This window comes from Shewanella sp. 492 (assembly GCF_059338445.1).
This window is the reverse complement of the sequence record NZ_CM181702.1, coordinates 2,825,905-3,056,590: the sequence shown is the minus strand read 5'-3', so window position 1 is coordinate 3,056,590 and position 230,686 is coordinate 2,825,905. Positions and strand designations below refer to the sequence as shown.

The window sequence follows — 230,686 nt, the reverse complement described above, 5'->3', positions numbered from 1 at the left end:
ATCGTCCTTAGAACTGTAACATCTAGGATTAGCTTAACTTATTCTAATGAATCACTGGTTTTTATCGCTGAGTTTAGTGCTAGTATGGAGGGGTCTTAATGCACAGGTAGGAAGCTGACATCACACCAATTTTAACTAATTAAATTAATGCGTTGTATTAATAGTGTGTATTGCATATTGAGCAAGTAACTTACGTTTACTTCAGGACATCAAACGCTCGTTAAAATGACTAAGCTGTGAACGGCTAGCCCTAGCTAAGATGCCCCAGTAAACACTGGAGCTAAAAATGAGTAAAGAACATAAAAGCGGTAAAGAGAACAAGAAACAACCTTTAAAAACGGCTAAAGAAAAACGCAACGATAAATTGGCGAAGAAAGCCAACAAAGGTATGTTTGACAAGATTAAGTAACCAAGATGGTATTAGCGTTGTGCACGTGACACCTAGTCACTGGCAACGATTGTAGGATAGAGGCTGGCAGATACTGCTGGCCTTTTTGTTTTTCGCTTTGCCAATTAATGCTTTTTAACGCCTAATGAAGTAGGCAATTATTAATTGCCCTACTTCGCATCTTAATCCTCTCCGACTCCGCTGAACTTGGCTATTAAATACCCTAGGTGATCCAGAGATAATGGTTGTCAAATCGCCTCGCAATGCTCAAGAGGTGAGGCTAAACGCATTAAAAATCTCACTCTTTGATTATACTGGTTCAAATTTTGGCGCAATTTTTATTAAGCCATGAGATTGTCAGTTGCGTTAGTGTGCTATCTCATTTCACGCGGGTATTTGTATTAAATGCTGGCTGCAGTACTTTAGCGCCACGTCAAAACGGTCGCTTTGAGTCAGTTGCATCGTTCAGTTTGTTTATTTTGCTGCCTTGGATTGGACCGCCACATTTTTACAGGCATCTATTGACGACCTGCCTGTATTACCTATGTTGAATATGGTGATTATTGGAGAAATTTTGAGTCATTTTTATCACTCTTGCCGCTATCTGCTTGCCCCGTTATTGCTTACTGGCCTGTTATTGGGCGCCATCGATTATTTTAGTGCTCGCTGGGTGGGCTGGCTCGATACCATACAGGTGATGCCATATTGGTTACTTGCTATTGCGGCGCTGATCGCGCTGCAATTTAATCGTAGCCGCCTCAGTTATATTGCCACCTTATTATTGCTGTTTTATGGGATAAATCAGCACGGACTGCTCAGTCGAGAGGCTTATCAATGGGTGTTTATTGGCGGCGGGGTCATCACTGCGGCATTCTGTTTCATCAAAGACCGTGGTTTGCTCAGTATCCATACTTTGGTACGTCTTGGCATTATTACATTAAGCTTTTTAGCGGCTTATTTATGGTTAACTCTACTGGAGCATTCTCCAGAGATGGCGCAGCAGGTGCGTGAACGCTATCTGTCTTTCTTGTCTGCCAATGGCTTAGCCACATTACCGGTATTCTTAGCTGGCGCGGTCATGTTGTTTAAGCTGATTAAAGACAGTAACTTAGTGCATACGAGTCTTGGGCTGACGTTTATTGTATGGCTGATGCATTATTACGCTGCTGATTGGCAGTCGTTGGCGGTGCAGCTCAATATGATCGCCGTGTTCCTGTTATTGACTGTACTGTTTGACTCTTATTTTTTGGCGTATCGCGATGAGCTCACCGGCTTACCTTCGCGTCGAGCTCTGTTTAATCTCAGTTTGTCTTTAGGTCGAAAATACACAGTCGCAATGGTCGACATAGACCACTTTAAGAAGTTTAACGATACTTATGGCCACGATGTGGGCGATCAAGTGCTTAAGTTGGTGGCGGTAAAACTGTCGCAGGTCACTGGCGGCGGTAAGGCATTTCGCTATGGTGGTGAAGAGTTCACTATTGTGTTTGCTAATAAGCAAGCTAAACAGGTAATTGAACATCTCGATGCGGTGAGGCAATCGATAGAAGATTACGACATTGTGCTCAGAGAAACTAAGCGAAAAGCTAATCAGAATAGCCATGCGAGCAAAAATCGTAATAAAAAAGCGGTCGATAAACAGCGTATTGTCAGTGTCACGGTATCAATTGGGCTAGCCGAGCACCTCGGTGATCAAAATTTTGAGCAATGCATGAAGCAGGCCGATAAAGCCTTGTATAAGGCCAAGAAAAAAGGCCGTAATCAGGTGTGCGCTTAACCATGTCAGCCATAATATACTGAGCAGTATTGCGCCAAGGAGCTAATTGATTACGTACACCAATTTAAGATAAAGCCTAGTGCTAATTGGAGAGAGCATGACGGAGTTTTTACTGCAGCGACTCAGCGATATCAATTGGCATTTAGGCGGTGCCCAGTTGTTCTCGCTATCGCTACTGCTCATTTGGTTATGGGCGATTTGGCCCAGCGCCGATATAAAGACGCTGATCAACGATAAAGCGTTGCAATCACGGTTGTTATTAACCACCTTTGCCATTAATGGATTATGGTTACTCGATGCCAGTATTACCGCTGGCATCCACCTGCATTTTTTAGGTCTCGTCACCCTTATGCTAATGTTTGGCTGGCGTCTGGTAACGGTCATAGCACTATTACCTGTACTGTTTTTTGCCACCTTTATTTTAAAGCAACCTTTTGATTTTGCAATTTATACATTGGTTGCCATCGCCTTGCCCCTGTTTCTTTGCTATGCCGTTTACAGCATGGTGTATCAATATTTACCGCATCATCTGTTTATCTATATTTTTTGCGCGGCTTTTATTAATGGCTTGCTCTCTATGGTGTTTCATATGGGGGCTTGGTCTGCTTGGCTATGGTTAAGTGGTGATTACCCATGGGATTACTTGGTCGATAACTATTTGCTGTTAATTCCCTTGCTGGGTTTTCCTGAAGCGCTACTCAATGGTATGGCAGTGACCATGATGGTGGTGTATCGCCCACAATGGTTATATGACTACTCAGACAAGCATTATTTTTAGTTACGGCTTAAGCGGTAATATTTGTTGGGTCTACAGGACGATTTATTGGTATCATAGCGAGTAAATTATATAGGCGTGCGCCGGTTTTAAGGCGATGCATATCGACTGTACTCGAACACCCTAATTCACTGCTGCTTGAGCACAAGCTTGGCAGCAAATACTGTAGACACCGCAATGGCGGTCGTTGGAAATTCCATGATTGAACAGCAGCAAAACAACCCATTACATGGCCTAGGTTTAGAAACCATGGTCACTGAACTCGTCGATTTTTATGATTGGAAAATTTTATACGCGGCGTTGCGCTTAGAATGTTTTAATACCAATCCTAATATGGCGGCTTGCCTTAAGTTTTTGAAAAAAACTGAGTGGGCCAGAGAGCGGGTTGAAAGCTTTTACCTGTATCGTTTTAAGCGCATGCCTAAAGGTGATGCAGCGCAATTTGAACTCAAGCCTAGAGAGCGTGGCTTTGCCGATGGCATTGTGCCTCGTAAGCCACAAGAGTTAACGATTGAGTTAATTGAGGAAATGCGCGTTAAAGCCACTGCCGATTATGAGGCGATGAAGCAAAATAAGACGCGGCCTCAATACGGTAAAGATAAACCACGCGCTCAAGATGCCTATGCACAAAATAAGCGTTCGGGTCATAATCGTCCAGCGCCATCACAAGATCCCAATAATCCTTGGGGGAAGTGATTGCTATTGTGGCGATAAACAAAGGCGAATGGCTTACCATTCGCCTTTTTTGATCTTATAAGCATCGTTTTTAGTAAAGGTGCTCTTTAGCTGAGATGCTGTTTAAAAAAGCTTAAGGTGCGACTCCATGCCAGTTCGGCATTTTGTTCATCGTAACGCTGAGTCGAGTCATTATGGAAGCCGTGCTGGGTATTGGGGTAAGTAAACATCTGATAGTTGGCGTTAATACGCTTTAAATCTTGCTCATACTCAGGCCAAGTTTGATTAACCCTGTCATCGTGTTCTGCCAGTTGGATAAGTAAGGGCGCCTTGATATTACTGCGCAGCTCAGGTGTGGCAGGGGTGCCATAAAAGGGCACTCCGGCGGCCAATAATTGACTGTCCACCGCCGCTAAATAATTGACCATATAGCCACCAAAACAGAAGCCCACCGCACCGAGTTGACTATTGCTTAATGGATGAGATTTTAAGAAGCGCGCTGCAGCGACAAAATCATGCTGAATCTTATCCTTAGCTAATGTGCTTTGCATGGTTCTACCTTCATCGTCGTTACCCGGGTAACCCCCAAGGGGAAATAGTGCATCGGGGGCAAAGGCCACAAAGCCTGCTTTGGCTAAGCGCCGCGCAACATCTTTAACATAGGGGTTAAGGCCTCGGTTTTCGTGCACCACTAATACCACGGACAGCGGCCCCTGTAGCTGCGTTGGCACCGCTAAATAGCCGCGGCCTTTGCCATGGCCGTTAGGTGAGTCAAACTCTTGGTAGCTGGCTTTAATGTCCGGGTCATTAAATGAGACCTGCTCTGCTAAGGCATAATTGGGTAATAATGCCGAGGTGAGCAAGGTCATTGAATAACCTACTGCAACGAGTGTGGCCAGTTTTTTCATAAAGGTGCGTCTATCAATCACGCCATGGGCGTATTCGTCGTACCAATCGAAAGCTTCTTGGGGGATATGATTAAGTGGTTGCTGAGCCATTATGCTTCCCTTCCTCTTTTGTTATTAGGCAATCCAGTTGATGCGATAAATAGTGGCTAACCATTACGTTTTCGAAATAATTCTAAGATCAGTGATTAAGCACGTTATCGACCTAGTGTCAGTTATTAAGATAGTTGCAGCTTAGGTGGCTTTCAAACCTAGTAGCATGATCAGCGTGGCTTAAGGATTTAAGGATTTAGGACTTAGGACTTAGTGGTTTAGTCGCTGACATTCGGTTAATTGGGCCCGCTGAGGTCACGCCGCGAGAAAATAGATGTTATTAACCGTGTATAAACGGGCTGTGATAAAGGAAGCATTGAGTCCAGAGCACTGCTGTTTCACTGCGTAATAGAGTTGTTTAACAGCGAAATAGGGGCTTAGGTTGGTCGCCGCGTGATAGCAAAAGGGCATAAGCGTTAAGCACTTGTGCCCCGTCGATTATCTTGCCGCGATAAGATGAGCGGTGAGCCTTTCTCGGTGTTTACCCCAGAGAGAGCTCTTTAGCGCGATCGGCGGCAGAGTCCATCGCATTAGCGACTAATGCATCAAGCTCACCGTGCTGAAACGCCAGTATGGCTTGCTCTGTGGTGCCTTTTGGCGAGGTCACTTGGCGGCGCAGCGTGGCAAAATCGTATTGGCTGTCCATCGCCATAGCAATGGCGCCCATGGCACTTTGCAACACGGCTTTAGTGGCTGTCGCCTGAGGTAAGCCTTGGTTAATGGCGGCTTTTTCCATCGCTTCTAAAAACAGAAAAAAGTACGCTGGTGAACTGCCAGCGGTTGCCACTATGGTCGACATTTGGCTTTCCTCTTGCAGCCAAACGGTGTCACCAACGGCGCGCATCAGGTGGTCGGCGGTATCGAGATCGGCTTGCAAGCTAGGTTTAGGAGCGTATAGGCCGGTTAACCCTTTACCTATGGCGGTGGGCAAGTTTGGCATGGCGCAGATCACCCGTTGATGATCGTCAAGCTTAGCGCTAATGGTGTTTTGTTTCACGCCTGCGGCAATCGAAATGACGAGCTTATCGCCATTATGCTGTGCAATTACCGGGGCTAACTCTTCGCACACTAGCGGCACAATAAAGGGTTTAACCGCCAAGATAATCACGTCAGCGAATGCAGCAGCGGTACTGTTGTCTTGATGCACGCGCACATTAAACTGCTCCACCATTTCGCTGCGCGTAGCCTGAGTCGGTGCGCATACCAAGATGTGTTGACTGGAGTGACCATGCTTGAGTAGACCGGCAATGATGGCTTTGGCCATATTACCGCCACCGATGAAGGCAATACGCAATTGTGGGTCTAAGAGTGAGTCCTGATTAAAGATAACGGTCTCCTTGAGGTATGTTATTGATGTTTGTAGCTGGGATGTCGATGCGGTGATAGCGACTCGGCAATCTATCTTTAATTGATGAGCGATTGCCGAGTCGAAGGGGTTATGCGCGTATTTGTCCGTCACCGCTGACTAAATACTTTTCAGTGGTCAATGATTCAATGCCCATGGGGCCATAGGCATGCAGCTTGGTGGTGGCAATGCCTATCTCGGCACCCAAGCCGAGTTCGCCGCCGTCAGAGAAGCGAGAAGAGGCGTTAACCATAACCACAGAGGCATCGACTGTTCGCTGAAAACGGGCGGCTGTGAGCTCATTTTGGGTGCTGATCACCTCGGTGTGGTGGCTACCAAAACGTCTAATATGGTCGATAGCCTGCTCGAAGTCATTCACCTGGCGAATGGCGATTTCAAGATCTAAGTATTCTTGACCAAAATCTTGCTCATCTATCACTTGGCACGCGTCAAAGTGTGGGCTGGCATGTTCACAGGCATTAATGGTTACCTTATGTTCTGCTAAGGCTGAGGCCACTTTAGGTAAAAACTCGGCGGCAATCTCTTTGTGGACCAGTAGGCCTTCTAAGGCGTTGCACACCCCGGTGCGCTGGGTCTTACCGTTAAGCAGTAAGGCTAAGGCACTATCAAGGTCGGCATCTTTATCGACATACAGATGACAAACACCTTTAAAATGCTGAATGACAGGTATTTTACTGTTGTCGGTGACAAAGTTAATTAAGCCTTCGCCGCCCCGAGGGATAATGACATCGATATAATCGCGTTGTTGCATCAACTCTAACATCAGGGCGCGATCGGGGTCGGGCACCACGGTAATCAACGCAGGCGGCAAGCCATAATGAGTCAATACCGTTTGCATAATTGAGGCGATCACCTTACTGGTTTGCAGCGCCTCTTTACCGCCACGCAGTACAACGGCATTGCCCGATTTAAAACATAAGGCTCCGGCATCGGCAGTCACATTCGGACGCGCCTCATAGATCATGCAAACCACCCCGAGTGGCACGCGCATTTTACGGATATTTAAGCCATTGGGACGCTTGCCCATGTCGCGCTCAGCACCGATAGGGTCGGGCAGTGAGGCAATGGTTTCAATGCCTTCGGCCATGGCCTCCACCCGCTCTGGGTTGAGGCTTAATCTGTCTATCATAGCGGCGCCAAGTTTGTCGGCATCGGCGTTAGCCAGATCAATCATGTTGGCGCTGAGGATCTCATAACTGTGGGCACGAATAGCGCGTGCCATATCCAATAGCACGGTATTTTTTAACTGTTCATCAAGCACCGCAAGGGTTTGTGCTGCTAACGCGGCATCTTGAGATAAGGTTTTAATTAAGCTCATATTTACTCCAATATGGCGATATTTTTGTCGGAAATGATCGCGCCAGTTTTTTGCTGGACATCATTAGCAAACTCGCGATCTTCTTGTTCCGCAATAAAATTCAGTAGACAACTGCTGTAGTTGGATCGGGCTTTCGCCAGTTTAGTGCCATCGCCTTTGCGCACTAATACCGTATCCCCGACGGAAAAGTTACCTGTTACGGCAACTACATCGTCGCTGGTCAGCGGTGTATGTTGGTCTAAGTTTCCATCGAAATCATTTTCGACGATTAGTTCACCTTGTGCTTGCGAGGTATGGGTCATCCAGTGCAGATGTTCCTGCATTGGGTGTTCAAACGGGGTAAATAATGTCCCGGGATTTTGCCCTTTAAGCAGTTGGGTAAAGGTGTCGCCGTCAAAGCCATTAACTATCACGGTTTCGATGCCGTGAGAGATGGCCTTTTCTGCAGCTTCAATTTTGGTGCGCATGCCACCAGTACCTACGTCACTGGTGGCGCCGCCTGCCATCGAATAGATATTGTCATTGATGTCGCTGACCTGTTTTATCAGCTTGGCATCGTCGTGGATGTTCGGGTTTTTGGTGTACAAGCCCTTTACATCGGAACAGATGATCAGCGCATCAGCGTCGGCTGCGGCGGCCACCATCGCCGAGAGGTTGTCGTTATCACCGACTTTTAACTTGTCGGTGGTCACTGCATCGTTCTCGTTGATGATAGGCAGCAAGCCATGATCCAATAAACTAAAGATGGTATTTTTAATGCTGATGTAGCGCTCACGATTACGTAAATCGCCATGGGTCACTAACAGCTGTGCGGTGGGAAAGTCGAATAACTTATCCCACGTTGCCATCATGTCTGCTTGCCCCGCAGCGGCCATCGCTTTTTTTACCGATACCGACGGCTTATCTATGCCATTAAATCGATGCCAGCCTGCGGCGACTGAACCTGATGAAACCAATACCACCTCGCATCCATTGGCGCGGCAGTTTGCAATAAACTGCGCGATACCCAATAGATAGTGGCTGCTACAGCCTTGTTTGTGGGGTGCAATTAAGGCACTACCCACTTTAACGACAATGCGTTTCCAGTGTAAATCTGCCATGTTGCCTCTCCCAATTATCTTTCTTCTGCTAGCACGCGTCCGGCTTTATTGAAGGTCTTCACCGTTTTATGGCAAGGATCTTTAGAGAAGATGCTAGTGATCCAGATAACCAAACTACTGACTATAAAGCCTGGAAGCATTTCATACATGACGCTGCTTAAGGCTTGGCCATCGGCAAGTACTGGCGCATAAATCCAAAACAGTACGGTAGCGGCACCCGAAACGATACCGGCAATGGCGGCTTTATAGGTTAAGCCCTCTTTGTGCAAGCTAAACAGGATGAGTGGACCAAAGGCGGCACCAAACCCTGCCCAGGCATTACTAACTAACGACAAGATGCTGTTAGAGCGATCCATGGCCAATAAGCTGGCGACGATAGCAACACCGGCTACACCGAATCGGCCCATTTTGACCATCTCTTCTTCGGTTGCTTCTTTTTTTGATGCCACACGATAAATGTCTTCCGTAAGTGAACTTGATGACACCAACAGCTGCGATGAGATGGTACTCATGATCGCGGCTAGGATAGCGGCTAACAGGAAGCCACTGATCATTGGATGGAACAAGATCTCTGAAAAGACAATAAAGATGGTTTCAGGATCGGTTAGTTTTAACTGAAACTTGTTCGCATAGGCAATACCGATAAGGCCTGTCGCTAAGGCACCAATGATGGTAACTGTCATCCAGCTCATACCAATTCGCTTAGCGACTTTAATGTCTGATACCGAGCGAATCGCCATAAAGCGCACAATAATATGTGGTTGACCGAAGTAGCCCAAACCCCAAGATAGGCTAGATATCAACCCAAGTAAGGTGATATTTTGCATCGCTTCACCAAAATGAGGGATCGATTCATAGGCAAAATTCATCATATTATCGGCAGTGGTGAACTCTTGGTAGGCCACAACGGGCACCAAAATCAATGCGACAAACATGATACACCCCTGAACAAAGTCAGTTAGACTGACGGCTAAAAAGCCCCCCAGCAGGGTATAAGAGACCACCACACCTAAGGTAATGATAAGGCCAAACTCATACTGAACATCAAAGGCCGACTCAAACAGTTTTCCGCCCGCCACTAAACCGGCTGAGGTATAGAGGGTAAAGAAGATCACGATAATGATGGCAGCAATAATACGAATATTACTGCTGGGATCATGAAATCGCTTGGCAAAAAACTCAGGGATGGTTAACGCATCGCCCGCCACTTCGGTGTAAACCCTAAGCTTAGGTGCAACAATTAAGTAGTTAACAAGCGCACCGAGTAAGAGTCCAAGTGCAATGTAAATAGTTTCAAAACCAACCAAAAACATCGCCCCTGGCAGACCCATCAACATCCAACCACTCATATCAGAGGCACCCGCCGAAAGAGCGGTTACCTGAGGGCTGACTTTTCGGCCACCGAGAATGTAGCCCGAAACGTCACTGGTAGAGCGTTTATACGCGAATAACCCGATGCTGAGCATGGCAATAAAATAGATGGCCAGCGATACATAAGTGAGGTAATGCATGGATTATTGGCCTCCTAACGCTTTGTTATTATGAATCCCGTTAGGTTTCAACATGACAAAGAGATAGGTGCTTAAAATCGCGATCAAACACATCAATTCGACTCCCTCCTTTAATGTAGTTTTTGCCTTCTGCCAAATGGTGGTAATGAGATTTTCTTCCGCTGCATTGTCTGACGACATTGTGCCCTCCTGAGCATAAATAGTGTGGTTAAGTAACACTAGCTGCACGCCAAGTAGTTAGAGTGCTAATAGTTAGTGGTCTAACTATCTTAACACTATTGAAGTTAAAGATTCCAGTTATGAGCTAATTTTTCAGCAGCTTGGACTTACTCAGAGGGTTTTACATTGTTTGAATGGTAATTAATTTGGGGGCTGATTTAGTGGCGGTGCTGTGTCGGTCGGTATGGTTGGTGCTTTTAGGGATAACTTATTTTTCGAGGGTTTAGCCAGCTCACGTTTTGCTAAGTCGTTGTTTGCTAAAATACCGCGTGACTTTTTTGGGATGTTTTTTGTGTCACTTTTATGCGTTGTTTTTAATTAATGTTCTCGCCAAGCCGATTGGCGAGTCGCCTCATCATCAGGCCTTTTTGAGTTGGCTGTACTTAAGTGGGTTTGGCAAGATGGTTAGCCATTCATCAAACGTTGCAGCGCCGCCATAGTCAGAGGATATCATGCAGTTAGCTCCCATTGAGCGTGTGAAAAGCGCTTTTGTTGCTGGGATTTGGGCGACACTTGTCAGTATTGCGATTGGATTTGGATTTAAAATTTGGTTAGCGCAATGGGTGGTTAAAGCCGATTTGGCGTTGTACCACACTGTGGTTGATATTATTTCGCTGTCGTTAATTTTGATGACAGGTTTTCGCGCCTCTATGGTGGTGAGCTACTCGCAAACCCAAAACGATAAAGATATCACTAACCTATTTCGATACAGCTTAATAGTGATGGTACTACTGACTTGGGGAGTGGTGCTGCCCTATATCAAGCATAAATTGCATATCGATGTGGCCTATTTTCATCTGGTGGGCATTATTTTAGGGATGGGCCTTAAGGTCTATTTTACCAATCAAATTGCCATGTACCGTATGTACAACATTTCAAATAAGGTCACCTGGTTAGAGCCCTTAGGGCAGGTGGTGGCGTTTATGATCTGTTATTACCTACTGCGCCAGAGCGCCATCGCCTCGCTGTTTTACAGCTTGATGTTGTCATCGCTAGCGGTGGCAGGCTATATGTTTGTTAGGCGTCGCAAACTTATTGCTACTACACCACTAGGGTCGGTTAGCATGACCCCAAGCCTGAAAAACTTTATGCAAAAAAGTTTTACCTCGGCGCTAGAGGCGGGCGCCAGCCTGTTTATGATCTACATTACTGTATTGCTCACCATCGGCCACTTTAGTGTCGATGAGTTAGGCGACTTTCAGGTGGTGGTTCGGCCTGTGATTGCCTATTTAACCTTGTTGTTTGTATTTCCTATTTATCGATTTGTGTTACCCGAACTGGCGGTGTGTGTTCGCCAGCAGCAAGTTGAACAAGTGCGCCTGATCAAGCGCTGGGTGTATAAGGTGTCGATACTGGTCTCGCTGAGCTTTTTCTTGTCGATGCTGCTATGTGGCCAATGGCTGGTCGATACGCTGTTTCCGGCATCCTATAGCAAGGCGGCCCCGGTGTTGATGCACTTTTCGATGTTTTTTATTTTTATGATGCTCAATGGCTATCAACTGGCCTATATCAAGGCGCGCGGGTTGTTTTTACACAGTTTATTTATTCGAATAAGCGGCATATTAGCCTTGATTGGCAGTTATTACGGCTACACCCGTTTAACCGACAATGTGGTGGCGGTGATCCTCGCGCTGGGCAGTGGTTACCTAGTGATGTTTATCTTATCGACCGTGATTGAACATAAGGTGATTAAACCCTTAATTGTAGCCCCCTAATTACGGCATCATTCGCGCCATAAGCCTGCGGTAAGTGCTATGAAAGCAAGGTGCTAGCGTTCAGCTAATGGCTTATTTTTGTCAGCCTGATTTGAAACACCAGCTTCAAATCAGGCTGTTATACTCAAGTATTCATTACCATTACTTGGGGACACCGATGAGCTGGCAAAGTATTAACGAGTTACTCTCTTTTGTGTTATTTACCTATGATGGCTCACCCATTACCGTTTCGCAGGTACTACAGGTGCCATTGCTGCTGCTGTTAGCCTGGTTTGTGGTTACCCGTATTGGTAAATTGATCCGGCGATCATTATTATCACGTAAGGTGGCACCCGATGCGGTGCATCTGTTTTCGCGCATCTATTTGGTGTTGGCCATCGCGGTTATCTTAGTCACCAGTCTCGAGATCCTTAATATCCCCATCAAAGCCTTTGCCTTTGTCTCTGGCGCCGTCGCGATTGGTGTGGGCTTTGGCGCGCAAAATATCATTAATAACTTTATCAGCGGTTGGATTTTAATGTGGGAGCGGCCGATCCGTATCGGTGATTTTTTAGAGATAGGCGAAACCAAAGGAGTGGTAGAGAGCATCAATACCCGCTCAACGCTTATCCGCCGCAGCGACGGGGTGCATATGTTAGTGCCCAATAGCCACTTGCTGGAAAACACGGTCACCAATTGGACCTTAATCGACAACAACGCCCGCTCGACGGTGCGGGTCGGGGTCTCTTATGGCGTCGATGTGACGCTAGTGGCGCGCTTGATTAAGCAGGCACTCGATGAACGTGATGATATTTTAAAGTCTCCAGCGCCCATTGCCATATTTGAAGATTTTGGTGATAATGCGTTAATTTTCGATGGTATATTTTGGTTGTGTGCTAATTCTGAAGCCGATATTCGTAAGATCCGCAGCGATATTCGCTTTCGAATTTATCAACTGTTTGACGAGCATGAGATTGTCATTGCCTATCCGCAGCGAGATATTCACCTCGATGGAGTCATTAGCTTGCAACGCTCGGCAGTTGTTGCGGATACCCATAAGTAGGTTTTGCGTGGTGATCTAAGCGACTCCCCACTAGGTTTCATTCTGGGTATTAAAAGCTAAATTATTTTTGGACAAAAGTGTGCTTGCCTTCGAATGAAGGTGTTGGCATTTTTGGATTTTGCATTTGGCTGAGTTAGTGTTGGTAGAGTGTCTTTGAAATTTGTATCTTCACTGTTATCAATCGCCTGTCCGGCAGGGAGTGTGCAGATACTGCTGCTACATGCCGTGAATCCATCCGTGGAGGCTCGACGATGGCATCCCTGCCATCAACGTCCGCAGCCGCATCTACACTGGGTTATTCTGTCTCTTCGATTTTGCTTCATTTTGTGCGAGTAGCTAGTTAAAAAGCTAACTAGGTTTTGGACAAAAATATCTTGGCCTTCGAATGAAGGTGTTGGCATTTTTGGCTTGTAGCATTTAGTCGAGTTGGTTTTTATTGATTGATGGTAGCGTTAACCTTCTATGGCAACCCATTGCCTGCAGCATGCCTTTCGTGCAGGTATTTCGGTGGGGCGCTGCAAGTATATCCCTATACGCTCGACGGTGGCATCCATGCCACCAACCCCCACCGCCATACCTACACTGACTTATCACTCTCTTCGATTTAGCCGTAATTGGTATTCACATAGCCGTTAAAAGCAAAATTATTTTTGGACAAAAGTATCTTGGCCTTCGAATGAAGGTGTTGGCTTTTTTGGCTGGTAGCATTTAATCGAGTTAGATTTTATTTATTGATGGTAGCGTTAACCTTCATGGCAACCAATTGCTTGCAGCAGGCCTTTCGTGCAGGTATTTCGGTGGGGCGCTGCAAGTATATCCCTATACGCTCGACGGTGGCATCCATGCCACCAACCCCCACAGCCATACCTACACCGACTTATCACTCTCTTCGATTTAGCCGTAATTGGTATCCAAAGAACCGTTAAAAGCTAAATTATGTTTGGACCAAAGTATCTTGGCCTTCGAATGAAGGTTGAGGCATTTTTGGCTTGTAGCATTTAGTCGAGTTGGTTTTTATTGATTGATGGTAGCGTTAACTTACATTGTTTTGAATTGCTTGCCGCAGGCCTTTCGTGCAGGTATGTCGGTGGGGCGCTGCAAGTATATCCCTATACGCTCGACGGTGGCATCTGATGTGAATGGATTCACAAATGCCGTAGTGACATGGATGTCAAAGAGCGGCCATGCCACCAACCCCACCGCCATACCTACACCGACTTATCACTCTCTTCGATTTAGCCGTAATTGGTATCCACATAGCCGTTAAAAGCTAAATTTTTTTGTCTCCTAATTACCTCCGCCCCCTTTATAAGGAATGCAGCAAGCGCTGAGTAACGAGTATCTTAAGAAAGGAGGATTGTATTCACTGAGAGATGGACCGCAGCTCAATATTGTAATAAATAGGCTAACCAGAATGTTTAGTTAGGCGCTCTAAATGAACCGCCCTCGGCTCTGGCATCCTGCTTCGCCCTACCTCCTAAATCCATTAAGTCGTGTGCGGAGCCGCATGCAAGGATGGTGTGGGGGCTGGAGGCTAGACACCTCCGGTTACCCGATTAGCTGACAGAATCATTCAACCAGCTCGATCTCACTTGGCCGCCAAGTCTTGTTAATCCATGGTTCAAGTGGGCCATACATTCTTAAAATCATGAACCAGCTTTTATTAGGAACTGTTTCTAACCAGTTACCTTCCTTACCTTTTGGTGCGCTAGGGCCGAAAAATACATCGTATGAACCATCTGCATTCTTCTTCATTCCATCAGTTAAACTGCCAACCGTAGGGAAGGGCTGACTGGTTTGAAGCTGTGAACGCGTTTGAGTGTCATAAAGCGTAACGGCCCAAAAGTTGTTCACAGGTACGTTCGGCGGAAGATGAAGCTTGTAAGTTTTAGAGCCATCAAAGGCTTTCTTTGTTGAATCTAGAAAAGCTAAAGCATAATCAGAGCCTGCGCCCGCTTTAGTGACTGCCATGGCAGGCGTTACACCACCAGCGTTGAAGTAAAACAAGGTTCTGGCATCTAAATTCATTTTGCCATTATCTTCGAACGAAGTATTTTTATTCGCATACGCCATCGTCCAACCGCTGTCACTATCAGGGTAAATGGCTACGCCATCAAAGCGAGGTTGCACCGTAATAACGCGCGACGTTGCGTTACCAAGCTCACCCGATTCAACTAATATTTTTTTCATCCGTGCATCAGGTTTGAAAGGTTTACCCTTTACAATACCAATGGAAGCAATCGCCCCACGCACTTCGGGCCCAATCGCATCGAGAGGCTCTCGTTGAATCATGTCGTTAAGGATTTCAAAATAACGTATATCATTCGGGAAAACAGTATTAATTGCTTTGTGAGACATGTTAACAAATTCAGTCGCTGCGGGTTTCGCGGCGTCTTTCAGCGGATAAATCTTGAGTCCAGATTTGATGTTCGCGACAGCTGGTTTCACACCGCCTTTGATGGAGCCACGAAGGAACAGGAAGTTCCTGTTGGTTCTAGGTTTTAGCAAGAAATAGCCATCAGGTATTTTACCGTCATAACCAGGCGGTAATACAAGATACTTACCGCCTTTTCCTTTGTCAGGGCCAGTTACGCCAATATTACCAACAAATCTCTGCCAGCCATCATCAAGGAAGCCAAGCATTCCCGGCGGCACTTCGATAACCGTCGGTCCATCTTTCTCAAGGTTTGTTCCTGAGTAGGCGTAAAGTGTCGAAGTATTGGCAGTGACCACCAGCGTCTGAGAGTCCATTAGTTGCTCGAACAAGGCGACCTTGTTGGTCGCATTGGCACCCGCTGCTGCAAGACCGTCAAGAACGGCGTTGATTGAAACGCCGCCCATATTGTCCAGATAGACTCCAAGGGCGCGAGTGCGGTCGAGATTGTCATAGACTTTATTGATCGTGGTGTGGGAAGGGATGCCATCGAAAAAATCGAGGGTGCCAATTGATGTCTCGACTTTGTCAGGAATCGAAATAGATTGCAGTGTTTCTGGCGATACTTCAGCCTGAACCGTCGATAAGGCTGATAAAGCCAGTACCGCAGATGTAAAAAACAATGTAAGTGGGTTGAGCTTCTTCATGGTTGCATTTCCCTTTGGTCATCCAAAATTGTAAAACAATAGATGAAATACTATAGATTCAGTCAGCTAACGCGCGGCTTCAGCCGCAGGCCGGTAAGGATGACTACGTTGCAAATTTTCATGCTCGTGCCTTCTTTGTGGTGTCATGCTTGCTCTAAGCAGGGCAAGCATGACACCGTTGGGCGGTTGCCCTGGCCTTATTGCACTTTCACGACTTTCGGCATGTTGTATGTGCCGTTGGTCAGAGGTGCATATGGCCCATAGTAACGCGTTGTGAACCGAAACCCTTGCGCAGGAGCCGGCAGCCAGTTCTTCAGTTGATCCGGATCGCTGGGCTTCTCGTGCTGAATGTAAATGATCAGCTTCCCATCGGTCACCACCAGATCGCCGGCCACGAGCATGAAACTGTTGACGGTGTAGCGGTTTATTTCGTTGGCGACGAAATAGCCGTTGGCATCGTAGATCGGGATCGACCAGAACTGGGTCACCGGCGGCAGATCGTTCATGTCAAACGTCATGGTGTATTTGTTGGCGCCCGACAGCGGTTTGCCATCGGCATCAGTGAAGAGGAATGCTCCGCCGTGCGAAATGTTTTTGTCCGGTGCCGCCCACGCCGCGTCAGCGATCACGGCCCTGTCCATCCACCTGGTCTCAAACCCGCCGTCATTGCGCACAACTCCCCACCCGTTCATATTGATCAGGTTCGTCTTTAGCGTCGTGCGCACGCTTTCGAAGCCGGCCTTGAACCCGGCCTCAAGTGCGGCCCGTTTCTTGGGTGTCAGCTTTGACCAGTCGAAGGCAAGCCCGCTGCCGATGCCGATCGACTTAAGTTGATCGAGCATCTCAGCTTCGAGCAGCGAATCCTCCAGCACCTGCATGGTCGGATCATTCAGGATGATGTTTAGCAGCGTGAAGTACTGCTCGGCGGTCTGCTTGTCGACCTGACCGACTGCATAGTCCGGCAATCCGGCGGGAATGACATAATCACCCGGAACGATGTCTCGATCTGCCTGGGCGATAGCCTTGTGGCCGTTCGCAAGCCAATCGGCCAGCGGAGTCATCGTGACTAGGTCCTGATAAGCATTGATTTTCTTAATCTCTGCTTCCGCCCCCGTCATCACTGCCATCCGGACAACGCCATACGCCGTTTTCGATGGCCACTGTACGATGTCCGTGGTCGGGAAATCAGCAGGCACCTCGCCTGCAAAGCCCGGCGGGATCAAGATGTATTTGCGAGCCTTGGTGCCATTGAAGGGCGAGCCGACGATCATCCGGAAGATGCCATACTGGTCCATGATCTGGACGCTGAAATAGCGATCGGTGATTTCGGGCACCTCAATGACAACCGGCCCGTCGCGCAGGTCCAGAAAACCGGAGCCGTACAGCGTTGTCGCGTTAGGGGTCACGACGGGGAAGTCCGGGGTGATCTGCTTGCGTACCCAGTAGAATCGGTTCAACCCCGAATAGATGTCATTCGTCTCGGCATCGTTCTGGGTATAAATCCAGCGCTGGCCATAAAATATAGCCTGCTGAAGCCCGTAGAGGTAAGCCCGCTCGGCAACCGCTTCCGGCTTCTGAGGCGAGCTCGCCTGCGCGGCCTGTGTGCAGAGCGCCAAACCGATGACGACGATGACCAGTAACCCTTTGGCGCTGAGTGTTCTCATCGACAAAATGAACTCTCTCGAACTATCCATAGACGCGCTACTCAACGCTGCCCAAACGGGAGCGCCAAGTAATTTCTTCGTGTGTTCCATAGCATGCTTTCCTTTAATTGTGTTCTTGTTCCGTTTGAAGCACTTGTGTAAGCCCAGCATGGGCATGAACTAATGAGGTGAAAGCCCTCTGCAGGAAGAGCGCAGTTCAAATAATGTACAGTCATTAAACGTTAACTACTAGCGAATGGCAAGGGCTTATCCGTGAGGATTGGTCTAGAGGAAGCCGCTAACCTTTTTATTGATGAAGAATGCGAGCTGATGAACATGAACATCATATGAGGCGTAGGCTAGAGTTGAGTTGGCAGGGACTGCCCCGCGAAGCAAGGGTGCAAGACGACGAAACCACGTGATCTAATGGCCACCGTAAATGATGCAGCAGTGCAAAGAAAGTTCATGTTCCCTCTTTATCAATAAAGAGTGGGGAGATCTGCTTAACACGCGATCGGTCATTAACCAGTGAGGCTCAGGTTTACAAGTGTCTTGGCTTGGTAATCCCCCCGAAAAATAACAGCTGTTAAAAGTAGAGTTTTCTCGTAAGTTAAACGCAGGAGGTTCTATATGAAAAAGTCGCGGTACACGGATAGTCAAATTATGACGATTTTGAAGCAAGCTGAAGCTGGTACGCCCGCACCTGAGCTTTGCCGAGAGCACGGTATGAGCAGTGCAACGTTTTATAAATGGCGTGCTAAATATGGGGGAATGGATGCATCACTCATGGCTCGGATGAAAGAGCTAGAAGATGAAAATAGGCGACTCAAAAAAATGTACGCAGAAGAGCGTCTTAAAGCTGAAATCATTCAGGAAGCTATGGCAAAAAAGTGGTAAAGCCCTGTGAGCGAAGAGAACTCGCTCAGTTTGCGGTGGCTAACCACAACATCAGTATTAGTAAGGCCTGCTCGGCTTTCTTTATCAGTGAGACATGCTTTCGTTATCAAGCAAAATTATCGGCGGAAAATACACAGATTTCAAATTGGCTAATTAAGCTGACCGAAGATGAAAATGATTGGGGCTTCGGTCTGTGCTTCGATTATTTACGTAATGTAAAAGGCAAGCCATGGAATCATAAGCGAGTGTACCGAATTTACTGTGAGCTAGCGCTGAACCTGCGTATTCGTCCAAGACGTCGACTCAAACGAAATGCACCGGAACCACTAAAAGAGCCGATAAAGCCTAACCAAGTATGGTCTGTCGACTTTATGCATGACCAGTTATCAGATGGTCGAAATTACCGATTATTTAATGTCATAGATGATTATCGGCGTGAAGCTTTAGTGATTGAACCAGGATTTTCACTTCCTGCAGTAAGGGTTATTAGAGCGCTAGAGCAGGTATTTGAGTATCGAGCTAAGCCAACAGTTATTCGCTGTGACAACGGCCCTGAGTTTATCAGTACTGAGTTTACAACGTGGGCTAAATGCCAGAATATTCGAATTGAATATATTCAACCAGGTAATCCACAACAAAACGCTTATATCGAACGGCATAACAAAACAATTCGGTACAGTTGGCTCAGCAAGTACCTGTTCGAATCAATTAAAGAGGTGCAGGACTATGCAACTAAGTGGTTATGGTTTTACAATCATGAAAGACCACATAAAGCTAATAACGGCAGGCCACCACTGATGGCTGCCTAACTTCTATTTTTAATTGCAGTTAAAAATGGGAGGATTACCGCTTTTCAACTTCATCGACTGAAAAGAGCGAACCAGATGAAAACCGATAGCGCATGACGGGGGTAATCCTTATTAAACAGTTTTTTATGTTTAAATTGAACTACTCAATGCAGCTAGAGCTTTCTGGGCTTCAGCTAACTTTTTTCGTTTATTCATTTTTTCAATTTTCTCATCGAGAACAATCTCTATCCCTATTTTAATTACAGGGAATGCCTTAAGACAGTTATTTTCACTTAACTCGTGAATACCTTTGCTTAAAATTGAATACATTGATTTATTTTCTACTAAGAATGTTGGGAGATCACTACTTAGCATTTCTATTTTTTCATTCATTCTTGCTCGTTTGTAAGCGTCTTCATCCCAAGATTCTTGCTTACTTACTTTTAAGTGAGACTCTTCAATGAGTAACTCAAAAATTCTTCTTAGATAAACAAAAGATCCAACACCAACTCCATGTGAAGCCAGACCTATTGCTTTAGTTAGTTCACTAAAGTACTGTTTATCTAAAACTTTAGAGTATTTTTTCACATCAAATAAGTTCAATTCTGCTATTGAGGGTAGTTGTCCAATTTTTTGAATTGTCGGGCCTATAGCTTTAAAAAGAAATAACTGCCTATGTTCTTTACAGGGCGAGATCGCGAACATAATTTGAGCTATTAGGGTGATATTCGCTCAAATAGCTGGACGGGCCATATTGGCTGTGATCTTATACTCTCTTTTGTGGAGAGCCCTATGAACTCCGGTGCATTTCAACAGTTCTTTAGTTCCTTAGAAGATCCTCGTCAGTCAGCCAAAGTCGAGCATCTATTTACTGATATTTTATTCCTCGTGGTTTGTGCCTCAATAGCTGGGGCACAAGGTTGGGAAGATATCGAAGATTTTGGCGATCTCCACTTTAACTGGTTTGCCAAAAAAGGACTTTTTAAGAATGGGTTACCTGTTCATGACACTATTGCTCGAGTCATATCGAGAATAGATAGCGAGCAGTTTCAGTATTGCTTTATCGACTGGATGAAGTCTGTTGCTGAGTTATCCGACGGTCAGCTTATTGCGATAGATGGTAAACGGCTATGTGGTTCATATAATCGCGAGAACAGACTGTCAGCCATCCACATGGTAAATGCCTTCGCAACAGAAAATAACGTCGTGCTTGGGCAAGTTAAAACCGAAAGTAAGTCGAATGAAATTACCGCCATTCCCGCATTACTGGCGCTGTTGGATATAAAAGGTTGTCTGATATCAATAGATGCCATGGGATGTCAGACAGATATCGCCGAACAAATTATTGAGCGGGGTGGAGATTATTTACTTGCCGTAAAAGGTAATCAAAAAACACTGCATAATGCCGTTCGTAAGGCGCTTGGCAGCGAGATTGACGAAGAAGTGCTTTGCTTAGAGAAGCAGCACGGACGTAACGAAGCTAGAGCCTATTGTGTAATGGACGCAGGCAGCTTAGCCGACGCTTTCCCTGAATGGAAAGGGCTTAAAAGTATTGGTGTTGCGTTAAGCTATCGTCGAACGAAAAGCGGCAATGAATCCCTTGAGTACCGTTATTACATCAGTTCAGCCAAACTGAGTAAGGCTCGTTTTGCCAATGCAGTACGCAGCCACTGGGCGGTTGAAAATAGCCTGCATTGGGTATTGGACGCGTCGATGAAGGAAGACCAATGTCAAATATATAGAGGCAATGCGGCGGAGGTATTGTCCGGAGCAAGGAAGATAGCGTTGAATATGCTCCGAGCGGAAACAACTCGAAAAATCAGTATCCCACGCAAACAGAAGCGTGCACACGGCAGCACTGATTATCTGGAGCAGGTACTAACAGCAGGCTTAAAGACGTTGGGTGATATTTAAGCATTCATGCTCTCACCCTGATGTTCTTTATCCCTTGAACACTGAATTTCTATTGAAAAAACACCATAGTCAACCCAACTGTCAGGGGTGTAGTTTATGCTTTTAGAATATTGCCAATAGCGCTCAAAAATACTATGAGAGTTGCATTCAGGACAATAAGAGTCAAACGTCTCATCAAAATAAAATAGTTTCCTCCCTTTTTCATAATCAACTTCATCATATGAAACAATTTCATATAGTGGCGTTTCAATAAGAAATTCTTGTGGAGAAGGTGATTTTTCAGAAATGCTCAATATATACTCCCTTTAAACATAACGTTTGTATAGTGTGCATGCGCGTATATTTGGTAAAACGCGCATGCACATTTAATAAACCTATTATCTAAGCCGCAATTTGGCAAAGCTATTGATTAATAAGCACCCTATCAGGGTGGCGAAGAAAAAACGAGCACACTTAATCGAAAAATGCGCATTGATACAAAGGCCTTGCAGAAAGCAAGGCCGTTAGTGCCTATAAATGGATTAGTGAAGCTAGGCCAATTAACAGGTTATTTACCTAAGTAGCTTACCGAATGTAACTCGCTTTGGGGCAAAAGTACGTTAGCCTTTAACTCACTAGTCGTATCAAATGAAGTCCAATCGAAGAGGCGTTAGGTAGAGGTGTAAGCGCGGTTTTGGCCTTCGAAATCATGGATGATTTCGCAGAGCCCACACGGACGTGCTTGCGGCGAGCCAAAAGAGCGCTTGCACATTCCCCGCCGGACAGGCGATTAATAACAGTGAAGTTTCGACCTTCAAACACTTTCAATAAATGAAAATACAGCCAGCCGCTACTCAAACAAATGTCATCGTTCTTCATTCCAAGACCAGCACACTTTGGGGCAAAAGCTTCTTAGCCTTTAACTGACTATTCGTATCAAATGAAGTCCAATCGAAGAAGCGTTAGAGATAGGTGTAAGCGCGGTTTTGGCCCTTGGCGGCATGGCTAAAAATGTTCCTTACATTTTTTGGCATTCCCTCCATCCATGGAGGTCAGATGCCGCCGTGGAGCGTTCATGGACGGCTCACAACGATATCCCTATCTAAAAGCCAGTTCGACAATCCCTGTCTCTCGTTCATAAGCACGAAGCTATGCTTCACTCACCGAGCCAAAAGAGCGATTACACATTAGGTCGCTCCGTCACATCCATGTGATCACGACATTTGCGCATCCATGCACTGCACCTGCGGCAGGCAATTAACAGCCATGAAAGTGTGCTTTCAAAGCCAATCAATAAGTGAAAATTCAGTATAACGCTGCTCAAGCAAACTTTAAAAAATGCCAAACCTTCATCCCAAGGTGAGGTGACATCACCTACAATATCACGATCGTCGCTAATCCGAGGAAGGCAAAAAAGCCAACAACATCGGTGACTGTGGTTAACACCACGCCGCCGGCGAGTGCGGGGTCAACCCCCATTTTGCGAAGCAGTGGCGGAATGGTAGTGCCCGCCAAGACGCCAGCCAGCAAGACGATAATCATCGCCGAACCAAAGACCAAGCCCAACTGCCAATCGCCAAACCATTGAAAGGCGATGATGGAGACAATAGCAGCCCACAGCATGCCGTTTAATAGGCCGATACTAAACTCATGGCCAATCAGTTTAAGCATATTTTTGCTGTTAACCTGATTGAGCGCCAAGCCGCGAGTCACCATGGTGAGGGTTTGACTGCCAGCAACTCCTCCCATGCTTGCGACCACGGGCATCAACACGGCGAGGGCGACAATTTTTTCAATTGACGCTTCAAATAGGCCGATGACCCAAGCGGCTAAAAAGGCGGTTAACAAGTTGATGCCTAACCAGATAGCACGCCGCGCCGAACTTTGAAGCACAGGAGCGAACATATCGGGATGGTTGTTTAAGCCCGCGCGTGAAAAGACCTCTTTATCGGCCTCCTCTTGGATAACATCAATGACGTCATCGACGGTAATACGGCCGATAAGCTTATGTTGCTCATCAACCACGGGGGCAGAAATAAGGTCTTTATCTTTAAACACCTGCGCTACAACAGTGTCAGAGGTAAATGGGGTAAAGCTGGTGACTTCGGTGAGCATCACTTGTCGCACGCTAAGGTCAAGTTCGTTAGAGACTAGCTGACTTAACGGCACGATACCGAGCAATATGTTGTTACGGTCAACCACCATTAAACTGTCAAGGTGATCGGGTAAGGTGCCTTCACGTTGCCTTAGGCGGCGCAGGTATCGCAGGGCGGCTTTTATCGAGACATCGGCGCGCACGGCAGTGATGTCTACATCCATTAAGCCGCCAGCGGTTTCGTCGGGATAGTGTTTGACTTGCTCATAACGTTCGCGGCGTTGTGAGTCCATGGCTTGCACCATGGCCGAGATCACTGTGATGGGTAAGTCGCTGTCGATATCGGCTAATTCATCCATCTGCATGGCGCTGAGGCTAGCGATAAGCTCATCTTCATCTGTTTGTGAAATCAACGGACGGCGTAGCTCTGGGTGTAGCTCTAATAATATTTTGCCGTAGAGTGCAGTGGGGACCATGGGCCACAAGGTGAGACGTTCTTTTTGTGGCAAGGATTCAATCACGCGGGCCACTTCGGCGGCCGATGCGTTGGCTAATATGGTCTGTATTGTTTCATTATCATTTTGCGTCATAGCCTGATCGAGAGAGTTGATCAGATGATGAAATTTTTGCGTCATAGAGACCTGTTCCTGTGGGGGGTAAATGTCGCGCTAAAATCCAGTTTTCATTGCGAGGTCGGTAAAATTACTTTGCTACAGAGTTTAGTGCCGTCGCCATTATGTGAGTCTAGTTGAAGGGTAACCTATAGCGTAATGGTTACCGTTTATCGTGTTGACCTAGATGGTGACCTATTTATGACTCGCACGTGAGTTGCCGCGCAGGACATAGCTGTGATGAAAGAGTGTCTCTGGCTAATGCTGAGCAAGGTAGTTAAGCTAATTATTTGAAATACCATACCCTATTGCTCGTTTTTATGCCAATTAAGTTGAGGTTGTAAGCCCCAGCCACCTTGGCTTAGACGGTGATTTTTAGCGTGAATATCAGCAGAGGGAGATTACTAGCGTTAATATTGGATTAATGGGCGCGCCAGCGCCCATAGAGATGTCTGACAAACATGATTTACGGACAATTGACGCCACATTGATAGTCGCCAGCGGGTTGAGATTGCCGAGCGATGAAGTCTGCGTGACCAGAGATTAAGTACGGGAAAGCACCTTGGTAACGTGAGCATTGCCAGCAATTTGGCTGGTTAATTTATGTCCTATATAGCACTTTCACTACATGCCAACCAAATTTGGTTTTAACCAGATGGGGCGTAATAAGCTCACCCGAGAAGCAGACTTTATCGAAGGGAGGCACCATTTGGCCTTGTTTAAACTCGCCTAAACTGCCGCCTTTCTTGCCCGACGGACATGTGGAGTGTTTCTTTGCCAGCAGATCAAACTTAGCGCCTTTAGCCAGTTGCTGCATGATCGCTTCGGCTTGCTCTTTGTGTTTGACCAAAATGTGTAACGCTGCTGCGGTTCTTGCCATGATGTAAACTCATCTGTATTCAAAAGGATAACGCCAGCCACTGTGGCTTTAAAGTCAAATTGGCTGCGGTTTTGTGGCGCAATTATAGCAATGACCGCCGCGATATTCATCGCCTTAATATTACCCGTAGAGAATATGACCGCAGGTGCATTCGTCACAGACACGTTGCAATGCTGTGTGGCGCGAGTGAATTTGCTATAATGCGCGCCACATTATGATGTTATAGCGTAAGGTTGGCCTCGATGGTGCGTTGTGTTGGTACAGAGCTGCAACTTATTCATCTGTTTGTGCATTTAGTCAATGCAGGCGGTTTTTCTCAAGTGGCTAAAGAATTAGGCATGCCAGTGTCGACCGTCAGTCGTAAACTGACCAAGCTAGAGGCCCTGCTCGATACTCAGCTCATTATGCGCAGTACGCGTAAATTACGTTTGACCGAAGAGGGTAGCGCGCTATTTGCTCGCTACCAAAACGTGGTGGCCCAGTTTGATAGCTGCGCCGAAGCGCGCCTAGATAAACCCGAGGGCACCTTACGTATCGCCGCGCCTGTGTCCATTGTGTCGATGATCTTTATCGAGACGATTAACGCGTTTTCCAAAGCCTATCCCGATATTCAACTGCACATAACCCAAGATAACGGCAGCATAGATTTGATTGATGAAGGGGTCGATGTCGCTATTGTTGGCGGCGCGCAGCCGGACTCTTCTTGGGTATCGAAATCGCTTGGAGTGCTCGATTATGGTTTGTTTGCCTCAAGCGGTTATTTGAACCAAGCCCCTAGAATTACTCATCCGGTGCAATTGCCTGCACATCGCTTGATAAAAGTGTGGCCGCTGTTTAACTGGTCACTTAAACATATCGAGGGAGAGGATTTTTACTATGAAGGCCCGGCTAAGTTGACCCTTGGCGATCTGCATGGGGCGGTCAAGGCTGCTGTGGATGATGGCGGCATCTTGTATGGTCCATCGCTATTTGTGAAACCCGAATTAGCCTGCGGAGCATTGCAGCGGGTGTTGCCCGACTGGCGTGGCGAGCAGCGGCGCATTTCCCTGCTGTATCATCAACGCAGTCAGCAACCATTAAAGGTCAAACTGTTTATTGAATTTATGCAAGATAAGGCCAGCAAGCTGTTTGATTAAACGGCTAGTTGATTAAATGGATAGTTGATTAAAGCGCGAGTAAATAAAAAAACTGCCACCGACAAGGCGTCGATGGCAGCTGGCTCGAAGGTCAATTGCTGACCCGATAATTGTTAATTTAAGCCCAGAGGCGCATCGCGCCGCGGTCTTAAACTAGATAGACATTCAAACTGCATGCCCCATGTGCACCCACCACTAAGGCTTGTTCAATATCGGCGGTTTTCGATGGACCCGCGATAAACACGCCAAACTCACCCGCATCTAAACCAATCTTTTTGATGGCTTGGTGCATATTGGCGACCACTTTGTCGGCTTCGACCACTAAGAACAGGTTTTCGCAGATAAAGGGGGTCACGCGATGGCCTAGGTTTTTGTTATTAACCCAAATAGCGCCATTTTCGGCGACGGCCAGATCGCCTGGGATCACCGCATAATCGATATCTTTGAGCTCGTGGGCGGTATCAGGGACGGCGCGATTGCCGTTGATCCCATCCACCGTCGAGATCACCTGTAAGCCTTGGGCTATCAGCTCATCCACTTTAGCCTGTAAGCCTTCGAGTCCAGCGCGGCGATGCAGTGTGCCCGCTACAGTGGCAAGATTGGTTTCAAACTGGCCAATAACGTCGTCAATACGGGGGCTCACATCGATATTCGGCATCGCTTGTGGCTCAACCGCAACGGTTTTGAGCGCCTGCAGGATAGATTGTTTGCTTGACATATTACTGACCTCTATTTTTGTTAAACCAGGCTTCGAAACTGGAGTTTGGCGCGACCGGTAATTCGCGGTATTTACCCCATGCCCCTGAGAAAGGCTTTAATAGGGCACCAGGTAAGATCCGCAGTGCGGTGCGAGCAACGCTCATTGAACAGTTGAGCATGGTTTCGCTGGCCATAAAGTTACCTACAAGTGGCATGTAGCTGCTCTTGCCGTAAGGCAGCTGCTTCGCTTGCGCTTTGAGGCGACGATGGTGGTGAATAATCTTATCCAGTGGCACCTTAGTGGGGCAGACATACGTACAGCTGCCACACAAGGTACACGCCCAAGGCATAGAGTTGGTGGCGTCATGTTGTGAGCCGACGGCAATACCAATAGGGCCGGGAATAGTGTAGTTATAGCTAAAGCCACCCGAGCGACGATACACTGGACAGGTATTTAAGCAGCCACCACAACGGATACATTTTAGTGCTTCGGCTAAAATTTTATCCTGCAGCATCTTGGTGCGACCGTTGTCGACGATGATCACGTGCATCTCACCGTCAGTCTGTGGTCCACGGTAGAATGAGCTGTAGGTGGTGACAGGTTGGCCGGTGGCATTGCGTGCTAAGGTGCGTAGTAGCACGGCGGCGCTGTCGAGATCGGGAACCACCTTATCGATACCCATAGAGTGCAGCTGCAACTTCGGCAGGTTAGCGCCCATATCGGCGTTACCTTCGTTAGTGCACACCACCACTGCGCCTTTATCGGCAATGGCCATGTTCACCCCTGTCATGGCCGCATCGGCTGACAGGAATTGTTCACGCAGGTGAGCACGGGCCGCTCGGGTTAAGTAAAGTGGGTCTGATGCGCCAGCATCGGTGCCGAGTTTGTCATGAAATAGGTCGCCCACTTCCTCTTTTTTAAGGTGGATAGCTGGTACCACAATGTGTGACGGTGGTTGCTTGGCAAGCTGAATAATGCGCTCGCCTAAGTCGGTGTCGATCACCTCAATGCCATGGCTTTCAAGGTAGGGGTTTAAGTGACACTCTTCGGTGAGCATCGACTTTGATTTGACTAGTTTTTTGACCTGCTTTTCGGCCAAAATCTTATGCACTATCTGATTGTGTTCCACACCATCTTTAGCCCAGTGCACCTGAATGCCATTGGCTTGGCAGTTTTTTTCAAACTCTTCTAGGTATTGGCCCAAATGGGTAAGGGTGTGCAACTTAAGCTCAGACCCTAACTGACGCAGTTGTTCCCATTCGGGTAGGCTACCGGCGGCGCGATCGCGCTTTTCTCTCAGTGTCCATAACGCTTTAGAGTGCCAATCGACGCGAGGTTCATCTTGGCAAAATATTTCGGCTTTTTTCGCATGCGAGGCGGTAGTATGACTCGTAGACATAATGTACTCCTAAAGCGCGGCGTTAATAACTTGGGCGATATGTAAGGTTTCGATTGGCAGCTGTTGGCGCCTGATCATGCCATCTAGATGTAACAAGCATGAGGGATCGAATCCTACTGCGTATTTAGCCCCCGTTTCAGCGTGTGCTTGCGCCTTATCTTTGCCCATCTTGGCTGATACCGCGCCTTCATCGACGGCAAACGTACCACCAAAGCCGCAGCATTCGTCGTGACGGCCTGGGTAGACGATTTCAATATTAGGGATGTCCTTAAGTACCGCTTCCACTTTGTTCATGCGTGGCCCCATCTGTTCACTTGGAGTGGCTAAGTCGAGCATACGTATGCCGTGGCAGCTCAGTTGGAGACTGATCTTGTGGTTAAACGGTTTGTTAAAGGCGCTGATGGGGGCGACATCGTGAAGAAACTCGGTTAATTCATACAGCTTGTTGATCACAGCTTGGGCTTCTGGGCTGCTGTCAAATTCGTGGAAATTTTCTTTTGCGGCCACTAAGCAGGAAGCGGCGGGGCAGACGATGGCATCGCACTCGACGCCTTTAAAGGCGTTAAGCAGTTTGAGGGTGGTTTTTTTAGCCTCGTCAAAGCAACCCGAGTTAGTCATTGGTTGGCCGCAGCAGGTTTGCCCTTTAGGTAAGATCACCTGATGACCTAGTTTTTCCAATAGTTCAACGGTGGCGATACCAACGTGGGGCATCATTTGATTAACCAGACAGGGTATAAACAGTGCTATCTTCATGAAGCGCTCTCTTATTCAGTGACTGCATGGGAACCTATGTACTGGCAAGGAGATGCTCGAGTTGCCGTTACACAAGCAATGAATCTTTCCCATCTTGCAGGAATTGTTCGTGCCGATAATTTAAGCGTATATCCTTACAATAAGTAGTGCTAATTTAGTAAATATAAAACGGCATTTTTTCATAAATGAAACAGTCTATGTTCGACTGTTTTTATTGGTAAAATTTCTATGTGCTAGGTCAATAAATGGTGTTTTCAAACGACAATATAAAACGACTGTTTAAATTTTTTTATTTAAGCGTACAGCTGTAACTTTTTGAAAAGGCGTATATTTAATCGTCGTCGTCGCTTGTAACTGTTAAATAAAGGCTTTTTTTGTTCTCAGAATGTTTGATCTCATTCGAATTTTGTGACGTAATGCACACAAATTAAATGGTCGGATGAGTCTGAAGATGAGTATAAGAACAAAATTTAAAAAAGTACTGCCGAGTATTTCTACTACAGAACAAGAAGCGCTGGATGCAGGTGATGTGTGGCTAGAAGGGTCTATCTACCAAGGTGTGCCAGATTTCGACGCCCTGCGCGCTGTACCTGCGGTCAGCCTGTCTGCCGATGAGCAAGCGTTTCTCGATGGCCCTGTGCAGCAGTTGATCGAAATGGTCGATGATTTCGCGCTGCAAAATAGCACTCACCTGCCAGATAATATTCTTAACTTTTTAAAAGAGAATAAGTTTTTCTCTCTAATCATTCCTAAGGCCTATGGCGGGCTGGAATTTAGTCCTTATGCTAATTCGACCATTGTGGCCACCATTGCCGCTAAAAGCTCTGCGGTTGCGGTTACCGTGATGGTGCCTAACTCATTAGGCCCTGGCGAATTATTAATGCATTACGGCACCGATGCGCAGCGCGATTACTGGTTGCCACGCCTTGCTAATGGTCAAGAGATCCCCTGTTTTGCCTTAACGAGCCCTGAAGCGGGATCGGATGCGGGCGGGATCCCGGACGTCGGTACTGTCACTATGGGCGAGTACCAAGGCGAGCAAGTCTTAGGCTTGTCGGTTACTTGGGATAAACGCTACATCACCCTGGCACCTATCGCCTCGGTATTAGGCTTGGCGTTTAAGGTGCATGATCCCCAAGGGTTACTCGGCGGTAAAGAGATGCTCGGGATCACTTGTGCGCTTATTCCTAAGTCGCATCCGGGCGTGCAGCTGGGTAATCGTCATGATCCTATGGGATGCCGTTTTTATAACGGCACGACTCGCGGCGAGAACGTATTTATTCCGATGGAATTTATCATCGGTGGCCAACAAAATATCGGCCGTGGTTGGCAGATGCTAGTGGCGTGTTTGGGCGCTGGGCGTGGTATTTCATTACCCGCACTTGGGGTGTCAGTCAGTCAGGCGGCATTTAAGTCGTCGGCTGAATACGCCGCGGTGCGTGAGCAGTTTGGTCTATCCATTGGTCAGTTTGAGGGGATTCAAGAGAAGCTGGCCGATATCGCGGGTAAAACCTATCTGCAAGAGGCGATGCGTGTATTGACCACCGAAGGCCTAGGCCTTGGGCTAAAACCATCGGTTGTTACCGCTATAGCCAAATACCATATGACCGAGATCGGCCGTGATGTATTGAACTCGGCGATGGATATTCAGGCGGGTAAAGCGATTCAGCGTGGCCCACAAAATACCTTAGCGTCAGGTTATGTGGCGCAGCCTATCGCGATTACGGTTGAAGGTGCCAATATTCTTACTCGTAACTTGATGATTTTTGGTCAAGGTGTGATGCGCTGTCATCCCCATTTGCAAAGCATGGTGGAGTCGATTCATAGCGATGCCGCCGATGCCGATAAGACCTTTAATCGTATATTTAGACAAACGGTGGGTTATAGCGTTAACAATAGCTTGCGCGCCTTCCGTCTTGGTTTGCTGCCTTTTACAGCTAATGCGACATCCGGTTTGGGTGAGGTGATTGAATATGAAAAGTCGGTTCATAAGCTCGCCTCTAAGCTGGCGGTGTATGCCGATTTCTCGTTACTGGTATTGGGTGGCAAGCTCAAGCAGGCTGAGATGTTGTCTGCCCGTTTGGGCGATGTCATGAGCTACCTGTATGCGGCAATGGCTGCTATCCGTTATTACGAGCAGAAGGTGTCTGCCGCGAGCCGCGCTGAGGCCGCGCCGTATTTCCATTACGCGACCCGCTGGGCCTTGTGCAATGCAGAAAAAGCCTTGCTGGATTTCCTCGATAACTTCCCATCGGCGCCGACGCGTCAATTGATGAAACTCATCACAGTGACATACTCACCTAAGATGAGGAAAATCAATGATGACCTCGTGCGCGAGTTGGCTCATCAGGCGCAGTTAAATACTGGCTTTAAGCGTCAATTAACCCATCTAGTTAAACCTGTAGCGGGCGATGGTAACTACATTAACGAGCAGGCTTATTTAGCCAAGATTGCTTGTTTGCCGCTACTGGCTAAGGTGAAAAAGGGCTTGAAACAACGCACCTTTAAAAGCGGCGTGAAGTTTGCCTTAACCTTAGATGCCGCGCTTGATGCCGGTGTTATCACCCCGGGTGAACATAAGCAGCTGCAAGATTATAACCTCAAGCGTGAGCGCGCGATCCGTGTCGATGAGTTTGATTTCAACATGAACCTAGTCGATGACAGAGTCGAGTTGAAATTAGCAAATTAATGGCTTGTTATAAGCTGTCATGCCATTAATACCAAGCCGCCACTAGGGCGGCTTTTTACTGGGCGCTATCGCTGTTACAATTTGATTTTTATTTGAAGGATATTCAGTGTTAAGCCGTAAAGCCTATCGAAGGCGAGGGCCCGATTACCGCGGTGGTGAACAGGTCAGCTTTAATGACATTAAAGAGGTCTTTGGCCTTAATCATATTCGCCTTGGCAGTTGGGTTGAGACCGACGAAAAGCATAAGGCGGCCAATTTGATCTTTGATGCCTTTGCCGATCTGGCCTTTATGCTCAAGCTGCCGCCTTGCGCAATGGGGCTGCGCCAAAGCCTTAACTTAGCCTTTGGCACTGGTGGTCAAATGGGCGTTCAAGCCCATTATATGCCAGCTCACCGAGAGTTAGCGCTGGCAAAAAATGCTGGCGCGGGGGCGCTTGCCCATGAGTTTTGGCATGCCTTTGACCATTATATTGCGCCGAAAGCCTATCAGGTGCGCACCGCTGGTATCGCCTTTGCCAGTAGTTGTTGGTTAGCCGATGTCGAGCCGATTAACCACCCGCTAAATCAGCGCTTAGCCCATGTATTTCAAACCTGTTTATTAAGTGCCGATGGCCAAGACAGCCACGACTTTGTGACCCGTGCCGTTGCCTTAGATAAACAGTATCAGCGCTACTATTTTGCTAAGCCAACCGAGTTGATGGCACGGGCCTTTGAAGCCTGTATTGAGAGCCATCCAGAGGTCGACAACCCCTACTTAGTCGATGAAACCTTAAATTCAGATCTCGCGAACAGCGGAGGCTATCCTGATCTGGTGCACCGCGAGCAGATTTTTCAGCAATTGCTTAACTATTTTGAACCTCTAGGCGAAGCATTAGCGCGCCAATAAGGCCGTTCATTACTCCACCCAATGTAAGACATCACGAATGATAGACCAGCGCGGTTTATCTTCTATGGCGCCTTGGCCTAGCATCCAATAGTTATACAGCCGCTGCTGGTGGCCATCGACTTTGCGTAGCTTCTGCCAGTTATTGACGTAATTGAGTAGCGATTGATTGTCTTGGGCGACCGCATAAGCCACCGGATATTGCACCTTACTTTCGAGCAAGGCAATGCCGTAACCGGGGAAGAATAAGGTCCAAGCTGAACCGGCTTCGGCGCTGATCACTACCGCATCATATTTATCGGACTTCTGCCTAAAAAAGGTTTTATAACCGTCAATTTTAACAAAGGTGAGGTTGGGGTAGTTGGCCTTGGCTTCTTCGATAATGTCACTGTGCTCTACATAGGCGATGGTGGTATTTTGCAGCGTTAAAATCGATTGTTTGCGTTTAAAACTGTTGACCTTATGGTCTTTGGTGGCGATAGCTAAATTTAATTTGAGCACAGGGTCAACATAGCTCAGCTGATCCATTTGGTTGATATCCATGGCTAAGCCTGACATGGCAATATCGAAAAAGCCCGCCTTGAGTGACTCGGCCAAGTGATCTTTATGAAAAGGAATAAACTCCACTTTTACCCCTAAATCTTCGGCGAGTTTACTGGCCATTGCGCTGTCAAACCCCACTAATTGGGCGGCATTATTATAGTAGCTAAAAGGCACATTGCTGGGGATGTAACCCACCTTTAGTACTCCGCGTTGGCGGATGGTTTGCACATTGGCGATTGGGGCGCTTGGCGTTTTGCCGAGGACTGGGAACTGTTTTTTAACGATAGTCGGCACTTTATCGGCCACCTGCATATTGGCAATTACGCCGCTGGTGACATCAGGGCTGTGGATCAACATGCCCATACCCACTCGGCTCACCACTAAGGTCAAGGCGACGCTTACGACGACGCCAATACTTAATTTCAGCAGTTGTGGTGGGCGCAGTCTTAAACGCCGCTCAAATAGGGATACCGTGAGTAGTGTTAAGGCAAATAGGTACATAACGGCGGCTATAGAGTTAAATTTTCCGGTAATAAAGCCTGACATCACAAACAGTTGAAACAGATCTTGCGGCAGATGCAGTAAGTCCAACATAAAAGGGATGGCGACATAGACGCTACCAAATAGAGAGAGCAGACCGCTAATCGACAGTGACGGTAGCTCGCTAATGTCCACCGGAGTGCCGTTAAACCAGCCGGCAAACAGCACAAACAAAATGACCGTCAGTTTACCGATATTGGGAAAGGTAAAGGCGATGGGCACCAAAATTTCAATTAGGGTTTCGGCGTCATCGCTGAGGCTTTCATGTTCGCGCATGATCTGCTTACATTCGTCGACAATCACAGGGATCACGATAAAAATATTGCCGGTCGCGAATGCGGTGACCACGCTCGATTTTGCGATGCGCAGCGCTTGGGCATAGGTCACTGGGGTGAGTGAGGCGATGATCCACGGCAACAGCCAGAAAGTGAGCAGTAAACAAAGCACAAAATAGCTGATGAGATACACCTGCATACTGGCAAATTCATCGACTCCCATCGTGCCCGCCGCCGAGGCCGACATGGCAAAAATCCCTATCGGCAAGACCCGTACCAGCGCCTGAGTGATCTTAGAGAATATCTCGCTACAGGTATGCATAAAGGTGATGATAAGCTGTTTGTTTTCGCCCTCCATGCCAATGAGCGCCAGCCCCATGGCGATACTGAACACCACCATGGCAGGCACATAGCCCGCCGCCATCGACTCAAACGGGTTGGCCGGAATATACAGCTTAAAGTAATCGATAGGAGTCGTGGGCTCGACAATGCTGGTGCTGAAAAAAGAGGCCGTTTCAACAAAAGGAAATGACAGCGGCATGAGGGCCACCAACACTAAGCCCATTAGCCACAGCAGTAACATGATGACGCCAGCGCGGCTAAAAATTAAACTGGCGGTGGTGCGCTTAAGTTTGCCGATACCGCCAATGAGAGAAACCAAAATAAAGGGCAGTACCGTCATCTGCATTAACAGAATGACGCTGGTGCCAATATTACTGAGCCAGCCGACGGACTCGCCAAAAAACAAGCCCACGCCAAAGCCTATAAACATGGCCACTATCATCTGGGTGGAGCTTTGCATCGCGCGCAGTTTTGTTAGCACAGGTTGATTCCATTTGAGTAGTCGATAATGCCGGCTAGATGACGACAATGACTGGTGGGTAAATAATCGCTTACTGGTTGTTTATTATAGGGTCTGTAGCAAGGGAGGATAAAGGGTTAACAGTGATTATTGTCAGTATGGTGATTTATTTGTGTTAAAAATTATCATTACTAACGTCAATGGCGAAGCGACTTACTGTCGTAAACCGATGTGAGCGGTGATTTGTATGACACTGACTTAACATGCTTTGTTAGACTTTTATCCGTTTAGACGTCTATAATGCCCGCGGTCTTGACGGCGATGCCACTTTGTATGGAATAACAGTTGTGCATTGCCGTTATAGGTAACCAAATTCGAGTCAATCTTTTGTGGTGCCCAGTTGCGTCAGTCGCAATGGGATAATCGGGAAGCCTGTGAAAATCTGGCACTGCCCCCGCAACGGTGAAAGGTGAAAGCTGGGTGCGCTTGCTATAACTAAGCGTTAAAAAAACTTAGTCTTGTCGTATCAACCGCAGTTTGGGTTTATACCTATCCTCAGTCCGGAGACCGGCCCTTAAGGTGATTTTGAGATTTCGGCGGGCAGATCTCGAAATGCGACCTCATATCGTCTATCCGGCGGCGTGAAGTCGTGACCTCTTGCCCCGTTTCCCTTTTAGGAGTTAAAGGTAAATGGGTACACAACCTACAGCTATCGCCCTGTTAATTGGCGGTTTATTTAGTTTTTCTGCGTTTTCAGTGACGGCGCAAAATGACCCCTCTGCGCAAATCAATATCGGTGAGACCATTACCGTTATTGGTCGCAATGTCAGTACCCCTCTCAATATTGCCGCTAACGTCAATGTGATTGATGCCGCGGCGATTGAGATGAGTGGCGCAACGAGTTTAACCGAAGTGTTACGCGGTCAAAGTGGTATACAGATTTCTGATTCAAACACCGGAGCCGTATTTGCACTGCGGGGCTTTAGTGCTAGCCAAGCGGCGAGTAATACCTTGATTTTGATTGATGGACGTCGATTGAACAATATTGATATTGCCGCCCCAAGCATCAGCGCTATTGCCCTTAATCAAGTTGAGCGCATCGAGATCATGTCCGGGAGTGCGGGGGTGTTATATGGCGATCAGGCGGTGGGTGGTGTGATTAACATCATCACCAAGGCGCCACAGGGCAGTGGTGGCAGCGTGCAGCTTTCTGGGGGCAGTTTTGATACCTATGAAGGTAACCTTGATGTGTCAGGGGCGATAAACGCTAATTGGCGTTTTTATGGTGCGGCCAGTTATAACCAAGGGGATAACTATCGCGACCATAACGCGAATGAAACCTCATCGTTATTAGGGCGCTTGCAGTATCAAGACGATGCGCAGCACTTTTTTGCCGAAAGCAGTTACTATGACAACCGTCGAGAATTGGCTGGTGCATTAACCCTTGAGCAGATTGAACAAGACCCACGCCAATCAAATGCCAGCGCCCCAGGGGCCTATGACAGTTATCTGCATGAGATGACCACGGCGCTGCGTTCGGGCTACCAGCGTCAACTCAATCAGCAGTGGGAGCTTGGGGCGGATATTAATTATGCCGACACCTTAATCACTGGCCTCAATAGCTGGGGCAGCAACCGCCGTGATACGCGCTCATTACTAGAGTTTAACCCTAAGGCGATTGCTAACTTTACCACTGGCAACGGGCCGTTAACCTTAGTGAGCGGGCTCGATTTAAGCCGTGGTGAGTCGGTGTTTAGTAGTGGCCGTGAAAACGTGCAAAAGCAGATCAGTGCCTATGTGCAAGCCACTGTGCCACTGACTCAAAGTGTCAGTTACATTGTGGGGGGGCGTTATGCCGAGGTGACCGACGATCTGCGCGATCCCAGCGCCTACGCTAACGGCATTGAGTTGGATCAAGATGCCCACGCATTTGAACTTGGGATTAACTATCGTCCTACCAACGCTCAGCGTTTTTACCTGCGCGCCGACGATAATTTCCGCTTTGCCAAGGTTGATGAGCAAGCTTATACCCCGGCCAATGTGAAGGGGCTCAAGCCGCAAACTGGCCGCTCTTATGAAGCGGGGTGGGACTGGACGCTAGCGCAGCAAACACTGCGAGTGAGTGCCTATCGTCTCGAACTAGAAGATGAAATAGTGTTCGACCCTAGCGCCGATACTCCAACTGGTGGCAGTTTCCCTGGTGCTAACGTGAACGCCGATGCATCACGTCGTTATGGCGTCAGTTTAGATTGGGATTGGCAAGTCATGCAGCAGGTGCTGCTGGGGCTTGAATATAACTACATTGATGCCGAATTTACCGATGGCGTTAATGAGGGTAAGTCACTCTCTTGGGTGGCGAAGCATTCGGGTCGTGGCTATATCAGTTACGATATCAGTGAACATGTGCAACTGTTTGTTGAAGGCCTGTATACGGGGGAGCGCTTTATCGAGGGCGACAACGCCAATGTTGATCCTAAGCTAGCGGATTACCTGCTCACCAATGTCGCGCTTAACTATACTCGCGGCTCGTGGTTAGCCAGCTTGCGAGTCGATAATCTGCTTGATGAAGAGTATGTTAGCGCAGGTTATTACAGTGCATGGGGCAACGGTTATTACTCGGGGACTGGCCGCGCGCTGCGTTTAACCGCGAGCTACCGCTTTTAAGCGGTAATGCGTGCACGCCAAGTGACTTAAAGTAAGATAAAGCCAATCAGGTTTGCTGATTGGCTTTTTTATAGCCGCAATTTTATCGTAAGTGTATGCTAGCGCTAGCATTACTCGTGAGGTTCAGGCTTAACAGCTCCTTAAATTGATTAAGCCAGACTTAATCATTACAGGTTAGTCTTGTGAGTGGCAAAGCGATAAACAAGGAGTTAAAAGATGAAATTAAAATGGCTACTCTTGGGTATCGCCATCGTGTTGCTGGCCTGGCTACTGCCGCAAAAGGGCGAGACGTTAGCAACATTACCGCAGCATGGGCGTATTTTGGCCTTTGGCGACAGCCTCACCCAAGGCGTAGGCGCCAGTGCCGGAGCCGATTATCCCAGTGTTCTGGCTAACTTAACTGGCCTTGAGGTGGTTAATGCGGGCATTTCTGGCGAAACCAGCGGCGAAGGGGCGCAGCGATTTGCACAGGTGTTAGATGCCACTCAACCTCATTTAGTGTTATTGCTGCAAGGCGGCAACGATTTTTTACGTAATATGAGTGAGCATCAAGTTGAGCTAAATTTAGCGCAAATGATTGAGCAAGCCCAGCAGCGTGATATTGCCATTGTTTTAATTGCTGTGCCTCAAAAAGGGATTTGGCTGACACCTGCTAGTCTCTACAAGCGTTTAAGTGAGCAATATGGCTTACTCCTTATTGAAGACAAACTGGCAGAATTACTTAAATCGAGCGAGCTAAAATCTGATGCGATTCATCTCAATAATGCCGGTTATCGTCAGTTGGCTGTGCATCTGCATCAGCGTTTACAACAGGCCGGAGCTATTTAACGGCTTCAGGCATAACATGGCTGGGCGGATGTTGCGCTAAATAAGTGGGATATTTAGATTCACTTTTTACTCGCTGCTGCTATTTTGTTCAGCGAGTTCATCATTTATGACCCAGTTAACAAGCTTAATTGATTTATTTATATTAAAGTTTGAATTTGTGGCAAATCGACTTGACCGCAGCGGGCGTTTTATGGGTAAATCCGACGGTAACAATTGGCGATTTGCCACAACGATTAATCAGGTTAATAATTTCTCATGACAGATCTTGAGCATCAAGTATTCACTCAAGTGCGTGCGATTATCGGCAATGAAGAGCAGGTCATTGGTCGCCGTGGTATTCTTATCCCGTTAAAAAAAGCCATTATTGCCGACGGTGATATTCGTAATGTGATTGATATTGTCTCATCCGATCCTGCACTGGCAGCTCACATGCTGTATCGCAGTAATGCGGCTGCGGCCCCCTGTGTTGCTGCCATTAAAAATCGCTCCCTCAAAGATGCCTTGGTCCGTTTAGGCCAAATTAACATTTATCGTTACGCATTTACTTTCTATCTCAAAGAGCGCCTCGATGAGTTACCTCCGTTGTATAAAAAGTTGGTGACAGGTTACTGGACACTTACCGAAAGCATTGCGGCAGAATCGGTTGATAGCTTACACCAAATGGAAGGGGTGAATATTGACCCTGATGAAGTGCAAACTTTGGCGCTGTTTAGCGTGTTTGGCGAAATTGTCGCCTTAAGCGCCTTTGCTTATTTAAATGCCGAGTCGGAACAGTCTCTACCCCTGTCTATCATTAAATCGATCATCGATAATCATAAACAGATCCTTACCCTCGATGCGTTTGAGTCGCTCGACTTAGATGAGGAATTACGTCAAGAGTTTATGATAGCCCACAATCTACGTCAGACTCGTAACAGTGACTCACCCGGCCTGATTTTACGCCGAGTATTAGCGATGCGTAATCAGTTGCTTAAGCCACTCTAATCATTCTCAGTTGTAAACCATCAGCTCTAAAAATCTGTTTTTTTTAGTAAAAAATAGGTTTTTAGTGTCTAAATGGGCATCGTCATATCAGCTAAGCCATTATTGCATCTTCTTGTTTTACCATCCCTTCGTTAGCCACTAACTGCAACCAGTGTTGCGCCACTCTAGTTTTGCTACTGCTGCGGCGATAGGCCCCAAATAGCGGGCGCTTTAAGCCGTCGCGGCCTAATGGTAGCGCGCTAAGTGACAAGCCGTGGGCTTGGTTAATCGACCATGTGGGGAGGGCGGAGACGCCATCTTTACAGGCGATGCGTTGCAGTAGCATGGAGGTGAGATCGCATCGGATTTGTTTAGCGATAGGCACGCCCGCAGGCTCCATAAAATGGCGATAAATGTCTAAACGTTCGGGCGGCACAGGGTAGGTGAGCAAGGTATGCTGAGCTAAATGAGCTGGGCTGACAAAGGGCTGCGTTGCTAGGGGATGATCGGTGGCGCAGATAAGTTTTACTTCAAAATCAAATAAGTGTTGGTAGGTAATATCATGATCTGGAATAGGATCTGACGTCAGTACCACATCCAATTGCCCCTGCTTGAGTGCCGTTAGCGAATCAAATAGGTGCCGGCTCGATAGCTCTAAATTACTGTGGGGAAAACTGGCATTAAACTCAGTGATCACCGGCATTAGCCAGCGAAAACAGCTGTGGCATTCAATCCCCACAAACAGATCGGTATTGTCACTATTGAGACCATTTTTAAGCTCAAGTTCGGTCTCTGTCACCTTAGGTAATATCTCTTCGGCCAGATGCAGTAGTCGTGCTCCCTCCTGAGTAAACGACAGCGGTTTGCTCTTACGGATAAAGATGGCTGAGTTAATTCGAGTTTCCAGCTCTTTGATTTGATGGGATAAAGCCGATTGGGTGACAAAGCGTTTCTCAGCAGCCCCAGCAAGACTGCCACTTTCCTTGAGTGCAACTAATGTGCGTAAATGCCTAAGCTCTATCATTTTTACCTCAGATGAATCTTGCTCATGTTGGGGTTGAAATCAATTCCATTGCGAACCAACAGATTAACACAATAAACTTCTAGACGTCCAGACGCCTGTTTTGCTTGTGGCGTATTTATGGTTAATCAAGCTTGAGTTGTGATGTCGGAGCAGGGGCATCACACGTTGGCTTATCTCATTTAGAAGGGTATCAGTATGCAAACTATCAAGATCGCGTCATTAGGTTTTCCTCGAATTGGGCGTCAGCGTGAACTTAAATTTGCGTTAGAGCAATATTGGCGCCAAGAGATCACGCCAGCGGCGCTGCATGAGGTGGCCAACACTTTACGGCAAACTCATTGGCAGTGGCAGGCCGATGCGGGAGTGAGTTTGCTGCCAGTTGGTGACTTTGCCTACTACGATCAGGTGCTTACCTTAAGCGCCACCATTAATGCCATTCCAGCTCGCCATCGTGATGGCGACAAGGTGGATTTAGATACCCTATTTAGAATGGCACGAGGGCGCGCCCCAACAGGTGCGGCCAGCAGCGCCTCGCAAATGAAAAAGTATTTTAATAGTAATTATCACTATATCGTGCCCGAGCTGAGTCAAAATCAAACGTTCAGTATTGCCTATGAACAGTTATTTGATGAGGTGGAGCTGGCCAAAGCCTTGGGTCATCAGGTGAAACCTGTGTTGCTTGGGCCACTGTCTTACCTCTACTTGGCAAAATGCGAGGGGCAAGCATTTGATAAGTTGAGTTTGTTACCCCAATTGATTGAGGTTTATCAGGCGATCCTTGCTCGCTTTAAAGCCCAAGGGGTGACATGGGTACAGCTTGATGAACCCATCTTAGCATTGGAGTTAACGCCTGAGTGGCAAGCGCCCTTCACCGCAACCTATGCCTCATTGAGCCAGGTGCAGGTTAAGCTGTTACTGGCCAGCTATTATGGCTCGGTGGCACATCACCATGGGCTCATTGCGAATTTAGCTGTGGCGGGGATTCATCTGGATTTAGTCAGTGCGCCAGAGCAGTTGTCGTTGTTTGCGGGCAGTTTACAGCCCGAGCAAATATTGAGCCTAGGGGTGATTAACGGTCGTAATGTCTGGGCGGCCGAGTTAGATAAGATTGCCGCAGATATTGCCCCTGTGGTGGCCGATTTAGGCAAGCAGATCTGGTTAGCGCCGTCTTGCTCGTTACTGCATAGCCCGGTGGATCTTGATGTGGAAACCGAGCTTGATACAGCGCTGCGTCAGCAGCTCAGTTTTGCCAAACAAAAACTCAATGAGCTTAGCCAGTTGCGTACTCTATTAATCGAGCCAGCCTCAAAGGCTGCTCTGGCCACAGCCCAGCGTTGCCGCGCGCGCCGCGAGGCCAGACAGCAGGCGGCTAATTCGCAAGTGAATGAGCGCGTCGCTGCCTTAACCACTGGCGATTTTGAGCGCCAAAGCCGTTTTGCCCAGCGGCAAGTATTACAGCAACAGTGTCTGCGCTTGCCTTTGCTGCCGACCACGACCATAGGCTCGTTTCCACAAACCCCAGCCATACGAGGACTGCGCAGTCGTTGGCGTAAAGGTGAGTTGACCGAAGCGGCGTATATTGCCCAGTTGCAAGGTGTTACTCGCGACACCATACAAAGGCAGTTGAAACTGGGGATCGATGTGTTGGTCCATGGTGAAGCTGAACGTAACGACATGGTGGAATACTTTGGTGAACAGTTAGATGGCGTCGGTTTTACCCAATTTGGTTGGGTGCAAAGTTACGGCTCTCGTTGTGTTAAACCGCCCTTGATTTATGGTGATGTCTCACGGCCTAAGCCGATGACATTAGATTGGGCCACCTACGCCCAATCGTTGACTGACAAACCCGTAAAAGGGATGCTGACTGGCCCGGTTACCATCTTGCATTGGTCATTTGCCCGCGAAGATATTAGCCGCGAGGTGATCGCGAACCAATTGGCCTTGGCCATCCGTGATGAAGTGGTTGATCTGCAAAACGCGGGGATTAAGATTATCCAGATCGATGAGCCGGCATTTCGTGAAGGGTTGCCGCTGAAACAATCACAGTGGCAAACCTACTTAGATTGGGCTGTAAACGCCTTTAAACTCAGCGCCGCCGGCGTTAAGGATGACACCCAGATCCACACCCATATGTGTTACAGCGAGTTTAATGCTACCATCGCATCGATTGCCGCCATGGACGCCGATGTGATCACCATTGAAACTTCGCGCTCACATATGGAGTTGCTCAATGCCTTCGAAGATTTCGACTATCCCAACGAGATAGGCCCTGGCGTGTATGATATCCATAGCCCGAATATCCCCAGTGTCGAGCAGATGGTTGCGCTTATCGACAAGGCGGCGACTAAAATTCCTGTTCGCCAATTGTGGGTTAATCCAGATTGTGGGCTCAAGACGCGCACTTGGGATGAAGTTGAGCCGGCATTGCAACATATGGTGACGGCCACGCAGCAGCTAAGACGCCGACTGGGTTAGCTTGATGAGTTAATGAGTTTTATTTTTCTTGGCTGACGGGGCATGCAAGCAGCTGGCTTTAAATGGGCCAGCTGTTTTTTAATACTTAAGTAAATCAAAGCATATCAAATTTTTAAATCAAATCGCATTGCGTTAGACTTCACTTAATTACTTGGCTTTCGTCCAAATACCTATCGTTATTCGTCAACTCAAATGTAGGGTTAAACATGAACAAATTATTAGTGTCGGCTGCGTTTGCCGCTTCAACCGTCTCCTTTGCTGGACAAGCTGACTCGGCGCAAGCCCACCAAGATGAACGTGCTGCAAATAAGCCCGAACAGGTCACCATGCTGCCTGTCCTGACTGGGCAAATGGCGCAAAAGATAGTTAATTTTGCATTTTTACAAGCTCAACAAGATCAATTGGCGGTGTCTATCACTGTGGTCGATAGATCAGGACAAACCTTAGCCGTGCTTAGGGATCATCAAGCTGGGGTGCACACCATTCGTGCCAGTTATAAAAAGGCTTACACGGCTAACTCGCAAAAAAGACCGACTGCTGTGATTGCCAAAGGGATTAAAGAGGGCACCATTCCTGAAGATATCAGGTACTTGGATGAAAATATTTTAGCCATGGACGGCGGCATTCCCATCTATATTAATGATGTGGTTGTTGGCGGCATTGGCGTGGGCGGTGCCCACGGCAGTGAAGATGTGCGCATTGCTGAGGCGGGCTTAAAAGCGCTGGCGGCAGTTAACTAGGTCGTCGGTTGAATTTTCGAGCTCTGTTGTTTTTGGCTTAATTGTTTGGAATGAGTTTTCCATTCAATGCGTATAGTGCAATAGGCTACATAGAGATGAGTCGCTAAGCGGCTCATCTCTTTTTTTCATCACTCAACCTAGCGATCAGTTGTCATTAATCGGCATGATACCGGCGTAGTTGATACCCGATAGCTGCGCCATCTCTCTATGCCATGTGGCTAAGTCATTAGAGTTAAAATCACTGAGGTGATGATGACCACAGGCGCGCGCCATCACCTGCATCAGCTCAGTTGAGGCGGCAAGAAAGTTGGCCAGTTGCTGCGCCGAGGTGTCGATATGCAGCCGTTGGCGCAGGTCAGCATTTTGGGTGGCGATACCTGCTGGACAGTTATTGGTATGACAAATTCGCGCGGCTACGCAGCCAATGGATTGCATCGCACTGTTTGCGATGGCGACGCCGTCGGCGCCCAAGGCCATGGCTTTAACAAAGTCCATCGGTAATCGAAGGCCGCCAGTGATAATCAAGGTGACGCGTCCGCTAGCGCCTTGGCTGTCTAAATAGCGCCGCGCCCGCGCTAGAGCGGCAATGGTTGGGACGCTGATATGGTCGCGAAATATTTGTGGCGCGGCGCCTGTGCCACCACCACGACCATCTAAGATGATGTAGTCGGCGCTGGCATCGAGGGCAAACTGAATATCTTGCTCAATATGGTTGGCGCTCAGTTTAAAGCCGATAGGCACGCCGCCACTGAGCTCACGTACGCGATCGGCAAAACGTTTGAAGTCGCTGACCGAGCGCAGATCATGAAAAGTCGGTGGTGAGATGGCATCTTCACCTGCTGGTATTCCCCGTACTTCGGCTATTTTTCCCTGATTTTTGATGCCAGGTAGGTGGCCGCCAGTACCGGTTTTGGCGCCTTGGCCGCCTTTAAAATGAAATGCCTGAATCGAGTGTAATAGCGCCTCTTTATAACCAAATTTGGCGCTAGCCAGCTCATAAAAATAACGTGAGTTGGCCGCTTGCTCGGCGGGTAACATGCCCCCTTCACCAGAGCAGATGCCTGTTCCTGCCAGTTCTGCTCCTTTGGCTAAGGCGATTTTCGCCTCTTCAGACAGGGCACCAAAGCTCATATCAGAGACCAATAAGGGGATGCTAAGTTGTAGCGGCTTACGCGCCTCGGGCCCGATGATAAGTTCGGTGCGCACCTCCTCATCTTCAAATAGCGGTTTTGTTGCCATCTGCGCGGTCATTATTTGGATATCGTCCCAATGGGGCAACTGCTGGCGCGGCACGCCCATGGCGACCACCGGGCCATGATGCCCCAGAGTGCTTAGCCCCTCTCTGGCTAGCTGGTGGATGAGGGCAACACTGGGCTCTTCTGCTGTGGCGATGGCGCTTGGCATCTCATCATCGCTGGAGGTCGCAGCTATGCCCGGGCCTTCTGTGCCGACTTGCTCTTGGGTAAATTGTTTATGACTGCCGTCGCAAAAAGGGGGATTACCTGTGTGCTTGCAGGCGCAAAGGTAGGCGTCGCCATCTTTTTTGGCGGTAAATGCTTTTGGCTCAAAGCCGCTGCCTTGGTGGGAACCATCGCAAAATGGCTGGTTGCTAGAGCGGCCACAGACACAAAAAAAGTATTCCTTACCTTGGGTTAATTTGACCTTCTTGGGTTTGTTGTCAGCAATAATTGGCTTGTCCATTCGAGCTCCTATGCAGATGAACTACGGCGATTTGATTGCCTTCAGTCTAGGAGATTTTTGCCATTAATGCCGATAGTGGGCTTTTTACGCGCAGAGGTAAAAAAGCTTTCTATACTCAAAGTAGACGACCAACTAACTTGGGAGAATCATTATGAGTCACACCTATAAGATCATCGAGCTTGTCGGATCTTCACCCATCAGTTCCGATGAAGCGATAAAGAATGCCATCGCCGAAGCGAGTCAGTCGTTACATCATTTACGTTGGTTTGAGGTGGTTGAGACCCGTGGCCATTTAGAGGAGGGGCTCATTGCCCATTGGCAAGTCACGGTTAAGGTGGGTTTTACCTTAGATACTGACAGATAAAGGAAGCAGGCGATAGGTGGTTTGCGCCACGGCTCATATTAAGGCTTACGCATCTCTTGGTAAGCCTTTTTCAATGGTGCGGACTACGCGCTGGGTCTTGCGGTTAGGGTGCTGCGCGGCGACCATTTGTACCGCTAATGTGCTGGTCTCATCGGCGGGTGGGTTGGCTTTTGTCTGCTGCTGCATTAACGCCCAGTCAATATGTTCTATTACCATCTCATCGACCTCATCGCTTATACGTCTGTGCTGCAGCGCGGCCATAATGGCATCCGAGTGCGGTGCATTGCCCAGCGCCACGGCAATGTTACGAAGCCAGCGCTTATGGCCAATACGGCGAATGGCACTGCCTTCGGTGTAACGTAAAAACTCGGCTTCACTCCAAGCAAACAGTGCGAGCAATTGCGGGTGTTTAAGTGGGTCGCGAGTGTGAAAGTCACTCTCTTGGGTCAATGGTGCCTGCGCATTGACGGGGCACACCAGTTGGCAGTCGTCACAGCCGTAGATACGGTTGCCGATCAGCGGCCGAAATTCGATTGGGATCGCGCCCTGCAGTTCGATGGTCAGGTAAGAGATACAGCGCCCGCCATCGACAACATAGGGTTCAACTATGGCGTTGGTGGGGCACGATTTGATACAGGCGACGCAGGTTTGGCAATCGGCCTGAATGGGCACATCTATCGGCAGCGGCAGATCAATAAGCAGTTCGCCTAAGAAGAACCAGCTGCCGGCCTGATGATTGAGCAATAAGCTGTGTTTTCCCGTCCAACCAATGCCCGCCTTCTCGGCTAATGGTCGCTCAAGAATAGGGGCTGAATCGACAAAAGGACGAAAGTTGGGTTTTTCCATGCCTAAACTGGTTAATTCTGCCTCAATCTGTTGCCCCAATTTTTTGAGCCGATTACGGATCATCTTATGGTAATCACGGCCTCCGGCATAACGAGAAATATAGGCCATATTCGGGTCGCGTAAATGGGTGGCAAAGCCAGCCTCGGGTGGCAGATAATCCATTCTCGCCGAGATCACTCTTAAGGTACCGGGGTGGAGTTCTTGCGGGCGGGCTCGCATCATCCCGTGGGCCTGCATGTAGTGCATCTGTGCGTGATACCCCTTGTCGAGCCATGCTTGTAGCTTGGGCTCTTCTTGGGTTAAGTCGGTATCGGTAATGCCTATTTGTGCAAATCCGAGCGCTTTGCCCCACTGCTTTATCTTGATGGCAAGTTGTTGCAGTTGGCTGCTATTGAGTTGAGATAGCGCTGTTGGCTGTGTTTGCATGGTAATGGTATCGACATAGTGATGATGGCTAACTGCCACATAATACCAGTTAAGCCGCAGTGGCAACACCTTGAGTGGCTCACAAGCTTAATCAGCAATTAGTGCCAGCATCAGAATTAGTATCAGCAGTAGCGTGAGGTCGTAGCGTAGCACTGGGCGCAAATGACTGAGTGCAGCTTAGTGGGGGACCGATTGGGGGCGTCGATGAAGCGTGGCAGGCAACTCATATGGGGTTTATGGCACTCAGTTTTGCTTTTCGTCTGCGCGACAGGTATAAAGTCAGCCTTTTCCCGATATCTATTTTAAGCGAGTTATAGTGAAACGATTATGCGCAAGTATTGTCATGCTGCTAAGTTCATCTTACTGCAGCGCATCTAGCCTTGAACAGTCGGGGGATGTATTGCATCTGCTGTTACCTTCGGTCACTTTAGGCGCCTCTATTGCCGTTGAAGATGATTATCAGGGCAGTTGGCAGCTGATCAAAAGCGGCGTGGTCTCGCGTGTGGCGGTCGAAGGCTTAAAATATGCCATCGATAAACAGCGTCCAGATGGATCGGGCGATGATTCTTTTCCCTCAGGGCACACCGCCGATACCTTTGCCGCGGCTACTTTTGTGCAGCAACGCTATGGTTGGCAGTGGGCGATTCCGGCTTATGTGGCTGCCGGTTATGTGGGTTATACCCGGGTGGCGAGTGATAAACACTATCTGGAAGATGTGTTAGCGGGCGCAGCGATTGGCATAGTGTCGGGACTCTATTTTACCGATCCCTATAAAGGCATCACTATCAGCCCGATTGCCGGTAAAGATAACTATGGTATTTATATCAGCGGGACATTTTAATTAAAGGGTTTACAAACATATGAATTATCAGAGTCAAGCCTATCAACAGCGGGCACAACAGGTGGCGTTAAACGTCTGCAATAGCGTTATCCCTATGGATAAGGTGCCGGCTAATTTGATGGAAGCTTATGCCAATCTTTGTCAGGAATTGATTGAAGATAAAGACCAAAAATTTGCAGCCGTGTGGGATGGCCTACCAGCCAGTGCCAGTGCATTATTGCCGCAAGCCGATTTTCATGGTTTTTATATCGCTAACGCTTGGTTGCAACTGAGTCGTGTGGCGCAAGATATTGCCGAGCTGGCCGACAGTGATGAAGCGATTGATGAAAAAGAGTACAACAATATTTTTACGCGTTTATCGGATGCGTCATTAAAAGAAAGTGCTAAAAAGCTTAAAAAAGCGCGTACCGACAGAGCCTTACTCAACAGCATCAAGAGTGTGATTGGCGGCGAGTGATAAGGTATCGCTCGCCATGACGATGCGACATGTGAGTGCCACTAAGACATAATGAACGCCCATCATTAACGCGGTTAATGATGGGCGTTTTTTTAGGGGGTATAAGCGGTTAAACCGAGGCTATTTCGGCGGCGGTTAAGTAGCGCCACTCGCCAGGTGCGAGCGCCTCGTCCAGTTCGATATGGCCGACACATTCGCGGTGTAAGCCAACAACTTTATTACCCACAGCGGCAAACATGCGTTTGACTTGATGGTACTTACCTTCGGTGATTGTTAGTCGCACCTGTTGCGGGTCAATAATCTCTAAGGTGGCAGGTTTAGTGAGGCCATCTTCATTTTTCAGTGCTATGCCTTGGGCAAACTCGGCAATGAGCGCTTCACCAATTGGATCGGCCAGCTGAACCAGATAGCGCTTACCGCACTCTTTTTTCGGTGAGGTGATTTTATGTGACCATTGGCCATCGCTGGTGATCAGTACCAGCCCAGTGGTATCGACATCTAAGCGACCAGCAATGTGCAGCTCTTCTGGTTTGGCGACATCGATAAGGCTCAGCACCGACGGGTACTCTTCATCTATGGTAGAGCAGATGGTATTGACTGGCTTGTTGAGCATGATAAAGCGAGGACCAATCACTGAGATGACTTCACCATTAAGGCAAATTTGATGGTGTGGAGTCACTTTAAAGCCGGAGTCTTTGACTATGGTGCCATCGCAGGTCACATCGCCTCGATGCAGGGCTTTTTTGGCCAGTGAGCGGGTTAAAGAGGTGGACTCGCAGATAAATTTGTCTAAACGCACAGGTTACTCGGCAATAAAATCATAATGGCAGACATTATGAGGCTAGCGCCGGCAAAGGGAAAGGGGTAGCGTAGTAATTCGCTCGACGTCACTAGCCACCATTACGATGATGTCGAGATTTAACGCTTGCAAGGATAACCCATGACAATAACACTTACAGACTTGGCTGATAGTCCATTTACTCAGATGATTAATGGTGAGGAGTATTATTGCTTAGAACCGCAATTACAAGCGTTTTGGCAACAGCAGCAACAACTTAATCAGGTGGCTAATCGCACAGGCCAACTCGACAGGCAACTGCTGCCCAATATTGTCCCCAGCGCCCATATTCAATCTCCATTCTTTATCAGCTACGGGGTCAATGTGCACCTAAGCGACGAGGTGTTTATTAATGCCAATGTCACCTTGCAAGACAATGCCCCCATCTATATTGGTCGTAATACTATGCTAGGGCCCAATGTGCAGTGTTACACCGCCAGCCACCCACTAGAGGCCGAGCGCCGCCTACAGGGATGGGAAACCGCTAAGGCGATTGATATTGGTGAGCGAGTGTGGATTGGTGGTGGGGCGATTATTCTCCCTGGGGTGACGATTGGTAATGAGGCGGTGATTGCCGCGGGGGCTGTGGTGAGTAAAGATGTGGCGGCTAAAACCCTTGTCGGCGGCAATCCAGCGAGAGAGATTAAACAGCTTTAACGGCAGGGTTATGGGTTATATGGCACCTGTGATACGAAACCTTTAGTTACATATCTGTGGTGCAATGACGTCAGTAGAATGGGAGATTAACTTGTTTACATTGGCCCAAACAATTTAACATGTATGGTTTGCAGCAAGTAACCCATTTGAACTCGATGATAAGCGCCACAGGGTTCTAGTGTGATAGTCACCTAAGTACAGTTCAACATGGCGACAGAACAATAAATAGCAACAAAACAATAATTCAATCAGCAAATACCAAGGAATTCAGATGAAGAAAGTGCTCGTAGGCGGACTTTGCGCCTCATTAATCGTGGGCCTTAGCGCCTGTAATAACAATAACGTCGAAGTTAGTGCGCCAGAGATGGCCAAAACAGAAGCCGCGGTTGCCGTTGAGCAGGCGCTGACGTCGGGTATCGACTTTGTCAACTTTGATAAATCGGTTCGTCCGCAAGACGACTTTTATTCATATGTGAATGGCACCTGGATCAATAACACCGAGATCCCAAGCGACCGTACTAGCACGGGCGCTTTCTATGATTTACGTGAAAAGTCTCGTGATGACGTTAAAGCCATTATTGAAGAAGTGGCTGCAACGGCTAATCTTACCGCGGGCAGTGACGAGCAAAAAGTGGCCGATCTGTATCGCTCATTTATGGACACAGACACCTTAAACGCATTAGGGATAAAGCCTATTCAGGCTGAACTAGATAAGATTGCCGCACTGCAAAATAAAAATGAATTAGTCGAGTATTTTGCCCATAGCCAAGTGATTGGCGGGGGCACACCCCTAGCATTTTACATCAACATCGACGCCAAAGATTCTAGCCGTTATGCCACCCATATTTGGCAGTATGGCTTAAGCTTGCCAGAAAAAGATTACTATTTTAACGAGGCAGAGCGCTTCGTTAAGATCCGTCAGGCGTTTGTCGAACACATTGAAAAAATGTTCACGTTGGCAGGCTTACCTAATCCTAAAGCTAGCGCTGAACAGGTGTTAGCCCTAGAAACCGCAATCGCTAGCCGTCATTGGGATGTGGTCGAAACGCGTGATAGCACTAAGATCTATAACCTGTATCAAGTGGCTGAGCTCTCTAGCTTAGCACCAGACATCAACTGGGACGGTTACCTCAAAACCTTAGGTGCCGACCAGCAAGCAGACATTATCATTAACCAACCTAGCTTTATTGAAGGTTTCAATGAGGTGCTTAAGGCTAATGATTTAGCCACATGGCAGACCTATATGACTTGGCAAACCCTCACCCATTTTGCCGGTAATTTAAGCTTAGATCTCGACAAAGAGAATTTTGAGTTTTTCGCGAAGACCCTTAATGGCCAAGCCGAACAAGAGCCTCGTTGGAAGCGCGGCGTGGGCGCGGTGAATTCAGTCTTAGGTGAAGTTGTCGGCAAGGTGTACGTTAAGCGTCACTTTACTCCTGAAGCTAAAGAGCGCATGCAAGGTTTGGTTGAAAACTTACGCGGCGCCTACGGCGAAAGTATCGAAAACTTAAGCTGGATGAGTCCAGACACCAAAGTGGCGGCTAAAGATAAGTTGGCTAAATTTGACCCTAAAATCGGCTATCCCGATCGCTGGGAAGATTACACTAAGCTGACCATTAAAAGTGATGACTTAGTGGGTAACGCCATGCGCGCCAGTACCTTAAGTCATGATAAAGAGCTAGAAAAACTCGGCTCAGCGATTCGGAAGTGGGAGTGGCACATGACGCCGCAAACCGTTAACGCTTACTACAATCCAACGATGAATGAAATTGTCTTCCCTGCGGCTATCTTACAACCGCCATTTTTTAACATGGCGGCCGATGATGCGGTTAACTATGGTGGCATTGGCGCTGTAATTGGCCATGAAATGGGCCATGGTTTCGATGACCAAGGGGCTAAGTTTGATGGTGAAGGCAACATGCGTGATTGGTGGACAGAGCAAGACTTAAAAGAGTTTGCCGCGCGCGGTAAAGCCTTAGTCGAACAGTACAATAACTATGCGGTGTTCGACGACCTTAAAGTCAACGGTGAGTTGACGCTGGGTGAGAACATTGGCGATCTGTCGGGAGTGACCATCGCCTACAAGGCTTACAAGATGTCACTCGATGGCAAAGAAGCGCCGGTTATTGACGGCTTGAGTGGTGATGAGCGCTTCTTTATCGGCTTTAGCCAAATTTGGCGCGCTAAGATGAAAGAGGAAGCGATGCGTAATCGAGTGGCTACCGATCCTCATTCACCCGCTAAATTCCGTGCGATAGGAGCACTGTCAAACATGCCCGAGTTTTACACCACCTTTAACGTTAAAGAGGGCGACGCTATGTATATTGCGCCTGAAAAGCAGGTGAAAATTTGGTAAGTCTGTAAGGCAAGATTAAGCGCTATGCTATCTGCTGCTATGCAGATAGATTTCACGCTTTAAAATTTAACTTTAGTTAATAAAAAGAGCGCATTACGCGCTCTTTTTTGTTGGTTTTTTATCGTGCGTTAAGATGAATCAATATTCACTTTGCATTCAGCAAGGGTTAAGCCATTGGAGGATAGATTAGAGGCTCGAGGTTAGGATTGTTACCGAGGATGGTTATGAATAGATTATTTCGCACCTTTATTATTTTCCTGTTATTGCTGTCGACCCGTAGCGGTTTAGCCGCCAGTTATGAGCCCCAAGTTAATCTAAAAGACCCACGCAGCAACTTCATCTCCCGCCAATCATTTAATCCTAACCTCGCTGGCCTTATCGCCATCCCCACCACGTCGTCACAACCCATTCGACAAACCAGCAGTAATCTAGAGCAACTTTACGCCAAAGCCGATGGCGCTCAGCAAGAGTTGCAAGACATACTCAAGAGTATTGATGGGGCTGAGCACTACGAGTTGATTGTACCAGCGATTAAAAGTTATCAGCGCGCGGCGCAGAAGGTCGCCGTTAAGTTTAATGGTGATGCCAGTCAAATTACCGATTTAGCCCGTGCCAGTATTGTTGCCAGCGATATTCATCGCCTGATGCAGGCCTTTGCCGCTTTGCAACATAAGGCGACGGTTGTGCAGGTTAAAAACCGTTTTGCCACGCCTAAGGCCTCGGGTTATCGCGATCTTAATCTGTTAGTCAAGCTGCCACAAAGCGGCATGATTGCCGAGGTTCAGTTACATCTTAATGCCATTGCCGAGATTAAAAGTGGTGAGGAGCATCAGATTTATCAAGCAGTACAAACTATTGAAGCCAACGCCAAAGAGCAGCAACGTGCACTGAGTCAATTGGAACTGGCTAAAATCACTCAGTTACGTCAGCAGTCTCATAAGTGCTATCACAAGGCATGGTTGCACTATAAACGTATCGACAGTGCGAACCTTATTGCCCAAGCTGCGTAGGTGGCAACGGCATATTGTCCTCAGCCGATGGCGTCGCGCGATAGATAATCCACCGCTACACCATTGAGCTGCGTTTACCCATCAGCCTTCGACTGAAATTGGCTTAACAAATCCCCGCCAAAGCGATTATACTTGCCGCCATTAGCCCCATAACTAGCGAATAAACCATGCATGATCTGATCGAACAGCTACAGGAATTAAGTGAAACCGTACCGGTTCCGTTAGAGTTACCCACCTTTGAACAGCTGGTGGAGGTGGAAGAGCAAATTTTGATCCCACTGCCTGCAGAGTTAAAAGAGTACCTCTTGTATGCCAGTGATGTGATCCACGGTACGCTAGAACCCGTGACCGCCAGCGATCCTTATGCGCATACCTATTTGCCCGAGGTGACCTCATATGCATGGTCCATTGGCCTGCCTCGAGAGTACATCGCTATCTGTCAGATGGGCGATGACTTTTACTGTATCGACCAAGAAGGTCAGGTGATGTTGTGGCGTGATGGTGAGCTCGATGAGGATGGTTGGGAGTCGTTTTGGCAGTGGGCCGAAGATGTGTGGATCCAAGCTTAGCCGCTTAACCTTGTGAGCGCTTTTTTTACCTTAGCTGATATTTATCCCAGCAAAACGATAGATGTTTACGTACTCAATTTGGAAATCAATATGTCGAAAAATGCAGAGTTAAATGCGATTGAAATTACCTACCTGCGCCACTCTTTAGGTTTAAGTGCGGCGCAAGTTGCTGAACTATCAAAGTCGACCGAAGCGCAAGTGCTGGCTTGGGAAGCGGGCGAGGCTGACGTATCAGGACTTGCAGCAAAAAAATTACTTGAGCTTGATGAAACCATCGAGATGCAAGTACTTAATACCTGTGATGGTATTGAAGAGTTATTTAAAAAAGAACCCAAGCGCCGTTTAAGCTTTGTGGTGTACCCAACGCAGGCAATTTATACCCAATACAACCCTGAGTTTTTGAGTGCATTGCCGTTAACTGAGCTGTACAACACCGCGGCATGGCGTATCAAAAAAGAGTGCAAGTTGGTGCTAGAGGTTGATGTGACTTTAGTGGCTCTGGATGTCGACGCCTATAAAGCTTATCGCGAAAAAGAGGGGCTTAAAGAAAGCCGTGAAAGCCGTGCTAAGTGGGCGGCCACCCAGCTTTAAGTGATCGCTCAAATACCGTAAAGGTAGCCAGAAGACTAATGCCAGTCAGTTAAGCTGACTGGCATTTTTTGTTTTTGCTCGGGCTTGCTCTAGGTCGATCGCATCGCTCTTTGGGACGGCCTATTTTCAGCATGCTTGAGCGTCAAAGTCGCAATGTGCTTCTATTAAGGTTTCATCGTTTTCTGGAAACGTCTTAGGTCAGTTAATGGTAATGATGGGAAGCCGGTGAGCATGAGCCTTATGGCTGCTTTTTACTCTTTATTTTTAGTGGGTGTTGTAATGGCTGAAATTAATCTGGTGATTCATTGAATGAATGTCTATTGACTCTATTTTAAAGACAGTTTCATATAGAATTTGTTTTATCTATGTTTTCTCTAATTAAGTTGTTTAAACAACTTCCATGAGGAGAGCCCGAGCCTAGCGTGCCATTATGTGGGATTAATACAATATTGCAGGCAGCAACCTACCAAATATGAATAAACGGATAAATATACTATGAATAGCACGCATGCCACGGTGGCCATTGGCCCACTTGAACGAATCAATCGCGTACTCAAAGCCACGGGGCCTGGGTTGTTAATGGCGGCAGCGGCCATTGGAGCATCGCATTTGGTCGCTTCAACCCGCGCTGGCGCCGAATTTGGTTGGCAGCTCGCTTGGGTGATCGTGGCGGTTAATTTACTTAAGTATCCGTTTTTTGCGGCAGGAGCGCGTTATACCGCCGCCACTGGCGAGAGTTTGCTGCACGGTTACTTGCAGCAGGGCAGGCGCTACCTATTGTTGTTTACCGTGCTCAATACCATTGCGGCCATCGCTAGCACCGCGGGGGTGGCGATGTTAACCGCGGCGATGCTCACTTTGTTTATTCCCTTGTCTATCGATATCTTGGCGTTCATCGTCTTAGCGTCGAGCTTACTCATGTTGATACTGGGGCATTATCAACTGCTTGATAAGGTGACTAAGGTGGTCATGTTGGTGTTAACCATTACCACCTTAACGGCTGCAGCATTAGCGTTTAACGCCGAGCCCATTATAGTTGACGGATTTGTGTCACCTTCGCCATGGGATTGGGCCCATGTGGGCTTTTTGGTGGCGATGATGGGCTGGATGCCCGCGCCTATTGAAGTCAGTTGTTGGAACTCATTATGGCTATTAGAAAAGCAAAAGCAGCAAAGAGTGACTCAAGCGCAAGCCTTGTTCGATTTTAATTTAGGTTATGCCACTACAGCGGTATTGGCGGTGGTATTTTTATCCTTAGGAACCTTGGTGATGCATGGCAGCGGTGAGCATTTCTCGGCCTCTGGAGCCCAATTTGCTGACCAGCTCATTACCCTTTATAGCCAAGTACTTGGCAGCGAAAGTCGTTATTTAATCGCCATTGTGGCCCTGCTGTGTATTTTCAGTACCACTGTCACTGTGATTGATGGTTACAGCCGAACCTTAGCGTTAGGTTGGCAATTATTGATGCAGCAGCCAAGCGACAAAAGTAGTGCTTGGCTAACGGCCATCATGGTGGGGGTGAGTCTATTGGGGCTGGGGATCATCTTATTTTTCAAAGGTGCCTTGTTGCCATTATTACAGTTTGTTATGACGCTAGCGTTTATGACGACCATTATTTTTGCGTGGCTCAATTACCGATTAATGACCAGTGAACGCTTGGCCGTGGCGGATCGTTATGGTACTAAAATGCGCTTACTATCTTGGTTGGGCATGGGGTATTTGCTGGGCTTTGCAGGCCTATTTATCTATTGGAAAACGCTAGGGTAATCGTTTGTCTTGTGGGCTTGACTCCAATGTATATACGCAGGTGAAATATCGGCGGCGTGATGAGCCAAAAATGGTGAAAAAATCGCTTAGTTAACGGTAAAACTCAGTTATAATACGCCTCTAAGATGATCGCGCAGCCGCGCTATCCAAAAGGTAAAGACATTCGATTATGATTAACAACGATATATTACGCCGTTTACGTTTTGTGTTTGACTACCAAAATGCAAAAATGATTAAGATTTTTGCCAAGGTAAAACATGAGATAACCCAAGAAGAACTGCTCGACATGCTTAAGAAAGAGTCAGAAGAGGGCTATAAACCGTGTAACGATAAGACCCTTTGTCTGTTCCTTGATGGCTTGATCATCGAGAAGCGCGGTTTAAAAGAGGGCGCTGAGATCCCTGAGCCCGTGTCGCAGTTAAACAATAACCTGATATTCAAGAAGCTTCGAGTCGCACTTGAGATGCGTGAAGAAGATATCATCAACACGCTTGCCTTGGCAGACTTCAGCATGAGCAAGTCAGAGTTAGGTGCTTTGTTTAGAAAGCCGGGTCATAAGCACTTTAAAGAGTGTGGCGATCAGGTGTTGCGTAACTTCCTTACTGGGTTATCGATTAAATATCGTGGTAAGTGATCTTCAATAAGTCATATCAAAAGCACAGCCTAGGCTGTGCTTTTTTGTGTGCCAAAGTAGGATGTTTAAAACAAAGGCAAGGATAAAATAATCAAAAATCCACCGCTAAAAAGACAACAAAGATCACACTTTGTGGTAATCTTGCCGCATTCGAACGACAGTCAATCCACTATTTCACATACAATAAAGGTTACCAATGGACGATAATAAACGCCCGCTATATCTTCCTTTTGCCGGCCCAGCCATTTTGGAGGCGCCTCTTATTAATAAAGGCAGTGCGTTTACCGAAGAAGAGCGTATTTTCTTTAACCTTGAGGGCCTCCTGCCTCATGTTATCGAAACAATTGAAGAACAAGCGTCGCGTGCCTACGACCAATATAAAAACTTCAGCAATGATCTCGATAGACATATCTATTTGAGAAACATTCAAGACACCAACGAAACCCTATTTTATCGTTTAGTGCAAAACCACATTACCGAGATGATGCCTATCATCTACACCCCTACGGTGGGGATGGCGTGTGAGCGTTTTTCAAAAAACTATCGTCGTAACCGGGGTCTGTTTGTCTCTTATCCTCATAAAGACCGTATCGATGATATTTTGAATAACTCGACTCGCCAAAAAGTGAAGATCATAGTGGTCACCGATGGCGAGCGTATCTTAGGCCTTGGTGACCAAGGCATTGGTGGTATGGGGATCCCTATCGGCAAACTCTCTCTGTATACCAGTTGTGGCGGGATCAGCCCTGCATATACCTTGCCTATTACGTTGGATGTGGGCACGGATAATCCGCACTTGCTTGAAGACCCTATGTATATGGGCTGGCGTAATCAGCGTATTGGTGGCGAAGAATATGCCGAATTTGTTGAAGCCTTTATGCAAGCCGTACATCGTCGCTGGCCAGATGCATTGATCCAGTTTGAAGATTTTGCGCAAAAGAATGCCATGCCATTACTTGAGCGTTATAAAGACCAATACTGCTGTTTTAATGACGATATTCAAGGCACAGCCGCAGTAACAGTTGGTTCATTACTGGCTGCGTGTAAGGCTGCTAATACCCAGTTGAGCCAGCAGCGAATTGCGTTTCTAGGTGCTGGCAGCGCCGGCTGCGGTATCGCCGAGGCGATTGTGGCGCAAATGGTCTCTGAAGGTATTTCTGATGAGCTGGCTCGTCAGCAGGTGTTTATGGTTGACCGTTGGGGCTTGCTGCAAGACAACATGCCTAACTTATTGCCGTTCCAGCAAACCTTGGCACAGAAGTCTGCGCTGGTAGATAGCTGGACGACCGAGAGTGAAAACATTTCATTGTTGGACGTGATGCACAATGGCAAGCCGACTGTATTGATTGGTGTGTCAGGGGCGCCGGGATTATTTAGTGAAGAGATCATCAAAGCGATGCACAGTCATTGCGCGCGCCCTATCATTTTCCCGTTGTCAAATCCAACCAGCCGTGTTGAGGCAACGCCAAAAGACATTTTGCATTGGACCAAAGGGGAAGCATTGGTTGCCACAGGCAGTCCATTTGAACCTGTGGTCATTGACGAACAAACCTTTGAAATTGCCCAGTGCAACAACAGTTATATCTTCCCTGGTATTGGCCTTGGGGTGTTGGCTTCTGGTGCTAAACGCGTCAGCAATGAAATGTTGATGGCCTCGAGCCGTGCGTTAGCCGAATGTTCACCATTGGCGATACAGGGACACGGTTCACTGCTGCCTAAATTGGAGAATATTCACCAAGTGAGTAAGCATATTGCGTTTGCGGTGGCTAAGGTTGCTGTTGAGCAAGGCCATGCACTGCCTTGCAGCGATGAGTTGTTGTTACAAGCGATTGAGGATAACTTTTGGACGGCCGATTACCGTCGTTATAAGCGCACCTCGTTCTAAGCAACCTTGTTGTAATGTGAAAAAGCTGCCCAAGGGCAGCTTTTTTATTGGGTGTTTATTGTAAGCGGTACTTGATAGTATAAATGCTGCTTAATCAGTTCATTATCCATTTACTGCACTGTACTTATTGCTATCGCTAGGCTTTATGGTGGATAAATGCGCTAGGCCAGTAGATTCATCTAGAACTCGCCTACAATTAACCTGAATTTAGATGTGCTTAGGCTGATTAACCTTGTGTTAATCATATTGACAGTCATCACAAAGTTGAGCTTTAACGTTTGATGCTATTAGCATTTTACGCCAATTGTTGTTACTTTTAAGTTTCAGTTAATACTGATCGGTAAGTCTAGGTTTATCGGTTCGCAGCAATTTGCTTTTTTAGTAGGTGTTTAGCCTTAGCGAAAATTGAGGTTCGCTGTAAAAGCTAAATTGAGCGTCACCTTTATTTCACTATTTTGTCAGTTTGGCCATAGCCGCTGACTCTAGGAGCCACTATGAAATATCTCGCTATTGTTGCCGCCTTACTCTTTGCTGGTTCAGCTGCAGCACTCGATTGCACTGAATGCCATGAGAAAGTCGATTTGACGGTACACCAAGAAGCCGAAGCAACGTTGGCTACATGTAGTGATTGTCATGGCATCAATGATGCTCACGCGATCGACATGGAAATGCATACCCCTGAATTAACGATTACTGAGTGCGCTGATTGCCACGGTTTAGAAAAGTAATTATCGGCTAGCCAAATTGTTGTAATAAAAGCCATCTTATTTATAAGGTGGCTTTTTTTATGGCATGTTTCACACCAAGGTGCCATCCAATAATCTTATCTCAAATACCAAAATTCCGAATCGTTGTTACAGCTCACTTAGGTGGGGAGTACTAAAAAAAGGGCCCTCGTTGAGGACCCTTTGTTGGCATTACCTTGTTAGCGTCAACTTAAGATTGAGCCTTCGACTGAATGATTCAGTTTTAGGCCCAGGTATTAAGCGACTCTGTTAAAGCTTCAGTGTTAGTGAAACTTTCTACGACGTCCAGCTGCCAATGCTAATAAGCCAACGGCCAAGAAACCTAAGCTGCCACCATCATCATCGGGAGTTTCTGGTGCTGGCGCTTCAGGCTCTGGTGCTGGTGGCGTCGGTTCTACGCCGTCAGACATAACCACGAGTGTAAAGCTGGTGTGTACTGCATCGTTAGGGAAGGTGATGTCATGGGCTGTAACCGTAACGGTGGTTTCGCCATGCCAATCTTGCTCTGGTGTTAAGGTCACCAAGTTACCTTCGATAACGGCACTAACGTGCTCGCCACTGACTTTAATGCCATTAGCGGTATTTTCTTTATCTTGTATTAGCACCTCAAAGCTTATGCTGTCATTTTCATCGACAGACATATCATTAAGCGCGCCAATAGACAGATTCGATGGCACGTTAATGACTGTGGTAGTTGTGATGCTATCGCTGCCGGTGTAGTCACTGTCTACCGCTAGGTTAAGTGCTTGACCAACTGCTGTGGCACTGACTCTAGCTGAAAACGACACTTTAATTTCAGATTGCTCTGGGCCAGCATAGTTAGCACAGACCACAAGTCCTTCTTCAATCTTTGAGTCAAGATCGTCAAAGGCAAAGCCATCACCACTATAACCATAACTTGGGCCATAGGTGCCCCGTGGGCCATAGTAGCCATGCAGACCAATTGACCCTAAGTGTGATTTAGCGCCTTGAATTTTGTCATAAGCGAACACAAATTCATGCTTGCCAGGGGTGAAGTCTATTTTACTCGAGGCAATCACTTCGAAGCTATAACGTGCGTCGTAGTCTGGCTCGAAGTTAACCCCCCATGCAAACTCTTGGCGCATATTATCCCATTCGACAATCAGGTAATCACCGCTTACCGTGCTTGCCATACTCACACCATCTAGGCTGTCGGTGTCCATGTTGTATTCAGATAGAATAAAACCGTCGCCGCGCCATAGTGGGGCAATAATCGTGTCAGGGAAGAAATCTGCAGCAACAGGATAGTGCGCAGGCCAGAACAGCGGCATGCTATCAAGTTGAATAAAGCCACCGGGTGAAATGGCGAGCGTATCTGGCTCCATATAATCAGGGTTATTGTTATACAGTGGGATACGGTCAATACCAAAGATGTTTAATGGTAAGATCACGGTGTCATTTGAACGACCTTGGATCGCTGGCTCTGCGGTGATACCCGCTTCGCTAAGTAGATCTAAGTAGTATGGGTTTGAGCCGATGGGGACTCGACAGCTCTCATCTACAGCACTGGTGGTGTAGTGATATTGACGTTTTTGAGCGTTACTCGCCATCTGAACTGTGCTTAAGCTGATCTGCTGTCCTTCAATATTGATTGAATCTTGCAGACTTTGGTTGTTGCTAATTGCTGTGACAGTGTCAGCCAACAGTTGCAAGCCTTCTGGTAGCGTAAGATGCATGTTCACATCTCGCTCTAGCCCAAGGGTGTTGGGGGCCAGTGTCACGGTGACATCGACAACATCGCCTTCTTTAGCTTGTTCTTGACTGGTCACAATAGCAACATCGTCACCGCCGTGAACCAAATGGACAGCCATCTTACCAATGTTACCGACATTGTCAGCGCTGCTACCCACTTCAATTACGCCATAGAAACGATCGCCTTTTTCTGCGCCAGGCAATGTCCAATGCATCTGCAGTTGGTAAGGGTCAAGCCCATTGGTGCTTTGTGGTCCTGTGACGTCTAACTGTTGATTACTTTCATTGGGAATAACCGCTAAGCTAGTCGTGATACTGTCTTGGGTATCTTTAGCATCGCCATAGAGGCTCTTATTGTTGCTAACCAGAGCCCAGTAACGACCCGGTACGGGATTATTGATGTTGCAGTAGTCGAGGATGTCGGTCGATGAGAAACAAATTGCTTCGTCATACCAGTCAACTAGTCCATTTTCATTGAGATCAATACCGATATCAACCTTGCTCACAGCAGATTTATCTTCAGCCGTTATTTCCCAGACGATACGACTCGTGCCTTCTGGTACATCGAAGAATTGGATATCAATACCTGGATTGCTCTTTAGCGTTTCAGGCTGAGTGTAATCAGGGAGTTTTGATGCACTAAGCTTATGTTCAGTCATTTGCCCAGCGGTTAAGCCATGGACTTTTACATTGAGCTCACTAATCTCTTTGGTCATCAACTCAGGCGTCAGCACGGTACCCGTGTCACGGTGGATCATGCCCGATACCATTTCTGGCAGGCTGGAGCCGCTATAACGAGCCATTACAGGCAGGTACTGTTTTGATAGGTTGCTATCTTTAGGGGTGATTTCAACCTTACCAAACACCTCGTTAGACGAAGAGTTCGCATTAACCGATGACACATCCAGCACTTTGGCGGTAACCATAATGCTTTGCGACTGGCCAGCCTTGAGGCTAAAACTGTTTGGATAGACACCTAACTCAAGGAAAGGCGCACCTTCGGCTTCGAGTCCAGTTGCGCTGATATCCCATTCACCATCGGTTGTCGCGGTAAAGGTACGCATCCAGGTACAGCTGCTTTTACATTCAGCATTCACTAAGTAAGGCACGTTCAGCGCGGTAACATCACCGCCTTCTTCTGGATTGGCTGCGCGGTAGTTATCAGCCGTTTCATCCATGACTAAGCCCGCTTTCATTGCGCGAGCTACGTTAATGACACCACTACCCATCTCATAGAAGGTGGCTTCTTTGAGCTCGGGTGGATAACTTCTACCATATGACTTTCCTGGCAGAGCCGTGGTCATCAAGGCTGATTGGATCATCGCCGGAGTCCATTGTGGATAGGCTTGAGTCAGTAGCGCTAATGCACCCGCCACGTGTGGGCCAGACATAGAGGTACCACTGATTGCCACGTAATCACTTGGCGCTGGGTACATGCTAAAGGGCATTTCATCGGCGTAAGCGGCAAAAATATCCACCCCAGGCGCAGATACGTTGGGCACCATCACATTAGGATTGCTCAGGCTAGGACCGCGTGATGAGAAGCTGGCTAACACATCGGCTTCACGTTCGGTGGTCACAATCTCAGATGGATAAATACTGGCTTGTGCATCCTGTGTGTTGGCAACCCATTCGGTGAGTTTTCTACCCGCATTGTAGTCAACATGTAACCCTGGAATGGGGAACGTATTTAAGTTCAAGCTATTACCGCCGGTACCATCGTCCCAATTAATCGCATTGTAGAGTATGACAGCACCTGCACCGCCTGCAGCAACATTGACGCCTTTGTCGACACGGGCGATATCGCCACGTTTACACAAGACAATCTCATTGCTGTTAAAGGTATTGGCTGGGAACGGGGTTAGACAGAGTGCATCGCCATAATGGGCTGCATCTACCAGAGTACCGCTGAACTCACCCGTAATGCCGGCACCGGTGATATCTTCTGGTGCGTTTGCACCAACAAAATCGGTAAGCCTACCAGGGATTTGGTCGATTTTACGGCCATGGGTGCTAGCAGCAACCGAGGTTAACCAAGGTGATACATGGTCTATATAAGATGGGCCGTATTGGCCCCAGTTACCTGCAGAAGCTGCGACAGAAATGCCTGATTCACGCGCGGCCAGAAATGCCATCTCGATGGCATCATACCAAGGTAAACTCTCTAAACCACCAATGGAGAAGTTAATGACATCAACGCCGTCGATAATGGCATCTTCTATCGCGGCCACAAGTGCATCTCCAGGGCAACCACCATAGGTTTCACTGTAAGAGCCATCTCCGGCATAACAGGCTTGATAAGCGATAATGTTGGCACGTGGTGCAACACCCGATATTTCAGGGAACACTAATGGCGTTGGTACACCATCAGAAGATTCTGTCATGCCATTAAGTGGGAAGTTCACATTATACAGTAGGTTACCCGCAACCGTACTAGCAGTATGTGAGCCGTGACCGCTATAATCTTCGCCGTTAGGTGGGCGCTTATAATCGACATCCCAACGTGGAACATCCGGTTGATAAACTGGGTCTTTATAGCTATCTGTAATGACTTCGTACGAGCGAACCCCTATCAGTTTGCTGTTACACATCATAGGGTATTCGAGACAATCACCTATGTAATTCCCTTCGCCCAATGGGTTGGTGTGCTTATATCCGTCACCTGCAACGGCGGCAAATGAGGGGTGGTCCGAGTTAATTCCGGTATCGATAATACCGGCAATAATCCCTTCACCACGTAGCTCAACCCCATCGGGGGCGCTTGAGCCTTGCCAAACCATGTCTGCACCAATGTGCTTTGGTCCTGCGTCGGTAAATAGTTTGTACTCTTTAGCGCGTGTGACCGCCTTGACACCAGCCATTTTCGCCACATCGGCGGCTTGCTGCTGTGTGAGAGTTAGAGTCATACCGTTTAAGGCAACATTAAAGCGCTGTTTAATTTGAACATCGGGGGCGACCATCCTAATTTGGTTCACCGCGCGATCTTGCGCTTGTGTTAAGAACTTCTTGTAGCTCTTAGCCGCAGGGCTTTTGACATCTAAAGTGCCACGGCCACTACTGCGCATATTGGATTGCTGGCTGCGTGGAGAGGTCGCAGCATAATCTGGACGCTCGCCTTGATATAGCGCGATTGGCGCATCCATTAACTGAATGATATAGGTATGCTGACCTTGAATCTCGTCTTCCCACACAAAAGGCGCTTGATGATTACTGCCTTTTGCTGCGCGATGAACATTGAGACCGATTTGTCCGGGGGGGGTGGCTTTGCTTGCTGCTGAATGGGAAGATTTGTTGTTGTACTTTTCCAGCAGTTCGGGCGTAATTTTGACACCGACCAAATTATTGGCTTGGCGCAGTTCTGGGGACAAGGGGTCAGCAACAAGCGCCCCTAATCCTGTCGCATATAACGCGGCTAGCGTCATAATGCTGATCTTCTTAAGTTTCATGCTTCATTCCTTGTTTATTTTTATTGTTGCGACATTGTTAATCATCGCCGCTCGATTGTTACGGTTTATATTGTTGAGACGCCAATGCGTTATGCGTATGAAGGTATAGCTAAAAGCCATGGGGCTCACCTGTTTTGGTTTTTAATCTTTTTTATCAGTAGTTTGACTCTTTGCATTTTGGTTGGGCATTACTAAAGGTGATACAAAGTGTCACAGCAACTTGGTTGTTGATCTTTTGTTGTAACTGTATGTTGTGTTTTTGTTATCTGGTTGCGAGTGAGAGTGGCGTGATTGAGTTCAGACATTTACGAAATTTTAGCGTCCTTGCTAAGGAGCAAAATTATCAAAAGGCTGCCAAACGGCTTAATCTCGCTCAGCCATCATTGACCAGAAGCATACAAAGACTGGAGAGTTTGCTCGGCACCGAGCTACTCAATCGCGGTCATCAATCGATGACACTGACGGCATCGGGCGAATTAGTGTTAAGTCATAGCGATACTATCTTGGACAGTGTCGATACTTTACGTAAAGAGCTGCATTGTTTACTTGGTAAAAGTAGCGGTCACTTATTAATTGGCGCCAGCCCAGTACCAGCTAATACCATTATTGGCCCAGCAATAGGGCGCTTTATTGAGCAGCACCCCGATGTGCATGTAGAGTTGAAGGTCGCGACATGGCAGCAGCATATACAGCAACTGCTTCAAGGTAAGTTGTCGTTATTGGTCACAGATATCAAAGGGGAGGCGTTAGGCCATGATGCATTACTGCAGACATTTAACTTACCGTCTTACCACGCGGTATTTTGTGTACGAAAAAACCATCCTTTGGCAGTGAAACCTGAACTGACTTTAGCAGACATACGTCATTATCCTTTGGCAATACCGCGGAATTTGCCTACTGGAGTGATGGAGTCTTTTGCTGATCTATTTTCGCCATACCGTGATGATTTTGCTGGCTTACTTCGTTATGACACCTTTCAACCCATAAGTGCTGCACTACAACATTCTCAAATGGTAGCGCTAGCGCCTCAAGTTAGCGTGATAGAGGGGCAAACCAAGCCATCACTGTGCGCCTTGAGCCCCATAGACATGCCCCCTTTGGATGTGTGTTTTAGTATTGTGATGCTGAAAAAGCAAAACTGCACAGTCACGAGTCGATTTGTGCATCAATTGCTTTCAAGTGTCGCAGAGTCATCAATATCGTGATGGTAGCGATGACTTGCAGTAGGCTTAGCGACTAGGGCAATAATGGGGCGAAATGCTGTGCTACAAGGCGGCATCGCTTTTGAGTTGTTTTATCAATCTACTCTTTATGTCTTAAGGAAGTGTTAAATGAGTATGGGGGCAATGCCCAAGCTATTTTGAGGGTTTTTCCCATTTTCTGGTCTTACCTGTGGGTAATTTGTCTAAATCTGCAGCGGTTAATAGGCTTGGTGTTAAGAAAGAGCGTGGCTCGGCCGACATAAACTATAATCGCTAAAGGGTGATCGTCTTTTATTCAAGTGTGTTGAGAGTCGATCAAGCTTACATTAGCCCAGCTAATTTACTCTAAGGATCTCTTCTCTATGCTCATTCGCCACAAATTGCTTGTTAGTGCCGCTGTATCTATTTGTTCGGTCATTGCGATGTTTGGTTTACAGCTTTATTCAGGCGATACGCTCGATGATCTTTCTCATGCTGCGCAGAGAGTGATTGAACTGGAAAAAGAAGTACTGAGTTTACGTAAAGATGAGAAAGATTTTTTTGTGCGTCTAGAGTTGAGCTATCTAGACCAACATAAAATCAATGCCAGCGAACTCGACAGCACCATGGCTGCGCTCAACGAGACGTTCGACCACTATGGTATCCCTTCCGCAACATTAGATGGTTTCAAACAAAGCGTAGAGCGTTACGAGAGCGTGTTTATTGATATTGTAAGCTTGCAGCAAAAGATAGGCTTACACCCCAAAGATGGCTTGTATGGCGCGCTGCGCAGGTCGGTACATGAAGTGGAATCAGTCGTTACGCAATATAATGAAGCCGAAATGATGGTGACCATGTTGCAGTTAAGGCGCAATGAAAAAGATTTTATGCTACGTCGAGACGTAAGTTACGTTGATAAATTCAATACTAACCTAGATAAATTAAAACAACAGGTCAGCGATTCTATGTTAGAGAGTCGTGTCCAGTCACAACTCATTGGATTTATTGATGGTTATCAAGCCAGTTTTAAGATGTTAGTCGATACTGAAACAGAACTGGGTTTGACCAAAAATGATGGCCAAATGGAGCTTTTAAGAGAGAGTATTGCTAAGGCTGAAGACGATTTAGTGATGTTAAAAAAACAGTCACTGACAGCGATTGATAGTGCAGAGACCAGGGCGACTACCATAGGCCTTGTAGTGTTTATTTTGATCTCCATCATTTTAGTCGCTTTCACCTTAGCAATTATACGCAGCATCATGGATCCCGTTAAAAAGATCAGCGATGCAATTTCGAAAATCGAAGAAACTAAAGATTTAACCTTACGCTGCGATACCACTGCAGATGATGAGATTAGTCAGATAGGTATTCATTTTAATAGCATGGTCGATTCACTGCAGCAGCTGATTAAGCAAGTGTTAGATTCTGTCGATATGGTTAATCGTTCGTGCAAAGAATTGTCTGAAAACTCCATTCGTGCATCAGAAGGGGTGAGTCGCCAACTGAATGAAACCGATATGGTTGCAACCGCAATCACCGAAATGGGCGCCACCATTGATGAGATCGCCAATAATACAGAGTTGGCCGCAGAGCGTGCCAGTAATACCCATAATAATGCGCAGCAGGGACAAGTGGGTGTGGTGCAGACAATCGAAAAAATTCAAGCATTGGCAGAGCAACTTAATAGCTCGGTGCAAGTGGTGGCTGATCTTGAAAAAGACAGCGAAACCATTGGCAGTGTGCTCGATGTGATCAGAGGTATTGCCGATCAAACTAACCTACTGGCGTTGAATGCAGCCATTGAGGCCGCTAGAGCCGGTGAGCAAGGCCGTGGTTTTGCAGTCGTAGCTGATGAGGTTAGAAGTTTAGCTATGCGCACCCAAGAGTCGACTGAGGAGATTTCTGGCATTATTGAAACCTTACAGTCGCGCACGCGCTCGATTGTAGAGTTAATGGAGTCGACCCAGAAGCAGGGCAGCGAAAGTGCGGCAGAGGCGGCAAACGCTGGTGCTTTGCTAGAACAAATTAATGCCGATGTAACCAATATTATGGATATGAGCACACAAATAGCGGCCGCTATCGAAGAGCAGAGCGCAGTGGCCTCAGAGGTGAATCAAAACGTGGTGATCATTCGCGATATTGCAGCCGACTCTGCAACGGCTGCGCAAGAAAATGCCAATGCTTCTGATGAAGTACGTGCGCGAACTGAAGCGCTACATCAGGCGGTAAGCTTATTTAAGATTTAATTTTTACCCTAGCAGCAAAACAACAGGGCCAGGGTGTTTCACCTTGGCCCTGTTGTTTTTAATCCTCTTAACAAGGATGAGTTAAATGTTGAGGGCGCAGATAGTTTGGTGGTGTAGATAGTTTAAGTGATGGTTTAGGTAGCTTAGGCGGTGGCTGAGATGTGAATCGCCACAAGTTTACATCACGACTCTTTCACCACTCAATTAATGATAGTTTTAAAATCTACAGATACAAAAAAGCCTCGCATTGCGAGGCTTTTTTGTTTAGTTGCCGCAGCACCTAATTAAATTTGGTGCCCGAACCCGGAATCGAACCAGGGACACGAGGATTTTCAATCCTCTGCTCTACCGACTGAGCTATTCGGGCGACGGGGTGCATTAAATAGCTTTTCGGGATTTGAGTCAACCCATTTATTAAAAATATGCTTCAAAAGCTTCCGTTTGAATAAGTTTTGCACGAAACGTGCTTTTTTATAGCAATAATCATTTTAAAGCCGTGTTTAGGTTAGTGTGATGTTTTGCGGGATGCTCCTATGGGGTAAACGATGAAGAGGTGTTCGGCCTATTAAATACGAGTACGGTATACAGCAAGGTGAATGCTTGTATGGTTAGTCGCAGATGTAAGTTAGAGAATCAACGTTGTCTCAGTGGATTGATGTGATTTCAGTGGCTTAGTATTGCGACTTAGATTGTCATTCAACATTGTTTTAGCAGGCGCGTAAGATAAGCGGAGATGTTGAATAGGAGGCTGCACTTAACGAGGTGCTCAGTCGGGACCATAGTACCAGTGAGTGAAGTTCACGGGCACAACGCTATGTTGTAAGTTGGTGGAGACACAGACAAGGCTGTGCGAGGTCGGGTAATCCTCCCATTTTTAACTGCAATTAAAAATAGAAGTTAGGCAGCCATCAGTGGTGGCCTGCCGTTATTAGCTTTATGTGGTCTTTCATGATTGTAAAACCATAACCACTTAGTTGCATAGTCCTGCACCTCTTTAATTGATTCGAACAGGTACTTGCTGAGCCAACTGTACCGAATTGTTTTGTTATGCCGTTCGATATAAGCGTTTTGTTGTGGATTACCTGGTTGAATATATTCAATTCGAATATTCTGGCATTTAGCCCACGTTGTAAACTCAGTACTGATAAACTCAGGGCCGTTGTCACAGCGAATAACTGTTGGCTTAGCTCGATACTCAAATACCTGCTCTAGCGCTCTAATAACCCTTACTGCAGGAAGTGAAAATCCTGGTTCAATCACTAAAGCTTCACGCCGATAATCATCTATGACATTAAATAATCGGTAATTTCGACCATCTGATAACTGGTCATGCATAAAGTCGACAGACCATACTTGGTTAGGCTTTATCGGCTCTTTTAGTGGTTCCGGTGCATTTCGTTTGAGTCGACGTCTTGGACGAATACGCAGGTTCAGCGCTAGCTCACAGTAAATTCGGTACACTCGCTTATGATTCCATGGCTTGCCTTTTACATTACGTAAATAATCGAAGCACAGACCGAAGCCCCAATCATTTTCATCTTCGGTCAGCTTAATTAGCCAATTTGAAATCTGTGTATTTTCCGCCGATAATTTTGCTTGATAACGAAAGCATGTCTCACTGATAAAGAAAGCCGAGCAGGCCTTACTAATACTGATGTTGTGGTTAGCCACCGCAAACTGAGCGAGTTCTCTTCGCTCACAGGGCTTTACCACTTTTTTGCCATAGCTTCCTGAATGATTTCAGCTTTAAGACGCTCTTCTGCGTACATTTTTTTGAGTCGCCTATTTTCATCTTCTAGCTCTTTCATCCGAGCCATGAGTGATGCATCCATTCCCCCATATTTAGCACGCCATTTATAAAACGTTGCACTGCTCATACCGTGCTCTCGGCAAAGCTCAGGTGCGGGCGTACCAGCTTCAGCTTGCTTCAAAATCGTCATAATTTGACTATCCGTGTACCGCGACTTTTTCATATAGAACCTCCTGCGTTTAACTTACGAGAAAACTCTACTTTTAACAGCTGTTATTTTTCGGGGGGATTACCGTCGCGCTGTCGTGATGTGCACAAGCTTTGGGGATAAAAATGAAAATAGAGGGAGTCAAGTCTGGGTATTAAGGCTGACATTAACCTGTTAGTCGTTAATATCAGCCTAAGTATTACAATTAATGCGTTATTTTACTAATGGATTGCTGGGAAAATTGCTCTGCATCACCAATAATACATGCTTTTTAAGTTGCTCTTGTCCAAGCTCTTCATACGCGGTGGCCATGATCTCTAAGGCTCGTTCGGTATGAGGCGTACCCGGATATGATTCCATTACCGTTTGCGCTCTCACCGCTGCAGCACTCCAAGCGTTCATCTTGATATAGTATTCGGCGACGGTAATTGAGTACTTTGCTAGACGATTTTTTAAAAATTGCATACGTTTTTGCGCATCTGCAGCGTATTTGCTGTTAGGATACGACTTTATCAAACGGTCAAAATCTTTAAAGGCATCTTGTGCCGCTTTTGGGTCTCTATCTGTCCTGTCAATATTCAACATGTCATGAAACATGTAATTATCTGACTGCATATTGACGAGTCCACGCATATAATAGACATAATCTATATCTTTATGGGTGGGGTTTAAGCGAATAAAGCGATCGATATTAGCGATACCTGAAGCAGGATCGTTAAGTTTGTAGTATGCGTAAATCAGGTCTAACTGTACTTGAGTTTTGTGTGGACCGAACGGATAACGAGAGTCCAACGCTTCCAATGAGCGCACAGCTTTACTGTAGTTTCCTAACTCCATTGACGTTCTAGCTTGTGAATAAAGCACTTCAGGGGATGATTTAGTGAGTTCGATATCATCTTCTGGACTACTACTGCAAGCCGCGAGGGCCAGTGATAACAAGGCGACAGCTGCGCCTTTGGCAAAATTATGCATACTTGAATTCGATTCTTTTTAAGTTGTAGTTAAGAATTTTTCCATTTCAGGATAAAATAGAAACAATCCGATTGTAACAGATAGCACATTATTTTGGACCCCAAAACGCGGGTACGGTTCCTATGACACAAGAGATTAATCTAAAAAGCGAGATAACAGCAACACAAACTGGTCAAAGATTGGATCAAACTTTGGCCGAAATGTTCCCTGATTATTCGCGTACACGCATTAAAGAGTGGATACAGGCAGGCGCTGTCTATGTCGACGGTGTAGTGCAAACTAAGCCACGAGAAAAAGTACTCGAAGGCCAAGAAATTGAAGTGCAAGCTACGTTGCACGAAGAAACGAAAGCTGAAGCACAAGCCATTGACTTAAACATTGTCTATGAAGATGACCATATTTTGGTTATCAATAAGCCTGCTGGCTTAGTGGTGCATCCAGGTGCAGGTAACAGTGACGGTACCTTGCTAAATGCGTTATTGCACTATTGCCCTGAAATCGAGTTGGTGCCAAGAGCGGGTATCGTGCATCGTCTCGATAAAGACACCACAGGATTAATGGTGGTGGCTAAGACGGTGGAAGCGCAAACTCATTTAGTGGTGGCATTGCAAGCACGTGAAATTGTGCGTGAATATGAAGCGATAGTACAGGGCACCCTTATTTCGGGTGGCACTGTGGATGAGCCTATCGATCGTCATCCGACTAAGCGTACTCATATGGCTGTGGTACATAATGGTAAGCCAGCGGTTACCCATTATCGTGTCGCAGAAAAGTTTCGAGCCCATACGCGCTTGAGATTGCGCCTTGAATCTGGTCGTACGCATCAGATCCGCGTGCATATGGCCCATATTGGTCACGTATTAGTGGGCGATCCGGTTTACGCTGGCCGTCCGCGTCCGCCTAAAGGGGTGACGCCTGAGTTTTTCGAGATCTACATGGGCTTTAAGCGCCAAGCGCTACATGCGATCAGACTTGAGCTAGCTCATCCATTCACGTGTGAAATCATGAGCTGGCAGGCGCCAGTGCCTGATGATATGGTGCAATTGACTCGAGCGTTGCGTGAAGATACCAAAGCGCATCCGACCGATTATTAATGCTACCATCAGACTGGCTTATACCTAAAGGGGTGAAGCTCGCCTTCACCCAAAGACAGGGTGGTGTAAGCCAGCCGCCTTTCGATAGTCTTAATCTCGGTACCCACGTGGGTGACTCGTTCACCGATGTTATGCAAAATCGCGCTATTATTAGAAGCTCGTTAGCACTGCCATGTGAGCCAGCTTGGTTAGAGCAGGTGCATGGTGTCAAAGTGGTCGATCTTGATAATGATCAACAACGAGTTGCCGACGGCAGTTTTTGCCAAAGTACTAATCATGTTTGTGTGGTGCTGACTGCAGATTGCCTTCCGGTGCTTATTTGCGATAAACAGGCTACGCAAGTGGCTGCTGTTCATGCCGGTTGGCGCGGCTTGTGCGATGGCATTATTGAAGCTGCGATAGCGCAATTTGATGCGCCTGCCGATCAGCTATTGGTTTACCTAGGGCCCTGTATTGGTGCTACAGCCTTTGAAGTGGGTGATGACGTCAGGCAGCAATTTATCGCTAAACATCCGCAAACAGCGTTGTTTTTTAGCCCTCATGGCCATAAGTATATGGGTGATCTACAAGGGATCGCACGCTATCGGATTGAGCAAGCGGGTGTTACACGCCTGTTTTGCTTATCTGATTGTACTTATACCTTGAAGCAACGTTATTTCTCCTATCGCCGCGAGTCTGTTACCGGACGAATGGCATCCTTAATTTGGTTAGAAAAGTAGCAGCTTTTTGGCCTTTTAACGCCTGCTGAAACTTGAATTAAGCAAAAATGCCCCCATCTTTAAATTAACAAAATACTGAAGGTTGACTTCATTCGTTAGTTTAGGAGGTTGTATGCGGCTTGATCGTATGACAAATAAATTTCAGATAGCCATCTCCGATGCTCAATCATTAGCGTTGGGGCGTGACCATCAGTTCATTGAACCCATTCATTTAATGATGGCATTGCTTAATCAAGATAGTGGCTCTATCCATCCTTTGCTGACTCAAGCTGGGATCTCAGTGAGTACACTTCGCTCATCATTAAACCAAGAGCTTGAGCGTTTACCTCAAGTTGAAGGTACTGGTGGAGACATTCAGTTATCGCAGGCGTTAATTCGCTTGTTAAACCTATGCGATAAATTAGCGCAAAAGCGCAATGATAAATTTATTTCAAGTGAACTCTTTGTGTTGGCTGCCATCGAAGGCAGTGATGCATTGGCACAGTGCCTTAAAAAGTCTGGTGCGACCAAAGAGTTGTTGGAGCAAACCATATTGCAAATTCGCTCTGGTAAAAATATTGATGATCCTAATGCGGAAGATCAGCGTCAGGCATTGAAAAAGTTCACTGTAGATTTAACTGAGCGCGCCGAGCAAGGTAAGCTCGATCCTGTTATTGGCCGTGATGATGAGATCCGTCGTACTATCCAAGTGCTGCAGCGTCGTAGCAAAAACAACCCAGTCTTGATTGGTGAGCCTGGTGTGGGTAAAACGGCGATTGTCGAAGGCTTGGCACAACGTATCATTAACGGTGAAGTGCCCGAAGGGATCAAAAATAAGCGGGTATTGTCGCTCGATATGGGCGCATTGATTGCGGGGGCTAAATATCGTGGTGAGTTTGAAGAGCGCTTAAAAGCGGTGCTTAACGAGCTGGCACAAGAAGAAGGCCAGGTTATTCTGTTTATCGATGAGTTGCACACCATGGTCGGCGCAGGTAAAGGCGATGGTGCCATGGATGCAGGTAACATGTTAAAACCTGCGTTAGCCCGCGGTGATTTACACTGCGTCGGTGCAACAACGTTAGATGAGTATCGTCAATATATTGAAAAAGATGCCGCGCTTGAGCGTCGTTTCCAAAAAGTGTTGGTCGATGAGCCTAGCGTGGAAGACACTATCGCGATTTTACGTGGACTCAAAGAGCGTTACGAGTTGCATCATCATGTTGAGATCACCGATCCAGCGATTGTGGCGGCGGCGAGCATGTCTCACCGTTATATCTCGGATCGTAAATTACCGGATAAGGCGATCGACTTAATTGATGAGGCGGCATCGAGTATTCGTATTCAGATAGACTCAAAACCTGAGCCGCTAGATAAACTTGAGCGCCGGGCGATTCAGCTTAAGCTTGAAGAGCAAGCGTTAAGTAAAGAAAACGATGAAGCGAGCTTACGTCGCCTAAGTACGCTGCGCAGTGAGCTACGAGAAGTCGAAGAGAAAGTTGCCGAGCTTACTGAGATTTGGCATACCGAGAAAGCAGCCTTGGCTGGTACTCAACATATTAAAGCCGAACTCGAACAGGCTAGAATGGATATGGAAGTGGCGCGTCGTGCGGGGGATTTAACCCGGATGTCAGAGCTACAATATGGCCGTATTCCTGAGCTTGAAAAGCAACTTGATTTAGCTTCTCAAGCTGAAATGCAAGATATGACCTTGTTGCGTAACAAAGTGACCGATATCGAGATCGCTGAGGTGCTCTCAAAGGCTACAGGTATTCCTGTGTCTAAGATGCTCGAAGGCGAGAAAGAGAAGCTCTTACAGATGGAAGATGCGTTGCATAAACGGGTAATTGGTCAAAATGAAGCCGTCAATGCCGTTGCTAATGCTATCCGTCGTAGCCGCGCAGGTCTTGCAGATCCTAACCGACCCATTGGTTCATTCTTATTCCTTGGACCAACGGGTGTGGGTAAGACAGAGCTGTGCAAATCGCTAGCGAAGTTTTTGTTTGATACCGAAGCGGCGATGGTGCGAATCGACATGTCGGAATTTATGGAGAAGCATTCAGTATCACGTTTAGTGGGTGCGCCTCCAGGATATGTGGGTTACGAAGAGGGTGGCTACTTAACCGAAGCGGTGAGACGTAAGCCTTACTCGGTTATCTTACTCGACGAGGTTGAGAAAGCGCATCCTGATGTATTCAACATCCTGTTACAGGTGCTTGATGATGGTCGTTTGACCGATGGACAAGGTCGTACGGTTGATTTCCGTAATACTGTGGTCATCATGACATCGAACTTAGGTTCAGACATTATTCAAGAGCGTTTTGGTGTGGCGACTTATGCCGAAATGAAAGCTGAAGTCATGAATGTCGTGACCCATAGCTTTAGGCCTGAGTTCCTTAACCGTATTGACGAGAGTGTCGTGTTCCATCCGTTAGAGTCAGAACACATTGCACATATTGCTAAGATTCAAATCGATAATCTTCGCGCTCGTCTTGCAGATAAGGACTTTGAATTAGAGATAAGTGATGACGCATTGGCGTTAATTGCTCAGGCTGGTTTCGATCCTGTTTATGGTGCACGCCCATTAAAACGTGCATTGCAGCAAGAGGTTGAAAACCCATTAGCGCAGCGTCTATTACGAGGTGAGTTAATCCCCGGTAAGCCAATCCATATTGGCAGCGCCGGTGGTGAGTTAACCTTTACTCAATAACGATGCGTAAGAGGTGTTAACCAATAGTCTGTACCATCGCTAAATTGACTTGTTAGCCTCTCCAACCAAAAAGCCCGAACTTATTATATTGAGTTCGGGCTTTTTTATTGGGTTAATCGTCCAGTAATTTGCCATCATTAACAAGGTAGCTATGATATGAAATATGACCCCATCAGGTAATGATTGAGTTGAGGGGGGGCTTTACCTAGTGACTTTGTAATCATAAAAAACATTAACTACTATTGCTAATAGTGTTTTGCCTTGTAGTTTCAATATCGACTTGTTGTTAATAGGTTTAATCGTGTTGTCACAGCTATAGTTACAGTTACTACGTGTTGAACGTCATCGCATTGGAGGAGTTCTGAATGAATGCCAAACTAGCCATATTGTCAGCAATAGCCCTTGCATTAACTGGGTGTAGCAGCTCATCGAGTACCGCGCCCGAATCGTTAACAAGTGCAACCTATATAGGTGTCGGTAATATCGAATACGATAGTTTATATCATTATGGTTACAATATAGGCTGTCGTAGCGCGGTAGCCGTGAAGGTTGACCCCACTAATAATGTGAACGTCGAATCAATGAAAGATCCCGTTCTTGATGGATTAACTGAATTTGATAAAGGTTGGCGCTCGGGCGTTAACGCTTGTGAGGATGGCATTAGTCGCTCTATGTATAGCGTTAAATCATCATAGATTGATGCTTAACCAACACTCACAATCGGTTTTGGGCTATAGGATAGGCCTTGCTTATGCGAATCAGGCTATTTGACACAAAATAGCCTGATTCTCTCTTGTTGTATTGAAATCGCTGCTTGCCTCTGCTCTTCGGTCATTTTTTCCATATCACCCGTTTGTTCATTTTTTTGTGTCAGTCTGGTGTGGGTATTGAGTAGGTTGAGTCGATGTTTAGCATTGCTACAAATCGCTTTTGCTTGTGCTTTATCTTGTAGCACTATTGCTTGTGTTGCAGTTTGCTCCGAGCTTTTAGTTGGCGCACTTGCCGCAGTCACTTTTGGCGCAATAAATCCCACTTTCTGTTGTTCTATCTCTTCGCTGTACAATGTTTCCGATGACTTTTCTGGCGGGACCTGTTGACTGTAATTAGTCACCCCATTCTCATCAACCCACTTATAAATGGTTGTCGCCAATACCGCAGGGCTCAAGGCTAGTGTAAGTAATAGTGCATAATACCGATTTTTAATCATCTTGCTGTCCATAATAAGATTAGCGAGTGTGGCTACCTGATTTTATATTCCTAACGAAATATGCGCTACCTGCTAGTTAAGCAGATTATCAACGTGAGGCAAAATTAGCTGCTATCGTGTCAAGATAACGCCGCCATCAAGGATATGCAAAACTTAAACAACATTACGTTAAACAGCAAATGTGACCGCTTCGTTGACGCAACCTATTCACTGGAAATGAACCAGTACTTAAAGTGTTTAGTAGGACCATGTTCAATAGAACAAATCCACTTCCCTTTTTCTGTGCTGTATGCAAAAGCCCCTAAGGGATGCCGAATAAGAGGGAGGGGAAGCTAACAGGGCGTTTGGCTTAGGCTTATTTTTGCATGTTAATGAAGATGGCGGTGGGCGAATCATACTAATGTGGAGTCGCATTGTAGAACTGCATTACGTTAAACTTATATCCCAATCATCGCTCTTAGTGCTTGTTATGTAGACGATAGGCATAATAAATTATGGCGCACCGATCATCTGTGCCCGTTAACCTATCGACTCGTTAAATAATCTTTGGCAAATTCTTACATATTTTCTGCAAAATGAATCAATCTGTGCCAGACTTATTTTCCCGCTCAACAATGCCTCGTTAAATAACGAACTATTTATCGCATGATAATTGAGCATTTTGAGTTGGGATGTGGCATTTATAGAGTGGTTTCATCGGTTTTTGTTCAAAAAATGGGCGGGCGTGATTTAATACGCAAAAAGCCCTTGCGCCCATCCGAGAACTGCCTATAATGCGCATCCACTGACACGGCACAGCAGGCCAACTACCTAGGTAGTACGGGACTTGCAGCGGTGTTAGCGAGTTGAACTCTTCGGAGATTAACTCAGGTGATAAGCACTTTTAAGGGCTTCGACTGATGGCTTCTGTTTAAGAAATCATCGTTTGGAAAGCTTCTTAAAATAAGCACTTGACGCCAACAACGGGACGTGTAAAATACGCATCCCTAAGCCAACGACCTAGCGTCAACGGCGGCTAAATGAAAGATTGATTCTCTCATGCTAGCAACGCTCTTTAACAAGATGAAACAAGAAATCTGTGTGGACACTCACAGGTGTTGAGTTAATCGAAATTGCCTAACCTTCGGGTTGGCAATCAAAGAATTAAATCAATGTAACGATGAGTGTTCATAGCAATATGTACAAACGTTTTTAAGATTCTTCCGAGTCTTTTAAACGGAATCAGAATTCATTGAGCCGAATCGCAAGATTCAACAAAACTTTAATTGAAGAGTTTGATCATGGCTCAGATTGAACGCTGGCGGCAGGCCTAACACATGCAAGTCGAGCGGTAACAGGAAGAAAGCTTGCTTTCTTTGCTGACGAGCGGCGGACGGGTGAGTAATGCCTAGGGAACTGCCCAGTCGAGGGGGATAACAGTTGGAAACGACTGCTAATACCGCATACGCCCTACGGGGGAAAAGAGGGGACCTTCGGGCCTTCTGCGATTGGATGTACCTAGGTGGGATTAGCTAGTTGGTGAGGTAATGGCTCACCAAGGCGACGATCCCTAGCTGTTCTGAGAGGATGATCAGCCACACTGGGACTGAGACACGGCCCAGACTCCTACGGGAGGCAGCAGTGGGGAATATTGCACAATGGGCGCAAGCCTGATGCAGCCATGCCGCGTGTGTGAAGAAGGCCTTCGGGTTGTAAAGCACTTTCAGCGAGGAGGAAAGCTTAAACGTTAATAGCGTTTAGGTGTGACGTTACTCGCAGAAGAAGGACCGGCTAACTTCGTGCCAGCAGCCGCGGTAATACGAGGGGTCCAAGCGTTAATCGGAATTACTGGGCGTAAAGCGTACGCAGGCGGTTTGTTAAGCGAGATGTGAAAGCCCCGGGCTCAACCTGGGAATTGCATTTCGAACTGGCAGACTAGAGTCTTGTAGAGGGGGGTAGAATTTCAGGTGTAGCGGTGAAATGCGTAGAGATCTGAAGGAATACCGGTGGCGAAGGCGGCCCCCTGGACAAAGACTGACGCTCAGGTACGAAAGCGTGGGGAGCAAACAGGATTAGATACCCTGGTAGTCCACGCCGTAAACGATGTCTACTCGGAATTTGGTGTCTTGAACACTGGGTTCCCAAGCTAACGCATTAAGTAGACCGCCTGGGGAGTACGGCCGCAAGGTTAAAACTCAAATGAATTGACGGGGGCCCGCACAAGCGGTGGAGCATGTGGTTTAATTCGATGCAACGCGAAGAACCTTACCTACTCTTGACATCCAGAGAATTCGCTAGAGATAGCTTAGTGCCTTCGGGAACTCTGAGACAGGTGCTGCATGGCTGTCGTCAGCTCGTGTTGTGAAATGTTGGGTTAAGTCCCGCAACGAGCGCAACCCTTATCCTTATTTGCCAGCACGTAATGGTGGGAACTTTAGGGAGACTGCCGGTGATAAACCGGAGGAAGGTGGGGACGACGTCAAGTCATCATGGCCCTTACGAGTAGGGCTACACACGTGCTACAATGGCAAGTACAGAGGGTTGCAAAGCCGCGAGGTGGAGCTAATCTCACAAAGCTTGTCGTAGTCCGGATTGGAGTCTGCAACTCGACTCCATGAAGTCGGAATCGCTAGTAATCGTGGATCAGAATGCCACGGTGAATACGTTCCCGGGCCTTGTACACACCGCCCGTCACACCATGGGAGTGGGCTGCACCAGAAGTAGATAGCTTAACCTTTCGGGGAGGGCGTTTACCACGGTGTGGTTCATGACTGGGGTGAAGTCGTAACAAGGTAGCCCTAGGGGAACCTGGGGCTGGATCACCTCCTTACCTATACGACTAACTCAATATTTGCTGAGTGTTCACACAGATAACTTGTTCTTGTTAGAGCAGGTGGCACGTCTTAACGGCGATGCTTGTTCTTTAAAAATTTGGAAAGCTGATAGTGTTAATGTGAAAGGGACTGTGATGACTTACTTGTAGGTTGTTATGGTTTGTAGCATTGACGCGAAAATTAAAATTGAGTTCTCAAACACTTAAATCAAGTGCCGAATCATTACCTTTAGTTAGGATGATGATTCATGAGTATTCTTTTGGCGAAAGTAAACACCATTAGTTGCGATACAACATCAAGCTTACCCGCTTGATAAAGTTTGTTTCCTTGTGAAACTCATTTGGGTTGTATGGTTAAGTGACTAAGCGTATACGGTGGATGCCTTGGCAGTCAGAGGCGATGAAGGACGTAGTAACTTGCGAAAAGCGTTGGCGAGCTAGTAACAAGCATTTGAGCTAACGATGTCCGAATGGGGAAACCCACATGCATAAGCATGTATCACAACATGAATACATAGTGTTGTGAGGCGAACCCGGGGAACTGAAACATCTAAGTACCCGGAGGAAAAGAAATCAACCGAGATTCCCCTAGTAGCGGCGAGCGAACGGGGATTAGCCCTTAAGCGTAGAGAGTGTTAGTGGAATGTGTTGGAAAGCACAGCGGCACAGGGTGATAGCCCCGTACATGAAAACTAACTTTACGTGAAAACGAGTAGGACGGGACACGTGACATCTTGTCTGAACATGGGGGGACCATCCTCCAAGGCTAAATACTCCTGACTGACCGATAGTGAACCAGTACCGTGAGGGAAAGGCGAAAAGAACCCCTGTGAGGGGAGTGAAATAGAACCTGAAACCGTATACGTACAAGCAGTGGGAGCGGTTCTTGAGACCGTGACTGCGTACCTTTTGTATAATGGGTCAGCGACTTACATTTTGTAGCGAGGTTAAGCGAATAGCGGAGCCGTAGGGAAACCGAGTGTTAACTGCGCGTTTAGTTGCAAGGTGTAGACCCGAAACCCGGTGATCTAGCCATGGGCAGGTTGAAGGTTGAGTAACATCAACTGGAGGACCGAACACACGTATGTTGAAAAATGCGGTGATGACTTGTGGCTGGGGGTGAAAGGCCAATCAAACCGGGAGATATCTGGTTCTCCTCGAAAGCTATTTAGGTAGCGCCTCGAGCGAATACCATTGGGGGTAGAGCACTGTTAAGGCTAGGGGGTCATCCCGACTTACCAACCCTTTGCAAACTCCGAATACCAATGAGTACTACTCGGGAGACACACGGCGGGTGCTAACGTCCGTCGTGAAAAGGGAAACAACCCAGACCATCAGCTAAGGTCCCAAAGTTATTGCTAAGTGGGAAACGATGTGGGAAGGCTTAGACAGCTAGGATGTTGGCTTAGAAGCAGCCATCATTTAAAGAAAGCGTAATAGCTCACTAGTCGAGTCGGCCTGCGCGGAAGATTTAACGGGGCTAAGCAATACACCGAAGCTATGGGTACTAGCGCTTGCGCTAGTGCGGTAGAGGAGCGTTCTGTAAGCCGTTGAAGGTGAAGGGGTAACCCACGCTGGAGGTATCAGAAGTGCGAATGCTGACATGAGTAACGATAAAGGGGGTGAAAAACCCCCTCGCCGAAAGACCAAGGGTTCCTGTCCAATGTTAATCAGGGCAGGGTGAGTCGACCCCTAAGGCGAGGCCGAAAGGCGTAGTCGATGGGAAACAGGTTAATATTCCTGTACTTCTGCTAACTGCGATGGAGAGACGGAGAAGGCTAGGCTAGCGCGGCGTTGGTTGTCCGCGTTTAAGGCTGTAGGTGGTGCACTTAGGCAAATCCGGGTGCACATACACTGAGAGTTGACGACGAGGTTCTACGGAACTGAAGTAGTTGATGCCATGCTTCCAGGAAAATCTTCTAAGCTTCAGGTTAGCAGGAATCGTACCCCAAACCGACACAGGTGGTTGGGTAGAGAATACCAAGGCGCTTGAGAGAACTCGGCTGAAGGAACTAGGCAAAATGGTACCGTAACTTCGGGAGAAGGTACGCTCCTGTTGGTGATGAGACTTGCTCTCTAAGCTGACGGGAGTCGCAGATACCAGGTGGCTGCAACTGTTTATCAAAAACACAGCACTGTGCAAACTCGCAAGAGGAAGTATACGGTGTGACGCCTGCCCGGTGCCGGAAGGTTAATTGATTGGGTTATCTTCGGAGAAGCTCATGATCGAAGCCCCGGTAAACGGCGGCCGTAACTATAACGGTCCTAAGGTAGCGAAATTCCTTGTCGGGTAAGTTCCGACCTGCACGAATGGCGTAATGATGGCCACGCTGTCTCCAGCCGAGACTCAGTGAAGTTGAAATTGCGGTGAAGATGCCGTATACCCGCGGCTAGACGGAAAGACCCCGTGAACCTTTACTATAGCTTGGCACTGAACATTGACCCTACATGTGTAGGATAGGTGGGAGACTTTGAAGCAGGAACGCCAGTTCTTGTGGAGTCAACCTTGAAATACCACCCTTGTAGTGTTGATGTTCTAACTCTGGCCCCTGAATCGGGGTTGAGGACAGTGCCTGGTGGGTAGTTTGACTGGGGCGGTCTCCTCCCAAAGAGTAACGGAGGAGCACGAAGGTTGGCTAAGTACGGTCGGACATCGTACGGTTAGTGCAATGGCATAAGCCAGCTTAACTGCGAGACATACACGTCGAGCAGGTGCGAAAGCAGGTCATAGTGATCCGGTGGTTCTGAATGGAAGGGCCATCGCTCAACGGATAAAAGGTACTCCGGGGATAACAGGCTGATACCGCCCAAGAGTTCATATCGACGGCGGTGTTTGGCACCTCGATGTCGGCTCATCACATCCTGGGGCTGAAGTCGGTCCCAAGGGTATGGCTGTTCGCCATTTAAAGTGGTACGCGAGCTGGGTTCAGAACGTCGTGAGACAGTTCGGTCCCTATCTGCCGTGGGCGTTGGATGATTGAAGGGAGCTGCTCCTAGTACGAGAGGACCGGAGTGGACGAACCGCTGGTGTTCGGGTTGTCATGCCAATGGCATTGCCCGGTAGCTACGTTCGGAATCGATAACCGCTGAAAGCATCTAAGCGGGAAGCGAGCCCTAAGATGAGTCATCCCTAGGACTTTAAGTCCTCTAAAGGGCCGTAGGAGACTACTACGTTGATAGGCAAGGTGTGTAAGCGTTGTGAGGCGTTGAGCTAACTTGTACTAATGACCCGTGAGGCTTAACCATACAACCCAAAAGGGTTTCTAACTAAGTGAATACTTAGCGAAAGAATACCGACACTTGATTTAGTGTACTCAAATTTAAAACAGCTTTCTAAATTTCCAAATTTGTCTGGAAACCATAGCATTGTGGTACCACCTGATCCCATCCCGAACTCAGAAGTGAAACGCAATCGCGCCGATGGTAGTGTGGGGTCTCCCCATGTGAGAGTAGGTCATTTCCAGGCGCCTAATACGATAAAGCCCGTTGCTAATGCAACGGGCTTTTTTCGTTTTAGCCTGGAGATAACCACTCGAACATGGGGAAGTAAATAGTCCGAACGTAGTGAGGCTCAAACCCATGTAGAGTAGGGTGAAGCGTCTGCGCTTATCAAGTGTAGCTTGATGCTGGAGCTGAACGCGGAGAGCTAGCTCCAAGCTGACCATTTCCAGGCGCCTAATACTTCTCGTAAGAGAATCGATAAATCCCCAGCACTTTGTGTTGGGGATTTTTTCGTTTAATCGCTATTGAAATGACCACTCGAACATGGGCGTTAAGTAGCGCATGCAAAGCATGCTGCAATTCATATGATAGGCAGTGAATAGCTGCTGCATTCTCTACATCCACGTAGGGCATAGAAAGTCCAATATCTGTAGATATTGGACTACATGGCACTATAAAGAGAGAAGTTTTTCTATGATAGGGCTATTAGCGGCGGGGAAGTCATATTCTGTTAATGTATTGAACTCTGCCCATGTGACTGCTTGGCCTTCAAGGCCGCGAGGCTCTCCTGAGAAGGTTTTGTAACCCTCCCTGCAACTCTCTGATTAGTGCTTGTGAGGTGGTTTCGTTATTTTCAACCTTACCACAGGGAAACTCCCATTTTCCGCCCTGATGTAGATGCTCTGGGCGTTTGGCCAGCAGTATTTGGTTAGCGGCATTAATGACAACACCTACGGCGACATGTACGCGTTTCATTGGTTAGTTGTCCTTGAAAAAGATCTGCTTCATCATACCCGAGTGCATCTAAGGAGTCGGCATCGAATTCTGGTTTAACCGGAATGGCATGTTTCTCTGATGCCCAGTCGCCTAGATCGATTAGCTTGCAGCGTTCGCTGCATGTTGTTGCTTAATTGCTCTTGGTCTTGAGCCTTTTAGTGCCCAAACTCGAGTCGTCGTGTTTTGCTGGTCAAATCTGGCCTCATCTTGGAACACACATCGATCCGAATAAGCGGTAAATGGCCAGGGGGTGTTAAGGATCGTTTCCATGAGAAAGGTTTTTAAAAAGTCGTTGAGCCTCTTCATTTTTTTAGGATGTTTAGAGCGGCTTGTTATCCACGAAAAGGCTAATTGATGAAGCAGTCTATAGACATTTATGCCCTCATATTCAACACCAAATTGAGTGTGTATAAACTCACCAACGTCTTTTGCTTAATGTTGTCCGCCATAAGTAGAAGCACTTCTTTCCTTTACAAAACCTTCGACCATGTCTAGTTGTTGTGGCGTTCTGTGCCGTCAACTATAGGGTTTTGATTACACTCAGCGATTCTTTGGAGAAAAGGCTCATGTAACGTGTGGTTTGAAAAGTCGCAAAACTGAAAATAACGCATTGTTGATATTATTTTTTGCATTGAAAAATGCACCAATACTTATGATATTAAGCTTCTTGCATGAAAAACCCGCAGTTAAGTGGTTTTGGTATAAAAAGTCCTTTACCTTTGGCAGGTGTTTTTGCATAATGCCCCACGTCAACAGGGGTGTAGTTCCAATTGGTAGAACAGCGGTCTCCAAAACCGATGGTTGCGGGTTCGAGTCCTGCCACCCCTGCCAAATTAAAGAAGCCGTTCAGAAATGAACGGCTTTTTGCTTTTCTGCTTTTATTAAACGTGGATGTCGATTGACACGTTTACTGCGTTAATACCTGTCACAGTGTTTGCCATCTTCCTCGTGTTTAACAACTTGCTTTAGTTACTCCTGTGACATTCTAACTGTGTAACTGGTATTCTTGGGTCGTATTTGGATTGGTTGGAGTGAACTTGAATAGAGACGATTATTTGGACGCGATGGGGGTAACCCGTTGGACCGATGCTAATAATGTATTGCCTACGGCTATTATTCTGCTAGATCATGGTGCGCAATTCGATCTCAGTCATCCGATCATCCAAATTGTGCTTAGGCTTGTCGATGTAGAACCCGCACAAGTTCAACTAAGCACTAAATTACAACAAAATATTCTTTGGGATATGCGTAAGTTAAAGCTGCCTAAAGTGAACTCTGTTATCAGCTCTGCCCCTTTGAATGAGCTTGAGCGTGACGTTCAGGCTAAGCGGGCGCTTTGGCAATCGATATGCGAGCAACAGCATGCATTATAAGTTAAGGGCTTTATCGCTGGCAGATGCGGCCAACGTTGCTGAAATAGAGCAACGTTGTCATCCATTTCCTATGTCTATAGCAACGCTTGAGAGTTGCTTTGGGCGTTTCTATCATGTGATTGGTCTTGAGATTGATGACGACCTCGTAGGATTTGCCATTTTGCACTTGTTATTTGAGGACGCCACCTTGATGGATATCTGCGTGTCACCAGAAAATCAAGGCAAAGGACTTGGTAGAGTGTTATTAGATGCTGTAGTCGATTTAGCGGCCTCTGGTGGTGCAGAGCGGATAATGTTAGAGGTCAGGGCATCGAGCTCTGCGGTAATCTGTTTGTATGAAATGGCGGGTTTTGTTCGTACTGGTTTACGGGTTAACTATTATCAACATGAGCTAGGCAAGGAAGATGCGGTGTTGATGGAGCGATTATTATAGGCTTGCTTGCAACAAATATTGTGATAAAAATAGCGCCTTGCGGCGCTATTTTTAGATTAAAACTTGTTGTGGTTAAAAGAAGCGCTTATTTAACTTCTTTGCCTTGCGCTTGCAGATCGGCATGGTAACTAGAGCGAACCATTGGGCCACATGCTGCATGGGTAAAGCCTATCTTTTCGGCAAACTCTCTTAGTTCGTCAAACTCCGCAGGCGGAACATAACGTTCTACAGGTAGGTGAAACTTAGATGGCTGAAGATATTGCCCTAGCGTGAGCATCTCGACGTTATGAGCGCGCAGATCTTGCAATACATCAGCGATCTCTTCGTTGGTTTCACCAAGTCCCATCATCAATCCAGACTTCGTTGGTATTGATGGATGACGCTCTTTAAATTTCTTCAGCAGATCCAGTGACCATTGATAGTTGGCGCCAGGACGGGCCTTACGATAGTGCTTAGGCGCCGTTTCTAAGTTGTGGTTAAACACATCAGGTGGCTCAGTGGCTAATATGTCCAGCGCCGCATCAATACGGCCTCTGAAGTCAGGCACGAGAATCTCAATTTTGATCTCTGGATTTAATATCCGAATTTCACGAATGCAGTCGGCAAAATGTTGTGCTCCACCGTCCCTAAGATCGTCACGATCCACAGAGGTGATCACCACATATTTAAGCTTCATATCGCGAATCGTTTGTGCAAGCTTTATGGGCTCTTCAGCATCAGGCTTTAGTGGTCGGCCATGGGCTACGTCACAAAATGGACAGCGGCGAGTACAAATAGCACCTAAAATCATGAAGGTCGCAGTGCCATGGTTAAAGCACTCCGCTAAGTTAGGGCAGGATGCTTCTTCGCAGACAGAGTGCAAACCGTTTTTACGCAGTGCTTGCTTGATGTCGATAATACGCTGATTAGAAGCGGGTAATTTTACCCTTAACCAATCGGGTTTACGTAACATTGTTTCGCGCTCTGAAGGCACGATCTTAACAGGAATGCGTGAGACCTTATCGGCGTCACGTAACTTAACTCCCGGTTGTAGTCTTTCAGGCCTATTCATATGACTTTGCTAACCCTTGATGATGTTCTAAATGATGATAGCCCAGTGTTTGGCTAAAGGTTTGGATAAGTTTTTCACCAGCTTCTATAACAGTTTGAGGTCCGTTTAACGGTTTGCATTGCGCCATCTCTAAACCGGCATACCCACAGGGGTTGATGCGTTGAAATGGGGACATATCCATATCGACATTAAGTGCAAGGCCATGAAACGAGCATCCTTTGCGGATACGTAATCCGAGAGAGGCAATTTTACGCTCATCGACATAGACACCTGGCGCATCGGCTTTAGGATACGCCTTGATATCATACATCGCCAGCATACTGACGATGCTTTGCTCTATATCGGTCACCAGTTGGCGCACCCCAATTTTGAGACGCTTGATATCCAGTAAAGGGTACGCTACCAGTTGTCCAGGCCCGTGGTAGGTCACTTGACCACCTCTGTCGACTTGAATAACGGGGATGTCACCAGGGTTAAGTATGTGCTCGCTCTTACCGGCTTGACCTTGGGTAAAAACGGCAGGGTGCTCTACTATCCATAGTTCATCTTGGCTGTGTTCATCGCGAGTATCGGTATAATGCTGCATGGCATGCCATACCGATTCGTAATCTTGACGACCAAGATGACGAATGTGTAAAACCTTATCCTTCAAGGGCAACCTCTCCCCTTAGCATTTTGTGCGCTTATTATACGCGCGAAATTAAGAAATGTAATATAGATCACACTTCTTCTTGTATGGCGCTGGATTAGAGTACGCGCTTAACACCATCAATTGCGGCTAATTCAACGTAAAGCGTCTCGATTTGCTCTTTACTGTTAACCGTCACTTTGATGGTGATGGAGTTATAAGTGCCCTTGCTCGATGCTCTAGTGGTCGGAATATAATCACCAGGCACATGGCGTTGCACTACTGCAACCACATCATCGGCCAGTGTGTCTCTTGCATCACCGACAACTTTAAATGGAAATGCTGCTGGGAACTCCATGAGCTCGTGAAACTTAGTGTCTAACATTGGTTTTAATCTCTTGCCAAAATAGATGAGGTAATAAATGGGGCGCATTATACCTAATTCAACCCCAGTAAGGTAAAACAAAAAGGCCACCCAGAGGTGACCTTAGTTTCGTACAATTAAGTTAGTTGAACCAGCTGGCAAACATCTGCTTGAAATAGTCCATTAACTTACTGAACCAGCTGCCTTCTTTAACTTCTTGTAAGGTGACCAGCGGGAATTGGGCGACATCTTTACCATCAAGCTGGAAATAGAGCCGTCCGACAACTTCACCTTTGGCGAGTGGCGCTGTCAGCTCTTTATTGAGCTCAAAGTTAGCTTGGAGGTTTTTTGCTTGGCCACGGTAGATGGTAATTGGGGTGTCTGTAGTCACGCCCAAATCAACGGCTTCTCTGTCACCGTACCAAATTTGTTGGGTCACAAAACTGTCACCAGCTTGGTATGGGGTAATTGTTTCGAAGAAACGGAAGCCATAATTAAGTAGCTTTTTGCTTTCAGCTTTACGTGCTGACTCGCTAGCGGTGCCCATGACAACTGAAATAAGACGCATACCGTCTTTAGTTGCTGAAGTGACAAGGTTGTAGCCTGCGCCTGAAGTATGGCCAGTTTTGATGCCATCGACATTTAAGCTTTTGTCCCACAACAATCCGTTACGGTTGTATTGTTTTATGCCATTGTAGGTAAATGATTTTTCTGAGTAAACGCGGTACTCTTCTGGTACATCACGGATAAGTGCTGCGCCAAGAATCGCCATATCATAAGCGGTCGTTTTATGATTTTCAGAGTCGAGACCGTGGGAGTTTTCAAAGTAACTGTCGGTCATGCCGAGCTGCTTGGCCCATGAATTCATCAGGTCGACAAAGCCATCTTCTGTACCAGCAATATGTTCAGCCATCGCAACGCAAGCATCGTTACCCGATTGAATAATGATCCCGCGATTAAGATCGTCTACAGACACCTGTTTACCCACCTCGATAAACATCTTTGACGAATCGGGAAAGTTTTTAGACCACGCTTTTTTACTAATAGTGACCTGATCGTCGGGTGAGATGTTGCCCACTTTGATCTCATGACCGATGACGTAACTGGTCATCATTTTGGTCAAGCTGGCTGGATTTAAGCTTTCATAGGCATTTTCTTCAGCAATGATTTGACCAGAATGGTAATCCATTAAAATATAGGCTTTAGCAGCGACCTTAGGCGCATCAGGTGTCACCACTGGTGCGGCGCTGGCTGTGGTAAAGGAGAGTGAGGTCAAAAGGAACAGTGATTTTGCGTATTGATTGATCAATTTCATATTAAAAAGGCACGTCTTTTAGTTGAATGCGAAAAGAAAGCTGCTATCTGCTCGAGTATAACATTAGTCGACCGTGTAAATCAGTGAAGGTTCATTAATCTTCATTCAATTGAGTCGATTATTCACCTACTCTGTAACGACATAGCTTTGAGGAAAACCGTTTTGCTGCAGGGTTTGATGTAACTCTGTGGCTATTTGTTGGCGGCCAATGGGGCCTAGTTGAAGTTTATACAAGTTACCCGCTTGCAAAATACGCGTCTTTACCTGGTATTGGTTGGCTAACTGGTTTCCAAGCTGAGTGATGCGTTGTTTGTCTGAAGACGCTACCACTTGCACGTAATGTAAATCGGTATTTTTTAGTTCGGCAAGGGCGGTTGATTCTGGGCTCTCGATATAAATCACTTCTACATTAACCCTGGCCGTACCGGTTTTAAGCATATCGAGTCGATGAGCGGCGGCGTAAGATAAATCAATCAAACGCTCATCATGGAACGGACCGCGATCGTTAACCCGAACAACAACGCTCTTGTTGTTGGCTAAGTTAGTGATTTTAGCGTAACTGGGTATAGGCAAGGTTTTGTGAGCCGCCGACATCGAATACATATCATAGGTTTCACCATTAGAGGTGAGGTGGCCATGAAACTTAGCACCATACCATGACGCTATGCCTGCTTGTTGGTAGCCTTTCCCCGTATCGAGTACGCGATAGGTTTTGCCGCGTACCGTATAACTCTTACTGTTCCCACCCCGGCTGTAGGGTTCAAATTTAGGATGTGCATCTTCGACCTTAGTGACATCTGGGGTGTTGTTAGGCGCCGCATCATCGTTCATTTTATAGCGCCGATCGCTGCTTGATGAACATGCTGTCAGCAGTAAAATCAATGCAATTATGCTGGCATGATACAGCTGGCGACTATTGTGATAAAAGCGGTAATTATTTCGCATAAGCGTCTTTAAGTTGTTGGCTGAATTGATACACAGCCATGGCGTACAAGGGGCTACGATTATAACGGGTGATCACATAAAAATTGTGCAATCCTAACCAATAATCGGTTTGCTCGGCTTGCTCCAGTTCTACTATCATCGCCGGTTGGCTGATATCTAAATCGGTATTTTGCCCCAGTGCTATCTGTGGCGAGAGTATATCGGCCACTCGATAATGCAACTTTTCACCTTGCCACACATTTAAATGTTCTGGCAGCGCATGATTGGTCAATGGCAATGCCACAGGGTCACCTTTACGCCAATGATGTTGATGAAAGTAGTTGGCAACACTGCCAATGGCGTCGATGGGATTGCCAATTAAGTCACGCTGGCCATCATTATCAAAATCCACTGCGTAATGGCGATAGCTAGAGGGAATAAATTGACCAAACCCCATTGCGCCTGCATACGAGCCCTTTAGGTTGGCAATATCCAGCTGCTCCTCTTTGGCGAGCATTTGCAGATTAGCCAGTTCTTTACTAAAGAAGCTCGCTCTTGGAGTGTAGTGAAAGCCTAAAGTGTAAAGAGCATCAACTACAGGGTAATTACCTAAGTAGCCCCCGTAAAAGGTTTCGATACCGATAATGGCCACAATGATCTCGGGCTCAACCTGAAACTCATTGGCCGCCTTGGTTATGGTGTCGGCATAACGCTGCCAAAATTCAAGGCCCTTTGCTAGGCGTTGTTCGGTCAGGAAGATAGGCTGATAAAGGTGCCAGGGCTTGGCTTCCCATGGGGTGGTGATTGCATCAATCACTTTTTGGTTATAATTAGCCTTGGCAAGAAACTGCTCAATCTCTTGCTGGGTAAAGCCTGCATCGAGTTGTGTTTGAATAAAAGCTTGCTTAGCGGTGCGAATATCACCATCGGCTGCTACCACAGTTGCAGCATGGGTCGTTGGCGAGTCAAGGCCCAGTGTGAGGGCTGCCATAATGGCAATGAGGGGCAATCTTAGCTTCACTCTGTGCTCCGTTATCGGTCGACAAAACGTCTATGGGTATGGATGCTCATTAAGATACCAAAGCCTGTCATCAGCGTCAGCATCGAGGTACCACCGTAACTAATTAAGGGTAATGGCACACCGACTACAGGTAAAATACCCGACACCATGCCTATGTTGACAAAAATATACACAAAGAAGGTTAAAGTAATACTGCCAGCGAGTAAACGGGCAAAACTGGTTTGTGCCCGCGCTGCAATTACTAAGCCGCGGCCAATCACATATAAATAGAGCGCCAATAACAATAGGCTACCGATTAAGCCAAACTCTTCACCAATGACCGCGAAGATAAAATCGGTATGGCGCTCGGGTAAGAATTCTAGTTGTGACTGAGTCCCCTCTAGCCAGCCCTTGCCCCATAAGCCTCCTGAGCCAATAGCAATTTTCGACTGAATAATATGGTAGCCTGCGCCCAAGGGATCCTTTTCAGGATCGAGTAAGGTTAATACCCGCGTGCGTTGATAGTCGTGCATTAAGAAAAACCACAGCACGGGTAACATGGCGAGTACGCCGCCGACAAAGCTGCCGACAATCGCCCAACTCATGCCTGACAAAAACAGTACAAATATCCCTGATGCGGCCACTAAAATTGAGGTGCCTAAGTCTGGTTGTTTGGCAATCAACAACGTCGGGATCAACAGTAACACCCCTGCTCCCGCTAGATAACGCTTCTTTGGTGGTAGCGGAAACTTACTGATATACCAGGCCATAGTGATGGGGAAGGCCAGCTTAATCAGCTCTGAGGGTTGAAATTCCATAAAGCCCAAGTTTAACCAGCGCTGAGCTCCCTTGTTGATCTCACCAAAAAAGTGCACCCCCAGTAACAGCACTATCCCAGTAATATAAATAGGAAATGCCCAACGCCGGAAGACTTCTGGGTTGATTTGTGCCACAAATAGCATGATGGCCAGTGACAGGCCGATACGCACTAATTGACGTTCCATTAGGGCAATATCTTCACCGCCAGCAGAATAGATAACAAATAGGCCAAAGCACATCAGTGCCAAGATCCCCAACAGCAGGGGCAGGTCTATATGTAAACGTTGCCAGATGTTAGGGCGGTGGCTATGGGCGGTCATGGTGCGGCGCTCCGGCGGTGATGGTGGCAGGCTCATCTCTGAGAATATATTCATCGAGTAAGGCGCGTGCGACTGGGCCTGCATTAGCGCCACCCCAGCCGGCATTTTCGAGTACCACGGCTAATACAATTTTGGGTGACTCATAGGGCGCATAAGCAATGATTAGCGCATTATCGCGCAGGTGCTCATCAATGGTGTCGGCATCATACTTTTCATCTTCTGCCACGGTAAATACCTGTGCCGTACCGGTTTTCATCGCGGCGGTGTAACCGGCGTCGACAAAGCGCGATTTATGCGCCGTGTCCTTCATGGCGGTGTTGATGATCTCCCAATTGCGGGGATCTTTCAGTTCCAGTGGGGGCATTTTATCGATCAAGGTATCGACCTTGGTCGTGTCGTTTTCCACCGATTTAAGCAGGTGAGGCACAAATCGCTGGCCATTATTGGCTAAGATAGCCGTTGAATTAGCAAGCTGTAGCGGGGTGGTGGTCCAATACCCTTGGCCTATCCCAACTGAAATGGTGTCACCTATATACCAAGGCTGATTATACTTAGTCCGCTTCCATTCGCGAGAGGGCATAATGCCGGCCGATTCCTCGAAAATATCCACTCCGGTACGTTCACCAAAGCCAAATTGGTGCATAAAGTGGCTCATCTTATCGATGCCAGTTTTATAAGCTAAATCATAGAAGTAGGTGTCGCAGGAGTGCACGAGCGCACCATTGACATCAACCCAGCCATGGCCCCAGCGTTTCCAATCGCGATACTTATGATCGACATTGGGGATCTGCCAAAAGCCCGGGTCCCAGACGCGGGTTTTGGCGGTGACGACTTTATCTTCTAAGCCCAATAGCGCCATATGAGGTTTCACCGTTGAGGCCGGTGCATATTGCCCTTGGGTGGCGCGGTTAATTAAGGGGCGTGAGCGCGAGTTAAGCAGCTCGCCATAGGCTTTAGAGCTAATGCCGTGTACAAATTGGTTCGGATCGTAAGTTGGGCTAGATACCATGGCTAATATTCCGCCATCGCGGGGATCGATAGCCACTATAGAGCCGCGTCTGCCGTCTAATAGCTCCATGGCCTTTTTTTGCAGCTGCAGATCTAAGGTGAGGTGGATATCTTGGCCTGGTATCGGTGCGACCGACTTGAGGGTCCTAATGGTGCGGCCGCGATTATTGACCTCTTCCTCTAGGTGGCCTGGCGTGCCGTGTAACAAATTCTCATAAAACTTTTCAATGCCCTGCTTACCAATGTCTTTGGTGGCGGCATAATTTTTCCATAAGCCAGCGCTTTGTAGGGCTGCTTGATCGCGGTTGTTGATCCGGCCGACATAGCCAAGTACATGGGTCATCAAACCGTTGTAAGGGTAGTGACGTTTAAGGCCTGCATCGATAGAAAATCCGGGGAAGCGATGTTGGTTAACACTGAAGGCGGCGACTTGCTCTTCTGTCAGGCGGTTTTTAACCGTAATAGGCTTAAAGCGGCGATGATATTTTAAGGCTTCCAGCAGATTTTCTCGTTCATCGCTACTGATCTCAATCACCGCGTTAAGCACATCGAGGGTCGAGGCTACGTCAGTGACTTTTTCAGGAATAAGTTCAAGTGAGAAGAAGGGCTGATTTTCTGCCAGCAGTTGCCCATGGCGGTCATAAATCAGGCCGCGACTCGGTGCAACAGGAACCACTCGAATGCGATTGTCATTGGAGCGGGTTTCATAATCGGTGTAAGAGAGGACCTGTAACTGATAGAGATTGGTGAACAGGATGCACAATAACACCACGACACATACGAAAGTAAAAATAGCTCTTCGCTTGAACAGCGAGGCTTCGGCGGCATGGTTATGCATCGCCATCCGTTTACGTGGCGCCAATTATACTCTCTCCAGCAGTAAGTTGGTGTTCGTAATCATTAGCCTATCCTGTGGTGTCCTACGGGCATAGGAGCGCAAGGGTTATTCTCGATGATAGGGATGGTTATTGTTGACGCTCCAGGCCCGATAAAGGCTCTCAGCCACCAATACCCTAACCAAGGGGTGAGGTAATGTCAGTGCTGAAAGGCACCAGCTTTGGGTCGCCGCTTGCTTACAGGCGGGGGCAAGTCCTTCTGGACCACCAATCAGTAAGCTTACGTCGCGTCCATCATGTTGCCACCGGCTAAGCTGGGTTGCCAGTTCTGGTGTTGTCCAGTTTTTGCCGGGGAGATCGAGGCTAACGATATGATTACCTTTCGGTATCGCCGCTAGCATCAGCTCGCCTTCTTTATGAAGAATTCGAGCTATATCGGCATTTTTTCCACGTTTACCCGCTGGGATCTCAGTTAATTCGAAAGGCATATCCCGTGGAAAACGGCGCTGATACTCTTCAAATCCTGTGGTGACCCAACTGGGCATACGGGTGCCAACGGCAACTAACTGTAACTTCATTACTCTGGCTTTTCAGACCACAGCTTTTCAAGCTGGTAAAAATCACGAGTCTTGTCTTGCATCACATGCACAATAACATCGCCTAGGTCGACGAGAACCCATTCGCTGCTATCACGACCTTCAACACCATTGATGTGTAGGTTGGCACGTTTAGCTTCTAGTACCACGTTTTCAGCAATTGCTTTTACGTGAGTCTTAGATGTTCCTGAGCACACCACCATAAAATCGGTGATATTTGATTGCTCACTCACATCTAATACTGTGATATCTCTTGCTTTTAAATCTTCGACTTTGTCGATGACAAATTGTTTTAGCTCGGCGCTTTGCACGCGGTTTTCCTCATTCATTTTTGACAGCGGGGCAGTATAACAGGTTATCTTGCCAAAGTAATCGCCTATAGGCGGCATCAGCAGGGGATTTTTTAGCAAATTAGAACGCCAATAGCAACGCCTGTATCGCGATCAACGGTACAGCTGGTGCTCGGCGATATAGTCGCTAACGACTTTGGGCATGGCGTCAGCGGGCAAGGTGTTGTTAGCCAGTTGCTTTCTTATTTGCGTCGACGAGTAAGGTTGCTCTGTAATGGCCACTGGCAGAATAAGCCCGCCATATTGCCCCCGCTCTGTGGCGATGGCGAGGCTGGTTTTATCGCCGCGGCGCTGTTCAAGTAACTGCTGCATGGGAGAGTCGCTTGCTAGTTGCCAGCCCGGTCGTTGGCATACCACCAAATGGCACAGCTCGAGTAATTGCTGCCATTGATGCCAGCTAGGGAGGTTGATAAATGAGTCCATGCCCATAATAAATAGCAGTTGATCATTAGGGTGCGCCGTACGTAAACGTTTAAGCGTGGCCACTGAATATGACGGGCTGCTACGTTTAATTTCAATATCACATACCTGCATTTGTGGGTATTGCTGGCAGACTAAGCGCGCCATTTGCAGCCGGTGTGCAGTGCTGCACATAGGCTGAGGCTTGTGCGGCGGAATATTATTTGGCATTAGCCACACTTGGTCTAATCCAAGTGCTTGCTGCACCTCAAGTAACGGTGTGATGTGACCATAGTGGAGCGGGTCAAAAGTGCCGCCGAGCAAGCCGATATTCATTTTATGCTAATTCGATATGGCTCAAGTGCTCGTGAGCGCTGGGATCGTACAACAGGCATAGGTGGCTCAAAGCGGTCCAATCTTCGACGCCTTGTTGTTTGAGTCTTAGCTCTGTTTTGGATGCAAACGCCAGCATGGCTTCGATTTGCGTTAGGCTTAAACGCGACAGCGCCGCTTGGTATAACGTTTTACGTTTATCCCAAATACGCAGTTTGCTCCATAAGCTACTGACATTGCCGCCCAGCTCTTGTGCCTGCTTTAGCTGTAATAGCGTGGTCAGCTCTTTAAATTGGCTCCATAATAAAATCGGCATAGCTACGCCTTCGGCCTGCAGTTGCGACAACATATGTTGCGCCTTATCTTGCTGATTATTAAGCAGTACATCGGCTAGCTGGAAAACGGTGAAGCGAGATTGATCTTCAAAGTACTGTTCAAGTTGTTGGCTGTCGATCAGATCGTTAGGGTTGAGCAACTGCAGCAGTTGCAACGCTTGATCGGCGGCGAGCAAGTTACCTTCATATAGGTTAAACAGCATCTGCTGTGCATCTTGGGTCAGCCGTAACTTAAAGTGACTGATTCTGCCTTGCAGCCAGCGCTGAAATTGCGCGCCTTCAGGCGTGGTACACGGAATATAAACGCCTTTAGCGTCGAGACTTTTAAACCACTTAGATTTAGTCTGTTCGCTGGCTAATTTGGGCCCGGTAAGCAGCAATAAGATATCGGGGTTATCGTGTTGCATTAACGCTTGCAACTGTGCGCTGCCGTCACTGCCAGGTTTGGCTTGGGGTAAAAACAACTCAATAATGCGGCGGCTCGCGAACAGGCTCATGGTGTTCCACTCTTCGAGCAAGTCTTGCCAATTAAACCCTGTTTCTTGGGTGAGTTGAATTCGCTCTTCGAAACCGTCGCGTTTGGCTTGGGCGTAAATTAAGGATTTACTGGTTTCGCACAGCCAAGGATCATCGCCAAAGACTAAATAGCATTGGGCTAATGGCGTGAGCTGTTTGGCTAATTGATCTGGATAAACCCGCATTAATTGGTCTCGATTGAAGCCAAAATTTGAATGATTTGGTCAGCCGCTTGGATGCGCATCTCTTTAACCAGCAGTTCCATTTCACGGCTTTTGGCCAGTGCAGTGCGCGGGTCATCGAGGTAATCGCGATGAATTGCCACTTCAAAACGCTGTGCATCACGCTCAGGCAGTTGCACCGCAAATGAGACTTGATAATTGAGCTCATACTCGGCGACATTTCCAGTCGGGTACAAGGAGAGTGTCGTTCTGTCGAGCGAATCATTAAGGATACTCAGCGTGGGTAAGGCCGCGTTCGCGTTAACCACATTGATGCTGTTAAGACGTAAGCGTTCACGCACCAAGCGGGTGAGCTCGCTGTATTGGTCTTCACTGTTAAGATGCAGTGATTTGAGCGCATCGGGAATAGAGTAACTGCGCTGCAGTTTAAAGCCGCAACCGCTGGTGGCCAAAAGGGTCAGGGTTAACAGGGCGAAACACAGGCGTTTAATAAACATAAGTGAGTCTGTTCTTCCTAGAGTAATGATGCTCAGCCTAACAATATAGGCTGAGCATTGCAGCACCTGAATCACAAAGGTTATTCAGGTGCCGGGCTTGCGACAGTTAGCTTGCGACGATATTGAGTAGCTTACCAGGGACATAAATCACTTTACGTATGGTCTTGCCTTCGGTGTGTTTAATCACGCCTTCTTGCGCCATACCCAAAGCTTCAACTGCGTCTTTATCGGCATCGGCCGCGACCGTGATTTTAGCACGTAGCTTGCCGTTAACTTGCACTATGATAAGTTTACTGTCTTCCACTAGCGCCGCCTGATCGACTTCAGGCCACAACACCTCTTCAATCGCTTGTTCGTGTCCTAAAGCTTGCCATAGGCTGAAACACGTGTGCGGAATGATTGGGTACAGTAGACGTACCACAGCGCAAAGCGCTTCTTGCATTAAGGCGCGGTCTTGCTTGCTCTCTGCTGGGGCTTTTTGCAGACGGTTCATCAACTCCATTACCGAGGCGATGGCGGTATTAAACATCTGACGACGCTCAATATCATCACCCACTTTAGCAATGGTCTTGTGCAGCTCGCGGCGCAGCTCTTTCTGTGCTGGATTGAGCGCAGTGAGATCTAAGCTCGTGGTCGGCCCTTGAGACACATGGTCGTGTGCCAGTTTCCATAAACGCTTGATAAAGCGATGCGCGCCTTCAACACTCGACTCTTGCCATTCCAGAGTTAGCTCTGGTGGCGCAGCGAACATCATAAACAAACGTACGGTATCGGCGCCGTATTTATCGACCATCTCTTGTGGGTCAATACCGTTATTTTTAGATTTAGACATCTTGCTCATGCCGGTATAAACCAGTTCATGGCCTTGGCTGTCTACCGCTTTAACGATACGGCCTTTGTCGTCCGTTTCGGTGACGGTGGCATCATTTGGTGAAACCCAAACGCGGGCGCCTTTCTCGTCGTTGTAGTAGAAAGCATCGGCCAACACCATTCCTTGAGTCAGTAGGCGTTTGGCTGGTTCATTACTGTTGACCAAGTCCATATCACGCAGCAACTTGTGGAAAAAACGGAAGTAAAGCAGGTGCATACATGCGTGCTCAATACCGCCGATATATTGATCCACAGGCAACCAGTAGTTGGCTTTCGCAGGATCTAACATCTGGTCTGCGTGTGGGCTGCAGTAACGAGCATAGTACCAAGATGACTCCATAAAGGTGTCAAAGGTGTCGGTTTCTCTGAATGCTTCTTGGCCATTAACTTGAGTCTTGGCCCACTCTTTGTCCGCCTTGATTGGGCTTTGAATACCATCCATCACCACATCTTCTGGCAAGATGACCGGCAGTTGATCTTCTGGCGTTGGCATTACAGTGCCATCGGCGAGTGTGACCATAGGAATAGGAGCCCCCCAGTAACGCTGACGAGAAACTCCCCAGTCGCGCAAACGGAAGTTAACTTGGCGCTTACCTTTTCCTTCGCTCGATAGCTTGGCATCGATGGCATCAAATGCCGCTTGGAAGTCCAGACCATCTAGCTCTGGAAATGCGTCGCCAGAGTTAAACACAATGCCTTTTTCGGTATAAGCTTCTTTACTAATATCAAGCTCACCATCGACTGGCTTAATCACGCCCTCGATTGGCAGGCCATATTTAGTGGCAAATTCATAGTCGCGTTGATCATGACCTGGAACCGACATCACCGCGCCAGTACCGTAGTTCATCAACACAAAGTTAGCTGCCCAAATAGGCACTAACTTACCTGTGAGTGGATGAGTCGCTTTAAGACCAGTATCGACGCCTTTTTTCTCCATCGCAGCCATAGCGGCCTCGGTGGTGTCGGCATTTTTACACTCTTCGATAAAGTCTTTAAGTGTAGGGTTGTTGGCCGCGGCTTGCTCAGCGAGTGGGTGACCGGCGGCAATCGCCACATAAGTCACACCCATAACTGTATCGGGACGCGTGGTATAGATATCGAAACTCTGCTCGCTATCAGCTACTTGGAAGGTCATCTCTATGCCTTCACTGCGACCAATCCAGTTGCGCTGCATGGTCTTGACTTGCTCAGGCCATTCATCGAGTTGGTCGATGTCGTTGAGTAGCTCTTCGGCGTAATCGGTGATTTTAATAAACCACTGAGGGATCTCTTTTTGCACCACTTCGGTGTCACAGCGCCAGCAGCAGCCGTCTTGTACTTGCTCATTGGCGAGTACGGTTTCATCGTTGGGGCACCAGTTAACCGCCGAGGTCTTTTTATAGACTAGGCCTTTTTCGTACAGCTTAGTGAAGAACCATTGTTCCCAGCGGTAGTACTCTGGGGTACAGGTGGCGATTTCACGGCTCCAGTCGTAGCCAAATCCCAGCATTTTCAGCTGGTTTTTCATGTAGTCGATATTTTCGTAAGTCCAAGGAGCTGGCGCCGTCTTGTTATTGATTGCCGCATTTTCAGCTGGCAGGCCAAATGAGTCCCAACCGATAGGTTGTAGGACATTTTTACCCTGAAGACGCTGGTAACGTGCAACTACATCGCCTATGGTGTAGTTGCGAACATGGCCCATATGGAGTCGGCCAGAAGGGTATGGAAACATCGAGAGGCAGTAAAACTTCTCCTTGCTTTCATCCTCGATTACTTCAAATGTTTTTGTGTCTTGCCAGTGCTGCTGCACCTTAGCTTCAATCTCTGAAGGTAGATATTGCTCTTGCATTGATGATTCCCGGCCATGTCGCCTATTATTTGATCTTGCGCACGTTGTGCGCGAGTGAGATCTGCATAGAATAAACTAGAAGTGAGTCATTAAAAAGGTTCGCATGAAGGAGTATTGAACATGAGTCAAAGAAGTGCCGAATTACTATCGCTTTATCAGGCCCTGATCACGCAGGTTAAGTTGGATTTTGCCGACGATAACTCTATGACAGTAAAGGAGTTATATAAGCTTGTCACTAACAGTAAGGACTTTTTGGCTCTCAAACAACAAGCTAAAGCGGAAGAGTTAGCTTTAGTCGAACAATTTTTAAAACGTGATATCGCTGATTACTTGCAAGAGAAAAATGCTACCGACTTAAGCCATAGCCCTACAGTTATCGCGGTAGAAAATACGTTATGGCATTGGTTAAGTGAAATTACTGACCGTAGCCAAGTGGAGTGGCATGAGGTCACGCAAGACTTTAAACATAATGGCCTGTATCAGAGTGGTGAAATTATCGGGCAAGGGACGTTAGTGTGCACCGCCTGTGGCCATGAGATGCGCATTGAGTTTCCAGGGGTGATCCCCGACTGCCCTGAGTGTGATTGCGGGCAGTTTACTCGTGAGGCGCTAACGCCTTAGGGTTAGCTTATGAGTGTCATCAATCTCTTTAACGGCGGCACGGTAGCGCTAATGAGTCTTTGTTCTTAGCGCTACCATCACTATCGAAACGGCTAAGTGGTTAGCTTAATGTTTAGCTTAGTGTTTAGTTGATTTTCATACCTGTACGCTGAGCAATTGATAATCGCTCAGCGCACAAGCCATCGGCGCACAATCACATACCCCAATACGCCCCAACTAAATAGCAATATTGGCCATTGTCCCCAGCGGCTAAACAGCGTTTGCCCTGTCATTAGTGGGATACTGGCGTGTAATACCCCAGTTTCAAATTGCGGTAAGCTGGCGGTGATCTCGCCATCAACATTTACCACTGCGGTGACGCCATTATTGGTGCCCCTGACTAAGGGGCGACCCAGCTCAATGGCGCGCATCTGGGCAATCTCCATATGCTGCAAAGGACCATTTGAGCGGCCAAACCACGCGTCGTTAGACACCGTCAGCAGTAATTCGGTGTTGTTGGTCACATTAGCGCGCAGTTGCTCAGGAAAGGCTATTTCGTAGCAGATAGCGGGCGCGACTTGATGGCCTAGGGCATTGAGATTAGGTTGCTGATAATCGCCGCGAGCAAATGAAGACATGGGTAAGTTGAAAAAAGGTGCTAGCGGGCGTAGCAAGGACTCAAAGGGCACAAATTCACCAATAGGGAGAAGGTGATGCTTTCTAAACTCATTAATTCCATTGGCTTGATAATCCGGGCTACTTTGCATCGGCGCCTGGTGATTGCCTAAGACAATAAGCGAGTTATAAAACTGCTGTTGTTGACGGCTGATAATGCCGGTAATGATGGCGCTATTATTAAGATTGGCCACCTGATTGGCATTGTCGAGAAAATCACTCACCATATCTTCAGGAGCGGGAATTGCAGCCTCTGGCCAGATAAAAATATCGGTATTAGCAAATTCAGGTCGCGACAAGTCCATATATTTAAGCATGGTGGGCCATAGGGCTTCGGGCTGCCATTTCATGCTTTGGGCAATATTGCCTTGCACCAAGGTGACATTAACCTGTTTACCGGTAGGCGTGATGGGTGACAGTACTTTAGTCATGTAGCTCGCTGAGCAGGCCACTAATACGATGATGAATAAAGGCGCGCCGCGCTTTGCCAATGATGTTTTATGAGCGCTAAACAGCAACGCAAGCGCGCCAGCCAACAGTGCTACTAGGTAACTGAGGCCGAGTGCGCCGATCACACTGGCTAATGGACTCAACGGGCCGCTGGTTTGGCTGTACCCGGCCCATAACCAAGGAAACCCCGTCAATACCCAGCCACGAGACCATTCGGTGAGCATCCAAAGGGCAGGGAAGAGTAATAGGTTGCGCAGATAATGCGATTGCGGCGTCAGCTTGGCCAGTAAATAGCCTGCCAGCGCAGGATACAGTGCCAAATACAGGGCCAATAACGCCATTAATCCAATAGAGGCCGCCAGCGGCAGGCCGCCGAAGGTGTCCATGCTCACGTGCACCCAGCTAATGCCTACTGAGAAGCAGCCAAAGCCAAAGCTAAGCCAATAGTAAAATGTCAGCTTCGGTGAGAGTGGCTGGCTTTGACTAAGGGCAAAGGCCATTGAAACCAGATAGATAGGCCATAGGCCATAGGGAGCAAACGCAAGGGTAGTGCTGGCACCCGCCAGATAGGCGAGCACCAGTTTTAACCAAGGTTGATGGGCTATAGCCCTAAGTGGTAGCAGCATTTAAGCCTCATCAAGGGGATACGAAACTAGTCGTTATCGTTGTCAGTTTGGTTATCGGGTAATTTAACCCTGAGTTGGACCAGTCTGCGGGTATCGGCGCTAATGACTTTAAATTCTATATCGTCGATCATCACCTTTTCATTACGTTCAGGCAGGTGCCCAAAAGCATGGGAGACCAAACCACCGACAGTATCAAATTCTTCGTCACTAAAGTGAGTACCAAATTTTTCATTAAAGTCTTCAATGGGCGTTAAGGCTTTAACCATATAAAGCTGTTTGCCCACTTGACGGATTTCCGTTTCTTCGGCCGAATCGTGGTCAAATTCATCTTCAATTTCACCGACAATCTCTTCGAGAATATCTTCAATCGTCACCAAGCCCGATACGCCACCATATTCATCGACGACAATCGCCATGTGGTAGCGTTGTGAACGGAACTCTTTTAATAAGACATCAACACGCTTGCTCTCTGGCACAACAACAGCAGGGCGGATCACTTGCCCTAAAGAAAAAGGTTCGTCGTTGTTTTTAAAGCCGTATTTAAGCAGATCTTTGGCAAGTAAAATGCCTTCGATATGATCTTTATCTTCGTTGACGACAGGAAAGCGAGAGTGTGCAGAACCAATGACTGTCGACAGTAGTTCTTCAACTGTACTATCAATCTTTAGCGCCACAATTTGTGCTCGTGGGATCATGATGTCACGCACGCGCAGATCGGAAACTTCTAAAACACCTTTTATCATCTCGCGAGTGTCTTCGCTAATCACTTCTCTTAGCTCAGCATCGTGGATCACTTCCACTAACTCGTCGCGACTCTGTGGTTCGCCCTGGAATAACTGACTTACTTTTTCAAACCAGCCCTTCTTGTGGGCGTTGGTACTCGGTGGGATGTCATCGCTCATAGTAATTTCCTGGCTATTACAGCCAATTATTGCTCCTTGTAAGGATTAGGAAAGCCTAGGCTTTCAATCAGTTGAGTCTCTAAGGACTCCATCTCTTCTGCTTCGCTATCATCGATGTGATCATACCCTAGCAGATGCAGACAACCATGTACAACCATATGAGCCCAGTGGGCTTCTAAGGCTTTATCTTGTTGTTTTGCTTCAGCTTCGACAACGGGTACGCAGATCACTAAATCGCCAAGTAGTGGTAATTCCACTTCTGGAGGCGCTTCAAACGGGAATGATAGCACATTTGTCGGCTTGTCTTTACCGCGATAGCTATGATTTAAGCGTTGGCTCTCTTCTATGTCAACCAGTCGAATCGTCATTTCAGCTTCGGCCATAGTGTTGCCCAGTGCTAAGCGCACCCAGGTTTCAAATTGTGCCTGAGTCGGAAGCGCTTGGCTGTCGGTTGCAATTTGCAGGTCGAGACTCAATGCAAGAGTAGGGTGATCAGACATCATGTTGGGCTTGTTCTTGGGTTTGGTATTGGCTTGCGCGCTTGGCTTTTTCGCTAGCCATTTTTTGCTCATGGGCTTCATAAGCTTCGACAATTCGGGCCACAACGGGGTGGCGCACCACATCTTTGGCTTGGAAAAAGTTAAAGCTCACCTCATCGACATCACTAAGGACTTCAATGGCGTGACGCAAGCCTGATTTTTGGTGCTTGGGCAGATCGATCTGAGTAATATCGCCGGTGATCACGGCGCGCGAATTAAAACCGATGCGGGTTAAAAACATCTTCATCTGCTCGACGGTGGTATTTTGGCTTTCGTCTAAGATGATAAAGGCATCGTTTAGGGTTCGTCCGCGCATATAGGCAAGTGGCGCCACTTCGATAACGCTGCGTTCAATTAATCGTTCGACTTTTTCAAAGCCCATCATCTCAAATAGTGCATCGTATAGCGGGCGCAGATACGGATCGACCTTTTGGCTTAAATCACCTGGCAGAAAGCCCAGTTTCTCACCGGCTTCAACCGCAGGGCGCGTCAGTAAGATGCGTCTTACCTCTTGGCGCTCGAGGGCATCGACTGCGGCGGCGACCGCAAGGTAGGTTTTACCCGTACCAGCAGGGCCAACGCCAAAGCTGATGTCATGGCGGACGATATTGGCCACATAATCACTTTGGTTGGGGTTTCTTGGCTTAATGACACCGCGTTTGGTTTTTATATACAGCTCTTTGTCATCGCGGGGGGCGTCGGCCTCTAGCGCGATGGCAGCTTGAATAGCCATATGAACAGCATCTGGCTCTAAGTCAGGAGTACTGCCTCGTACAGGCTGGGTTTCAACATACAGCTCTTTGAGTAAGTTGTTGGCGGTTAAGCAGTTGCGTGGCAGGCCAACAATTTGAAAATGGTTGTTGCGGTAATTGATCTCAACACCGATGCGGCGTTCTAACTGTTTGATGTTGTCATCAAAAGGGCCGCATAGCGATGCAAGCCTACGGCTGTCAGCGGGTTCGAGATACAAATTGAGGGTGGTTAATTTATTTGACAAAAATAACTCCAAATGATGTTTGTCTGTATCCACAAATAGGGTTAATTCAGACAGTTTACGAGGCATTAAGTTGAAATGCTAACGCTAATTTTAGTGATCGATTCCATTCAAAGGGGACCACAGGTGTAGTGGCCTAGGTGTACTGGCAAGTCGAGCGAGCAATAAAAAAGCGACTGTGATGACAGTCGCTTTGATTCAACTTAGGTTGTCACTCGCCCAAGTGTTTAAGGGATGTACTGGGTGACGCCTAGCTCATCATCTTTCTTGTGCTTAGCTAAGATGTCTGATGGACGAAGATCGCGACGTAAATCCATCTCATCTTCACCACGGATAAAGATACCGCGTAATGAATTAGTGTAAACGTCGACAATTTCAACATCGACAAAGCTGCCAATGTGCTTAGGATCGCCCTCGAAGTTCACCACGCGGTTATTCTCGGTGCGTCCACGTAGCTCCATTGGGTTTTTAACCGATGGCCCTTCGACTAAGATACGCTGCACGGTCCCGAGCATTTGACGACTGTAACGCATCGCTTGCTGGGTGATCCTGTCTTGCAATATGGCTAAGCGCTCTTTTTTCTCTTCCATTGAGACATCATCTGGCAGATCGGCCGCAGGCGTGCCCGGACGAGCGCTATAGATAAAGCTAAAGCTGTGGTCAAATTGCACATCTTCTATCAACTTCATGGTGTCAGCGAAATCTTGTTTCGACTCACCGGGGAAGCCAATAATAAAGTCAGAGCTTATCTGAATATCGGGACGTGCTTTGCGCAGACGACGAATGATAGATTTATATTCAATCGCCATATGACCGCGTTTCATCTGGGTCAAAATCAGATCGGAGCCCGACTGCACAGGCAGGTGCAGGAAGCTCACCAATTCTGGGGTATCTTCATATACATCTATGATATCTTGAGTAAATTCAATCGGATGGCTGGTGGTAAAACGAATACGGTCAATACCGTCGATGGCTGCCACATAGCGCAGCAGTTCGGCAAACGTACAAATGTCATCGTCGTGAGTAGCACCACGATAAGCATTCACGTTTTGGCCAAGTAGATTGACCTCACGCACTCCTTGAGCCGCTAATTGGGCGATCTCTAAAATGACGTCATCGAGCGGGCGGCTGACCTCTTCACCGCGTGTGTATGGCACTACGCAGAAAGAGCAGTACTTGCTACAGCCTTCCATAATCGATACGAAGGCACTTGGCCCTTCGGCACGTGGCTCTGGCAGGCGGTCAAATTTCTCGATTTCAGGGAAACTGACATCGATAACCGCTTTGCCGCCTTGCTGGATTTGGTCAATCATTTCAGGCAAACGGTGCAAGGTCTGTGGCCCAAAGATCAGATCCACACACTGGGCTCTGTCTTTAATCGCCTTACCTTCTTGCGAGGCAACGCAGCCGCCAACACCAATGATAAGGCTTGGATTTTTATCTTTTAAGGTTTTCCAGCGACCAAGCTGGTGAAACACCTTTTCTTGCGCTTTTTCACGGATTGAGCAGGTGTTAAGCAGCAGTACATCCGCCTCTTCTGCATTATCCGTTAAGGTATACCCTTGGTATTCGTCTAGTAGGTCGGCCATCTTTGATGAGTCATACTCATTCATCTGACAGCCCCAAGTTTTAATATGGAGTTTCTTACTCATCAGTTTTGCGCCGTGGTTGCAATTACTGGGAAAAATAGCGCGACATTTTACCCTTTGAGCATCACTCTGGCTACCTTTTGCGCGTTATATATTAGAAATTACTCCGGGCTAAAGGTTTTTGCCGTTAACATTGAAGTTGGCGTTGTGTCGAAAGCAGGTTCAAGGGCTGCCGTTTCGAAGGCTCGGGCCATTGCAAGGCTGCTACTTCTGGCTTGATCTTGTATGCTGTCATAGATTTCAACTCTATATTGACTGCGCCATTCTGTCGTATATTGATATAGGGCATAATCTAGCGGTGCGCGGTAGGTTACAGTAATGACTTCCATAACCTCAGTTTGTTCGGCTAACGCTACATTGGCGATTAATGATGAGGAAATCATTACACTGGCAATTATTGAGCGTTTCATAGTGAACCTCTAATGCAATAAATAGTGAATGTAGGTGCATGAGTGAGTCTCCATACTGACTAACGTCCACAACCACTATAGGACAAGCTGGGCTTGGGCTCAGCCGCCTTTGTAACTGAGTGTGAGTGAGTGCTGTGTCAGTCATATTTGCATACGTAATAGGCCTAATTGACATATTTAGACACAGAAATTGGCCGTCCAGCGATCTAAAGTGCTATCGCTATAGGTAATAGCTCTTTGTTTAGTCATAATCGGGCACTAGAAAGTTATCCATCAGGGAGAAAAGCGCAAGGTGAGTCAGAATCAAAGCCAACATCTAGAGCAAGATATCGTGATCCTCGGCGGTGGCATGGTGGGAGCCGCGACCGCAATTGGGTTAGCTCAGCTAGGGTTAAAGGTTGCCGTTATTGAATCTTTTGCGCCTAAAGCGTACAGCCCTGAGCAACCATTGGATTTACGTGTTTCAGCCATCAGCGTCGCTTCTGAGCAGTTGCTGCAACAGCTAGGAGCGCTCGAGGCTATTGCCGCGATGCGTCAAGTTGCCTATAAAGGGCTGGAAACCTGGGAGCTTGATGGGTGCCAGACACAGTTCCATAGCGATCAAGTTGGGGCGACTCATCTTGGGCACATTGTCGAAAATCGTGTGGTGCAACTAGCCTTATGGCAAGCATTTGACCAATATGATAATTTGCAGCTTATCTGCCCGGTGAAGGTCGACCAGCTTAACCGTAGCGAGCAGAGGGTTAGGCTGCAATTAAGTAATAACACAAGCATAGATACTCGCTTGTTAGTCGGCGCCGATGGGGCTAACTCTCAAGTTCGTCAGTGGGCAGGGATCGGTTTGACGGGGTGGGATTATGCCCAGTCGGCGATGTTGATTAATATTGAGACCCAGCAGGAAGAGCAAGATGTCACTTGGCAACAGTTTACTCCCCAAGGCCCACGCTCTTTGTTGCCGCTACCGGGTCGCAACGCGTCTTTAGTGTGGTACGACGATGCAAATAGGATTGCGCAGTTAAGCGGATTAAGTTCTGAGGCGATGTACGATCAAATTAACGCCCATTTCCCCGCGCGCCTCGATCGGGCATTTAAAGTGGTGTCTCATGGTAGCTTTAAGCTTACCAGACGTCATGCGCAGCGCTACTATCAGGATAATGTGGTGATTTTAGGTGACGCCGCCCACACGATCAATCCATTAGCTGGTCAAGGGGTGAATATTGGCTTTAAAGATGTGGCTGCATTAATAGCATCGGTTAAAGAGGCAATCGATGCTCAGCGCAGCTGGTGGACTCAAGATGTGTTGGCGCAATATCAGCGCCGCCGCTATGGCGACAATTTGTTGATGATGAGCACCATGGATCTCTTTTATGCCGGCTTTAGTAACAATAACTTGCCGCTGAAATTACTGCGTAATAGTGCACTTAAAATCGCCAATATTGACTCGCCGATTAAACATAAGGTGTTGAAATACGCCATGGGCCTCTAAGCGTCAACTCAAACGAGCTGGCTTTACCTATCATCTAATGGATCGAGCCGCTCACCGTTCAGCCTCCTCACCTCTCATGGCGATTGATTTAGCGGGTGAGGTTAATCGCTTAGGCCTTAGGGCATGGCGCAGTGCTAACCTTCCTTAAATTCCGCTGTCTTCACTACAACAAATTTGTTGCTCGGGCGATAGAGTGCTAAAATGCCGCGTTTTTATGCGCCCTTGCGAGATGGACATAGGTTAAATGAGCAATATTAAGCTGATTGTTGGGCTTGCAAACCCAGGTGAGAAGTACGAGCAAACCCGCCACAATGCGGGCGCTTGGTATGTTAATGAACTGGCGCGCGTTTGCGGCGTAACATTAGTTGCAGACAGTAAATATTACGGCCTTACAGCGAGAGCGACCCTATACGGTAAAGATGTTCGCCTATTGATCCCAACCACGTTTATGAACCTCAGCGGTAAATCGGTTGGTGCCTTGGCTAATTTCTTTCGCATCGAACCCGAAGAGATCCTGGTCGCCCATGATGAACTGGATATGCCGCCCGGCGTGGCCAAGTTTAAACTCGGTGGCGGTCATGGTGGTCACAACGGTTTAAAAGATATCATTGCTAGGCTTGCCAATAATAAAGGCTTTTATCGTTTGCGCATTGGTATCGGTCATCCAGGTGATAAGAGCCTAGTGAGCAATTATGTTTTAGGTAAGGCGCCGCAAGTTGAGCAAAGGTTAATCGAAGACGTGATTGACGAAGCGGTGCGGGCCACCGAACTGTTATTTAAAGAAGATATGAGTAAGGCGATGCATAGACTGCATTCTTACAAGGCGGGTTAATCCATCACATTCTGAAGCAATCAGGTGTGAGCAGCGTTATTATTAGTTGTGCTGATAATACTAATTGAATAAAGGTAAAAATATGGGTTTTAAATGTGGCATCGTTGGCCTACCAAACGTAGGTAAATCGACATTGTTCAACGCACTGACTAAAGCGGGCATCGAAGCGTCTAACTTCCCGTTTTGTACGATTGAACCTAACACCGGTGTGGTGCCTGTGCCCGATCCACGATTAGCGGCATTGGCTGAAATCGTTAAGCCTGAGCGTATTTTGCCGACCACGATGGAATTTGTCGACATCGCAGGCCTAGTGGCGGGCGCTTCTAAAGGTGAAGGGCTTGGAAATAAGTTCCTTGCTAATATTCGTGAAACCGATGCGATTGGTCATGTTGTGCGTTGCTTTGAAGATGACAATATCGTGCATGTGGCGAATAAAGTGTCGCCAGCCAGTGACATTGAAGTGATCAATACCGAATTAGCCTTAGCTGACTTAGACTCGTGCGAGCGCGCTATTACGCGTCAGCAAAAGCGTGCAAAAGGTGGCGATCAAGAAGCTAAGTTCGAAGTCAGCGTGTTAGAAAAGATGCGCCCAGTATTGGACGAAGGTCAAATGCTGCGTTCAATGGACTTAACTAAGGAAGAGTTGGCGGCAGTCGCTTACCTTAATTTCCTTACACTTAAGCCAACCATGTATATCGCGAACGTCGCTGAAGATGGCTTTGAAAATAATCCGCATCTGGATACGGTTCGCGACATTGCGGCCAAAGAGAATGCCGTGGTGGTTGCCGTGTGTGCTGCCATTGAATCTGAGCTGGCTGAGATGGACGCTGAAGACCGTGAAGAGTTTATGGCCGACCTTGGCTTAACCGAACCTGGATTGGATCGTGTGATCCGCGCTGGTTACGAGCTACTCGATCTGCACACCTACTTTACCGCAGGTGTTAAAGAGGTGCGTGCTTGGACCGTTAAAGTTGGGGCGAGTGCACCACAAGCCGCTGGCGTTATCCATACGGACTTTGAGCGCGGCTTTATTCGCGCCCAGGTGATGTCTTATGATGACTTTATTACCTATAAAGGTGAAGCTGGCGCGAAAGAAGCGGGTAAACTGCGTATCGAAGGTAAAACCTATATCGTTAAAGATGGCGATGTAATGCACTTCCTATTTAACGTATAAGCACGAGGCTAATCTTGTTAATAAAATAGCAAGGGGCATCATAGAATCTAAACGGCTCAATACATTATTGAGCCGTTTTTGTATTTTAAGGCCTATATCGATCTGCTATTTAATCCCTGCCTAAGGCCTAATATGGCGCTTTTATCCGCTTTATTGGATAACTGCTGCTCACTTTGGTGAGTTTATAAGCGAACGATGAGGTAAGTGTAAATTAGCGAAAAAAAGCTGTTGACCTCAATACGCTGAATAAGCATAATACGCCCCGTTCCTCACCAAGAGGGACGCGTAAGAAAACGATGGCAATGTAGCTCAGCTGGTTAGAGCACAGCACTCATAATGCTGGGGTCGCAGGTTCAAGTCCCGCCATTGCTACCATCTTATTCGGATGGAAAATGAATGCGTAGCGAGTCGGTATAAGCCCCGGCAATATGGCTACCATCTTCTCTAAGATGTAAAACTTGAGGTAAGCCAACTAGTTGATGATTGATGTTATATCTGTCAGCAGAAATAGGGTTGGTAACATCTTAACCAAGATGTAAAACTAGGTACCGCGTGAGAGTGGTGGATGTTGATAGTTAGACTCGCCATATCTTAATGCCATCTTAATCTAGATGTAAAACCTGATGCAGTGCGGGAGTGGTGGAATTGGTAGACACGCCAGATTTAGGTTCTGGTGCCGTAAGGTGTGAGAGTTCAAGTCTCTCTTCCCGTACCATTTATTTTAAGTTAGAGATTGTAACGTCTTTAACTTGAAGCAAGAAAAGATTGGGGTATCGCCAAGCGGTAAGGCACCGGGTTTTGATCTCGGCATTCCCAGGTTCGAATCCTGGTACCCCAGCCATTTCTTTTTGCTTCACACAGTTTTGGGGTATCGCCAAGCGGTAAGGCACCGGGTTTTGATCTCGGCATCCCCAGGTTCGAATCCTGGTACCCCAGCCATTATCTATATGATAATATGTGGCAATGTAGCTCAGCTGGTTAGAGCACAGCACTCATAATGCTGGGGTCGCAGGTTCAAGTCCCGCCATTGCTACCATCTTATTCAGATGTAAAATGAAGGCGCAACTTGAGTGAGTTGCCATCTTAATCGAGATGTAAAGCTAGGTGCAGCGTGAGAGTAGTGGATGTTGATAGTTAGACACGCCAGATCCATAATGCCATCTTAATCAAGATGTAAAACTAGATGCAGTGCGGGAGTGGTGGAATTGGTAGACACGCCAGATTTAGGTTCTGGTGCCGTAAGGTGTGAGAGTTCAAGTCTCTCCTCCCGTACCATTTATTATAAGTTGCAACCTTGTAGTCTACGAGGATGTAACAAAAGCGAAAGCTTTTGGGGTATCGCCAAGCGGTAAGGCACCGGGTTTTGATCTCGGCATTCCCAGGTTCGAATCCTGGTACCCCAGCCATTATTAACCACCCAAGTCATTGACTTGAGTGAATGGGTTAGCCCCATCATCTTTAATCAGGATGTAAAACTTGATGCAGTGCGGGAGTGGTGGAATTGGTAGACACGCCAGATTTAGGTTCTGGTGCCGTAAGGTGTGAGAGTTCAAGTCTCTCCTCCCGTACCATTTATTAAAAACAAATAAGCCTGTCTTTTTGACGGGCTTTTTTGTGTCTGAAATCTGCTCCTGCTATCTTGCGCCCCTTATTGTTCATTAGTGCTAATCGATGCTCACTCATGGCTTAATCACCCCATAACAGTCATTTTTATAGTTTTAGAGGCTTAACCCTTAATCACTACATACTGACTAAATCCGCGCGGTTGTTGATATTGCCATCTGTAATATTGCCACCTAAGGCATAGTAGGTCGTCAGAGCGACTGAGTGAATAGAGGGCAAGAAGGTAAAGAATAGCGATGTTTGGGCTGATGGCGCTTCTAATCGCACTTGTACATCGTTTTATTGGTTGCCATACAAATGATGTAAGCCAAGCGCGGGATGATAAGCTGCGCGGACTTAGGGCTATGTTATAGGCAGGACTGGAGATAAAGAGTAGAGCGGCATGTTGTGGGAGGGGACGCTCAGATGGCTGCCATTGAAAGGCATAAAAAAACGCACTCAATTGAGTGCGTTTTCTGTTTAAACAATCTAATTGATTAGTGCTTGAACATCGCAGAGATAGACTCTTCGTTACTGACACGGCGGATCGCTTCAGCCATCACAGTCGACATGGTCAACTGGGTAACCTTATCTAATGCTGCAATTTCAGGGCTTAGCGGAATGGTATCGGTCACAATGACTTCATCAATCACTGATTCAGCAATGTTCTTAGCAGCGTTGCCAGAGAATACTGGGTGAGTCGCATAAGCAAATACTCGGTTAGCACCATGTTCTTTTAATGCTTCAGCAGCTTTACACAGTGTGCCACCGGTATCAATCATATCGTCAACGATAATACAGTCACGGCCTTGAACGTCACCGATGATATGCATAACCTGCGCGACGTTTGCCTGTGGACGACGCTTATCGATAATGGCGAGATCTGAGTCATCAAGTAGTTTGGCGACCGCGCGAGCACGTACTACACCGCCGATATCGGGTGACACTACGACAGGGTTATCTAACTTCTTAGCTAACATATCTTCTAACAGTACTGGGCTACCAAATACGTTATCAACAGGTACATCGAAGAAACCTTGGATCTGCTCGGCATGTAAGTCACAAGTCAGTACGCGGTCAACGCCTACACTTGATAAGAAATCGGCAACCACTTTAGCGGTAATAGGTACACGAGCGCTACGAACACGACGATCTTGACGTGCGTAACCAAAGTAAGGAATAACCGCTGTAATACGGCCAGCAGATGCGCGACGTAACGCATCAACCATCACGATAAGTTCCATCAAGTTATCGTTAGTCGGTGCACAAGTAGATTGAATGATAAATACATCCGCACCACGTACATTTTCGTTAATCTGGACACTGATTTCACCGTCGCTGAAAACGCCAACCTCTGCGTCTCCGAGTTTACAAAATAGACGATCTGCTATCTTCTTTGCGAGACTGGGTGTTGCGTTACCGGCAAATAGTTTAATGTCAGGCACTGTATGAACCTCAGGCGTATGCTTCATTTTAATGACCGGGATAAAGTAGCCTTATCCCGCATGATTCTAATCCTGCGCTAAGCGCAGCATTAATGGTGATTTATTTGTCCCTTTCGCGATAAAACCGCTCATATCGGCAGGCATTTTGGCAAATACCTGCTCAGCTTGCTCGCGAGTAGTGAATGTACCGAAAACACATGCACCTGTTCCGGTCATTCTAGACGGCGCATATTCTATCAGCCACGCCAATGCTTTGGCAACTTGGGGGTGACGTTTGGCGACCAGTTGTTGGCAATCATTGTGCCAGTTGCTGGTCATTAAATCGGCTAAAGACAACTTTGGTGTGTCTCGTGGTAATTGTGGGTCGTTAAATACCTCTGCCGTTGATACATGAACATCAGGTGTCACTACTAAATACCAAGGTTCTGGTAAATCTACCGCAATAAGTTTTTCACCTACCCCTTCGGCAAAAGCGGCTAAACCATTAATAAAAACAGGCACATCAGCACCTAAACTTAAGCCAATCTCTGCTAATTGTGTTAATGATAATTGGGTGTCCCATAAGTGGTTTAGCGCCACCAATGTTGTAGCCGCATCTGACGAGCCGCCGCCAATTCCACCGCCCATGGGTAATTTTTTATCGAGCCATATCTCTGCGCCTAAAGTGGTGGCGGTTTTTTTTTGCAGTGATTTTGCTGCTCTAAGAATTAAGTTATCTGTATTTGCGACAACATCACTGATGTTGGAGTGTAAGGTGAGTTCGCCAGTCTGGTTGATGGCAAAATCCAGTAGATCACCCTGCTCGATAAATTGAAACAGAGTTTGCAGTTCATGGTAACCGTCATGACGACGGCCATTGATGTGTAAAAACAGGTTAAGTTTTGCTGGCGCAGGCCATGCGGTAGAGCGTTTATTGGTCATGCGGTAGTCCGGCGTAATCAGTTAATTCTGTGCTGTTAGCAAGTGCTTGCCATAGATTAATTTGTATTTTTAATCGAACATCTTCACGGGTTAGTTCAAGTGTTCTAGGAAGTTGTGCGCCGCTTTGAGATTGCCAACTTTTAAACTCCACCTGCCATGGGGCTTGAGTCATGGTTGACTGCACTCGTTGAGGTCTGTGGTTGTTATCGTAACTGACTATCTGATCTGTAGGCGACACTTGGCCAGTTATCCATAATGGTAAATGTTCGACAGGGATAGACCAGCCTGTGAGCCGCTTGAGCAATTGCTCGGCATCATGATGCTCATAGGTGTTGTCGTCAATCATTAAACGAGCGCCATTGTCGTCACGCTCTAGCAGCATGATCGTTGTGCCTAACATTGTGGTTAGGCGTAATTGATCGCTGTCAGGGGTGTGAAGCCAATATAAATTAGTACTAAATTTATCGTCACGGGTTTTGGCCGCGAGCTTGCCCTGCATCTCCCAAGCTTTGGCCTGCTTTACATGGTCAACATTGACGGCCTGCAGAGCAATATCGGAGTGGCTTGCACACCCCCCTAACAATAAAGGGGTCAGTAATAGGGCGCTAATAAAGATTTTTGTGAAGTAGTTCAAATTATTCATCTATTACTGTTATATCGAGCCCATATCATACGAGCGCTGGATATAAATACCAATGCCAATCGTTAAATTTCCTGCTAACTCTAGGTTTAAAGGCGATACAACCTCTTGGTTCAATCACTTGTTTTTGGTCGTTTTTGTCCCGCTTTAACGTGAGAAATACGTTACAAACGAGATTATTATTCGGTTTTGTTAAGCGTATTCTGTTTTTAGTTGGCTCAATTCAGTAGAATGGCCGCCACTAAGAGAGATTAATCAGGGCGATGGCCCTTGCATGAGGATTTTGCCGCCAGTTGATATTAGGTCATGTGACTTGCATTACTCCTAAGTGTTGTCGGTTTATGGTGTAATGGTTACAGCACTTTGTTGGCAAAATTTAACTGCAAGCTAAACCCTAGTCGTTCGCCTCAAAGCCGTTAGTGGAGCAATATGAGCCAGTCGCATTTTTGCTTGTATTCTGACCACCGCTTTGAGCCAGAACAAATCTAATTCGCAAGATAAACAGACCCTAGAGACCAGAAAGAGTCAGATGAGCCTTGTAGCAATCGGTATTAATCATAAAACAGCGACGGTAGACCTACGTGAAAAAGTAGCGTTTTCACCCGATAAAATTCATGACGCGATGAAAAGCCTTGCCAGTCAAACCAAGACGGGTGAAGCGGTGATCATCTCGACCTGTAATCGCACCGAACTTTACTGTAACAACGGTGAAGTGCAGGACGTGATCAAGTGGTTAGAGGATTACCATCAGCTGTCCCATGAAGACGTGCTGCCTTGCCTGTACCAATATCGCGGCCAAGAGGCCGTGCGTCACCTGATGCGTGTCTCTGCTGGTCTCGACTCGCTTATCTTAGGTGAGCCACAGATTTTAGGCCAAGTTAAGCAATCTTTTGTTAAGGCCAAAGAAGCTGGCACGGTGGCAGTCACCATGGACCGACTGTTCCAAAATACCTTCTCTGTTGCTAAAAAAGTGCGCACCGAAACTGAAATCGGCGCCGCGGCCGTATCGGTGGCGTTTGCCGCCGTGAGCATGGCTAAACATATTTTCTCGGCTTTGAGTGCCACCAAGGTGTTACTCATCGGCGCAGGTGAGACCATAGAGTTGGTTGCTCGGCATCTTAAAGACAATGGCGTCGAGTCGATGATTGTGGCTAACCGCACAATTTCACGCGCCGAAGCCATGTGCGAAGAGTTCGGCGCGACCGCTATTACTCTAGAACAGATACCAGATTTTCTCCCTAAGGCCGATATCGTGATATCCTCTACCGCCAGCCCATTACCTATACTGGGTAAAGGCATGGTAGAAAAAGCGCTGAAACAGCGTCGTCATCAACCTATGTTGTTGGTTGATATAGCAGTTCCTAGAGATATTGAAGCCGAAGTAGGGGATCTAGATGATGCCTTTCTCTACACGGTTGACGACCTGCAAAGCATCATTGAACAGAATATGGCCTCCAGACGTGAGGCTGCCGAGCAAGCCGAATTAATTGTTGAAGAAGAATCTCATCTTTTCATGGAGTGGATCCGCTCATTAGAGTCGGTCGACAGTATTCGTGAATACCGTACCCAAAGTATGGCGATTAAAGATGAGCTGGTGGAGCGTGCGATCAATAAGTTAGCCCAAGGCGGTGATAGCGAACAGCTAATACTGGAACTGGCCAATAAGTTAACCAATAAATTGATCCATGCGCCGACTCAAGCCCTCACTCAGGCGAGTCGACGCGGTGACTTTAACAGTATCGGACAATTAAGAACGGCGCTTGGATTAGATAAAGACTAAGGTTAGCGTTGGAATGAAGGACAGTGTGATTCGCAAGCTTGAAGGCTTGCTTGAGCGTAATGAAGAAGTATTGGCGCTACTGAGCGATCCTAGCGTGATTGCCGACCAAGAGCGTTTTCGCGCTCTGTCCAAAGAGTATTCACAACTCGAAGACGTGGTAAGAAGCTTTAAGGCATTTCAACAGGCGCAGGCCGATCTCGAGTCGGCGCAAGAGATGTTAGCCGAAGACGATGCCGAGCTAAAAGAGATGGCGCAAGAAGAGATTAAAGCCGCCAAGCAAGTGATTGAGACGCTCGAAGACGAACTGCAGATCCTACTGCTGCCTAAAGATCCTAAAGACGACAACAATGCCTTCGTAGAAATTCGTGCCGGCGCAGGGGGTGATGAAGCTGCCATCTTTGCCGGTGATCTGTACCGTATGTATAGCCGTTACTGCGAAGCCAAACGTTGGCAGGTCGAGGTGATGAACGCCAACGAAGGCGAGCATGGTGGCTTTAAAGAGATCATCATTAAAGTGTCTGGCGATGGGGTTTATGGCCGACTGAAATTTGAATCGGGTGGTCACCGTGTACAGCGTGTGCCAGAGACCGAGTCGCAAGGACGAGTGCACACCTCTGCTTGCACTGTGGTGGTTATGCCTGAAGTCCCCGAAGCCGAAGCGATTCAAATTAATCCTGCCGATCTGAAAGTGGATACTTTCCGTGCATCGGGCGCGGGTGGTCAGCACGTTAACAAAACCGATTCGGCTATCCGTATTACGCACATTCCGTCTGGCATCATCGTAGAGTGTCAAGATCAGCGCTCGCAGCATAAAAACCGTGCTCAGGCGATGAGTGTACTGACGGCCCGTATACAAGCTGTTGAAGACGAAAAACGCCGCAGTGAAGAGGAATCGACTCGCCGAACATTAGTGGCCAGTGGTGATCGCTCTGAGCGTATCCGTACTTATAACTTCCCTCAGGGACGCGTCAGTGAGCACCGTATCAATTTGACTCTTTATCGCTTAAATGAAGTGATGGAAGGGGATTTAGATGCGATTATCGAACCACTAATGCAAGAAAACCAAGCCGATATGTTGGCTGCTTTAGCAGACGATTAATATACTCTAATATCGCGACTCTAGGTTAATAAGGATATTTTTTTGTACCAGACGTTAGCTGAAGCCCTTCAATGGGCTTCTTCTCAACTTGTTGAGATCTCTGATACCGCCAAGCTAGATGCCGAAGTGATGCTACTGCATGTCATCCATAAGCCGCGCAGCTACCTCTACACTTGGCCCGATGAACGTATTACCAGTGAACAGTCCACCGCGTTTCAGCAGATGGTCGCAAGGCGTGCTATTGGCACTCCGATTGCGCATATTGTGGGTGAACGTGAGTTTTGGTCATTGCCGTTTATGGTTAATCCCACCACGCTTATTCCGCGTCCTGATACCGAAATTTTGGTTGAGACCGCGTTAAACTTGCCGTTAGCACAAAATGCTAAGGTGCTCGATTTAGGCACGGGAACGGGGGCAATAGCCCTGTCGTTAGCCTTTGAGCGCAGCACATGGCAGATCACGGCCGTCGACAAAGTGATTGAAGCTGTGGCTTTGGCTAAGGCGAATCGTGACAACTTGAAGTTACCGCAAGTCGAGGTGCTACAAAGTGATTGGTTTGATGCTGTCAATCAGTACGATTTCAATCTTATTGTCTCTAACCCGCCTTATATCGACGAAGAAGATGAGCACTTGTCTCAAGGCGATGTACGCTTTGAACCACAGAGTGCGCTGACCGCTGCCGAACATGGTTATGCTGATCTGTTCCATATTGCGCAGTCGGCGCGTGATTATCTGGCGCCCGGTGGCTATTTGCTACTCGAACACGGTTTTGAGCAAGCCATTACGGTGCGCAATAAGATGATTGAGCTAGGTTATGAGTCGGTGTCGACCGTGAGAGACTTTGGCAGTAACGACCGTTGTACCTTAGGTCGCTGGCCTAGGCAGGGTTAACTGACACGCCTGATGCTTGACAGCGACTAACGTGATTAAACGCCATTGGCTTATGCTAATGGCGTTTTTGTTTGTGTATCTTACCGTTGTGGATGTTGCTTATCTCTATATTGAGCTAGGGGCTATCTCTATGGATTTTATTGTAGATTGTGGGCAAACGTAATATGAATGCAATCTCGTTAATTAATGATGTTAACCCATTGGACTGGTTTAATTCTTAAGAGCTTAGTTATTAGGCAAGGGTCATAGCACCGCTTATAGATCAATCGTTAAGGCAGTGGTACTAAGCCAAGCCTTCTTACCTCTTACACCTGCGCAAAGTAAATGAGCTTCGGTAAGGTGACTGCTCATATAGGCAACAATTGCTTGTATAAACTCATCTGCAACACTACCTTAACATTCTGGGTGGATAAATTATTGTATGTTTATTCACCTCTAGATAGGTTAGTCATCGTAGTAGGTTATGGGTCTAACGTCAGTCAATACTTACAGAAACAGTTGGGTAACTTGTTGTTTATTAATAACCAAGGAGCTAGGTCTATGAATGTTAAGTTAGCCAATGTCGCGCTACTATCAGCCATCATCAGTGTGTCAATGTCGACTCATATGATTGCCAACGCCGCAGGTGGTGGCGGTGTGGTCACAAGCGAACCGGGTCAGCACTTTGATACTAAAGGGCAAGAGCCATCGCAATACACCATAGCGTTACAAAATGGCTTGCGTAAAACCCTGCCGTTTGATGATAAGCGTGACTTTGAAGAAGCCCAAAAAGGCTTTATTGCGGCGCCTGACTATAAACAAATTATGGCCGAAGCCGGTAACGTTGCTTGGGATATGGGCAGTTACGAGTGGTTGCTCGATGAAGGTCAAACCTTCGATACCATTAACCCTTCGTTGCAGCGTCAAGCAGTGCTCAACATGGCTTATGGCTTGTATGAAGTGTTGCCCGACCACATTTATCAGGTACGAGGCTATGATCTTGCCAATATCAGTTTTATTAAAGGGAAGACGGGTTGGATTGTATTTGATCCTTTAACGGCCAAAGAGACCGCGGCGGCGGCATTGGCCTTTATTAATCAGCAATTGGGTGAGCGTCCGGTCGTGGCCGTGGTCTACTCACACTCTCATGCCGACCACTTTGGTGGGGTCCGTGGTGTGGTCGATGAGCAAGATGTTCAAAGTGGTAAGGTGAAAGTCATTGCCCCAGAAGGCTTTATGCATCATGCGGTCGCAGAAAATGTGATGGCAGGTAATGCCATGACGCGTAGGATGTTTTTTCAATACGGTGTACTACTTCCCAGAAGTCCCTATGGTCATGTGGATCAATCTATCGGTAAAAATACCGCGGCGGGTAATTTAGGCTTAATCGCGCCTAACGTGATTATCGATAAAGCCTTTACTGAAATGACCATAGATGGTGTCAACATGGTGTTTCAAAATACTCCAGGCACTGAAGCGCCAGCAGAGATGAACACTTGGTTCCCAGACTTGAAAGCCTTTTGGGCCGCCGAGAATATTACCGGCACTATCCATAATATCTATACCTTACGTGGCGCATTGGTACGCGATGCATTGGAATGGTCTAAGCAAATTAATATTTCGCTGTATAAATTTGGTCAGCAGGCTGAGGTGATGTTTGCTTCCCACTCTTGGCCGCGCTGGGGCAATGAGCGTATTCAAGAGGTGATGCGCAGTCAGCGTGATACCTATGCTCACCTCAATAATCAGGTGCTGCACCTGGCCAATCAAGGGGTAACAATTAATCAAATTCACAATGTATATAAGCTCCCCGAGAGTTTGCAGCAGCAGTGGTCAGCCCACAGTTACCATGGCTCTGAGGAGCACAATAGCCGCGCGGTGTTGAATCGCTATCTAGGTTACTGGGATGCTAACCCAGCCACTTTAATGCCACTATCACCAGAAGAATCAGCGCCCCTATACGTTGAGATGATGGGTGGCAGCAGTAACATTATCGCCAAAGGCCAGCAATTATTTGAGCAAGGAAAATATTTTCATGCCATAGAGATCCTCAATAAACTGGTGTTTGCTGAGCCTCAAAATCAAGCGGGTAAGGATCTACTGGCTAATGTATATGAGCAGATTGGTTATCAAAAAGAGAGCCCTAGTGTGCGTAATAGCTTTTTAGCGGCGGCTTACGAATTACGTAACGGCATGCCAACAGGCGCTTCGCCTAAATCGACAGGGCCTGACCTTATCCGTGGTATGTCTACCGGGTTATGGCTTGACTACCTCGGAGTTCGCCTTGATACCAGCAAGACTGCAGATAAACACTTTGTCATTAACTTGGTCACTCCGGATAACGGCGAGCAGTATCTGGTTGAGTTGAGTAATTCGGCGCTGACCAATATCGAAGGGGTACAATCACCGCAAGCGGATCTCACCTTAACGATAGATCGCAGCGAGTTAAATGATGTGATGATGGGCGCGCAGAGTTTCGATGAAAAAATCAAAGCCGGCAAGGTGAAGGTTGAGGGCAACCGCCGTGCCATCGATGAGCTAATGGGCGCATTGGTCGAGTTCTCTATGGCGTTTGAGCTGCTGCCTGGGACACTGTCAGACACAGCCAAATAAGTCTGGATACTCTTACCGCTGATAGTCAGTTTTAATTGATTGGCGGTACGATATAACACCACGCTAAAGCTGCTGCCTTAGCGTGGTTTTTTATTAGGCCATTGGAGGTTGATAATAGGAGAGGGCATGAATCAGTGACATTATCTTATGTAAATTCATCACGCTGCCTAGATTATCTTAGGTTGATGGTCGCGACGCTAATGAGGGGGAATTTATCGTCAATAATCGGTTGATGCTATTGGTGCGGCTGGAGCAGATCAGTTACACTAGCGCCTTTGCCAGCAACCAAAGAATTTAAAATGGACAGTTTATACCCCGCTATAAAGCATATTCACCTGACGTTTATTGCCCTCAGTGTACTGTTTTTTATTGTGCGTTTTGCGCTGCACTTAAAGCAGTCGCCTATTATGGATAAGAAGTTCGTTAAGATAGCCCCGCACGTTATCGACACTTTGTTGGTGCTGTCTGGTTTAACCCTGTGTTTTATCATCAAGCAATATCCTTTCCAAGATGCATGGCTGACCGAAAAGATCGGTGGACTATTGGCTTATATTTTCTTAGCGACTATCGCGCTAAAAGCCAATCGCAACAAGCTGTTTAAAGTGTTTGCAGCCCTTGGTGCAATCGCTTGGGTAGCCTATGCAGGTAAGGTCGCCATGTTTAAACAAGCGATATTACTGAGTTAATGACACAGATGATCCTACAAGATGAGCTCTTGTTACCCGAGAGCGCGTTTGACATCACTCAGCATTTAGGTTTTTCCAATAAGAAGAGTGCTAATTGGGCCTGGCTTGAACTTGCAGGCTCAGTGCTGAGTCACTATGTGGTTGACCGTGAAGATCGATTGAATGCTCTGCTTAAGTGGTTTTATGGCGACTTAGGTTTTTGCGCTCGAGATGCTTATTTTAGTGTTGAAGCTGCCGATTTAGGCAGCTGCATACTCACTCGCCAAGGCAATAGCACAACCTTGGCCACGTTACTGATGTTACTGGCGAAACAGTTAGACCTAGTGCTTGAGCCTTTGCTACTGCCGGGCAATACAGTGCTGTGCAGTCGAATCGATAAGCAGGTGCGTTATATTGACCCATTAACGGGTCAGTCACTGACCAAGCATCAGTTACATGTTTTGGTGCGTGGCGAGTTGGGTAATGGGGCGGCCTTTAAACCGCGTTACTTAAAGCCTGCAAGTTTAAAGCGGTTATTGTCGCGCATGATCCACGAGCTTAAAGCGGGCGCGATTTTATCGAACCAGTTTGAGAGTGCGATGGAGTGTTGCAACCTGTTATTGCAATGGCATAGCGATGATCTCAACCTCAATCGTGAACGAGCCTTTATTGCACAGCAGTTAGGCTGTATCAGTGTTGCCGCCGCGGATTTACAGCATTTTGTCGACAATAGCCCGCATGATCCTGTGACTGAATTAGTTAAGCTGCAGATTAAAGAGCTAAGCGAAGATCTTGAGGTATACCATTAAAGAAAAGCTGAAGCCGTTATGGTTTCAGCTTTTTTATGTGGTTTGATGACGGCCATGACAATAGACGCCTTGCAGGGCAATCAATTATTTTATGCTGCTCGGCTCGCAATCTTGTCAGTCTTATATTGAACCGCCTGCAGTAACAGGCTAAAAACGACTCACCATTTAATCAGCAATACCATCATTAATATTTACAATAGGCTTGCATCACAGGCCAAATAAAAACGTGCTTTGATAAGCCGAATAAAACAACAAATTGATATTAAAAATAAAACTAAAAATAGATGTGAATTAGGGGGAAATATGAGCGGTACCGCATTAGTGACCAATGATGCCACTGGGCTGGGATTATTAGCAGCCATTTTAGGCTTGGTGTTTTATACCAATAGCAGTTCTCATCCATTTTGGGTGAAATTTTATCGTTACATTCCGGCGTTGTTACTGTGTTATTTCCTGCCATCACTGCTTAATTCATTTAATATTGTCGATGGCGATACCTCTAAGCTCTATTATGTGGCTTCACGTTATTTACTGCCAGCCTGCTTAGTATTATTGATCTTAAGCGTCGATTTAAAAGCGATCTTAGGCTTAGGCCCTAAAGCCATTGTGATGTTTCTCACCGGCACCGTTGGTATCGTGATTGGCGGGCCGATTGCGTTGCTTATTATCTCCAGCATTAATCCTGAGATCTTAGGTGTGAGTGGCCCCGATGCGGTCTGGCGTGGCATGACCACCTTAGCCGGTAGCTGGATTGGCGGTGGCGCTAACCAAGCGGCGATGAAAGAGATCTATGAAGCGGGCGGTAACATCTTCTCCATTATGGTGACAGTGGATGTGATCGTAGCCAATATCTGGATGGCGGTGCTGCTCTATATGGCCTCCAAAGCCAAGGAGATCGATGCCAAAACTGGCGCCGATACCCGTGCTATCGAGACCTTAAAACTTAAGGTTGAGAAGTACCATGCCGAACATTCGCGTATTCCAAGCTTACGTGACTTGATGATGATAGTGGCGGTCGGTTTTGGTATTACCGGACTGGCGCACATGTTTGCCGATTTCCTCGGGCCTTTTTTCGAAACCAACTATCCGTGGACACGTGATTACAGTTTAACGTCTAAATTTTTCTGGTTAATCGTCACTGTCACCACTATCGGTTTGGCGATGTCATTTAGCCCAGTGCGCCATTTAGAAGCCGCTGGCGCCTCTAAAGTGGCGTCGGCCTTTTTGTATATTCTGGTTGCCACCATTGGCTTGCATATGGATGTGTTTAAACTATTTGATCCGGCAAATCTTTGGTATTTCGCCATCGGTATTATCTGGATGTTAGTGCATGCCAGCTTTATGCTGCTGGTGGCTAAACTGATTAAGGCGCCGCTGTTTTATATGGCGGTGGGCAGTCAAGCCAATGTGGGCGGAGCAGCATCTGCGCCGGTTGTGGCGGCGGCATTCCACCCCGCATTAGCGCCCGTCGGTGTGTTATTGGCGGTGTTGGGCTATGCTGTAGGCACTTATATGGCATGGTTATGTGGCCAAATTTTACAGGCAGTTGCGCTATAATCGCCTGCTGCGATACCTATTTGAACAATGCTAAGGTGTGGCCTTAGCTTCTTAAGAGAGAAGTAACGATGAGTAATAAAACCATAAAGTTAGGTAGCATTGAGATTGCAAACGATAAGCCGTTTGTGTTGTTTGGCGGCATGAATGTGCTTGAATCGCGTGATTTAGCCATGCAGATCGCGGAAACCTATGCCGAAGTTACTCAAAAATTAGGGATCCCTTATGTGTTTAAGGCTTCATTCGATAAAGCCAACCGCTCTTCGGTGAACTCCTACCGTGGCCCAGGTATGGAAGAGGGGTTGAAGATTTTTCAAGAGATAAAATCGACCTTTAACTTGCCGTTGATCACCGACGTCCATGAAACTCATCAGTGTGCGCCAGTTGCCGAAGTGGTCGATGTGATTCAGTTGCCCGCGTTTTTAGCTCGCCAGACAGATCTGGTGGTAGCAATGGCCAAAACCGGTGCCATCATCAACGTTAAAAAACCGCAATTTTTAGCGCCACACGAGATGCGCCACATCATCACTAAGTTTAATGAAGCGGGTAACGATGAGATCATGCTGTGCGAGCGTGGCTCAAGCTTTGGTTACAATAATTTGGTGGTCGACATGTTGGGCATGGATGAGATGAAGCAATCGGGTTACCCAGTGATCTTCGATGCGACCCACGCCTTGCAGCGCCCGGGTGGCCGCAGCGACAGTGCCGGTGGACGTCGTGCTCAAGCCACTGAGCTTGCCCGCAGTGGTATGGCGTTAGGCTTAGCCGGTCTGTTTATTGAAGCGCATCCCGATCCAGATAACGCTAAATGTGACGGCCCATGTGCACTGCCACTGCACCAACTGGAAAACTACCTCAAGCAGATGAAGGCGGTGGATGAACTAGTTAAATCATTCGAGCCTATCGATACCAGTAAATAATAACTTAACGTCACTTTATCAAGCCTCGCCATTGCGAGGCTTTTTTTTGCCTATTTTTAAGGTTGGCTACAGCCTGATTCGGTATCGTGTTGAATATTCAGCGTTATACTCCGTGACGCCCAAAGATTGCGGCAGTGAGTATGGTTGGGGTAAGCCGAACGGTATTAGGCTGGCTATAATGAACGCTGCAATGACAGACGATAATAACAAGTACGCTTAAGTACAAGGAGTGATGATGACAACAAACACGCAGGCACCCGGCTTATTAGGGCGGGCACTGGATACCATAGAACGAGTGGGCAATAAATTGCCCGATCCGGCCATGTTATTCTTAATGTTACTGTTTGCGGTGTGGGGCCTATCGGCGCTGTTATCTGGGGTCAGTTTTGAGGCTATCGACCCTCGTACCGATGCGCCCATCATAGTCACCAACCTCTTGAGTGCTGAGGCGCTAACGCACTTTCTAACCTCCATGGTATCGACGTTTACCGCCTTTGCGCCTTTAGGTGTGGTGTTAGTGGCGATGTTGGGTGTGGGAGTGGCGGAGCATTCTGGCTATATCAATACCGCGTTAAAGCAGATGCTTAAGATAACGCCGGCTAAATTGTTAACCCCTGCTGTGGTTGTGGTGGGGATTATCTCCCATACCGCGACCGATGCGGGCTATGTGGTGGTGATCCCGCTGGCAGGGGTGATCTTTTTTACCGTAGGCCGCCATCCGCTGGCGGGGATCGCGGCAGCTTTTGCTGGTGTGTCTGGCGGCTTTTGTGCCAACTTTATTCCCTCGGGTATCGACCCATTACTGCAAAGTTTTACCCAATCGGCCGCGCAGATTGTCGATGGCGATATTCAAATTAATCCGTTGAATAACTGGTTTTTTGCCGCTTCATCGTGCATTCCGATCACCTTGATTATTTGGTATCTCACCGACAAAGTGTTGGAGCCGCGTCTTAATCGAACCCACAAGGTCAATCGCGACGCGGTAGATATTCCTGAGATGGAGCTGACAACGCCGAGCGAGCTTAAGGCGTTTCGTATCGCCAGCCTAACGATGCTGGTGGCGATTATTGGCTTTTTCTCGTTAACCCTGCCTGAAACCTCGACCTTGCGCGACGCTAACGGCTCACTCACCAGTTTTAGCGCCCCTTTGATGAAGTCGATCGTGCCATTGATTTTTATCTTCTTCCTGTTGCCTGGGCTAGTGTATGGCTATCTCACTAAGACCTTTACTCAGTCTGCCGATGTGGTGCAGGCGATGTCTAAATCGATGAGTGGCATGTCGCACTATATTGTGATGGCTTTTTTCTGCGCCCAGTTTGTTGCGGCGTTTTCAGCCTCTAATTTGGGGGCATTAATCGCGGTAGAGGGGGCTGGTGCACTCAAGGCACTCAACTTGTCAGCTGAAGTCACCATCGTCGGCATGATACTACTGGTGGGCTTTGTTAACTTATTTGTCGGCTCATCGTCAGCCAAATGGGCACTGATTGGGCCGGTATTGGTGCCCATGTTAATGCAGCTTAATATTAGTCCAGATCTGTCGCAGGCTGCCTATCGTGTCGGTGACTCGAGCTCAAATATCATCACCCCTTTGATGCCCTATTTTCCCTTGGTGGTGGTCTATTGTCAGCGATATGTGCAAGGCATAGGCATCGGCACCTTAATCGCCATGATGTTGCCTTTTAGTGTGGCATTGATGTCGATTTGGAGTGCCTGGTTATTGCTGTATTGGTCGCTTGGGTTGCCACTGGGCTTAGGAGCCAGCTATACCTACTTTTAGTTCTAGACACTTCACTCACTTGAGATTAGAACTACCACGTTGAGCAAAGAGTGACTGTGTAGCGAGCCAACAGGATAAGAAAAACGCCATGATCAACATGGCGTTTTTTTATTAGCTACGCAGGCTCTCAATCAGATAATTGAGGCTGGGGTTGTCCTCTAAGTTTGCGGTCGGGGTGACGTTAAACTTAGGGGCGATGAGCCAGTTGCGCTGCACTAGCTCATCGAGCAGATCCAGATACTGCACGCTGGTTTTTCCCACCAACAGATTGGTTAAGCCGCGGCTGCTAGAGAGCTGCAACATCTGCAGAAAACCACTGAGGTAAAGGTGGTCTTTGGTGAAACCGCCGCCGCGATAGACCCGCGCCGTCGTCACAAAAGCGTCACCTGGCTCCATACCCACCTCATCTACTAGGTAATTATGGGTGAGATAAAAATCTTGCTCTTTGAGCATAGATTCAACCGCCAATACGCGACAGGCGAGGGTATTGAGGCGTGAGTGTGCCATAAAGCCAGCCTTTAGTTCGGCCAAGATAGCCAAACCTTCCTGGGTATAGGTGGCGCCTGGTAATCCAAGGCGTAACACCTTTAAGGGCTGTTGTTTGGCATTTAAGGTGGTTGCCATGTGGACCCCCAGTTCATGCTGGATCAGCCGCTGTACCTCTGCATGGGAAAATGTCGCATGGCTGTTAACGGTCAGCTGTGGTGGCATCGAGCTCACCATGGCCCGCGCCACAATCGATGAGCTAAGGCTTACCTTGCACTGCATGTCCCATTGCTCAGCTTGTCGCTTCATGAGTTCGGTGGCGGTTTTGGCATCATATTGCTCACCAGCAACCTCAGCAATCTCTTTGGCATATAACAAGAACTTCGCATTGTTAATTGCATGCGTATCGGGGCGGCCATGATAGCGTAGCGAGTTATAAACAAAGCCTTCTTGGCCAACACTGGTCAGTAAGTCGACCTGTTCGCCGAGCTTATTGACGATATCGCTGTACATCTGTTTGAGCGCAGGATCCGAGATATTGTCTATCGGTAATCGATACAACTTATATTTAAACTCGTTGGCATCGATAGGCAACTGACGGTAGCGAAAGTTGGGCTTATAACGGCTTGGCGCGCTAAAAAAGCGTTTGCGCTCAGCAACCAAGTTGGTCGGATTGACATACTTTAAGGTGTCGACCTTTTGCGCTAAGCGAAACAGGGTAGCATCGATGTCCAGTACTGCTGGCTCTATGGCACTGCTGAGCATGTCGGCGCTACGGGTTTTACTGCGTCGATTTAACTTGCGCTGAAAATAGGCACTGGTGGCACTGAAGGCGTTTTTAAGCCCTAACTTTAAGTCATCGAGCACGATAGGATAAACTTCGCCAGTAAGTTCATCCATAAACACTTTTTTGATCTCAGTGGGTAACACTAAGGTGCGGTCAAAGTGCGCATTGGTATGGGCAATAAGGTAGCCTCTACCCTCAAAAATCGCATTAATTTTAGCGTCAACTTCAATATTGGGTAGGGTGATCTGATTGAGTTCACTCTCGAACTTTTTCACCACAGGTGCCCAACGCTCCATGTCGATTTGCGCGGTGCCGATATTGAATACTGGCACGGATTTGTCGATGCGTTTGTAATTGTACGAATGCAGGTCAAACACAATCACCATGCCAAACAAGGACTCTAGTTTGGAGATTAGCGCTTCATAGAGAAGATAAAAATCATTGTGTTTGGCTTGGCTGATCGCGCGCTGTTTGGCACTAAGCGGTTTACGCCATACCTGTTTTAACCAGGCTGATTTGTAATAGGTGCTTAAACTTTTGGGTCGATTCAGATCGTACTCAAAACGTGAGTCAGTACCCACTAATGTGATGGGTTGTGATGCAATCACCTCGTCTGTGTATGGATCTTCCTCAAAATAGCGTTCCTCAGCGCTAAGCTGACCGAGTTTGATCAGCTCATGACGCAGAGTATGGCCCGCATGGATAGCAGTACATACTACAGGCAGGTATTCTTCAATTTTAATAAAACAACCTGACGATTCGAGTTGCCCCGAGAACGCTTCGCCGCGTTTAATCAGGCCTAACATTTGCTCTAAACTATAGGTTTGCATCTTCTACCGCACGTCGATATGCACTCTTACGTTGCATCAATAAGTCTTTTGAATTGATGATGTTTTCGGCAAAATCGATCACCTGCTTTTGTAGTTTAACGCGGTTAAGCTTGTTAATACGGGTTATGCCACCTGGGCTTAACACGTTTACCTCGACCAATTTATTACCTATCACGTCTAGGCCGGTAAAGTAGAGACCATCGCGCACCAGTTTAGGGCCAATCGCGGCGCACAATTCGCGCTCTTCGCGGGTGATGGTGTGTTTGACGACGGTACCCCCGGCGTGCACGTTAGAGCGAAATTCACCGCTGGCGGGGACGCGTCTCATGGCACCAATCGGTTCGCCATTGAGCATTAAGATGCGTTTATCGCCTTCCTCGGCGCCTTCGATGTAATCTTGTAAGATCACGTAGTTACTCTGATCATCCGTGCCAATATAAAAGTCGAGTAGCGAGCTAAAGTTCTGCCGTGCGCTTTTTTCAATGACAATAACTCCGTGACCGCCAAAACCGTTTAAGGGTTTAAGGATCATCTTGTCGCTGTCACTCTCTTCGAGTACGCGTTGCAAGTAGTCACGGTTTTTGGATACGTGGGTGGTAGGAATATAGCGACTCGCCGCACCACTCATGCTGGCGGTGTACAGTTTGTTATTGGCAACCCTTAACCCTTCAAGATCGTTAATGATCAGGGTGTCACCTTTTACCGAGTCGAGAAAGTTTAACGCTAAGTTGTCCAGTGGTGGGTTAGCGCGCATAAAAATGCAGTCAAACCCAGCCATTGGCAGACGCGCCTTATGAAACTCAACTGAGCGATAAAAGCGCGGAATATTATCCGGAATTTTCATGCCCTTTTTGATGATTTGGCAGAACCCGTAGACGCTACTGTCTCGAATGGTTAAACCACTGGTGGTGGTTATGGCAACGGTGTGACCACGCTGAGCGCACTCATGAACTAGTCTTAGGGTAGTATCGGATTCAGCATCGATACGTTCCCACGGGTACATCAAAAAGCAAATGTGCATCTTAGTTAAGCAACCTCATCTTCCGGGTGTGATTCTACATAAGTGTATTGTTCAACACGCTGATTAACAGTGCTGTTGAGCGTGTGAAATTTCTTTGGCTCTCGTGTGAGTTTTAGGTATTTCATCCACACATGTTCGAGCTTAGTATTGGCTTTATTAGGGTGTTTTAGCACCTTAATAAAATGTTTTTCCTCTGCAGTCTCAGGGTCTAATTGCCCGGCCTCGAAGGCTTGCATTGTGTCGCCGTATAGACTTAACAATTCCGCTTCGGATAAGGTAAATTCTCCTGACTTGCTGAACCCTCTTGGAAAGTTTTTGTCATCAAAAAAACGCTTTTGACCAAAACGGAATGACTCTTCTGACATGGCAACCTCTAACTGTGATTTAAACGCTTTAACTACAGGGATATTCGATCGCGAAATTATGTTTTTTGGGGGCAAAAGAGAAACAAAACATTTTTGTCGTCACCATCAGGATTAGTTGTTATTCTCTCGGTCAAATCGATAGAGAGACCAAAATGGACGTCAAAGTATTTAAAACGTTTTTAGAAGTTGCGCAAACCCGCCATTTTGGCCGCGCCGCTGAGAACTTATATATTACCCAAGCTGCTGTTAGTGCTCGAATTAAGCAGCTAGAGTCTTTTTTTGATTCAGCACTTTTTATTCGAGACCGCAACAGCATTAAATTGACCTCGGCAGGCGAGCGTTTAGTCGGTTATGCCCATGTGATGGTCAATACCTTAGAGCAAGCCAAAAATGAGTTAGCCTTAACCAACAATAAAGCGCTGCAACTGACCATGGCGGGGACGCCTAACATTTGGGATGCCTATTTGCAGCACTGTTTAAGCAAGGTGACAGATGCCTTTGGTGGCTATGGCTTTATGGCACAGGCGCTCAGCCGTGAGCAGCTTAATCGCAACCTCATTGAGCGCACCTTAGATATGGCGTTTGCCTTTGACCCACTAAAGTCAGACGAATTAGTCTGTAAACAGGTAGCCGATTTAGTGCTGGTGCTAGTGTCGACATCGCCGTGCACTAAAGAGCAGGCATTAGCGGATAAATATGTGTATGTGGATTGGGGCACACGTTTTGCCTCAGAGCACGCCGAGCGTCATCATTGTGCGGTGCCGCCGTATTTACGCACCTCGACTGGGCGCATCGCGCTTGACTTTATTCTCGATAAAGCGGGCGCGGCTTATCTGCCGTTATCGATTGTTGAGCCTTTTTTGGCATCAAAGCAGCTGTATCGTGTTGCGGACGTCGAGCCTTGGCATCGGCCTATTTATCTTTCTTATCGCAAGGATAGCAGCTCATTAGAGGCGATCACTAAAATCCAAGAGCTGGTAAAAGAGATTGATCCCCTGACGGCATATACGCTGCAACAGATAGGGCAAATGCGTTAACCCATATCTGTAACTTATCGTTTACCCTGGCGGCGTTTATAGGCAATCGCAATGCAGAGCGCCGCGCCTCCCCAAGTGAGCGTTAATGCAAGACACATCATAATTAAGGCACTGTTACTCATGGCGGTTATCTCCTTTAGTCGATGATGTTGGGGGGCTCTGGTGCCACAGTCCATGATGACGTGAGCGCTTACTGGCAAAATCGATCAATAGCGCAAATAGCAACATGGCCGCCACCAGTCCCCAGCCCAACAGGAGTTGGTCGGCAATAGGGTAATCACCGTAGCCATTAGTCAGGGTGTTATAGAGGTTCTTAGCTAATATAGTGGCTAAAATGGCGGGGCTTATTATCTGTAAACAGATCTCTAACCAGCGCCCGACATGGAACTCAGAGCAATGATTAGCGTGGCGCCTGACTAAATTGACCTTTAACATCCAAGTGATAATCAGCAGTTCTACTAGGCAGCTCATTAACAGGGCGATGTTATTAATAAAGTAATCGACCAGATCCAGCAGTAGCAGTCCACCACTGGTGGCAAAGGCCATCGACACCAGATAACCGACCGCGCACACGATTATGGCCGCCGTTTTTCGTGGCAGATGAAACTTGTCGATGATCGCGCTGATAACCGCTTCTATGATAGAGATGTGTGAGCTTAATCCTGCGATAACTAAGGCCACAAAAAACAGCGGCCCAAGCAGTTGTGGCAGTGGCATCAAATTGATGGCCGTCGGGATGGTCACAAAGGCAAGTCCGATGCCTGAGCTGACCACTTCGGTCAAGGGCTTCATCTGCTGCTCAGCCATGTAACCGAGCACCCCGAAAATCAATATGCCCGCCAAAATAGAGAAGCCACAATTGATCAGCACTGTCATAAAGGCATTATTGTTAATGTCGGCTTTGGTGGGCAGGTAGCTGGAGTAAGCTAGCATAATGGCAAAGCCGACGCTTAAGGTGAAAAATATCTGCCCATAAGCGGCGGACCAGACTTGAATATCCAATAACCTACTAAAATCGGGCTCAAACAAGTAGTTAAGACCCGATAGCGCGCCGGGTAACAATAGCACTCGGGTGATCAACACCAACACCATAATAAATAGCATGGGCATCATGATTTTACTCGCCCGTTCAATGCCGCCTTTAACTCCGGTGAACACCGCCATTGTGGTGATGGCCCACGCTAAGCTCATGGCGGCAGCGATGCCCCACTGGAACTGCCCCAAATTTGTTGGGGAGTTATTACCTAGCTGTAAATACTGCTCAAAGAAGAAGGCGTTTGGATCATCCCCCCAACTCTGGCCGAAAGAGAAGCCTAAAAAAGAGATGGTCCAGCCGATAATGGCCACATAATAGACCGCGATGATGGCGGCAATAAACACTTGAAACCACCCCAACCACTCGAGGCGGAGCCCTAAGCTGGTGCCCAGCTGACTAAAGATGCGCGGGGCGGTTTTTTTGAGTTTATGACCTAGGCTAAACTCCATGATCATAAATGGGATGCCTGCGGTGAGCATGGCAAACAGATAGGGCACAAAGAAGGCGCCGCCGCCATTTTCGTAAGCCATATAGGGAAAGCGCCAAATATTGCCCAGCCCAATGGCTGAGCCCACTGCGGCTAAGATAAACCCCACCCTCGAATTCCATTGCTCTCGCTTCATCACTCACCTCGTGTCAGGCTGGTCCGTTAGTGCCTTAATTAACTGTAGCCGTTAATCCATGGATGAGTATGGAAAACACATTAAAACAAAGACAAGCAGTGAAGTGTGCAGCGTAAATTCGGTTAGCTCGAGCGCTGTTCAAGCGTCGTCAACTGCTGATAGATAGCCTGATTATGGGGCGTAGGGATACCATGAGCGGCTGCGCGATGGATAAGATAACCTGTTATGGCATCGATTTCGGTTGGTCGCCGATGGGCAATATCTTGATACATCGACGAGAAGTTATTGGCGGTTAAGTGAATAACGTCAAATACCCGCGCAATGAGGGGAGCTCTGGTAAGGGGCACTTGCTCAGCCTGAGCCACCAAGATCACCTCATCGAGCAGTCCTAAGATGGTGTGACGATATTCAGGGGCCGCCAATGCCCCATTGCGGCATTGATAAATAGCGGTTAAGGGATTTATAGCAATATTGACCGCCAATTTCTGCCATAGCATAGGAATAATGTCGTTACACCACTGGCTATTGGGAATGGCATTAAGTAGATAGGCTTTCGTCGTTTGCGTCAGCTCCTGGCCGCTAAACAAGCCAAGCTGAGTAAGGCCTGCACCGGTTTGACGCACCTGCCAGCGCTGCTGCTTTAACGCCCCTTGCGATGTGGTGCCAAGGCAGAGGGTTCGCCCGTTGAGATGGGGCGCAAGGTCTAGGTGTGGGCCCATGCCATTATGCAGCAATAACAGTTGGCACTCTCGATTAAGGCGCGGCAGCAGCGGTTTGAGAGTATCAATGACTTGATAGGCTTTGACGCAGACAATCAGTAGCGTGATGTGCTTTAAGTCAGCCTGCGCATCATCGCTGTTAGGGCTGATAACTTGAGCGGTGCGGGTTGATGAGACACCGTTTAGGTCGGTAAATTGCAGCAAGGTAGGCGTATTGTCGGCGCTAGCTTGTTGCCGGCCGATCAGCAGCGGCGCTTGTCCTACGCTGGCGAATTGATGAAACAGTAACTGACCGATAGCCCCAGCGCCGACAATAGCAATGTTGGGCTGGCAGTGGACAGGCTGGCTTTGCGGCGTGATTTGAGGGCTCGTCATTCGCTCAACTTTGCTGTAACGCACTGGCTTTAAGGTAACGCCGATACAACCACAAGCCGCAATAAAACAGCATGACGCCGAGCATGTCAGCGATAAAGTCGCCGAGTGAGGCGCTGCGATAAGGCAGGCGCGATTGCACCGCTTCGATAAAGCAGGCGTAAGCGGCGAGTATTGCAGCCAGACCATACCATTTAGGCTCAAAGGCCAAATGGGTGAGTAGGGCTAGGCAGAAAAAGCTGCCTAGATGGCCAATTTTATCTAGATTGGGGATCGCTTGCGAATAACTCGGGCGAGAAAAGACTAAATAACTGATCACCAGTAAGGCGATAAGTAGGGCGATTTTAAAAATGAGTTTTCTTGAGTTCACAGGTCACGATACATCAGCGAATTTTAGCAATCATAGGAAAATGTCACCCTAAAGTCATTAATAATTAAGTCTGAGTCGTTCGCGCTAGCGTTAACTTTTTTTGCCCCCACTGACTGCAAAAAGGTAAACTAGCGCCATTAGATTGAGCGGCGAGATGAGGAATAAACATGCCATCAATGGATATCGTATCGGAAGTGAATGAAGTTGAACTACGTAATGCGGTCGATAATACCCGTCGAGAGCTGAGCACTCGGTTTGATTTTCGCAACGTTGAAGCTGAAATTACCTACAAAGATCATCAGGTGACTTTGGCCTCAGAGTCAGATTTTCAATGCCAACAACTGCTCGATATGTTGCGTAACCAATTGAGTAAACGCAATGTCGATCCGGCTTCGATGGAGGTCGCCGATAAGGCGATCCACAGCGGTAAAACCTTTTCGCTTAAAGTGACCTTTAAAGAGGGCATCGAAAGCCTAGTGGCGAAAAAGCTGGTTAAACAGATTAAAGATAGCAAGCTTAAAGTGCAGGCAGCGATTCAGGGTGACTCGGTGCGAGTGACGGGTAAGAAGCGTGATGATTTACAGGCGGTAATGGCATTGGCCCGCGAATCGGATTTAGGCCAGCCATTCCAGTTTAATAACTTCCGTGACTAACATGCTGTCGCACCAGATGACATCTCATCGTGCGTAAGCGTATCAGGTCTAAGTACATCAGGTTTAAGCGCATCGACTGCGGCTTTAACTAAGCCCAACCTGCCCGCGATTATAAAAAGCCCCGCGTGAGTCATCACGTGGGGCTTTTTATGGCTGTAAGCCTAATATCGACCTTATCGAGCATGGATTACTGCAGGTTAGTGCTCTGCTTTCGCGGCCGCAGATTTTGGCTCTGTACTGGCTTGGGACGCACTTAAATCATCACTCGGATGGGGCGCGAATTTCTGCACCAACACAATTAAGCCCAATACGGGAAAACCAATAACACTGGCCGCAACAAAAAAGTTGATATAGCCGAAAGCGTCGATATAGGCTCCTGAAAATCCGGCAATAAACTTAGGGAATAACAACATAATTGATGACAGCAATGCATATTGTGTCGCGCTATAGCCGCTACTGGTCAAGCTAGAGAGGTAGGCAATAAAGGCCGCGGTGGCGATGCCCGCGCTGAAATTATCGATGGAGATCACCGCCGTTAACAGATTAACGTCATAACCTATCATCGCCTGATAGGCAAATAACAGGTTTGTGAGAGCGACCATCAAGGCGCCTAAAAATAATATCTTCATGGTGCCATAACGGGCCAGTAATACGCCACCCGCGCCCGCACCAACTAAGGTCATGATTAAGCCATAAACCTTACTGATGGCGGCGATTTCAGCCTTGGAAAACCCCATGTCGACATAGAACACATTCGCCATGATCCCCATGACGATATCTGAGATACGATAGCAGGAGATCAACAGTAAGATGAGCATGGCGCTGTAGCCATAGCGTTTGAAAAAGTCGATAAAGGGTAAAATACTGGCGGTATAAAACCATGAAAGTGCCGCAGCCACCACTCTATGATGACGCTTAGCGAGGGCAATGTTAAGCTCTGCTTCTTTAGCGTCAGCCTCTTTAGTTTCCACCAGGGGCTCTTTACTCATTAAGGTGGTGATAATGCCGACAGACATCAGCGCGGCCATCACCAGATACGCGGTTTGCCATGAAGCAAGATCATAGGCTTCGCTACTGGGGCCGACCCATGCGGCGATGGTTAAGGCGCCAGCTGTAGCCACAATCATGGCGCTGCGGTAACCCACTTGGTAGGCGGCGGCCAGCGCAGCTTGCATTTTTACTGGTGCTGAGTCGATACGAAAGGCATCAATCACAATATCTTGCGTCGCTGAAGCAAAGGCCACCATAAGCGCAAAGAGTGCCAAGCGTTCCAGATCTTGTACCGGATCACTCTGGCTCATGCCCAAAATAGCGACCACTAATATTAACTGGGCAAACAGCATCCATCCGCGTCGTCGGCCGAGTAAGCGGGTAAAGAGGGGGAGTGAAAGGCGATCAACTAAGGGCGACCAAGCCCATTTAATGCCATAGGCTAAGGCTATCCAACTAAAATAACCGATGGCGGTTCTGTCGATACCAGCTTCACGTAGCCAGAAGGAAAGAGTGGAAAATACCAGCATTAAAGGCAAGCCGGCAGAAAAGCCTAACAACAGCAGAATTAACACCCGCTTGTGACAGTAAATAGAGAGGGCGTCTTTTACATGAGAAAGGGTCACAGACATACAACAGGTTTACAGTAAGGTGAACTTAGCTTAAACGCTACGGCGGCAAATAAAAAGCGAAAATCGGCCATAAAAAAGCTCAGCCTATACGGGCTGAGCTTTTTTAGACGTTATCATGATAAAGAGCAGGGCCTGTTACCGATACAGCCACTTGGACATTGGCCGCCAAGACTCAAGAAGTCACAGCATTCGTCTATTTGCTTGCGCAAAAATTGATTGCCGCGAATACTCCAGTCAGGCCATTTGTTGAAGGCATGTATTAGGTGCCAAAACACTTTCTCCATATCACTTTGCGCATCACCCTGATGATTGAACTGCTGCCATTCTTCAAGGGTGTCCCATAAATAAAGCTGGATCTCATTGAAATCGAGTTGATTATTCAAAAACGCTTTTCCATATAGAGCCAACTGGGGCGCTTTATTATCGATGAACTCATTAGGGGTCACCGTTCGCCTCCTTGCTGCTACACCGAAGTAAGTATAGTCAGCCATTTTTTGTTATTGCAATTTTATCCATCTCATCAGCCGTCGGCGAAATATGCTGCTGTGGCGCTAGATTAGGATAACGCGATTCTGCTTGAGTATTGTGGCGCTAGGGGATATGCGCCACTTTGATTGGTCGACTTTGTGATGAGGCTAACGCTTATTTTTGTGGCCACTATTTGCGCGGCAACGACCTTTAACGCTAACGACTTTCGGGGCAACTATGCTCGCGGTAATAGCGTTGCCTTGGTTAAGATTATTGGCGTAACAGGCACATCGGGCCATCCGAGCTTGCTATTGATAGCCGTGGGTTGCTGCGCCATGGCTTCAAGCACCGCCATGCCCTCGGTCACTTCACCAAATACGGCATAGCCCCAGCGGCGTTTAGAGGGATCTAAGCGTTTGTTATCGGACACGTTAAAATAAAACTGCGCCGTGGCCGAGTGCGGATCATTTTCCCGAGCCATGGCGATGGTGCCTAGGCTGTTACTCAAGCCGTTACCCGCTTCATTGACTATGGGATTATCGGTCGGCTTTTCGTTAAATCTTGGGTCGAGTCCGCCACCTTGAACCACAAAGTCGGCAATCACCCGATGAAACAGGGTGTTGTCATAATGCCCTTTTACGACATAGGTGAGGAAGTTATCGACTGTGATAGGCGCGCGTTGACGGTCGAGCTCAACCACAATGTTGCCCATGCTGGTTTGCAGCTCTACCTTAGGGTAAAGGGTGTCAGCTTGTATATCGACCGCATGGGCCATGCTGCACAGCGACAGTAAAACCCATGCCAATATCCACTGTTTCATCTATTGCTCCTCGATGGGCTTATTGCTGAATAAACTGATTGAGTTCGGGATCGTTAATGATTTTGCCGGTTAAATCGTTCAATAGATCGTTGACGGCTAGCTCTAATGTGGCGAAGTCGGCGCTCAGCGGCCCCGATACCATATTGCGCGCGGTATACCGCTTGGTGAATGTTTGGCTGCTATTTGTGGCAATAACGTTGATGATAATGTCATTGCTGGCTTCATAGCCAAACGTGGTCTCATTGACGTCGGTTAAGAGTTTCTCTAATTGCAGCTGCATATGGTTAGTGGCAGCAGGGTCAATTTGGTAACCGGCTTGGCTAAATCCTTGACGAAAAACCGCATCGAGCTGTTGACGCGGCGCTTCCGATGGGCTCACTAAGCGTGCGGCATCACCATCATGATTGAATCGGGCGACAAAGTTGGCCGAGCGAGTATCGATCATTTCAATGGCAATCGGTTTGGCTGCCATCGTGTGGGCGCTGATGGCTGGCAGCTGTGGATTCAATGCCATGTGAGTGGGGGCGTTACTGGCACACCCAAACAAAATGCCTGCGGTGGCGATAAGTAAAGTTAAGCGTCGCATAGTGGTGATTTTTATAGTCAAAAGGTGGCATCAGCATACCAGAATCGGCCGTCGATTCCACTGTTAAGCACGCCCCCTTGAGGGGGCTGATGACGTGATATGTTACGTGTTTGTTACTTTGGGCTGTTAACTTACCTTAGAAACCGTTAGAGTAAAAAATCGATAGCAAAAAACCGTGCTCAGCGCTGCCTAATCCCTTGCCATGTTATCCCGGCGCCTTGGGGGATTTGCTCAGTAGCAGCGCTTGTTTATGGTTAAACCTGAACAGTTAATGCGAGGTTCCAGTGACAGAGTTAATCTCCCCTGCGGCGCCAGAGAGCCTGATATTACCCTCAGGAGAAGTCCAGTTTGGCCACTTTGATGGTCCCGTTGACTCTTTGGGACTGGCGCACTTTGAGTACCGCAATAACATGGATAAGCTGGCAAGTCGCTGGGCGCGGCATTTTCATTTTAAGCAGTTTCAATTTGTGTCGCTCCTCACGCCCCGATATGTGATTGGTGTGGCGTTGGCCGATATTGGTTATGTGGGCAGCGCCTTTTGTTATCTGTACGATATTGCGGCCAATACACTGGTTGAAACCACTTGGCTCAAACCGTTCGCCAAGGGGATGTCGATGTCGCCATCGCCTCGTCAGGGTAAAGCGTGCATTGGCGGTCGCCGCGGCAGTATTACTTTTAATCTGGTCGATGGCTTATGGCAATTGAGCCTAGAGACGCCACAGATAAGCGCCGAGCTTGAGCTGCATCCTTTGGCGCTGAGCTTGCCAATGGCGATGTGCACCCCAACAGGCTATAACGGCTGGACCTATACCCAAAAGCACAACGGCTTGATCCCCAAAGGGCGACTGACCATTAAGCATGAGCCGCAGCCGCTTAACAATGCACTAGCAGGTTATGACTATTCTGCAGGCTATATGCGCCGCGAGACCAGTTGGCGCTGGGCGAGCATTAATGCTCGAGTGGGTGATACCATCATAGGGCTTAACTTAGCGGCAGGGGTTAATGAAACTGGCGCCACAGAAAATGTATTGTGGATTAACGGGGCGCGGCATCTATTGGGGCCTGTGCAATTTGATTTTTTACGCAACAGTGATCATATGAGCGATGACTGTTGGCGAATAACGTCACTTGATGGACGGGTGGATCTGCGTTTTAAGGCGCGTAATGGTCGTCAGGAAAAACTCAATTTATGGCTATTACAGAGTAATTTTCGCCAGTACATAGGTCACTTTGAAGGCGAGGTTATTGATGGTGAAGGCCAGCGGCATCATTTGCAGCAGGTGCTTGGTTTAACTGAAGATCATTTTGCGCGCTGGTAAGAGCCGATGCGCAGGTTGATTTTATTAACGATTGAGCGGGATAGAAAAGATGGATTTTGATTGGTTGATATCACACCCTGAAGTGTTGCTCTTGGCCTTAGCGCCGATTTTCTTTATCTGTCTCTTACTCGAGTGGCAGTTTGGCGCTCGGTTGGGCCGCTTGCCGGCGAATGCGGCTTACCATTGGCCCGAAGTGTTATGTAACTTTACCTTAGCGGCGCTGCATCAAGCCAGCGACATCCTTACTGGTTTGCTGGTGGCTCACGTCTATCTGTGGGTATTTGGTTGGCGCCTGTTTGATATTGAGATGGGCGTCGTCAGCTTTATTGCCCTTATCATCGCCCAAGACTTTTGCTATTACTGGTTTCACCGCGCCAGCCACAGAGTACGCTGGATGTGGGCGGCCCATGTGGCGCACCACAGCTCAGAGCATATGAATTTTAGTACGGCGTTTAGGCAGAGTTTAATGTACCCATTGGCAGGCATGTGGTTGTTTTGGCTACCGCTGGTTATTATGGGTTTCGATCCCAACTGGGTGGTTTTTGTGGTGCTATTGAACTTAGGTTTACAGTTTTTTGTTCACACTCAAGCGATTAAATCCCTTGGGCCGCTAGAGTGGATCTTTAATACCCCATCGCATCATCGAGTGCACCATGGTCGCAATGCGCAATATATTGACAAAAACTATGCCGGCGTGTTGATCATTTGGGACCGATTGTTTGGCACTTATGTTAAAGAGGAGGAGACGGTGGAGTATGGCATCACTAAGCCAATTAATAGCGTTAACCCTTTGGTGGTCACCTTTGCTGAGTGGCGCGATATGTTAGCCGAGGCCTTCGCTAAAGGGCTTAGCCTGAGGCAGCGTTTAAAGGTGTTATTTGCGCCGCCAAGCACAGCGGCGCAAACCACAGCAATGCCCATGGCTGCGGGTACAGAGCCTGATGCGGCGCAGGCAAATAAGGCACGTTAATCGTTTGATTTAGCTTTATTAACCTGTTTTTTGGCTTGTAAAATCACAAATTTGCCGTTGGATGCCACAGTGGCGCAGTTTTTAAAGATGCGCTGCAGTTTAACGTGGTACGCCAAATGACGATTACCTACCACATGTAAGATCCCGCCATCGCCGAGTCGCCTAAAGGCATCTAAAAACATCTGCCAAGCAATATGGTCAGTGATGGCTTCGCCTTGGTGGAACGGCGGATTACATAAGACTAAATCGGGCTGAACCTCATAGTCCAAATGGGTTAAGCAGTCATCCCAATGAAAGCTGGCTTGCTCGCCCTCAAGGTCTGGATTAGCCAGTTGATTTAGCTGCCAGTTATTGCGAGCAGAGGCGATGGCCATCTCGGAGTCATCGACAAAGTGAAGCCGGGCATCAGGAAACAACTGTTTGGCCCTGAGTCCCAATATTCCGTTACCACAGCCTAAGTCGACAATGGAGTTAAAATCACCTTGAGGCATATTGTCTAGCATGATCCGCGCGCCAATATCGAGTTTGTTGGCGGCAAAGACATTGCTTAAATTGCTGAGCGTTAATTGATATTCAGGCACATTCCAGCGAGTATCTGCTGGCAGCGGGCGGGCGATGCCATCACTGATGCAGGTGATAACGCGGGTCTTTTTCCAGGTGAGGCTGGCCGTCGCTGGGCCTAAATGCTGCTTGAGTAGTTGCAGCAGCGCCTTATTTATCGATTTGGCTTTGGCGCCAATATAGACTGTGGTGCCCTTGGTGAGCACCTGAGATAACCTGTCGAGTTGATGGGCCAAATAGTTAAGGTTTTTGGGTAATTTCATCAACACCAATTCAGGGCGCTGCGGTAATACATCGCGGCTATTACACCATTGAATATTATCGTCAGGCAGTTGGTTACGGCCAAGATTTTGTAAGGTGCCTAGCTGGCTGGTTTTCGCATCGGTTTCTACAAGCAATGGCCAAGCGCTATTTTGGTGAGTCAGGGCGCAGGCTAAGGCGCCAAAATTATCATTAATAATGGCAGTGCGACATACAGTTTGCTGTTGCTCAGTTAAGTGTTTAATCAAGTGCTCATCGGCGGCGTCCCAGGCCTGCAGGTTAGATTCCTGCTTGGCGGGATAACGATAAAGTTCAAGTTCGATATCGGCGACGGAGAATTGAGTTGTCATGACTGCACTGCTACGTTGAATTTGGGGGCGCGATTATCGCAGATTTCCCCCATCAGGTATAGTTAAGCTAGCGCACCGTTGACGTGAGTAACCCCTAGGCTTACTACGTTAAGCTCTGGATGCATTTAATTCACTGCTCGAAATAATCAGGTGTAACGATAATGATTGAAGAAGCCAGAGTGCATCAACCGGGTCTGGATTTAGAGGATCAAGCCCAAGCTTCCCATAGTAGTGTGCCGTTTACCTTAGTAGAAGGGTATCTTTCAATGGCGCAGCAACAGGCATTGTGGCAAGAGTCACTGGATTACCCTTTTAATCGTCCGCATATCCAAGTATTTGGTCAGTCACATGCGATCCCGCGCAGTCAGGTGTGGTTTGGTGATAAGGGCTGTGATTATCGTTATTCGGGATTATTTATTGAGGCATTGCCTTGGCCTAAATATGCCCAGCGTTTACAGGCAAAGCTTGCCCGAGAATGGCGGTTAAACAGCAATGGCGTGCTGGTAAATCGTTATCAAGATGGGCAAGAGTCGATGGGCTGGCACAGCGATGATGAGCCTGAAATAGCGCCTGGCAGCGATATTGCCTCGGTCACCTTAGGAGCAAGTCGCGATTTTTTACTGCGCCATAAACAGACAAAACAGAAGATAAGCTTAAGCTTGCATAGTGGCGATCTGCTGATCATGCACTGGCCAATGCAAGCGTATTGGCAGCACAGTCTGCCTAAACGGTTAGGGGTTAAGCAAACGCGGCTTAATTACACGTTTAGGCAATTAACACCTAACTTTCACCAAGCTTGATGGTCTTATTTTGACGTGGTTGTGGACACTTCTTCGTTATTCGCCCGTTTGCTGTTGATAAATTTAGCGACCAACTGGTCTTATCACTGACTTTTGTTAGCCAGCTCTCACTTCGACATAAGTGAATGTTTTATGCTCAGTAAGCTATGGGAGCATTTATTGGAGCCAGCTGATGCAAAAAATGATGATTACAACCGTTGTGGGCAGTGTTACCCCTGGGGTGATAAAAGCCTTAGCCGATACCACACGCGCTGTAGGCGGCGAATGGGTCACCAGTAAGGTGATTAAGCTCGATAGCCAGTTTGCTGCCCTGTTGAAAGTGGCAATCGCAGTAGATGGAATCGCTGAACTACAACAAGCGTTTGCACAAAAATTTCCACAGTTACTGTTTAACTATAGCGATCAAGCGTTGTCACCACCTCAGCATACGCGCATATTAAAATGCAATGTCGATTGTCGCGATCGCCCAGGATTGACCCGTGAAATTGTCGACCTCCTGTCCAATCTAAACCTAGAGATTGAGCATATGGAGTTTAATCGAGTCCATGTTTCGACAATTGGCCAAACGGTATTTTCATCTCAGCTAGCTATCATCGTGCCAGATGAGGTGAGTGATGCCAGTGTGGTTGAGTTATTGGAAGGTGTGTCAAAGGATGCCCGGGTGAGTTTGGGCTGATGGTTGACCTTTTGGCGTCAGCGCAGTAATCTGCCGCCATCATTTTTGTACTCAATTGAGACAATGGCTATGTCCGTCAAACAGATTATTATTGAAAAGCTTACCGCTGCATTATCTCCTGTTTATCTGGAAGTGATTAATGAAAGCGACAATCATCATGTGCCGCCCAATTCAGAAACTCATTTTAAGGTGATTATTGCCAGTGAGGCATTTGAAGGGCAGCGCTTGATAGGGCGTCACCGCAGTGTCAACCAAGCCTTAGCGGATGAATTTGCCAATGGCTTGCACGCCTTGTCTATGCATACTTTTACACCGAGCGAGTGGCAGGCCGAAGCAGAAATACCTAATTCTCCTAAATGCCGCGGTTAATAACCGAGCCCACATCGCATGACTCATTCATTAAAGCGCTTATCACTAAGCGCTTTTTTATTGGTAAATCACTTAAGCTTTATTACTCATCACTCTTCGCCGTATCTTGGTTGGTATAGAACGCAGGATCAATTTATCGCCGCACCGTATTTGTTTCTGGTGGAGAAGGTGCGCCATGGCGTTGGGTTAGCATGAGTGAGCTCGCCAAGGGTTGCAATCTTAGTCGCAGATACTTTACATCCGATTAACCGTGACGCATATTAAGTCCAGCGTAATACTGAGCAGTGTTGATTCACCGCTATTTTAGTTGAGTTTAGGTGCCTCTCGCCATAAGTCATCATGGTTTGAGTCGCCATAAGGAGATAAAAGCAATGCCGTTACTAGATAGTTTTACCGTCGATCATACTCGCATGCATGCCCCTGCGGTGCGAGTGGCTAAAACCATGAAAACCCCCAGTGGCGATGCGATCACGGTATTTGATTTACGCTTTTGTATTCCGAACCAAGAGATCTTAAGTGAGCGCGGTATTCATACGCTGGAGCATCTGTTTGCCGGCTTTATGCGTGATCATCTTAATTGCGATAAGGTTGAGATTATTGATATTTCGCCTATGGGCTGCCGCACCGGTTTTTATATGAGCCTTATTGGTACGCCATCAGAATCAGTCGTGGCGGATTGTTGGTTAGCGGCGATGGAAGATGTGCTTAAAGTTAAGCAGCAGTCAGAGATCCCTGAGCTCAATGAATATCAATGTGGTACCTATGAGATGCATTCGCTAGATCAGGCTAAAGAGATCGCCCGCAACATTATTGCGTCCGGAGTGAATGTTAATAAAAATGATGAGCTAAAACTCAGTGATGAGATCCTCAAAGGGCTGTAATTAAGCGACCATTTTATAATGATAAAAGCAGCTGTGGCTGCTTTTATGTTATCTATATATTGGCTTGCCGACATTCATTATTGCTCGTTAAATCACATGCCCTATTTTGGTTGTTGCTAAGGTGAGCTGGTGCTCACTTTGGTATTTATTTACGCAGTTATGGGGTCTTGCTGCTGATTTTTTCAGCGAACGTTCGGCGAGTTCGGCTAGACCTTAGTCTAATTTTTATGCAAACGATAACTTGGTGTTACTTAATTATTGAGCCAGAGTTTTACCTACTTTTTGACTCGCTCAAATGCTATAACCCTGCTAGGACAAGGGGCTAAATTAATTCGGCTTAATCTAATGATTAAAAAAACATAGAATTGTGATCAACTGCCCACAATAAAAATCCCGCTTTCCTTTTAAAACACCTGTATTTGCCATGGCGATAACTATTTATTTACGGTAAAATGCGCCCGACCAGCGTGATTGCGATCGCATTTCTGTAATAAATCTGCGCTAGCTCAATGAGATAGGATTTGCTTGAAGCTTCTCTCATTTAGCAGGAACGCGACGCATTATCTTTCCTTCATAACGTAGTGCTTGTGGATATGATTACAATAAAGAAAGGATTGGACCTACCTATAACAGGTGGACCAGAGCAAGTTATCCATAATGGCCCAGCCATTAAACATGTAGCTACTTTGGGTGAAGAGTATATTGGCTTACGTCCCACCATGAAGATCAAAGTGGGCGACAAAGTGCAAAAAGGTCAGGTGATTTTTGAAGACAAAAAGAATCCTGGCGTTAAATATACTGCTTTAGCCAGTGGCACAATTTCAGACATTAACCGGGGCGCTCAGCGTGTTCTTCAGTCGGTTGTCATTGCAGTGGAAGGGGACGATAGCGTTGCCTTTGCTAAATATGATGCATCTGCTTTAGACTCTCTTGACCAGCAACTGGTGCGTGACAACTTGATTGAATCAGGTTTATGGACCGCACTTCGCACTCGTCCCTTCAGTAAAGCACCTGCCGTAGATTCTTCTGCCGCTGGTATCTTTGTCACCGCTATCGATACTCAACCTCTTGCTGCCGATCCTGTCGTTATCATTAACGAGCACAAGGAAGATTTTGCTAATGGCTTAAAAGTCTTAGCCAGATTGACCGAAGGAAAAGTATATCTGTGTAAAGCGCCTGGTGCTGATATTCCAGCTGCCAATGCACAGGTTGAAGAGTTTGCCGGTCCGCATCCTGCGGGTCTTGTCGGTACCCATATACATTTTGTCTTACCAGCATCTGCAAAACGTACTGTTTGGCATATCGGCTACCAAGATGTGATCGCTATCGGTCAACTGTTCACTACGGGTGAGTTAAATACCCAGCGTGTGGTTGCTGTTGCCGGTCCTAAGGCGCTTAAGCCTAGATTGGTTCGTACCTTAGTGGGTGCATCGACGGTTGAGCTGACCGCAGGTGAAATGGCGGATGGTGATGTTCGTGTGATTGCCGGTTCCATTTTAAATGGTAAAACCGCCGTAGGCGCACACGCTTATATTGGTCGCTTCCATAACCAAGTATCACTACTTGAAGAAGGCAGACAGCAAGATTTTATCGGTTGGGCTATGCCTGGTGCTGATAAGTTCTCAATTACGCGTGCGTTTTTAGGCCATTTGTCACCTTCACGTCTGTTTAATATGACGACCAGCACAGGTGGTTCAGACCGTGCTATGGTGCCAATCGGTAACTATGAGCGTGTCATGCCTCTGGATATTCTTCCTACCATGCTATTACGTGACCTAGTGTCAAGTGATGTCGATGGCGCCGCTGCGTTAGGTGCGTTGGAGTTAGATGAAGAAGATTTGGCACTATGTACATTCGTATGTCCCGGCAAGTATGACTATGCGTCATATCTACGTGACTGCTTAGATACGATTGTGAGGGAAGGCTAATGGGCTTGAAACAGTTTTTCAAAAGTATTGAACCGCAGTTTGAAAAAGGCGGTAAATACGAAAAGTGGTACGCGCTGTTTGAAGCCGCGTACACAGTATTTTATACCCCGGGTCACGTAAACAAGGGTCGTACCCATGTGCGTGATAACCTCGATCTAAAGCGTATGATGATTACGGTTTGGGCCTGCGCATTTCCAGCCATGTTTGTGGGAATGTACAACGTGGGTCTGCAAGCGCAAGACGCCTTAGCCGCTGGTTTTGCAACGCCTGACGTGTGGCAAACCGCCTTGTTTGGCTTGTTTGGTACCGAGTTAACTGCCGACTCAGGTGTGGCCGCATTAATGTGGTACGGCGCCTGTTTCTTCCTGCCTATCTACGCGGTAACGTTTGCCGTGGGTGGTATATGGGAAGTGTTGTTTGCGACAGTTCGTGGCCATGAAGTTAACGAAGGTTTCTTTGTTACCTCTATCTTGTTTGCGCTGACACTGCCCGCGACTATCCCGTTGTGGATGGTGGCCTTAGGTATTACCTTCGGTGTGGTTGTGGCGAAAGAGATCTTCGGTGGTACTGGACGTAACTTCTTAAACCCAGCTCTTGCAGGTCGTGCTTTCTTGTTCTTTGCTTACCCGCTCAACATGTCAGGTGATACCACTTGGGTGGTGGCTGACGGTTACTCAGGCGCTACGGCACTGAGTCAAGCGGCGCAAGGCACCCTTGAGTATGGACTGACCCAAGACTGGTGGAATGCCTTCTTCGGTTTCATCCCAGGTTCAGTGGGTGAAGTGTCAACCTTGGCCATCTTGATAGGTGGCGCGGTGATCGTCTATACCCGTATCGCTTCATGGCGCATTGTGGGTGGCGTACTTGCCGGTATGATCGCGGTATCGCTACTGCTTAATGCCATTGGCAGCGACACTAACCCTATGTTTGCTATGCCTTGGTACTGGCACTTGGTGTTAGGTGGCTTTGCGTTCGGTATGATGTTTATGGCGACAGACCCGGTTTCTGCGTCATTCACTAATAATGCCAAATGGGCTTACGGTATCCTTATCGGTGCTATGGCGGTGTTCATTCGTGTTATCAACCCTGCTTTCCCTGAAGGCATGATGTTGGCCATCTTGTTCGCGAACCTGTTTGCTCCATTATTTGACCATTTCGTGGTTCAGTCGAATATCAAGCGGAGGATTGCACGTGGCTAATAATAAAGATTCGTTCGGTAGAACACTGTTTGTTGTTGTTGGATTATGTTTCATCTGCTCGGTATTTGTATCTACCGCAGCGGTACTGCTAAAGCCGACTCAACAAGAAAACAAGCTGCTTGATAAGCAAAAATACATTCTTGAAGCTGCCGGCCTGGTGGACACTAAGTCAGGTAGCGTTGAGAAAGATCAAATCTTAGCCACTTACAATAAGTATGTAGAAGCTAAGCTGGTCGATCTTAAGTCGGGAGAGTGGGTTGAAGGCGATGCCAACACCTTCGATGCCGATAAAGCAGCCCGTAACCCTGAGACCTCATTTAAACCTAAAAATGATATTGCATCGGTTAAAAATGTGGCTAACACCGGCGTGGTTTACTTAGTAAATGACGATAAAGGTGAGCTGAAAACCGTGATCATTCCTGTGAAAGGTTATGGTCTATGGTCAACCATGTATGCTTTCTTAGCGGTAGAAGCTGATCTTAACACTGTACGTAGTTTAGTTTATTACGACTTTACCGGGGCAGGGGAAACACCAGGTCTAGGTGGCGAAGTACAAAACCCTCAGTGGATTGCTAAGTGGGAAGGTAAAAAGCTTTATGACGAACAGGGCAACCTGGCGATTAAAGTTACTAAAAACCCTACGATAGCAAACTCGGTACACGGTGTTGACGCACTATCGGGTGCGACCCTAACCAGTAATGGTGTGCAGTATTCACTCGAGTTTTGGTTGGGTGAAGAAGGTTATGCTCGCTTTATTGAAAAGGCGCGCAACGGAGGGCTAAGCTAATGGCTAACGCTAAAGAACTTAAACAGGTTCTGACTGGACCTATTATTAGTAACAACCCGATTGCGTTGCAGATCTTGGGTGTGTGTAGTGCTTTGGCTGTGACCAGTAAGATGGAAACAGCATTAGTGATGACCATTGCACTGACAGCAGTAACGGCCTTGTCTAACTTATTCATCTCGATGATCCGTAACCACATTCCAAGCAGTGTGCGTATTATCGTGCAGATGACGATTATCGCGTCGCTGGTTATCGTGGTAGACCAAGTCTTGCAAGCTTATGCCTATGACGTTGCTAAGCAGCTGTCGGTATTCGTGGGTTTGATTATTACCAACTGTATCGTAATGGGCCGCGCTGAAGCCTATGCGATGAAGACACCGCCAATGATGAGTTTCATGGATGGTATCGGTAATGGTTTAGGCTACGGTGCCATCCTGTTATCAGTCGGCTTCATTCGTGAGCTGTTTGGTAACGGTTCTCTATTTGGCGTTGAGATCTTAAGTAAGATTTCTGACGGTGGTTGGTATCAGCCAAACGGCTTGTTGTTGCTACCGCCGAGTGCGTTCTTCCTGATTGCTGCACTGATCTGGATTATCCGTACTATGAAGCCTGATCAAGTAGAAGCAAAAGGGTAAGCGCTATGGAACATTATATTAGTCTTTTAGTCCGTTCTGTTTTCATTGAAAACATGGCGTTATCCTTCTTCCTTGGTATGTGTACTTTCTTGGCGGTATCGAAGAAAGTGACCACCGCCATGGGCTTAGGTGTTGCCGTTATTGTGGTACTGGCGATTTCTGTACCCGTTAACCAAATTATCTATCAAGGGATCTTAGCCCCTGGTGCACTTGCTTGGGCTGGTGTTCCTGATGCTGATTTGAGCTTCTTGAAGTTCATCACCTTTATCGGTGTGATCGCGGCATTAGTGCAGATCCTTGAGATGGCACTGGATAAGTACTTCCCACCGCTATACAACGCGTTAGGCATCTTCCTGCCGTTGATCACGGTAAACTGTGCGATTTTTGGTGCGGTATCTTTCATGGTTGAGCGTGACTACAACTTGACCGAAAGTTTAGTGTTTGGTGTCGGTTCTGGTATCGGTTGGGCATTGGCACTTGTGTTGCTGGCCGGTATTCGCGAGAAGTTAAAGTATGCTGATGTACCTGATGGTCTACGTGGTTTAGGTATTACCTTTGCTACCGCGGGTTTAATGGCGTTAGGTTTTATGTCGTTCTCAGGTGTGTCTCTGTAAAGAGACACCTTAACGGCTTCAGATTTTGAACCTTAAAGGATAAGTTCATGGGTATTATTGAATCTACTCCAATCGACGTCTATCTCGGTGTGAGTATGTTTACTGCCATTGTACTAGTGTTGGTATTGGTTATTTTATTTGCCAAATCAAAATTAGTCCCAAGTGGTGATATCACAATTGGCATCAATGATGATGCTGGCAAAGCAATTAAAACCAGTGCTGGTGGCAAACTACTTGGCGCACTCGCTGAAAACGGTATCTTCGTTTCATCGGCTTGTGGTGGCGGTGGCTCTTGTGGTCAGTGTAAAGTGATCGTTAAGTCGGGTGGTGGCGATATTCTGCCAACAGAGCGCGACCATATCTCTAAAGGCGATGCCCGTAACGGTTGCCGTTTATCGTGTCAGGTAAACGTGAAAGCCGATATGGAGATCGAACTAGAAGAAGAGATCTTCGGTATTAAGAAGTGGGATTGTGAAGTTATCTCTAACGATAACAAAGCGACCTTCATTAAAGAGCTTAAGCTGCAAATTCCTGATGGAGAATCAGTGCCTTTCCGCGCTGGTGGTTATATTCAGATTGAAGCGCCTGCTCACCATGTAAAATATGCTGATTTTGATGTACCAGCAGAATATCGTGGTGATTGGGAACATTTTGGCTTCTTTAATCTTGAATCAAAAGTGGACGAAGAAACCATTCGTGCGTACTCCATGGCGAACTATCCTGAAGAGGAAGGTATCATCATGTTGAACGTGCGTATTGCTACGCCGCCTCCACGTAACTTGAGCTTGCCTTGCGGTAAGATGTCGTCGTACATCTGGAGCCTGAAAGCGGGCGATAAGGTAACTATTTCTGGTCCATTTGGTGAGTTCTTCGCTAAAGATACCGATGCAGAGATGGTCTTTATCGGTGGTGGTGCAGGTATGGCCCCAATGCGTTCACACATCTTTGACCAGCTCAAGCGTCTTAAGTCTAAGCGTAAGATCAGCTTCTGGTACGGTGCACGTTCTAAGCGTGAAATGTTCTATGTTGAAGATTTTGACGGCCTAGCAGCAGAGAACCCTAACTTTGTGTGGCATGTTGCCTTGTCAGATCCACAGCCAGAAGATAACTGGGATGGTTACACAGGTTTTATTCATAACGTCTTGTATGAAAACTACCTACGCGACCATGAAGCGCCTGAGGATTGTGAGTACTACATGTGTGGTCCTCCAATGATGAACGCGGCCGTTATCGGTATGCTAAAAGATTTGGGCGTTGAAGATGAAAACATCTTATTGGATGACTTCGGCGGTTAATCGCAGGTTCTTGTGATAATATCGAATCAGCATTATGTGATTTCACCCAGGGCGCTTAGGCGTGCTGTGGTGAAATCCATTGTTGTTAATCTGATTGATTATTAAGGAATACGGTCAATATGTTGAAGACCTTTATCAATAGGTTAGTCTTAATTGGGCTAGCCTTTTTTGTTTCTGCTTGTAACCAAGCGGCTCCCATGATCTCGCTATCAGGCCAAACCATGGGCACCACCTATCACATCAAGTTGGTCAGTGGTGAACAGGTGCCAAATGAGCAGCTTTTGCAGGCCGAAATTGAGCTGGCACTAGAAAAAGTCAACAACCAGATGTCGACCTATCGGAGTAACTCCGAACTGTCACGTTTTAATCAGATGGCATTGGCTAGCACTATCGAGGTCTCACCAGATACGGCTTATGTGATTCAGGCCGGGATCGACTTATATCAGAGCACTGATGGTGCGTTAGATATCACACTGGGTCCGCTGGTGAACTTGTGGGGGTTTGGCCCCGACAAGCGCCCCGTCAAAGTGCCTAGCAGTGAGCTAATCGCCCAGACCAGAGCAAAAACAGGCATCGAGCATTTAAGTGTTGATGGGTTAAAGCTGCGTAAAGACAACCCAGATTTATATGTCGACTTATCTTCCATTGCTAAAGGCTTTGGAGTTGATAAGGTGGCTCACCTTTTGGCTAAATATCAGCCTAAAGGTTATTTGGTGGAGATTGGCGGAGAAGTGAGCCTGTACGGCACCAAAGCCGATGGTAGTCCATGGCGTATTGCCATTGAGCAGCCCGATGTCGATGAACGTCAGGTGCAGCAGGTGATAGCGCCAGGTAATATGGCGATGGCAACCTCAGGTGATTACCGTAATTATTACGAAGAAGAGGGTCAACGCTTCACCCATATAATCGACCCAAGAACTGGTTATCCGGTCAATCATCGTCTCGCTTCTGTGACTGTGCTACACAAGCAATGTATGATAGCCGACGGCTACGCGACGGCCATGATGGTGATGGGCACCGAAGACTCATTAGCCTTAGCCCAAGAGCACAATCTTGCCATCATGCTAATAGAAAAGCAGCCTGACGGTTTCAAGGTCTATTACAGCGATGCGTTTAAGCCTTTTGTTGGCTTGTGATACAATATTAGATCTGTCATAGGCATCATCGCTGTTTGGCAGTTCACCCAATTGATTATTGACGCATATTGTCTGCCCAGTAGGCGGTGTGCATTTGGAGTATATGATGGGCACTTTTTTAGCGGCTTTTGTGGTATTACTGCTGTTTTTTGTATTAATGTCGGTTGGTTATATCGTGAAGCAGAAAGCGGTTGCCGGTAGCTGTGGTGGATTAGGCGCCTTAGGCATCGACAAAGCGTGTGATTGCGATGATCCGTGCGACAAGCGCAAGGCGAAAATGGCTGAAGAAGAACGCAGCAACAAATATAATCAAGACCGCATCATATAACACCTCAATTTGATGTAACAAAGGCACCGATAGCGGTGCCTTTTTTATTGCCTTCTATGACTCTCATTCACGGGGCTTTCAGCCTAAGATTAGTGCCATATACTATACTGTGATCCTATTAGAGTTAAGGTTTGGGCTAATAAGTTCACTCCCCAGTCTAAGGGTAACATTGTATTCCTTGCCACGATCCAGTAGCTTGAGGGTGTTATTCCCTAACGGGGTAATGTTGTGTAAGCGCATCAGACTTATGCTATGTCGGTGTTAGTTTACGTCGTCAGCCTGCTACCGTTTCTCATAGAATATAAGGATAATTGCTATGAAAGGTCATCCGAATGTCATTCGGCATCTCAATAAGATTTTGACATTTGAGCTTACCGCCATTAACCAATATTTTTTGCATGCGCGTATGTACAAAAATTGGGGTTTAGAAGAGCTCAACGAAAAATGTTATAAAAAGTCGATTCAGGACATGAAACACGCCGACAAGTTGATCGAGCGGGTACTGTTTCTCGAAGGTCTGCCTAATCTGCAGCAACTTGAAAAACTGCATATTGGTGAAAACCCGCAAGAGATGCTGCAATGCGATAAAACCATGCTTAAAGCACAATTGAGTGAACTACGTAACGTGATCAGCCTTTGTGAGTCTGAGCAAGATTATGTCAGCCGTGAAATCCTAGAAGATCTACTTGAAGATGAAGAGACCTACCTCGATTGGATTGAAGCGCAGCAAGACTTGATTAAGATGACAGGGATCCAGAACTATTTACAAGCGCAGATAGAGTCAGAGTAGGAGTTTAGGATGAAAGGAAATCAAGACATTATTAATACACTTAATCAATTACTTACTGGCGAACTGTCGGCGATGGATCAATATTTTGTTCACGGGCTGATGTACGATGATTGGGGCTTAACCGAGCTTCATGAGCGCATTTCCCATGAGTCAGATGATGAACGTGAACATGCCAAAAAGTTGGTTGAGCGCATACTGTTTCTCGAGGGCACACCCGATGTAGCCAGCCGCGAAGCACTGCACATAGGTAAAGATCCGCAAGAGATGCTGCAAAATGATCTTAACTATGAGTATCAAGTTGCCGATAACCTGCGCAAAGCCATCGCCTTATGTGAAGCCCACAAAGATTATGTCTCACGCGAATTGCTCGAGGTATTACTTGAGGAAACCGAGTCAGATCACATGTATTGGTTAGAGAAACAACTGGGTCTCATCGATAAAATTGGGCTGCAAAATTACCTGCAGTCTAAGATGTAAGGTTATAAGCTGTGGGCTGCAACTAAGGTAGTGCAAGTCGCGGTTATTTGAATTGCTCCAAGTTCACTCTGGTTGTTCTAATCATGGCGGATAAAAGTAGCTGATAGCTAAAACGTTAGATCTAAGCCACAGCATAATGCTGTGGTTTTTTGTTTACGCTTAAGGCGGTAGGGCCTTTAAGCCTACTGCTGTGGCAGGTTTAGGTGAGTTGGCATGGATAAGTGTTTGTGCACTGTTTAAATATACAGTATTCTTGCGGGTGGAGGTAATGCCCATTGAGAAAGATTATTCATGTGGACATGGACTGCTTTTATGCGGCAGTTGAAATGCGAGATTTTCCCGAGTTAAGAGACAAGCCGATAGCCGTGGGCGGGCGCAGCGATCGCCGCGGGGTGATCAGTACCTGTAATTATCAGGCTCGGCAATTTGGTGTACGCTCGGCTATGGCCTCAGCCTATGCCTTAAAGTTGTGTCCCGATTTAATTTTGGTGCCGGGTCGAATGGATGTGTATAAAGCGGTCTCCACTCAGATCCGCAGCGTCTTTAATCGCTATACCGAATTAGTCGAACCCTTATCGCTCGATGAAGCCTACCTCGATGTCACCGATTGCGATGCCCATAAAGGCTCTGCGACCTTAATTGCAGAAGCGATTAGGCAAGAGATATTTGACCTTACAGGTCTCACTGCATCGGCTGGGATAGCCCCAGTTAAGTTTTTAGCCAAAATTGCCTCCGATCTCAATAAACCCAATGGCCAATATGTGATCACCCCGGATGCCATAACCGAATTTGTTAAAACCTTACCCCTGATAAAGATCCCCGGAGTGGGAAAAGTCACTGCCGCCAAGTTAGCGCAGATGGGATTGAACACCTGTTTGGATGTGCAGCAGTGTTCTAAAACGGCGTTAATCGAGCGTTTCGGTAAGTTTGGTGGTGTCTTAGCCGAGCGGGCACAAGGGATCGATAATCGCAGTATTTCACCTCACCGCGAACGCAAGTCGGTGGGAGTCGAAACAACGCTGGCCAAGGATATCTATACCTTGGAGCAGTGTGAATCGGTTATGCCGCAACTTATCCAAGAGTTAGGGGCACGCATTAGTCGCAGCGCGTCGGCGCGGCGTATTCATAAGCAAGTGGTTAAACTTAAATTTGATGATTTTAAACAGACCACGATAGAGCATCGCAGCGATCAGGTGTCGGTGAAATTGTTTTATGACCTGTTATCGCAAGCGTTAGCACGCCAAGAGGGACGCGGCATCCGCTTGCTCGGTGTGTCGGTAGGGTTAGAGAGTGCTGCTGTCAGCGCTGACAGTGAAGATGAATTTAATGCTGCACAGATGGATCTCGGGTTTTAGGGTTAACCTTCAAATGAAGGTTTGGCATTTTTTGGATTAGCTTAAGTAGCGTTTGGCTGGGTGGGAATTGGTTAAGTGGGCTTGAAGGTCGTATCTTCATTGCAATCAATCACCTGCGGTGAGCTTGTGTGCAAGCACTTTTTTGGCACGCTGTGAATATGTCCCTATACGCTCCACGGTGGCATCCCTGCCACCAAGGGCCAAAACCGTGCTTACACTGGGATATTGACTCTCTTCGATTTAACTTCATTTGAGACTAATAACGCATTAAAAGCTAACCTAGTTTTGCCCCAAAGTTTGGTGGCCTTGAAATGAAGGTTTAGAATTTTTTTAAGTTTACTTGAGCAGCGTTATGCTGAATTTTCATTTATTGATGTTCTTTGAAGACGCACCTTAATGGCAATTAATAGCCTGCCGCAGGCGTTATGTGCAAGCGCTCTTTTGGCTCGCTGTGAATATATCCCTATACGCTCCACGGCGGCATCCATGCCGCCAAGGGCCAAAACCGCGCCTACACCTATCTCTAACGCTTCTTCGATTGGACTTCATTTGATACGACTAGTGAGTTAAAGGCTAAGAAGCTTTTGCCCCAAAGCTCGTTACGCTTCTAAATACGTTACAGATAATCAGCTAGTTTTGATATACAAAAAGTAATGCGTGGGAAAACGCAAGATCTGCCATATCGCCTGAGGCCTTTTCTCCTGTAAGGCCTCTACATTAGAGTTTTAAATGTGTATCTTTGACGGAGGAATATACGCGAAGGTGATTCTAATTGGGCGAGTTGGTTCTAAGATCAGGATGATAAGAGTACGTAAGCAACTGCAAGAGTTCTTACGTTCAAAAAAAGAACTATTTAAGATAGGTGACTACTACAAAAAATGTGAGTTAGATAAGCTGAAGTCTATCAAGAATGTTTATTATGCAAATATAGAAAAGACTTTTCTTCAAGATATAAGCAATGAGTTCAAGAAAAGCTCTGCTGTTGATAGTGAAATGCCAGACATACAAGGCTGTAGCTTTGGCTTAGAGCAAACAGAGGGGTAATCCCAGGGCGAGATCGCGAACATAATTTGAGCTATTAGGGTGATATTCGCTCAAATAGCTGGACGGGCCATATTGGCTGTGATCTTATACTCTCTTTTGTGGAGAGCCCTATGAACTCCGGTGCATTTCAACAGTTCTTCAGTTCCTTAGAAGATCCTCGTCAGTCAGCCAAAGTCGAGCATCTATTTACTGATATTTTATTCCTCGTGGTTTGTGCCTCAATAGCTGGGGCACAAGGTTGGGAAGATATCGAAGATTTTGGCGATCTCCACTTTAACTGGTTTGCCAAAAAAGGACTTTTTAAGAATGGGTTACCTGTTCATGACACTATTGCTCGAGTCATATCGAGAATAGATAGCGAGCAGTTTCAGTATTGCTTTATCGACTGGATGAAGTCTGTTGCTGAGTTATCCGACGGTCAGCTTATTGCGATAGATGGTAAACGGCTATGTAGTTCATATAATCGCGAGAACAGACTGTCAGCCATCCACATGGTAAATGCCTTCGCAACAGAAAATAACGTCGTGCTTGGGCAAGTTAAAACCGAAAGTAAGTCGAATGAAATTACCGCCATTCCCGCATTACTGGCGCTGTTGGATATAAAAGGTTGTCTGATATCAATAGATGCCATGGGATGTCAGACAGATATCGCCGAACAAATTATTGAGCGGGGTGGAGATTATTTACTTGCCGTAAAAGGTAATCAAAAAACACTGCATAATGCCGTTCGTAAGGCGCTTGGCAGCGAGATTGACGAAGAAGTGCTTTGCTTAGAGAAGCAGCACGGACGTAACGAAGCCAGAGCCTATTGTGTTATGGACGCAGGCAGCTTAGCCGACGCTTTCCCTGAATGGAAAGGGCTTAAAAGTATTGGTGTTGCGTTAAGCTATCGTCGAACGAAAAGCGGCAATGAATCCCTTGAGTACCGTTATTACATCAGTTCGGCCAAACTGAGTAAGGCTCGTTTTGCCAATGCAGTACGCAGCCACTGGGCGGTTGAAAATAGCCTGCATTGGGTATTGGACGCGTCGATGAAGGAAGACCAATGTCAAATATATAGAGGCAATGCGGCGGAGGTATTGTCCGGAGCAAGGAAGATAGCGTTGAATATGCTCCGAGCGGAAACAACTCGAAAAATCAGTATCCCACGCAAACAGAAGCGTGCACACGGCAGCACTGATTATCTGGAGCAGGTACTAACAGCAGGCTTAAAGACGTTGGGTGATATTTAAGCATTCATGCTCTCACCCTGGGGGTAATCCCCCCGAAAAATAACAGCTGTTAAAAGTAGAGTTTTCTCGTAAGTTAAACGCAGGAGGTTCTATATGAAAAAGTCGCGGTACACGGATAGTCAAATTATGACGATTTTGAAGCAAGCTGAAGCTGGTACGCCCGCACCTGAGCTTTGCCGAGAGCACGGTATGAGCAGTGCAACGTTTTATAAATGGCGTGCTAAATATGGGGGAATGGATGCATCACTCATGGCTCGGATGAAAGAGCTAGAAGATGAAAATAGGCGACTCAAAAAAATGTACGCAGAAGAGCGTCTTAAAGCTGAAATCATTCAGGAAGCTATGGCAAAAAAGTGGTAAAGCCCTGTGAGCGAAGAGAACTCGCTCAGTTTGCGGTGGCTAACCACAACATCAGTATTAGTAAGGCCTGCTCGGCTTTCTTTATCAGTGAGACATGCTTTCGTTATCAAGCAAAATTATCGGCGGAAAATACACAGATTTCAAATTGGCTAATTAAGCTGACCGAAGATGAAAATGATTGGGGCTTCGGTCTGTGCTTCGATTATTTACGTAATGTAAAAGGCAAGCCATGGAATCATAAGCGAGTGTACCGAATTTACTGTGAGCTAGCGCTGAACCTGCGTATTCGTCCAAGACGTCGACTCAAACGAAATGCACCGGAACCACTAAAAGAGCCGATAAAGCCTAACCAAGTATGGTCTGTCGACTTTATGCATGACCAGTTATCAGATGGTCGAAATTACCGATTATTTAATGTCATAGATGATTATCGGCGTGAAGCTTTAGTGATTGAACCAGGATTTTCACTTCCTGCTGTAAGGGTTATTAGAGCGCTAGAGCAGGTATTTGAATATCGAGCTAAGCCAACAGTTATTCGCTGTGACAACGGCCCTGAGTTTATCAGTACTGAGTTTACAACGTGGGCTAAATGCCAGAATATTCGAATTGAATATATTCAACCAGGTAATCCACAACAAAACGCTTATATCGAACGGCATAACAAAACAATTCGGTACAGTTGGCTCAGCAAGTACCTGTTCGAATCAATTAAAGAGGTGCAGGACTATGCAACTAAGTGGTTATGGTTTTACAATCATGAAAGACCACATAAAGCTAATAACGGCAGGCCACCACTGATGGCTGCCTAACTTCTATTTTTAATTGCAGTTAAAAATGGGAGGATTACCAAAGCAAGCCGAGTCAGGTGTTCCTGTCCCGGAGTTGTGCCGTGAGCACGGTATGAGTAGCGCCACATTTTACAAGTGGCGAGCAAAATACGGTGGTATGGATGCTTCCTTGATGGCTCGAATGAAAGAGCTTGAAGAAGAAAATCGTCGTCTTAAAAAAATGTATGCCGAAGAGCGATTAAAAGCTGAAATAGTACAGGAAGCGTTGCAAAAAAAGTGGTGACGCCGTCGCAACGCAAAGTGATGGCGCAGCATGTGGTTTCAAATAAGAAGATCAGTATCAAGCTGGCTTGTTTAGTTTTTAGTATCAGCGAAAGCTGTTATCGATATCAAGCAAAACTAAGCTCAGAAAACGCTGAAATAGCCGATTGGCTCGTCAAATTAACCGAGGATGAAACCGACTGGGGATTTGGCCTTTGTTATGATTATTTACGTAATGTTGAAGGCTTTAAATGGAACCACAAACGTGTTTATCGCATTTACTGTGAATTAGACCTTAATTTGAGAATACGTCCCAGAAGGCGATTGAAAAGGCATAAGCCAGAACCGCTGAAAGAGCCAATAAAGCGAAACCAAGTGTGGTCATTAGACTTTATGCATGATCAGTTAAGTAATGGCCGTAAAATACGTTTATTTAACGTCATTGATGACTTTAAGCGTGAAGGGTTAGTGATTGATGCAGGCTATTCGTTTCCAGCGATTAGAGTACTCAGAAGCTTAAATCAGCTCATTGAGTGGCGAGGTAAGCCAAGTATTATTCGTTGTGATAATGGCCCTGAGTTTATAAGTCACGAATTCACCAACTGGGCTAAACAGCATGAAATTGGTATTGAATATATTCAACCAGGAAACCCACAACAAAACGCTTACATCGAACGATATAACAAAACGATCCGATATAGTTGGTTGAGTAAAAACTTATTTGATACGTTGGAAGAAGTTCAAGAACATGCTACAAATTGGCTGTGGTTTTATAATCATAAACGACCACATAAAGCTAATGGAGGTAAACCACCGTTAGCAGTAGCTTAACTCTCTATTTTTGATGGCAGTTAAAAATGGGAGGATTACCAAACCAAAAGTAAAGACTTGCAATACATTTGTGCTTACGGATAGGGATGACTTCAGTTCGGCCTCATTTGAAAGTAAAAAAGCTCAACAGGTTATTATCAATGGGAGTGCATTAACAGACGCTATCCCCGTTTCTAAAGATATATTCATGATGCATATGTATCAGATGGAGTTACAGCTTCCCGAAGAGAAAGAGCGTCAATTACAAGCCTCACTATACTCTGATGACTTAAAGTTAACTCTCGATGGAATGACCATAACAGACGGCATCTATACACTAACCTTTACTCATGATGGTTTATACGGAGTTGTGCAAACGGACTTTAAGAAGCTGTTCGAGTTTAGTTTAGCGAATATTCCGTTTGAGAAAGGGGAGCAGTTCTCACTTCATGCTAGTCAGCATAATGACTCTGACAAACAGAAGCTTTTAACAGGTACAAAGCGACTAATCTTAGACTATGGAAATACAATAGTAGTACTTACTACGCCGTGTGTTTCTTTGCTTCACGATGGTGATGTCAGTATTCAGCAACAAAAAGGCATTGAGGATGCGCCTCCAGTAACATGATTTCCAAATGCAAAAGCCACTGTAGGGATGACTCTACGGAGCTTCTTCCCTTCTTATAAGTGGCTAATGAATTTAGCCTCGAAGGTAGCGTTCTTCCAGATACTTACCTATACCTGAGTTAATTTATTTTTTACTAATTTAGCTAAACTTCTGACTCAGTTCTGTCCAACACTTTCTTACCGGGTCAAATCGAAGAGAGTGATAACTCGGTGTAGGTGCGGCTGAGGCCTTCGATTTCATGGATGAAATCGTAGAGCATTAGTTGACTGAGACATCCATCATTAGTTGACTGAGACATCCATCGTTAATGGCGCAGAAGTTAACCTCCGGCTATGCTTTGATTGAGCATTGAACAAGGAGGTTTTTATGCCACGCCCTCGCCGTACCCAAATTAGTCTTGAAGACACACCCTATTATCATTGTTGTAGCCGCGTCGTTCGCCGTGCGTTCTTATGCGGAGAAGACCAATACACGGGTAAAAACTATGACCATCGCCGTGGCTGGGTTGAAGCCCAAATACTCAAGCTGTCAGAAGTGTTTGCCATTGATGTTGCGGCCTATTGTGTCATGAGCAATCATCTTCACCTAGTGCTTCATATCGATATCGAGACGGCTAATAACTGGTCAGATAGGCAAGTGGTTGAACAGTGGCATAAGTTGTTTACTGGTAATGACCTAACTCAACGCTTTGCCAAAGGTGAGCTAATTGAAGTGCATTACGTTAGCCAGTTAAAACACCTTATTGCCACATATCGTTCAAGGCTCAGTGATATCAGTTGGTTTATGCGCTGCCTCAATGAGCCCATCGCTAGGCAAGCCAACATGGAGGATAACTGCACAGGGCATTTTTGGGAGGGTCGCTTTAAAAGCCAGGCCTTACTTGATGAAGCGGCACTGTTAGCTTGTATGGCGTATGTAGAGTTAAACCCTGTTAGAGCCAAGATGGCCAGTACTCCAGAGCGCAGTGACTACACCAGTATCCAATTACGTGTTAATGCTGCACTGAAAGGTGAGCAGCCTAAGCATCTTTTGGCGTTTATTGGCAATGAGCGAGCACAACAACCGAAAGGCATAGCGTTCAGCTTTAAAGATTACCTTGAGTTGGTGGATGAAACCGGAAGAGTTATCCGAGAAGATAAACGAGGCGCTATTTCTAAAAGTGCTGAAAATATCTTACAAAGGCTTAATCTCCCCGCCGAAAACTGGCTAAAATTAACGACTGATTTTGGCAAACTTTTTAGAGGGCCCGTTGGTTCATTGCAAGAGCTTGATGACTATTATACTCACCTAGAAAAACGACGAAGGCACTTTGCAAGCAGTTGTCAGCATCTTCAGCTCAGCTAGTATTTAGCCGCTTTCCACTTCTGTATTAGGCCTGTCAGTCAGGTCAATTTGTGATGCCTTAAATTCTGCCTTTTTGTTTTCTTTTCATCAATTCAAACTTATCGGATGCTCCCCAGTTGCCATCTTGACGAGTTTTCTCATTTATGATGCCTATCATGGGCAGCATAGGAGTAATCTGCAAATAATGGTGCTATGTTATTAATTAACTATGGGTGGCTTACTTCTTTGACTTAAGCAGTTATAGCATGTAATAAGCTCGTGTTGTCGGACTGGTTTTCCGCTGCTCTCCAAACCAGCTGCAGATGCGGGCGTTAATCTATACAAATATTAATCTGAAACATACCAATTAGAACATTAATCCTAACAAGCTTTGATTCAAAAATAATTTAGCTTTCAATACCTAGAATGACGCCAGTAACGCCAAATCGAAGAGGATTAGAACTCGGTGTAGGTGCGGCTGAGGCCTTCGATTTCAGGGATGAAATAGCAGAGCGCCCAAGGATGGGTTTACAGCGATGCCGAAGAAATACCTGCACGAAAGGCATGCTGCAGGCAATTGGTTGCCATGAAGGTTAACGCGACCATCAATCAATAAAAACTAACTCGACTAAATGCTACCAGTCAAAAAATATCAACACCTTCACTTAGACACCTGCTTACTTTTGTGCAAAAACATACTCAGAATTAACCATGATTGGCTTGTGTTTATGGCGCAATGGTTTAGGTTTAGTTGTAGCGTTTTTATGCCTTAATGTGGCGTTATATTTTGAATTAAAAGGTGGAGTATATGGATAAGACACTGCAAACCATGATTGAAAATATGCCTGATAAAACTGGCAAAAAGCTAGAAGAATGGATTCAAATATTGAAAAAAGAAAACCTTGAAAAGCACTCGGCGGCGGTCACTTTTTTAAAAACAGAGCATGGTGTGACGCATGGATTTGCCAATACTATTGTGACCTTATCCAGAGATAAAACTGACTCTCCCGATGATTTGGTGTCAATGCAATATAAGGGTAAAGCATTGCTCAAACCAATTTATGACATGCTTCTTTTAGAAATAAATAAGTTAGGTGAAGATATCGTCATTACGCCAAAAAAAGGAAGTGTCAGTTTTATTAGAAAAAAACAGTTTGCCTTAATCAAACCTGCAACGAAAACGAGAATAGATTTAGGTTTGAAACTCAAAGATATCGAGGTTCAAGGTCGCTTAGAGGATTCTGGTCCATTTGGTACTATGTGTACTCATAGAATACAGCTAAAGAGCATATCTGACGTCGATGCTGAGGTTATTGGTTGGGTATCAAAAGCATACGAAAAATCAGTTTAGTCAAAATAAATAAAGTCAATCAAATGATTCGGTTAATGGCTTACTCGGTGCGGTTTCACTGTTGAGTAAGCGATTATCTGCTCTTATTGGGGGGGCACTAAATGAAGTTCGCGGTTATACCTATAAATATTGCTGTTTATTACGCTTAATACATATGCCAGAGATGTTGAGTCGTTGACTGTGGCTAGGCTCGATGGCTCTCAAATAAATTATTATCTTCTAGGTCAGCCTGATAAGTCTCCCAGTGATGTGTTGTTGCTTATATTGTGGTTAATTCTCGGGGGGAGTCTACTGCAAGCTATTTAAACTTATTAAATATGCTGACAAATTGTTATGTATTTTTTGCCGACAAAAAAGGCGCCTATGATGACTCATAGGCGCCTTTTTGATGTATCGCCGCTTAGGCTTTTGCTGGAATACGTTCGAGTACGGCTAGAAGCAGCTTCCAGTATTGATCGACGGTCTCAATCAATACCATCTCATCTGGGCTGTGAGGATAGCGGATGGTGGGGCCAATGGAGACCATATCCATCTCAGGGTAAGGCTTCTTAAACAAGCCACACTCAAGCCCGGCGTGGATCACCATAATGGTTGGCTCTTTATGGTAAATTGCCTCATAGGTGTCTTTGACAATCGCCATCACTGGGGAGCTGCTGTCTGGCTTCCAGCCGGGGTAAGCACCGCTAAACTCCACCTCTGCGCCCGCTAAGTTGCTCAGTGCTGTTAGGTTGCCTTCCACTTCTTTACGACCAGAATCGATAAGCGAGCGAATTAAACAAAGAATATTGACTGATTCTGCTTCGGTTGAGATCACGCCAACGTTTAACGAGGTTTCTGTTACGCCTGCTATCTCATCGCTCATGCGCATCACGCCATTAGGGCATGCATGCAGCAGATCGATAAGCGTTTGCTGCGCATCTTCACTCATTACCTGTTTCGCCGCTGGAGCCTCTTGCAGGGTTAACTGCATATCTGGGTCGGCAATGGCTAACTCTTGTCGAACGAGAGCGGTAAACTCTTGCATTAACTCATTTAGGCGCGCCACATTTTCACTGGGCAGCATAAAGCTGACGCTTGCCTCGCGGGGGATGGCATTACGCAGCGAGCCGCCAGTAAAGTTGGTCAGTTCAAGTGCTAACTCATCGGCGTGATTAAATAAAAAACGGGCCAGAAGCTTGTTGGCATTGCCGCGGCCTAAATGAATGTTAACACCTGAGTGCCCGCCTTTGAGACCTGAAATCGACAGAGTGTAGGTCGCGTTTGACGGCTCTGGCGCTTGCCATACCATAGGCACATTGATTTGAGCATCAACGCCACCGGCGCAGCCCATATAGATCTCACCCTCTTGCTCCGAGTCGGTGTTGATCAAGATCTCAGCATCAAGATAACCTGCTTCTAACCCAAATGCACCGGTCATGCCTGCTTCTTCATCTATGGTCAGTAGCACTTCTAATGGGCCGTGAGCAATATCATTGCTGCCCAGAATAGCCAAGGCCGACGCCATGCCGATACCGTTGTCTGAGCCTAAGGTTGTGCCTCTGGCTTTTACCCAATCACCATCGACATAAGCTTCGATAGGATCTTTTTCAAAGTCATGTTCTTTGTCGGCATTTTTTTGCGGCACCATATCGATATGGGCTTGCAGGGCGACGACTTTACGGTTTTCCATGCCTGGTGTGGCGGGTTTCTTAATGATCAGGTTGCCAACTTTATCTTCGACAACGCTGAGCCCTTTGTCTTTGGCCCAGTTTTGAATATGTTGACTTAATGCTTGCTCATGCTTTGACGGGTGGGGAATGGCGCAGATCTGTTCAAACCACTGCCATAAGGCTTGAGGTTGCAATTGACTTAATGTGCTCACGGACAAACTCCTCTTTCATTCTTTAATATAGGTCTTTGAGGTCAAAATTGGCCACAGTCTATCATAAGGTGATTTTACTCGGGTCGATTAAAGTCGATTTTGCCTGTGATATATGTCATACAAAGTTGCCAGATAGGATAACAATAGTTCTGATTTCACTTGGCTTTATTGCTACATAAAGTGAATAATGCCACAACAATCTGACTACGATGATCCGCCGCAGAGCGATATCGAGTTCACAAGCATAGGGAATGGATATGAATCCAATAACGTTTGTTGATGTACAAGATAATGATGCCATTTTTGAAGGTGCAGGCTGGGATGCACTTATCGTGGTAACGCCAAGTATCGATGCTATCGATATCGACGAGATCAGTTTACTGGCGCGCCATGGCGCTAAGGTCGATGCGCGAGTAGGGCGCAGTGCCACCTTATTATTTGCGCCCGGTTTGGCTGGCGGGCGTTTAATCGTCGCGCCAGTACTGGGTCATGACCAGGATGTTGAAGATGTGCGTATTTACGCCGAGGCTGCCCGTCAAGGCATTGCGCTGGCTAAAGATGCTGGGGCTCGTCAGCCACTATTGATTATTTCACCGAGTAACGCCCAGCAATATCGTCAATCACTTGCTGTTGCGGCTTTGGCTTGTGGCCAAGAGCTGTGGCAAGCATTAGAGCTGCGTGAAGCGGTCGCGCTCACCGATGGTATCGATACTATTGGTTTATTGGTTAGTGATGTGCAGGCTAAGGTACTTAATGCCATCGAAGCTGGGCGTCATCTTGCACGAGATCTGTGCGGTACCGAGCCCGAGCGGATGTCGGCCCCCGCGTTTGCACAATATTGCCTTGAGGCGTATCAAGATTCGGGCTTAAGCGTGAGCGTAATTGAAGATCGAGATGTACTTGAGCGTGATTATCCTCTGCTGAGCGCCGTTGGGCGCTCCTCTTTTGCGGTATCGCGCCACCAACCTCGGGTAGTTAAGGTGGAATATTGTGCCGATGACGAGATCACCCGCAGTTACTTTTTTGCCGGTAAAGGGGTGGTGTACGACACTGGTGGCGCCGATATCAAGGTCGGTGGCGGCATGGCGGGCATGAGCCGTGATAAAGGCGGGGCCGCTGCCATTGCCGGGCTGATGAAAACCTTGGCCATACTCAAGCCAAAGGGAATACGCGTCGTTGCCGAGCTTGGGTTGGTACGTAACAGTATTGGTAGTGAAGCCTTTGTTACCGATGAGATCATCAGTAGCCATGCGGGCGTGCGCGTGCGCATCGGTAATACCGATGCCGAGGGACGTTTAGTCTTGGCCGATCTGCTGTCGCATTTACGTATCAAGGCGGCTAATGCGGTGGCACCGCAGCTGTTTTCGGTCGCAACCCTAACAGGGCATGTGGTGCGCTGTTATGGCAATTATACTGCTGTGGTTGAAAATGCCGTGGCGCGTTCGCAGCGCGTGGCGGAGCAATTGCAAGAGGTGAGTGAAGCGTGGGCTGAGCCTATCGAGGTGTCTCGTTTGCGCCGTGAAGATTATAAGATGCTTATCGACCCCTCCGCGGCGGCCGATATTGTGTCATCCAATAATGCGCCTTCTTCGGTTACGGCTCGTGGTCATCAATACCCTGCAGCATTTTTACTTAAAGCCTCAGGGTTACAAGCCCACGGCTTAATGAGTGATAAGCCGCTGGCTTATACTCATGTGGATATTGCAGGCAGTGCCACTGAAGGCTCACCGCTGTATGGTAAACCGACGGCGGCCCCCTTAGTGGGTCTGTTTCAATATATCTTTGCCGCTGAGTGAGCCGTTGGCGCCAATGAATTTGGGTTACCTCATGCGAGCGTCGATTGGTGCAATGACTAAGGTGCATTAACTCAGTTTTAGTGTGAACCTCTCTATTGAGGGGCAAATTATCTTATGTTGATGGAGGCAGGCTTAGGCTTGCCTCTTGTCGTTTTTAGTTCAAAAAAAGCCAAATAGTGTGATCTTAATGCGCTGCTTAAGTTGTTTTGTTGTATTAAAACTACAAAATGAGCCTTTTTTACAAAAAATTGCCATAAAGGGTTGTAATAAAATTACGGTTTTGATTATAATAGCTTCGTTGGTTGGCACAGGCCCTCCAACATAAGTCTATCCAGGATGGATAATTCTCCAAGGAATCGAGCGACAAGTTGACTCTGCGGTATATCGCCCAATTTGAGCGACTAATATCAAGTTTCATTTATTCAACTTTGTTAGGAGTTTTGACTATGTCTTATACAGGAATGCAATACGTTTATTGGCAGAATACTTGGTTTAACACTGATGCTCTGCGTGGCGGATTGTTTGCTATGTCCTTTAAGGGTTAACTACCCCTTTATCAATTGAACCTAGTTCACTTGATAGCAAGTAGTTGCATCATCCATCAACCTTACCCCAATATTGGGGAATTTTAGACTCAAGTTGCATATTGTTCATATTGACCCATGAATGATATGTCAGTGTCATCCGCTAGCGCGGTAACTCTTTTCCGTTAGGAACACTTGATACATGTCTTGCCTGCTCTTTGAGCAGGCTTTTTTTTGCCTAAAATTCAGTGTTCTGCATCTTATTGCTCTCTGATTGGCTGTTATTGGGGCATTGTCGAGTATAATCGGCGCGCGATATCCCAGTGCTCTGGTGATATTACTAACCCCTACAATGACTTATTATTCAAGGAACCTTGTTCCATGTTAGAAAAATTATTCAAATTAAAAGCACATCAAACTAGTTTGAAGCAAGAAGTGGTGGCCGGATTAACCACTTTTTTAACCATGGCCTACATCATTTTCGTTAACCCTATGATGCTTGCTGATGCCGGCATGGATCACGGCGCAGTATTTGTGGCGACCTGTCTTGCGGCCGCCATTGGCTGTTTAATTATGGGGATAGTGGCTAATTACCCCATAGCATTAGCACCAGGCATGGGGCTCAATGCCTTTTTTACCTACACAGTTGTCGGTGAAATGGGTTATAGCTGGGAAACGGCACTAGGTGCAGTGTTTCTGTCTGGCGTCTGTTTTCTCGTGTTGTCTTTAGTCAAAATTCGCGAGTGGATTGTTAACAGTATTCCTATGTCGCTGCGTTTAGGTATTGCGGCGGGCATAGGCCTGTTTTTGGCGTTAATCGGACTAAAGAGTGCTGGCATTGTTGTGGCGAATCCGGCGACCTTGGTCAGCATGGGGGATGTGACGGCATTTCCTGCTGTGATGGCGGTGCTGGGCTTTTTTATGATCATCGCCATGGTGCATCGCGGCATGAAATCAGCCGTTATCGTCAGCATTCTGTCGATCACCGTGCTGGGGGTATTATTTGGCGATGTGCAATATAATGGCCTGATGGCGATGCCACCCTCTATTGCACCGACCTTTATGCAAATGGACCTCTCTAGTGTCCTAGAGATCAGCATGCTCTCGGTTGTGTTTGCCTTTTTGTTTGTCGATCTGTTCGATACCTCTGGCACCTTAGTGGCTGTTGCCCATCGTGGTGGGTTTCTGGATGATAAAGGCCGCTTGCCTAGATTGAACCGCGCGCTGACTGCCGACAGCACAGCGACCATTGCTGGTGCCATGTTAGGCACCTCAACAACCACAAGTTACATTGAAAGTACCGCAGGTGTCAGTGCCGGTGGCCGCACTGGACTCACCGCCGTGGTGGTTGGGGTAATGTTTTTATTATCGCTGTTTATCTCACCGCTGGCCGGTATGGTGCCAGCCTATGCCACCGCAGGCACTTTGTTTTATGTGGCTATCTTAATGATGTCGGGCCTAATGCATGTTGATTGGGATGACTTAACCGAAGCGGCCCCAGTGGTGGTGGTATGTATCTTAATGCCACTGACCTTCTCGATAGCAACGGGTATTGCCATGGGGTTTGTGGCCTATGCGGCGATTAAGCTATTAAGTGGTCGTTATAAAGATTTGAGCCTGGGCGTGGCAGTATTAGCCGTTCTATTTTTAGCTAAGTTTATCTATGGCTAACTAACTTCAGCCCACTTTTTACAGAGTCTCACATGTCTATTTTGTGTGAGACTCTTACCATTTAGTAAACTGTTTCTTTTTTATTTTAGATGTCCGCTCATCCCTCCTATCTGCTTTTTGCGTTTATGTCTCACGGTTATTTCTCGCGCTAGTGAACCACTGTTTTAGATTTACCCCTGCTATACAGAAAAAGATTCAACTAAATCAATGAATTTTGACAGATGCTATGTATTTAAAAATATGCCCACGCTATACTTTTTTACAAGTTGATAACTTGGTGTCTACTTTAGTTGGGCACTGGAAACCTTGCCATGAAATCATTTTTAAATGCCTTATCAGTGTTGTTTATCTGTTGTTTGTTTTTGCTTTGTAGTCCCCCAGTAAAATCTTTATTGCTCGAAGCCCCTCTGGCCGATTTTAGGCCTGTAAAGGTAGTTCAGTTTGCCTATGGACAGGGGACGCGAGAACGGGTGTTGCCTGGAGAAGTCAGGGCTGCTGATCGAGCCATACTCTCGTTTCGTGTCGCGGGCGAGATAGCCAGTATTTTGGTGAGCCCAGGTGATGAAGTGCGTATGGGAGACACCTTGGCGACGCTAGATCCGGCCATTTATGAGCAGCAAAGAGCAGTGGCTAACGCCCAGTTTGAGCTGGCGAAGGTCTTATTTGAGCGCGCCAGCAACTTAGTTGAGCAAGGTGTGGTTTCACGAGGGGATTATGATCAATCAAAAGGTGAGTATACCGTGGCGCAAGCTGCGTTAGATAAGGCCAATTCTGACTTAACTTATACCCGCTTATTGGCGCCCTATGACGGAATCATCTCTAAGCGTTATATGCGTGTGTTTCAATATGCACAGACGCAGGAACCAGTATTGGGGATCCAAACCGAGAATGCGGTAGATGTTAGCTTCCAATTACCAGAACAGTTTATTGGCGCATTACAACGGCTTAATCGGTTTGATAGCGAGTATGCCGGGATAGAAGTGAAGTTTGATAGCCGCGATGAGTGGTTTGCTGCCAGATTAAAGGAGCTTAATACCGTCGCTGATCCCGATACTGGCAGCTACACCCTGATCGTGACATTACCCATTCCAGAAAAACTCAATGTCTTGCCCGGCATGGCGGCGAGTGTCAAGGCCGTGCTGCCTTCAGGTGTGAGTGATAGTGGGGTGACATTGTCTGATGGTGCCATTGTGGAATCAGACGGGCAACGTTATGTATTTCGATGGTTGGAGAGGGTTAAGCGCGTCGAGAAAGTTCCCGTAGTGATAGAGTCAAATCAAATCGTTGAGGGGCTAAATGATGGCGACTGGCTGGTGGTTGCAGGGGCGTCGGAGTTAGTCGATGGGCAAAATGCGGTGCGTTGGTTAAAAGAGCGGGGGCTTTAATATGAAAACACTTATGGCCTCATGTCTAGTGGGTGGACTTTTGCTGATGGGTTGCAGTGAGTCTATGGTGATTGAAGCACCAGTGGCTCGAGTTGAAACGTTCACCCTACCGTACAGCAACAATCAAGTGATTAGAGAGTTTAATGCGCTGGCGCGGGCTCAAGATCTCACTCCGCTTTCATTTCGCGTCGATGGCAGGATCAGTAGCATACCCGTTATAAAAGGTCAGCGGGTTAAAAAGGGCGATTTGCTGGCGGCATTGGATAAGCAGGATTACGAAATAGTGTTAAACGATCGCACTGCGAGGATGGAGGTCGCTCGTAAACAGGCTCAGCGAACCAAACTGTTAGTCGATAAGCAGCTGATCTCGCAATCAGAATATGACCAGATAAAAGCTCAATATTTAGTGTCTCTTGCCGAGGCCAAGCAAGCAAAATTGTATCTAGATTACACCGAGTTACGAGCACCGTTCGATGGTGTTGTCAGCGATATTTTTGTGGAGTCCTTCGAGAATGTCCGACCTGGCTCTGAAATTGTCACTATGCATAAAGTTGAACGCATAGATGTCGAGGTGCAGATCCCAGATATTTTGCTAGCGGTATCAAAGCGCAATGATGTTAAGGCTATGCAGCAGGTTTATGATGTGACGTTTGACGCGTTTCCTGAGGTGATTTTTAAAGGCACCATCTTAGAGATAAACACGGAAAAAGATCCCTCATCTTATACGTTTATTGCCACACTAGCGGTGCCCTTAGATGGCAAATATAAAATCCTTGAGGGGATGCCTGCCAAAGTAAAAGCTAACTTAAGCCATTTGACCTACACCTACACTCGGCAGCACTTGGTGCCAATTGAGGCTGTGCTGATGCGAGATGGTAGTCAAATAAATGAACAAGAGGGTGGAGTGTGGCTGTATCAGGCTGATAGCGATAGCGTTAAATATCAGCAGGTTAAGCTGGGTGTAATTGTCGGTGACATGATTGAAGTGGTTTCAGGGTTATCCGGTGGGCAGATCATCATCACTGGTGGGGCTAAGCGCTTAGTTGATGGACAGAGAGTTGAGCTGATTAAGGGATAGTCACAATGAATGTAGCAGGGTACTTTGTCAAAAATGCCGTGATCAGTTGGATGTTTTCACTGATCTTACTCATCGGTGGGCTAATGGCCTTTACTGGCCTAGGTCAGTTAGAAGATCCCCCTTTCACCATTAAAGATGCCGTTGTGGTAACGCTTTACCCCGGTGCGACATCCACTGAGGTTGAGGAAGAGGTGACTTACCCCATAGAAAAGGCGATTCAGGCGTTGCCTTATGTGGATAAGATCCGTTCGTTGAGCACCTCAGGGTTGTCACAGATAAGCGTCACCATGAAAAACAACTATGGCCCAGATGAATTACCACAGATTTGGGATGAGTTGCGCCGTAAGGTCAATGATATGTCCGCTCAGTTGCCACCAGGGGTGAACCCGCCAATGGTGAATGATGACTTTGGCGATGTTTACGGCATCATGTATATGGTCAGTGGGCCTGATTACAGCTATCGAGACCTGCTTGATTATGTTGATTTTGTTAAACGTGAATTAGAACTGGTGCCTGGTGTCGGCAAGGTTTCATTGGCCGGGGCACAGCAGGAACAGATTTTTCTTGAGATATCATTAAACAAGTTATCTAACTCAAATATAGACCCAGCAACGATTAGTAATCTGCTGAACTCTCAGAATATGGTGTCAGATGCGGGCAATATTCGCGTGGCGGGTGATAACTTACGGATCCGCACCAGCGGCGGTTTTAAAACAGTTACCGAACTTGGCGATCTGATCATTCCAGGGGCTGCGGGGGCTAAACTGATTTACCTCAGAGACGTCGCCAGTATTAAACGGGGCTTTCAGGATATCCCAAGTAATGTCCTAAGTTTTAACCAAGATAGCGCAATCAATATTGGTGTCTCATTTTCATCCGGTGTGAATGTAGTGTCAGTAGGCGACGCGGTCGCCGAGAAATTAGCCGAGATAGATGATGCTCGCCCTGCGGGGATGAAAATCGCAACCATGTATAATCAGCCTGAAGAGGTTGATAAATCGGTGGGCAGTTTTGTATGGAACCTCATTGCGGCCGTGGCGATCGTTATTGGTGTTCTACTGGTCTTTATGGGGCTAAAGAGCGGGATATTGATTGGTTTAATCCTCTTTTTAACCTGTCTTGGCACCTTTATATTGATGTTGCAGGCTGATATTGAGCTGCAGAGGATCTCCTTGGGCGCGCTGATCATTGCGCTAGGGATGCTGGTTGATAATGCCATTGTGGTGGTTGAGGGGATCTTAATTGGTCGTCAACGCGGCGAGACAACCTTGCAAGCTGCGCAAGCAATCGTTAAACAAACCATGTGGCCACTGTTTGGCGCCACAATTATTGCCATTACCGCGTTTGCACCGATAGGCCTGTCGCCCGATGCGACCGGCGAGTTTGCCGGATCGCTATTCTGGGTGTTGTTATTTTCTCTGCTACTTTCTTGGGTCACGGCGATTACCATCACCCCTTTCTTTGCGCAACTTTTCTTTGGTGCAGATGGTGAGAAGGTGGTTAAAGGCGCTGAAAAGGACCCCTATGGCGGAGCATTTTTTACCGCTTACAAAGCTTTATTAGATATTTGTATGCGTTTTCGTTGGGTCACGGTTTTGCTGGTTTGCAGCGCTTTCGTCGCGGCTTTGGCTGGGTTCGCTTATGTGAAACAGTCCTTTTTTCCGCCATCTACGACCCCTATTTTTTTGGTCGATGTGTGGCTGCCTGAAGGCACTGATATTCGTGAAACACAGCGTGTGACGCAAGAGATGGAATCGATGGCCGTTCAAATCGACAATGTCGAGTTTGCGGCTTCTACGGTTGGTAAGGGATTCCCGCGTTTTCTGTTGACTTATGCGCCAGAGAAAAACTACTCATCCTATTCACAACTGGCGTTACGTACCACAAGCTTTGATGCCTTGTTGCCTGCCATGACAACCTATCGCGAGCAGGTTGAAGCCAGGTTCCCTCAGGTACAGTTTAAGTTTAAGCGCCTAGAAATCGGCCCCTCTTCCGATGCCAAAATTGAAGCCAGGATCAGTGGTGCAGATCCCGATGTCCTGAGGGAGTTAGCATTCCAAGTGATGACCGTTTTTAATCGCACGCCAGGAACCGTCAATGTGCGCCATGATTGGCGTGAGCGTGTGAAATTTATCTCTCCGGGCTTTAATGAGTCTCAGGCACGTCGTTTAGGCATAGTCAAAAGTAACGTTGATGACAACCTTAAGTTTGCATTTGCCGGGATGAACATCGGCATGTATAGAGAGGGGACAACACTGTTACCCATAGTGGCTCGATTACCCGAAGAGGAACGAGTTGATATTGGATCCTTGGAGAGTTTGCGGATATGGAGCCCTGTGCTGGGCGTTTATGTGCCTATGCAACAGGTCGTTGATGGCTTTGATGTAAAGTTTGAAGACCCTATTATTCAACGCAGAGATCGTAAGCGCACCATCACAGTGTTTGCCGATGCCGATTTTGCCTATGACATATTGCCGACGGAACTGCTTTCTAAGATGCAGTCGAGTGTCGAGGCGATAGAACTCCCCTCTGGTTATGAGCTTAATTGGGGCGGTGAGTATGAATCATCTAATGATGCTCAAGAATCCTTGTTTGCGACCTTGCCTTTGGGCTTTCTATTTATGTTCCTGATCACTGTTTTTCTGTTTAACTCGGTACGTAAGCCGCTGGTTATTTGGTGTTGTGTGCCGTTAGCCATTATAGGGATCACCTTGGGGTTATTGGTGCTCGATAAACCCTTTAGTTTTATGGCGTTATTAGGAATGTTAAGCCTATCTGGTATGTTATTGAAAAATGGCATTGTGCTGTTAGACCAAATCAATACGGAAATTGAGAAGGGAACAGAGGTGTTTGAGGCGGTATTTGAATCCACTGTTAGTCGTGTTAGACCTGTTTGTATGGCGGCCATCACGACCATTTTGGGGGTATTGCCGCTCATTACCGATGCATTTTTCGAGTCTCTTGCAGCGGTAGTGATGTTTGGTCTTGGGGTGGCGACCGTATTGACGCTAGTCGTTGTGCCTGTGTTCTATATCATTTTCTTTAAGGTGAAATATCGAAGCTATAAAACGTTTTCCAGTTAGTGATACTAAACACTCCACTTATTATAAAACGGCTAGGCAGGTCATTTAGGCCTGCCTTGATGTTGCAAGCTACTCATCTTTTAGTTCATTCGCTATCAATTTTTCTGTGGATTGGGTATAACGCTAAGTTCGGCATTATTTACTTTTTTTAAAATGAACTTAAGTGAGATTGGTTACCGCCGTGTGGTGGTGAAATTGGGGACCAGTGTGCTGACATCCGGCTCTAGGCAGCTAGATAAGGCGCATATGGTTGAACTGGCGCGCCAGATGGCAAGCTTAATGAAGTCAGGCATTGAAGTGGTGTTGTGTACCTCGGGGGCCATAGCCGCTGGGCGCGAACATTTAGGTTATCCTAGCCTGCCCGATACGGTGGCCAATAAGCAACTGTTGGCCGCTGTGGGGCAGGGACAACTGATTCTGGCGTGGTCACAACTGTTTAGTATTTACGGTTTACATGTCGGGCAGATGTTGCTGACCCGCGCCGATCTGCACGACCGAGAGCGTTATCTCAATGCCAGAGACTCGCTTAATGCGTTATTAGCTAATGGCATTATTCCTATCATTAATGAAAACGATGCGGTGGCGACCAACGAGATAAAAGTGGGCGATAACGATAATTTATCGGCCAGGGCGGCGCTACTGTGTGATGCCGACCTTTTGATTTTATTGACCGACCAAAAAGGGCTGTTCGATGCCGATCCTCGTGCCAATCCTGATGCCAAGTTGATTAAACAGGTGGTTAATATTGATGACAGTTTACGTCGGCTTGCAGGCGGAGCTGTGTCTGGATTAGGTACTGGCGGCATGGCGACCAAGTTGCAGGCCGCCGATATTGCCCGCCGCGCCGGTATTGAAGTGGTTATAGCATCAGGCCATAGACCAAGGGTCATCCAAGATGCGGTATGTAAAGAGGCGGTGGGTACGCACTTTACCGCGCTAGAAAACCCGCTTGAAAGCCGTAAGCAATGGATCTTAGCAGGACCTGCCACTAAAGGTAAATTAGTACTCGATAGTGGCGCGATTGTGGCTGTTACCCAAAAAGGTCGCAGCCTACTGTCAAAAGGTATTGTCAGCGTCAGTGGCCAATTTGAGCGTGGTGCGACCTTGCAGCTGGTGGACGAGTTGGGCCGCGAATATGCAAGGGGCATGACTCGTTACAGTGCTAAGGATCTGCTGGCCATTGCTGGTAGGCACTCTGATGAAATCGATTCTATCCTTGGCTACGATTATGGCGCTGCCGTTGTACACCGTAACGATATGGTGGTGCTGTAAAAGTACATAATATTAATCATTTCAGTAACAGCTGAGATAACTTTAGGAGTAAGGGTGTGATTGAACATCATCAAGCCTACTTGCAGACACTCGGTCAGCAAGCAAAGCAGGCAAGCTATGCACTGGCCAATCTCAGTGGTGAGCAGAAACAGCAGCTACTGAGCGCCATCGCGACCACGTTAACCGCCCGTAGCGACACCATTATCGCGGCCAATCAGCAAGACGTGGCTAACGCACGTGCCAGCGGCCTTAATGATGCGATGATCGACCGTTTGCTGCTTGATAAGGACCGGCTTAATAATGTCATAGCCGATATCGACAATGTGATACGCCTTGCCGATCCTGTCGGGACCGAGCTAGAAAGTCAGTTGCTCGATAACGGGCTGCGTTTGTCGCGTCGCCGCGTGCCATTAGGGGTGGTTGGGGTGATTTATGAGGCGCGCCCAAATGTCACCGTCGATATCGCAGTGTTGGCCCTAAAGACCGGCAATGCCGTTATCTTGCGTGGTGGTAAAGAGACATTGCTGTCAAATGTGGCACTCAGTGATGCGATTCGTGAGGCCATAACCGCGCAAGAGCTACCAGCCGATGCGGTGCAGTTGATCCAAAGCCCCGACCGTGCCTTAGTGACGGGACTGTTAAAGCTCGATAATTATATCGACATGATAGTGCCCCGTGGTGGCCAACATCTGCAGCGCTTATGCGCCGAGCAAGCGACTATCCCCGTGATATTGGGCGGGATAGGGATTTGCCACCTGTATGCAGACAAAGAGGTCGATATCGACAAGGCGATAGTCGTGATCGCCAACGCTAAGGTGCAGCGTCCTACCGTGTGTAATGCGCTCGATACCGCGCTAGTGCATCGAGACATCGCTGGCCAGTTGCTGCCTAAACTGTATCGTCAATTGGCCGATTTAGGCGTGAGCTTTTATGCCTGTCCGCAGGCCAAAACCTTGGCTGATGGTTTAGCTGTGGATATGCATGATGCCACTGAGGACAGCTATGCACAGGAGTGGTTAGCACTCACATTAGGCATTAAGGTGGTCGATGATATTGACGCCGCGATTGCCCATATTCGTCATTATTCCAGTGGTCATTCTGAGGGGATATTAACTGACAATATCCACGCCGCCGCCTACTTTGTTAATCAGGTCGATGCCTCTGCGGTATACGTCAATGCCAGCACGCGCTTTACCGATGGCGGTCAATTTGGGCTTGGTGCCGAAGTAGCGGTGTCGACGCAAAAATTGCATGCGCGGGGCCCGATGGGGCTTGAAGCCTTAACCACCTATAAGTGGATAGGGGTTGGGGATTATACCGCCCGTCGCTAATGGCGTTGACTTGAATCAACGCCTGTAAAACTAACACGGCTTAAAGAGAAAGCAGCTATTCCCTAATGCTTTCTCTTTTTTATGTTTAAAGGTGTCTGTGCTGGGCTGTTGTTCAGTGCAGCCATTTTATTTTGTACGACAAAATAAAATGGCTTCCGAGCACCTAATCGCTAGTCTCAATTGGGGAAGGGCATCTTATAGCCCAATAGACTATAGCCCTGGAGATAGCGGGGCTTTGGGCGGACGCCGTTTTAGCTGTGGTAATAACTGCTGCAGTGCCAGTGCCGATAAAATTAACCCGAGGCCGATGAAGGTCGAGCGGGTAATGGTTTCTTGTAATATCCAAGCGATAAAGCCCACCGATAATACTGGTGTGATAAACACTAACGTGCTCATGCTGGCAGTGCGGTCGGCTTTTTTCAGGGCCACTAACCACAGAACAAAGGTCACACCCATCTCAAACAACCCCACATAAACCGCAGCGCCAAAGGCGTTGGCGTTCCAAGTGGGCAGCGATTCGGTCAGTAGCAATGTCACCACAATAAAAGGCAAGCCCATTAAAAAACTGAGTAGCAAGCTAACCACAGGGTCGCCACTGTCTTTGGTGTTGATTATCCAATAAAGACACCAAAGTACGGTGCTGGTGAGCGCAAGCATCACCCCTGCAGCGCTGTCAAAGTGGATATCGGTAATATGACCATTGGTGGCGATAATAAACACCCCTAGATAGGCGATAAGCGCCGCGGTGAGATCGCTTTTGCGTAGCTTTTGTTTGAGTAGCGGCACCGATAATAACGGCAATAGAATGGCCCAAGTGTAATTGAGCGACAGCGCCTGCTGCGCCGGTAATAAGTCATAGGCCTTAAACAGCACCAAATAATAGAGAAACGGATTGAGCAGCCCACTTTGTAAATAAAACCAAGGGCGGCGAGCCCATTGGCGTTGAATTAGGTGAAATTTGCCCATAATTAGCAGGATGACAGTCAGTGCCACAATGGAGCTGGAGACGGCAATAAACACCAACTGCAATGGCGTAAAGTGGCTCAAGGCTAACTTAAATGCGGTGGCGACGGTGGACCAGAGTAATATGGCACCAATGGCATAGAAGTAGGCTTGATTAGATGATTTCACTGACTTATCTCGTTAACTGAAATGGCCATAGAGCATGGCTATTGTGGGCTGTTTGGATGACTAATTGTATACATTATACCTATAAGGCCGGTTATTGAACTGACTTTCAGCCAAAAAAATGTTCAATTAAGCTAATTTTTATATTTTTAACCCTTGTAATCATCTCAGGCGGCCCAATATAGGGTGTTAAGGAAAGATATTGGCTTGGATAGTAAGGCTTGAAAATCATGACGCCTATCCCCATATCTGAATCAGATGACAAATTTAGCATTCGTTAAAAGTTTTTATTGGAGGACTCCATGGGTAAAATTATTGGTATCGATTTAGGTACAACCAACTCTTGTGTTGCAGTATTAGATGGTGGCAAGGCGCGCGTAATTGAAAACGCAGAGGGCGATCGTACCACCCCTTCAATCATCGCTTACACAGGTGAAGAAGTATTGGTTGGTCAGCCTGCGAAGCGCCAAGCGGTAACTAACCCAAAGAATACCTTCTTTGCGATTAAGCGTCTTATTGGTCGTCGTTTTAAAGATGATGAAGTACAGCGCGACGTAGACATCATGCCGTTTAAGATCATCGGTGCTGACAACGGTGATGCATGGGTTGAAGCGCACGGTAAGAAAATGGCGCCACCACAAGTGTCTGCAGAAATTCTGAAGAAGATGAAGAAGACTGCCGAAGACTTTTTAGGTGAGCCAGTAACAGAAGCGGTAATTACCGTTCCTGCATACTTTAACGACTCACAGCGTCAGGCGACTAAAGATGCTGGCCGTATCGCGGGTCTTGAAGTTAAGCGTATTATTAACGAACCAACGGCTGCGGCATTGGCTTACGGTATCGATAAGAAGCAAGGCGACAACGTTGTTGCGGTATACGACTTAGGTGGTGGTACATTCGATATCTCTATCATCGAAATCGATAGCGTAGATGGTGAGCAAACATTCGAAGTACTGGCGACTAACGGTGACACTCACTTAGGTGGTGAAGATTTTGACAACCGTCTAATCAACTACCTAGCCGATGAGTTCAAGAAAGAGCAGTCAATCGATCTACGTAACGATCCGCTAGCAATGCAGCGTCTAAAAGAAGCTGCTGAAAAAGCGAAGATTGAACTTTCTAGCACCACACAGACTGAAGTTAACCTGCCTTATATCACGGCAGATGCGACAGGTCCTAAGCACTTAGTGGTTAAGATCACACGCGCTAAACTTGAGTCACTGGTTGAAGATTTGATTGCTCGTACACTTGAGCCGCTAAAAGTAGCTTTAGCTGACGCTGATCTATCAGTATCAGATGTAAACGAAGTGATTTTGGTTGGTGGTCAAACTCGTATGCCTAAAGTACGCGCAGAAGTTTCTGCCTTCTTTGGTAAAGAGATCCGCCAAGACGTTAACCCAGACGAAGCGGTAGCTATCGGTGCAGCAGTGCAAGCTGGTGTACTTTCTGGTGACGTAAAAGACGTACTATTGCTAGACGTTACACCACTTTCTTTGGGTATTGAAACCATGGGTAGTGTAATGACTAAGCTAATTGAGAAGAACACGACTATCCCAACTAAGGCGAGTCAAGTCTTCTCAACAGCAGATGACAACCAGAGTGCGGTGACTATTCACGTACTTCAAGGTGAGCGTAAGCAGTCAAGTGCCAACAAGTCTCTAGGTCAATTTAACCTAGAAGGTATCGAGCCTGCGCCACGCGGTATGCCACAAATTGAAGTGGCGTTCGATATCGATGCTGATGGTATCTTGCACGTGTCTGCGACTGACAAGAAGACAGGTAAAGCACAAGCGATCACCATTAAAGCCTCTTCTGGTCTAAGTGAAGAAGAAGTTGAAGCTATGGTTCGTGATGCTGAAGCACACGCAGACGAAGATGCTAAATTCGAACAGCTTGTAACCGCACGTAACCAAGCCGATGGCATGGTGCATGCGACCAAGAAGCAGATCGAAGAAGCAGGCGATGCGCTACCAAGCGAAGACAAAGAGAAAATTGAAGCTGCGATGGCCGATGTTGATACCGCAAGTAAAGGTAACGACAAAGAAGCTATCGAGAAAGCGACTCAAGCATTGATGGAAGCATCTGCTAAGTTGATGGAAATTGCTCAAGCTAAGGCACAAGCAGGCCAAGGCGAACAAGCTGAAAAATCAACTGATTCGTCTGCTGATGATGTTGTCGATGCTGAGTTCGAAGAAGTTAAAGACGACAAAAAATAATTCAGGCTTAGCCTAAATTATTTCCAGCGGGCGTTATGGGGAAACTCTAACGCCCGTTCGTACAACTCTAGCGCAGAAAGTATAAGACTATGTCAAAGCGAGATTATTACGAAGTATTAGGCGTAGGTCGTGACGCCAGCGAACGCGAGATTAAAAAGGCTTATAAGCGGCTAGCCATGAAGTTTCACCCAGATCGTAATCCGGGTGACAAAGAGGCAGAAACCCGCTTTAAAGAGGTAAAAGAAGCCTACGAAATCCTAACCGACAGCGATAAGAAAGCCGCCTATGATCAGTTTGGTCATGCGGGTGTCGATCCTAATCGTGGTGGTGGCGGATTCGGCGGCGGTGCCGATTTCGGTGATGTGTTCGGCGATGTGTTTGGCGATATCTTTGGTGGTGGCCGTCGTGGTGGTCAGCGTCAAGCAGCGCGCGGTAGTGACTTACGTTACAACCTCGAATTGTCGCTTGAAGAAGCGGTGAGAGGCTTAACCAAAGAGCTACGCATTCCAACCCTTGCAGCATGTGATGCGTGTGATGGTAGCGGCGCGAAAAGAGGCTCATCGCCAACCACATGTGGCACCTGTCATGGACAAGGCCAAGTGCAGATGCGCCAAGGTTTCTTTGCCGTACAGCAAGCCTGTCCAACGTGTCATGGCCGTGGCAAGATCATTAAAGATCCTTGCAACAAGTGTCATGGCGAAGGTCGCGTCGAGAAGAGTAAAACCCTGTCAGTTAAAATCCCCGCTGGGGTGGATACTGGCGATCGCATTCGTCTCTCTGGCGAAGGTGAAGCGGGCGAGTTTGGCGCACCAGCAGGTGACTTATATGTTCAAGTCACGGTGCGAGAACATGCTATTTTCGTGCGTGATGGCAACAACCTGTACTGTGAAGTGCCTATCTCATTTAGCACAGCAGCCCTGGGCGGTGAGATTGAAGTGCCTACCCTAGATGGTAAGGTGAGCCTTAAGATCCCAGCCGAAACACAAACAGGACGTATGTTCCGTTTACGCGGCAAAGGGGTGAAATCGGTTCGCAGCCATGCAGTGGGTGACTTACTGTGTAAAGTTGTGATGGAAACACCAGTCAACTTAAGCGAAAAGCAAAAAGAGTTACTGCGTGATTTTGACAAAACACTGACGGGTTCGGCAAAGAAGCACAGCCCTAAAGCTGAAGGCTTTTTCGATGGTGTGAAAAAGTTCTTTCAAGACTTAAATAGCTAACGTCTGTTGGCAACTAAAAAAACCTCGCATAGCGAGGTTTTTTTATGGCTTACTCTCGCTAATATATGCTGTAACGGCTCAACTTTACTCGGCATTATCATCAAACGATTAAGCCCATAGCCTCTAGCTCCTTTAGCCATGATATCGAGCCATAGTATCGAACCATTGCTGCGACGGAAGATTACTGTGATTAGGGCTAGTATTATGATGATAGAGTATCCGTTGCATAATGCGGCTATAGTCGCTGGCTGGTGGACCCTAAAGGAATTGATGATGAAACAAATGATAACAGTGATAATACTAGTCATATTAGCTGGCTGCGCGACAAATCAGTCGCCCACAGGGCGATCGCAAACCTTGCTGTTTTCGGCGCAGCAGATGGATCAAATGGGCACCGAATCATTTGAGCAGATGAAACAGCAACAAGCCTTAAGTAAAGATAAGCAACGTATCGCCTATGTTCGCTGCGTCGCCTCTCGCATTACCGCAGTATTACCAGCAGGGCAACCCAAATGGGAGGTGGTGCTATTTGAGTCTGAGCAGATAAACGCCTTTGCATTGCCTGGTGGCCATATTGGGGTGTACACCGGCTTGCTCAAAGTGGCGACGAATCAAGATCAGCTAGCTACCGTTATCGGTCATGAGGTGGCACATGTGCTAGCCAATCACAGTAATGAGCAAGTCTCTCGGGCGCAGATGACTGGGGTTGGCATGCAGCTGGCGAATGCGGCACTGGATGTCAGCGGGGTGGGCAATCGCGACCTTTATATGGCGGCGCTTGGCTTAGGTGCCCAAGTGGGCTTTGTATTGCCCTATGGTCGTGAGCAAGAAAGTGAGGCCGATATTATGGGCGTTGAGTTAATGGCTCGGGCGGGGTTCGATCCCAGCCAAAGTATCGAGCTATGGCAAAATATGGCCAAGGCGGGCGGCAGCCAGGGACCTGAGTTGCTCTCGACACATCCGTCTCACGGACGCCGTATTGCCGATTTACAACAGATGCAACCTAAGGTGATGCCCTTATATCAGGCAAGCCAAGCTAAGGTAAAAAATAGCTGTGACTAATTGGCTATTCGCGAGTTTTTTGTTGCATAGTATGGTAAAATCCGCCGCGAAATTAATTGAATAAATGAGAGTATTATCATTATGTCTGACAAGTTCACCACAATTGAACAGCATGCCAGCTACGGTGTCGGTCGCCAATTAGGCGAGCAATTAGCGGCAAACTCTTTTGAAGGTATTGATATTTCAGCTGTACAAGTTGGTCTATCTGATGCGTTTGACGGTAAAGAGAGTGCGGTTTCTATGCAAGATCTTCAAACTGCCTTCACTGAAATTAGTCAGCGTATTCAGAAGGTACAAGAAGCTGCAGCAGCAGCTGCGTCTGCAGAAGGTGATACTTTCCTTGCGCAAAACCAACAACGTGAAGGTGTCGTAACCCTAGAGTCTGGTCTGCAGTATGAGATCATTACCGAAGGTAATGGTGATAAGCCTGCTTATGATTCTACTGTTCGTACTCACTACCATGGTACTTTTATCGGTGGTGACGTATTTGACAGTTCAGTATTACGTGATCAACCTGCCGAGTTCCCTGTGTCTGGCGTGATTGCCGGTTGGACCGAAGCACTACAACTTATGCCTGTTGGGTCTAAGTGGAAGCTGTATGTTCCGCATCACCTAGCTTACGGCGAGCGTGGTGCTGGTGCATCAATCCCGCCATACTCGGCGTTAGTGTTCGAAGTTGAGTTGCTCGATATACTTTAATAAAAATAGCCTAAGCCATTGCTTAGGCTTTTTTTTGTATTGTATTTAAAGCGAGTTTTGTGGTCTATTGGACATAATAATAAACCGTAAAACAGCGCAATATAGATCGAAGGGAGAAGTAGATGACAGAGCAAGTAAGAGTCGCTATTACTGGTGGCAGCGGCCGAATGGGTCGAACTCTTATTGAATCGGCCAAACTGAGTAGCAATATCTTTTTAGGTGCTGCGATTGAGCGTGCTGGATCGACACTGATTGGTGTCGATGCTGGTGAGCTTGCTGGTGTCGGGGCGATGAATGTGGTGATCACCGATTCGCTCGATCAAGCTGTCGATGACTTTGATATTTTGATCGACTTCACTTCTCCTGAAGCCAGCGTGGTACATACCGATTGGTGTGCACGCAATGGCAAGGGTATCGTTATCGGTACCACAGGCTTTAACCATGCTCAAAAAGAACAGATTGCTGCATATGGCGAAACCACGCCTATCGTGATGGCGCCCAATATGTCTGTTGGGGTGAATTTGATGTGGCGTTTGTTGGAATTAGCCGCCGAGGTGATGGGCGACTATACCGATATCGAGATCATCGAAGGTCATCACAGACATAAAAAAGATGCACCATCGGGCACTGCGTTAAAAATGGGCGAGGTGATTGCTGAGGTGTTGGGCCGCGATCTTGAAAAATGTGCCGTTTATGGCCGCGAGGGCATAATGGAAGAGCGTTCGCGCGAGACCATAGGTTTCTCGACCATCCGTGCTGGCGATTTAGTCGGTGAGCACACGGCGATGTTTGCTGATATCGGTGAACGTTTAGAGATCACCCATAAGGCATCCAGCAGAATGACCTTTGCTAATGGTGCAATGCGCGCCGCATTTTGGCTTGGCGATCAAGATCCGGGTCTCTATGACATGCAGCAGGTGTTAGGCCTGAAAGATTAGTATTTGATCAAAAACGCCCACGTGGCGTTTTTTTTTGAAATAAAATACCGCTTCACTATAGACGAGTAGCTACTTCACCTATAGAATTGACGGAATTTGTCAAAATTTCGTATTTCAGCGGAAGTTGGTATTTTAAAAGCAAGATAAAACCCTATTATACAATGGCTTGGCTCTTTTCGGAGGTCGCGTTGACAAAGTCTGCCTTACTCGTACTCGAAGATGGAACCGTATTCTCAGGCACTGCAATTGGTGCTGATGGACTGGCAGTAGGAGAAGTCGTTTTTAACACTTCAATGACTGGTTACCAAGAGATTCTTACTGATCCATCCTATTCTCGTCAAATTGTTACTTTAACCTACCCACACATTGGTAACACTGGAACCAATAGTGAAGATACCGAATCTGATGCAGTGCATGCATGCGGGTTAATCATTAGAGATTTACCACTAATGGCCAGTAACTTCAGAAATCAGCAATCCCTCAGTGATTATCTTAAAGCCAATAATGTTGTCGGCATCGCTGATATTGATACGCGTAAACTGACGCGTATTTTAAGGGAAAAAGGCGCGCAGGCTGGCGCTATTTTAGTCGGTGATACGGATGAAGCTAAAGCGCTTGCTGCAGCTCAAGCCTTTCCCGGATTAAAAGGCATGGATTTAGCCAAAGAGGTCACCACCGACACGCAATATCAGTGGCGCAGTGGCAGTTGGCGCTTAGTCGGCGGTCTACCAGAGGACACACCAAAAGCAGAACTAAAATTTAAAGTCGTTGCTTATGACTATGGTGTGAAGCGCAATATTTTACGTATGTTAGTTGACCGCGGTTGTGATGTGACAGTGGTTCCCGCCCAAACGCCTGCTAGCGAAGTGTTAGCGATGAATCCTGATGGGGTGTTTTTATCAAACGGCCCAGGCGATCCAGAGCCATGCGATTACGCTATTAGTGCGATTCAAGATATTTTGAAGACTGACGTTCCTGTATTTGGTATCTGCTTAGGGCATCAATTACTGGCACTGGCCTCTGGTGCTAAAACCTTGAAGATGAAGTTTGGTCACCATGGTGCTAACCATCCAGTGAGCAACATCGAACTCGGCAACGTGATGATCACCAGTCAAAACCACGGTTTTGCCGCTGATGAAGCTAGCCTACCCGATAATATCAGAGTGACGCATAAGTCGTTATTTGATGGTTCGTTACAAGGTATCCATCTTACCGATAAGCCAGCCTTTAGCTTCCAGGGGCACCCTGAAGCGAGTCCTGGCCCTCATGATGCGGCCCCCTTGTTTGATCACTTTATTGAATTGATTGAACAATATCGTCACCACGCTAAGTAGTCCGGGAGAAGGTTTCAGCAATGCCAAAACGTACAGATATAAAAAGTATTCTAATCTTAGGTGCCGGCCCGATTGTGATTGGGCAAGCGTGTGAGTTCGATTACTCGGGCGCTCAGGCCTGTAAAGCACTTCGTGAAGAGGGTTACCGAGTTATTTTGGTTAACTCGAATCCTGCGACTATCATGACCGACCCTGAAATGGCCGATGCGACCTATATCGAGCCGATCCAGTGGGAAGTTGTACGCAATATTATTGCCAAAGAGCGTCCAGACGCCATTTTGCCTACCATGGGTGGTCAAACTGCACTTAACTGTGCATTGCGCCTCGAAAGCGAAGGTGTATTGAGTGAATTTAATGTCGAGATGATTGGCGCCACAGCTGATGCAATCGATAAGGCTGAAGATCGTAGTCGCTTCGATGAAGCGATGAAGGCGATTGGTTTGGAGTGTCCACGAGCGGGTATCGCCCGTAGCATGGAAGATGCTTATGGCGTGCTTGAGCAGGTCGGATTCCCTTGTATTATTCGCCCATCATTTACCATGGGTGGTAGCGGTGGCGGTATCGCTTACAACAAGGAAGAGTTTGAAGAGATCTGTTCTCAAGGTCTTGACCTTTCACCGACCAATGAACTGCTTATTGATGAGTCGTTAATTGGTTGGAAAGAGTATGAGATGGAAGTGGTTCGTGATCGCAACGATAACTGTATCATCGTGTGTTCAATTGAAAACTTCGATCCAATGGGTGTTCACACGGGTGACTCAATCACAGTTGCTCCAGCACAGACGTTAACCGATAAAGAGTATCAGTTGATGCGTAATGCATCATTAGCTGTGCTGCGCGAGATCGGTGTTGAAACTGGTGGCTCTAACGTTCAGTTTGGTATCAATCCACTAGATGGGCGCATGGTGATCATCGAGATGAACCCACGGGTGTCTCGCTCATCGGCATTGGCATCTAAAGCCACAGGTTTCCCGATTGCTAAAATCGCCGCTAAACTTGCGGTTGGTTTTACCCTAGATGAACTAAGCAACGACATCACTGGTGGTGCGACCCCTGCCTCATTCGAGCCTGCTATCGATTACGTTGTGACTAAGGTACCTCGCTTTAATTTCGAAAAATTTGCCGGTGCCAATGACCGTCTAACCACTCAGATGAAATCTGTGGGTGAAGTGATGGCGATTGGCCGTACTTTCCAAGAGTCGCTGCAAAAAGCGCTGCGTGGGTTGGAAGTGGGCGTCAATGGTCTCGACGCTATCATCGATATCAAAGATAACGATGCGCTGTCACGTATTCGACACGAGCTCAAAGAACCTGGTGCAGACCGTATTTGGTATATTGGCGATGCGTTTCGCGCGGAATTGAGCTTAGAAGAGATTTTTAAGCTGACCAATATCGACCCTTGGTTCCTTATCCAAATTGAAGAGCTGCTTAACCTAGAGACGCAAGTCAAAGAGGTTGGTATGTCGGGCATGGATAAGGATTTCTTATACAAGCTCAAGCGTAAAGGCTTTGCCGATTCTCGTCTTGCCGTGCTGTTAGGTGTCAGTGAAGCCGAGATGCGCAAATTGCGCTACCGCCACGAGATCTATCCGGTGTACAAGCGCGTCGATACTTGTGCGGCTGAGTTCTCAACCGATACGGCTTACATGTACTCTACCTATGAGGAAGAGTGCGAAGCTAACCCGTCAGACCGTGAAAAAATCATGGTGATAGGGGGGGGGCCAAACCGTATTGGTCAAGGTATTGAGTTTGATTACTGTTGTGTTCACGCCGCTTTAGCACTGCGTGAAGACGGTTACGAAACCATCATGGTCAACTGTAACCCAGAGACGGTATCAACCGATTATGATACCTCTGACAGACTGTATTTCGAATCGATAACCCTTGAAGATGTGCTTGAAATTGTACGTATCGAAAAGCCCAAGGGGGTGATTGTACAGTACGGTGGTCAAACGCCACTTAAACTGGCGCGAGATTTAGAAGCTGCTGGCGTTCCGATTATAGGTACTAGTCCTGATGCCATCGACAGAGCCGAAGACCGCGAGCGTTTCCAGCAAGCGATTCAGCGTCTCGAGATGAAACAGCCTGAAAATGATACCGTAACCACGGTTGAAGGCGCGGTGATTTCTGCCGAGCGTATAGGCTATCCGCTCGTGGTACGTCCATCGTATGTACTGGGTGGCCGTGCAATGGAAATTGTCTATGACGAGCAGGATTTGCGTCGCTACTTTAATGAAGCGGTTAGCGTCTCTAATGCCTCGCCTGTGCTGCTGGACCGTTTCCTCGACAACGCGATTGAAGTGGATATCGACGCGATTTGCGACGGTGAAATCGTGGTGGTTGGTGCGATTATGGAGCATATCGAGCAAGCGGGGGTTCACTCTGGTGACTCAGGCTGTTCTCTGCCACCATACACCCTAAGCCAAGCGATACAAGCTGAAATGCGCGAGCAGGTTGGCAAGCTAGCAATGGAGTTGGGAGTGGTTGGCCTGATGAATGTGCAGTTTGCGGTGCAAGATAACAACATCTACATGATTGAGGTTAACCCTCGCGCAGCACGTACCGTGCCATTCGTCTCTAAGGCGACGGGTGTGCCGTTAGCTAAGATTGCCGCGCGCGTGATGGCGGGCCAATCGCTAACATCGCAAGGTTTTACTCAAGAAGTGATCCCACCTTTCTACTCAGTCAAAGAAGTGGTATTGCCGTTCAATAAATTCCCTGGTGTTGACCCATTGCTTGGCCCTGAAATGCGCTCAACCGGTGAAGTAATGGGCGTTGGTGACACGTTTGCCGAGGCTTATGCAAAAGCACAGCTTGGCGCGACATCAGAAGTGCCTAAGTCGGGTCGTGCGCTCTTGTCTGTGCGTAACAGCGACAAGAACCGCGTTGCCGATTTAGCGGCTAAGTTGATAGAGCTTGGTTACGAAATCGATGCCACTCACGGCACAGCTGTTGTGTTAGGCGAAGCGGGCATTAACCCTCGCCTCGTGAACAAGGTGCACGAAGGTCGCCCTCATATTCTTGACCGCATCAAGAACGATGAATACACCTACATAGTGAATACCACCGAAGGTCGTCAAGCGATTGAAGACTCACGTCAACTTCGCCGCGGTGCATTGCGTTATAAGGTTAACTACACGACGACATTGAACGCGGCTTTTGCCACGTGCATGGCGCACGCTGCAGATGATCGTACTAATGTGACGTCGGTGCAAGAGTTGCACAAGCGTATTACTGGCTAAGAGTTATTGAGCGTTAAAAAGGCCGCAGTAGCGGCCTTTTTTATGGGGTTGATTTACAATAAATACTCCTATGATAGCTTGTCGTTTAGCCATGGATTACCTACTATGTTTGCTGTGTTGTTCGGGTTGTATGTTAAGCAAGGTGGAGTAAAATACACCGTTCTTATGGCCTTACGATTAACAGAGTGTGATTCAATAGCATCTCGTAGCATCACGGTATAGAATAGAGTAATTCCACGCGTTATTTTACTTAGTCAGTGGCCTCAATATGGGTCAGGCTGGCTAGGATGCTTTTGTTTTTAAGGAGACGATCGTTCCTATGAATAAGGTTCCGATGACTGTAGTTGGCGCAGAACAACTACGTAAAGAGTTAGATTTTTTAAAGTTTGATAAGCGTCCTAAGATTGCTGAAGCGATCGGTATTGCCAGAGAGCTAGGTGATTTGAAAGAAAACGCTGAATATCATGCAGCCCGCGAAGAGCAAGGTTTGTGCGAAGCGCGTGTACGTGACATCGAAGGTAAACTGTCTAATGCACAGATCATCGATGTGACTAAGATGGAAAATACGGGCCGAGTGATTTTTGGTGCGACAGTGACTATCTTAAATATTGATACCGAAGAAGAGTTCACCTATCGCATCGTGGGCGAAGATGAAGCTAATATTAAACAAAATTTGTTGTCGGTTAGCTCACCTATCGCCCGTGGTTTGATAGGTAAAAATGTCAATGATGAAATCTCAATCACCACGCCGGGTGGCACCAGTGATTTTGAAATCATCAAAGTTGAATATATCTAGTCGACCAGGTGATACAAAAAAGCCGCTAATGGATAGCGGCTTTTTTATTAAGCAAAATGAATTTACTTTGCTCTAGGGATGGCAATCTTCATTTCTGGAGATTGACGGAAAAGGACCAATACGTGACCGATAAGCTGAACCTTTTCAGCTTGAGTTTCGCGTACAATGGCGTCAACGACTGCATTTTTTAGCTCTCTGTCTCCAGAGGCTACTTTCACTTTGATTAATTCATGATGAGAGAGTGCATTATCAATTTCAGCCAGTACACCTTCAGTCAGACCATTGGAACCAAGCTGTACAACAGGCTTTAGGTTATGTGCTAAGCCTTTTAAGTGCTGTTTTTGTTTGGTTGTTAAGTTCATTTCTACCAACTTTATGCTGAGTTACTGTTGAAAAAACGCTATTCTACCCTCATATAGCCTTTGTGTAACTCATATTTGTTACGGATTTTAAATGTCAGGTAAAAAACGAACAGCAAGTTCCTCGCGCTGGATGCAGGAACATTTCGATGATCACTATGTTAAATTATCGCAAAAGCGGGGCTTACGTTCGCGTGCCGCGTTTAAACTTGAAGAGATTCAGCAGAAAGATAAATTAATCCGTCCGGGAATGACAGTGGTTGATTTAGGTGCTGCGCCAGGAGGTTGGTCGCAAATTGCGGTTAAGCTAGCTGGCGATAAGGGTAAAGTCATCGCCTGTGACATTTTACCTATGGACCCAATCGTTGGGGTCGATTTTTTACAAGGAGACTTTCGAGAAGATAAAGTGCTCGAGGCCTTACTTGAACGTGTCGGTGATGCTAAAGTTGATGTTGTGCTATCTGATATGGCGCCCAATATGAGTGGTACAGGCGGTGTCGATCAGCCGCGGGCCATGTATTTGGTCGAACTTGCATTAGATATGTGTCATCAAGTGTTGGCACCTAACGGCAGTTTCGCGGTCAAAGTCTTTCAGGGGGAGGGCTTTGACGATTATATGAAAACGGTTAAAGAAGCTTTCACAACCGTTAAAACACGTAAGCCAGACTCTTCGCGACCGCGTTCGCGTGAAGTCTATCTTGTGGCGACAGGATACAAGTTGTAGTAACCTAACGTCAGTAACCGCAAGACTTTATGAGGTCTAGTAATTTTGAGTGATATGGCAAAAAATTTAATTCTCTGGGTTGTCATCGCCGTAGTGTTGATGTCAGTGTTTCAGGGCTACTCCCCCTCTTCATCAAATTCGTTGAAGATGGATTATTCAACATTCTTGGACGATGTGCGTTCCGGACAAATTAATACTGTCGAGATCAAAAGTGATCAACGTACTATCGAAGGGACTAAAAAAACCGGCGAAAAATTTACCACCATCATGCCGATGTATGACCAAGATCTGATTAACGACCTTGATCGCAAAGGGGTGATAATGAAAGGCCAAGAGGCGGAGGAATCCGGCTTCTTGACTCAGATCTTTATTTCTTGGTTCCCAATGTTACTGCTTATCGGGGTGTGGATATTCTTCATGCGCCAGATGCAAGGCGGTGGCGGTAAGGGCGCGATGTCGTTTGGTAAGAGTAAAGCCAAATTGATGAGTGAAGATCAGATTAAAACGACTTTTGGTGACGTTGCTGGTTGTGACGAAGCTAAAGAAGACGTTAAAGAGCTGGTTGATTACCTCAGAGAGCCAACTAAATTCCAAAAACTAGGTGGCCGTATTCCAACGGGCGTGCTGCTAGTTGGGCCTCCTGGTACAGGTAAAACCCTACTGGCTAAAGCAATTGCTGGTGAGGCGAAAGTACCTTTCTTTACTATTTCAGGTTCAGATTTCGTTGAGATGTTTGTTGGTGTCGGTGCATCACGTGTGCGTGACATGTTTGAACAAGCCAAGAAATCAGCGCCTTGTATCATCTTTATCGATGAGATTGATGCTGTCGGTCGTCAGCGTGGCGCTGGCGTTGGTGGTGGGCACGATGAGCGTGAGCAAACACTAAACCAGATGCTCGTTGAGATGGATGGTTTTGAAGGTAATGAAGGTATTATCGTTATCGCGGCGACTAACCGTCCAGACGTACTCGATGCAGCGCTATTGCGTCCAGGTCGTTTTGACCGTCAGGTGGTTGTTGGTTTGCCTGATGTGCGTGGTCGTGAGCAAATTCTTAAAGTGCATATGCGTAAAGTACCATTAGCCGATGATGTTAAAGCGAGTGTGATTGCTCGTGGTACACCAGGTTTCTCTGGTGCGGATCTGGCCAACCTTGTTAACGAAGCAGCGCTCTTTGCTGCACGAGGCAACCGCCGCGTAGTTGGTATGGAAGAGTTTGAAAGCGCTAAAGACAAGATCATGATGGGCGCAGAGCGCCGCACCATGGTGATGTCGGAAGAAGAGAAAGAGATGACCGCCTATCACGAAGCGGGTCACGCTATTGTGGGCTGTTTAGTACCAGAGCATGATCCTGTGCATAAGGTGACCATTATTCCTCGTGGCCGTGCGTTAGGTGTGACTTTCTTCCTCCCCGAAGCCGATGCAATCAGCCAGAGTCGCAGAAAGTTAGAGAGCCAGATTTCAGTCGCTTATGGTGGCCGTCTTGCCGAAGAGTTGATTTATGGCAGCGAGCGAGTCTCTACTGGTGCATCACAAGACATTAAGTATGCAACCTCTATCGCCCGTAATATGGTGACTCAGTGGGGCTTCTCTGAAAAGTTGGGTCCAGTCCTATATGCGGAAGATGAGAACGAAGTGTTCTTAGGTCGTAGCATGGGTAAGTCACAGCATATGTCTGATGAGACGGCTAAGATCATCGATGATGAAGTCAAAATGCTGATCGACGCTAACTATGACAGAGCCAAAAAATTCTTGACCGATAACATAGACATTCTTCATGCCATGAAAGATGCGTTAATGAAGTATGAAACACTTGATTCAACGCAAATAGAAGATCTTATGGCACGTCGTGAAGTTCGTCAGCCAGCCGATTGGAATTTGGATGAGAATGGCAGTAACGGTGGTGACAAAGGTGGCAAAAAAGCCGCCAGCGACACGGCAACGGCTACCGATGATACAACATCTGCAGAAGATCAAGATGATTCAGTAACGCCAACTGATGTTACTGAACAAGGTGACGCTAAAAATGTTGATGAATCGCCAGTGACTAAATAAGTCATGCCTTAATAATCAACCGTTACTAACAGAAAACCCCGCAAGGGGTTTTCTTGTTTCGAGCCACCTATGGGTTATGAGTCTGGCGTAATAGTGAGTAGGTTTGGTCAAATTAGCGGCTAAGTTATTTTTAGAGTCGTTATTTACTTACTCGCTGTACAATTTGATAAGTGTCATTTCCTGTGACCATTAACGTTACTCTGCGTAGAAATGGTCACAATATCGAGGATCCTCTTTTGCAATTAGTTAGTAGACAGAAAACATTAGATTTAACCCAACCTAGAGTCATGGGGATATTAAATACCACACCAGATTCTTTTTCTGATGGCGGCAGGTACTCGCATTTTGAACATGCTTGCCAGCATGCCGAGCAGATGATTGCTGCTGGTGCCGACATTATTGATATTGGCGGCGAGTCTACCCGCCCTGGTGCGGCAGAGGTTTCTTTACAAGAAGAGCTAGATAGAGTGATCCCACTGGTAGAATATATTCATGCCCGTCACGATGTATGGATCTCAGTCGATACCAGTAAAGCGCAGGTGATGGCGCAGGGGGTTAAAGCTGGAGCAGATCTCATTAATGATGTCAGGGCACTGCAAGAACCGGGCGCGTTAACAACGGCTGCAGCCCTCGGCGTTCCTGTTTGTTTAATGCATATGCAAGGTCAGCCTCGTACTATGCAAGAATTGCCTCAATACAATGATGTTATTGCTGATGTTACTCAATTTTTTGCTGAACGTATTCAAGCCTGTATTGATGCTTCAATACCTCGCTCACACATTATTCTAGATCCAGGTTTCGGATTCGGAAAAAGCTTGGCACACAATTACGAGTTACTGAATCGTTTGGCTGAGTTTAAGCATTTTGAATTGCCACTGCTGATAGGGTTATCGCGTAAGAGTATGATCGGCCAATTATTATCAGCAAGTGTCGAGCAGAGATTAGCCGGCAGTTTAGCCGCGGGTATGTTGAGTCTTCAGCGCGGTGCACATATTCTTCGAGTGCATGATGTAAAAGAGACTGTGGACATGATTGCCGTTATGCAGGCAATGGAGCACTATAAAACACTGTAAGTGAGTTTGATAAGCGATAAAATACAGCATTTGTGGTTAAGTGTCGGCACTTTTGGGTCGCTTAGTCAGTGATGCTTATCAGTACACATTGTAAAAAATGAAGTCCTAAGAAAGGACTCAAGGGGTTAATATTGTGAGAAAGTTTTTTGGCACCGATGGCATTAGAGGCAAGGTCGGCTCAGGTAAAATGACGCCTGAATTGGCGTTAAAATTGGGCTGGGCAGCGGGTAGGGTATTATCGCGCTCTGGTACCAATAAGGTGATTATTGGTAAGGATACGCGAATTTCAGGTTACCTATTTGAATCTGCGATGGAAGCGGGCCTGTCTGCTGCCGGATTAAATGTGATGCTAATGGGGCCGATGCCGACGCCTGCGGTCGCGTATTTAACCCGTACCTTTAGAGCCGAAGCGGGCGTAGTGATCAGTGCGTCACATAATCCCTATTATGATAACGGCATTAAATTCTTTTCCAATGATGGCAGTAAATTGGACGATGCCATCGAGCTTGAGATTGAAGCTGAACTAGAAAAGCCGCTTGTCTGTGTTGAGTCTCATCTACTAGGTAAAGTGTCACGTATCGAAGATGCACCTGGCCGATATATTGAGTATTGCAAAGGTAATTTCCCCGCCGAACATACCCTCAAAGGGCTTAAAATTGTGGTCGATTGTGCCCATGGCGCCACTTATCATATTGCCCCTAATGTTTTTCGTGAGCTTGGCGCCGATGTTGTTGTGATTGGTGCATCGCCTAATGGCACCAATATCAACCATGAGGTGGGGGCCACCTCAATGGGCAAGATCCGTGAAACGGTCATTGCAGAACAAGCCGATCTAGGTATTGCACTCGATGGTGATGGCGATCGCATCATGATGGTCAATCGTCATGGTAAGGTGATCGATGGTGACGAGATCCTATATATTTTAGCTTGTGATGCACAGGACAGAGGCATACTTAAAGGTGGGGTTGTCGGTACCTTAATGTCCAACCTCGGGTTAGATCTTGCCCTTAAGGCGCGAGGCATCGCTTTTGCTCGCTCTAAAGTCGGCGACCGCTATGTGATGGAGATGCTGAAAAAGAACCAATGGCGTATTGGCGGCGAAAATTCAGGTCATATTTTGAATTTAGATCACGGTACAACTGGTGACGGTATCATTGCGGGTATTTTAGTCTTAGCCGCAATGTGCCGTAAGCAGGCGACGTTGGAAGAACTGACCGAAGGCATTAAAATGCTACCGCAAGTCCTGGTTAATGTTCGTTTTGAAGGCAGCCATGATCCACTCAAAGCTGACAGTGTGTTAGCGGCTAAAATTGAGGTCGAGAAACTACTGGGCGATCGCGGTCGGGTATTGTTACGTAAGTCGGGAACTGAGCCGCTGATCCGTGTGATGGTTGAGGGAGATGTAGCCAGTGATGTGACTCGTCACGCAAATACCATCGCCGATGCTATCAGGGCATTGGTCTAATTAGTTTTTACGCGTAAGATCAACAGGATTTAATCTTTTAAGGTTAAATCCTGTTCGTTTACCATCCGTTAAGAGTAAAAAGTAGCCGAGCGGTACGTTTATAGCAAAAATTCGCTATTTAGGTATTGTAAGTTAACAAGTGGTTCGCTATTATTCACGCCGCTTTCAGAAGGAGACAGTGATGGCACTAAGACGCCCAATGGTCGCTGGTAACTGGAAAATGAATGGCACAGCGCAATTAGCGCAAGAGCTATTTAATAAATTCGCTACCAAGCTTCAAAACGATTCTGCGGAAGTAGTCTTATGTCCGCCAAGTATATTTCTTGAAAGTGTGCGGCAGCAGCTTGATGCTAATAAAGAGGCCTTAAATGGTTGTCTAGTCAGAATGGGCGCACAAAACGTAAGTCAACATGACTTCGGTGCTTATACTGGTGAAGTGTCAGGGCAAATGCTAAAAGATTCAGGATGTCGATATGTTATTATCGGTCACTCCGAACGTCGTCGTATGTACGGCGAAACTAGTGATATCGTAGCAGAGAAATTTGCTGCAGCTCAAAAGCACGGTTTGACCCCAATCTTATGTGTTGGTGAGTCAGGTCCAGCTCGTGAAGCAAGACGCACTTTTGAAGTGATTGCTGAAGAGCTAGACATAGTCATTGAAAAAAATGGTACCATGGCTTTTGATAACGCGATTATCGCCTACGAACCCTTATGGGCAGTAGGAACGGGTAAGAGCGCTACGCCAGAGCAGGCACAAGAAGTTCATGCGTTTATACGCAAGCGTCTCTCTGAAGTGTCTCCATTTATTGGAGAGAATATCAGGATTTTGTACGGTGGTAGCGTAACGCCGAGTAATGCAGCAGATCTATTTGCTCAACCTGATGTAGATGGTGGACTGATAGGCGGTGCAAGCTTAAACTCTACCGAGTTTTTAAGTTTATGTTCGATAGCAATGAGCGCATAATATGTACGAAGTTCTAATGGTTATATACTTGTTGGTTGCACTAGGTCTCGTAGGCCTAATCTTAATCCAGCAGGGTAAAGGTGCTGATATGGGAGCCTCTTTTGGCGCCGGAGCATCAGCAACATTATTCGGATCTTCAGGGTCGGGTAATTTTTTAACACGTTCTACTGCCATTTTGGCAATTGCATTTTTTGCATTAAGTCTAACCATAGGTAACTTAAGTGCAAATCACGCTAAAAATGAAGAATCGTGGAAAGATTTAGGCACAGATGCTGCGGCAGTGACTGAGCAAGTTACCGAAGCAACGGAAAGCCAAACTCAGTCAGAAGACAAAATTCCTGACTAAGACTCAGCCTAACTGGTTAAGTCAAGACACCGTGAAATATGGGTGTCACTATTAAGTCTCTTGGTAGTCCTCACTGCCAGATAGTAGAGATAAAATAGTAAAGTGTAACAATCACATGCGGATGTGGTGGAATTGGTAGACACGCCATCTTGAGGGGGTGGTGAGCTATGCTCGTGGGGGTTCAAGTCCCCCCATCCGCACCAAATTTAGATTGGTTTTATCATCGGTCTGAGTTAAATAAAGTCGCTAACTAAGCCGCTTTATTATTGCAAATATGGGTGACTATCCATATAATTGCAGCAGTTGACGCGGGGTGGAGCAGTTTGGTAGCTCGTCGGGCTCATAACCCGAAGGTCGTCGGTTCAAATCCGGCCCCCGCAACCAGCTCCCAGTAATGAAGATACTCTTCATTACTGCTACAGGTTCTGAATGCTATGACCTCGTGATTACGGGGTTTTTTGTTATCTGGACTTTTAAAATATCGCTATTTAGCGATGTCATACTGGGGCTTTAGGCCCTTTTTTGTTTTTCGGGGGGTAACCTTGGCAACTTTAGAAAGTAAACTGGAACAGATGCTTATCGCACCAGTTGAAGCATTAGGCCACAGTCTTTGGGGTATTGAATTCGTACATGCGGGTAAACATTCAATCTTGCGTGTTTATATTGACAATGAAAAAGGCATCTTTATTGACGATTGTGCCGACGTAAGTCGTCAAGTCAGTGCCGTACTCGATGTCGAAGACCCCATTTCAACCGAATACACATTAGAAGTTTCTTCTCCAGGTGTAGATAGACCACTATTTAATGCGGCGCAATATGCGCTCTACATCGGTGAAACCGTAAAGGTTCAATTGACTATGCCTGTTGCTGGTAGTCGCAATTTAAAAGGTACCGTCGTGGGTGTAGAGGGGCAGATGCTCACTCTAGCTGTCGATGGCAACGAACTGATTATTGCCCTGGATAACATCCGCAAAGGCAACTTAATCGCTAAGTTTTGATGGATTCAAGGTGAACGAGGCAAGAGGATGAATAAAGAGATTCTGCTAGTCGCTGAGGCGGTTTCAAATGAGAAAGCCGTGCCACGCGAAAAGATTTTTGAAGCGTTAGAAATAGCGCTCGCCACAGCAACCAAGAAAAAGTATGAAGGCGATATTGAAGTTCGTGTCGCTATCGACCGTAAAACGGGTGCTTATGAAACTTTCCGTCGCTGGATGGTGGTTGACGATAATGGTGAAGCGTTAGAAAATCCGTTTCGAGAAATTACATTAGAAGCGGCGAAATACGAAGACCCAGAGATCCAAGTCGGTGAATATATCGAAGATGAGATCGAATCTGTGGTATTTGACCGTATTACGACCCAAACAGCCAAACAAGTGATCGTACAAAAAGTACGTGAAGCTGAACGTGCTCAAATCGTGGATCAATTTCGTGAGAAAGAAGGCGAGTTGATCACCGGTGTCGTGAAGAAGAGTAACCGTGAGAGTGTCGTGGTTGATTTAGGTAACAATGCTGATGCAGTGTTATTTAAAGAAGACTTGATTTCCCGCGAAAGCTTCCGTCCTGGTGACCGCGTTCGTGCATTACTTTATGCCGTACGCCCTGAAGCGCGTGGTGCTCAGCTGTTTTTAACGCGTACAAAACCGGAAATGCTCATGGAGCTGTTCCGTGTTGAAGTGCCTGAAATTGCAGATGAAATGATTGAAATCATGGGCGCTGCTCGTGATCCAGGCTCGCGTGCAAAAATCGCCGTTAAATCCAACGACCGTCGTATCGATCCAATCGGTGCATGCGTTGGTATGCGTGGCGCACGTGTACAAGCCGTTTCTAATGAGTTAGGTGGCGAGCGTGTTGATATTGTGCTTTGGGATGATAATCCAGCACAGTTTGTGATTAATGCCATGGCACCAGCTGATGTGGCTTCTATCATCGTTGATGAAGATAACCACTCAATGGATATTGCTGTTGAAGCAGATTCATTGGCACAAGCTATTGGTCGTAATGGTCAAAACGTACGTCTAGCAACCCAGTTATCGGGATGGGAGCTAAACGTAATGACAGTGGCTGATATGCAAGCTAAACACCAAGCGGAAAGCGCGAAGGTTGTTAACTTGTTTGTTAGCGCATTGGATGTCGATGAAGATTTTGCTCAGGTACTTGCTGATGAAGGTTTCACCTCATTAGAGGAGATTGCTTATGTACCAGAAAGTGAGCTACTGGACATCGACGGATTCGACGAAGATATCGTTGAATCATTGAGAGAGCGTGCAAAAGCCGCTATCTCTACACGGGCTCTGGCGTCCGAAGAAGCACTTGATGGTGCTGAGCCGAGCGAAGATTTACTTGCCTTAGAAGGTTTAGAACGTCATTTGGCGTATGTGCTGGCAAGTAAAGGCGTAATTACGCTTGAAGATTTAGCCGAACAAGGCATTGATGATTTGATCGAGATTGAAGAATTAACAGAACAAAAGGCTGGTGAGCTCATCATGGCAGCCCGCAATATCTGTTGGTTTGGCGAAGAAGCATAAGTCGATCAACAGAGGGGATTTTACAGATGGCAGAAACTACAGTAGAAAAACTGGCGGTAGAAGTTGGCAAAAGTGCTGAACGATTAGTTGAGCAATTTTCCGAGGCTGGTATTAAGAAAAGTAAAAGCGATACAGTTTCAGAACAAGAAAAGCAGCAACTGCTTGATTTCTTGAAGAAACAGCATGGTGGCGATGCAACGCCAACGAAGATGACATTACAGCGTAAATCTGTGTCAACACTCAGTGTTGCAGGCAGTGGTGGTCAATCTAAAGACGTTAAAGTTGAAGTGCGTAAAAAACGTACCTTTGTTAAGCGTGACCCAGCTGTAGAAGCTGAAGCAGAAGCTAAAGCCAAGGCAGAAGCAGAAGCCCAAGCTGCGGCAGAAGCAGAAGCTAAGGCAAAAGCCGCTGCAGAAGCTAAAGCTAAGGCTGAAGCCGACGCAGCAAAAGCTAAGGCAAAAGCCGAAGCTGAAGCCAAAGCTAAAAAAGCCGCTGAAGCTAAGCCAGCAGTGCCAGAAACAGCTGAAGAGAAAGCAGCCAAACTTGAAGAGGCGCGTTTGTTAGCAGCAAAAGAAGCAGCAGCAAAACAAAAACTCGATGAAGAAGCCAAAGCGGCTGCTGAAGAAGCACGTCGATTAGCAGAAGAAAACGAGAAGCGTTGGGCGGAAGAAGAACGTCTGCGTAAAGAGTCTGAAAAGACCGGTGACCACCATGTCACTACGTCTACCGAAGCTCGTGCTGCAGAAGATACCGCCGACATGAACGCTGAAAAACGCGGACGTCGTGCACGTAAACCTGCTGGCGGCAAAGCTGCAACCAATAAAAAACGTGGCGGTAAAGATACTCGTGGCGGACGTGACCGTAATGGCCGTAATCAGCGTAATGCGCCTGAGTCAATGGATCATGGCTTTAACAAGCCTGTCGCTGCTGTTAGCCGCGATGTCAGCATTGGTGAAACCGTAACGGTTGCTGAGCTAGCTCAGAAGATGGCCGTTAAAGCCACCGAAATCATCAAGCAGATGATGAAGATGGGTTCTATGGTTACGATTAACCAAGTGCTCGATCAAGAAACAGCGCAGATGGTTGCCGAAGAGATGGGTCACAAGGTTGTGCTAACTCGTGAAAACGAGCTAGAGCATCAAGTACTTGCAGACCGTGATGGAAACGTTAAGCTGGAGCCACGTGCGCCTGTTGTGACCATTATGGGTCATGTTGACCACGGTAAAACATCGCTACTCGACTATATTCGTCGTGCGAAAGTGGCCTCAGGTGAAGCGGGTGGTATTACCCAGCATATCGGTGCTTACCACGTTGAAACCGAAAATGGCATGATCACTTTCTTAGATACTCCTGGTCACGCGGCGTTTACCGCTATGCGTGCTCGTGGTGCTAAGGCAACCGATATTGTTATTTTGGTGGTTGCAGCAGATGATGGTGTGATGCCACAAACGATTGAAGCGATTCAACACGCTAAAGCCGGTGGTGTTCCGCTTATCGTTGCAGTGAACAAAATTGATAAGCCAGAGGCCGATCCGGATCGCGTTAAGTCTGAGTTATCTCAGCACGGCGTAATGTCTGAAGATTGGGGCGGAAACAACATGTTCTGTCACGTGTCTGCTAAGACTGGTGAAGGTATCGACGAATTACTTGAAGGTATCTTGCTGGAAGCCGAAGTATTAGAGCTTAAAGCGGTTCGTGAAGGTATGGCAGCTGGTGTTGTTGTGGAATCTAAGCTTGATAAAGGCCGTGGCCCTGTGGCTACTGTACTGGTTCAAGAAGGTACCCTAAGACAAGGTGATGTTGTTCTGTGTGGTCTTGAGTACGGTAAAGTCCGTGCGATGAAAGATGAGAACGGTAATGCTATCACTGAAGCGGGTCCATCGATTCCTGTCGAGATCTTAGGTTTGTCAGGTGTACCATCAGCTGGTGACGAAGCAACCGTTGTACGTGATGAACGAAAGGCGCGTGAAGTTGCACTGTACCGTCAAGGTAAGTTCCGCGATGTGAAACTTGCTCGTCAGCAGAAGTCTAAGCTTGAAAACATGTTTGCTAACATGACAGAAGGCGAAGTTCAGGAGCTTAACATCGTGCTTAAGGCCGATGTACAAGGTTCACTTGAAGCGATTTCTGATTCACTTAACAAGCTGTCTACTGATGAAGTTAAAGTTAACATCATTGCTAGCGGTGTGGGTGGATTGACCGAGACTGACGCATCACTTGCTGCAGCATCTAACGCGATTATGGTTGGCTTTAACGTTCGTGCCGATGCACAAGCGCGTAAGACTATCGACAGCGAAAGTGTTGACCTACGTTATTACAGCGTTATTTATCATCTTATCGATGAAGTTCGCGCTGCAATGGGCGGCATGTTAGCGCCAGAATTTAAGCAAGAGATCATTGGTCTTGCTGAAGTTCGCGATGTGTTTAAGTCGCCTAAGATTGGTGCTATTGCTGGCTGTATGGTGACCGAAGGTACCATTAAGCGTAGCGCGCCAATTCGTGTACTGCGTGATAACGTGGTTATTTACGAAGGTGAACTTGAGTCACTGCGTCGCTTTAAAGACGATGTTAGCGAAGTGCGTAATGGCATGGAGTGTGGTATCGGTGTGAAGAACTATAATGACGTCAGAGTTGGCGATCAGATAGAGGTCTTCGAAACGATCGAAATCGCTCGAACCTTATAATCGAAAAGGGGCGGCGCAAGCCGCCTTTTTTAGTTAAGAGATGGCAATAATTATGGCAAAAGAATTTAGTCGTACTCGTCGTATTGCTCAGCAGCTCCAGCAAGAGCTTGCTCAAGTGTTACAGCGTGATATTAAAGATCCGCGTATTGGTATGGTTACCGTCAATGACGTTGATGTGTCTCGCGACCTCAGCTACGCCAAAGTCTATGTTACCTTCTTTGAAGAGGACAAGGCTGTGGTCGAGGAGAAGCTGGCTGCATTAGAAACCGCAGCTGGGTATGTTCGTTCATTGGTCGCCGGCCGTATGAAGCTGCGTGTAATGCCTGAAATTCGATTCATCTACGATGCATCGCTAGTTGAAGGTATGCGTATGTCTAACTTGGTGAGCCAAGTGATCAGCTCTGATCAGGCTAAAGCGAAAGAGCATGGCTCTGATGTAGCTGACACTGATGAACATGAGCAAGGTGATAAGTAATGGCGCGTAAACCTAAAGGTCGGTTTATCGACGGCATAGTGCTACTCGATAAAGACACTGGGATGAGCTCCAACTTTGCATTGCAGCGTGTTAAGCGTATATACAATGCCGCTAAAGCGGGACATACCGGAGCTTTAGATCCATTAGCTACCGGAATGTTACCCATCTGTCTTGGTGAAGCGACCAAGTTTTCGCAGCATTTACTTGATGCCGATAAGCGTTATTTAGTCACGGCGAAACTGGGCGTACGCACCGATACCAGTGACTCTGATGGTGAAGTGGTGCAAACGCGTCCACTTAACTTTACTCAGGCACAACTTGAAGAGGCGTTACAGTCTTTTCGCGGTGAGACCATGCAAGTGCCTTCAATGTTTTCGGCATTGAAGTATCAAGGCCAACCACTGTACAAGTATGCGCGTGAAGGGATTGAAGTACCAAGGGAGGCACGGCCCATTACTGTATATGAGCTTAATTTTATTAAGCTAGATGGTGATGAGCTAACCCTAGAGATCCATTGTTCTAAAGGTACCTACATTCGTACCATTACCGATGATTTAGGTGAAATGCTCGGTTGCGGTGCTCATGTCATCATGCTGCGCCGCACTGGTGTGGCAGGTTACCCTTATGACAAAATGGTCACGCTTGAACAGCTAGAGGCATTATTAGCCCAAGCTGAAAGTGAGCAGCGCCCACCAAAAGAACTACTCGATCCGTTATTACTACCAATGGATACTGCGGTTAGTGGCTTTAAAGAGATCAATGTGTCTGACGAGTTAGCGCATTACCTCATGAATGGTAATCCGGTTCAAGTAGCCAATTTACCCATTGACCAATTAGTGCGAATTACCATTGGGGATGAACGAAGGTTTGTCGGTATTGGCGAAATGAATGATGATGGCTTACTAGCACCCAAACGCTTGATCGTTTTGCGTGATGAACAGGCTTAGTGCTTGCAAGTGATGGGTTAAATCGTTACTATATCGCGCTCTCTTTGGCTGAGTTAGTGATCGGCTAAAGTATTTATATAATTTTTGGAGATAAAAATGTCACTAAGTACAGAAGTAAAAGCACAAATTTTGGCTGATTTCGGTCGTTGTGAGAATGACACTGGTTCAACTGAAGTTCAAGTAGCTCTTTTGACTGCACAGATCAACCATCTGCAAGGTCACTTCAAAGAGCACATCCATGATCATCACTCACGTCGTGGTTTGCTTCGTATGGTTAGCTCACGTCGTAAGCTTCTAGCTTACCTTAAGCGTACTGAAAACGTTCGCTACCAAGAGCTGATCAAAAAGCTAGGTCTACGTCGCTAATATTACATTAGTGTTCGTTAGTAATTAAAGGAGGCTTAGCCTCCTTTTTTTTCTTTTATTTATAGTGTTTAGATTTGGCTGATTGTCGCGGTATTTGGCGCAATATATTTAGCTTCAAACTCATCTAGCGGCAGTGGTTGGCTGTAGTAAAACCCCTGACCGATTTCACAATTCATCTGCTTTAACCAATCTAATTGGGCTTCATTTTCAATCCCCTCCGCTACAATGTGTAAATTAAGCTGCTGGCCTAACATTAAGATTGTCGAGGCGATTGGGCTTTCATGGGGCAAATCGTTAACAAAACAACGATCAATTTTCATGGTGGTAATAGGCAGATGTTTAAGGTACGACAAAGATGAATAACCAATACCAAAGTCATCCACAGCAATACTAAAACCTGCCGATTTGAGTTGCTGAAGTTTATTGATGGCCAATTCGATATCATTCATCAATGAGGTTTCTGTTATCTCAAGCTCGAGCAAGTTTGGATCTATTTGGTACCTTAAGGAGAGTTGTTTAATATCCGGTACTAGACTGGGATCGGCAAATTGCTGTGAGGCCACATTGACGGCAACAGGGATTGCTACGTTGTAGCGGCGTTGCCAATGCTTGATAGTTTTACAGGCCTCTTCGATCACCCAGCGTCCAAGAGGGATGATGATGCCCGTTTCTTCGGCGATGGGAATAAAGGCCATAGGACTAATTAATCGTCCCTCTTTCTTCCAACGAATTAGCGCTTCACAGGCAACAACTTCGCCGGTTTTTATATTAAATTTAGGCTGAAAGTGTAGCAAAAACTCATTGTTTTTTAAGGCATCGTGTAGAGATGCTTCGGTTCTTAACCGCACCGCTGCGCGATCGGTCATCTGCTGCTTAAAGAACGCCCATTGATTGGTGCCTGAGGCCTTGGCGCTGTACATGGCAATATCTGCATGGCGAATCAGGTCTTCAGCGGTCAAGCCGTCATCTGGGTAGAGTGCGATACCTATTGAGGCGGCTGGATGAATCGTATGCTCGTTAAGTTGCAGTGGAATATTCAGTTCGATTAATAGCGTGTCGACTAAGTCAGCGGCTTGATCTGGTGTGTGTGCTTCGTTGGCTAAAATGACAAATTCGTCGCCACCAAGACGTGCCACTGTTCCAGTATCGCCCATCACACGCTCTAAGACTCTTGCGATTCTGGCAAGAAATTGGTCGCCCATAGCGTGCCCCAGTGAATCGTTAATATTTTTAAAACGATCCAGATCGATAAACAATAAACTAAACGCTTGTTGATGCACCCGGGCGCGTTGTATCGATATTGCGATGGTCTCAAGTAGTAAGGTACGATTAGAGAGTCCGGTAAGGGGATCGCGAGTCGCCATCTTACGGAGTTTATTTTGTGTTTGACCAAACTGAATGAGGATTTGATTAAATTTAGAGGTCACTAAGCCTAGTTCATCATCTTTATGTTCTGGCGACATCGGCAGGAGATTTTCATCTGGGGATTCAGGATCAATTTTATCAATGGCTTCGCTTATTTGGGCTATTGGCTTAGTTAAAAAACGGTGAAATAGCACCGAGAGCACTAAGGTCACGAGCAAGGCTCTGAGTAAGGTGGCAAAAAAACTAAATCTTAGCTGAGATAGTAGTGAATCGCTCAACTGCTCGGTGTTGTAATGCACAACCAAGGTGCCAATGACTTCGGGAGAGATGGCTACGCCAGAAGCTGTAGGACGGTACAATAATCGTGAGGTTTGTTTTAAGTCACTAAACAATCTATCGCTCAGTAGACCTATGACTGCGCTATCACTGGAAGAGTTGGTCATAGACACAAATTGTATGCCGTCATCGAGCTCAATCGTGGCCTGCGCAACATGCTCGACTTTTAAGACTCCGGTTAAGGTCTGCTTAGCTAAGTGATCGTCTAATGCCCATACGGCATTAGCTGCAGGTTGCTCAACAGAATTGAGCAATTCATATTGTGCTTCAAGTAACTGCTGTCTGGCTGAAATACTGACTAATGCGATTTCGACGATGAAGATGGCTATGGCAAAAAATAACGCCGAAAAAACCACTAAGGTTGTCTGTTTCCATGTTAATGACTTGAAACTCGCGCTCATTTGCCATTCCTATTTTGGCGACTCATTACAGTATATTACAAATAAAGCCGTTAGATATTGCAGAAACTCAGGTAACTTGCCACTTTAGAGAAAAGATTCGGCTTTGTCATCCACATGGGCTCTTTATCTATTGAATAGACTTGAAGTATACTTACACGGGAAAATAAGGTTATTAAATTAAGGAATGGTTCACGTGAATCCAATCGTAAAAAGTTTTGAATATGGTCAACATACAGTCACATTAGAGACTGGGGTTATTGCACGTCAAGCTGACGCTGCTGTTTTAGCAAGTATGGGAGATACAACAGTACTAGTCACTGTTGTCGGAAAGAAAGCTGAAGAGCCAGGTCGTGACTTTTTCCCGCTAACCGTTAATTATCAGGAAAAGACATACGCAGCAGGTAAGATCCCAGGTGGATTTTTCAAGCGTGAAGGTCGCCCTTCTGAAAACGAAACACTGATTGCACGTCTTATTGACCGTCCAATCCGTCCACTATTTCCAAATGGCTTCAAGAATGAAGTTCAGGTAATTATCACAGTACTTTCTGTCGATCCTGAAATCAATCCTGACGTTATTTCTATGATTGGTACCTCTGCGGCGCTTGCTATCTCAGGCTTGCCGTTTAATGGACCTTTGGGTGCTGCTCGTGTTGGTTATATCAATGGCGAGTACGTATTGAACCCTGACGTTAGTCAACTTGTCGATAGCCAATTAGATTTGATTGTTGCTGGTACTCAAGGTGCCGTCCTGATGGTTGAATCAGAAGCCGATGCACTACCAGAAGAGGTTATGCTTGGTGGTGTGGTTTATGGTCATCAACAACAGCAATTAGTTATCGATGCCATTAGCGATCTAAAAGCCGAAGCCGGTAAGCCCGCTTGGGATTGGACTGCGCCAAAAGCGGATGAAGACTTAGTTGCCAAGATTAAGGCATTAGCTGAAGCAGAAATGACGGCAGCATACCAAATCACTGCTAAGCATGAGCGCCGTGATGCGGTGAATGCATTAAAACAAGCGACTGTCGCTAAATTAGTTGAAGAAGATGCCAACGTTGATTTACGTGAGCTAGACAAGTTACTGGGCAGCTTAGAAAAGAGCGTCGTACGTAACCGTATTATCGCTGGCAACCCGCGTATAGATGGACGTGAACCAGATATGGTTCGTGCGCTAAGCGTTATGGCTGGCGTATTGCCTCGTACTCACGGTAGTGCACTGTTTACCCGTGGTGAGACTCAGGCATTAGTAACCTGTACTTTAGGTACCGAGCGCGATGCACAGAAAGTCGATAGCATTATGGGCGAGTATACTAACCGCTTTATGCTGCATTATAACTTCCCTCCATATTCTGTTGGTGAAACAGGTATGGTTGGTTCACCAAAGCGTCGTGAAATCGGCCACGGTAAGCTAGCATGGCGCGGCATTAATGCGGTTATGCCATCTGCTGAAGAGTTCCCATACAGTGTTCGTGTCGTATCAGAAATTACTGAATCTAACGGTTCGAGTTCAATGGCTTCTGTTTGTGGTACTTCGTTAGCCTTAATGGATGCGGGTGTTCCAATCAAGACATCTGTTGCTGGTATTGCTATGGGCCTTGTTAAAGAAGGTGATGACTTCGTCGTGCTTTCTGACATTCTAGGCGATGAAGATCACTTAGGTGACATGGACTTTAAAGTGGCAGGTACTCGCGACGGTATCACTGCATTGCAGATGGATATCAAGATTGAAGGTATCACACAAGAGATCATGCAAATTGCATTGCAACAAGCTTATGGTGCTCGTGTACATATCCTCAACGTGATGGATCAAGCGATTGGTTCACATCGTGACGATATCTCTGATCACGCTCCACGTATCACCACTATCAAGATCAACCCTGAGAAGATCCGTGACGTGATTGGTAAAGGTGGCGCAACTATCCGTGCACTAACTGAAGAGACTGGCACGACTATTGAGCTTGAAGATGACGGTACGGTTAAAATTGCCTCTTCAAACGGTGAAGCGACTCAAGAAGCGATTCGTCGTATTCAAGAGATCACTGCTGAAGTTGAAGTGGGTACTGTCTATAACGGTAAAGTGGTTCGTATCGTTGATTTTGGTGCCTTTGTTACCATTCTTCCAGGTAAAGACGGCTTAGTACACATTTCGCAAATCGCTGAAGAGCGTGTCGCGAACGTGTCTGACTTCCTTGAAGTCGGTCAAGACGTAAAAGTGAAGGTAATGGAAGTGGATCGCCAAGGTCGTGTGCGTCTTTCAATGAAAGAAGCCCAGCCTAAAGCAGAAGCTGCAAGCGAGTAATTTATTCGCTAATGAATCAAAGGAGACCCTTAGGTCTCCTTTTTTATTGGGATTTTAAAAATGCAGATAGCCCTTGCTATTAGGGATTGCTATGATTGGTGCTATTGCGAAGCAAATAAGGTTAAATGGATGACTTATCAATTGCGCACAAAGACAGTCGCGGTGATGGCTGCTCTTAGCATGCTGCTGACAGGATGTGTATCGACTCAACTAGGACAAAGTGCAGCGCATGGCCAACTGATCGTTGCGCCAGTGATGCCCGATTATAAGTTAGAAGTGACCCTTGCCCGCCTTAATGACATCTTGGCTTCAGCTGAACTGACCATAGAGCAACGTGCGCGCTTTCATTATGATCGTGGCGTGATTTACGATAGTGTTGGTTTACGCATTTTAAGCCGTATTGATTTTCATCAAGCGTTAAAGCTACAGCCAAACTTAGCCGATGCCTATAATTTTCTTGGTATTTATTATACTCAAGAGGGTGAATTTGAGAGTGCCTATGAGGCTTTCGATGCGGTATTAGAACTCTCCCCCGATTATGATTATGCCTATTTGAATCGTGGTATTGCACTTTACTACGGCGAGCGCAATGAATTAGCGCTGACCGATATGCAGAGTTTTTATAACGGTGATAACCAAGATGGTTATCGTGCATTATGGCTATACATCACCGAAGCAAAAATCGATATTGAGCGAGCCAAAAATAATTTGCGAACCCATCGTAAATTATTAGCCGATAGCGCCTGGTCGACAATTATCATCGACTATTATTTAGACGACATCGATCGGGAGCAAGTTTTTAATTTAGCTAAGCAGGGGTTAACCCACCCTAATGAATATGCTGAGCGCTTATGTGAAGCTTATTTTTATATTGCTAAAGTTGCGCAGCAACAGCAGCGTTATAATGATGCCGCTAATTACTACCGTTTGGCGTTGGCCACCAATATTTATGATTTTGTTGAACATAGATATGCCAGAGTTGAGCTAGCTAGGATAGGTCAAAGCTTAAATGAAGAGTGAGCACTCTAATGGGGTTGCAGGCAATTAATGGCCTTGTTTAGGCGGGGTGAATAATCCGTCATTCAAGGCTTTTTTCTCTCTGTGGCTTGCGGGATCCTTTCACTATAAGCTTTACTTTCGAATGTTTGGTTGGTCATGGGATAAGGTAAAGCATATTTGATTAATTATCACCTTACTCAATATGACGTTAAATCTTTGTCTTTATGATTGAGGTTTCGTGTTAGTGTTACACTCCAGATCACATCTTAAGCTTCGTGTTTAGTAAAAAAGCCCCATCTATCTGCACCGCATTGATTGTTTAAAACGCCTAAATCGGTGAAAATAGACGCCAATGATTATTCACCTAACGGATTGGTTAACGCAGTCGCCCCTTTGGGTTACAGCAACGCGTGCTCAATTTCGTGTACAACCTAAAAAGAACTTTTAATGGCTGACCAGACTTTCCTTAACGAAATCAATAAGCGAAGAACATTCGCTATTATCTCTCACCCCGATGCCGGTAAGACCACCATTACTGAAAAGGTACTGCTGTTCGGCAACGCTTTGCAAAAAGCCGGTACGGTAAAAGGCAAAAAATCAGGCCAGCATGCTAAATCAGACTGGATGGAGATGGAAAAAGACCGTGGTATTTCCATCACCACCTCTGTGATGCAATTTCCTTATCGTGATGCCTTGGTGAACCTGCTCGATACCCCTGGTCACGAAGACTTCTCGGAAGATACTTATCGTACCTTGACCGCCGTTGATTCCTGTTTGATGGTGATCGATTCGGCTAAAGGTGTCGAGCAACGTACTATCAAATTAATGGAAGTGACGCGTCTACGTGATACACCAATTGTCACCTTTATGAACAAGCTCGACCGTGATATTCGAGATCCGATTGAGTTGATGGACGAAGTTGAAGATGTGCTTAATATTGCTTGTGCTCCTATCACTTGGCCTATAGGCGCGGGTAAAGAGTTTAAAGGGGTGTATCACCTGCTGCGTGATGAGGTGATTCTGTATCAAAATGGTATGGGACATACGATCCAAGACTCGCGCGTCATAAAAGGGTTAAATAATCCGGAGCTAGACCAAGCCATTGGCAGCTATGCGCAAGAGATCCGTGATGAGATGGAACTCGTGTTAGGCGCCTCTAATGAGTTTGATTTAGATGCCTTCCTAAAAGGTGAGCTGACTCCGGTTTTCTTTGGTACCGCATTGGGTAACTTTGGTGTTGACCATATACTTGACGGTATCGTGCAGTGGGCTCCGCGTCCTCAACCTCGAGAAACTGATGTCAGAGTCATGGACCCTGAAGAGCCAAAGTTCAGTGGTTTTGTGTTTAAGATTCAAGCCAACATGGATCCGAAACATCGTGACCGTGTAGCCTTTATGCGTATCTGTACTGGACGTTACGAACAAGGCATGAAAATGCATCACGTGCGTATAGGTAAAGATGTCAACGTCAGTGATGCCTTGACCTTTATGGCTGGCGATCGTAATCGCGCTGAGGCGGCTTACCCTGGCGACATTATTGGCTTGCATAACCACGGTACTATCCGAATTGGTGATACCTTCACTCAAGGTGATAAGTTTCGCTATACCGGCATCCCTAACTTTGCCCCGGAAATGTTCCGCCGTATTCGCTTAAAAGATCCGTTAAAGCAGAAACAACTGTTAAAAGGCTTAGTGCAACTGTCTGAAGAGGGGGCTGTACAGGTGTTTAGACCCTTAGACACTAACGATTTAATCGTCGGCGCTGTCGGTGTGCTACAGTTCGAAGTGGTTGTACAGCGCTTAAAGAGCGAATACAAGGTGGAAGCCATTTACGAAGCGATCAGCGTAGCAACGGCGCGCTGGGTTTATTGTGACGATCACAAAAAGCTGGATGATTTTAAGCGTAAGTGTAGCAATAACTTAGCCCTCGATGGAGGTGATAACTTAACCTATATCGCACCCACTATGGTTAACCTCAACTTGTCGATGGAACGTTATCCAGACATTGAGTTTGCAAAAACACGCGAAAACTAAATGGCACTGAAGTGTGGCTCGATATGATTGAGCTTAGCACCATAGATAAAAAAGCAGATCCGTCTGCTTTTTTTTGTACCTAAATAGACTGGCTTTGTTAGCAGAATGTTAAATCGTTATTGAAACATGCTTGTAGCAAGAGAGGGGGTGTAAGTGAAATGTAAGTTTAGTCACCTTTATAGTGTTCACTGTTTTAACCGTAAATTAGAGCAGGAGGCTTAAGCTGATGGTTGATCATCTTATCTTCGATGCCAAAGCGCCCTCTATGTTCGTTATTGACAGCCATATCCATTTGGACTTTGAGCAGTTCGATGCAAAACGTGACGTGTTGATGTTACACATGCAGCAACAAGGTTTACAACATGCGGTGATCCCCGGCGTATCTGCGGCTCATTGGGCTAAACAATATGCCGTGGCGCAGCAGTATGATTGCAGCTACGCCTTGGGTATGCATCCTTGGTATTGCAATCAACATTGGTCTACAGAAATAGCCCAACTTGAACAATTACTCATAAAAAATAAGCAAGACAAACGCTTAGTGGCGATTGGTGAATGTGGTCTCGATGGCGGATATCGTGACACATGGCATATGCAAATAGCTTGTTTCGAGGCGCAGTTAAGCTTGGCGCAGCGTTTTGACCTACCTGTGATAGTCCACAGTGTCAAAGCTCATAATGAAGTACTGCATTTACTTAAACGTTATCCATTAAAAAAAGCGGGAGTGATCCATGGCTTTTATGGCAGTACTCAATTGGCGCAGCAGTATCTTGATTGTGGTATGAAGCTTGGGATCGGTCATTTGTTATTAAATAAAACAGCCAAAAAATTGCGGGAGTCCATTGTCAATGTTCCCTTAGCTTCTTTAGTGATTGAAACGGATCTTGCACTTGCCTCACTGCAGGGAAATCCTGATGTTGCCGATAATATCAACGAATCGAACTTAATGTTGCATTTGCTGATCGAAGAAATTGCAAGATTACAGAAAAAATCTCGCGTTCTAGTTTCAGAACAAGTGTTTCAAAATACCATGCAACTCTTTGACCTCTAATTTGATTTTTAAAAAACAGATGTGGCTCGCATCAAATTTATCGCCTAACGTATTGAAATAAAACTTCAAAAATTTGATCAAAACGACGATTTTAGCTAATCGCTCGGGTATAATCTGGAGTTGAAAAAAGGTTGGTTAACAACATAATTAAAAATTATTAACAATAGGGTGATGGTTAATGGATATTTTAATGAGCTTGGTAGGGGTGGTCACCCTACTTGCAATAGGTTTTTTGTTATCGAATAACAAAAAAGCTATTAACTTCCGCACTGTGTTTGGCGCACTTGCTATTCAGGCGTTCTTCGCAGGTTTCGTGTTATATGTTCCAGTCGGTAAAGATATTCTTCAAACAGTATCTAATGGCGTATCAAGCGTTATTAGTTACGCACAAGACGGTATTAGCTTCCTTTTCGGCGATTTAGCTAACTTCAAAGTTGGTTTTATTTTCGCGGTTAACGTGCTACCTGTTATCGTATTCTTCTCTTCACTTATCGCAGTACTTTACTACCTAGGCATCATGCAGTGGATCATCCGTATTATCGGTGGCGCGCTACAAAAAGCACTGGGTACTAGCCGTACTGAGTCTATGTCTGCGACAGCAAACATTTTCGTTGGTCAAACTGAAGCGCCACTAGTGGTTCGTCCGTTTATCGCGACGATGACGCAATCTGAGCTGTTTGCCATCATGGTTGGTGGTCTAGCCTCTATTGCGGGTTCGGTATTAGCCGGTTATGCGCAAATGGGTGTGCCTATTCAGTATCTTGTTGCTGCCTCTTTCATGGCGGCTCCAGGTGGTCTGTTAATGGCTAAGCTTATGCATCCAGAAACCGATAAAACGGTTAACGAAATGGATGAGCTTCCAGATGATCCAGATAAGCCAGCTAACGTGTTAGATGCTGCTGCTGCAGGTGCTTCATCGGGTATGCATTTAGCTCTAAACGTCGGTGCTATGCTACTTGCCTTCGTGGGGCTGATAGCCATGCTTAACGGCATCATTGGTGGTGTAACGGGTCTGTTTGGCTTAGAGGGGATTACCCTAGAGCTAATTTTAGGCTATGTGTTTATGCCACTTGCATTCCTTATCGGTGTACCTTGGAACGAGGCTTTAGTTGCTGGTTCTTTCATCGGTCAGAAGATTGTGGTTAACGAATTCGTTGCATACCTAAACTTCGCTCCATACCTAAAAGATGTCGCTGATGGCGGTTTATTAGTCGAAGCAACTAATGCTGTGATGACGGATAGAACTAAAGCTATCATTTCGTTCGCACTATGTGGCTTCGCTAACTTATCTTCAATCGCTATCTTACTTGGTGGTCTTGGTTCAATGGCGCCAAGCCGTCGTCACGACCTTGCTAAGCTAGGTTTCCGTGCGGTGATTGCTGGTTCACTAGCAAACTTGATGAGTGCAACGCTTGCGGGTCTATTCCTGGCGTTATAAGTCTCAGGTAATTCCTTGGGGGGATGCCCCTGAATGATGACTCTGCCCAGCAGGGCAGAGTCAGCGTTAACTACACCATTTTTCACAACAAGCAAAACAGCGTTATTAATTAACATTGTACTAGCGAGTCATGTGTCTGTTGCTGCAGGCGGCAGATTTATGAGGGTGCTAAGCCAGCGAACTCAGTCAGTCAGGTTGTAAATAGGGTCAATATTTACCAACCATGACCAATCATTGTAGTTTGTTTTTATGTTAGGAAATTGTGTTCGCATTTTCACGTTAATTGTATTGTGATTTAATACCATTTGGGTAAAATGCGGCGCGAAACAAAAAGAAACACTGACTCTTTAAGAGCAGTAAAACCATAAAATAATGGGGTTGATGATGAAAAACGTTAAAACTTTAGCTTTAGCTGCTACAGCCGTAGCTGCAATGTCAGGTACAGCCTTTGCTGCTGATCGCTCAGACCTTCATGGTAGCGATTACAAGTGGATGCAGTTCAATGCAATGTACTCAATCGATGAGCATCCAATCGCTGATGGTTCAGATGCACAGCATGATTACCTTGAGATGGAATTCGGCGGACGCTCTGGCGTTGTTGATCTTTACGGTTACGTTGACGTATTCAACCTAGCTAACACCAGTTCAGGTGACAAAGTAGATAACGCAAGCAAAATCTTCATGAAGTTTGCTCCTCGTTTCTCTATTGATGCGATCACAGGCAAAGATCTGTCTTTCGGTCCTGTGCAAGAAATTTACTTCTCTACTCTATTTAACTGGGGCGGCGGTGGAATCACTGGTTCATACACTGCTTCTGATAAAGACTTTAATGAGTTTGCAGCATACACTAAAGGTGATGTGAACATGTCTTTCTGGGGTATTGGTGCTGATGTGATGGTTCCATGGTTGGGCAAAACGGGCATGAACCTGTACGCCACTTACGACATCAATAGCAAAGATTGGAACGGTTACCAGTTCTCTGCTAACTGGTTCAAGCCTTTCTACTTCTTCGACAACAAGAGCTTCCTATCTTTCCAAGGTTATATTGATTGGCAGTTTGCTATGGACGAAGAGCTTAGCGGCTTCAATGACTATACTGGCGAATATAACAACTCTACCGATGGTGGTAATCTTTTCCTAGGCCTATACTGGCATTCAGACCGCTACGCTGTGGGTTATGGTGCTAAGTACTACAACAAAGTATATGGTCTAAATAACCAAGCATTCGCTAATGAATTCTGGGGCGGATTAGACACTACTGGTTGGGGTCACTACTTCAGCGCAACTTACAAGTTCTAAGAATAGAATAAGTAAGTATTTGGGGCCGCCAACGCGGCTCCAAATTATTATCTTGTAAAGGAGCGACATCTTACGAGATAGGTTAATTTTTACTTAAGCATGGACTATATTGATAGAGCTTGTTTAGATAAAGGTTAGTCGTTTTACGCGCTAAAATGGATTTTTCGCGGAAAGGCAGGAACACTACTCTACAGTGATAATAACTCGTTCCCCTTCCCGGTCTTCAAGGATTCAAGTCGTTACCTTGTTTCAGGATGGATCGCAACATAGTGTGCGGCAATGAACTCCTGAATGTGTAAAACATATGCCACCTCTGTGTAATGGGGATGGTCTTGTTTTATGCCAACGCTGAAGACCCGGCCATAACAATAATCACAATTGCCAACTCTTAGGCGCTGTCATACGTCGATCTCTTTTTATTATTTTCAATTAATAAATTACGTCTCGGAGAGCTATTATGAGCGATTTAAAAAAAGCAGCACAACAAGCCATTCAATTGATGGACTTGACCACGTTAAATGACGACGATACCGATCAAAAAGTGATTGAGCTTTGTCATAAAGCGCAGACCCCTGCAGGCAATACCGCCGCTATCTGTATCTATCCTCGCTTCATTCCTATTGCGCGCAAAACCCTCAATGATATGGGCTGTGAAGAGATTAAAATCGCCACAGTGACTAATTTCCCTCACGGCAACGATGACATTGCTATTGCGGTACTCGAAACCCGCGCGGCAGTGGCTTATGGCGCCGATGAAGTGGATGTAGTATTCCCTTACCGCGCGTTAATGGAAGGCAACGAAACCATAGGTTTTGAACTTGTTAAAGCCTGTAAAGAAGAGTGCGGTGACGATGTCTTACTAAAAGTCATTATCGAATCGGGTGTGTTGCAAGATCCAGCATTAATTCGCCGTGCATCAGAGCTGTCTATCGACGCTGGCGCTGACTTTATCAAGACCTCAACAGGTAAAGTTGCAGTGAATGCCACCTTAGAAGCGGCAGAAATCATGATGACAGTGATCAGCCAAAAGAACCCTAAAGTGGGCTTTAAGCCTGCCGGTGGTGTGCGTGATGCCGCTGCCGCTGCCGAGTTCTTAGGCCTTGCTGCCCGCATACTCGGTGATGATTGGGTCAGCCCTGAGACATTCCGCTTTGGTGCATCTAGCCTACTCACTAACTTGCTACATACTTTAGAGTTAGCCGATGCCCCTAAAGGGCCGCAAGGTTACTAAAACTTTAAGCTAAGGCTTAATCAGTTTAGTGAGTTAGCGTTTAAATTAAGTGTGATCTAAATCTAATTGAAGACGCCATTTCAGCCAGTGTTTTACCTTATCTGTAGACTGGCATGGCGTCTTATAAAAGAGCTTGTCGTTATAACATAACGTAACGACAAACTTGGAGGCAGCACCATGTTTTTAGCACAAGAAATTATTCGTAAAAAACGTAATGGCGAAGCATTAACCACCGCAGAAATCCAGTTTTTCGTTAAAGGGATCACTGATAATAGTGTGTCAGAGGGGCAGATCGCTGCCCTTGGCATGGCGGTTTATTTTAATGACATGAATATGGATGAGCGTATTGCGCTCACCACGGCGATGCGTGACTCTGGTACCGTGCTTAATTGGGATAGTTTAGGGCTAAATGGCCCGATTATTGATAAACACAGTACCGGCGGTGTCGGTGATGTGATAAGCCTCATGCTTGGCCCCATGGCCGCCGCGTGTGGTGGTTATGTGCCGATGATATCGGGCCGAGGACTTGGTCACACCGGTGGCACGCTAGATAAGTTTGATGCAATTCCGGGTTACCAAACTGAACCCGACAGTCAGCTGTTTCGTCAGGTGGTTAAAGACGTTGGCGTTGCCATTATTGGTCAAACGGGTGACTTAGTCCCTGCCGATAAGCGCTTTTATTCTATTCGTGATAATACCGCCACGGTTGAATCTATCTCGCTTATCACCGCTTCTATCTTGTCGAAAAAATTGGCCTGCAGCCTTGATGCACTCGCGATGGATGTCAAAGTGGGCAGCGGCGCTTTCATGCCGACCTACGAAGCATCTGAAGAATTAGCGCGCTCTATCACTGCCGTTGCCAACGGCGCAGGGACAAAGACCACTGCATTACTAACCGACATGAACCAAGTCTTGGCGTCTTGTGCGGGTAATGCTGTTGAGGTGAAAGAGGCGGTTGATTTCTTAACCGGTGCCTATCGTAATCCCCGTCTATATGCTGTCACTATGGGACTGTGCGCCGAGATGTTGCAACTCGGTGGCCTTGCAGCCAGTGAAGCCCAAGCGCGTGACATGCTTAATCGCGTGCTAGATAACGGCAAAGCCGCCGAAATTTTTGGCCGGATGATCTCAGGTCTTGGTGGCCCAAGCGACTTTATCGAAAATTACGCTAACTATCTGCCACAATCAGCCATTATTCGCCCTGTGTATGCTAACCGCAGCGGATTTGCTGCGGCAATGGACACTCGCGAACTGGGTTTAGCGGTAGTGACCTTAGGTGGTGGGCGGCGTAAACCAGGGGATAAACTTGATTACAGTGTCGGGTTAACCCAAGTGTGTGCATTAGGTGATGAGATCACGGCCGATAAACCCCTCGCCATGATCCATGCACAATCGGAAGATGCATTTGATGCCGCGGCGCAGGCCGTACAAAATGCGATTCATATTGGCGATAGCGCGCCAGAAAAAACACCAGAGATCTATCGTTACATTCGTCAATCTGATCTCTAGGAGAGTAAACGATGAAAAGAACAGTAATTATGATGCTTGACTCATTCGGCGTCGGTGCAGCATCAGATGCACAAGCGTTTGGTGATGTGGGCTCAGACACCTTTGGTAATATCGCTAAAGCGTGCGCCGAAGGTAAAGCCAACGATGGTCGCGAAGGGCCATTAAAGTTGCCAAACCTTGCTAAACTGGGTTTAGCGTTAGCGGCTAAAGAGAGCACGGGCAACATGCCACAAGGTTTCAGCGATGACGTTGAGATCATTGGGGCTTATGGCCATGCCGATGAATTAAGTTCGGGTAAAGATACTCCCAGTGGCCATTGGGAAATGGCGGGCGTGCCTGTGCTTTATGAGTGGGGCTACTTCAGCGATCTAACCAACTCTTTTCCGCAAGAGCTGACTGATAAAATTTTGGCAAGAGCAGGTCTGAGCGATTATTTAGGTAATTGTCACGCTTCTGGCACCGCAATTTTAGAAGAGCTGGGTGAAGAGCATATGCGTTCAGGTATGCCCATTTTTTACACCTCAGCCGACTCGGTATTTCAAATTGCCTGCCATGAAGAGACCTTTGGTCTCGAAAAACTGTATGAGCTGTGTATTATCGCCCGTGAAGAACTTGAGCCATATAATATTGGCCGTGTTATTGCGCGCCCCTTTGTTGGCTCAGGCCCTAGTGATTTTGCTCGCACCGGTAATCGTCGTGATTACGCGGTTGAGCCGCCAGCAAAAACCGTACTGGATAAATTGAAAGAGTCAGGCGGCGAAGTGGTCAGTGTCGGTAAGATTGCCGATATCTATGCTCACTGTGGCATTACTCAAAAAGTGAAAGCGACTGGGTTAGAAGCCCTATTCGATGCGACACTTGAGCAAGTTAAGCTGGCGGGCGATCGGACTCTAGTCTTTACCAACTTTGTTGATTTTGACTCTCATTATGGTCATCGCCGCGATATTGCTGGCTACGCTCGTGCACTGGAGTATTTTGACAGCCGTTTACCTGAAATATTGGCATTGCTAGATGCTGATGATTTATTGCTGCTGACCGCCGATCATGGTTGTGATCCGACTTGGCCTGGCAGTGATCACACTCGTGAGCGCGTACCGGTATTAGCTTATGGCGCCGGGTTGGCCGCAGGCTCGCTTGGACTGCGTAACAGTTTTGCCGATATTGGCCAGAGTATCGCAAGTTACTTTGAGCTTGAACCGATGGAATATGGCACATCATTTGTAGGTTAATCTACCTGTAAATGGTCTAGAATTATTGATTTGGCGGAGCTGATTTTCCGCCAGTACTAGAAAGACTTAAGTCTAAAAAAATAGGGGTTAAATAGATGGCTACACCACATATTAATGCAGTAGACGGTGCATTTGCAGATACCGTGTTATTCCCAGGCGATCCACTACGTGCTAAATACATTGCTGAAACTTTCCTTGAGAATGTTGAGCAAGTAACTGACGTGCGTAACATGCTAGGTTTCACTGGTACTTACAAAGGCGTGCGTATTTCAGTGATGGGTTCTGGCATGGGTATTCCTTCATGCTCAATCTATGCCACTGAATTAATTAAAGATTACGGTGTTAAAAACCTAATCCGTGTTGGTACCTGTGGCGCGATCAGCACCGACGTTAAAGTGCGTGATGTGATCATCGGTATGGGTGCTTGTACTGACTCGCAAACTAACCGTCTGCGTTTCAAAAACCAAGACTTCGCTGCAATTTGTGATTACAGCCTATTGAGCGCTGTGGTTAAAGCTGCCGATGCTCGTGGTACCAAGTACCGCGTTGGTAACGTGTTCTCTGCTGATTTATTCTATACGCCAGATCCAGAAATGTTTGACGTAATGGAAAAAATGGACGTACTGGGTGTCGAAATGGAAGCCGCTGGTCTATATGGCGTTGCTAAAGAGTTCGGTGCTAAGGCGTTATGTGTGGTTACCGTATCAGATCATATCCGTACCGGTGAGAAAACCTCTTCAGATGAGCGTCAAACCACCTTTAACGAAATGATTGAAATGACATTGGAAGCTGCAATTACTCTGTAATTGGCTTACCCATTATTTTAAAACGGGCCTTAGGGCCCGTTTTTTGTGGCCCATATAAAAGCAACTGTGTAATTGATGGGCTGATATCTATTTTCTGTACCCATATTGTTTTCATATCAGCACATTAACGGATTGACTTAGTTTGACTCTATCTAGGCATGATTGCTTGTCATATCGTTAATCTGACTTTAATCAAGCTGAGGGGACTTTAATCGGATTTGCTTGCCGGTGTTTTATCCTTATCTGGCATAGACTCTTTGGCTGAATCAGTGGCAGGTCCAGCTAACGATTTAGTGTTTGACTGTGCTTCTGCCTGCTCTACCGTCAGAGCGGCAACCAGTTTCTTATCTAGCTTGCTTTTACGCTTTAAGCGATCAAATTGAGCTCGCTTAAACGAAAGCGCCCGTGATAACAACATGCCAATCAGCCCAGCGATGATTAACATCATCTGTTGCTGCTCCATATTGAGCTGATGCGCCTCTTTAATTTCGTTAAAAAACAGTTCAGGCACCAATCGTACTTCTACATAGCCTAAATTTTTATCCCCCTGTAGCACAGCTTCAACGTAAGGTGGGTAGTCGGCTAACAAGGCCTTTAACTCTTCGGCGTCGGGATCTAAATCCTGCTTGGTGACGCTTTGGGCAAATGAGAGCCGCTGGCCTTGTTCACTATAAATTGCGGCAGACATGACTTTAGGATCCAGTACTAATGCACTGGTTAACCACTGAAGTTGTTCATCATTTTGTAATTGCAATGCAGGTCCAGCGCCATAAGCAGTTTGTTGTACTAGTAATCGCGCCATCTTTTGCGTTTGGGACTTTAGAAGCTGCTGACCTTGTAGTAGGCTTGTTTCCCATAATTGAAATAGGCCCACCATAAGCGCCAGCGCAATGCCAATTTGCAGTAACCGCGATAGCCGCTGGGTTTTTTTGAGTCCTTTAATAAAAAACACTGTGTACCTGAAGATGATAAGGGTTTGATTAATCATAATTGATTATGGTTAAACCCGATAGCCGGAGATGCGATACCAATGGAAAGTCAGCACCAAAATTCACTGTTTTCGTGGCTATATGAAGAGACCAGCGATCAGTTTGAATATCAAGGCAAACGGTTTGTCCGCCATAGCGAGGCTGAAGTCCCTGATGATACTCATCGAGTTCGTTTGGTTTATGACGCCGTAGCCCTTGAGGCGCAGCTCACCGATAACCTTATGGAGCTGACTTCACTCGTCAGTATGGCGACGATCCTGCGTCCGTTAGGGCTTTGGTGTGTTGAGCTGGGTTTAAACTCGCCCTTAACTGAATTGCAGCGTGCTCTCTTATCCGCCTTGCCTAAGCTTGAGGTGATTGAGATGTCTGAGCAGCCAGTTAGATTAGATCTCCCCGGTTTATTGGTGATGGACATGGATTCCACCGCCATTGAAATCGAATGTATCGATGAGCTGGCCAAGATGGCGGGGGTCGGTGCGGCGGTGGCAGAGGTGACCGAGCGAGCCATGTTGGGCGAGCTTGATTTCGAGCAAAGCTTACGCGCTCGCGTTAGCCAGCTCGCCGGAGCCGATGCCAGCATCATAGATAAGTTATGCACCGCGCTGCCTCTGATGCCCGGTCTTGAAGCCATGATTACCCTGTTGCAAGCGCGCCAATGGCGTTTGGTGTTAGCCTCTGGGGGCTTTACCCCCTTTGTTGGCCACCTGAAAGACTTACTTGCGTTAGATGCCGCTTACGCTAATGAGTTGGTCATTGAGTCTGGTACCCTTAAAGGTGAGGTGCGCGGCACGGTAGTCGATGCTCAGTTTAAGGCCGATACAGTAGCGCGCTGCGCCGAGGAGTGGGGTATCACTGTAGGTCAGCGCTGCGCCATTGGTGACGGTGCCAACGACATTCCTATGGTGCAAATGGCCGACTTTGGCATCGCATTTCATGCCAAACCTAAATTACGTCTTGCCGCCGATGCCGCTATAGCGCATTTAGATTTGCGTGTTTTACCCTATATGTTGCTCGATCTTAGCGAGTAATAGTGAATAAGACCGGGGCGCTGCGACTGAGTATCGTCCCTATCATTCCTCCAACATGCTGATAAACGCTGGAATTGTTGGTTAGCGCTCACATTATTTATTACAAGCTCACCGTTTTAATCAGAGATTTATTGACTGATCTATAAGTTGATTTTTTTAAACAGGTGTTTACTTATCGAGTCCCCGCAGTATTGTGACCCTTAATGCTCTTGTTTTATATCTTATTTGTCAGTAGTTTAGTTTAAATTTATTTTTAGTTGATGCCATTTTGAAACTTATACAGCAATCACTTTATATTCCCTATCGTCAAGGTCAATTACACCTTAGGCAGCTTAAACGAGCCGATGCCGATATGCGTAAGCCACCCATATTGATGCTCCATGGCGCTATGTCGAATGGACGGGTGTTCTACAGCGATAGCGGCAAAGGATTAGGGGGGTATTTAGCTCAAGCTGGGTTTGTGGTGTATGTGCTGGACACTTTGGGCAGAGGCTTAAGTACACCCAAGCTCGCCGCAGGTGCTAACCATGGTCAAGGTGAGGTGATCCGTGAACAGTTACCCTTAGTGCAGCATTATATTTTGTCTCAGCATCCAGATGCGGGCAAAGTGCATTGGTGTGGTCATTCGTGGGGCGGAGTATTAATGGCTAGCGCGATTGCCCGTTTCGATTTTTTTCAGCACAGTGTGGCCTCATTACTCACTTTTGGTAGTAAGCGTGCTATCAAAGTTCGCTCATTTAAGAAGTGGTTGATGGTCGATGTGGCGTGGAATACCCTTGCACCTGCCATCGCTAAAGGCCATGGGTATCTGGCCGCGGATCGTTGGCGCATGGGGATGGATAACGAGAGTAAGGCGTCGCTAGCACAAAGTATCGATTGGGTGCAAGGTGAGTGGATAGATCATGATGATGGCTTTAATTATGCGAGAGCGGCTAAGCAGTTAGGGTCTTGCAAAGGTTGGCCAAAAGCCTGGTTTATTGCTGGTTTGGGCGATGCAGTATTGGGCAATCCTGCCGATGTGCAGCGGATGATCGCCGAATGTCACTGTCATGATGTTAACTATACTTTGTTATCTAAAGCCAACGGCTATCGGCATGATTATGGCCATGCTGACATGCTCACCCACAAAGATGCCCGCGGTGATCACTTTTTGCAGGTGCTGAGCTGGTATCAGCGTGCCAATGGCGTTGATAAGCCTTGTCGTTAAGGCATTCTAGGCTATGAGTGTTTTAAGGGGCGAGTCAGCTCATGATAGTGGTTAGGGTAGCGTAGTAACACTTCGGCGGTAATATCGAGAAACTCACCGACGCCGATGATCCGCCACATCAATTGTTCTATCTGCGTGGCCTTGTGATGTGCGTGCACGCTAATGTGTTCCAGTTCGCGCTTAATGTAAGTTAGATCTGGTTTTGCTGTCGCGCCTCGATAGATCCGCAGTGCCATAAACTTACCTAAGTTATGGCTTTGGCGGATAAAATGAATTTGAGCCGTCTCATCGCCTATCTCAGCGGCAGTAACGCACTTGAGCTTTATTCGCCCCTGCGATTGTCTTGACACTTGCACGAATACTTCAAAAAAATCCAAGCCATCTTGGGGCTTCATTTGGCGTAAGGGATCGATTAAATCACGTTTAAGACGGCCGTTATCCAGTAAGCTGGCCAGATCATATTGCAGCGATTGTTGCGTGGTGGCGGCAAACAAATCGGCAATTTCATTAGTATGTTTACTTACACCAAGCACATTTAGCATGGCTGATTTTTGAGTTTTTTCGATAAAATAAGGCACCGACGCTAATTTGCGCATGAGTAAGTTTTTTAACCCGTCGGATAACTCTTTCATGTCACCATTGGCTTCAGTTAACTTTTTAAGTTTATCGCGATTGGTTTCGATTAATCGGTTTAAAAAGGCAACGCCGACATGTTGAGTGTGACCGATTATGGCCGCTAAATGCAGAGTGATGCCATTTTTACGGGTACGAATTAATCGGTATGGTAGTTGTGACAAATTGGCTTTACCTGCCAGAGGTTGTAACTTGGGAAAGCTTAATAGCAAGGGTTCACTGCTATCAAAGTCGGTGGGATCATTTAAGTTAACCTGTAAGCCTTTACCCGAAATGTCTAAGGTAAAGCCGGATACCGATAGTTGACCTTGGGTAATGGCGACCTGAGTTTTAAACGAAAACCGCGCTTCATTGCGCCTTTCGGTAAATTGTAGCGATAAGAGCTTAATCTGGTTTTCGGTGATTTTCTGTTGGCCAAAGGGCTTGAGTTGATTGACTTCTCGTCCCTGAGGTTGCCACTGACGGTAACGTGCTAGCATCTTTTCATTGGTTAAATCGATCAGCTGTAACACATGGCTAAAACGCTTAAGTTGTGCCTCAGTTAGCGCTGAATAATGGCTGCTATCACCAGGTAAAATACTCGATTTATAAGAAGTTTGATGATCGACTTCGTGACTGACGATCTTAAAAATACGCCAACTGGATTTGCTCGCGCCAAAGTGAATAAATAGCCCCAGTAGATCTTGCTCTAGCAGCTCAGCTAAAGTAGCTGAGTAAAAAAAGATATTGCCTTGAGTTTGAAAGGTAAAGCAAAAAAACAGTGCATGAGCTTCATTATCGGGCTGAGCAATCAAAGCATTAAGCCGTGATGGTGTCAGCATACCCGACAGCTGGCTAATCTCTTTTTCATCGATAAAGAAGTGATGTAAGCGCTGGTTGTCACGACTGAGTAATTTATGGGTGACTCTATATTGCCCGCAGTGGCGCTCAACATATAAGGGTAGGTGTGGTAAATGCGGTAAGTAGTGTCGCTCAAACCCAAGCCCATTGGCGGCCACCCAAATATCGTTGATATCGACCTTGTAGCGAAATTTATAGCTGTGGATCAGCTTGCTGAGCATCTCGGAAAGGGCATCGCTACCACTGATACGCTTAAGGCGTAACCAACTGTATTCGTGATTACTCTCGACATCGACCACTTGATAGTCAACCCCTTGCTGTAAATCTTGAAAATAGTACTCGTCACTGAGTTCTAATAGTTTTACTCGCAGTGGTTTATCTGTATTGAGCCCATGATCTAGCGGTAATCGGATCCGGGCGCCACCCACGGAGAGATCCACAGTAATGCCGCTTAACTCGCTTAAGGGCGCTTGAATGACCCCGATGCGCATAGAGTAGTTCATGCGCTCTTCGCTGCGGCTAAAATAACTGCCTAATACTGCTCCAGTAGCAATATAAGGGGTTAATACCACCTCTTTCTCGACTCTATGACGAGATTTTTGGCGTCTTAATTTGTGTGCGCTCATTACCTGCTCATAGACGCCAAGGGTATAATGGCCCTGATACAGAGCTAGCGCTTGGATAAAATTGTTTTTGGCTGGGGTGTCGATATAGTGGCTCTGTTCGCCGCAGATAAACAGCTCACAGGGTAATTCTGACTTGTCTCTTAAATCGATGATGCGGGTGCATAATGAGGCTAATCGTTTGAGTTCCATCTTGAGTAAGAAACGCGTAGAGTTCGACTCTTGCGCGGTCAAATTATCGAACAGCTCATTGAAATTAGCTTCCATGAGTAAAGGTTTTAATTGTTCGATTAATGCGTTGTGTTGCTCAAAACTCATCGGCGGTATCTTTTTAGAGTACGAAATGATTCAGTGACGGCTAATATGGTATCGGCAATTAGTCGAAAAACTTGATAGTCTTCTGTTTATTAACAACAAAACTTTTGGCGCGAGCACTGATGATTATTGAAACAGTGTAAGGCATTAGGGTCGGCCAGTGCGACCGATTTATATCGAAATACGACATTAGAATTGATTATGGCTAAGAATAAAACAGCGTATGTGTGTAACGAGTGTGGGCAAGACTTTCCCCGTTGGCAGGGGCAATGCAGTGCCTGCCAAGAGTGGAATACCATTACCGAGGTGCGATTAGCTCCAAGTAAATCGGCTAAAACGTCGGTATCGGGTTACGCCGGTGCGGTGGGCGGTGGCTCGAAAAAACTCAGTGAAGTGGAGGAGTTTGAAGCCAAAAAAATGCTCACCGGCATCGGAGAACTTGACCGAGTGTTATGTGGCGGCCTAACCACGGGCTCAGTGAATATCATTTCAGGCGATCCTGGTGCGGGTAAAACCACCATATTGTCCGATCTGGTGTCACGTATGTCGCAGTTTATGCCGTCACTCTACTGCACAGCAGAAGAGTCGCTGTCGCAGTTTAAAAACCGGGTTAATCGTCTCAAGTTAAACTGCAATGAAGATAACTTATACCTGATGGCTGAAACCAGTGTTGAGTCGATTATTGCCGAGCTTGAGGCCAAGCAAGTAAAGTTTGCGGTGATCGACTCTATTCAGGCGGTGGTGACCGACTTAGCCAATGGCAGTCCAGGCTCGCCCTCGCAAGTCAAAAGTAGTGCTCAGGCGCTGACACAGTATTGTAAGCAAAATAACGTCACCATGTTTTTGGTGGCACATGTGAATAAAAACAATGAAACGGCAGGGCCGCAAACCCTGATCCACATTGTCGACTGTCTAACCCATTTAGAGTGCAATGATGGGCAGGTACGTACCCTCAGGGCCAATAAAAACCGTTTTGGTGATGTCGATACCGTGGGTATTTTTAAGATGACCGAGCGCGGTATGATAAGCGTGGATAATCCCAGCGAAATCTTTCTGTCGGGCTCCACGACCGACTCGCCGGGCGCTGCCATTACCTGTATCCGCAAGGGTAATCGTAACTTGTTGTTAGAGATACAATGTTTAACGACAGAAACAGAGGGCGAATTCCCCCAGCGGGTGTGTGTCGGTTTGAATATGAACCGCATTAAGATGCTCACCGGCATATTGCGTAAGCATACTCGCACTAAGATTTTTCATGATACCTACTTTAATCTCGTCGGCGGATTAAAAATCGATGAGTCAGAAACCTGTATCGATTTAGCGCTGGTAGCCGCCTTGCTGAGCAGCTTAAATGATTTTGTGGTGCCCAGAACCACCTGCATCATGGGTGAGTTGAGCCTCAATGGCGATGTTCGTCCCATTGACAGTGGTGTTCCACGGGTGAAAGAGGCGGTGCAACATGGGTTTACCGAGATCTATATTCCGTTTCGAAATTACCATAAGTCGATGGAAGGTTTAGGAGCTAAGATCCACCCGATAAAAACCATTCATGAATTGCTTGAGTTGATTAACTAGTGGTTTATCACATAACTGCTTATATCAATTGATTTGCAGATTATCCTAGGCAAAGAGGGGGCGAGTCGCTTAAGTGATTGCGCGTGACATCAAAGTGATGCGCAGTTACCGGATAAGCTAGTCCTAATTGAAACTGAGCTCGATAACTGGGCTGAGCTCGCAAGAGGGTGAATTCCAGCAGTGTAGTGACGTCGATGTGATAATCGTCACTACAGGGCTACTTTGGCTATGGCTATTCAGAGAGAGGCTATTTAGATTCGCAGCTGGCTTGCGGCTCAATAATCGACAACTTATTACTTAAAATCAGCGAATTAGGAATTAAGTGAGTCACCCCATCTCCTTTAATGGTGATATAACGTAAGTTCAAGTCAATCACTGTACCTTTAGAGCCCGTTACCTCAATGGTATTGCCCATTCTTATGGGTTTATAAAGTACTATCATTATCCCGGCGACTAAGTTTGATATCGCATCTTTTAAGGCGAAGCCAAGCGCAAAGCCTGTTAATCCTAAGCCTGCCACTAACGCGCCTACATCAAAGCCCATCTTTGACAGGGCTAATATGCTACCAATAAAAAGTAACATGGCTTTTTGCGAGTTAGAGATTAATCGAAACGATTCAGACGCGGTCGAATCGAACCGAGTCTCGATTTTTTTTAGTAGCTTATCAATGGCTAGACTTAATACAAAAAATGCGGCAAAAACCAGGAGGGCGAAGATGATCTGTTGGCTCATTTAATCTGCTCATTTTATTAAAATAATGCCAGCTAATGCTGGCGAAGTAACCCTAATGCACAGTGTAAATGGCTTAAGCAAAACACTAAAGTGATTTTTAATCTTGTATTATCACTCAATAGCGAATTGCCAAGGCGCCTTACGGAGCTCACTCACTCAATCACTCACTTTAATTATGGGCTGAACACTTATGTTTTTGTACCCTTCAACTGGGCTAAGGCATTCACCTGAGGCTGCTACTCACGATTTAAGTTTGCTCGTGCACTTTAACAAACAGTTTAAGTTCACGATTGAGTAGTTCAGCATCCCCCAAGTTAAGTTCTAACATTCGCCGTAAGTGACTGATGCTGTCGAGGTCGATAAACAGGCAAGACAACCCCAGGAGATCATCTTGTCGATGGCTCAATTGGGTTTCCATCGACACCACCATATCTGAGTCGCCTAAGGTAAAGCTTAATTGCAGTGGCTGGTCGTTCAGCGACAACCCGTCTGGTTGTTCTACAAGAGCGCCATTGAGGCTGAGATCATGGATTGTGGTTGGCCAGGTGGTCTGTCCCTGAGTGAGTGTTGCTTTCGCTTCATATAAGATCCGCGAAAATTGGCGTCGTTCATTCATTATCTGTCCTTAACTGCCTTAAACATTGCACTGGCTGGCTTTAGCCTACTAACTAAGCATAAGCTAACATGGGCTAGCTGTAAAAATCTTGTTTTATATCGATATTTTTCATTTGTTTAGTTGATTTAGTCAACGCTGTTTAGTTGATTTAGTCAACGCTTAGGTTAGGCGCATTTTGTGGGGCATGTCGATATTAACGACAGTGTATTGCCTGAGGGGATTCAAAACGCTTCTTGCTTAGGTTCGCAGTTTTACAATATTACTAATATGCTTATATGCATATATGAAAAATTATGAATAATGTCGTTATCAGGCGATAAACCGATTTAGGGCGGGCAAATGGCTCATTCTCTTATGATTAATACAGTGCTGGTGGTTGATGACGAGGCGGTCATTCGTGCTCGGTTAAAAGGCTATTTTGAGAAAGAGGGCTATCGGGTGATTGAGGCTGAAGATGGCGAGCAGATGTGGCAGCAATTTTCGAGTCAACATGTTGATTTAGTTATGTTAGACATTAACCTTCCCGGTGTTGATGGCTTGAGTTTAGCGCGCGAGCTCAGAAGTCGCTCCGATGTGGGGATCATCTTAGTGACCGGGCGTGATGAAGCCATTGACAAGATCATCGGCCTCGAAATGGGGGCCGATGATTATGTGACCAAGCCCTTTGAGTTACGTGAACTACTGGTACGAGTCAAAAACCTGCTTTGGCGTATGTCATTAGTTAAAAAAGCCCAGCAAGAGACCATTGCCCAGTTAGAGTGTAAAGATGATGTGATGGAGTTCGAGGGCTACACCTTAGAACTCAACAGTCGTAAATTAAAGTGCGGCGATGAGATCATCAAACTCACTAAAGCCGAGTTTGAGCTATTAGTTGCGTTTTCGTTACACCCTCAGCAAGTGCTATCGCGCGAGCGCTTGATGCAGCAAACCAGCCATCGTAATCAAGATGTGAATGACAGGACCATAGATGTCATTATTCGTCGGCTGCGCAATAAACTGCATCCAGAGTTGTTTGTGACTGTCCATGGTGAAGGGTATCTGTTCTCTGCCAAAGTCGACAACTAGTTGTCGACGTGCTTCAGCGCTGTAACCCGATAGATGGGATAAAAGTCGGCAGGGGCCAAACTGTGACGCAGTTGATTAGCTGAGGGTACCTCTTGGTGTAAACCGATAATTTTAGGACCGATATCACCAAAGGCTGCGGCGCCTTGTAGTTCTCGCACCACTATATCGATGGCGAGTTTTCCCTGTAATACCACCTGATCATCGGCGCTAAAAGCCACTTTGTGTCGATAAAGCCCTCTAAGGATCGCGGGCGATAGGTAGCTGCTGACTAGAGTGACCTTGGTATCGAGTTGTTGCTGTTGCAATGCGCCTATCGCCGCTTCAATGGCCACCGCGCTGCCTAGAATAAAGTCAGGCATATGGTCTTTGAGTAAATGATGCAGTTGGTCTCGGTATAAATTGCGATTATTATCGGCATGGCGATTCGATGATATGGTCACTGGGCTATCGGCTAGAGCGTCAATAACGCCTTGCTCTACCCAAGTGGTGCCGCCCACTTTTTCGGGGCCTGTGAGCAGTGCCAAACGTATGTTGGTCTTCGATGGGGCTTTGGTCAACAATTGCCGGATATAGTCGCCGCCAGTCCAGCCCATCTGATACCAGTTGACCCCTATGCGAGTGGTTACCAACTCACTGTCGAGGCGATTGACGAGCGCAATAATCGGCTTATTGACCGGTCCTTGGTAACCTCGCAGCAATAGCGGATCGACACTACCCAGTAATACGGCGTCGAAAGGGGATTGCATGCAGTGTTCAAGTTGTGCCAATTGGCGGTCTTTATCGTAATAACTACCCGCTTCAAATAATTCGAGTTCGATACCCAGTTGTGTGGCTTGGGTGACGAGTCCATAATCTATGCCTATCCAATAGGCATCTTTAAGGTGCGGCACTAACACACAGACGCGCCAAGGTTTTTTAGACGATAATAAAGCGGTGTGTTCAAGAATGCTTGTCTGTTGCAGCTTGGCATTAAAGGGACTGCGCTGTTCGAGTATCCATGGCCTATGATTGGCCGCAGTTGCCGAATAACTTAACCATATCAACATTAATATGAGATGAAGTAAGGTTTTTGTTAGGCTGCTCATAAGGTAATGCTCATCGATAGAGAATAGAGGAGAGCTCATGGTCGCCGTAGCTATCTACGCCATGGCGTAACGTTTATCATTGTAGTGTAACAGTTTGAGGAGTGTTGTGGGCGCGTTATCGTTATCAAGCAAAAGCTTAGTTGGCCGTTTAATGGTTGCGTTTAGCCTACTAGGTTTGCTGTTATTATTGCTCGTTACCCTAGGCAGTGTATCGCTTTATTGGGTTAAAGAGGCTGACCAATACCTCTATGAAGAGGCATTACCAGCCTCCGAAGCTGCGCGCCAATTAATGCAGTCTTCCAATGCCTTACTGGATAACGCTCAAGGTTTAAAGCAGGTTGAAGAGGAAACGCAGCGAGCATTTTTAGGTCGAAAGTTATCATTAGAAGGCAGTAACTTACTGGGGGCTATTGCGCGCTTAAAGACGTTAAATGTCGAAGACGATCGCCTTTTAGAGCTTGCCGCGGGCGACATTTTACGTGATTTATCGCAATTAGGCCGTCAAGTGGGTGAGCGTTTAATTTTGGCTAAAAAACTAAGTGAGCAGGGGCAAGCACTAACAGACGCCGCCAGCCGTGCCATTGAGCTGCTAGAGGCTGAGCTGGCCATTGTGGACTCGGCGGTATTGGCCAAGCTAAGTTTGGCCTATCCACAAGTCGTGGGGGAGTTACAAACGGCACACCTGCTTGATACCATAATAGAGCAAGATCTCGATATTCAAGAACGACTTAATCGTGCCTTAGCCTTAGTGCATCATATCGCTCTGGTGGGACAGTTACTTCAGTCACCCGAGCAGCAACTAGGCTTAAATAAGGTGCTGACCAGCATGTCCAATCTGGTGCCTACAACGCGTAAAGTGTATCAAGTTGAGCCTATAACACTGGCGGATTCGGCGCAGATGTTGCCATTCACGCA

185 protein-coding genes, 12 tRNA genes, 3 rRNA genes, 3 pseudogenes and 1 riboswitch (1 of these 204 cut by a window edge) are annotated in these 230,686 nt (G+C 46.8%); of the genes and pseudogenes, 131 read left to right on the top strand and 72 right to left on the bottom strand.

The genetic code is table 11. The features are described 5' to 3' along the window. Positions 1-286 precede the first annotated feature (286 nt). The 4 genes from AC5YBX_RS13485 to AC5YBX_RS13470 all read left to right on the top strand — a co-directional run bounded on the left by AC5YBX_RS13485 (position 287) and on the right by AC5YBX_RS13470 (position 3,636). Positions 287-409, top strand: a complete 123-nt coding sequence (locus tag AC5YBX_RS13485) for a hypothetical protein (RefSeq protein WP_494521083.1) — start codon at positions 287-289, stop codon at positions 407-409. 553 nt (positions 410-962) lie between these two features. After that, entirely contained in the window at positions 963-2,165 is a 1,203-nt protein-coding gene (locus AC5YBX_RS13480; protein ID WP_494523836.1) for a GGDEF domain-containing protein, read from the top strand. 97 nt (positions 2,166-2,262) lie between these two features. Beyond that, positions 2,263-2,943, top strand: a complete 681-nt coding sequence (locus AC5YBX_RS13475; protein WP_494523835.1) for an energy-coupling factor ABC transporter permease — start codon at positions 2,263-2,265, stop codon at positions 2,941-2,943. Positions 2,944-3,138: 195 nt separating this feature from the next. Next, the gene (locus AC5YBX_RS13470; protein WP_494523834.1) at positions 3,139-3,636 is read left to right on the top strand and encodes a VF530 family protein; all 498 of its coding nucleotides are present in this window, start codon (positions 3,139-3,141) and stop codon (positions 3,634-3,636) included. An 86-nt stretch (positions 3,637-3,722) separates the two neighbouring features. On the opposite strand, the gene AC5YBX_RS13465 is transcribed toward AC5YBX_RS13470, so the two are convergent. The 6 genes from AC5YBX_RS13465 to AC5YBX_RS13440 form a co-directional block, all read right to left on the bottom strand. Next, entirely contained in the window at positions 3,723-4,613 is an 891-nt protein-coding gene (locus AC5YBX_RS13465; protein WP_494521087.1) for a dienelactone hydrolase family protein, read from the bottom strand. Between the two features lie 481 nt (positions 4,614-5,094). Then, on the bottom strand, positions 5,095-6,072 hold the full coding sequence (proC, locus tag AC5YBX_RS13460; protein WP_494523833.1) for a pyrroline-5-carboxylate reductase: 978 nt from the start codon (positions 6,070-6,072) through the stop codon (positions 5,095-5,097). Then, positions 6,050-7,297, bottom strand: coding sequence for a glutamate-5-semialdehyde dehydrogenase (locus AC5YBX_RS13455; protein ID WP_494521089.1), 1,248 nt, complete (start codon positions 7,295-7,297; stop codon positions 6,050-6,052). Before AC5YBX_RS13455 ends, proC begins: the two co-directional genes overlap by 23 nt. Before the next feature lie 2 nt (positions 7,298-7,299). Then, complete coding sequence (gene proB, locus AC5YBX_RS13450) at positions 7,300-8,397, bottom strand: glutamate 5-kinase (RefSeq protein ID WP_494523832.1); 1,098 nt, start codon at positions 8,395-8,397, stop codon at positions 7,300-7,302. Positions 8,398-8,411: 14 nt separating this feature from the next. After that, positions 8,412-9,908, bottom strand: a complete 1,497-nt coding sequence (gene putP / locus AC5YBX_RS13445) for a sodium/proline symporter PutP (protein ID WP_494523831.1) — start codon at positions 9,906-9,908, stop codon at positions 8,412-8,414. Between the two features lie 3 nt (positions 9,909-9,911). Beyond that, on the bottom strand, positions 9,912-10,088 hold the full coding sequence (locus AC5YBX_RS13440; protein WP_494523830.1) for a hypothetical protein: 177 nt from the start codon (positions 10,086-10,088) through the stop codon (positions 9,912-9,914). 488 nt (positions 10,089-10,576) lie between these two features. On the opposite strand from AC5YBX_RS13440, the gene AC5YBX_RS13435 reads away from it, so the two are divergent. Further along, entirely contained in the window at positions 10,577-11,842 is a 1,266-nt protein-coding gene (locus AC5YBX_RS13435; RefSeq protein ID WP_494524826.1) for a hypothetical protein, read from the top strand. Between the two features lie 157 nt (positions 11,843-11,999). Next, positions 12,000-12,884, top strand: coding sequence for a mechanosensitive ion channel family protein (locus tag AC5YBX_RS13430; protein WP_494523829.1), 885 nt, complete (start codon positions 12,000-12,002; stop codon positions 12,882-12,884). Between the two features lie 1,569 nt (positions 12,885-14,453). On the opposite strand, the gene AC5YBX_RS13425 is transcribed toward AC5YBX_RS13430, so the two are convergent. Then, the gene (locus AC5YBX_RS13425; protein WP_494523828.1) at positions 14,454-15,965 is read right to left on the bottom strand and encodes a DUF1254 domain-containing protein; all 1,512 of its coding nucleotides are present in this window, start codon (positions 15,963-15,965) and stop codon (positions 14,454-14,456) included. A 197-nt stretch (positions 15,966-16,162) separates the two neighbouring features. After that, positions 16,163-17,719, bottom strand: coding sequence for a DUF1254 domain-containing protein (locus tag AC5YBX_RS13420; protein WP_494523827.1), 1,557 nt, complete (start codon positions 17,717-17,719; stop codon positions 16,163-16,165). 519 nt (positions 17,720-18,238) lie between these two features. Between AC5YBX_RS13420 and AC5YBX_RS13415 the strand changes: the two genes are divergently transcribed. After that, positions 18,239-19,314, top strand: a protein-coding gene (locus AC5YBX_RS13415; protein WP_494523787.1) for an IS3 family transposase whose coding sequence is annotated in 2 segments (ribosomal slippage) — positions 18,239-18,491 and positions 18,491-19,314 — 1,077 coding nt in all. Because the reading frame shifts where the segments join, the coding sequence is not laid out codon by codon here. 129 nt (positions 19,315-19,443) lie between these two features. Here the strand turns inward: AC5YBX_RS13415 and AC5YBX_RS13410 are convergent. After that, positions 19,444-19,998 (bottom strand): hypothetical protein, encoded by a 555-nt coding sequence (locus AC5YBX_RS13410; RefSeq protein ID WP_494523826.1) that lies wholly within the window; start codon positions 19,996-19,998, stop codon positions 19,444-19,446. A gap of 87 nt (positions 19,999-20,085) precedes the next feature. On the opposite strand from AC5YBX_RS13410, the gene AC5YBX_RS13405 reads away from it, so the two are divergent. Then, positions 20,086-21,207, top strand: coding sequence for an ISAs1 family transposase (locus tag AC5YBX_RS13405; protein ID WP_096035922.1), 1,122 nt, complete (start codon positions 20,086-20,088; stop codon positions 21,205-21,207). Here the strand turns inward: AC5YBX_RS13405 and AC5YBX_RS13400 are convergent. From AC5YBX_RS13400 to ppiC, 3 genes are all read right to left on the bottom strand, one after another. Further along, positions 21,204-21,500: a hypothetical protein gene (locus AC5YBX_RS13400; protein WP_494523825.1), complete on the bottom strand. Its 297-nt coding sequence runs from the start codon at positions 21,498-21,500 to the stop codon at positions 21,204-21,206. The genes AC5YBX_RS13405 and AC5YBX_RS13400 overlap by 4 nt on opposite strands. 1,060 nt (positions 21,501-22,560) lie before the next feature. Continuing rightward, positions 22,561-23,916, bottom strand: coding sequence for a magnesium transporter (gene mgtE / locus AC5YBX_RS13395; RefSeq protein WP_494523824.1), 1,356 nt, complete (start codon positions 23,914-23,916; stop codon positions 22,561-22,563). A 577-nt stretch (positions 23,917-24,493) separates the two neighbouring features. After that, on the bottom strand, positions 24,494-24,772 hold the full coding sequence (gene ppiC, locus AC5YBX_RS13390) for a peptidylprolyl isomerase PpiC (RefSeq protein ID WP_494521095.1): 279 nt from the start codon (positions 24,770-24,772) through the stop codon (positions 24,494-24,496). Between the two features lie 242 nt (positions 24,773-25,014). Here ppiC and AC5YBX_RS13385 point away from each other — a divergent pair, with 242 nt between their 5' ends. Further along, entirely contained in the window at positions 25,015-25,908 is an 894-nt protein-coding gene (locus AC5YBX_RS13385; protein ID WP_494523823.1) for a LysR family transcriptional regulator, read from the top strand. 148 nt (positions 25,909-26,056) lie between these two features. On the opposite strand, the gene AC5YBX_RS13380 is transcribed toward AC5YBX_RS13385, so the two are convergent. The 3 genes from AC5YBX_RS13380 to AC5YBX_RS13370 are packed head-to-tail and all read right to left on the bottom strand — an operon-like array spanning position 26,057 to position 28,760. Beyond that, positions 26,057-26,626 (bottom strand): LutC/YkgG family protein, encoded by a 570-nt coding sequence (locus AC5YBX_RS13380; RefSeq protein WP_494523822.1) that lies wholly within the window; start codon positions 26,624-26,626, stop codon positions 26,057-26,059. A 1-nt stretch (position 26,627) separates the two neighbouring features. Continuing rightward, positions 26,628-28,007, bottom strand: a complete 1,380-nt coding sequence (locus AC5YBX_RS13375; RefSeq protein ID WP_475514640.1) for a lactate utilization protein B — start codon at positions 28,005-28,007, stop codon at positions 26,628-26,630. A 9-nt stretch (positions 28,008-28,016) separates the two neighbouring features. After that, complete coding sequence (locus AC5YBX_RS13370; RefSeq protein WP_494523821.1) at positions 28,017-28,760, bottom strand: (Fe-S)-binding protein; 744 nt, start codon at positions 28,758-28,760, stop codon at positions 28,017-28,019. A gap of 451 nt (positions 28,761-29,211) precedes the next feature. Here AC5YBX_RS13370 and AC5YBX_RS13365 point away from each other — a divergent pair, with 451 nt between their 5' ends. Together AC5YBX_RS13365 and AC5YBX_RS13360 are read left to right on the top strand one after the other, a co-directional pair. Next, entirely contained in the window at positions 29,212-31,449 is a 2,238-nt protein-coding gene (locus AC5YBX_RS13365; protein WP_475514638.1) for an acyl-CoA dehydrogenase, read from the top strand. Positions 31,450-31,555: 106 nt separating this feature from the next. Then, positions 31,556-32,335, top strand: coding sequence for a CLCA_X family protein (locus tag AC5YBX_RS13360; protein WP_494523820.1), 780 nt, complete (start codon positions 31,556-31,558; stop codon positions 32,333-32,335). Between the two features lie 9 nt (positions 32,336-32,344). Here AC5YBX_RS13360 and AC5YBX_RS13355 read toward each other — a convergent pair whose 3' ends face one another. Next, positions 32,345-34,513: a cation:dicarboxylate symporter family transporter gene (locus AC5YBX_RS13355; protein WP_494523819.1), complete on the bottom strand. Its 2,169-nt coding sequence runs from the start codon at positions 34,511-34,513 to the stop codon at positions 32,345-32,347. A gap of 352 nt (positions 34,514-34,865) precedes the next feature. Then, a riboswitch (cobalamin riboswitch) is annotated at positions 34,866-35,082 on the top strand. Positions 35,083-35,182: 100 nt separating this feature from the next. On the opposite strand from AC5YBX_RS13355, the gene AC5YBX_RS13350 reads away from it, so the two are divergent. The 3 genes from AC5YBX_RS13350 (at position 35,183) to AC5YBX_RS13340 (ending at position 38,968) form a co-directional block, all read left to right on the top strand. After that, positions 35,183-37,156: a TonB-dependent receptor gene (locus tag AC5YBX_RS13350; protein WP_494523818.1), complete on the top strand. Its 1,974-nt coding sequence runs from the start codon at positions 35,183-35,185 to the stop codon at positions 37,154-37,156. Positions 37,157-37,372: 216 nt separating this feature from the next. Further along, complete coding sequence (locus tag AC5YBX_RS13345; protein ID WP_494521102.1) at positions 37,373-37,984, top strand: GDSL-type esterase/lipase family protein; 612 nt, start codon at positions 37,373-37,375, stop codon at positions 37,982-37,984. Positions 37,985-38,239: 255 nt separating this feature from the next. Beyond that, positions 38,240-38,968, top strand: coding sequence for an HDOD domain-containing protein (locus AC5YBX_RS13340; RefSeq protein WP_494523817.1), 729 nt, complete (start codon positions 38,240-38,242; stop codon positions 38,966-38,968). Positions 38,969-39,059: 91 nt separating this feature from the next. Here AC5YBX_RS13340 and AC5YBX_RS13335 read toward each other — a convergent pair whose 3' ends face one another. After that, the gene (locus AC5YBX_RS13335; RefSeq protein WP_494523816.1) at positions 39,060-39,971 is read right to left on the bottom strand and encodes a LysR substrate-binding domain-containing protein; all 912 of its coding nucleotides are present in this window, start codon (positions 39,969-39,971) and stop codon (positions 39,060-39,062) included. Positions 39,972-40,175: 204 nt separating this feature from the next. Between AC5YBX_RS13335 and metE the strand changes: the two genes are divergently transcribed. After that, positions 40,176-42,446 carry a 5-methyltetrahydropteroyltriglutamate--homocysteine S-methyltransferase gene (gene metE / locus AC5YBX_RS13330; RefSeq protein WP_494524825.1) on the top strand — a complete coding sequence of 757 codons (2,271 nt, stop codon included), beginning with the start codon at positions 40,176-40,178 and terminating at the stop codon, positions 42,444-42,446. A 206-nt stretch (positions 42,447-42,652) separates the two neighbouring features. Beyond that, positions 42,653-43,186 carry a GlcG/HbpS family heme-binding protein gene (locus AC5YBX_RS13325; RefSeq protein ID WP_494521105.1) on the top strand — a complete coding sequence of 178 codons (534 nt, stop codon included), beginning with the start codon at positions 42,653-42,655 and terminating at the stop codon, positions 43,184-43,186. 144 nt (positions 43,187-43,330) lie between these two features. Here the strand turns inward: AC5YBX_RS13325 and AC5YBX_RS13320 are convergent, their stop codons facing one another. Then, the gene (locus tag AC5YBX_RS13320; RefSeq protein WP_494523815.1) at positions 43,331-44,887 is read right to left on the bottom strand and encodes a glutamate synthase-related protein; all 1,557 of its coding nucleotides are present in this window, start codon (positions 44,885-44,887) and stop codon (positions 43,331-43,333) included. A 151-nt stretch (positions 44,888-45,038) separates the two neighbouring features. On the opposite strand from AC5YBX_RS13320, the gene AC5YBX_RS13315 reads away from it, so the two are divergent. Continuing rightward, on the top strand, positions 45,039-45,251 hold the full coding sequence (locus AC5YBX_RS13315; RefSeq protein ID WP_110457480.1) for a dodecin: 213 nt from the start codon (positions 45,039-45,041) through the stop codon (positions 45,249-45,251). A 45-nt stretch (positions 45,252-45,296) separates the two neighbouring features. Here AC5YBX_RS13315 and queG read toward each other — a convergent pair whose 3' ends face one another. Then, complete coding sequence (gene queG / locus AC5YBX_RS13310; RefSeq protein ID WP_494524824.1) at positions 45,297-46,523, bottom strand: tRNA epoxyqueuosine(34) reductase QueG; 1,227 nt, start codon at positions 46,521-46,523, stop codon at positions 45,297-45,299. Between the two features lie 343 nt (positions 46,524-46,866). On the opposite strand from queG, the gene AC5YBX_RS13305 reads away from it, so the two are divergent. After that, entirely contained in the window at positions 46,867-47,364 is a 498-nt protein-coding gene (locus AC5YBX_RS13305; protein WP_494524823.1) for a phosphatase PAP2 family protein, read from the top strand. 19 nt (positions 47,365-47,383) lie between these two features. Then, entirely contained in the window at positions 47,384-47,821 is a 438-nt protein-coding gene (locus AC5YBX_RS13300) for a DUF3069 domain-containing protein (RefSeq protein ID WP_110457482.1), read from the top strand. Positions 47,822-47,930: 109 nt separating this feature from the next. Here AC5YBX_RS13300 and rsuA read toward each other — a convergent pair whose 3' ends face one another. Beyond that, entirely contained in the window at positions 47,931-48,620 is a 690-nt protein-coding gene (gene rsuA, locus AC5YBX_RS13295) for a 16S rRNA pseudouridine(516) synthase RsuA (RefSeq protein WP_494521107.1), read from the bottom strand. Between the two features lie 141 nt (positions 48,621-48,761). Between rsuA and AC5YBX_RS13290 the strand changes: the two genes are divergently transcribed. The 9 genes from AC5YBX_RS13290 (at position 48,762) to AC5YBX_RS13250 (ending at position 58,856) form a co-directional block, all read left to right on the top strand. Beyond that, a complete protein-coding gene (locus AC5YBX_RS13290; RefSeq protein ID WP_494523814.1) occupies positions 48,762-49,316 on the top strand; it encodes a sugar O-acetyltransferase in 555 nt (184 codons plus the stop codon). Positions 49,317-49,587: 271 nt separating this feature from the next. Continuing rightward, positions 49,588-51,672 (top strand): M13 family metallopeptidase, encoded by a 2,085-nt coding sequence (locus AC5YBX_RS13285; RefSeq protein WP_494523813.1) that lies wholly within the window; start codon positions 49,588-49,590, stop codon positions 51,670-51,672. Positions 51,673-51,896: 224 nt separating this feature from the next. Next, positions 51,897-52,682, top strand: coding sequence for a RelA/SpoT domain-containing protein (locus AC5YBX_RS13280; RefSeq protein ID WP_494523812.1), 786 nt, complete (start codon positions 51,897-51,899; stop codon positions 52,680-52,682). Between the two features lie 167 nt (positions 52,683-52,849). Beyond that, positions 52,850-53,251 carry an SMI1/KNR4 family protein gene (locus AC5YBX_RS13275; RefSeq protein ID WP_494521111.1) on the top strand — a complete coding sequence of 134 codons (402 nt, stop codon included), beginning with the start codon at positions 52,850-52,852 and terminating at the stop codon, positions 53,249-53,251. Positions 53,252-53,341: 90 nt separating this feature from the next. After that, complete coding sequence (locus AC5YBX_RS13270) at positions 53,342-53,842, top strand: DUF4447 family protein (RefSeq protein ID WP_494523811.1); 501 nt, start codon at positions 53,342-53,344, stop codon at positions 53,840-53,842. A 495-nt stretch (positions 53,843-54,337) separates the two neighbouring features. Further along, entirely contained in the window at positions 54,338-55,609 is a 1,272-nt protein-coding gene (locus AC5YBX_RS13265) for an Nramp family divalent metal transporter (RefSeq protein ID WP_494521113.1), read from the top strand. A gap of 169 nt (positions 55,610-55,778) precedes the next feature. Beyond that, positions 55,779-56,243, top strand: coding sequence for a YehS family protein (locus AC5YBX_RS13260; RefSeq protein ID WP_110457489.1), 465 nt, complete (start codon positions 55,779-55,781; stop codon positions 56,241-56,243). A gap of 196 nt (positions 56,244-56,439) precedes the next feature. Continuing rightward, entirely contained in the window at positions 56,440-58,128 is a 1,689-nt protein-coding gene (locus tag AC5YBX_RS13255) for an NAD-dependent malic enzyme (protein ID WP_494521114.1), read from the top strand. Between the two features lie 494 nt (positions 58,129-58,622). Then, on the top strand, positions 58,623-58,856 hold the full coding sequence (locus AC5YBX_RS13250) for a cytochrome c3 family protein (RefSeq protein ID WP_494521115.1): 234 nt from the start codon (positions 58,623-58,625) through the stop codon (positions 58,854-58,856). Between the two features lie 281 nt (positions 58,857-59,137). Here AC5YBX_RS13250 and AC5YBX_RS13245 read toward each other — a convergent pair whose 3' ends face one another. Continuing rightward, complete coding sequence (locus AC5YBX_RS13245; protein ID WP_494521116.1) at positions 59,138-64,033, bottom strand: S8 family serine peptidase; 4,896 nt, start codon at positions 64,031-64,033, stop codon at positions 59,138-59,140. Positions 64,034-64,320: 287 nt separating this feature from the next. Between AC5YBX_RS13245 and AC5YBX_RS13240 the strand changes: the two genes are divergently transcribed. Together AC5YBX_RS13240 and AC5YBX_RS13235 are read left to right on the top strand one after the other, a co-directional pair. Then, positions 64,321-65,238 (top strand): LysR family transcriptional regulator, encoded by a 918-nt coding sequence (locus tag AC5YBX_RS13240; protein ID WP_494521117.1) that lies wholly within the window; start codon positions 64,321-64,323, stop codon positions 65,236-65,238. Between the two features lie 359 nt (positions 65,239-65,597). Next, positions 65,598-67,460, top strand: coding sequence for a methyl-accepting chemotaxis protein (locus tag AC5YBX_RS13235; protein WP_494521118.1), 1,863 nt, complete (start codon positions 65,598-65,600; stop codon positions 67,458-67,460). Between the two features lie 291 nt (positions 67,461-67,751). On the opposite strand, the gene AC5YBX_RS13230 is transcribed toward AC5YBX_RS13235, so the two are convergent. From AC5YBX_RS13230 to AC5YBX_RS13220, 3 genes are all read right to left on the bottom strand, one after another. Next, positions 67,752-67,827, bottom strand: a tRNA-Phe gene (locus AC5YBX_RS13230). A 530-nt stretch (positions 67,828-68,357) separates the two neighbouring features. Beyond that, positions 68,358-69,433 (bottom strand): IS3 family transposase gene (locus AC5YBX_RS13225; RefSeq protein WP_494523787.1). Its coding sequence is split into 2 segments (ribosomal slippage): positions 68,358-69,181 and positions 69,181-69,433, totalling 1,077 coding nucleotides; the frame shifts between segments, so codons are not numbered across the junction. A 198-nt stretch (positions 69,434-69,631) separates the two neighbouring features. Further along, complete coding sequence (locus AC5YBX_RS13220) at positions 69,632-70,390, bottom strand: outer membrane protein assembly factor BamD (protein WP_494521119.1); 759 nt, start codon at positions 70,388-70,390, stop codon at positions 69,632-69,634. Between the two features lie 122 nt (positions 70,391-70,512). On the opposite strand from AC5YBX_RS13220, the gene rluD reads away from it, so the two are divergent. The 4 genes from rluD (at position 70,513) to AC5YBX_RS13200 (ending at position 75,584) form a co-directional block, all read left to right on the top strand. Next, complete coding sequence (gene rluD / locus AC5YBX_RS13215; RefSeq protein WP_494523810.1) at positions 70,513-71,484, top strand: 23S rRNA pseudouridine(1911/1915/1917) synthase RluD; 972 nt, start codon at positions 70,513-70,515, stop codon at positions 71,482-71,484. Then, positions 71,484-72,203 (top strand): peptidoglycan editing factor PgeF, encoded by a 720-nt coding sequence (pgeF, locus tag AC5YBX_RS13210; protein ID WP_494521120.1) that lies wholly within the window; start codon positions 71,484-71,486, stop codon positions 72,201-72,203. Before rluD ends, pgeF begins: the two co-directional genes overlap by 1 nt. Positions 72,204-72,315: 112 nt before the next feature. Then, positions 72,316-74,889: an ATP-dependent chaperone ClpB gene (gene clpB, locus AC5YBX_RS13205; RefSeq protein ID WP_494521121.1), complete on the top strand. Its 2,574-nt coding sequence runs from the start codon at positions 72,316-72,318 to the stop codon at positions 74,887-74,889. A gap of 365 nt (positions 74,890-75,254) precedes the next feature. Next, positions 75,255-75,584, top strand: coding sequence for a hypothetical protein (locus tag AC5YBX_RS13200; RefSeq protein WP_494523809.1), 330 nt, complete (start codon positions 75,255-75,257; stop codon positions 75,582-75,584). A 68-nt stretch (positions 75,585-75,652) separates the two neighbouring features. On the opposite strand, the gene AC5YBX_RS13195 is transcribed toward AC5YBX_RS13200, so the two are convergent. Next, a complete protein-coding gene (locus tag AC5YBX_RS13195) occupies positions 75,653-76,096 on the bottom strand; it encodes a DUF4124 domain-containing protein (RefSeq protein ID WP_494521123.1) in 444 nt (147 codons plus the stop codon). Between the two features lie 1,262 nt (positions 76,097-77,358). On the opposite strand from AC5YBX_RS13195, the gene AC5YBX_RS13190 reads away from it, so the two are divergent. From AC5YBX_RS13190 to rrf, 3 genes are all read left to right on the top strand, one after another. Beyond that, positions 77,359-78,905: ribosomal RNA gene (locus AC5YBX_RS13190) — 16S ribosomal RNA — on the top strand. A 355-nt stretch (positions 78,906-79,260) separates the two neighbouring features. Then, positions 79,261-82,154: ribosomal RNA gene (locus tag AC5YBX_RS13185) — 23S ribosomal RNA — on the top strand. 104 nt (positions 82,155-82,258) lie between these two features. Beyond that, a 5S ribosomal RNA gene (gene rrf / locus AC5YBX_RS13180) occupies positions 82,259-82,374 on the top strand. The 16S, 23S and 5S rRNA genes sit together here, the layout of an rRNA operon. 427 nt (positions 82,375-82,801) lie before the next feature. On the opposite strand, the pseudogene AC5YBX_RS13175 reads toward rrf, so the two are convergent. From AC5YBX_RS13175 to AC5YBX_RS13165, 3 pseudogenes are all read right to left on the bottom strand, one after another. Next, a pseudogene (locus AC5YBX_RS13175) lies at positions 82,802-83,105 on the bottom strand (NUDIX domain-containing protein). Then, a pseudogene (gene yacG / locus AC5YBX_RS13170) lies at positions 83,068-83,247 on the bottom strand (DNA gyrase inhibitor YacG); the annotation flags it as partial. The pseudogenes yacG and AC5YBX_RS13175, both read right to left, overlap by 38 nt. Then, a pseudogene (locus tag AC5YBX_RS13165) lies at positions 83,235-83,612 on the bottom strand (winged helix-turn-helix domain-containing protein); the annotation flags it as partial. The pseudogenes AC5YBX_RS13165 and yacG, both read right to left, overlap by 13 nt. 268 nt (positions 83,613-83,880) lie before the next feature. Here AC5YBX_RS13165 and AC5YBX_RS13160 point away from each other — a divergent pair. From AC5YBX_RS13160 to rimI, 3 genes are all read left to right on the top strand, one after another. After that, positions 83,881-83,957: transfer RNA gene (locus tag AC5YBX_RS13160), tRNA-Trp, on the top strand. Between the two features lie 200 nt (positions 83,958-84,157). Beyond that, positions 84,158-84,499, top strand: coding sequence for a DNA polymerase III subunit psi (locus tag AC5YBX_RS13155; RefSeq protein WP_494521138.1), 342 nt, complete (start codon positions 84,158-84,160; stop codon positions 84,497-84,499). Beyond that, on the top strand, positions 84,489-84,932 hold the full coding sequence (gene rimI, locus AC5YBX_RS13150) for a ribosomal protein S18-alanine N-acetyltransferase (protein WP_494523808.1): 444 nt from the start codon (positions 84,489-84,491) through the stop codon (positions 84,930-84,932). Before AC5YBX_RS13155 ends, rimI begins: the two co-directional genes overlap by 11 nt. A gap of 85 nt (positions 84,933-85,017) precedes the next feature. Here rimI and lipA read toward each other — a convergent pair whose 3' ends face one another. The 14 genes from lipA to leuS all read right to left on the bottom strand — a co-directional run bounded on the left by lipA (position 85,018) and on the right by leuS (position 99,103). Then, a complete protein-coding gene (gene lipA, locus AC5YBX_RS13145) occupies positions 85,018-85,983 on the bottom strand; it encodes a lipoyl synthase (protein WP_494523807.1) in 966 nt (321 codons plus the stop codon). Further along, positions 85,976-86,635 (bottom strand): lipoyl(octanoyl) transferase LipB, encoded by a 660-nt coding sequence (gene lipB / locus AC5YBX_RS13140; protein WP_494523806.1) that lies wholly within the window; start codon positions 86,633-86,635, stop codon positions 85,976-85,978. Before lipB ends, lipA begins: the two co-directional genes overlap by 8 nt. 94 nt (positions 86,636-86,729) lie before the next feature. Further along, positions 86,730-86,996: a DUF493 family protein YbeD gene (gene ybeD, locus AC5YBX_RS13135; RefSeq protein ID WP_475514608.1), complete on the bottom strand. Its 267-nt coding sequence runs from the start codon at positions 86,994-86,996 to the stop codon at positions 86,730-86,732. Positions 86,997-87,117: 121 nt separating this feature from the next. Next, on the bottom strand, positions 87,118-88,290 hold the full coding sequence (locus AC5YBX_RS13130) for a serine hydrolase (RefSeq protein ID WP_494523805.1): 1,173 nt from the start codon (positions 88,288-88,290) through the stop codon (positions 87,118-87,120). Positions 88,291-88,416: 126 nt separating this feature from the next. Continuing rightward, positions 88,417-89,235 (bottom strand): septal ring lytic transglycosylase RlpA family protein, encoded by an 819-nt coding sequence (locus AC5YBX_RS13125; protein ID WP_494521143.1) that lies wholly within the window; start codon positions 89,233-89,235, stop codon positions 88,417-88,419. Continuing rightward, the gene (mltB, locus tag AC5YBX_RS13120; protein WP_494521593.1) at positions 89,225-90,205 is read right to left on the bottom strand and encodes a lytic murein transglycosylase B; all 981 of its coding nucleotides are present in this window, start codon (positions 90,203-90,205) and stop codon (positions 89,225-89,227) included. The genes AC5YBX_RS13125 and mltB overlap by 11 nt, the downstream gene beginning before the upstream one ends. Before the next feature lie 41 nt (positions 90,206-90,246). Further along, positions 90,247-91,353 (bottom strand): rod shape-determining protein RodA, encoded by a 1,107-nt coding sequence (rodA, locus tag AC5YBX_RS13115; protein ID WP_494524822.1) that lies wholly within the window; start codon positions 91,351-91,353, stop codon positions 90,247-90,249. Further along, on the bottom strand, positions 91,340-93,223 hold the full coding sequence (gene mrdA, locus AC5YBX_RS13110; protein WP_494523804.1) for a penicillin-binding protein 2: 1,884 nt from the start codon (positions 93,221-93,223) through the stop codon (positions 91,340-91,342). Before mrdA ends, rodA begins: the two co-directional genes overlap by 14 nt. An 81-nt stretch (positions 93,224-93,304) precedes the next feature. After that, positions 93,305-93,775 (bottom strand): 23S rRNA (pseudouridine(1915)-N(3))-methyltransferase RlmH, encoded by a 471-nt coding sequence (rlmH, locus tag AC5YBX_RS13105; RefSeq protein WP_119978369.1) that lies wholly within the window; start codon positions 93,773-93,775, stop codon positions 93,305-93,307. Beyond that, a complete protein-coding gene (rsfS, locus tag AC5YBX_RS13100; protein WP_110457874.1) occupies positions 93,775-94,104 on the bottom strand; it encodes a ribosome silencing factor in 330 nt (109 codons plus the stop codon). Before rsfS ends, rlmH begins: the two co-directional genes overlap by 1 nt. 132 nt (positions 94,105-94,236) lie before the next feature. Then, complete coding sequence (gene nadD / locus AC5YBX_RS13095) at positions 94,237-94,878, bottom strand: nicotinate-nucleotide adenylyltransferase (protein WP_494523803.1); 642 nt, start codon at positions 94,876-94,878, stop codon at positions 94,237-94,239. Position 94,879: 1 nt separating this feature from the next. After that, positions 94,880-95,911 (bottom strand): DNA polymerase III subunit delta, encoded by a 1,032-nt coding sequence (holA, locus tag AC5YBX_RS13090; protein WP_494521145.1) that lies wholly within the window; start codon positions 95,909-95,911, stop codon positions 94,880-94,882. Next, on the bottom strand, positions 95,911-96,405 hold the full coding sequence (locus AC5YBX_RS13085; protein WP_494523802.1) for an LPS-assembly lipoprotein LptE: 495 nt from the start codon (positions 96,403-96,405) through the stop codon (positions 95,911-95,913). The genes holA and AC5YBX_RS13085 overlap by 1 nt, the downstream gene beginning before the upstream one ends. A gap of 106 nt (positions 96,406-96,511) precedes the next feature. Further along, entirely contained in the window at positions 96,512-99,103 is a 2,592-nt protein-coding gene (gene leuS / locus AC5YBX_RS13080; RefSeq protein ID WP_494523801.1) for a leucine--tRNA ligase, read from the bottom strand. Positions 99,104-99,223: 120 nt separating this feature from the next. Between leuS and AC5YBX_RS13075 the strand changes: the two genes are divergently transcribed. Next, a complete protein-coding gene (locus tag AC5YBX_RS13075) occupies positions 99,224-99,724 on the top strand; it encodes a zinc ribbon-containing protein (RefSeq protein ID WP_494521147.1) in 501 nt (166 codons plus the stop codon). Positions 99,725-99,891: 167 nt separating this feature from the next. Here the strand turns inward: AC5YBX_RS13075 and lnt are convergent, their stop codons facing one another. The 6 genes from lnt to AC5YBX_RS13045 form a co-directional block, all read right to left on the bottom strand. Then, a complete protein-coding gene (gene lnt / locus AC5YBX_RS13070) occupies positions 99,892-101,454 on the bottom strand; it encodes an apolipoprotein N-acyltransferase (protein WP_494521148.1) in 1,563 nt (520 codons plus the stop codon). Positions 101,455-101,480: 26 nt separating this feature from the next. Further along, complete coding sequence (gene corC / locus AC5YBX_RS13065; RefSeq protein ID WP_110457830.1) at positions 101,481-102,356, bottom strand: CNNM family magnesium/cobalt transport protein CorC; 876 nt, start codon at positions 102,354-102,356, stop codon at positions 101,481-101,483. A gap of 26 nt (positions 102,357-102,382) precedes the next feature. After that, a complete protein-coding gene (ybeY, locus tag AC5YBX_RS13060; protein WP_110457829.1) occupies positions 102,383-102,859 on the bottom strand; it encodes an rRNA maturation RNase YbeY in 477 nt (158 codons plus the stop codon). After that, positions 102,849-103,892 (bottom strand): PhoH family protein, encoded by a 1,044-nt coding sequence (locus AC5YBX_RS13055; RefSeq protein ID WP_475514597.1) that lies wholly within the window; start codon positions 103,890-103,892, stop codon positions 102,849-102,851. Before AC5YBX_RS13055 ends, ybeY begins: the two co-directional genes overlap by 11 nt. A gap of 224 nt (positions 103,893-104,116) precedes the next feature. Then, a complete protein-coding gene (miaB, locus tag AC5YBX_RS13050) occupies positions 104,117-105,541 on the bottom strand; it encodes a tRNA (N6-isopentenyl adenosine(37)-C2)-methylthiotransferase MiaB (RefSeq protein WP_475514596.1) in 1,425 nt (474 codons plus the stop codon). Between the two features lie 98 nt (positions 105,542-105,639). Beyond that, positions 105,640-105,948, bottom strand: a complete 309-nt coding sequence (locus tag AC5YBX_RS13045; protein WP_494521149.1) for a hypothetical protein — start codon at positions 105,946-105,948, stop codon at positions 105,640-105,642. A gap of 349 nt (positions 105,949-106,297) precedes the next feature. Between AC5YBX_RS13045 and AC5YBX_RS13040 the strand changes: the two genes are divergently transcribed. The 11 genes from AC5YBX_RS13040 to AC5YBX_RS12990 all read left to right on the top strand — a co-directional run bounded on the left by AC5YBX_RS13040 (position 106,298) and on the right by AC5YBX_RS12990 (position 111,011). Next, positions 106,298-107,434 carry an FAD-dependent monooxygenase gene (locus AC5YBX_RS13040; RefSeq protein ID WP_494521595.1) on the top strand — a complete coding sequence of 379 codons (1,137 nt, stop codon included), beginning with the start codon at positions 106,298-106,300 and terminating at the stop codon, positions 107,432-107,434. Positions 107,435-107,678: 244 nt separating this feature from the next. After that, positions 107,679-108,266 carry an aminoacyl-tRNA hydrolase gene (gene pth / locus AC5YBX_RS13035; RefSeq protein ID WP_110457825.1) on the top strand — a complete coding sequence of 196 codons (588 nt, stop codon included), beginning with the start codon at positions 107,679-107,681 and terminating at the stop codon, positions 108,264-108,266. Between the two features lie 82 nt (positions 108,267-108,348). Continuing rightward, entirely contained in the window at positions 108,349-109,440 is a 1,092-nt protein-coding gene (gene ychF, locus AC5YBX_RS13030; protein WP_494521150.1) for a redox-regulated ATPase YchF, read from the top strand. Between the two features lie 298 nt (positions 109,441-109,738). After that, a tRNA-Met gene (locus AC5YBX_RS13025) sits at positions 109,739-109,815 on the top strand. A 255-nt stretch (positions 109,816-110,070) separates the two neighbouring features. After that, positions 110,071-110,155 (top strand) — tRNA-Leu (locus AC5YBX_RS13020). 51 nt (positions 110,156-110,206) lie between these two features. Continuing rightward, positions 110,207-110,281 (top strand) — tRNA-Gln (locus tag AC5YBX_RS13015). Positions 110,282-110,304: 23 nt separating this feature from the next. Further along, positions 110,305-110,379, top strand: a tRNA-Gln gene (locus AC5YBX_RS13010). Positions 110,380-110,399: 20 nt separating this feature from the next. Next, a tRNA-Met gene (locus AC5YBX_RS13005) sits at positions 110,400-110,476 on the top strand. 154 nt (positions 110,477-110,630) lie between these two features. Beyond that, a tRNA-Leu gene (locus tag AC5YBX_RS13000) sits at positions 110,631-110,715 on the top strand. Positions 110,716-110,771: 56 nt separating this feature from the next. After that, positions 110,772-110,846: transfer RNA gene (locus tag AC5YBX_RS12995), tRNA-Gln, on the top strand. An 80-nt stretch (positions 110,847-110,926) separates the two neighbouring features. Then, positions 110,927-111,011, top strand: a tRNA-Leu gene (locus AC5YBX_RS12990). A 528-nt stretch (positions 111,012-111,539) separates the two neighbouring features. Here AC5YBX_RS12990 and AC5YBX_RS12985 read toward each other — a convergent pair. The 3 genes from AC5YBX_RS12985 to lolB all read right to left on the bottom strand — a co-directional run bounded on the left by AC5YBX_RS12985 (position 111,540) and on the right by lolB (position 114,051). After that, complete coding sequence (locus AC5YBX_RS12985; protein WP_110457872.1) at positions 111,540-112,487, bottom strand: ribose-phosphate pyrophosphokinase; 948 nt, start codon at positions 112,485-112,487, stop codon at positions 111,540-111,542. Positions 112,488-112,553: 66 nt separating this feature from the next. Next, a complete protein-coding gene (gene ispE, locus AC5YBX_RS12980; protein WP_494521151.1) occupies positions 112,554-113,408 on the bottom strand; it encodes a 4-(cytidine 5'-diphospho)-2-C-methyl-D-erythritol kinase in 855 nt (284 codons plus the stop codon). After that, a complete protein-coding gene (gene lolB / locus AC5YBX_RS12975) occupies positions 113,398-114,051 on the bottom strand; it encodes a lipoprotein insertase outer membrane protein LolB (RefSeq protein WP_494521152.1) in 654 nt (217 codons plus the stop codon). Before lolB ends, ispE begins: the two co-directional genes overlap by 11 nt. 526 nt (positions 114,052-114,577) lie before the next feature. Here lolB and hemA point away from each other — a divergent pair. The 9 genes from hemA to AC5YBX_RS12930 all read left to right on the top strand — a co-directional run bounded on the left by hemA (position 114,578) and on the right by AC5YBX_RS12930 (position 126,135). After that, positions 114,578-115,828 (top strand): glutamyl-tRNA reductase, encoded by a 1,251-nt coding sequence (gene hemA / locus AC5YBX_RS12970; protein WP_494521153.1) that lies wholly within the window; start codon positions 114,578-114,580, stop codon positions 115,826-115,828. Between the two features lie 13 nt (positions 115,829-115,841). Further along, the gene (gene prfA, locus AC5YBX_RS12965; RefSeq protein WP_494521154.1) at positions 115,842-116,927 is read left to right on the top strand and encodes a peptide chain release factor 1; all 1,086 of its coding nucleotides are present in this window, start codon (positions 115,842-115,844) and stop codon (positions 116,925-116,927) included. 42 nt (positions 116,928-116,969) lie between these two features. Then, entirely contained in the window at positions 116,970-117,818 is an 849-nt protein-coding gene (gene prmC / locus AC5YBX_RS12960; RefSeq protein WP_494521155.1) for a peptide chain release factor N(5)-glutamine methyltransferase, read from the top strand. A 540-nt stretch (positions 117,819-118,358) separates the two neighbouring features. Beyond that, positions 118,359-120,410 (top strand): alkyl/aryl-sulfatase, encoded by a 2,052-nt coding sequence (locus tag AC5YBX_RS12955; protein ID WP_494521156.1) that lies wholly within the window; start codon positions 118,359-118,361, stop codon positions 120,408-120,410. Between the two features lie 299 nt (positions 120,411-120,709). After that, entirely contained in the window at positions 120,710-121,096 is a 387-nt protein-coding gene (locus tag AC5YBX_RS12950) for a SirB2 family protein (protein WP_494521157.1), read from the top strand. Continuing rightward, on the top strand, positions 121,096-121,884 hold the full coding sequence (locus AC5YBX_RS12945; RefSeq protein ID WP_494521158.1) for a transglutaminase family protein: 789 nt from the start codon (positions 121,096-121,098) through the stop codon (positions 121,882-121,884). Before AC5YBX_RS12950 ends, AC5YBX_RS12945 begins: the two co-directional genes overlap by 1 nt. Positions 121,885-122,187: 303 nt before the next feature. After that, on the top strand, positions 122,188-123,441 hold the full coding sequence (locus tag AC5YBX_RS12940; RefSeq protein WP_494521159.1) for a DUF819 family protein: 1,254 nt from the start codon (positions 122,188-122,190) through the stop codon (positions 123,439-123,441). A gap of 68 nt (positions 123,442-123,509) precedes the next feature. Further along, on the top strand, positions 123,510-124,358 hold the full coding sequence (gene kdsA, locus AC5YBX_RS12935) for a 3-deoxy-8-phosphooctulonate synthase (protein WP_475514585.1): 849 nt from the start codon (positions 123,510-123,512) through the stop codon (positions 124,356-124,358). Between the two features lie 235 nt (positions 124,359-124,593). Then, a complete protein-coding gene (locus tag AC5YBX_RS12930) occupies positions 124,594-126,135 on the top strand; it encodes an AbgT family transporter (RefSeq protein ID WP_494521160.1) in 1,542 nt (513 codons plus the stop codon). Positions 126,136-126,246: 111 nt separating this feature from the next. Here AC5YBX_RS12930 and AC5YBX_RS12925 read toward each other — a convergent pair whose 3' ends face one another. Genes AC5YBX_RS12925 through AC5YBX_RS12915 form a run of 3 tightly spaced genes read right to left on the bottom strand, consistent with a single transcriptional unit; the run spans position 126,247 to position 129,624 of the window. Then, on the bottom strand, positions 126,247-128,238 hold the full coding sequence (locus AC5YBX_RS12925; protein WP_494521161.1) for a flavohemoglobin expression-modulating QEGLA motif protein: 1,992 nt from the start codon (positions 128,236-128,238) through the stop codon (positions 126,247-126,249). Beyond that, complete coding sequence (gshB, locus tag AC5YBX_RS12920) at positions 128,225-129,259, bottom strand: glutathione synthase (RefSeq protein WP_494521162.1); 1,035 nt, start codon at positions 129,257-129,259, stop codon at positions 128,225-128,227. The genes AC5YBX_RS12925 and gshB overlap by 14 nt, the downstream gene beginning before the upstream one ends. 5 nt (positions 129,260-129,264) lie before the next feature. Next, the gene (locus AC5YBX_RS12915) at positions 129,265-129,624 is read right to left on the bottom strand and encodes a MaoP family protein (protein WP_119978353.1); all 360 of its coding nucleotides are present in this window, start codon (positions 129,622-129,624) and stop codon (positions 129,265-129,267) included. Between the two features lie 152 nt (positions 129,625-129,776). Between AC5YBX_RS12915 and AC5YBX_RS12910 the strand changes: the two genes are divergently transcribed. Then, complete coding sequence (locus AC5YBX_RS12910; RefSeq protein ID WP_494521163.1) at positions 129,777-130,661, top strand: LysR family transcriptional regulator; 885 nt, start codon at positions 129,777-129,779, stop codon at positions 130,659-130,661. A 14-nt stretch (positions 130,662-130,675) separates the two neighbouring features. Here the strand turns inward: AC5YBX_RS12910 and AC5YBX_RS12905 are convergent, their stop codons facing one another. The 4 genes from AC5YBX_RS12905 to AC5YBX_RS12890 all read right to left on the bottom strand — a co-directional run bounded on the left by AC5YBX_RS12905 (position 130,676) and on the right by AC5YBX_RS12890 (position 133,781). Continuing rightward, positions 130,676-130,783, bottom strand: coding sequence for a MetS family NSS transporter small subunit (locus tag AC5YBX_RS12905; RefSeq protein WP_475514581.1), 108 nt, complete (start codon positions 130,781-130,783; stop codon positions 130,676-130,678). Then, complete coding sequence (locus AC5YBX_RS12900) at positions 130,776-132,320, bottom strand: sodium-dependent transporter (RefSeq protein ID WP_494521164.1); 1,545 nt, start codon at positions 132,318-132,320, stop codon at positions 130,776-130,778. The genes AC5YBX_RS12905 and AC5YBX_RS12900 overlap by 8 nt, the downstream gene beginning before the upstream one ends. A gap of 122 nt (positions 132,321-132,442) precedes the next feature. Next, positions 132,443-133,414 (bottom strand): ketopantoate reductase family protein, encoded by a 972-nt coding sequence (locus AC5YBX_RS12895; protein ID WP_494523800.1) that lies wholly within the window; start codon positions 133,412-133,414, stop codon positions 132,443-132,445. 4 nt (positions 133,415-133,418) lie between these two features. Further along, positions 133,419-133,781 carry a VanZ family protein gene (locus tag AC5YBX_RS12890; protein WP_475514578.1) on the bottom strand — a complete coding sequence of 121 codons (363 nt, stop codon included), beginning with the start codon at positions 133,779-133,781 and terminating at the stop codon, positions 133,419-133,421. A gap of 167 nt (positions 133,782-133,948) precedes the next feature. Here AC5YBX_RS12890 and AC5YBX_RS12885 point away from each other — a divergent pair, with 167 nt between their 5' ends. After that, positions 133,949-134,434: a YajQ family cyclic di-GMP-binding protein gene (locus AC5YBX_RS12885; RefSeq protein ID WP_110457805.1), complete on the top strand. Its 486-nt coding sequence runs from the start codon at positions 133,949-133,951 to the stop codon at positions 134,432-134,434. Positions 134,435-134,631: 197 nt separating this feature from the next. Here the strand turns inward: AC5YBX_RS12885 and AC5YBX_RS12880 are convergent, their stop codons facing one another. From AC5YBX_RS12880 to AC5YBX_RS12865, 4 genes are all read right to left on the bottom strand, one after another. Next, positions 134,632-136,056, bottom strand: coding sequence for an AmpG family muropeptide MFS transporter (locus AC5YBX_RS12880; protein WP_494523799.1), 1,425 nt, complete (start codon positions 136,054-136,056; stop codon positions 134,632-134,634). Between the two features lie 113 nt (positions 136,057-136,169). Further along, positions 136,170-136,502, bottom strand: a complete 333-nt coding sequence (locus tag AC5YBX_RS12875; protein ID WP_475514576.1) for a hypothetical protein — start codon at positions 136,500-136,502, stop codon at positions 136,170-136,172. Between the two features lie 257 nt (positions 136,503-136,759). After that, positions 136,760-137,344 (bottom strand): peptidylprolyl isomerase, encoded by a 585-nt coding sequence (locus AC5YBX_RS12870; RefSeq protein WP_494523798.1) that lies wholly within the window; start codon positions 137,342-137,344, stop codon positions 136,760-136,762. A 19-nt stretch (positions 137,345-137,363) separates the two neighbouring features. Further along, positions 137,364-137,930, bottom strand: a complete 567-nt coding sequence (locus tag AC5YBX_RS12865) for a YajG family lipoprotein (RefSeq protein ID WP_494523797.1) — start codon at positions 137,928-137,930, stop codon at positions 137,364-137,366. 284 nt (positions 137,931-138,214) lie between these two features. On the opposite strand from AC5YBX_RS12865, the gene AC5YBX_RS12860 reads away from it, so the two are divergent. Together AC5YBX_RS12860 and AC5YBX_RS12855 are read left to right on the top strand one after the other, a co-directional pair. After that, on the top strand, positions 138,215-139,249 hold the full coding sequence (locus AC5YBX_RS12860) for a DUF2804 domain-containing protein (protein WP_494521166.1): 1,035 nt from the start codon (positions 138,215-138,217) through the stop codon (positions 139,247-139,249). Between the two features lie 49 nt (positions 139,250-139,298). Then, positions 139,299-140,219 (top strand): sterol desaturase family protein, encoded by a 921-nt coding sequence (locus tag AC5YBX_RS12855; RefSeq protein ID WP_494523796.1) that lies wholly within the window; start codon positions 139,299-139,301, stop codon positions 140,217-140,219. On the opposite strand, the gene AC5YBX_RS12850 is transcribed toward AC5YBX_RS12855, so the two are convergent. Then, on the bottom strand, positions 140,216-141,391 hold the full coding sequence (locus AC5YBX_RS12850; RefSeq protein ID WP_494523795.1) for a methyltransferase: 1,176 nt from the start codon (positions 141,389-141,391) through the stop codon (positions 140,216-140,218). The two genes, AC5YBX_RS12855 and AC5YBX_RS12850, sit on opposite strands and share 4 nt — an antisense overlap. Before the next feature lie 161 nt (positions 141,392-141,552). Here AC5YBX_RS12850 and AC5YBX_RS12845 point away from each other — a divergent pair, with 161 nt between their 5' ends. From AC5YBX_RS12845 to AC5YBX_RS12740, 22 genes are all read left to right on the top strand, one after another. Further along, positions 141,553-142,191 (top strand): alpha-ketoglutarate-dependent dioxygenase AlkB family protein, encoded by a 639-nt coding sequence (locus tag AC5YBX_RS12845; RefSeq protein WP_494523794.1) that lies wholly within the window; start codon positions 141,553-141,555, stop codon positions 142,189-142,191. Positions 142,192-142,363: 172 nt separating this feature from the next. Next, positions 142,364-142,867: an ACT domain-containing protein gene (locus tag AC5YBX_RS12840; protein WP_494523793.1), complete on the top strand. Its 504-nt coding sequence runs from the start codon at positions 142,364-142,366 to the stop codon at positions 142,865-142,867. Between the two features lie 69 nt (positions 142,868-142,936). Further along, positions 142,937-143,236: a BolA family protein gene (locus tag AC5YBX_RS12835; protein WP_475514568.1), complete on the top strand. Its 300-nt coding sequence runs from the start codon at positions 142,937-142,939 to the stop codon at positions 143,234-143,236. Between the two features lie 371 nt (positions 143,237-143,607). After that, on the top strand, positions 143,608-144,117 hold the full coding sequence (luxS, locus tag AC5YBX_RS12830) for an S-ribosylhomocysteine lyase (protein WP_494523792.1): 510 nt from the start codon (positions 143,608-143,610) through the stop codon (positions 144,115-144,117). Between the two features lie 593 nt (positions 144,118-144,710). Continuing rightward, a complete protein-coding gene (locus tag AC5YBX_RS12825; RefSeq protein WP_494521170.1) occupies positions 144,711-146,045 on the top strand; it encodes a Na(+)-translocating NADH-quinone reductase subunit A in 1,335 nt (444 codons plus the stop codon). Then, positions 146,045-147,244: an NADH:ubiquinone reductase (Na(+)-transporting) subunit B gene (locus AC5YBX_RS12820; protein ID WP_494521171.1), complete on the top strand. Its 1,200-nt coding sequence runs from the start codon at positions 146,045-146,047 to the stop codon at positions 147,242-147,244. The genes AC5YBX_RS12825 and AC5YBX_RS12820 overlap by 1 nt, the downstream gene beginning before the upstream one ends. Further along, positions 147,237-148,031 carry a Na(+)-translocating NADH-quinone reductase subunit C gene (locus tag AC5YBX_RS12815; RefSeq protein ID WP_494523791.1) on the top strand — a complete coding sequence of 265 codons (795 nt, stop codon included), beginning with the start codon at positions 147,237-147,239 and terminating at the stop codon, positions 148,029-148,031. Before AC5YBX_RS12820 ends, AC5YBX_RS12815 begins: the two co-directional genes overlap by 8 nt. After that, the gene (locus tag AC5YBX_RS12810; protein WP_110457792.1) at positions 148,031-148,663 is read left to right on the top strand and encodes an NADH:ubiquinone reductase (Na(+)-transporting) subunit D; all 633 of its coding nucleotides are present in this window, start codon (positions 148,031-148,033) and stop codon (positions 148,661-148,663) included. Before AC5YBX_RS12815 ends, AC5YBX_RS12810 begins: the two co-directional genes overlap by 1 nt. Positions 148,664-148,668: 5 nt before the next feature. Further along, a complete protein-coding gene (nqrE, locus tag AC5YBX_RS12805; RefSeq protein ID WP_475514565.1) occupies positions 148,669-149,277 on the top strand; it encodes an NADH:ubiquinone reductase (Na(+)-transporting) subunit E in 609 nt (202 codons plus the stop codon). A gap of 47 nt (positions 149,278-149,324) precedes the next feature. Further along, positions 149,325-150,572 carry an NADH:ubiquinone reductase (Na(+)-transporting) subunit F gene (gene nqrF, locus AC5YBX_RS12800; protein WP_475514564.1) on the top strand — a complete coding sequence of 416 codons (1,248 nt, stop codon included), beginning with the start codon at positions 149,325-149,327 and terminating at the stop codon, positions 150,570-150,572. Positions 150,573-150,691: 119 nt separating this feature from the next. Further along, the gene (locus AC5YBX_RS12795) at positions 150,692-151,708 is read left to right on the top strand and encodes an FAD:protein FMN transferase (protein ID WP_494523790.1); all 1,017 of its coding nucleotides are present in this window, start codon (positions 150,692-150,694) and stop codon (positions 151,706-151,708) included. Positions 151,709-151,814: 106 nt separating this feature from the next. Next, a complete protein-coding gene (gene nqrM, locus AC5YBX_RS12790) occupies positions 151,815-152,036 on the top strand; it encodes a (Na+)-NQR maturation NqrM (RefSeq protein WP_494521174.1) in 222 nt (73 codons plus the stop codon). A gap of 316 nt (positions 152,037-152,352) precedes the next feature. After that, positions 152,353-152,826 carry a bacterioferritin gene (bfr, locus tag AC5YBX_RS12785; protein ID WP_494521175.1) on the top strand — a complete coding sequence of 158 codons (474 nt, stop codon included), beginning with the start codon at positions 152,353-152,355 and terminating at the stop codon, positions 152,824-152,826. A gap of 9 nt (positions 152,827-152,835) precedes the next feature. Further along, positions 152,836-153,303, top strand: a complete 468-nt coding sequence (gene bfr, locus AC5YBX_RS12780) for a bacterioferritin (RefSeq protein WP_494521176.1) — start codon at positions 152,836-152,838, stop codon at positions 153,301-153,303. Positions 153,304-153,578: 275 nt separating this feature from the next. Further along, positions 153,579-154,658 (top strand): DNA polymerase IV, encoded by a 1,080-nt coding sequence (dinB, locus tag AC5YBX_RS12775; RefSeq protein WP_494521177.1) that lies wholly within the window; start codon positions 153,579-153,581, stop codon positions 154,656-154,658. A gap of 798 nt (positions 154,659-155,456) precedes the next feature. Continuing rightward, complete coding sequence (locus AC5YBX_RS12770) at positions 155,457-155,702, top strand: hypothetical protein (protein WP_494523789.1); 246 nt, start codon at positions 155,457-155,459, stop codon at positions 155,700-155,702. 110 nt (positions 155,703-155,812) lie between these two features. Continuing rightward, positions 155,813-156,934, top strand: a complete 1,122-nt coding sequence (locus AC5YBX_RS12765) for an ISAs1 family transposase (protein ID WP_494523788.1) — start codon at positions 155,813-155,815, stop codon at positions 156,932-156,934. Between the two features lie 93 nt (positions 156,935-157,027). Further along, positions 157,028-158,103 (top strand): IS3 family transposase gene (locus AC5YBX_RS12760; protein WP_494523787.1). Its coding sequence is split into 2 segments (ribosomal slippage): positions 157,028-157,280 and positions 157,280-158,103, totalling 1,077 coding nucleotides; the frame shifts between segments, so codons are not numbered across the junction. Positions 158,104-158,128: 25 nt separating this feature from the next. Then, a protein-coding gene (locus tag AC5YBX_RS12755; protein WP_494523786.1) for an IS3 family transposase occupies positions 158,129-159,174 on the top strand; the annotation gives its coding sequence in 2 pieces (ribosomal slippage) (positions 158,129-158,348 and positions 158,348-159,174; 1,047 coding nt in all). A 13-nt stretch (positions 159,175-159,187) separates the two neighbouring features. Further along, on the top strand, positions 159,188-159,781 hold the full coding sequence (locus tag AC5YBX_RS12750; protein ID WP_494523785.1) for a hypothetical protein: 594 nt from the start codon (positions 159,188-159,190) through the stop codon (positions 159,779-159,781). A gap of 366 nt (positions 159,782-160,147) precedes the next feature. Continuing rightward, on the top strand, positions 160,148-161,125 hold the full coding sequence (locus AC5YBX_RS12745; RefSeq protein WP_494523784.1) for a transposase: 978 nt from the start codon (positions 160,148-160,150) through the stop codon (positions 161,123-161,125). 787 nt (positions 161,126-161,912) lie between these two features. Continuing rightward, positions 161,913-162,455, top strand: coding sequence for a DUF4287 domain-containing protein (locus AC5YBX_RS12740; protein WP_494523783.1), 543 nt, complete (start codon positions 161,913-161,915; stop codon positions 162,453-162,455). A gap of 400 nt (positions 162,456-162,855) precedes the next feature. Here AC5YBX_RS12740 and AC5YBX_RS12735 read toward each other — a convergent pair whose 3' ends face one another. After that, a complete protein-coding gene (locus AC5YBX_RS12735; protein WP_494521187.1) occupies positions 162,856-164,316 on the bottom strand; it encodes an aminoacyl-histidine dipeptidase in 1,461 nt (486 codons plus the stop codon). Between the two features lie 257 nt (positions 164,317-164,573). On the opposite strand from AC5YBX_RS12735, the gene AC5YBX_RS12730 reads away from it, so the two are divergent. The 7 genes from AC5YBX_RS12730 (at position 164,574) to AC5YBX_RS12700 (ending at position 176,456) form a co-directional block, all read left to right on the top strand. Then, positions 164,574-166,112 (top strand): M17 family metallopeptidase, encoded by a 1,539-nt coding sequence (locus AC5YBX_RS12730; protein ID WP_494521188.1) that lies wholly within the window; start codon positions 164,574-164,576, stop codon positions 166,110-166,112. Between the two features lie 905 nt (positions 166,113-167,017). After that, the gene (locus AC5YBX_RS12725; protein WP_475514550.1) at positions 167,018-168,307 is read left to right on the top strand and encodes an NCS2 family permease; all 1,290 of its coding nucleotides are present in this window, start codon (positions 167,018-167,020) and stop codon (positions 168,305-168,307) included. Between the two features lie 311 nt (positions 168,308-168,618). Then, the gene (locus AC5YBX_RS12720; RefSeq protein ID WP_494521189.1) at positions 168,619-169,692 is read left to right on the top strand and encodes an efflux RND transporter periplasmic adaptor subunit; all 1,074 of its coding nucleotides are present in this window, start codon (positions 168,619-168,621) and stop codon (positions 169,690-169,692) included. A 1-nt stretch (position 169,693) separates the two neighbouring features. Beyond that, complete coding sequence (locus AC5YBX_RS12715) at positions 169,694-170,770, top strand: efflux RND transporter periplasmic adaptor subunit (protein WP_494521190.1); 1,077 nt, start codon at positions 169,694-169,696, stop codon at positions 170,768-170,770. Between the two features lie 5 nt (positions 170,771-170,775). Continuing rightward, positions 170,776-173,853, top strand: a complete 3,078-nt coding sequence (locus AC5YBX_RS12710; protein WP_494521191.1) for an efflux RND transporter permease subunit — start codon at positions 170,776-170,778, stop codon at positions 173,851-173,853. Positions 173,854-174,006: 153 nt separating this feature from the next. Continuing rightward, positions 174,007-175,125, top strand: a complete 1,119-nt coding sequence (proB, locus tag AC5YBX_RS12705; protein ID WP_494521192.1) for a glutamate 5-kinase — start codon at positions 174,007-174,009, stop codon at positions 175,123-175,125. A 56-nt stretch (positions 175,126-175,181) separates the two neighbouring features. Next, complete coding sequence (locus AC5YBX_RS12700) at positions 175,182-176,456, top strand: glutamate-5-semialdehyde dehydrogenase (RefSeq protein ID WP_475514548.1); 1,275 nt, start codon at positions 175,182-175,184, stop codon at positions 176,454-176,456. Positions 176,457-176,666: 210 nt separating this feature from the next. On the opposite strand, the gene AC5YBX_RS12695 is transcribed toward AC5YBX_RS12700, so the two are convergent. Next, a complete protein-coding gene (locus AC5YBX_RS12695; protein WP_494521193.1) occupies positions 176,667-177,587 on the bottom strand; it encodes a DMT family transporter in 921 nt (306 codons plus the stop codon). Between the two features lie 299 nt (positions 177,588-177,886). On the opposite strand from AC5YBX_RS12695, the gene dnaK reads away from it, so the two are divergent. From dnaK to greA, 8 genes are all read left to right on the top strand, one after another. After that, positions 177,887-179,800, top strand: coding sequence for a molecular chaperone DnaK (gene dnaK, locus AC5YBX_RS12690; protein ID WP_494521194.1), 1,914 nt, complete (start codon positions 177,887-177,889; stop codon positions 179,798-179,800). A gap of 89 nt (positions 179,801-179,889) precedes the next feature. Continuing rightward, entirely contained in the window at positions 179,890-181,020 is a 1,131-nt protein-coding gene (dnaJ, locus tag AC5YBX_RS12685; protein ID WP_110458253.1) for a molecular chaperone DnaJ, read from the top strand. A gap of 270 nt (positions 181,021-181,290) precedes the next feature. Beyond that, positions 181,291-182,082 carry a M48 family metallopeptidase gene (locus tag AC5YBX_RS12680; RefSeq protein WP_494521597.1) on the top strand — a complete coding sequence of 264 codons (792 nt, stop codon included), beginning with the start codon at positions 181,291-181,293 and terminating at the stop codon, positions 182,080-182,082. Between the two features lie 81 nt (positions 182,083-182,163). After that, positions 182,164-182,781: a BamJ family beta-barrel-assembly machinery protein gene (bamJ, locus tag AC5YBX_RS12675; protein WP_110458251.1), complete on the top strand. Its 618-nt coding sequence runs from the start codon at positions 182,164-182,166 to the stop codon at positions 182,779-182,781. Positions 182,782-182,903: 122 nt separating this feature from the next. Next, positions 182,904-183,719: a 4-hydroxy-tetrahydrodipicolinate reductase gene (dapB, locus tag AC5YBX_RS12670; protein ID WP_494521195.1), complete on the top strand. Its 816-nt coding sequence runs from the start codon at positions 182,904-182,906 to the stop codon at positions 183,717-183,719. Positions 183,720-183,880: 161 nt separating this feature from the next. Further along, on the top strand, positions 183,881-185,053 hold the full coding sequence (carA, locus tag AC5YBX_RS12665; protein ID WP_494521196.1) for a glutamine-hydrolyzing carbamoyl-phosphate synthase small subunit: 1,173 nt from the start codon (positions 183,881-183,883) through the stop codon (positions 185,051-185,053). Positions 185,054-185,073: 20 nt separating this feature from the next. Then, complete coding sequence (gene carB, locus AC5YBX_RS12660; RefSeq protein WP_494521197.1) at positions 185,074-188,295, top strand: carbamoyl-phosphate synthase large subunit; 3,222 nt, start codon at positions 185,074-185,076, stop codon at positions 188,293-188,295. A gap of 319 nt (positions 188,296-188,614) precedes the next feature. Further along, on the top strand, positions 188,615-189,091 hold the full coding sequence (gene greA, locus AC5YBX_RS12655; RefSeq protein WP_475514539.1) for a transcription elongation factor GreA: 477 nt from the start codon (positions 188,615-188,617) through the stop codon (positions 189,089-189,091). Between the two features lie 62 nt (positions 189,092-189,153). Here the strand turns inward: greA and yhbY are convergent, their stop codons facing one another. Then, complete coding sequence (gene yhbY / locus AC5YBX_RS12650; RefSeq protein ID WP_110458246.1) at positions 189,154-189,453, bottom strand: ribosome assembly RNA-binding protein YhbY; 300 nt, start codon at positions 189,451-189,453, stop codon at positions 189,154-189,156. Positions 189,454-189,544: 91 nt separating this feature from the next. Here yhbY and rlmE point away from each other — a divergent pair, with 91 nt between their 5' ends. The 14 genes from rlmE (at position 189,545) to rpsO (ending at position 203,071) form a co-directional block, all read left to right on the top strand. Then, a complete protein-coding gene (gene rlmE / locus AC5YBX_RS12645; protein ID WP_110458245.1) occupies positions 189,545-190,174 on the top strand; it encodes a 23S rRNA (uridine(2552)-2'-O)-methyltransferase RlmE in 630 nt (209 codons plus the stop codon). Positions 190,175-190,228: 54 nt separating this feature from the next. Further along, entirely contained in the window at positions 190,229-192,226 is a 1,998-nt protein-coding gene (gene ftsH, locus AC5YBX_RS12640; protein ID WP_494521198.1) for an ATP-dependent zinc metalloprotease FtsH, read from the top strand. Positions 192,227-192,513: 287 nt separating this feature from the next. Continuing rightward, complete coding sequence (gene folP / locus AC5YBX_RS12635) at positions 192,514-193,299, top strand: dihydropteroate synthase (RefSeq protein ID WP_494524821.1); 786 nt, start codon at positions 192,514-192,516, stop codon at positions 193,297-193,299. Positions 193,300-193,432: 133 nt separating this feature from the next. Continuing rightward, positions 193,433-194,764: a phosphoglucosamine mutase gene (gene glmM / locus AC5YBX_RS12630; RefSeq protein ID WP_494523782.1), complete on the top strand. Its 1,332-nt coding sequence runs from the start codon at positions 193,433-193,435 to the stop codon at positions 194,762-194,764. Positions 194,765-194,945: 181 nt separating this feature from the next. Then, entirely contained in the window at positions 194,946-195,728 is a 783-nt protein-coding gene (gene tpiA, locus AC5YBX_RS12625; protein WP_110458241.1) for a triose-phosphate isomerase, read from the top strand. A gap of 1 nt (position 195,729) precedes the next feature. Further along, positions 195,730-196,074, top strand: coding sequence for a preprotein translocase subunit SecG (secG, locus tag AC5YBX_RS12620; protein WP_494523781.1), 345 nt, complete (start codon positions 195,730-195,732; stop codon positions 196,072-196,074). 117 nt (positions 196,075-196,191) lie between these two features. Beyond that, positions 196,192-196,277, top strand: a tRNA-Leu gene (locus AC5YBX_RS12615). A gap of 104 nt (positions 196,278-196,381) precedes the next feature. Then, positions 196,382-196,458 (top strand) — tRNA-Met (locus tag AC5YBX_RS12610). Between the two features lie 158 nt (positions 196,459-196,616). Then, the gene (gene rimP, locus AC5YBX_RS12605; RefSeq protein ID WP_110458239.1) at positions 196,617-197,072 is read left to right on the top strand and encodes a ribosome maturation factor RimP; all 456 of its coding nucleotides are present in this window, start codon (positions 196,617-196,619) and stop codon (positions 197,070-197,072) included. Positions 197,073-197,099: 27 nt separating this feature from the next. Further along, on the top strand, positions 197,100-198,599 hold the full coding sequence (gene nusA, locus AC5YBX_RS12600) for a transcription termination factor NusA (protein ID WP_494521201.1): 1,500 nt from the start codon (positions 197,100-197,102) through the stop codon (positions 198,597-198,599). 26 nt (positions 198,600-198,625) lie between these two features. Beyond that, a complete protein-coding gene (gene infB / locus AC5YBX_RS12595) occupies positions 198,626-201,283 on the top strand; it encodes a translation initiation factor IF-2 (RefSeq protein ID WP_494521202.1) in 2,658 nt (885 codons plus the stop codon). 52 nt (positions 201,284-201,335) lie between these two features. Continuing rightward, positions 201,336-201,758 (top strand): 30S ribosome-binding factor RbfA, encoded by a 423-nt coding sequence (gene rbfA, locus AC5YBX_RS12590; protein WP_475514535.1) that lies wholly within the window; start codon positions 201,336-201,338, stop codon positions 201,756-201,758. After that, positions 201,758-202,705, top strand: a complete 948-nt coding sequence (truB, locus tag AC5YBX_RS12585) for a tRNA pseudouridine(55) synthase TruB (protein WP_494523780.1) — start codon at positions 201,758-201,760, stop codon at positions 202,703-202,705. The genes rbfA and truB overlap by 1 nt, the downstream gene beginning before the upstream one ends. A 96-nt stretch (positions 202,706-202,801) precedes the next feature. Beyond that, the gene (gene rpsO, locus AC5YBX_RS12580) at positions 202,802-203,071 is read left to right on the top strand and encodes a 30S ribosomal protein S15 (protein ID WP_119978316.1); all 270 of its coding nucleotides are present in this window, start codon (positions 202,802-202,804) and stop codon (positions 203,069-203,071) included. Between the two features lie 68 nt (positions 203,072-203,139). On the opposite strand, the gene AC5YBX_RS12575 is transcribed toward rpsO, so the two are convergent. Continuing rightward, on the bottom strand, positions 203,140-205,173 hold the full coding sequence (locus tag AC5YBX_RS12575; protein WP_494523779.1) for a putative bifunctional diguanylate cyclase/phosphodiesterase: 2,034 nt from the start codon (positions 205,171-205,173) through the stop codon (positions 203,140-203,142). Between the two features lie 193 nt (positions 205,174-205,366). Here AC5YBX_RS12575 and pnp point away from each other — a divergent pair, with 193 nt between their 5' ends. The 10 genes from pnp to deoD all read left to right on the top strand — a co-directional run bounded on the left by pnp (position 205,367) and on the right by deoD (position 219,062). Continuing rightward, positions 205,367-207,469, top strand: a complete 2,103-nt coding sequence (pnp, locus tag AC5YBX_RS12570; protein WP_494521204.1) for a polyribonucleotide nucleotidyltransferase — start codon at positions 205,367-205,369, stop codon at positions 207,467-207,469. Between the two features lie 129 nt (positions 207,470-207,598). Continuing rightward, a complete protein-coding gene (gene nlpI, locus AC5YBX_RS12565) occupies positions 207,599-208,489 on the top strand; it encodes a lipoprotein NlpI (RefSeq protein ID WP_494521205.1) in 891 nt (296 codons plus the stop codon). Between the two features lie 426 nt (positions 208,490-208,915). Next, the gene (gene prfC / locus AC5YBX_RS12560; RefSeq protein ID WP_475514531.1) at positions 208,916-210,502 is read left to right on the top strand and encodes a peptide chain release factor 3; all 1,587 of its coding nucleotides are present in this window, start codon (positions 208,916-208,918) and stop codon (positions 210,500-210,502) included. 226 nt (positions 210,503-210,728) lie between these two features. Further along, positions 210,729-211,550, top strand: a complete 822-nt coding sequence (locus tag AC5YBX_RS12555; RefSeq protein ID WP_494523778.1) for a TatD family hydrolase — start codon at positions 210,729-210,731, stop codon at positions 211,548-211,550. Between the two features lie 178 nt (positions 211,551-211,728). Beyond that, a complete protein-coding gene (locus tag AC5YBX_RS12550) occupies positions 211,729-212,988 on the top strand; it encodes a NupC/NupG family nucleoside CNT transporter (protein ID WP_494521207.1) in 1,260 nt (419 codons plus the stop codon). Between the two features lie 384 nt (positions 212,989-213,372). Next, on the top strand, positions 213,373-214,287 hold the full coding sequence (locus tag AC5YBX_RS12545) for a nucleoside-specific channel-forming Tsx family protein (RefSeq protein ID WP_494523777.1): 915 nt from the start codon (positions 213,373-213,375) through the stop codon (positions 214,285-214,287). A 457-nt stretch (positions 214,288-214,744) separates the two neighbouring features. After that, positions 214,745-215,518 carry a deoxyribose-phosphate aldolase gene (gene deoC, locus AC5YBX_RS12540; RefSeq protein WP_494523776.1) on the top strand — a complete coding sequence of 258 codons (774 nt, stop codon included), beginning with the start codon at positions 214,745-214,747 and terminating at the stop codon, positions 215,516-215,518. Between the two features lie 177 nt (positions 215,519-215,695). After that, entirely contained in the window at positions 215,696-217,027 is a 1,332-nt protein-coding gene (deoA, locus tag AC5YBX_RS12535) for a thymidine phosphorylase (RefSeq protein ID WP_494521210.1), read from the top strand. 11 nt (positions 217,028-217,038) lie between these two features. Beyond that, positions 217,039-218,256 (top strand): phosphopentomutase, encoded by a 1,218-nt coding sequence (locus AC5YBX_RS12530; protein ID WP_494521211.1) that lies wholly within the window; start codon positions 217,039-217,041, stop codon positions 218,254-218,256. 95 nt (positions 218,257-218,351) lie between these two features. After that, complete coding sequence (deoD, locus tag AC5YBX_RS12525; protein ID WP_494521212.1) at positions 218,352-219,062, top strand: purine-nucleoside phosphorylase; 711 nt, start codon at positions 218,352-218,354, stop codon at positions 219,060-219,062. Between the two features lie 208 nt (positions 219,063-219,270). On the opposite strand, the gene AC5YBX_RS12520 is transcribed toward deoD, so the two are convergent. After that, the gene (locus tag AC5YBX_RS12520; RefSeq protein WP_494521213.1) at positions 219,271-220,014 is read right to left on the bottom strand and encodes a YtjB family periplasmic protein; all 744 of its coding nucleotides are present in this window, start codon (positions 220,012-220,014) and stop codon (positions 219,271-219,273) included. A gap of 78 nt (positions 220,015-220,092) precedes the next feature. Between AC5YBX_RS12520 and serB the strand changes: the two genes are divergently transcribed. Together serB and AC5YBX_RS12510 are read left to right on the top strand one after the other, a co-directional pair. Beyond that, positions 220,093-221,079 (top strand): phosphoserine phosphatase SerB, encoded by a 987-nt coding sequence (gene serB, locus AC5YBX_RS12515; protein ID WP_494521214.1) that lies wholly within the window; start codon positions 220,093-220,095, stop codon positions 221,077-221,079. 268 nt (positions 221,080-221,347) lie between these two features. After that, on the top strand, positions 221,348-222,286 hold the full coding sequence (locus AC5YBX_RS12510; protein WP_494523775.1) for an alpha/beta fold hydrolase: 939 nt from the start codon (positions 221,348-221,350) through the stop codon (positions 222,284-222,286). A gap of 11 nt (positions 222,287-222,297) precedes the next feature. Here AC5YBX_RS12510 and AC5YBX_RS12505 read toward each other — a convergent pair whose 3' ends face one another. Continuing rightward, a complete protein-coding gene (locus AC5YBX_RS12505) occupies positions 222,298-224,700 on the bottom strand; it encodes a PilZ domain-containing protein (protein WP_494521216.1) in 2,403 nt (800 codons plus the stop codon). 198 nt (positions 224,701-224,898) lie between these two features. Here AC5YBX_RS12505 and radA point away from each other — a divergent pair, with 198 nt between their 5' ends. Then, positions 224,899-226,272, top strand: coding sequence for a DNA repair protein RadA (gene radA, locus AC5YBX_RS12500; protein WP_494521217.1), 1,374 nt, complete (start codon positions 224,899-224,901; stop codon positions 226,270-226,272). A 247-nt stretch (positions 226,273-226,519) separates the two neighbouring features. Here radA and AC5YBX_RS12495 read toward each other — a convergent pair whose 3' ends face one another. Further along, positions 226,520-227,005, bottom strand: coding sequence for a mechanosensitive ion channel family protein (locus tag AC5YBX_RS12495; RefSeq protein ID WP_494523774.1), 486 nt, complete (start codon positions 227,003-227,005; stop codon positions 226,520-226,522). A gap of 247 nt (positions 227,006-227,252) precedes the next feature. Beyond that, positions 227,253-227,621, bottom strand: a complete 369-nt coding sequence (locus tag AC5YBX_RS12490) for a PilZ domain-containing protein (RefSeq protein ID WP_494521219.1) — start codon at positions 227,619-227,621, stop codon at positions 227,253-227,255. Positions 227,622-227,975: 354 nt separating this feature from the next. On the opposite strand from AC5YBX_RS12490, the gene torR reads away from it, so the two are divergent. Next, positions 227,976-228,686 carry a two-component system response regulator TorR gene (gene torR, locus AC5YBX_RS12485; RefSeq protein WP_494521598.1) on the top strand — a complete coding sequence of 237 codons (711 nt, stop codon included), beginning with the start codon at positions 227,976-227,978 and terminating at the stop codon, positions 228,684-228,686. Here torR and torT read toward each other — a convergent pair. After that, positions 228,683-229,732 carry a TMAO reductase system periplasmic protein TorT gene (torT, locus tag AC5YBX_RS12480; protein ID WP_494521599.1) on the bottom strand — a complete coding sequence of 350 codons (1,050 nt, stop codon included), beginning with the start codon at positions 229,730-229,732 and terminating at the stop codon, positions 228,683-228,685. The genes torR and torT overlap by 4 nt on opposite strands. Before the next feature lie 145 nt (positions 229,733-229,877). On the opposite strand from torT, the gene torS reads away from it, so the two are divergent. Beyond that, positions 229,878-230,686, top strand: the beginning of a protein-coding gene (torS, locus tag AC5YBX_RS12475) for a TMAO reductase system sensor histidine kinase/response regulator TorS (RefSeq protein ID WP_494521220.1). 2,191 nt of this gene lie beyond the right edge of the window; the window shows 809 of its 3,000 coding nt (coding positions 1-809); its start codon is at positions 229,878-229,880; its stop codon lies beyond the right edge, outside the window.

What these genes read in the sequence shown, in the direction of transcription:
- AC5YBX_RS13485 (WP_494521083.1), top strand. Translation starts at nt 287, where the DNA reads ATGAGTAAAGAACATAAAAGCGGTAAAGAGAACAAGAAACAACCTTTA.
- AC5YBX_RS13475 (WP_494523835.1), top strand. Translation starts at nt 2,263, where the DNA reads ATGACGGAGTTTTTACTGCAGCGACTCAGCGATATCAATTGGCATTTA.
- AC5YBX_RS13470 (WP_494523834.1), top strand. Translation starts at nt 3,139, where the DNA reads ATGATTGAACAGCAGCAAAACAACCCATTACATGGCCTAGGTTTAGAA.
- AC5YBX_RS13465 (WP_494521087.1), bottom strand. Translation starts at nt 4,613, where the DNA reads ATGGCTCAGCAACCACTTAATCATATCCCCCAAGAAGCTTTCGATTGG.
- AC5YBX_RS13455 (WP_494521089.1), bottom strand. Translation starts at nt 7,297, where the DNA reads ATGAGCTTAATTAAAACCTTATCTCAAGATGCCGCGTTAGCAGCACAA.
- proB (WP_494523832.1), bottom strand. Translation starts at nt 8,397, where the DNA reads ATGGCAGATTTACACTGGAAACGCATTGTCGTTAAAGTGGGTAGTGCC.
- putP (WP_494523831.1), bottom strand. Translation starts at nt 9,908, where the DNA reads ATGCATTACCTCACTTATGTATCGCTGGCCATCTATTTTATTGCCATG.
- AC5YBX_RS13440 (WP_494523830.1), bottom strand. Translation starts at nt 10,088, where the DNA reads ATGTCGTCAGACAATGCAGCGGAAGAAAATCTCATTACCACCATTTGG.
- AC5YBX_RS13430 (WP_494523829.1), top strand. Translation starts at nt 12,000, where the DNA reads ATGAGCTGGCAAAGTATTAACGAGTTACTCTCTTTTGTGTTATTTACC.
- AC5YBX_RS13425 (WP_494523828.1), bottom strand. Translation starts at nt 15,965, where the DNA reads ATGAAGAAGCTCAACCCACTTACATTGTTTTTTACATCTGCGGTACTG.
- AC5YBX_RS13420 (WP_494523827.1), bottom strand. Translation starts at nt 17,719, where the DNA reads ATGGAACACACGAAGAAATTACTTGGCGCTCCCGTTTGGGCAGCGTTG.
- AC5YBX_RS13410 (WP_494523826.1), bottom strand. Translation starts at nt 19,998, where the DNA reads ATGTTCGCGATCTCGCCCTGTAAAGAACATAGGCAGTTATTTCTTTTT.
- AC5YBX_RS13405 (WP_096035922.1), top strand. Translation starts at nt 20,086, where the DNA reads ATGAACTCCGGTGCATTTCAACAGTTCTTTAGTTCCTTAGAAGATCCT.
- mgtE (WP_494523824.1), bottom strand. Translation starts at nt 23,916, where the DNA reads ATGACGCAAAAATTTCATCATCTGATCAACTCTCTCGATCAGGCTATG.
- ppiC (WP_494521095.1), bottom strand. Translation starts at nt 24,772, where the DNA reads ATGGCAAGAACCGCAGCAGCGTTACACATTTTGGTCAAACACAAAGAG.
- AC5YBX_RS13385 (WP_494523823.1), top strand. Translation starts at nt 25,015, where the DNA reads ATGGTGCGTTGTGTTGGTACAGAGCTGCAACTTATTCATCTGTTTGTG.
- AC5YBX_RS13380 (WP_494523822.1), bottom strand. Translation starts at nt 26,626, where the DNA reads ATGTCAAGCAAACAATCTATCCTGCAGGCGCTCAAAACCGTTGCGGTT.
- AC5YBX_RS13375 (WP_475514640.1), bottom strand. Translation starts at nt 28,007, where the DNA reads ATGTCTACGAGTCATACTACCGCCTCGCATGCGAAAAAAGCCGAAATA.
- AC5YBX_RS13370 (WP_494523821.1), bottom strand. Translation starts at nt 28,760, where the DNA reads ATGAAGATAGCACTGTTTATACCCTGTCTGGTTAATCAAATGATGCCC.
- AC5YBX_RS13365 (WP_475514638.1), top strand. Translation starts at nt 29,212, where the DNA reads ATGAGTATAAGAACAAAATTTAAAAAAGTACTGCCGAGTATTTCTACT.
- AC5YBX_RS13350 (WP_494523818.1), top strand. Translation starts at nt 35,183, where the DNA reads ATGGGTACACAACCTACAGCTATCGCCCTGTTAATTGGCGGTTTATTT.
- AC5YBX_RS13345 (WP_494521102.1), top strand. Translation starts at nt 37,373, where the DNA reads ATGAAATTAAAATGGCTACTCTTGGGTATCGCCATCGTGTTGCTGGCC.
- AC5YBX_RS13340 (WP_494523817.1), top strand. Translation starts at nt 38,240, where the DNA reads ATGACAGATCTTGAGCATCAAGTATTCACTCAAGTGCGTGCGATTATC.
- AC5YBX_RS13335 (WP_494523816.1), bottom strand. Translation starts at nt 39,971, where the DNA reads ATGATAGAGCTTAGGCATTTACGCACATTAGTTGCACTCAAGGAAAGT.
- AC5YBX_RS13325 (WP_494521105.1), top strand. Translation starts at nt 42,653, where the DNA reads ATGAACAAATTATTAGTGTCGGCTGCGTTTGCCGCTTCAACCGTCTCC.
- AC5YBX_RS13320 (WP_494523815.1), bottom strand. Translation starts at nt 44,887, where the DNA reads ATGGACAAGCCAATTATTGCTGACAACAAACCCAAGAAGGTCAAATTA.
- AC5YBX_RS13315 (WP_110457480.1), top strand. Translation starts at nt 45,039, where the DNA reads ATGAGTCACACCTATAAGATCATCGAGCTTGTCGGATCTTCACCCATC.
- queG (WP_494524824.1), bottom strand. Translation starts at nt 46,523, where the DNA reads ATGCAAACACAGCCAACAGCGCTATCTCAACTCAATAGCAGCCAACTG.
- AC5YBX_RS13305 (WP_494524823.1), top strand. Translation starts at nt 46,867, where the DNA reads ATGCTGCTAAGTTCATCTTACTGCAGCGCATCTAGCCTTGAACAGTCG.
- AC5YBX_RS13300 (WP_110457482.1), top strand. Translation starts at nt 47,384, where the DNA reads ATGAATTATCAGAGTCAAGCCTATCAACAGCGGGCACAACAGGTGGCG.
- AC5YBX_RS13290 (WP_494523814.1), top strand. Translation starts at nt 48,762, where the DNA reads ATGACAATAACACTTACAGACTTGGCTGATAGTCCATTTACTCAGATG.
- AC5YBX_RS13285 (WP_494523813.1), top strand. Translation starts at nt 49,588, where the DNA reads ATGAAGAAAGTGCTCGTAGGCGGACTTTGCGCCTCATTAATCGTGGGC.
- AC5YBX_RS13280 (WP_494523812.1), top strand. Translation starts at nt 51,897, where the DNA reads ATGAATAGATTATTTCGCACCTTTATTATTTTCCTGTTATTGCTGTCG.
- AC5YBX_RS13275 (WP_494521111.1), top strand. Translation starts at nt 52,850, where the DNA reads ATGCATGATCTGATCGAACAGCTACAGGAATTAAGTGAAACCGTACCG.
- AC5YBX_RS13270 (WP_494523811.1), top strand. Translation starts at nt 53,342, where the DNA reads ATGTCGAAAAATGCAGAGTTAAATGCGATTGAAATTACCTACCTGCGC.
- AC5YBX_RS13265 (WP_494521113.1), top strand. Translation starts at nt 54,338, where the DNA reads ATGAATAGCACGCATGCCACGGTGGCCATTGGCCCACTTGAACGAATC.
- AC5YBX_RS13260 (WP_110457489.1), top strand. Translation starts at nt 55,779, where the DNA reads ATGATTAACAACGATATATTACGCCGTTTACGTTTTGTGTTTGACTAC.
- AC5YBX_RS13255 (WP_494521114.1), top strand. Translation starts at nt 56,440, where the DNA reads ATGGACGATAATAAACGCCCGCTATATCTTCCTTTTGCCGGCCCAGCC.
- AC5YBX_RS13250 (WP_494521115.1), top strand. Translation starts at nt 58,623, where the DNA reads ATGAAATATCTCGCTATTGTTGCCGCCTTACTCTTTGCTGGTTCAGCT.
- AC5YBX_RS13245 (WP_494521116.1), bottom strand. Translation starts at nt 64,033, where the DNA reads ATGAAACTTAAGAAGATCAGCATTATGACGCTAGCCGCGTTATATGCG.
- AC5YBX_RS13235 (WP_494521118.1), top strand. Translation starts at nt 65,598, where the DNA reads ATGCTCATTCGCCACAAATTGCTTGTTAGTGCCGCTGTATCTATTTGT.
- AC5YBX_RS13220 (WP_494521119.1), bottom strand. Translation starts at nt 70,390, where the DNA reads ATGCATAATTTTGCCAAAGGCGCAGCTGTCGCCTTGTTATCACTGGCC.
- rluD (WP_494523810.1), top strand. Translation starts at nt 70,513, where the DNA reads ATGACACAAGAGATTAATCTAAAAAGCGAGATAACAGCAACACAAACT.
- pgeF (WP_494521120.1), top strand. Translation starts at nt 71,484, where the DNA reads ATGCTACCATCAGACTGGCTTATACCTAAAGGGGTGAAGCTCGCCTTC.
- clpB (WP_494521121.1), top strand. Translation starts at nt 72,316, where the DNA reads ATGCGGCTTGATCGTATGACAAATAAATTTCAGATAGCCATCTCCGAT.
- AC5YBX_RS13200 (WP_494523809.1), top strand. Translation starts at nt 75,255, where the DNA reads ATGAATGCCAAACTAGCCATATTGTCAGCAATAGCCCTTGCATTAACT.
- AC5YBX_RS13195 (WP_494521123.1), bottom strand. Translation starts at nt 76,096, where the DNA reads ATGATTAAAAATCGGTATTATGCACTATTACTTACACTAGCCTTGAGC.
- rimI (WP_494523808.1), top strand. Translation starts at nt 84,489, where the DNA reads ATGCATTATAAGTTAAGGGCTTTATCGCTGGCAGATGCGGCCAACGTT.
- lipA (WP_494523807.1), bottom strand. Translation starts at nt 85,983, where the DNA reads ATGAATAGGCCTGAAAGACTACAACCGGGAGTTAAGTTACGTGACGCC.
- ybeD (WP_475514608.1), bottom strand. Translation starts at nt 86,996, where the DNA reads ATGTTAGACACTAAGTTTCACGAGCTCATGGAGTTCCCAGCAGCATTT.
- AC5YBX_RS13130 (WP_494523805.1), bottom strand. Translation starts at nt 88,290, where the DNA reads ATGAAATTGATCAATCAATACGCAAAATCACTGTTCCTTTTGACCTCA.
- AC5YBX_RS13125 (WP_494521143.1), bottom strand. Translation starts at nt 89,235, where the DNA reads ATGCGAAATAATTACCGCTTTTATCACAATAGTCGCCAGCTGTATCAT.
- mltB (WP_494521593.1), bottom strand. Translation starts at nt 90,205, where the DNA reads ATGGCAGCCCTCACACTGGGCCTTGACTCGCCAACGACCCATGCTGCA.
- rodA (WP_494524822.1), bottom strand. Translation starts at nt 91,353, where the DNA reads ATGACCGCCCATAGCCACCGCCCTAACATCTGGCAACGTTTACATATA.
- rlmH (WP_119978369.1), bottom strand. Translation starts at nt 93,775, where the DNA reads ATGAAGTTACAGTTAGTTGCCGTTGGCACCCGTATGCCCAGTTGGGTC.
- nadD (WP_494523803.1), bottom strand. Translation starts at nt 94,878, where the DNA reads ATGAATATCGGCTTGCTCGGCGGCACTTTTGACCCGCTCCACTATGGT.
- holA (WP_494521145.1), bottom strand. Translation starts at nt 95,911, where the DNA reads ATGCGGGTTTATCCAGATCAATTAGCCAAACAGCTCACGCCATTAGCC.
- AC5YBX_RS13085 (WP_494523802.1), bottom strand. Translation starts at nt 96,405, where the DNA reads ATGTTTATTAAACGCCTGTGTTTCGCCCTGTTAACCCTGACCCTTTTG.
- leuS (WP_494523801.1), bottom strand. Translation starts at nt 99,103, where the DNA reads ATGCAAGAGCAATATCTACCTTCAGAGATTGAAGCTAAGGTGCAGCAG.
- AC5YBX_RS13075 (WP_494521147.1), top strand. Translation starts at nt 99,224, where the DNA reads ATGAGTCAAAGAAGTGCCGAATTACTATCGCTTTATCAGGCCCTGATC.
- lnt (WP_494521148.1), bottom strand. Translation starts at nt 101,454, where the DNA reads ATGCTGCTACCACTTAGGGCTATAGCCCATCAACCTTGGTTAAAACTG.
- corC (WP_110457830.1), bottom strand. Translation starts at nt 102,356, where the DNA reads ATGAGCGATGACATCCCACCGAGTACCAACGCCCACAAGAAGGGCTGG.
- ybeY (WP_110457829.1), bottom strand. Translation starts at nt 102,859, where the DNA reads ATGATGTCTGATCACCCTACTCTTGCATTGAGTCTCGACCTGCAAATT.
- miaB (WP_475514596.1), bottom strand. Translation starts at nt 105,541, where the DNA reads ATGAGTAAGAAACTCCATATTAAAACTTGGGGCTGTCAGATGAATGAG.
- AC5YBX_RS13045 (WP_494521149.1), bottom strand. Translation starts at nt 105,948, where the DNA reads ATGAAACGCTCAATAATTGCCAGTGTAATGATTTCCTCATCATTAATC.
- AC5YBX_RS13040 (WP_494521595.1), top strand. Translation starts at nt 106,298, where the DNA reads ATGGTGGGAGCCGCGACCGCAATTGGGTTAGCTCAGCTAGGGTTAAAG.
- pth (WP_110457825.1), top strand. Translation starts at nt 107,679, where the DNA reads ATGAGCAATATTAAGCTGATTGTTGGGCTTGCAAACCCAGGTGAGAAG.
- ychF (WP_494521150.1), top strand. Translation starts at nt 108,349, where the DNA reads ATGGGTTTTAAATGTGGCATCGTTGGCCTACCAAACGTAGGTAAATCG.
- ispE (WP_494521151.1), bottom strand. Translation starts at nt 113,408, where the DNA reads ATGACCAATAAACGCTCTACCGCATGGCCTGCGCCAGCAAAACTTAAC.
- lolB (WP_494521152.1), bottom strand. Translation starts at nt 114,051, where the DNA reads ATGAATAATTTGAACTACTTCACAAAAATCTTTATTAGCGCCCTATTA.
- hemA (WP_494521153.1), top strand. Translation starts at nt 114,578, where the DNA reads ATGAGCCTTGTAGCAATCGGTATTAATCATAAAACAGCGACGGTAGAC.
- prfA (WP_494521154.1), top strand. Translation starts at nt 115,842, where the DNA reads ATGAAGGACAGTGTGATTCGCAAGCTTGAAGGCTTGCTTGAGCGTAAT.
- AC5YBX_RS12955 (WP_494521156.1), top strand. Translation starts at nt 118,359, where the DNA reads ATGAATGTTAAGTTAGCCAATGTCGCGCTACTATCAGCCATCATCAGT.
- AC5YBX_RS12950 (WP_494521157.1), top strand. Translation starts at nt 120,710, where the DNA reads ATGGACAGTTTATACCCCGCTATAAAGCATATTCACCTGACGTTTATT.
- AC5YBX_RS12945 (WP_494521158.1), top strand. Translation starts at nt 121,096, where the DNA reads ATGACACAGATGATCCTACAAGATGAGCTCTTGTTACCCGAGAGCGCG.
- AC5YBX_RS12940 (WP_494521159.1), top strand. Translation starts at nt 122,188, where the DNA reads ATGAGCGGTACCGCATTAGTGACCAATGATGCCACTGGGCTGGGATTA.
- kdsA (WP_475514585.1), top strand. Translation starts at nt 123,510, where the DNA reads ATGAGTAATAAAACCATAAAGTTAGGTAGCATTGAGATTGCAAACGAT.
- AC5YBX_RS12930 (WP_494521160.1), top strand. Translation starts at nt 124,594, where the DNA reads ATGACAACAAACACGCAGGCACCCGGCTTATTAGGGCGGGCACTGGAT.
- AC5YBX_RS12925 (WP_494521161.1), bottom strand. Translation starts at nt 128,238, where the DNA reads ATGCAAACCTATAGTTTAGAGCAAATGTTAGGCCTGATTAAACGCGGC.
- gshB (WP_494521162.1), bottom strand. Translation starts at nt 129,259, where the DNA reads ATGCACATTTGCTTTTTGATGTACCCGTGGGAACGTATCGATGCTGAA.
- AC5YBX_RS12915 (WP_119978353.1), bottom strand. Translation starts at nt 129,624, where the DNA reads ATGTCAGAAGAGTCATTCCGTTTTGGTCAAAAGCGTTTTTTTGATGAC.
- AC5YBX_RS12910 (WP_494521163.1), top strand. Translation starts at nt 129,777, where the DNA reads ATGGACGTCAAAGTATTTAAAACGTTTTTAGAAGTTGCGCAAACCCGC.
- AC5YBX_RS12905 (WP_475514581.1), bottom strand. Translation starts at nt 130,783, where the DNA reads ATGAGTAACAGTGCCTTAATTATGATGTGTCTTGCATTAACGCTCACT.
- AC5YBX_RS12900 (WP_494521164.1), bottom strand. Translation starts at nt 132,320, where the DNA reads ATGAAGCGAGAGCAATGGAATTCGAGGGTGGGGTTTATCTTAGCCGCA.
- AC5YBX_RS12895 (WP_494523800.1), bottom strand. Translation starts at nt 133,414, where the DNA reads ATGACGAGCCCTCAAATCACGCCGCAAAGCCAGCCTGTCCACTGCCAG.
- AC5YBX_RS12885 (WP_110457805.1), top strand. Translation starts at nt 133,949, where the DNA reads ATGCCATCAATGGATATCGTATCGGAAGTGAATGAAGTTGAACTACGT.
- AC5YBX_RS12880 (WP_494523799.1), bottom strand. Translation starts at nt 136,056, where the DNA reads ATGTCTGTGACCCTTTCTCATGTAAAAGACGCCCTCTCTATTTACTGT.
- AC5YBX_RS12870 (WP_494523798.1), bottom strand. Translation starts at nt 137,344, where the DNA reads ATGAAACAGTGGATATTGGCATGGGTTTTACTGTCGCTGTGCAGCATG.
- AC5YBX_RS12865 (WP_494523797.1), bottom strand. Translation starts at nt 137,930, where the DNA reads ATGCGACGCTTAACTTTACTTATCGCCACCGCAGGCATTTTGTTTGGG.
- AC5YBX_RS12855 (WP_494523796.1), top strand. Translation starts at nt 139,299, where the DNA reads ATGGATTTTGATTGGTTGATATCACACCCTGAAGTGTTGCTCTTGGCC.
- AC5YBX_RS12850 (WP_494523795.1), bottom strand. Translation starts at nt 141,391, where the DNA reads ATGACAACTCAATTCTCCGTCGCCGATATCGAACTTGAACTTTATCGT.
- AC5YBX_RS12845 (WP_494523794.1), top strand. Translation starts at nt 141,553, where the DNA reads ATGATTGAAGAAGCCAGAGTGCATCAACCGGGTCTGGATTTAGAGGAT.
- AC5YBX_RS12840 (WP_494523793.1), top strand. Translation starts at nt 142,364, where the DNA reads ATGCAAAAAATGATGATTACAACCGTTGTGGGCAGTGTTACCCCTGGG.
- AC5YBX_RS12835 (WP_475514568.1), top strand. Translation starts at nt 142,937, where the DNA reads ATGTCCGTCAAACAGATTATTATTGAAAAGCTTACCGCTGCATTATCT.
- luxS (WP_494523792.1), top strand. Translation starts at nt 143,608, where the DNA reads ATGCCGTTACTAGATAGTTTTACCGTCGATCATACTCGCATGCATGCC.
- AC5YBX_RS12825 (WP_494521170.1), top strand. Translation starts at nt 144,711, where the DNA reads ATGATTACAATAAAGAAAGGATTGGACCTACCTATAACAGGTGGACCA.
- AC5YBX_RS12820 (WP_494521171.1), top strand. Translation starts at nt 146,045, where the DNA reads ATGGGCTTGAAACAGTTTTTCAAAAGTATTGAACCGCAGTTTGAAAAA.
- AC5YBX_RS12810 (WP_110457792.1), top strand. Translation starts at nt 148,031, where the DNA reads ATGGCTAACGCTAAAGAACTTAAACAGGTTCTGACTGGACCTATTATT.
- nqrE (WP_475514565.1), top strand. Translation starts at nt 148,669, where the DNA reads ATGGAACATTATATTAGTCTTTTAGTCCGTTCTGTTTTCATTGAAAAC.
- nqrF (WP_475514564.1), top strand. Translation starts at nt 149,325, where the DNA reads ATGGGTATTATTGAATCTACTCCAATCGACGTCTATCTCGGTGTGAGT.
- AC5YBX_RS12795 (WP_494523790.1), top strand. Translation starts at nt 150,692, where the DNA reads ATGTTGAAGACCTTTATCAATAGGTTAGTCTTAATTGGGCTAGCCTTT.
- nqrM (WP_494521174.1), top strand. Translation starts at nt 151,815, where the DNA reads ATGGGCACTTTTTTAGCGGCTTTTGTGGTATTACTGCTGTTTTTTGTA.
- bfr (WP_494521175.1), top strand. Translation starts at nt 152,353, where the DNA reads ATGAAAGGTCATCCGAATGTCATTCGGCATCTCAATAAGATTTTGACA.
- bfr (WP_494521176.1), top strand. Translation starts at nt 152,836, where the DNA reads ATGAAAGGAAATCAAGACATTATTAATACACTTAATCAATTACTTACT.
- AC5YBX_RS12770 (WP_494523789.1), top strand. Translation starts at nt 155,457, where the DNA reads ATGATAAGAGTACGTAAGCAACTGCAAGAGTTCTTACGTTCAAAAAAA.
- AC5YBX_RS12765 (WP_494523788.1), top strand. Translation starts at nt 155,813, where the DNA reads ATGAACTCCGGTGCATTTCAACAGTTCTTCAGTTCCTTAGAAGATCCT.
- AC5YBX_RS12750 (WP_494523785.1), top strand. Translation starts at nt 159,188, where the DNA reads ATGGCAGTTAAAAATGGGAGGATTACCAAACCAAAAGTAAAGACTTGC.
- AC5YBX_RS12745 (WP_494523784.1), top strand. Translation starts at nt 160,148, where the DNA reads ATGCCACGCCCTCGCCGTACCCAAATTAGTCTTGAAGACACACCCTAT.
- AC5YBX_RS12740 (WP_494523783.1), top strand. Translation starts at nt 161,913, where the DNA reads ATGGATAAGACACTGCAAACCATGATTGAAAATATGCCTGATAAAACT.
- AC5YBX_RS12730 (WP_494521188.1), top strand. Translation starts at nt 164,574, where the DNA reads ATGAATCCAATAACGTTTGTTGATGTACAAGATAATGATGCCATTTTT.
- AC5YBX_RS12725 (WP_475514550.1), top strand. Translation starts at nt 167,018, where the DNA reads ATGTTAGAAAAATTATTCAAATTAAAAGCACATCAAACTAGTTTGAAG.
- AC5YBX_RS12720 (WP_494521189.1), top strand. Translation starts at nt 168,619, where the DNA reads ATGAAATCATTTTTAAATGCCTTATCAGTGTTGTTTATCTGTTGTTTG.
- AC5YBX_RS12715 (WP_494521190.1), top strand. Translation starts at nt 169,694, where the DNA reads ATGAAAACACTTATGGCCTCATGTCTAGTGGGTGGACTTTTGCTGATG.
- AC5YBX_RS12710 (WP_494521191.1), top strand. Translation starts at nt 170,776, where the DNA reads ATGAATGTAGCAGGGTACTTTGTCAAAAATGCCGTGATCAGTTGGATG.
- proB (WP_494521192.1), top strand. Translation starts at nt 174,007, where the DNA reads ATGAACTTAAGTGAGATTGGTTACCGCCGTGTGGTGGTGAAATTGGGG.
- dnaK (WP_494521194.1), top strand. Translation starts at nt 177,887, where the DNA reads ATGGGTAAAATTATTGGTATCGATTTAGGTACAACCAACTCTTGTGTT.
- dnaJ (WP_110458253.1), top strand. Translation starts at nt 179,890, where the DNA reads ATGTCAAAGCGAGATTATTACGAAGTATTAGGCGTAGGTCGTGACGCC.
- AC5YBX_RS12680 (WP_494521597.1), top strand. Translation starts at nt 181,291, where the DNA reads ATGATGAAACAAATGATAACAGTGATAATACTAGTCATATTAGCTGGC.
- bamJ (WP_110458251.1), top strand. Translation starts at nt 182,164, where the DNA reads ATGTCTGACAAGTTCACCACAATTGAACAGCATGCCAGCTACGGTGTC.
- dapB (WP_494521195.1), top strand. Translation starts at nt 182,904, where the DNA reads ATGACAGAGCAAGTAAGAGTCGCTATTACTGGTGGCAGCGGCCGAATG.
- carA (WP_494521196.1), top strand. Translation starts at nt 183,881, where the DNA reads ATGGCTTGGCTCTTTTCGGAGGTCGCGTTGACAAAGTCTGCCTTACTC.
- carB (WP_494521197.1), top strand. Translation starts at nt 185,074, where the DNA reads ATGCCAAAACGTACAGATATAAAAAGTATTCTAATCTTAGGTGCCGGC.
- greA (WP_475514539.1), top strand. Translation starts at nt 188,615, where the DNA reads ATGAATAAGGTTCCGATGACTGTAGTTGGCGCAGAACAACTACGTAAA.
- yhbY (WP_110458246.1), bottom strand. Translation starts at nt 189,453, where the DNA reads ATGAACTTAACAACCAAACAAAAACAGCACTTAAAAGGCTTAGCACAT.
- rlmE (WP_110458245.1), top strand. Translation starts at nt 189,545, where the DNA reads ATGTCAGGTAAAAAACGAACAGCAAGTTCCTCGCGCTGGATGCAGGAA.
- ftsH (WP_494521198.1), top strand. Translation starts at nt 190,229, where the DNA reads ATGGCAAAAAATTTAATTCTCTGGGTTGTCATCGCCGTAGTGTTGATG.
- folP (WP_494524821.1), top strand. Translation starts at nt 192,514, where the DNA reads ATGGGGATATTAAATACCACACCAGATTCTTTTTCTGATGGCGGCAGG.
- tpiA (WP_110458241.1), top strand. Translation starts at nt 194,946, where the DNA reads ATGGCACTAAGACGCCCAATGGTCGCTGGTAACTGGAAAATGAATGGC.
- secG (WP_494523781.1), top strand. Translation starts at nt 195,730, where the DNA reads ATGTACGAAGTTCTAATGGTTATATACTTGTTGGTTGCACTAGGTCTC.
- nusA (WP_494521201.1), top strand. Translation starts at nt 197,100, where the DNA reads ATGAATAAAGAGATTCTGCTAGTCGCTGAGGCGGTTTCAAATGAGAAA.
- infB (WP_494521202.1), top strand. Translation starts at nt 198,626, where the DNA reads ATGGCAGAAACTACAGTAGAAAAACTGGCGGTAGAAGTTGGCAAAAGT.
- rbfA (WP_475514535.1), top strand. Translation starts at nt 201,336, where the DNA reads ATGGCAAAAGAATTTAGTCGTACTCGTCGTATTGCTCAGCAGCTCCAG.
- truB (WP_494523780.1), top strand. Translation starts at nt 201,758, where the DNA reads ATGGCGCGTAAACCTAAAGGTCGGTTTATCGACGGCATAGTGCTACTC.
- rpsO (WP_119978316.1), top strand. Translation starts at nt 202,802, where the DNA reads ATGTCACTAAGTACAGAAGTAAAAGCACAAATTTTGGCTGATTTCGGT.
- AC5YBX_RS12575 (WP_494523779.1), bottom strand. Translation starts at nt 205,173, where the DNA reads ATGAGCGCGAGTTTCAAGTCATTAACATGGAAACAGACAACCTTAGTG.
- nlpI (WP_494521205.1), top strand. Translation starts at nt 207,599, where the DNA reads ATGACTTATCAATTGCGCACAAAGACAGTCGCGGTGATGGCTGCTCTT.
- prfC (WP_475514531.1), top strand. Translation starts at nt 208,916, where the DNA reads ATGGCTGACCAGACTTTCCTTAACGAAATCAATAAGCGAAGAACATTC.
- AC5YBX_RS12555 (WP_494523778.1), top strand. Translation starts at nt 210,729, where the DNA reads ATGGTTGATCATCTTATCTTCGATGCCAAAGCGCCCTCTATGTTCGTT.
- AC5YBX_RS12550 (WP_494521207.1), top strand. Translation starts at nt 211,729, where the DNA reads ATGGATATTTTAATGAGCTTGGTAGGGGTGGTCACCCTACTTGCAATA.
- AC5YBX_RS12545 (WP_494523777.1), top strand. Translation starts at nt 213,373, where the DNA reads ATGAAAAACGTTAAAACTTTAGCTTTAGCTGCTACAGCCGTAGCTGCA.
- deoC (WP_494523776.1), top strand. Translation starts at nt 214,745, where the DNA reads ATGAGCGATTTAAAAAAAGCAGCACAACAAGCCATTCAATTGATGGAC.
- deoA (WP_494521210.1), top strand. Translation starts at nt 215,696, where the DNA reads ATGTTTTTAGCACAAGAAATTATTCGTAAAAAACGTAATGGCGAAGCA.
- AC5YBX_RS12530 (WP_494521211.1), top strand. Translation starts at nt 217,039, where the DNA reads ATGAAAAGAACAGTAATTATGATGCTTGACTCATTCGGCGTCGGTGCA.
- deoD (WP_494521212.1), top strand. Translation starts at nt 218,352, where the DNA reads ATGGCTACACCACATATTAATGCAGTAGACGGTGCATTTGCAGATACC.
- serB (WP_494521214.1), top strand. Translation starts at nt 220,093, where the DNA reads ATGGAAAGTCAGCACCAAAATTCACTGTTTTCGTGGCTATATGAAGAG.
- AC5YBX_RS12505 (WP_494521216.1), bottom strand. Translation starts at nt 224,700, where the DNA reads ATGAGTTTTGAGCAACACAACGCATTAATCGAACAATTAAAACCTTTA.
- radA (WP_494521217.1), top strand. Translation starts at nt 224,899, where the DNA reads ATGGCTAAGAATAAAACAGCGTATGTGTGTAACGAGTGTGGGCAAGAC.
- AC5YBX_RS12495 (WP_494523774.1), bottom strand. Translation starts at nt 227,005, where the DNA reads ATGAGCCAACAGATCATCTTCGCCCTCCTGGTTTTTGCCGCATTTTTT.
- AC5YBX_RS12490 (WP_494521219.1), bottom strand. Translation starts at nt 227,621, where the DNA reads ATGAATGAACGACGCCAATTTTCGCGGATCTTATATGAAGCGAAAGCA.
- torR (WP_494521598.1), top strand. Translation starts at nt 227,976, where the DNA reads ATGATTAATACAGTGCTGGTGGTTGATGACGAGGCGGTCATTCGTGCT.
- torT (WP_494521599.1), bottom strand. Translation starts at nt 229,732, where the DNA reads ATGTTGATATGGTTAAGTTATTCGGCAACTGCGGCCAATCATAGGCCA.